The sequence below is a fragment of the Streptomyces spiroverticillatus genome, assembly GCA_014650415.1.
GTDB classification, from domain to species: domain Bacteria; phylum Actinomycetota; class Actinomycetes; order Streptomycetales; family Streptomycetaceae; genus Streptomyces; species Streptomyces spiroverticillatus.
Genome location: BMUX01000014.1, coordinates 1 through 230,686, shown reverse-complemented (window position 1 = coordinate 230,686; position 230,686 = coordinate 1). Strand labels below are relative to the sequence as shown.

Below are 230,686 nucleotides of genomic sequence, written 5' to 3'. Positions count from 1 at the left end.
GCCTGCGGTACCAACGGAAGCCGGGGTCCTCCGGCAAGGCGCGCAGGGGGGTGCGGCACCGCTGCTCTCGTACCCGTGGTGCGGATGCCGACGCTCAGCGCTGCCGGCCGTCGGCGGTGCGTAGTCCGTGCCCGAGCGCCCGATCAGCGGCGATGTGCAGCAGCCAGGCAAGCCCGAAGGTGAAGAGCCCGACGTTGGCACCAGGCCCGTCGCCCGGCAGGAAGGGGACGACGACGAGCACCAGAACTGGGCCGATCGGCCGGTGGACGAGATTGTAGGCGGGTACCCTGCCGCGTGGAAGCTGCCCGGGTTCGTGCGGCCCCGCCGGTCCGAAGAACCGTGTCAGACAGGGAGCGATGAAGCCCGCAATGCCCAGCGGAATCGTCCCGCCGCCGTGGTTGACCATCTCCAACACGGTCCACGCCAGCAGAAACACGGCGAGCACGGCCCAAGCGCCACGGACCGGGCCCGAGGCCGAACTCCGGTTGGCCCTGAGGTGCGTTGGGGATGTCATGCGTTCACACTCCTTGCGGGGAGACGGTGGCCGAAATCCGGCTTGAGGTGGGGCGCTGAGTGGTTGGGGCTCACCTGGAGTGAATTCGTTCAGGCCGTCAGTCGGCATTCGCCCTGGCCGGGGTGTTGGTGGACATGTCGACGTTTGAAGTCGTCATGGCGTTACGAGACTTGTCGCCTCTCCCGGTTCCGCCCTCGTGCTGGGGCTGCGCCACGTCCTCGATGCCGGGGTGGCGGCGGGCCGATACGACGAGGCAGGCGACGGCACCGAGGAAGACCAGGGCGGAGGTCCAGTTGTTCAGGCGCAGTCCGAGGAAGGTGTGGGATTCGTCGATGCGCAGGTACTCGGTCCAGAACCGGCCGACGGTGTAGGCGGCGACGTACAGGGCGAAGGTCCTGCCGTGGCCGAGCGGGAACCTCTTTGCTGCCCAGAGGACGAGTGCGGCGACGGCGAGGTTCCAGAGGGCCTCGTAGAGGAAGGTGGGGTGGTAGGTCGCGGTGTCGAGCAGGCCGGGCGGGCGGTGTGTGCGGTCGATTTCCAGGCCCCAGGGGAGAGTGGTGGGGCGGCCGTAGAGTTCCTGGTTGAACCAGTTGCCGAAGCGGCCGATCGCCTGGGCCAGCACGATGCCCGGGGCGACGGTGTCCGCGAAGGCGGGGAAGGGGATGCGGTGGCGGCGGCAGCCGATCCACGCGCCGAGGCCGCCCAGGGCGATGGCACCCCAGATGCCGAGCCCGCCCTCCCACATGTACAGGGCCCGGATCGGCTCGCCGTGGTCGCCGAAGTACGCGTCGGGGCTGGTGAGTACGTGGTAGAGCCGTCCGCCGACGAGGCCGAACGGCACTGCCCAGAGGGTGACGTCCGCGATGACGCCCTGCTTGCCGCCCCGTGCGACCCAGCGCCGGTTGCCGAGCCAGACGGCTAAGAACACGCCGAGGATGATGCAGAAGGCGTACGCCCTCAACGGCACCGGGCCGAGGTGCCACACCCCGGTCGATGGGCTGGGCAGGTACGCGAGATCCATGGTCGCTCCGTAGTGGGCTTGGTGAAGGGGACTGCTCGCGAGGCATGCGCCGGGCGCCTTCCTGCCGGTGCCCCTTGTCCATGTGCTCGTCCGGTCGAGCGAGCGTTCAGGGCAGGCGTGTGAGCGTGGCGCCGAGTGTGGCGATCTGGAGCAGGAGCAAAGGCAGGGAGATGAAGGCTGCCTGGGCCAAAGCCGTGGACGGCCTTGTCGGGAAAGTGTTTGTGGATTCGGCTATGGCAGCGCCCACCGCAGCCCTTTCACTTCTCGAATGATCAACGTGGCTAACGCTGTTAGCCTTGGGGCGTCAAATTACGGCTACTGGTGTTAGCCGTCAAGGGAGGCATGGGTGAACTCGAGTTCGACTGGCCCGTCATGGACACCGAACTCTCCGCCTACTCCCAGGCCCTCACCGCGGAAGCCGACATCTTCCTCTACGGCCGCAAAGTCTTGGACATCATGTCCGGCTACTGGCCGCACGCCGAGGAACACTCCACCCACGACCACGACTTGGCCTTCGCCCCGGTCTGGCGGGCCCACCGCAAAGTCGTGGTCTCCACCACCCTGGAAAAAGCGGACTGGAACACCCGCGTCATCAACACCGACGTCATCAAGGAACTCACCGCCCTGAAGAACAGCGGCGCCCGCCTGCTGCTGTTCGGCGGCTCCTCGCTCGCCGCCCACCTCACCGAACACGGCCTGATCGGCGAGTACCAGATCTTCGTCCACCCGGTCGTGCTCGGCGGCGGCACACCGGTCTTCCGCACCCCTCAACAGCGCATCCACCTCACCCTCGCGGAAACCCGCACCTTCGACTCCCGAGTAGTCCTCCTGCGCCACACCCGAACGGAGTGAAGGTGAAGGTGCCGGCCGCTGTCGGCATTCGGGGTTCGTGACGTCGTACCCGCTGGGAGGCTGGTGAGCGACGACCGGAGGCGGGCACAGCACCCGCCTCCGGGAGCGCCAACTTGCCTGCCTGCCAACGGAAATGGACCTCGCCCGTGACGAGCCCGCCCTCCCCGCCCTCCGCGAAGAGCACGCCCCGCACCCCCGCTCTGGGACCCCGCACGGCCGCCGCGCTCGTGTTCGGCTCCGCGGCCGCGGTCCTGGTGGTCGAGATCGTCGCCCTGAGACTCCTGGCCCCGTACCTCGGTCTCACCCTGGAGACCAGCACGATGGTGATCGGGATCGCCCTCACCGCCATCGCCCTCGGCTCCTGGCTGGGCGGGCTCCTCGCCGACCGGATCGAACCACGCCTCCTCATCGCTCCCGCGCTCGGGGTGTCGGGCGCGGTCGTGGCGTTCACGCCCGCCGCGCTGCGCGCCGCTGCCGAGTGGGCGCCGGTGCTGCTCCTTCTGCTCGCGGCGCTGACCATCCTCGTGCCGGGCGCGCTGCTCGCCGCGGTGACACCCCTCGTGACCAAGCTGCGCCTCACCAGCCTCGCCGAGACCGGAACAGTGGTCGGCCGCCTGTCCGGCGTTGGCACCGCCGGCTCCATCGTCGGCACCGTTCTCACCGGCTTCGTGTTCGTGTCCCGATGGCCCGTCAGCGGGATCCTGATCGGCCTCGGAGCGCTGTTGCTGCTCGGCTCGGCGCTGGTCGGGTGGCGCACGCGGGGCTGGACCGGTACTCCAGCCCTGGCCCTCACGGTCGTCGCCGGGGGACTGGTGACCACGGTCGTGCCCGATGACTGCGACACGGAGACCCGCTACCACTGCGTACGAGTCGTCGCGGACCCCGACCGCGACAGCGGCCGCACCCTCGTCCTGGACGGCATTCGGCACTCCTACGTCGACCTCGCCGACCCCACCCACCTGGAATTCACCTACGTACGGGCGATCGCGTCAGCAGTTGACGCCGCCTTTCCCCCGCGCAGGCCCCTCACCGTCCACCATCTGGGCGGCGGCGGGCTCACGTTTCCCCGCTACCTCGCCGCCACACGGCCCGGGACACGCAATGTGGTGTCCGAAATCGACAGCGGGGTCGTGCACGTCGACCGCACCCGGCTCGGGAGGCCGGATCCTCGTACCGAAGTACGCGTCGAGGACGCCAGGCTGGGCCTTCGCCGACTGGACCCGGGCAGCCGTGACCTCATCGTCGGCGACGCCTACGGAGGAGTCAGCGTGCCCTGGCACCTCACCACGGTCGAAGCGATGGCCGACGTACGGCGCGTACTGACCCCGGACGGTCTCTACGTCGCCAACCTCATCGACCACGGCGACCTGGCCTTCGCCCGAGCCGAAGTAGCCACCCTCCGCAAGACGTTCCAGCACGTCGCCCTCATCGGCAAGCCCGCCGACATCGGCACCGACTCGACCAGCACCCGAACCGGGGGCAACTTCGTGGCGCTCGCCTCCGACTCCCACCGCCCCATCGACCTCCGCGCGACCCAGAAAGCACTCGACACCCGGCAAACGGGCTGGAGGATCACCACGGGTGCCGCCCTCACCTCCTGGATCGGCGACGCCCAACCACTCACCGACGACTTCGCCCCCGTCGACCAGCTCCTCCAACCCAGCCCGCGACGCAACCGGTAATCGCCTTGCCTCCACCCGTTCCGGCCACACCACGCCGTCACGGGGAGTCCGTCAGACTGCCCCAGAAACGGTTCCTGTACGGCGACGGCGACGGCGCCCCGGTGCCTTCGCCGACCGAGGCCCGCCGACACGGCGGCGCGCATCGCGGAGGGCCCGGGGCTGACACCGACGACTGCGAAGTCCGACAAGACAGCGCTGTTGTGCGACGGCACCCCCAGCCGAACCGGCTGTCTCAACAGTTCGGGGCATAGCGGATGCACCCGGGCGGGGTGTGGCTGCTCTCCCACTGGTGTTGGGTGATCACCAGCACTCCGCCGGCCAGGAGAGCCACCAGGAGATGTGCGACCACTGTGCAGCGGGCACGGAAAGCGCCCGCGAGCGCCGCGATGACGAGTGCGGCGATCAACAACACCTGCACCCGGCCTCTGTGCGCGAGGTCAGCCGCGTCGATCCGGACCTGGTCGCCTTGTGCTGCCCACGCTTCCATGCCGAAGGCCGAACACCCAGTCCAGCACGAGCCAGGCGGTGCCCAGCAGGAACAGGGGAAGCGCGAAGGCAAGGTCCACTCCCCAACGGATTGGGCGTGACCAGGGACGCCAGGGATTCGGCTTCGCAGGGGCGTTCGTCATAGCGGCAGGGTGCCGGGCCGGGCCGTGCTGTGCATGAGTACGCGTACTCACGATGAACAGCTTTCCGCCCCTGATGAAGGCCCGTTCGCCCGCAGCGGGCTGCACGGGGACTGGGGCGGGGACTGGGGCGGAGGGTAGGGTCGTGCGCCTGTCGCAGCAGGCGCGGTCCGTTCCCCGTTGCGGGGCTGCCGCAGCGTAACGGAATGTGGTCCGTATCCCGTTACGTGGCAGTCGTCGGGAGGATGACCTCGAAGCAGCAGCCGCCCGGCACGTTGCGCACCTCCGCGCGGCCCGCGTGCGCCTCCACGATCCCGCGCACGATGGCCAGCCCGAGGCCCGCCCCCGCCGGAGGCGTACGGGCTTCGGAGCCGCGCCAGCCGGTGTCGAACACGCGCGACAGGTCCTCGGCCGGAATGCCGCCGCACCCGTCGGTGACGGACAGCACCACACAGTCCGCCCGCTGCTCGGCGGCCACCGCCACCGTGCCGTCGGGGGGCGTGTGGCGGATCGCGTTGACCAGGAGGTTGACCAGGACCCTGGTCATCTCCTTGCCGTCCACCTCCACCGGCACCGCCGCCACCCGGTCCCCGACCAGGCGGACGCCGTGCTCCCTGGCCAGCGGGTCGGCCCCGTCGAGCACGTCGCCGACGAGGTCGTGGGTCGACATGCGGGCCGGTACGAGGGCGAGTGCCCCGGCGTGGATGCGGGAGAGCTCGAAGAGGTCGCCGACCATGGTGTTGAGCCGGTCGACCTCGGTGCGGATCTGCCGGTGGTAGCGGGCGGTGTCGGGCGCCACTCCGTCCTCCAGGGCCTCGGACATGGCGCGCAGTCCGGCCAGCGGGGTGCGCAGGTCGTGCGAGATCCAGGCGACCAGTTCGCGGCGGGACGCCTCCAGGGCGCGTTCGCGCTGCCGGGACGCGGCCAGCCGGGCGCTGGTCGAGGCCAACTCACCGCTGAGCGCCGCCAGTTCGGCGGGTACGGGGTCCGAGGGTGCGGCGAAGGTGCCGCCGTCACCGAACTCCCGCGCGGCCAGGGCCAGCCGCTGCGTGCCGACGACCAGTCGCCGGCCGAGCAGCAGCGCGGTGACCAGGGACACGACGGCGGCCACGGCGACGACCAGGGTGACCACGTACAGGTCGTGGTCGGACAGGAACATCGCCTGAGCCACGGCGAGCGTGCCCGCCAGCATCGCGATGACCGCGACGGCGGCGACGACACCGAGCGACACGGCGATCGAGCGGCGGCGCAGCAGGTGCAGGACGCCGTGGCCCAGCAGTCCGGCAAGGGCCGCGCCCAGGAAGGCGTACAGGGCGATCAGCAGGATGTCTTGCAACGGTCGTCAGTCCTCCGTTCGCGGTGGCTCGGGGCGGTTCCCCAGTGGCTAGGGCCGGACGGGTCGCTCAGTCGTCGGCCGACGGGTCGAAGCGGTACCCGGCGCCCCAGACGGTCTGGATGAGGCGGGGCCGGGCGGGATCGTCCTCGATCTTGCTCCGCAGCCGCCGCACGTGGACGGTGACGGTGGAGAGGTCGCCGAACTCCCAGCCCCAGACCTCCTGCATCAGCTCCTCCCGGCTGCGGACCTGCCCGGGATGCCGCAGGAAGTGCACCAGCAGGTCGAACTCCCGCAGGGTGAGGGCGAGTTCGACCCCGTCCTTGGCGGCGCGCCGGGCCGCCGCGTCGACTTCGAGCCCCGAGGACCGCAGTGGAGGTCCGGGCTGCGGTGCGACGGCGGCCCGGCGCAGCACCGAGGCGACCCGCAGCACGAGTTCGCGCGGGCTGAACGGCTTCGTCACGTAGTCGTCGGCGCCGACTTCGAGGCCGAGGATGCGTTCCTCCTCGCCGCTGCGCGCGGTCAGCATGATCACGGGTACGGGGCCGGTGGCCCGGAGCGTGCGGCAGACCTGAAGGCCGTCCATGCCGGGCAGCATCAGGTCGAGGACCACCAGGTCGGGCCAGTTCCGGCGGGCCGCGTCGAGTGCGCCGGGCCCGTCGGCGGCCACGGCCACGGTGAAACCGGCGCGCTCCAGGTAACCCGTGACCACCTCGGCGACGGTCGGGTCGTCGTCCACGACCAGCACCCGCTGCGTTCCGGCCGGGTCTCGCGGTGCGTTCTGCATGCCCTCAAGCCTCCCACCCGGAGGCCCCGGGCGGACTCCCGCGCGCGCCCGGGCGGCTCGACGTCCGTGTTTCGTAAGGTCTCCCGGGCCCTTTCGGGGGCTGTGGATTCGTACGGTGAAGCCGTGAACGATCCCCATGCCTCTACGGTCGAGAGCCCGCCTCGCAGCGGCTCCGTCGACGTCGTGCTGCCCTGCCTCGACGAGGCGGCGGCACTGCCCTGGGTGCTGGAGCGCATCCCGCCCGGCCGGCGCGCGATCGTCGTCGACAACGGCTCCCGCGACGGGTCGGCGGACGTCGCGCGCCTGCTCGGACCACTCTGCTGGGCACCACCACTGACGGTCCTGGGGCGCGCGGGCGCGCGGGCGGGCGGGTTGAGTAGCGGACCGGGTCCGGCTGAGTGCGCATGCTCAGGGCGGGACGCCGAACTCCTCGTACCGTCGGCGGTGGTAGTTGAGCGGACCGGACGGCGGGGAGCCCATGAACGCACTCATGCAGTACGCGAGCGGTGGTTCCTGCGCGTCGGAGGAGTGGCCGATGCTCTACCTGGGCGTGGTGGCCGTCCTCGCGGGCTGCGGGTTCCTGGTCAACCTGATCGCGCTCTGGGTGTGCGTCAACGTCGAACAGCCGGCCAGGACGTGGGCGGTGGCGATGGTCCTGCTGCCGTGGATCGGCCTGGTCGTGGCGTTGGTGGCGTCCGTGGGGCTCGGCCTCGACGCGGCGGACCGGGGCGGGTCACCCTGGTGGTTCCTGCTCGCGGGAGCCGGGGCGCACCTGGGGGCGCTGGCCGTGGTGGCCCTTCTGGTCCGGTCCGCCACGCGGAGAGCCTCTCGTGATGGCGTCCCGCCGCCGGACGACACGGCCGCGCTCGGCGCGCGGACGGGTGGGACACGTACCCCCTCGGAACCGGCGCGGTCGCAGCCCTCCGCCGTCCCCGTCGACTCGCCCCGCTCGCACGAGGAGTGGATGGCCCGGGTGATCCGCAGGCCGGACGACGTGGGGTACGGTGTCCTGCTGCCGTGGCTGGCCGAGAAGTACTTCGCGCACCACCACCGCCTGATGGACCGGCATCTGCCCTCCGGCTGCCACCCCGGAGAGACCGCCACCGCGGACGACGCGCTCGCGGTCCTCGCCCTGGGCGAGAGCATGCACCGCATGCTCCTCCGGGACCGCTCCTGGTTCGTGTACGACGCCATGAACTGGGGTGCCACCTGGAACGAGGTGGCGGCCGCGCTGGACGTGACGACGGGCCGGGCTCGGTCCGTCCTCCGGTCCTACGCAGAGACACAGCGGGAGCTGTACGAGGAGACGGAGGGGACGGGGGACCGGCCCTTGGGCTACTCCGCCGAGAAGTACCGCTCCGCGCTGGCGCTCATCAGGCTCGCCGACGACGCCCGGTCACCGTCGGCCGCGTAGCGGGACGGGCGGACTCAGTCCAGGTCGGGGACGAGCAGGTGTTCTTGAAGCAGGAGACGGAGTGGGCTCGGCGACCGCCGAGACCTGCTCGTCCCCCGTCGCCGGCTGGTCGACCCGCTTCCCGACCACCCGCTTCGCCCCGTCCGGCGTCCACTGCCGCCCGCCGGTGCGCGGGTTGAACGGCGCGTCCTGCACTGCCGCCCTCCGCTCCGCCTCGTCTGCCACCGAGGCCAGGGTCCGGTGCACCGTGAACGACACACCCTCCCGGCGCCGCTCCGCCTGCCACCGGTTGGCGGTGTAGCGCCCGCCCACGGCACGCACCGGCTCGATCTCCAGCGCGATGTTCCCCAGCGAGAACTGGGCCCGGGCGACCTGCGCGACCAGTTCCTTTGCCCGGCTGACGATCTCCTCGTAACGGTGCCGGGTGACGTTCCCGACCCGTTCTTGACAGAACAGACGCTCCGCGCAGGTCGGCGCGCCGGGGCGGAGCCAGATGTTCACGTCGACCGCGAGGACCAGGCACCCCTCGGCGGCGTGCGGCATGGGCAGGTCGGCCAGTACCTGCCGCAGCCGTGGCACGTCGATCGTCCCGTTGTTCAATGCGTCGTACAGGGCGTCGTGCCCCCCGCCGGTGTTCGGCCATCAGCGTCAGGTCCACTGGCGTTCTCACCGGACCGTCCGCACACAGCAACGCGTCCACCAGCTCAAACAGCTCATCACCGCGCGCGGTCAAGCAGTCGAACAAGTCCTCCCGGACGTGTGACGCGAAGCCCAACGTGTCTCGACCGGCATCGTGTTGCAGTGAACTCGCCCCTGAGGCCTTTGCGGAATAGCAGTTCTGTGGCGAAACGCATGATCCTGCGGGGGCCGTCCGCCTGCCCGGTCAAGTACCCAGATGAGTGACGGTGCACGACTCGCCGATCGGGCACGGCACCTTTGCGCAGCTCAGATGCTCAGCGGCTGCTCGGGTTGTGCCAGCACCTCGTCCCACACATTGCCTCCGTCCGCCCAGGTCCACAGCCACTGGCGCAACGACGGCGCCGCGTACCGCAGCCCGTCGTGAGGGTCCTGGCCCCAGCCCGGCTCCCAGCCATCAGCGTCCCAGAGCAGGACCGGGTGATCGACCGCTATCAGCGAGACGTACCACTCCATGGTGCAGCCGCCGCCCGTCAAGAAGAACCACGATGCCGCCGGCCCCCGCCCCAGGCGCTCGGCATGGATGGTTGTCGCGCAAGGCCAGTCCGCAACGCTCCAGTGCGGAATGCGGCGCGGCGTCAGCGACGCGAGGCCGCCTTCCGGCCCGAACCCCCCGTCACCGATTTCGGTGTAGATGCGCCGGAGCAACGAGGGCAGTCGATACCCGAGCTTCCGTTCCACGCGCTCGACTTCGGCCATCGCGAGTGGCGGAAAGGGCTCGTCCGGAAGACAGCCAGGAGAGGGCACCACGCCCGCCCCGTCCCACGCGAGGGCGTGCAGCCTGTCCAGAAGCGCATCGTCATCCGCAGCAGTGCGGCGGGCAGCATCGATCACGAACCGGACTGTAGTACGGGAGACCGACACCGCTTCCCCGAAGGACCCGCCAGGCTCAGACCTTGAAGAACAAGCTCAGGACACGACGACGCCCGCGGCCCGTGGGTCGAAGCCGGTCGGCCAGACGGTGCTGCTGTAGGCGCGGGCGCCCTCGAGATACGTTGTGGTGAGGTCGATGCCGGTGAAGTCCACGTCCGTCAGGCTCGCACCGCGCAGATCGGTGTTCGTGAGGCGGGAGTACCGGAGAGTGGCGCGGTGCAGGTTCGCTCCCCGGAGGTTCGCGTCGCTCAGGTCGGCATGGTCCAGCCGTGACCAGCTCAGATCCACTCCCGCCAACTGGGCGTTGCTCAGGCTCGTGTGGTCGAGGCCGGCGCGGTACATGTCGGCTCCGGTGAAGTCCGTGTAGTAGAGGGTGGCGTTGCTCAGTTCCGTGCCACGCAGGTTCGCACCCGTCAGATCGGTGTGGTTGAGCCGGGCGCCCGGCAGGAACGCGTTGCTCAGGTCAGCCCCGGCCCCGTGTTCTCGGATGAGGCGGATGCCGTCGATCACGTCGACGCTGAAAAGACGGCCGACCCGGCCCACCGCCCAGAAGTCGTCGTACGGCCCCAGCAGGTCCGCGTCACTGTGGGCGATCAGCAGCAGGGCGAAAGGCGGCGTGCCCATCCTGTAGCCGCCGGGCCCGCGATGGGGGGTCAGCCCTTGCCACGACCGGGCGACCTCGAAACCCGGGGGCTCGGGGTCGTCGTTCGCGGTGCAGTCCTCGTTGGAGCAGCAGTCCGCACAGCACTCCTCGCAGTCCAGCGAGTGGTCCCTCGTGTCCGGCTCGGGTTCCGGCGCGACGGCCCAGGAACCGGGCCACGGCAGGGCCTGCGTGGATCCGAAGGGGCGCAGGTCGGGGGTGACGCTGATCAGCGCCCACTGGCTGCAGTCGTCCGGGAGTTGACGACCGGCGGTGATGACGTCGAGCAGGTTGGCCTGCGCCTTGTTGGTGGTCACCGGCTCACCCTAGGGCGACGGGGGGAGTGGTGTGGCAGCGGGTGTGGGGTGGCAGGCTCCGGCCCGAACCGAACGGCGAATCCGCCGCAAGTACGTGACATGTTGGTGCTGTGACCTGCCGCTCGCTGTTCTTTCTCGCGCCGGTGGCCGTGCTCCTGTCTCAGGAGCACGGCCACCGGGTGCTCACACCGACCGCTGAACAGCAGGGCCGCCCCGTTGGCGGCTCCTGCCGTCCGGCGGATTGATCCTCAGCGGCAGGTGTGGCGTACGCGGGCGCCGTCAGGCCCACCACCGGCAGGAACCCGGTCAGCCCGAATGCGACGGCACGCCGGACAGGGCCGCGGTTTGCTCTCTTCACGTTTGCTCATTCTCGTTCGGAATCGTCCCCGCACGACCGTGCGCCGCAGGGGGCGCGTGGCTACTTGCGCCACGGGCCGTGCCCGCTGAGGCCGAGAGGTCAGCCGAGCGGAGGGAGTGGCCCGATCCCAATGCTGCAATCACGCGCCTGTCGGTCCCATCGCTGTCCCCGACGGAACCGAACCTCCGCCCCCTGTCCGGGACCTGTCCCGGACAGGGGTGACTCAACTGGGGGCGACTGACACGAGACGGTGGTCATCGACGTATCCCAGTAAGCACGTGATGGCGGCCGGGCCGGATGGCAACCTGGTCCCGGCCGACTGGAGTCGTGTCGCGTGGGATGTCCTGCGCGAGGAGGCAGAGTCGATCGCCGTGCTCGCAGGAGAGTTCGGCCTGTGGACGGTGTTCGGATCAGTCCACCCGCTCACCTCGCCGTACCGGCCGCACAACAGCCTCTACGTGGTTTCCGATCGTGGCCAGATGGTCGCCCGGTACGACAAGCGGTTCCTCTCGCACACCGAAGTCTCCTTCCTCTACTCCCCGGGCCGGCGTCCCCTCGTTGTCGTGGACGGTCTCCGGTTCGGCTTCGCCCTGTGTGTCGAGGTCAACTTCCCGGAAGTATTCGCCGAGTACGAGCGTCTGGACGTCGACTGCGTCCTGCTCTCGGTCATGGTTGACGACGCGCCCCGGGCCCGCGTCGCCCAGGCATACGGAACGCTCTACAACTACTGGCTCGGCTACTCCGTCCCGGCGCAGTTCAGCGCCATCGTGCCGTCCGGGATCGTGGCCCCCGGCGGACGGTGGCTGGCGCGCTGTCCTTCGGACGGACATCCTGCGCTGGTGATCGCAGACCTCGACCTCGACGCGCAGGCCGAGGACATCGTCACGGCCCTCCGCGATGCCCGCCCCTGGCGCCGCCTGGCCCGCGCCGGTCTTTACGAATCGCGAATCCCCGTCGGCGACCCCCGCAGCGACACCGGCACAGCTTTCTGAGGCCGCCGACTCCATAGATGTGCCGATCGAGCGCTGGGACTTTGCCGTGTGACGGGCCGAGGGGGGGCAGTCGGGTCCCGTGCGGTTATGCCGGGAAGTCCTCCTCGAAATAGCTGTCGTGCCGTACACGGAACTGCTTGAGTTCCTCGCCGCCGCGCTGTGACATCTCTGCGACTTGCTCGAAGAACTGCTCGCGCGGGGCGCCCGGGGCGAAGAGCATGAGCATCGAGGTGGGTTCGTCGGTCACGTTCTTGAATGCGTGCAGGCCGCCCGGCGGTACGTAGAGGAAGTCTCCGGTGCGGCCTGTCACCCACTTCTCGCCGTTGAACAGCGCCAGTTCTCCGGACAGGACGTAGAAGGATTCCGACATGGCCTTGTGGAAGTGGGTCTTGGCGCCCGCGGCCCGTGCCGCCAGGTCGACCTGGTACAGGCCGTACTCGCCGCCGGTCGAGCCGTGGGTGGCGAGGTAGCGGTAGGTGTCCCCGCGGGGCGAGGTGAGGTCCGGCGGGGTGTCCGCGCTGCGGAAGGAGGCGCTTACCTCGCCAGTTTCGCCCTGGTAGCGGGGCTCGGGGTAGCGGAGGTGGTCGGGGTGCGACATCGCGGGCTCCTCTCGTTCAGTCTTAAGAGTTTTAACGTTGAGATAAAATCACTTCAGCTCACTCAACGTCAAGTATTTCAACGTTGAGAGACTGTGTGTGGGTGCCAGGTCGGGAGTGCAGCACGGCTGGCCGCGGCCGCCATGCAACGCAACCCCCGTGCCCCCGACCGTTCACGCGAGGTACCCCTGCCCTTCCGCTTAATCGTTAGGAAGGTTTACCAACACTCTTGACGCCCCCTGTGGGGCCCCTTAACTTTCACGCCAGGAGCGCAAGCCCACCCCACACCTGGAGCTCGTGATGCAACGATCACGCAGATCTGTCATGCCCATGGCTGCCGGTTCCCTCGCGGCCCTACTGCTCTCGCTCAGCGCCACCACCCCGGCCACAGCGGCCGGTTCCGACCCCGCGCCCCGCGGGGTGAAGTCGATCAACGGCCCCCTCAAGGTCTGCGGCACCCAGCTCTGTGACGCCGACGGCCAGGCCGTCCAGCTCAACGGGATGAGCACCCACGGCACCCAGTGGTTCCCCCAGTGCGTCACCAAGAAGTCCATCGACGCGCTCGCCACCGACTGGCGGGCCGATGTCCTGCGCGTTTCCACGTACGTCCAGGACGAGGGGTACGAGGACGACCCCGCCAAGTTCACCGCCCGCGCCCAGAAGTTCGTCGACATGGCCCTCGCCAAGGGCATGTACGCGATCATCGACTGGCACATGCTGGAGCCGGGCGACCCGCACTACAACCTGAGCCGCGCCAAGACCTTCTTCACCGCCATGGCGAAGAAGTACAAGGACCACCCCGGCGTGCTCTACGAGATAGCCAACGAGCCGTCCGGGGTCAGCTGGTCCCGCGTCAAGTCGTACGCGGAGCAGATCATCCCGGTCATCCGCGCCCAGGATCCCGACTCGGTGGTCCTGGTGGGGACCCGCGCCTGGTCGTCCTTCGGCGTCTCCGAGGACGCGGACGAGTCCGAGGTGGTGAACAACCCCGTACGGGCCTCCAACATCATGTACACGTTCCACTTCTACGCGGCCTCGCACCGCGAGGAGTACCTGAACGCCCTCGACCGCGCCTCCGACAAGCTCCCCGTGTTCGTCACGGAGTTCGGCACCCAGAACTACAAGGGCGAGGACGCGAACGACTTCGCGATGGCGCAGAAGTACCTCGACCTCATGAAGCGCAAGAAGATCTCCTGGGTCAACTGGAACTACTCCGACGACCACCGCTCGGGCGCCGTCTTCAAGAAGGGCGTCTGCGACGCCGACGACAAGTGGACGGGCACCTCGGTCCTCAAGGAAGCGGGCGTCTGGATACGGAGCAAGATCCGCGCCTGACTGACCGTCATGTCCTGCATGACCAGGGCCGGTTGAGGCCCGGGTAAGAATCACCGCAACTGCCCCACCCCGCACCTGACGGCGGCTTGGCGCGGTGCCCGCGTTCCGACGGGCATGACGCGCTCAGCGAGAGCTCTGACCCGGCCGCCGTCCCGCCGTCCCCTCCGCAGTGGGCGCGGCGACCAGTACGACTATCCAGCTCTCGCCACCCCCACCTCAGGGAATCCAGGTATGCGCCTGAACGTCTCAGCCCACCTCCCCACATCCCCCCGCGGACACCGCACCCCCCTCCTCACCCTCACCGCCGTGTTCGCCCTCGTCGGCGGGCTTCTGCTCACCTCGTCCTCAGGGGCCGAAGCCGCCGCCGACCCGATCGTCTCGGCCGGCAAACCCGCCACCGCCTCCTCCGTCGAGTCCTCCTCCTACGGTGCGGAGAAGGCCTTCGACGGCGACCCCGCCACCCGCTGGGCCAGCGCCGAGGGCAAGGACCCGCAGTGGCTCCGGGTCGACCTCGGCACCTCCACCGCCGTCTCCCGCGTCAAGCTGACCTGGGAGGACGCCTACGCCAAGGCGTACCGCGTCGAAGTCTCGGACGACGGTACGACCTGGACGCCGATCGCCCAGGAGACCGCCGGCAACGGCGGCACCGACGACCTCACCGGCCTGTCCGGCAAGGGCCGGTACCTGCGCGTGTACGGCACCGCGCGCGGTACCTCGTACGGCTACTCGCTCTTCGAGGCCGAGGTGTACGGCGTCCCCGACGGCGGCCAGCCGCCCACCGGGGCCTTCACCGTGGTCGCGGCCGGTGACATCGCCGCCCAGTGCACCGCATCCGACAGCAAGTGCGCCCACCCCAAGACCGCGAAGCTCGCCCAGCAGATCAACCCGAAGTTCTACCTGACCATGGGCGACAACCAGTACGACGACGCCCTGCTCGCCGACTTCAAGAAGTACTACGACAAGTCCTGGGGCGTCTTCAAGGACAAGACCCGCCCGATCCCCGGCAACCACGAGACCTACGACCCGGCCGGGCCTCTCGCCGGGTACAAGTCCTACTTCGGCTCCATCGCCTACCCGCAGGGCAAGAGCTACTACAGCTACAACGAGGGCAACTGGCACTTCATCGCCCTCGACTCCAACTCCTTCGACAAGACCGAGCAGATCAACTGGCTCAAGGCCGACCTCGCGGCCAACAGCAAGAAGTGCATCGCCGCCTACTTCCACCACCCGCTCTACTCCTCCGGCGGACACGGCAACCAGCCCGTCTCCAAGCCGGTGTGGAAGCTCCTGTACGGCGCCAAGGCCGACCTCGTCCTCGGCGGCCACGACCACCACTACGAGCGGTTCGCCCCGCAGAACGCCGACGGCAAGGCCGTGTCCGACGGCATCGTCGAGATCGTCGGCGGCATGGGCGGCGCCGAGCCCTACCCCATCGAAGAGATCCAGCCCAACAGCCAGAAGCGCATCAGCGGACCCTACGGCGTCCTCAAGATGGACTTCACGGACAACGGCTACAGCTGGACCTACGTCGACACCGACGGACAGGTGAAGGACACCAGCCCGAAGTACAGCTGCCACTGATGTACCTGGCCACCAACGGCCGCCCGGACACGTCGCCGCACCCCTCGGGGGTGCGGCGGCGGGTCCCCGGCACCGTCATCGCGCTCGGCGCGGTCAGCCTCGTCACCGACGTCTCCTCGGAGATGGTCACCGCGGTGCTGCCGCTCTACCTGGTCCTCGGACTCGGCCTCTCACCCCTCCAATTCGGTTTTCTGGACGGCCTGTTCAACGGAGCCACCGCCCTCGTACGGCTCCTCGGCGGACGCCTCGCCGACCGCGGCGGCGGGCACAAACGCGTCGCGGGCGCGGGCTACCTCCTCTCGGCGCTCTCCCGGCTCGGCCTGCTCCTCGCGGGCGGCGCCGCCGGGGGAATCGCCGCAGCCCTCGCCGCCGACCGCCTCGGCAAGGGCATCCGCACCGCACCGCGCGACGCCCTCATCTCGCTGAGCAGCCCGCCGGAAACCCTCGGCCGCTCCTTCGGCGTGCACCGGGCGATGGACACCACGGGCGCACTGCTCGGCCCGCTCGTCGCCTTCGCCGTGCTGTGGGCGACGGCCGACGCCTACGACGCGGTGTTCGTCGTGAGCTTCTGCACCGGCCTGCTCGGTGTCCTGCTCCTTCTCCTGTACGTCCCCAACTCGGCCCCGGTGCGCACCACTTCGGCGCCCGTCGCCCGCCCGGAGTTGCCCCGGCACCGCCCGCTGCGCGACCCCGCCTTCCGCCGCATCCTGTGCGCGGCCGCCGTCCTCGGTGCCGCCACCATCGGCGACGCCTTCCTCTACCTCCTGCTCCAGCGCGGCCTCGACCTTTCGCCCGCGCTGTTCCCCCTGCTGCCGCTCGGCGCCGCCGCCGGGTACCTGGTGCTCGCCGTGCCCGTGGGGCGGATCGCCGACCGGACGGGACGCCGGCTGCCCTTCCTGCTCGGGCACGCCGCCCTCCTCGGCGCGTACACCGTGCTGCTCGCCCCGGTGTCGTGGGCGACCCTCGCGGCCGTCCTCGTACTCCTCGGCATCTTCTACGCCGCCACCGACGGCGTGCTCATGGCGCTCGCCGGACCGGTGCTGCCCGCGCACGGCCGGGCGAGCGGGTTCGCGATCCTGCAGACCGGCCAGGCCCTGGCCCGGCTCGTCGGCGCTGCCGGGTTCGGGGCGGCCTGGACGTTCTGGGGCCAGGATGCCGCGCTCTGGGCAGCCGCCCTCGTTCTGGCCGGGGCGCTGGCCGCCGCCTGGCGCGTCCTGCCTCCCGCTGCCCCGAAGGACGGCGTCCCGTCCCCCTCCTCGTCCGCCACGGAGGCGTCATGAAGGTCCGCAGCCGCACGCTCCGCCTCGTCCTCGTCGTCGCCGCCGTGCTGCTGCTCGGCGGCGGCTCGCTCGGATACGTACTCCACGCACGGCAGCGGGACCAGCCGCCCCAACAGGTGGCCGCCGACGCCTCGTTCACCCTCGCCGAACCCGGCCTGTACTTCCGGGACGAGGCCACCGGACGCATCGCCCGTCAGCCCGGCGGGCGTACGCCACGGCTGACCGGCGGCCCCTCCTGCGACCGGTTCTACGCGGCCGGGGAGCGGGCCCTGTGCCTGCGCAAACTGCCCGGGGTGCCCGCCCGCACCCAGGCCGTCGTGCTCGACCGGCGGCTGAAGGAGATCCGCCGGGTGGCGGTGGCCGGCATCCCCAACCGGGCCCGCGTCTCCGCCTCCGGGCAGGTGCTGTCCTGGACGACGTTCGCCACCGGCGACTCGTACGCCACCTCGGCCTTCTCCACCCGCACGGCCATCCTGAACCTGCGCACCGGCGACCTGGTCAAGTCGATCGAGGACATCCCGCTGACCATTGACGGGGCCCGCTACCACGCCCCCGACGTCAACTACTGGGGCGTGACCTTCGCGCGCGACGACAACCGCTTCTACGCCACCGTCTCCTCCAAGGGCCGCACCCACCTCGTCGAGGGCGACCTGCGCCGCTGGTCGGCAAAGGCACTGCGCACCAACGTCGAATGCCCGTCCCTGTCGCCGGACAACACCCGGATCGCGTTCAAGAAGAAGGTCTCCGACGACCCCAAGTCCCCCTGGCGGCTGTACGTCCTGAACCTGGCCGACCTGCGCGAGCACCCGGTGGCCGAGACCCGCAGCGTCGACGACCAGGCCGCCTGGCTGGACGACACCACCCTCGCCTACGCCCTGCCGGGCAGTGACGGCCGTCGCAGCGACATCTGGGCGACCCCCGCCGACGGCACAGGCACACCACGGCTCACGGTCGCGGGCGGCTCCTCGCCGGGCGCGGTGCACTGAAGCGGGCCCTTCTCCCACCGCCACGTCCGGGCGGTGGGAGAAGGGCGCACCGTCAGCCGCGCCCCGGACCTGCGCTCGTGGCCGGACGGGCCGACACGGTGACGTGGTCGACCCGCATCGCGTGGCCCGGTTCGGTCGTCGGACCGGGCGAAGCCCCGTCCTGGCGCGGGAGTCCGCCGCCGATCGCCACGTTGAGGATCAGGAAGAGCCCGTGGTCCACGGCCCGCTGCCACGTCCCCGAGTCCATCCGACGGGCCGGCACCCGGTGGTACACCCGCCCGTCCAGATACCAGCGCACCTCCTCCGCACCGGCGGTACGGTCGACCTCCACGGCGTACGAGTGGAACCCCGTACGGCAACCGGCGCACTTCTGCGGGGCCGAACTCAGACCCGCCGGCTCCTCGCACGGGCCGCCGCGCAGGACCCCGCAGTGCATCGTGCCGAAGACGGTGTCCCGGCCGTTGACCGACTCCATGACGTCCAGCTCGCCGACGCCCGGCCAGCCGGTGTACCCGTCGCGCAGCGGTGCGCCCAGGGTCCAGAACGCGGGCCAGTAGCCCGCCGCCGCGGGCCCCGTCACGTCCGGCAGGGCGATCGACGCCTCGATGCGCAGGGCCCCGCCGGGCGGGGCGGCGAAGTCGGAGCGCCGGGTCTCGATCCGGCCCGACGTCCACCGCCCGCCCTTGCGCAGGGGGACGATCTCCAACGCCCCCTTGCCGTCGAGGCGGACGTTGTCGGTCGAGTCCGTCATCGTCTCGATCTCGCCGGTGCCCCACTGCGGGGCGGGGCAGCCGGGGTAGCACGTCCCCACGTCATGCATCCAGTGGACGGGCGACGGAGGGCTCCCCGCGGGTCCGTCGAAGTCGTCGCGCAGCAGCCGCACCCAGCCGCCGGTCGCCGACGGCGGCCTTGTGCCGTTCCCGGCCGCACCTTCGGCGGGCAGCGCGCCCGCCTGCGTGAGCAGGCGCTCCAGCCGGGCGGCGAGGACCACGGCCGCGGCGTTCGTCAGGTGCGCGTCGTCGCGGTAGAGCAGCACCCGGTCCAGTACGGCCGGGCAGGTCGGCCCGGCGTCCGGGCAGAGCACGTCGTTCACGCCGATGCTCCGTACGCCGGGCAGCGCGCCCGACGCGATCCTCCGGGCCAGCGGATCGGGCCGCCACGACGCGCGGCGGTCGAACGCGCAGGCGTCCGGCGACTCCAGATGGCCGGACACGCACGCGGGTACGTCCGTGCCGGGCACCGGAGTGTCCTCGACGTAGACGATCGGCACCCCCAACTCCCGCAGCGGGGCCAGGGTTTCCTCCCAGCCCTTCAGCAGCAGCTTCTCGTCGGCGGTGTACCGGTTCAGCGAGGAGATCACCACCAGGCGCGGCCTCGGCTGCTGCCGCAGCCGGTCCAGGGCGTGCGCCCGCCAGGTGTCGCACTCCCGGTAGGCGCGGCCGAGCTGGGGGTTGTGCACCGAGATCCGCGGCAGCGGGCACCCCTGCTTGACGAGCTCCTGGAGTGCCCAGCCGCGCTCGGCGGCGATGCCGAGCAGCGGCGAGAACCACTGACCGGCGTGCGAGTCGCCGAGCAGCACGATCCGGTCGGGACTGTCCACCGCGCCGAACAGGCAGTCCGGGCTGCGGGTCTGCGCCGGGGCGACCTGGCACACGCCGTCCGGCGGGAAGTCCTTGCGCGCCTGGGCGGGGGCGGGCAGCACCGGCCCGTCGGCGAGGGGCACACCCGGCTGACGCAGCAGCAGATGCGGTCCCGAAGCGGCTCCGGCGGGCAGTCCCTTCGGGTCGGGCGGTGCGGTGTCGCCCAGCAGATGAAGCGTGGTCGTGCCGATCGTCAGGGCGAGCGCGACGGGCAGGACGATCGCCGTGACGCCCACCGAGAGACCGCGCCGGGTGTGCGCGGACACGGTGCGGCTGCGGCGCAGCGGGCGCTCCACCCCGTACATCGTGGCGAGGGCGGGCAGGACGGCGGCCAGCGTCAGCGCGCTCTTCGCGGGCCAGCCGAGCGTCCCGAGCCGGGCCTCGGCGAGCACCAGCACCGGCCAGTGCCACAAGTACAGCGTGTACGACAGCCTGCCCACCGCCCGCGGAGCCCGCATCGCCAGCAACCGGCCCACTCCGTGGGCGCCTTGTGCGTCGCGCTCGCCGCGGCCCGGTATCGCGGCCAGGATGACGGCGGCGGTCGCCAGGGTCGGCACGAGGGCCGCGAATCCGGGGTACGGCGTGGTGTGGTCGTACGCGACGACGCACCAGCCGATGGCCGCCGCACCCGCCCACCCGCACAGCAGCCGCAGCGGCCGGGGTCCGCGCATCAGGTGCCAGGGCAGCAGCGCGAGCAGCGCGCCCGCCCCGAACTGCCAGACCCGCGAGGGCGTGGCGAGGTACGCGAGCGAGGCCGACTCCTGCGTCCAGTACAGGGACAGCGCGAAGGAGGCGAGCATGAGCGGGACCACGGCGAGGGCCACGGCCGCGCGCACCGCGCGTCCCCGTCGCACCGCCCGCGCGACGCACAGTCCGGCGAGGGCCAGCAGCGGTGCCCAGAAGAAGTAGAACTGCTCCTCGACGGCCAGCGACCAGAAGTGCAGCAGCGCGCTCTGGTCCTGCCCTGCGGCGAGGTAGTCGGTCTGCTGGGCGGTGAACCGCCAGTTGGCGACGGACAGCGCCGCCGCGAGGACGTCGTGCTCCAGGCCCGCCCGCCGCAGCGGTACGGTCAGCCAGGCGCCCACCGCCGCCACCGTGACCAGGACCACGGCGGCGGACGGCAGCAGACGGCGCGCCCGGCGGGAGAAGAAGTCGCCGAGACGGATGCGGCCGGTGGTGATCGCCTCGCGCACCAGGAGGCCGGTGATCAGGTAGCCGGAGATGACGAAGAAGACGTCCACGCCGACGAAGCCGCCCTGGAGGCCGGGGATTCCGGCGTGGAAGGCGAGGACCGCGAGCACGGCGACGGCGCGCAGCCCCTCGATGTCGGGCCGGAAGGCCGAGCGGTGCGGACTGGGCCCCGATTCGGAGCCCGGGACGGGCGGAAGAGCTGTGGACCGCCGACGGCGGGGTGTGACGGAGGGATCGGACGGCCGGTGGCCGGGGGCCACGGAGGACGACATGGCAGGAGTGCCTTTCGGATCGTTCAACTCGCCCAGGGGAGCATCGGGTTGACCCACCCGGATGCCACCAGGCCGATCAGCAGCAGGAGGGCGGTGGCGGCCAGGGTTTCGGGCCAGCGGCGGGGCAGCATGGCGGCGCGCGACGCGGGCAGCGCCCGGCGGACGCGCCCGAGCAGTGCCCGTACGCCGGTGGCCGGCATGGTCCCGGTCGCCGTTGACCCGGTGCCGGCGGGGCGCAGTTCCCCGTACAGGTGTCGCATGAGCGGCAGGTGGAGCTGGCACTGCACCGTGACGTACAGGAGCAGCCCCCAGCCCTGGGTCCAGCCGCCCCGCGCCATGACCAGCGCCAGCCCCGCGACGGCCGCGGCGTGGGAGACCAGCAGCCAGCCGAGCGAGACGGCCACCACCCGCCGTGCCATGCCGCCCGAAGCGGCCGGGCCCTTGGCACCGGTGGGCACCCAGGCGGCACTGCGGCCGCGCAGCGTGTGCCAGAAGGCCACCGCCGCGGCCACGCTGGTCAGCACGTTCGCGCGGATCACCTCCACCCGCCAGCGGGTGCGGCTCACCCGGGGGAGCAGCACGTGCCACAGCCACAGCGGGGCAAGCAGCGGCAGGACGTGCCAGGGGCGTACGTCGTCGGGGTAGCAGAACATCATCACCAGCGGCGGCAGCGGCGCGACGAAGGTGTTCACCGCGGTCGTGAGGTAGCCGACGATGCCTTCGGCGAAGCACAGCCGCATCCGCCAGGGTGCCCCCATCTCCTTGAGGACGGGCGTGCTCAGCAGGTGGAGGTTGCCCATGGCCCAGCGGTACTGCTGGTTGACGAAGGAGGTGACCGACTCGGGGGACGTGCCCTTGGCGACGAGCACCGGCACGTAGAGGGTGCGGAAGCCCCGTGCGTGGAGGGCGAGTCCGGTGTAGAGGTCCTCGCTGTGGTCGAGCCGGGCGAATCCGCCGGCCAGGTCGAGGGCGCTGCGCCGGTAGACGGCGTTGCTGCCGCAGCAGATGGCGGCGTCGCTCGCGTCGCGCGAGGGCTGTATCCAGCGGAAGAACCACTCCTGGGCGCAGCCCGCGGCGCGCTGGATCCAGTTCATGGACTCGTCCGTGTCGAACCACTGGGGGCTCTGCACGATGCCGACCGCCGGATCGGCCAGATACGGGACGAGGTGCCGCAGGAAGTCGGGCCGGGGCGCGAAGTCCGCGTCCAGGATGGCGACGACCTCGGCGCTGCTGAGGGTCAGGGCGTGGTTGAGGTTCCCGGCCTTCTTCAGGTGCCCGCGGTCGGGCCGTACGACGTACTCGTATCCGTACGAGGCGGCGAGCGCGGCGACGTCGGGCCGGTCGCCGTCGTCCAGGACCCAGACGGTCAGCCGGCCCGGCCAGTCCAGCGCGGAGACCGCGCGATAGGCGTTGGTCAGGACGTCGAGCGGCTCGCCGCAGGTGGGCAGGTAGAGGTCGACGGCCGGGGTGTGGGCGGGCTGCCAGGCGTGCACGAGCAGTTCGTGCGACCGGCGGGTGAGCCTGCGGCGGCGCAGGCTGTTGACGCAGGAGAGGGCGAGGGCCACGACGTTGAGGCCGAGGACGGCGAGGAAGACCCAGAGGGCGGGAGTGCGCAGGGCGAAGGCGAACATGGTGGCCGCCGTGCACACGAAGGCGAGCGACGTGCTGACCAGCACCCAGCGGTGCTGCGGACCGAAGTACGCGTACAACTCGTCGTCGGACGGAGGTTGCGGAAGGTGATGCACAGTCATAAAGCCCCCCACGGCTGTGTATGTGCGTGTTTCTGTCGTGCACTTTAGCGCCAGAGGTATAGACCAATTGCGTTCGAGGGCCCAACGGCTCTATTGAGACAGGGAATTGGCGCGACTCAATTGGTCCAGACCTCTGACCCACCCCATCCGACAGGCCACGCCCTCGGGCCGGGGAAGCGGCTGGTCACGCGCCGGTGAACAGCCCCGTAACTCTTCCCTCCCGCCGGGCCGCTGCCCGACGGGGTGGGGATTCGGACGAACGGCATATGACTTTGTGCCATTCGGGCGCAACGTACCGTCACATCCCCTCGGTGTGCCGCTACACAAAGAGGCGGAGGGTGTGCGCTTCCTGGGCCGGTGCGCCGACAGGTGCTGGGGGAGGACCTGATGATTCTGACCGTCAACCTGGCGGTGCTGCTCGCCGTCGTGGTGTTCTTCCGGCTGCGGCGGCGAACCCAGGCCCGCAGCCGCGTCGAGGAGCGCAACACCGCACTGATCGTCCTCGTACTGGGCATCCTGATCGCACCCACCCCCGTCGGGCAGGGCATCGGAGACTTCCTGGGGCAGCTCGCGCGCAGCGTTTCCCAGGGCCTCCAGTGAGTACCCCCGCGCGTCGCCGCCGGCCCGGGAAGAGCCGCCGCACGACGCCCGAGCCGCGGGCAAGGCGGAGGGCCGGCGCGCGGCCGCGCACACCACGGGCCCGCTGGCGGGGTGCAGGCCGACGGTACGAAGCTGCCCAGGTGCCGGTCCCTGTACGGGCCGGGCCGCCGGGGTACTGGCCGTACTACTGGCCGTTGGCGGAGAAGTGTTGATAGTCGGGGTGGTTCCAGCGGCCGCCCCAGTACCAGCCGACGCGTGCCATCGCGGCGGTGACCGCGTCGCCGCGCCGGATCATTCCCTTCACGGGGCGGTCGCGGCGCAGGTGGCGGCGTCCGGCGGCGGGGTGGACTCTGCCGTAGGCGTCGACGTAGGGGTTTTCGACGGTGTTGATGTCGAGGGCGTCGCCGTAGGAGTGGCGGGAGAGTTTGGCGGGATTGCCGGTGACGCGGCGGCAGTTGTAGGCGGAGGTGTTGTCGTCGGCCATGGCGGCTTCGTCGTTGCCGCGGTATGCGGCCATGACCCGCATCTTGCGGATGGGGAAGCGGGCGTGGAACATCGCGCCGAACACGTGGGTGACGTCCTTGACGACGCGTCGGTGGACGATGAGTTCCCCGCGGTGCAGGCATCCGTCGAAGCCCCAGTGGTTCATGCTCAGCAGTCGCAGGTCCCGTGCGGGTACCGGGCATCCGGGGCGGTGGGTGAATCGCAGCTTGGCCGACGGTACGGCGGAGACCACCAGGCCGAGTGAGGGGGCTGCGGCGGATCGCGCTCCATGCGGCCGGGCCGCCGGGGAGGCCTCCGCGGCGGGCACGGTGGCCATGAGCGCGAGCGGCAGCGCCAGGGCGACGAGGCGCAGTCTGATCTTCACCAGCGCAACATAGAGCCAAGATCATCACCGCAGGACGTGGACACGATGCGCCCTGATCGGCAGACGCCATTCGGCTCAGTGTGTCCGTGTCCGGTTCCGGGGGAGGGCGGGGTGGTACGTCAGGGGCCGCCACCCCCGCACGAGGTACCGGCCCTCCCCGTGCACCGCACGCCGCCGGTGGCCGCGTACCCCTGGCGAGCGGGAACCCCAGGGGACCCGACGGCGTTCATCCCACTGACGGCCGAAGGAACGGACCCTCGGTTCACCGTGGCAACTGCCGATTCCGTACGACGACTTGGCCGAGGGGGAAGAGGCGTGCAGCACTACCGCGCACACCCCACGCGCCCGGTCGCCGTCCTGCTCTCCGCGTTCCTCGCCGCCCTGACCCTCCTCCTGCCGGCAGGGGCCCAGCCGGCGTCGGCCTCCCGCCCCTCCTCGACGGGCGCGGCCGTAGCGGCGATCACCCAGGCCTCGGCGACCGCCGACGCGCAGCGGCGCGCCGCCGCAGCGCGTCATGTGCTCGCCCCCGTCGACGCCGTGCCGTACCCGTTCCCTCCCTTCCCGGGCCCCGGCACCGCTGGCGCAGCCCCGCACCGTGCTGTCGGCGGTCCCGCAGTGGCAGTGACGACGGATTCCGTGGAAGCGGGCCGGTGCATCCCTGCGTACCGTCCACGCGGCCCGCCGTACCGATGGAGCACCGAAGTCCGCATCGACGCCTGACCGTTCGCTTCCGCGAGCCGGGGACAGACGTCGATTCCGTCTGCCTGCCCATCGTGGAGAACCCATGTCTCGTGCGCCCGTGTGGCGGGCGATCGTCGCCCTAGGCGTGATCGCCGCCTCGCTCTTCTTCGCTCTCACCCAGTCCGCCCGCCTCGGCCTCGACCTGCGCGGCGGCACCCAGATCGTCCTGGAGGCCAAGGACTCGCCCCAGGTCAGGGCCAATGCCGAATCGACCCAGCGGGCCCTGGAGGTGCTCCGTCAGCGGGTCGACGCGCTCGGCGTCTCCGAGCCGAGCCTGTACCGGTCCGGAGAGAAGCGGATCTTCGTCGAACTGCCCGGAGTGCAGGACCCGCGCGAGGCCGCAGAGGTCATCGGCCGGACCGCGCAGTTGACCGTCCATCCGGTACGGAGCGCGGTGGACCAGCAGGACAAGGACGCGGGTGAGCCGGCCGGGGACGGCTCGCGCACCCTGCCCGACCCCGACCGGAAGGGGGCGTTTCTCCGGCTCGGGCCCACCGCTCTCACCGGCGAGGGCATCAAGGACGCCGAGGCGGTGCTCGACCAGCAGCAGATGGCGGGCTGGACGGTGAACCTCGCCTTCCGCGGACAGGCGGGCAAGGACTGGGCGCGGGTCACCGGGGCGGCGGCCTGCGCCCCGCAGGGCGCCCCCGAACGGCGCGTCGCCATCGTCTTGGACGGCACGGTCCTCTCGGCGCCGGGCGTCAACGCGGACGTGGCGTGCAAGGTCGGCATCGCCGGCGGCTCCACACAGATCACCGGCGGCTTCGGCCGCGAAGAGGCCCGCGACCTGGCCGCACTCGTCAAGGGCGGCGCGCTGCCGGTGCCCGTGGAGGTCGTGGAGCAGCGGACCGTCGGCCCCACGCTCGGTGCCGACGCCATCGCCGCCAGCGCGCAGGCCGCGCTCATCGGCGTCGCCCTGACGGGGCTGTTCATCGTCGCCGTCTACCGCCTGCTCGGCGCCCTGGCCACCCTCGCTCTCGCGCTGTACGGGCTGATCTCCTACGCGGCGCTGATCGCCCTGGGCGCGACCCTGACCCTGCCCGGACTCGCCGGTTTCGTCCTGGCGATCGGCATGGCGGTGGACGCGAACGTACTGGTCTTCGAGCGCGCCCGCGAGGAGTACCTGGGACTTCGCGCCCCGAAGTCTGGCTCGGCATCACTGGACAAGCCGCTGCGGACCGGCTTCGCCAAGGCGTGGAGCGCGGTCGTCGACTCGAACGTGACCACGCTGCTCGCGGCCGGGCTGCTCTTCTTCTTCGCCACCGGACCCGTCAAGGGCTTCGGCGTCACGCTCTCCATCGGCGTCCTCGTCTCGATGGTCTCCGCCCTGGTGATCACCCGGGTCCTCGCCGACTTCGCGGTCCGGCGTCGTTTCGTACGCAACCGGCCCGGCCTGACCGGGATCACCTCCCACGGCCGGGTGCGTGCCTGGCTCGCCCGCCGACAGCCCCGCCTGGTGCACCACCGGCGCCGCTGGCTCGGCGTCAGCGCGCTGCTGCTCGTGGTGGCCGTCGCCGGAATCGGCCTGCGCGGCCTGGACTTCGGGGTGGAGTTCACCGGCGGGCGCCTGGCGGAGTACAGCACCAGCAGGCCCGTGGAGGTGGACGCGGCACGTACGGCGGTCGCGGACGCCGGGTTCCCGCGTGCGGTGGTGCAGGAGTCGGGGGGCGGGGCCATCTCCGTACGCACCGGTGAGCTGAGCAACGACCAGCAGCACACGATCAGAACGGCGCTGGCGAAGATGGGCGGCGAAGTCACCCTGGAGCGGGACGAGTTGATCGGACCGAGCCTGGGGGAGGAACTGCGTCGGCACGCGCTCATCGCGCTCGGCATCGCCGTCGCGACCCAGCTGATCTACCTCAGCGTGCGCTTCCGGTGGACGTTCGCCGCCGCGGCGGTGGCGGCCATGCTGCACGACGTGCTGCTCGTGGTGGGGCTGTTCGCCTGGCTGGGCAGGCCCGTCGACAGCGTCTTCCTGGCGGCCCTGCTCACGGTCATCGGGTACTCCGTCAACGACACCGTCGTCGTCTTCGACCGGGTGCGCGAGGCGCGCCGCCGCGATCCGGCGGCGGACCTGGAAACCACCGCGAACACGGCGGTCATCCAGACGCTGCCGCGGACGGTGAACACCGGTATGGGCGCGCTGTTCATCCTGGCGGCTCTGGCCGTGCTCGGCGGTGACACGCTCGCGGACTTCTCCGTGGCGCTGATCGCCGGGGTGGTGATCGGTATGGCGTCGACGGTGTTCACCGCCGTACCGATCGCCGTGCAGCTCGAAGGCAGCCGCCCGGCGCCGGTGCGACCTCGGCGGAGCGAGAAGGACGCGGCGCGCACTCCACTGGAGCGACGCGGGCGGGCGCGGGATTCGGGTGCTGTGGTGTGAGGGCTGCTGTGGTGTGATGGCGCGCCGAGCCCGTGCAGGTGGGGGTGACGTGGGGACCCGGGTCGCGCAGCACGACGGCGTCCGCATCGAGGACCTCGCGCGGGACTGAGAACGCAGGGGGGCGGTGCACCGGAGGTGTCTCCGGTGCACCGCCCCCTTCGCTCACCTACTTGCCGTAGTACGCGTGATGGATCGTCAGCGCAGACGTATTGCCCTGCTTGTCCACGATCTGCGCACGGAACGAGACGGCCTTGTCCTTCGCCGGGTTCTTCACGGAGATGCTCCCGCCGTCGACCTTCGCGGACTGCCAGGTCTTCCCGTCGTCGTAACTCACCTCCACTGCAAGGGACTTGAGGTTGTTCCCGGCCGCCGAACCCTGCACGGTCACCGGCACCCGTACCGTCCGGCCCGCCGGAGCGCGCGAGGCGAGGTCGACAGGGGCCGCGAAGCGCACCGTGGAGACCGGCATCGCCGTGGTCTGCGCGACGGGCTTCGAGCGGAAGGTGAAGTCCGCGTCGACGCGGGTGGAGACCTCGGAGACCTCCGCCGAGCGCTCGATGGACGCCGTAAGACGGTACTCGGCGTCCGAGGAGTCGACCGCGAAGGGCACCTGGCCGTTCGGCGGGGCGCTGCTCCCGGCGACCTTGACGCCGTTGCGGTACAGCGTGGAGGAGGCCGACGTGTACGACTGGACGTAGGGGCTCGCCGTGTCGTCGAGGTGGCCGTTGCCGTCGGACAGGAGCGGCAGCAGGCCGACGATCAGCTGCTTGCCCGTGATCGGGTCGGGCGCGGTGCGAAAGACGCCCTTCTCCTTGTTCAGGAGGGGGCCGAAGACGCCGGTGTTGAACGTGTCGCGGTAGGTGCGGCCCGCTTCGTAGCGCTGCGGCCCGACCGTCGTGGAGATGGTTTCGAGGAACCGGCCGTCGTCCGCGTCGGGCTTGCCGTACTGCTGGACATCGGTCCGCCACCGGACGCCGTCGGCCGTGGACACGTACAGGGTGCGCGTGCCGTGTGCCGTCTGGAGCACCGGGAGCCCGCCGTCCGCGGACGCACCCGGCAGTTGGGGAACGGCGAGGGCCGCGAGGGCCTTCCCCGGAGTGGAGGCACCGAGGCCGACCTTGAGCGTCGCTAGGTCCTTCGCCCGCGTATGTCGGACGAGGCCGGTCGCCAGCTTCTGCGTACTGCCGCCGAAAGCCACCGAATACTGGGAAGCCGCGTCCTTGACGAAGTCCGCGTTGAAGGTCTCGACCAGGGTGCCGTCGGTGACGGCCGGGCCCACGTGCGCGGTGCGGAAGTCGTCGAAGCCCCCGTCGAGCACCCGCCCGAGGCCGACGCCGCTGCCGTCGGCTCCACGGCTCCGGTACGTCAGGGCACCGTCCGCCGTGCTGTCCCCGGGCACGGTGAGCGTCACCGGCCTGGCGGTGCGTGCGTCGAGGGTGACGGTGGTGTCCCCGTTGACGTCCAGCTGCGGCTGGGAGACCGAGTCGACGCCCTTGGTGGAGTCCGACGCATCCTGCTCGATGTTGGCGAAGAGGGCGTACGACCCCTTGGGCACCTGGAGCGTGTGCGGGCTCGACGGGTCGAAGTAGCCCCCGAAGCCCTTGGCCGGACCGCTGACTCCGCCCAGCAGGGCGAGGAAGCTGGTGGCGTCGGCGCCGTCACGGCCGAGCACCTTGACGTTGAGCTTGTACGACTCCGCCTCGCGGACGGCGGCGGCGGCCGTACGGACCGACTGGCCCGCGCCGGTGGCGGTGACATAGCCCGAGTAGGCGCCGTCGGCGGAACCGACGCTGGTGTCGGCGGTCAGATCGACCTCGGCCCTGCCCCCGGCGGGCACGGTCACCTTCTTCGCGCCGAGCGTGAAGAACCCGGCGGGAGCGGACTTGCCGTTCGGGTCCCGCGTGGCCACCGTCAGGTCGAGGGTGACGTCGGCGGTGCCGAGGTTGCGGTAACCGACCTTCCGGGTGACGGGCTTGTCGTCGGCGTGCGGCCACTGCGCGACGCCGAAGTTCAGCGAGACCGGATCGGCGATCACGCTCAGGCCGAGCGCCTTGTCGGCCTGGACGCGCCCCGCGCCCTGTTGGAAGGCGGTGTACGGGCCGTCCTTGGCGGAGCCGGTCAGCGCGCCCTTGAGCTCGGCGGACTTCCAGCCCGGATGCCGCTGCTTGAGGATCGCCGCCGCGCCCGCGACATGCGGGGTGGCCATGGAGGTGCCGTCGATCTGGAGGTAGCCGGGGGCCGGGTGCGGAGTGCCGGGGAGGGTGTCGATGGCGCTGCCCGGTGCGGCGGCGGCGGTGATGGCGACACCGGGAGCGGTCACGTCCGGCTTGACGGCGCCGTCGCCGACGCGCGGGCCCGTGCTGGAGAAGGGTGCGAGCACGTCGTCCTGGTTGACTGCGCCGACGGTCAGCGCGGCGTCCGCGGTGCCCGGCGAGTCCAGCGACGAGCCGCCGTCCTCGCCCGCGTTGCCCGCAGCGACCGCGAACAGGATTCCCTTGTCGGCGGACAGCCTGTTGACTGCCGCCTCCAGCGGGTCGACCTCGGGGGTGTCTCCGTGGCCGAGGCTGAGGTTGACCACGTCCGCACCTTCGGCGGCGGCCCACTCGATGCCCGCGAGGATGCCGGAGTCGTCGCCGAACCCCTCGTCGTTCAGCACCTTGCCGCTGAGGATCTTCGCGCCGGGGGCGACGCCCTTGTACTTCCCGCCCGACGCGGCGCCCGTACCAGCGGCTATCGAGGCGACGTGCGTGCCGTGGCCGACGCGGTCGGCGAGGTCGGGGGACTCGGAGAAGTTCTTCTCGCCGACGACCTGGGTGCTGAGGTCGGCGTGGCCCTTGTCGACACCGGTGTCCAGGACGGCGATCTTGACGCCCGTGCCGTCGTACCCGGCCTGCCACGCCTTGTCGGCGCCGATCTGCCGGACGCTGCGGTCCAGGCTCGCCCGGCGCACCCCGTCGAGCCAGACCTTGGCGATGCCGGAGCCGGCGGCCCGTACGCCGTTCTGCCGGGGGTCGGTCAGGGCCTCCCACACCTTGGCGGCACTGCCCTGCGAGGCACGTACGGCGTCGGCGTTGATCGTGGGGAACGTGCGCCGTTCCTGAACACCGGTGGCCGCACGCACCTGTGCCCGTGCGGTGGAAGCGCCCTGTTCGTACTGCACGATCAGCTTGAGCCCGTCGCGGTGGCTCTTGCGCACCTGCGGGTCGGCGAGTTCGTTCAGGTCGAACAGTCGCCGGTCCAACTTGCCCGTGGAGATGAGGCGTTGTGCGTCCGCGGGGATCACCAGCGTGTGCCCCTTGGTGCGCAGCGTCTGCACGGGTATGCGTTCACGGCCCTTTGCGGCCTCGAAGCCCGCCAACCGGCCCTTGGCGTCGACGCGCACGTGGTCGCCCGTGACGAGTTGGATGCGCTGACCGCCGGCGGATCCTGCGGCGGCGGACGGCGAGGCGGGCTCTTGGACTGGCGGCTGGTCGACGGCCGTCGCCGGGCCGGTCATGCCCGCCACGAGGGCCACCGAGGCGGCCGCCGCGACAGAGATGGCGCTCTTCGTTCTTCCGGTCACTTTCCTGCGCAAGTCTCCCCCAGGAGCTTGGGATACGGGGGGCGGGGCCGGCATCCGGCCAGGGGCCGCACGCCGGCCCCGCCGGTCAGCGCAGTATGTGAGCTGTGGGATGTGTGATCAACGCGGGGACGGGGGTGCAGAGTTGAGACGTGTACCTTTCGGCCACGTTGAGAAAATCCGGCCCCTCAGGAACCTTGGCCCTGCCGGTTGGGGACCTGCATCGGTGAACGCGGCCGTCGCGGGGAACACCCTGGACGGATTCCGGCCGACCGGCGTATTCACGGACAGAGCGGCACGCCCGTATTGGCTGTAACTGCCTGTGCAGGTCCCGTACGCGGCGTAGCCCTACGGGTGAGTTGCGTGTGCGCTGCCCGCACGCAGTCTGCGGCACCCTTCCAGCCCGTCCAGGCCGGGATTCACCCCTTCACCGGAGCGAGGTCGGCGGCGCCGAAGGAGACCGAGAACCGCTCGCACCAGATGACAGCACTGCGGAAGCGGGAGAGATCTGTGCCCGGAGGGACCGGATAGTTCTGGTTCCCCAGATTGCCCTTGAGCTTGCCGAGCTGGACGTCTCCGTCCGCGAGCCCCGCCTCGACGGCACCGGGCTCCCGGACCGAGAGGTAGACCCGTACATCCGGCCCCTCCGAGGTCTTCAGATCCTCGAACCGCAGCACCTGGCTTCCGTCCGCGAGCCTGACCGCACGGGCAATACCGCTGGTCTCGTGCTCATGGCTCACGAAGCGCCCCTTCGCCAGGTCCTTCGGCCCCCTGTCCGGCGCGGCCGGAGCGGAGACACTGGGCAGCGCCTCCTGCACGGTGGTGTCGGTGAACGCCTTCCAGGGCTGGAAGAGGAAGAGCCCAACACCGGCGAGAACCGCCAGGACGAGCAGGACAGGCAGTACGACACGGCGCGAAGAACGAAACACCCGGAACCTCCAAGGGCGGAACGAGCGACCGACCCTGACCGGCCGATCCCATCATGTGCCCATTCCAGCCGTTCTGCGCGCGCCAGAGTAGGTAGAAGGCCCTCCCGTAAGACTTCGGTAATCACGCTCCAGCCTGTGGCGTCGGGCGCCTGCGAGGACTGTCCGGGTCACCGGTGCCGGTCATGCCTGACGCGTCGTCACACGGCCCAAGCCGTGTTCACCGTCGCGGATCTCCACCACAAGCACTCCTCTCGTCAACGGCGTTGACGAGAGCGACGAACAACGACTCCCTTGCCAGCCTTTCCGCCGCAGGCTCCTCCGCCCCACGCTTCCGTGCGGCCTTCCTGCCGCTCCGGCGGTCGGTGACGGCCAGGTCCTGGTAGGCGTCGTTGTACGACATGTCGACGTAGAGGTTCTGGTCGTAACACGTGGTGCTCCCCAGACCCGGTCGGTGCGTCAGCCGGCGGTCGGCCTCGTCCGGGCGCAGGCTTTTCAGGAACCGGGGATCCTTGCTCACGGCGAACGTCACCTGCGGCGAGCCGGGGCCTTCGAGGAAAAGATCGCACCCCCATGTCCTGGTGCCGCGCCCGGTGAAGCGTTCCGTGCCGGGCTTTACCGCTCCGCCGAGGAGCGCGGCACCGGCCAGCCGGAATCCCTTCACCCCGCAGGCGTTGCCCGGATCGGTGGGCCGGGTGCCGCCGTCTCCGGCCGGGCCCTGGATGCGCGGCTCGGCCTGCTGGAGCCCGCGGTCCGCACACCCTTGCCTACGAGCGACGTGCTGCGCGGCCCGCAAGGCTGCCTGCGCCATGGCGGGACGGGGTGCGCTCCCCTCGCTGAGGGTCACCCGGACACCGGAAACCGTGCTGCTCCCGGGGGACGCCGCTTCTTGCGCGAGACAGCCCCGGGGGAGCTGCACCCAGGCGTGGTTCTCGGAGACCGAGCCGGTGACGTCGCCCGTGAAGTACGAGTACGTCGACGGGGTCGTGCCCCATACCCCCGACTCCAGGAGGGTGCCGGCATCGTTGAGATCGGGCCGGACGCTGAGACTGGCCGACGGAGCGCCCGACAGACTGGTGCGTTCGACGGTGCACGTGAAGACGTAGTAAACCTGCCCCTTGCGCGGCTCCTGCTCGGTCAGCCTGCCCCGGCCGTCGAGCAGTGCACTCGCCTCTGCCGAGGTGAGCGCGCCCTGACAGAAATCCTCCCGTCCGAGCACATCGGTGCCCCGCCACAGGGCATGCACGCCGAATCCGAGGACGAGAGCAAGCCCGACCGTCGACGAGACCACTCCGAAACGACGACGCCTCGGCATCCGAACACTCAGCTCCCTCGAGGAACGCCCGTACATCGATCGCGGCGACACGGATGCCGACTGCTTCCCCAGGGCCAGGGCCAGGGCGAAGCCGATCGCGAGAGGCACCGTACTCCGTCCGGGGAGTGAAGAACGGCAGACGGGCCGCAACGGCGTGACCCGTGCTCCGCACCCGGCGTTGGTCGGTCCAGGGCCTCACGTGTCCAGGGCCTCACGTATCGCCACACGCGTGACCTGCCCGGCCCCGAAAGACGAAACGACGGAATCCACCGCCCCGACACGGGGCCGACAAGAATGCCCGAGGTCGCACGCCATGCACCCCACCATCAAGACCATCAAGAAGATCGCCGCGGGAATCGGAACGACGGCCACCGCACTCGCCTGTGTTTTTGCCGCCGGGCCGCCCGCCGCCGCCGAAGGCAAGTGGTGCAACAACTCCGTCTGCATCGAGACCTACGACCACGGCACCTACCTGGGCCGGGTGGAGGTGTCGGTCGTCAACACCAACCAGCCGAACCGCATCAGCGCCCGCGTGTGGACCACCAACGGCTGGAGTGCGAACACCAAGGTCGAGGACGTGGCGAAGTTCAGGACCTACCGGGACCAGGCGTACCCGCAGCGGCACTTCCCGGCAGGGACCCGGCTCTGTGCGGAGGGCTTCCGCGGGGGCGCCAGTGTCGGCCTGGCCTGCGTGACCATCACCAACTGACCCGTCCGCCGCCCCCTGTGCCGCGCACGTCAACTGGTGCTCGGCGCAGGCGAGTTCCCGCCCTACTCCCCGGAGCGCAGCGAGCTCGCCAGCGCGGTGAGGAAGGCGTCTACGGCCTGCCGGTCGTAACCCGTCTGCCGGTGCCCGGCCGTGCCCAGGGCAGCTGCGGCGATCTGTGCCGGGCCGACGGCCGGGCCCTTGCCCTGGAGGCCCACGCGGATTTGAGTGAGGAAGGTGTCGACCTGCTGCCGGTCGTAACCCGGCTGCAGGCGTGACGCCGGGAACTGGACGCTGCCGATCTCTTCGGCCAGCTGATCCCGAAGGGTGGGTGCGGCGGGGGAGGGGCGCGGGGCGGGCGTCGCCGCCCTGGGGGCGGGAGTTGTGGGCCGCGGCCGAGGCCTGGGAGCGGGCGCGGGCGCGGGCCTGGCAGTCGTTGGCCTGGGCCCGGGTGCGACCTGGCCGAAGTCGAGCAGGCCCGACAGCGGATCCGTGGCCGGGGAAGGGGAGGGCGCCGGTGTCCCGGACCTGCGGCGGGCGGCGGAGCGCAACCGCCACGCCGAGTCGGCGACGGACCCCACGACGAGAACAGCTGCCCCGCCCGCGGCGAGTACCCCGCCCACCCGCAGCAGCCAGTACGCGGCCTGCCCCGCCTCGTCCTTCTTCTCCTCGTACCCGCTGTACGACCCGCTGCCCACGCAGGCGTCGCCCGACTCCATGCGCTCGCCCCCGCACCGGGGCGACTCCGCGTCCTTCGACGCGCAGCCTCCGGCGAAGAGCAGCAGCAGTCCGATGATGAGGGCCCAGATGCCCAGGTACCTCCGAGTCTCGCCGCCGCCGCTGTATCCGGCCATGTCCGCCCCCGGTTGGTCGAGTTGGTGTCGGTGGTGCACGGGGAATGCTAGGGGCCTGTGCTCCGCGTGGTACGGAATCGAGCCGAACCGGCCCGGGCGCGACGGGCGGCGGACTCCCCGGGACCGGCGGCCCCCCCCGGGGTCAGCGGGCCCCGGGACTAGTCGGACACGGCCATGTCCCCCGTGACCATGGCCTGCCACAGCTGAGGGACGCTGCTCGCGAGGAGTTGCAGGCGCTGGAAGTTCGCGGCGCGGAGCCAGGAGAGGAGTTGGCGGCGGGAGAGGGGGCCGGTCTGGCGGATGAGGAGGAGGGGGTCGGTGGGGGTGAGGGCGGCCAGGGCGTCGACAGCCGTGCGCAAGCGCAGGGCGGATTCCGTGGAGTCGTGGGTGAGGAGGTTCCGGGCCTCCTTCAGGACGCGGAAGCGCTGGGCCACCTCGTCCGGCAGCGCGTCGAGTTCCGCCTGCGCGGCGGGGTGGAGCCAGTGGCCGGTGTCGCGCGGGTCGCCGTTGCCGAGCTTGTCGATGTACGCATCGGTGAGGACGTCCCCCGGCCGGTCGGGCCGGGCCTCCAGGGCCTTGCGCTCCTTGCCCTTGCAGTCCGGGTTCGCCAGGCGTCTGGTCACCGCGTCCTGTCCCGGTTCCCGCTCTACCGCGCTCCGCAGCCAGCCACGCCTGCGGAACTCGAACTCCTCGTAGTACGTCCGGACGAAACGCTCGATGAGAGGCCCGGTCTCGACGAGCCGTACGGTTGCCAGCTCCTCCAGCCCGGCCGCCAGTTCCTGCTGGGCGTGATGCAGCGCGACCTTGCTGAGCGAGGCAGCCGTGGCGTTGCTCCGGCGCGGCACCGAGGGGGCCGGCGTCGAGGCGGCCGCGGCGGCCGTGCGCGCCAGGCCCGCCCGCTTCGCCGCCGTCCAGGACCTGAACTCCAGCCGTACCGCCTGCGGGGACGGCCGGTTGCGGCCCGCCCGCTCCTCGCCCGTGATCCAGGCCGCGTACACATCGTTGCTGCTCGGCTGCGAGGTCGCCGTGCAGTGGGCGAGGAAATCGGCCATCGCCGTGAGGTAGTCCTCACGGTCGAAGAGGACCCCGCCCGGCTGACGGCCCCGGGTGTCGCGCTGGAGTCCGAGGCGGGCCAGGACCTCCGCCCACAGCCCCTGGCCGAGCCGCTTGCGTACCGTCTGACTGGTCGGGGGCCAGGGGGCGCCGCCCTTCTTGGAGTGCTCCGTCAGCCCCAGGTCGGCCAGCACGGTCTTGCGCATCGCGTCGTAGTTCTGGGCGGAGAGACCGGTGTCCGGGTGCGCTTCCACATGCAGCCTGGCCGCGTGCGCCAGTACGAGAACCTCGGCGACCGAGGCGGTCGACAGTCCCGCCCCGGTCAGCACCTCGGCCACCTCACGCGCCTCGGAGAGGTCGTACTCGGCCAGGGCCCGCCCGTCGTCGCCGCTCAGCCCGAGGATCCTGCCGAGGACGTACCAGACGGCCGCCTCGATCACCAGCGGCGAGAACTTGAACTCCTGGATGTCGGAGTCGAACGGCACCCCGCAGGCGGCGATCCCCTCCCGGACCAGGCCGGCGGGTATCGCGGGCAGGAACAGCGCGAAGCGTTCCGCGGTCTCGCCCGCCGACATCCCGGTGGAGGCGAGCCGGGCCACCGTCGCACCGTGCCCGGCGATGAACTCCCCTATTTCCTGGGCCTGTTGTTCCGCCTTGGCGTCCTGGCGCACCTGCCGGGCCCGGTGGATGTCCGTCCCGGCCTGTTCGAGGATCTGCTGGACCCGCTGGCGGGTGAGACCGTACGCGTCGGCGACCTCCTGCATGGTCTGCCCGGACACGTACTGCTCCCGGATCGCCTCGTCCCGCTCCTGATGCCGCGACCTGCGCCCTCTCCGGCGAACCGGCTCCTCCACGTCCACGCCCACGTCCCCCACGAATCCCCCTCCACCGTCTGTGCATCCTCATCATGCGTCACGCATCTGACAGTTGGGCAGGGAGGGGCGGTGCCGACCGGGCGGTTGGCGGCGACCTTCGGTCCGAAGACGTAACGGATCAGGCAGCCGTCATCCTCCTGGGGAACGGTCAGAAGGTAGGCAGGCCCAATCCGTAGTACTTGATCTGGTAGATGCTGACGAACTCGGCCTCGCCGCCGAGCGCCAGTTCGGCCGGATCGCTCGCTCCCACGGCTCTGGCCGTCGCCACGAGCATCTCCGCGAGTGCTTGCCCCTTCGGCTCGCCGGGGCCGCCCGCGTCCACGCGCCACACCGGGTCGTCGTCGCTCCAGATGAACGCAGTGGCAGGATGCTGGACGACCGTGCCCCAGCCCAGAGCGGCGAGATCGAAACCTTCGGGGGCATGACAGCCGATCGACAGGCGGTCGCTGCACAGGACGTCGAAGAGGATGGTCCCGCCGATGCTGGGGGGCCCGTAGATCGACATTCCGAAGCTGATGTCGAGCGCAGCGGCCTCGGCGGGCAACGTCTCCAGGAAGCTGCCCAGCGATTGTGTGAGGGTTTCCCAGCTTCTGGCGGTCCAGCCGCCGGGGAGACCGAGACCGGCATTGGCCGGGGCGCGGTTGCTCCCGAAGAAGCCGCTGAGCGAGTGCTCTTCGCCGACACCCTGACGCCAGAACCAGTTCTCCGCCGGGTCCGTGGGCTGCAGGACCAGCTCCGGCCCCGACATTCCCGCGCGCAGTTCCAGGGTGTCGGGCCGGCCCCGCCAGCGCAGGAAGGGTGCGCCCCACAGCGGTCCGCTGTCGTAGAAGGGGCCCATGTCTCCGTGCGAGCCGATGACGGACGGATCGCCCAGGGCCCTGGTCACCGCATTCTTGGCGGCGCGGAACGCGGCCGCCTGCGCAGCGGCATCCGGCCCAGCGGTCGCCACCGGAACCGCGAGTTCCACGTACGCCTCCCCGTCGACGTAGGGTTCCTCGAACCGGCCGACCGGGCGCAGGCGTGCATCGCCCGAGGACCGGCCGGTGACCAGGACGGGACCGTCCGACGTGTCGTTCCAGGCCCACCCGAGTTCCGCCGCCAACGCCCGGACCCCGTCCGGCGTCCAGCCGCCGCTGCTCGCGGCGACGAGCCGCCGGGCGAGATCCGCGATCGGTTCCTCTGACGGACTTCCCTGCTGTACGTCCATGTGATCATCGTGCCGCATGCCGGATGGGATCCATCGACCAGGTCAGGCTTGTCCCGTAGCTGACCTTGAGGCCGATGGAGCTGCGGTCGGCGGCGATGAATCCTGCCTTCCGGTCCTGCGAGGGCGAGGTTGTGCAGGCGGGCGATGCTGGTGTGGGCCGGGAGTGACGGGCTCGCGCCGGTCACGAGCGTGATCGTTGCGGGGAGATCATCGGTGCCCTCTGGACTTCGGTGTTGGCGAGGACGAGGAGGGCTCGCCGGGGGATGTGAGTGCAGTTCCAGGAGCATGCGGCCTGGGAGCGGAGTCGGAGCCGGAGCTGGCGGTGGCGTGAGCGCTTTGCGGCCCCCCTTGATCACGCCGGTGTGCCCAGATGCATGATGTGCCTGGAAAGAGGGGGGACGCATGACGCAGACCATGCCGCCGAGATGGGGGCCGACATCGCCGGGGGCTCCCGGGAATCCAGGTGTGCTGCCGCAGGGGTTCATGCCCGTGCGGCCCCCGGACGGCGGAAACGGTGCGGTGTTCACCGTCGGGGCTGTGGCAATCGGAGCTGAGACCGTGATCGCCGCGCTGGTCGGCGTCCTGTACGCCTTGCAGCTCGAGTCCCACGGAGGTGAAGGCGGCATCGGATGGCTGTTCGGCACCGTCTTCGCGCTCGTGCTGCTGGCCGTCGTATCGGTGATCGCAGGGCTGGCCGTTTCGGCAATGGCGGTGCTTCCCCTCGTCCTCCTCGGGCGTGCGGTGGCCCGCCGTACGGGCCGGCGCGACAGCTGGCAGCTCACCCTGGCCACGGTGGCGGTCGTGGCCGTCACCCTGGCGCTGCTCATCGGCTCCTGCACGTTCCTGACCGGCTTCGACGGCCCCGGCGACCTGCTCGTTTATCCCGTCCTCGCCCTCGGCCTCATCGTCGGACTGGCACCCGCGGCCCTGTGCGCCCGGGCGGCGGGGAACCCCGGAAAGCCCGGGGCCCGATGGCGGGTGCTCGGGGGCGTGGCGCTGGGCGGTCTGGGGCTGTTCGCGGCGACGCTTGCGGTCGGGGTCGGGGCGTACAGCTCGAGGATCCTCAAGATCTACGAACCGCCCCGGCTCACCGAAGCCGACATGGTCGGCACCTGGACGGACGGCGACGGCGCAAGCCTGCGCTTCGCGGCGGACGGCACGGTGACGGCGAAGGGCGTCAAGGAGTACGACGCCACGGGTGAGCAGTCCGGTGCCTACAACTGCACCGGGAAATGGCAGTTGACCGAGAGCGAGGGTGCCGTCCGGCCGTACGAGCTCGGCATCGCGGACTGCGCGAGCCTGCGCTTCGGCTGGGACCTCGGCGGTACGGAAGAACACCCCACGGTCTTCACCTGGATCGGCAAGCCGGACTCGGGTGAGCGGTACATCCTCACGCGGCAGCGGTGAGCCGTCCGGTGGTGAGGTCCCGGGCCTGGCCGGGTGTCGGGGTGCGGTCGTGCCGCCCTCGATCCGTGGCCTCCACAGGTGCAGGTCACGGGCCTGGCGTGGGCTGTGGCTGGCGAGTTCGGGCTGGCAGGCGTTGGTCGTGGCGGAGGACAGCCAGGACGACGATCGCATGGCTGCCGGCATCGAGCTTGCGCCATCGGGTGCCGAGCCGGTTGCGGAACACCAGACCTCACCCGTGACGGACGATCACGTGCCGACAATCTCGCCCCCCCGGCGGTCCAGCGAGATCACAGGCCCATCTCCGCGAAGCCGGCCTCGGTGCCCTGGCCGACCTCGGCTTCGCCGGTCTGGACGACCAGCCAGAGACCGGCCGGTGATCATCACCGGCCGCCGCAAGGCCACCAGGAACCACAACCTCACCGACGCGGAGAAGGAAGCGAACCGCCGCCTGCTCAACCGCGAACGCGCGGCCGTCGAGCACGGCTTCGCCAACCTCAAGTCCTGGCGCATCCTCACCAAGGTCAGCATGAACTCCCGCCACGCCCCGGTGCCAGACTGGCCGGGTGATGGAACTGAACGGGCGCCCCGTAGCCCTTGAAGCCGTCAGGGCCCTGGCCCTGACCAACATCGGCCACTTCACCTCAATGCGTGTCGAAGGCCGACGAGTGCGTGGTCTGTCCCTCCACTTGGAGCGGTTGGCACGCGACTGCCGCACCGTGTTCGGCACTGACCTGGACCTTGACCAGTGCCGCACCTACCTCCGCCGGGCAGTCACCGCCCAAGAGGGGACGTTCACGGTCCGGGTCACCGTTTTTGACCCGAACCTCGGTATGCAGGACCCGGCGGCAGCGGCCACCCCTCAGATCCTGATCACCTCCCGGTCCTCGGGGGAACTGAGCCTGCCGCCCCTACGGGTTTCCGCAGTGCCCTTCGTCCGCGACCTCCCGCACGTCAAGCACGTCGGCCTGTTCGGCGCCCTGCACGCCCGGCGCACCGCACAGCTCGCAGGGTTCGACGACGCTCTTTTCTACGGCCCGGACAACATCGTGTCCGAGGGCGGCACTTGGAACGTCGGGTTCATCGACGCCGAGGGTGCCGTGGTCTGGCCCAAGGCCGACGTCCTGCCGGGCACCACCATGGCCCTCCTCCAGCAGCACCACGATCACCAGGTCCAACCCGTCACCCTTGCATCGGTACCGACCATGCAGGCCGCCTTCGCGACCAACGTCAGCATCGGAGTACGGGCCATCTCTGCCGTCGACGGCACAGCCCTGCCCTCTGAGCACCCGACCTTGGCACGCCTGCGCGAGACGTACCTGAACGTGCCCGGTGACGAGATCTGAAGGTAGACGTCATGGGGGGAGCAACTCGGTGGACCGGGCGGGAGACCCGGGAGACCAAAGCCCTGCACTTGGCCAGACGACTGGACCTGCATCGCCGTCCGGGAACTGGACCGCCTGCCCTCCCTGACCCCTGCCGCCGAAACCCTGCTCGACGACTTCCGGCACCACGCGAAGCAGCAGCACTGGGACGAACAGGTACGGCGCCTCGCCGCCCGCAGCCGTCCCCTGGGCCTGAGCCCGTCCAAGCTCGCCAGGACCGCATCCTCGACGAGGCCCGCCACACCGCCGACCCCGTCCACCTCCTGCGCGTCTTCGGTATCGCCGCCGAGACCGCGATGAGGTGCATCTACGCAGCCCACCTCGAACGCCGGTCCACCGTGTGGCGAGAGGACCGAGCGTCGTCCCTGTCGAGTACCTGCGCACGACATCACTCACCCTGTTCTACGCGGGGCGGAGCATCGGGTGGATCGCGGCCAGGGCTTCGTGGAGCTGACGGGCTCCCAGGGCAACACGGTCGTCAGGGTCCTGGAGCGTCTCCTCGCACAACCGCATCGCGCCGTCCCGCTCTTCGGGGAAGACGCTGAACACAGCGCAGATCGCGGTGTGGATCCAGTCGCTGTGATGCGCGTTGGCGACTGCCAATGCGCAGGCGACGATCGTCAGCCCGGCCCGGTCCCTTCGCCGGAGCACGGCTTCTGCGGTCATCCGGGTGACGAAGGTGTCGCCCGGGTCGAGCACGAGCTCCAGCAGCGGCCCCTGGGCCTCCTGCCTCTCGGCGAAGCCCGCCAGGCCGTGACCGGCATCCGCCCGGTCACGGTAATGCGGGCTTCGCCCGAGCTCGACGAGCGCCACGACAGCGGAATGCCGCCGGTCACTGTCCATCTGCGTACTCGTCCTCTTCCACGGTTTCCGGTGAAAGTGCCACCAGGTCATCCTCCAGATGATCGCCGGGACGGCCCCTGGCGGATCAGTCCCAGTCGGACGCCGGCTGGTCGACATTGCCGCCTGCGTGCGGGACCTGCACGTAGTCCTCGGCTCCGCGGGGAAGAGTGGTAACGCATGCTGCCGAGCAGGCGTTGACCAGGAGGGGCAGGACATCGGTAGCCACCCGCAGGGAGATCCACACCTGGTGGAGCCCACCCTGTTGGATCGGCCGGTCGCAGACACTGCAACTGCGCATCGCGGTTGCCCCCCATCGGCGGGCATCGAGCTCTGCCAGGTCGAGGTCAGCGGCGGCGTGCGGGGGCTGGAGCCGGGGAAAGGGCGGACGCAGCTTGTAGTTGCCGTACAGCGCGCGCGTGCTCACCGTGCTCCCGGCCAGCTTGGAGCACCTCGTGATCTCGTAGGGAAACCAGTGCAGCCGGTACGAGGTGTAGGGGGTGAACTCCTCCAGGCTGGTCATGGCCCCGATCTCGGGCGGTATCCGGACCAGGTTGCTGCCGTAGAGCACGAACCGCTTGACTGCTGTCAGCTTGGCGATGCTGGGAGGCAGGGTGATGATCTGCCGCCGCTCCTCGGGGCTGAGCCCGACCAAAGGACGGAACTCCTCCCGTCCGTCGGCCGAGGCCTCGTCGACCAGTTCCAGCAGCCGCCGCCATCCAGCGGTCGAGGTGTCCTGCTGCTCGGCGTGGAAACCGACGCGCGCTCGCGGATGCGGCCTGTTCTGGTCAAAGCACCTGCACTCATCCCGGTAGGACGGGCGCCCCACGGACGCCGGGTCCGATGTGTCGCCCCACCGGTTTACAAAGAGCCTCGGTTCTCCCTCATCAGCCATGGAACCAAGTTACGGATCTTCATCGGACCGGCCCAGTGGTCAAGGCCGGTCGAACCCGGTCCCAACGCCGAGATCGAGTCCCGGTATGTCGACACCCACGGCGCCTCGGTGGTCGGGTTCGCCTTCACCGAACTGCTCAACTTCCGCCTGCTGCACCGGCTGAAGCACCTCGGCAGCATCCGCCTGTACCGCCCGGCGCTTGGTGTCTCGCTGACGCGGCCGGTCCGCTGGGAGCGCTCAACCCGTCAGCCGTATCGTCCGCCTCACCAACGACGACGAGCCCACCGTCACGGTGGGTCGGGTCCGGAGGGCGGCGCGCGGCGGGGCTGTCCTACTCGGCCGGCAGACGGAGCATCGGTTCGAAGGCCGCGTCCTCCTCGCTCTCGACCGAAGGGAGGAAGCCGTCCGGGACGGTGCGGGCGGCCGTGGTGAGGAGGCGGGCCAGGACCTCGGGCTCGGTGGCCGGGGGGAGGCGGAGGGCGGCGAGGAGGCGGTCGCGGACCTCGGGGTGGTCCGGGTTGTCCTCGAGGTAGTCGGCGTTGAGCGCGGGGGGACGGAAGCCGGCCAGGGCGTCGTGCCAGGAGGGGAGGACGATGGCCAGGGTCAGCGCCTCGGCGAGGGATTCCGCGATGAGGGAAGCCTGGCCCTCGGAATCGGTGTAGAGGACGGGGCGGACGTGGTCGGGGCCGGCCGGGCCGCAGAGGTAGTGGGTGCCTCCCGCGTTGCAGCCGGCCACGGGCTGCACCGGGAGACCGGCCGGCAGGGCGATCGACTCGATGGGGTCGGTGCGCGTGAGGTCGAACTCACCGTCGCAGGCGAGGTATGCCTTGGCCTCGGGGTTGGCGGCGATCCGGCGGAGCAGGGCCTCGTCGGCAAGGGCGGCCGGGTTGAGGCCGCAGGCGGCTTCGGGGGTCAGGGGGTGGCCCGCGAGGACGTGGCGGACGGTGTCGAGGGGGACGGGCCGCCCGTAGTCCTCCTCGAAGTGCGCCTGGACGGTCTCGGGGGAGCGGTCGGTGAGGAGGCGGAAGAGGTGCCCGGAGCCGTCCGGGTCCGGGCTGCCCGGGGGGAACTCGATGCCCGAGCCGGTGCGCCAGGCGCTGCCGCCGGTCTCCCACCACAGGCAGACGGTGACCCGCGGGGCGCCGAGGCCCTCGTCGACGAAGGCCGGGTCGTCCAGGAGCGGGCGCAGCGCGGTGGGCACCTCGTCGATGACACCGGGCCAGACCTGTTCGTCGTCCGTGCCGTACGGGCTCATCTCCGACTCGTGGTCGAAGCCGCGGACGAGCACACCGGCCGGGGTGAAGAGGACGGAGAAGTCGTCACCCGAGCCGTTGTCCATCAGGGCCGCCTCCGTCCCAGGCCCCCAGGTGGCGGAGAAGGAGTAGCGGGAGAACCGCGGGTCGCGGCAGATCGCCTGGTCCAGCACGGCCAGCGCACGCAGGTACGCGCGGAGCTCGGCGGGGTCCGGGAGGAGGGCGGCGGTGGTGTGCACGGTGTCCATGGGCTCATGTAAGCAGCCCGCACTGACATCCACGGCGGCGGTACGGTCACACCCGCTCTCTCACACAGGGAGCGAAAAGCCCAGCTCACGCAGGCGGGGCAAGCACACTGCGAGGCATTGCTCCACAGACGCGGCATCGGTGCGCACAAGGACGTCCTCGCGCAACGGCGCTCCACTGGCAACGAAGCTCCAAGGCCTGCCCCTCTCTCCCCTCCCGAAGTGCTTCGAACGCGCCATCGGACGAACGTACGCACTCCGGGCCGGACCCTGGACATTGCCCGCATGCCCCAAAGGGACACTGGGCCGCGTGATCCGCTGCCTGCTTCCTCCGGGCAGCATTCTCGCGGGCGCGTTCCGCTTCGTTCGTCTTGCGCAGTGCTGCGACTTCCTTCGTGATCGTGGGCCAGGTGTCCCACGTCCACATGCCGTCGAACCGCGTGATCACGGGCGACAGGTTGTCCGCGAGAACAAGCGCCTCGCCCTCCCTCAGCACCTTGACTCGGATCGGGCCGGAGGACGGATTCGAGCGCCGTTTGCGTGGCGGTCAACTCCAGGCGGATGTCGCGTACTGAGCCTGGTGCCGTTCGGCACCAGGGGGTACGCGAGCGCTGTCTACGCGTGGCAGTCCCCGGAAGGTTCCGGCCGGCACCAGCAGGGTGCGAGCGTGGGCCACGCCCACGTCGTCGGACAGCGCTACCCCCTCGTCTTCGACCCGCAGAACACCAGGCGGGTGCACTTGGGGACGAAGGTCGCGGTCCGCAGGGAGCGCAAGCGCCGCCAGGGCTACGTACGCAACGCCCGGCGAATGACGCTCCTGGCCCTCGCGGGCGGCGCCCTGGCGACAGTGGGGCTGATCATCAGCCCCTGACGGCCGTCGAGGTTCGCTCACCTTGCGGCGACCGAGACCGTCGCCGCGAAGCTCTACGCCCTCCTGCGGATCAAGGGGCCTCCATCGCGGGCCCGACAGGCGAGAGCGGGGCGCGAGTGACGCTTCGGCACGAAGAGGGTGCGGAGCAGACCTCCCGTCCGCTCCGCACCCGTCGCACGCCCCTCAGCGGTGCGACGGACCCGGGCCCCTCAGCCCTGGTCGTACGTATGGAACCCGCGGCCCGTCTTGCGGCCCAACAGCCCTGCTTCGACCATCCGTTGAAGGAGCGGAGGCGGGGCGTAGAGCGGTTCCTTGAACTCGTCGTAGAGGGATTCCGCGATGGAGGCGACGGTGTCCAGGCCGATCAGGTCCGCGAGTTTCAGCGGGCCCATGGGGTGCGCGCAGCCCAGTTCCATCCCCGCGTCGACGTCGGTCGCGGTGGCGAATCCGGACTCGGCCATGCGGATCGCGGACAGGAGGTACGGGACGAGCAGCGCGTTGACGACGAACCCGGCCCGGTCCTGGGAGCGCACCACGGTCCTGCCGAGCACTCCGGAGGCGAAGTCCGCCACCACCGTGGCTGTTTCCGGCGAGGTGTGCAGTGAGGCGACCACCTCGACGAGCGGCAGCACAGGCACCGGGTTGAAGAAGTGCAGGCCCAGCACCCGGTCGGCGCGACGGGTGGCCATGCCCAGGTGCATCACGGGGATCGAGGAGGTGTTCGTGGCCAGGATCGCTTCGGGGTCTTCGACGATCTTGTCGAGGGCCGCGAAGACCTCCGTCTTCGCGGCGGGGTTTTCCGCGATGGCCTCGATGACGAGCTGTCGGTCGGCCAGGTCGTCGAGGCTGGCGGTGAAGACCGTACGTTCCAGAGCGCACTCGGCACTGATCCGGTCCAACTTGCCCCGCTGCATGGCACGTTCGAGGCTAACGGCGATCCGCTCCCGCGCCGCGCGGGCGGCGAGTGTGTCGGCCTCACAGACGATGGTGTCCAGTCCGGCGCGGGCGCAGACTTCCGCGATTCCGGCCCCCATCTGGCCGCCGCCGACGATGCCCACTCGGGTGATCGGGGTGCTCATGACCGGCCTCCGGCCCTGGTGACGAGGTGGCGGGTGTAGGCGTCGGTGGTGAAGAAGGCGGGCAAGTCCCTTGCCAGGGCGGCACGTTCGAAGATCGCGCAGACATCGTCGACACGGGCCCAGGGGCACTCGGCGCCCAGGGCGTCGGCCTCGCTCCGCACGATCCGGCGCACCTCCTCGCGGCTGACGGCTCCGTGGCGTATCCACTGCCAGATCTGGGCGCGGGCGATCTCGGCGGTCGAGGCGTCCTCCACCAGCCCGTGGAGAGCGACGGCTCCCGTGCCGCGCAGCCAGGCGTCGAAGTAGCGCAGAGCGAGGGAGATGTTCGTCCGCAGGCCCTCGGCCGAGGGCGCGCCGCCGGACCGGCGGACCGCGAGAAGATCGGCCGCAACCACGTCCACGTCCTCGCGGGTGCGGTCGAGCTGGTGCGGACGGCCGTCGAGCACCTGGTCGAAGGCGGTGCGGCTGAGGGGTACGAGGCCGGGGTGCGCCACCCAGGTGCCGTCGAAGCCGTCCTCCGCCTCGCGCTCCTTGTCGAGCCGTACGGCGGCGAACGCGGCCTCGTCGGCCGTCGCGTCCTTGCGCGGGATCTGCGCGGCCAGGCCGCCGATGGCGTGCGCGCCGCGCTTGTGGCAGGTGCGGACGAGGAGTTCGGTGTATGCCCGCAGGAAGGGGGCGGTCATGGTGATCTGGGAGCGGTCCGCGAGGACGAAGTCGGGGCGGTGGCCGAGGGTCTTGATCAGGCTGGAGAGGTAGTCCCAGCGCCCCGCGGTCAGCCCCGCACTGTGCTCGCGCAGTTCGTACAGGATCTCCTCCATCTCGAAGGCGGCCGTGACGGTTTCGATCAGGACGGTGGCGCGGATCGTGCCGCGGGGGATGCCGAGCAGGTCCTGGGCCAGCAGGAACACGTCGTTCCACAGGCGCGCGTCCTCGCGGTTCTCCAGCTTGGGCAGGGAGAAGTACGGGCCGTGACCGACGTCGATCTGCCGCTGGGCGCAGTGGAAGAAGTACAGGCCGAAGTCCACCAGTGAGGCGGACAGCGGCCGTTCGTCCACCACCAGGTGCTTCTCGACCAGGTGCCAGCCGCGCGGACGCACCGCGATGGTGGCGAGGTCGGCATCCTCGCGCAGCCGGTACTCGGTGCCCTCGGGGGTGGTGAAGTCGATGCGGCGTCGGACGGCGTCGAGCAGGGTGAGCTGGCCGCCGATGATGTTGTTCCAGGTGGGGGAGGTGGCGTCCTCGAAGTCGGCCATCCACACCTGGGCGCCGGAGTTGAGGGCGTTCACGGCCGTCCTGCGCTCGGGCGGCCCGGTGATCTCCACCCGCCGGTCGAGGAGGCCCGGTGCGGGAGGGGCAACCCGCCAGCTGGTGTCGGCGCGGACCGCCATGCCGGTCAGGGGGAAGGCGAGCGGGATTCCAGAGGCGGCGCGGTCGGCGCGACGGCGTCGCTCGGTGAGTACGTCGAGGCGCCGGCCGGCGAAGGCCGCGTCGAGGCGGCCGAGGAATTCCAGCGCCTGTGGCGTCAGGATCTCGTCGTGGCGGTCGCCCGGGGCGCCGAGGACCTCGACGGTGCCTCGCAGAGCGGTGGTGGTCATGCGGGTCTCCTCAACGGGAGGGGGTGCGTGGGGGAGTGGGCGCGCACCGGGGTGCGGACGGGACTACGGGGCCGGTGCCGCGCCCTGCGAAGGGGCGCGGCGAACCTGGCCGCAGAAGAAGGCTCGGCTCAGTGGAACTGCTCTTCCTCCGTGGAGCCGGAGAGCGCGGTGGTGGAGGAGGCGGGGTTGACGGCGGTGGAGATCTGGTCGAAGTACCCGGTGCCGACCTCGCGTTGGTGCTTCACGGCGGTGAACCCGTGTTCCTGGGCGGCGAACTCACGCTCCTGGAGGTCGACGTACGCGGTCATGCCGTGCTCGGCGTAGCCGCGCGCCAGGTCGAACATGCCGTGGTTGAGGGAGTGGAAGCCCGCCAGGGTGATGAACTGGAAGCGGTAGCCCATCGCGCCCAACTCCCGCTGGAACTTGGCGATCTGGTCGTCGTCCAGGGCCGCCTTCCAGTTGAAGGACGGCGAGCAGTTGTAGGCGAGCATCTGGTCCGGGTGCTCGGCGTGGATCGCCTCCGCGAACTCGCGGGCCTGGGCCAGGTCGGGCGTGCCGGTCTCCACCCAGATGAGGTCGGCGTACGGGGCGTACGCGAGGCCGCGGGCGATCACCGGGGCCATGCCGTTCTGGACGCGGGAGAACCCTTCGGCGGTGCGCTCGCCCGTCACGAACGGGGCGTCGCGTTCGTCGACGTCGCTGGTCAGGAGGTTCGCGGCGAGGGCGTCGGTGCGGGCGACGATCAGGGTGGGGACGTCCGCGATGTCGGCGGCGAGGCGGGCCGCGTTGAGGGTGCGGATGTGCTGGCCAGTGGGGACCAGGACCTTGCCGCCGAGGTGACCGCACTTCTTCTCGGAGGCGAGCTGGTCCTCGTAGTGGATGCCTGCCGCACCCGCGGCGATCATGGCCTTGGTCAGCTCGAAGGCGTTGAGGGGACCGCCGAAGCCCGCCTCGGCATCGGCGACGATCGGGGCGAGCCAGTCGGTGGAGGTGTCGCCCTCGCTCACCGCGATCTGATCGGCGCGCAGGAGGGCGTTGTTGATCCGGCGGACCACCTGGGGAACGGAGTTGACCGGGTAGAGCGACTGGTCGGGGTAGGTGTGGCCGGCCTGGTTGGCGTCGGCGGCCACCTGCCAGCCGGACAGGTAGATCGCCTGGAGACCGGCCTTCACCTGCTGCACGGCCTGGCCGCCGGTCAGCGCGCCCAGCGCGTGGATGTAGTCCTGCTCGTGGAGCTGGCGCCACAGCCGTTCGGCGCCGCGCCGGGCGAGGGTGTGCTCCTCGCGGACGCTGCCGGAGAGGCGGACCACGTCCTCGGCCGTGTAGGTGCGCTCGATCCCCTGCCAGCGCGGGTCGCTCGCCCACCGCTGGGCCAGCTGCTCGGCGGTCGTGCCTGTTGTCGTTCCTGCCTGTGCCATGACTGTCTCCCGAGTACATGATGTAAAGCCTGCGAAACGTGGCACCAAGTGCCCTTGCTTTCGAAGAGGGTGCGGCCAACCGGAACCGTGTGAGCACCAGTGAGCAATGTTGCCGCGCAGGGGAGGGGATGCCGGGATCGCCGACGTCAGGGCGTGAATGGTGCCCCGGTTCTCGCTCCGCCTGCCGGGCTCCGGCCGGCCGCGCTCTGAACTCTGGCACTGGCACTCAGTGCCATCAAGTGCGGACGTCTGCCAACTCCTGCGAATCTTCAGGATCTGCTTTGCCAACTTTGCCAAGCCTGCTCGCACATAGGGTGGCGGCAAGGGCCGAGCATCCTGACGTTGAGGGCTCGGTGGCGCGGAAATCGGGGAGGAACGCGGTGGGCAAGACGTACGCGGGTGCACGACTGCGGCGACTGCGTGAGGAACGGCGGCTGAGCCAGGCCGAGTTGGCCCGCGTGCTCGCCATCTCGCCGAGCTATCTGAACCAGATGGAGCACGATTCCCGGCCCCTGACGGTCCCTGTGTTGCTGCGGCTCACCGAGGCGTTCGGCATCGACCCGGGCTTCTTCTCCGAGCGGGACACCAGCCGGCTGCTGGCAGACCTGCGCGACGCGCTCTCCGACGAGGTCGCCGCAGGCCGCGTCACCGGCTCCGACCTCGCGGACCTCGCCTCCCGGGTGCCCGCCGTGGCGACGCTTCTGGTGGACCTCGGCCGCCGGAACCAGCGCCTGACGGAACGGCTCACCGAGACCGCCGACGGGCGCGGACCGGAGACCCCGGCACAGCCCCGTTCCGCCCACGAGGAGATCCGGGAGTTCTTCTACCGTCGCCAGAACTACCTCCACGACATCGACCTCGCCGCCGAGGAACTGTCCGCCGGCATCGGCATCCGCCCCGGCGATGTCCTCGGCGCCCTGGCGGCCCGGCTCGCCGACCGGCACGGCGTACGGCTCGCCTCGGACAGCGCCCAGCACCTGCACCGCTTCGATCCGCAGGCACGGGTGCTCCACCTCTCGGCGCGGCTGCGCCCCGGTCAGCAGGCGTTCCGGATGGCCACCCAACTCGCCCTGCTGGAACACGAGGACGAAATCTCCGCGCTGGCTTCCGAGGACTTCGCACCGGATGCGCCCGCCTGGCCGCTCGCCCGGATCGGCATCGCCAACCACTTCGCGGCCGCGCTGATCCTCCCGTACCGCCGCTTCCACCAGACGGCCGAGGAATTCCGCTACGACATCGAACGCCTCACCGACCACTTCGGCCTCGGCTACGAAACCGTCTGCCACCGCCTCAGCACGCTGCAAAGGCCCAGGCTGCGCGGGGTTCCCTTCTCCTTCGTCCGCGTCGACCGGGCAGGCAACATGTCCAAGCGGCAGTCCGCCACCGCATTCCACTTCTCGCGCGCCGGTGGTACCTGCCCGCTGTGGAACGTGTACGAGTCCTTCGCCGCGCCCGGCCGCATCCACGTCCAGGTCGCAGCCATGCCCGACGGCCAGCGCTACCTGTGGACCGCCCGCGCCGTCACCCGCCACCGGGGCGGCTGGGGCGAACCCGGCAAGACCTTCGCCATCGGCCTCGGCTGCGAGATCCGGCACGCCTCCCGGCTCGTCTACTCCGACGGCCTCGACCTCACCAACGCGGGCGCGGCGGTCCCCATCGGCATGGGCTGCCGCCTCTGCACACGTACCGACTGTCCACAGCGAGCGGTGCCGCCGCTGGACCGCCCACTCGCCGTTGACGAGAACAGCAGCACCTTCGTCCCGTACCCCGTAGCCGGAGAACGACCGCAGCCCGGCTGACGCGGCCGACGGGGTGCCCCGCCGGGGGAGGGCTGACACCACGCTTCCAACCGTACGGTCGCCCCGGACGTTCCGCTGAACCACGGCTGCCCGGCGAGCGAGGTCTCGTTGTGCCTTGACATCGTAGGCGGGAGCCGCCAAGTTGCACCGCCTAGCCTCTGACGGACCATCAACTCTCCCTCTCGCACTTGGAGTTGCCGTGCCCGATATCACTCTGCCCTCGCGTCGTGCGGTGCTCGGCGCCACCGGGCTGGCAGTCGGCACCGGGCTGCTGGGGTCCGGCGCGAGATCGTACGCCGCCGACGCGCCGGTCCTCGGGACCTATGACGTGGTCGTGGTGGGGTCGGGCGCGGCCGGTCTCACCGCCGCACTCGCCGCCGCCGGACGGGGGCTGAGCTGCCTGGTCGTCGAGAAGGCTCCGACCTTCGGCGGCTCCGCCGCCCGTTCGGGAGCGGGCATCTGGATACCCAACAACCCCGTCATTCTCGGCGCCGGAGTTCCCGACACCCCGGACAAGGCGGCCCGCTACCTCGCGTCGGTGGCCGGGGACGACGTACCCGTGGAACGGCAACGGGCCTTCCTCTCCGGCGGACCGAAGATGATCGACTTCGTGCAGCGCAACAGCCCCCTGCGCTTCCGCTGGATGGAGGGATACAGCGACTACTATCCGGAGCGGCCCGGCGGCCTGGCGGTGGGGCGCTCCATCGAGCCGGACGTCTTCGACGGGAATCGCCTCGGCCCGGAACTGGCGCACCTCAACCCGTCGTACCTCCCCGTGCCCGCCGGAATGGTGATCTTCAGCCAGGACTACCGGTGGCTGAACCTCACCGCGGTCAGTGCCAAGGGCGCCGCCGTGGCCGCCGAGGCCGTGGCGCGCGGCACCGCGGCGGCGCTGCGCGGCGAAAAGCCCCTGACGATGGGTCAGGCGCTGGCGGGGGCGCTGCGCAAGGGGCTGCTGGACGCGGGCGTGCCGGTGTGGCTGAACACGCCGCTGGTCGACCTGCACACCGAGGGCGGCCGGATCAGTGGAGTCCTGGTCGAACGGGCCGGCGCACCCGGCCTGGTGCGCGCCCGGCACGGCGTGATCGTCGGCTCGGGCGGCTTCGAGCACGACGCGGCCATGCGCAGGCAGTACCAGCGCGCCCCTATCGGGACCGAGTGGACCATGGGGGCGAAGGAGAACACCGGGGACGGCATCCGCGCGGGACAGCGCGCGGGGGCGGCGCTCGCGCTGATGGACGACGCCTGGTGGGGGCCGACGGTCCCGCTGCCCGACGGGCCCTACTTCTGCCTCGCCGAACGCACCCTGCCCGGCGGGCTGTTCGTGGACGCGGCAGGCAAGAGGTATGTCAACGAGGCCGCACCGTACTCGGATGTCGTCCACCGCATGTACGACCGCGATCCCGCAGACCCGTGCATCCCCTCGTGGCTGATCGTCGACCAGAACTACCGCAACCGGTACCTGTTCCGAACGGTGGCGCCCACGTTGCCCTTCCCTGCCTCCTGGTACTCCTCGGGCGCGGTACGTTCGGCGCTGACCCTGGACGGGCTCGCCCGCGCGATCGGCGTGCCCGGGGCGGCGTTGCGCGCGACCGTGGACCGCTTCAACGGCCAGGCGCGCAAGGGGAAGGACACCGACCAGGGGCGCGGCGACAGTGCGTACGACCACTACTTCGCCGACCCTGCGGTCGCCCCCAACTCCACGCTGGCCCCCCTGTGGCTGCCGCCCTTCCACGCCCTGAAGATCGTGCCCGGGGACCTGGGGACCAAGGGCGGCATCGTCACCGACACGGCCGCGCGCGCCCTGCGCGAGGACGGCTCGGTCATTCCCGGCCTGTACGCGGCGGGCAACGCGAGCGCAGCGGTGATGGGGCACAGCTACGCGGGCGCAGGCTCGACGATCGGCCCGGCCATGACGTTCGGCTACCTCGCGGCACAGGACATCGCGGACCGTGCCGCGCAGTGACGCGGTGGCCGGGTCTTGTGCACGTACCGCGGAATCGGCGGCGGCGTACCTGGCGAACCATGTGCCGCGAGCAGGGCAGCACCATCACGAAGGACCAGCTCCGGTGCGCTTGCCACTACGCCGCCGTGCGGACTGCCTTCGTGTGGTTGGCCAGGTGCTGGACGGGCTGTGTCGATAAGGCTCCAGCACCAACTGGTTGATTGTCCAGGAGCACGTGCCGGGCCCACAGGTCCAGGTCAGCGGCCCGGTACGCCGGGTGCGGCTGCGGCACCCCACCCGGCAGTTGGTCGGCGGCCCCGTTCTAGGGTGACGGGATATGACGAATGATGCTGCTTCCGGCCCGGGCTCGCCGGCCTACCGGCGCGCCCAGGTCTTTCTCGACGAGCTCAGGGAACATGCCGACCGGGTGTACCCGTTGCTGCCTTACATGAACGTGTGGTTGTTGGACGACGACGGCTTCCTCACCGGGGAGACGGGCGAGCCGTTTTACACGCCGCAAGAGACCCGCGAGCAAATGATCAATTGGGCCGCACATCTCGGTGCCCGCATCGAGGAGAGGACCGGCCCCGACGGCACGATGGAACTCTACGCACCGTGGACCTCCGGGGACGGCCCGTACCGGGTTCGCGGTTGCCTGCGGGCATACCTGCCCGGCCCCGAGTAGCGGACTGCGCCTGTGGCGGGGCGCCGTTGCAGACGCCCTGCGGCAGTGGTCGCGTACGGCCCGTCGACCAGCGCCCGCCCTCGGGGACGCTGCAGTGGCATGCCAGGTCGTTCGGGTCAGCGCAGGAGGAGGAGAACGGCCAGGGCGAGGAGGAGCGAGTCGATCCGGTCGAGCAGGCCGCCGGAGCCCGCCAGCCATTGTGCGGAGTCCTTCACCCGAGCACCCCGCTTGACCATGGACTCCAGGAGGTCTCCCGCCGGGGCGCCGACCGCCACCGCGATCGCCGTCGGCAGGCTCAGCGCCGACAGTGCGGCCAGCACGCCGAGGGCGGCCGCCGCACCGCACAGCGTGCCGCTCCACCGCTTGGCCGGGGAGAGCGGGGACAGCCGTGGTCCGCCCAGCCGTTGACCGGCGAAGAACGCGACGATGTCGCCGACCGAGACGGCGATGAACACCGCGAGTGCGACCGCCCCGAGCGACACCAGACCGGCGAGCACACTGAGCCAGACCAGCCCGAGCAGTCCGGCCCCGAGCCGGCGCAACCCGTGCTCGGAGTCACCGGCAAGCAGCGGGACCGCAGCGAGGACCAGTGCGCCGACCGCCGCCGCCCGGACCTCGTTGCCCGGGGCCAGCCACGCGGTCAGCACCACGCCGGAGACTGCCGCAGCCAGTACCGCCCGGTCCGTCCGGGGCAGGCCCAGGAGCCCTCCGTACTCCAGTGCCGCGACCACCGCGACCACGAGCGCGACGGCCGTCACCCCCGGGCCGCCCCACCAGAACGCCCCGATGACGACGGGCACCGCGACCGCCCAGCAGCACCAGCGGATCAGCAGTTCGCGGCGACCGGTGAGCGCAGCGGCGATGCCGCCGACCGCCAGGGCCCCGCCGAGGAAGGGGGCCAGGGAGGCGAATGAGATCACTGGGCGTGCCCGGCGACGGAACGGGCCGGGGACACGGTGGACCCAAGCGCGAGCGGGCCGGGGCGCAGTGCGTCCAGCGCGGCTGCGTACGCCGCGACGATGCGGGCATTCTCCGCCTCGTCCCTGACCGCGACCCGTACGGTGCGTCCCTCGTACTGCGGGGAGAGCGGCGACAGGTCGCGCAGGTAGACGTCGTGCCGTCGGCACTCCCGCACCAGGCGGGCAGCGCTCGGTCCGTCGTTCGGCAGGGTGATGTTGAGGAAGTTCGCCACGCCCTCGTCGACCGTGGCGGTGGGGTCGACCGCGGCGAGATCGGCGGCCAGCCGGCCGCGCAGGGCGTGCGTGCGGAGCCACTGGGAGCGGTAGTGCTCGGGGCCCCGCAGGGCGGCCACTGCGGCGAGTTGTGCGGGCAGGCTCACCGCCCAGGGCGGCGTCCACCGGCGCAGCACTGCCGCGGTGGCGGGGTCGGCCACCAGGAAGGCGGCCCGTACACCGGACAGCGCGTACATCTTGGACAGCGAGGTGCAGACCACGACCCGCGGATCCACCGAGGCCAGCGGGGCGAGCGACTCCGACAGGGCCACGTAGCCGAGGTAGGCCTCGTCGATCCACCAGCGGGTTGCGGCCGGGGAGCCCGCGATCAGGGTGCGCAGCGCGTCGGCGGGCGCGTGCCGGCCGGTCGGATTGTTCGGGTTGACGACGACCACCAGGTCGTAGCGGCCGGTGGCGACGACGGAGGCCAGCCGGTCGAAGTCGATCCGCCAGTCCTCCTTCCGGTGCAGCCGGAAACGGTCCACCTGACACCCGATCACACGCTCGGTGACATGGGCGTATTCGCCGTACCCCGGGTCCAGCAGCAGGACCCTGCTCTCCGGCGTCAGCCACCGGCCGAACGCCCGGAAGATCAGGTCCGAGGATCCGGCCCCGGCCACGAGGGACTCCAGGGGGAGTGCGCGGGCCGTGGCGATTTCCGACAGCAGGCCCTCGGCGCCGGTGGGCGGCGAGGTTCTGGCGGTCCAGGCCGGGTCCTCCGCGAGTGCGGCGGCCGCGCCGGGAGCGGGCGGGAACCAGGCGTCCAGTACGTCGGCGGCGACGACCTCGTGGCGTCGGTGCAGGGTACGGAAGTCCGTGCCGATGGCGGTGAAGGAGGCGCCGCCGTGTTCGCAGCCGTCCGGCCCGGTCGCCCGGTCCGCGTCCAACTGCCAGTCGACCACGGAGGTCAGCCGCTCCAGGACGGTGCCGTAGCGGGCGGCCGCCAACCGGGTCAGTGCGGCCACCTCGCCCGTCAGGACCTCGAAGCTCACGGCACCGCTGTGGACGGTGCGTCCGACGGGGCGCAGGCCGACCGCCTCGTACATGCCGAGGAGTTCGGTACGGCCCATCGCCACGACCGTGCGGCCGCCCCGGGAGGAGATCCAGCGAAGGGCCGCGTACATCAGGAGCGGGGCGACCGCCGTGCTGCGCCAGCGCGGCTCCACGGTGAGGATGCGGACCTCGAAGGCTCCGCCCTCGGACAGCAGCGGCAGTTCGTCACGGGTCAGGTACTTGTCCAGCCCGTAGCGGCCCACCCACGGCGGAGTCAGGCTGACGAAACCGATGCGTATCGGCCCGCGGGCCGCGACGAGGTAGACGTTGTCGCCGTCCAGCCCGTCGGACAGCCGCCGGTCCGGGCGCGGAGCGTGCTGGCCGAGCTCCTGGGCGTACACGCGGTGCCGCAACTCGTGGATCCAGACCAGGTCTTCGGGCGTGGCGGCGCGCAGTTGCAGATCGCGACTCATGTCTGTCTCTTTCGGTGAATGGGGGAGGCCTCCCGGGCGGCGACAGGCCGCCGGGCCCGCCCCCAGTGGGGGAGGCAGGCAGGGCACGTACCTCAGCGGAGAAGGGTATTCGCCATTCCTTCACATCGGGTCCGTGTCTTGATCACATTTTTGCGACCGTCCGGCGGCCCCACATGAGCACCCGTACCTGAGTACCTGGGTACGTGAGTGCCGCAGGGCCGTGCAGGGTCTTCCGGTCTGTGGCCGGAGGGGCGTGACGGTTCACGGCCGACATGGCCTGCACGGCTACTGCGTGGGGGAGTTGGACGAGTGCCAAGTGAGGATCCGGGCGGCGGTGGGCGCCTCCCGGCGGCGCGGACCGGCTCGTTGTCCCGGGTGCCAGGTGGGAACATGACGGTCTGCCAGAACTGTCCTGCACAACACACCGGACGTGAGGGGGAGTTCCCGGCGGTTCAGCCCGTGAGGGTGGTGAGCCAGTCGGTCAGCAGGCGGTTGACCTCCTCGGGGCGTTCCTGCTGGATCCAGTGGCCGCAGCCGTCCAGGAGGTGGGAGGCGGTCAGGCCGGGGAGGGTGGTGGGGAAGGCGGCGATCGCGTCGGACATCCAGGTGGTGGAGGCGTCCAGGGCGCCGCCGATGAACAGGGACGGCTGCCTGATCGGGGCTCCGCGGTGGGGAGCGAGATCTTCCCAGTCGCGGTCCATGTTGCGGTAGCGGTTGAGGGCGCCGGTCAGCCCGGTGCGCTCGAACTCCCCGGCGTAGACGTCGAGGTCGTCCTCGGTCAGCCAGGCCGGGAGGGCACCGGCGGGGAAGCGGTCGCGCAGCCGGCCGCCGCGCGGAGCGAAGTGCGGGTCTGGCCCGCCCCGGGCAGGCATGGTGTCGGCGGACAGCGCCGCGTAGAAACCGGCCAGCCAGCCCCGGACGTCCGGCTCGATCTCCGCCTCGGCGCGGCCGGGCTCCTGGAAGTACGAGACGTAGAACTCCTCCTCGGGGCCGCCGATTTGGCCGAAGACGTCAGTGGGTCGGGGCCCGCCGGGCGGCGCGTAGGGGACGCTCAGCAGGCCGACCGCGCGGAAGACCTCGGGGTGGAGCAGGGCGGAGGCGGCGGCGATGTTGGAGCCCCAGTCGTGGCCGACGACCACTGCGCTCTCCTCGCCGAGGGCGCGCACGACGGCGACGTTGTCCGCCACCAGGTCGAGCATCCGGTAGGCGTCGGTCGCCGCGGGCCTGGAGGAGCGGCCGTAGCCGCGCACGTCGATCGCCACCGCCCGGTAGCCGGCCGCGGCGAGGGCCGGGAGCTGACGGCGCCAGGAGTACCAGGACTCGGGGAAGCCGTGTACGAGCAGGACCAACGGGCCGGTGCCCTGCTCGACCAGGTGCAGGCGCCCGGCCGGGCTCTCAACGGTGCGGTGACGGAGTGCGGCGGACGGCTGGTCCTGCATGGGGGTTCTCCTCGGTTCGCCGGTGGTCACGGGTACCCATCGATCATGCTGCGCGGCGCCCGCCCGACGCGAAGACCTTTGCCGTGCTGGCAAACTTGCAGGACAGGGCGATGGAGTGCCAGGTTCAGGAGGTGCAGGGGCGGTGACAGGCGACGACGTGGCCCAGACACTGGCGGCGATGGGCCCCCTGCTGCGGGCCGCACGCGAGCGCCGCGGTGCCACACTCACCGGCGTCAGCGGCACGACCGGCATCGCGCCGAGCACCCTGTCGCGGATCGAGACCGGTCGGCGCAGGCCCACCCTGGAGGTGGTGTTGCGACTGGCGAAGGAGTACGGCGTCTCCCTGGACGAGCTGGCGGGCACCGCACCCGCCCCTGCGCCCGAACGCCGCCCTTCGGTGCCGCTGAGCCTCGGTGACGACAAGGCAGTCCTGCCGCTGACCCGTTACGTCGGCGGACTGCACGCCCACAAGCACGTCCTGCCCGCCGTCGAGAAGCCACCGGCGCGCCCGCGGCAGGTCTCCCACGACGGCTACGAGTGGCTGTGCGTCCTGTACGGGCGGCTGTGGCTCGCGCTCGGCGACCAGGACCTCGTCCTGGTCGCCGGGGACGTTGCCGAGTTCGACACCCGCACCCCGCACGGGGTCGCGAACGCCGGTGCCGGCGGGCCGGTCGAGTACCTGATCATGTTCGGGCCGCAGGGAGAGCGCCTGCGACCGCGCACCCCGCCCGCCCCCGGCCGCGGGGTCCGGTAACAGGCAGCGAACGAGCGCTCTGACCTACCGGACATGCGCAGGAGGTCAGCCATCTTCCTCGTCGCCCTCCGCGGCCTGGGGGTGGCTCAGTCGGCCTGGTTGTCGGACTGCTTGTCTGCCTGCTTGGGCAGGCAGAACATCAGGGCCCACATCAGGCCGAGAAGGCCGCTGACCCACCCCCGCACGGTGACGAACGCGTCGCGCTTGACCGCGCCGTCGTGGGAGCAGCCGGTGACGGCGAACAACACCGGCGACCTGGAGCCCGTAGGCGACCATGACAGCGGACGCGATGAGGACGCCGGTCTGCGGCAGACGGCGAGCGAAACATCCGGCGGTTTTCGCCGCGATGGTCGCGCCGCCCATTTTTCTCACGGAGAGCAGCACGAGGGCCACCGCCCCCCCCCAGTGGGACGGAGCCGAGTGCGCTCCTCCAGTGGAGGGGGCTTGGGGGACTCGATGCATAGGCGGCGGGGGTGGTGTCTACGGATCCCAGCAGGCGGGGGAATGTCCTCCGTCCTGGTGTCCGAAGGAGTTGTCGTGCGAGTGTCCCCTCGCCCCACTGCTGTCCTGAGCACCGCCGCCCTGGTGGCCGGTGCCCTCGGCGCGGCCGCCGTGCCCGTCCAGGCCCTGCCGTCCCACCGCGTCCCGGCTGCCGAGCCGAAGATCGACCTGAACTGCGAGGCCACCATGCTCGTGACGTTCAAGCCCAGGCTCCACCCCTCCGGCAAGAACACGCCGACCACGTTCGAGGCCCTGGGCAAGTTCGGCCCCTGCACCCCCAAGGACGGCTCCCACGCCCAGGGCGGCCACTTCAAGGCGAACGGCGAGGGCAAGATCAGCTGTCTGGGCGGCAAGTCCTCGGGAACGGGCACCGTGAAGTGGGAGTCGGGGGAGACCTCGGAGTTCACCTTCCAGATCGCCCGAGCGTTCGCGGGCAAGGCCGAGGTGGGTGCTGACTACGAGGTCGCCGTCGGCGCGGTGGGGCGTGTCACCAGCGGCCCCTACCAGGGGAAGACGTTCGCTGCGGGCATGAAGGTCAACGAGGCCAAGAAGAAGTGCGAGGCGCACGGGCCGGGCATCAAGAAGGAGTTCGGCAAGGGAGTCCTGAAGATCTAATCCTGACTCGCCCTCCCGCGTGTACGTTCCGGGCCCGCTCCGTGGGCAGGCAGCGCCCTTCACGGGGCAGCACGAGAAGCTGCTGCCGCCGCCATTCGGTGTGCGGGCCCGGTAGGGAACCGCCGCTCGCCGCACACCCGGAGGGGAGGGCAGGGGGCGGCGGGCGCCTGCCTTGCACCCCGGTTCGGGGAGCGGGTGCTGCGGCGCGTGCTGTACCGGACGGTCAGCAGGTCTGCACCGGCGTGCGCTCCCTTCCTCCCCCGCGTGCAGCAGGTGAGCTGTCTCCCGTCAACTGATGCCGCATCCGGACGTGTTGGTGCGGCGGTACAGGGGCGCACGGGCACCGGTGCCGGACACGCCGGGGGTCGGTGAGCCAGAGCCTCACGGGCTTCATCCGTCGCGCAGCAGAGGGAGGCTGAGCAGCAGCGCCACGAGGGTCAGCGCACCCAGCACCGCCGCCGTGCCCGGATAGCCGCCGACCGCCAGGCCCACCCCGCCGAGACCGGCGCCGAGGAAGACTCCGAAGCTCATTCCGGCGGCGTTGACGCCGAGGGCCGTTCCGCGCAGGGAGCCGCAGCGTCGTACGAGCTGGGTGGTGACGCAGGCCGCCACCGTCGCGTGGGCCGCGCCGAGCAGGGCCGTCAGCGGCAGGGCGAGCAGCAGGGATGGGGAGAGGAAGACGCCGATGAGGGCACACAGGGCCACCCCCAGCGCCAGCACCATCAGACGCTCGCCGGTGAACCCCCGCCGCTCCTTGCTGAGCAGCCGCCCGGCGCACAGGTTGCCGAGGAAGAAGGACGTGCCGCTGAGCGTCCAGACGAGCGCGAAGGTCTCGGGGCCGAGCCGGAAGCGCTCGTCGTAGTACGCGGCCAGGTAGGCGAGGTAGCCCATGAAGGCCGCCGTCCGCAGCAGGGCGACAAGCAGCAGCGGCACCACTCCGGGCAGCGCCCCCAGCAGCCGGAACGACGCCAGGTATCCCGGCCGTTCCGGCCCCTCTGCCGGGTCCGTGCCGTGCTGTTCGCGGCCGCCCCGCAGCAGGAAGTACAGGGCGAGCACGGCCGTGAGGGCGGCGACGGCCCACAAGTCGCCCTGCCAGCCCCAGAACAGAGCGGGCAGCGCCACGAGCGGCGCAGCGAGGAGGGCGGTGAGCGACTGGGTGGCCGTGATCAGGGTGGCCGCGCGTCCGGCGGCGGCGTCGTCGGTGAAGCGGTCGGCGGCGGCCGCGGTGAGGGCCGGGTTCAGTACGGCGGTACCGGCGCCGACCAGCAGGCAGAACGCCGCCAGGAGCAGGAAGTCGCCGCTCGCGCCGAGCGCCGAGGCGAGCGCCAGGACAGCGAGCCCTGCCGCAGCGGCCCGCTCCTTGCGCACCCGGTCGAGCAGCGGCGCCAGCGCGGTGCCCACCGCGAGGGCGGCCAGTCCGCCGAGGCCGCGCAGCTGCCCGAGTGCGGCGACGCTGCCGTCCGCCGCGTGGGCGAGGGGTACGAGGAAGGTGCCGTACACGGTGAAGGGCACCAGCCCGGCGGCCGAGGCGAGGACGAACGGCCACAGCAGGCGGGTCATGTGCAGGTCGCCCGGCACCGCCGAGTGGTCCGCGGCGGTCGGCCCGGGAGGCTTCGGGGAGGCTGCGTCGCTCATGCCCGCCCCGTCCGGTACCGGTACAACGCGGTGGCGTCGGCGCTGAACTGGGAGAAGGGGAACGGCTCCGCCGACAGCCCGGTCACACCCGACCCCAGGAAGGCGCGGGCCACGGCGCTGCCGGTCTGGGCGTACACCGTCAGCGGGAGTGCCCGCTTGCGGCAGTGCTCCAGGATCGTGTCGAAGCTGCCGTTGCCGAGGGTCATGCCGGTGGCGACCACGGCGTCCGCCTGCGCGAGGACCTCGGTCATGTCGTCGGTGACGGGGTCGCCCCACTGGGTGGTGCGCAGGTGGAAGTCGCAGGGCAGCGGTACGCCGCCCCGCTCGCGTATCGCGGCGACGAGCGGGTTGACGACGCCGATGAGCGCGACCTTCGTACCGGGTACGAGGTCCAGGAGCCCGGCGACGGCCGCGTCCCTGGCCCGCGCCCGTTCCTCCGGCGCACCGGCGGGCAGCAGGACGGGCTCGGCGTGCGGGTCGGCGCGGTGCGGTCGTACGCGTCCGAGGTAGGCGTCGAGCGCGGCGACGCGCACCGCAGGCGTGTCGTGCCGCAGGAGGGTGTCGAGCGTCTGCCCCGAGGCCTCGGCGCAGAAGTCGGCGGTGACTTCCTCGCCCTCGAAGGAACAGGCGCCGAAGGCGTCGCCGGACCGCATCAGCAGATACCTGTTGCGGTACGTGACCGGGCTGCCGGCGAGTCGCGTGGTGTGGTGCAGCCAGAAGGCGCTGGTGACCGTCATCTCGTGCGGCGGGGGTCCGAAGTCGCCGTCCAGGACGGCGTGTTGGAGGTCGGGCAGGGAGTGCGGCATGTCGGTTCCTTTGGGGATTTCCGGAGAGGTCAGACGTTCTCGGGCTGCGGAAGGTGTGCGGCGTCCTGCGCCGGGACGTGGGCCGGTGGCCAGTCCATCGCCGACCACGGGTGCCGCAACGCGCCCTGTCCGGCGACTTCGTGGGGGCGCATCGCCTCGACGGGCACGGCGTCGCTGTGCCCGGCGTAGGCGCTGTCGACGTACCGGTGTCCGGTGTCGGCGGCGAGGAAGACGTGCGTGCGGCCGGTGTCGCGCTGCCGCTCCCACCGCGCGGCGAGGTAGGCGGCCCCCGCCGAGAGCCCGGCGAAGATGCCGCTGGCCCGCAGGAGTGCGACGGCGCCGGACCTGGCGTACTCGAAGTTCACCCAGTGGATGCGGTCGTAGAGGTCGTGCCGCACGTTGCGGAAGGGGATGGAGCTGCCGATGCCGGCGATGATCATGTCCGGGTCCAGGACGTGCTCGGCGCCGAAGGTGACACTGCCGAACGGCTGCACCCCGACCAGTCGCACGTCCCGGCCCGCCTCGCGCAGATACGTGGCGAGGGCCCCGGTGGAGGCTCCGGTGCCCACGCCGCCGACGAGGGTGAGCGGCCCTTCTGGCACCTCTTTGCGGACGAGGTCGGCGACCTCGCGGTAGCCGAGGTAGTGCAGGGCGTCGTGGTACTGCCGCATCCAGTGGAAGTGCGGGTTCTCGCGCAGGAGTTGGGAGATCCGCCGCACCCGGAGGTTCTGGTCCAGACGCAGGTTCCGGGAGGGGCGGACCTGCTCCAACGTGGCGCCCAGGATCTCCAGTTGGACGCGCAGCGTGCGGTCGACCGTGGTCGAGCCGACGATGTGGCAGTGCAGGCCGTGGCGGTGGCAGGCCAGGGCGAGCGCGTGGGCGTAGATGCCGCTGGAGCTGTCGACGAGGGTGTCGCCGGGCTTCACCCGCCCGGTGTTCAGCAGGTGTTGTACGGCGCCGAGGGCGGCGTAGAGCTTCATCGTCTCGAAGCGCAGACAGATCATGCCGGGCGGGACGGCCACGATCTGCGGTTCCTTGACGGCCTCGGCTATGTGCTCGTGCATGGGGGCCCTTCGGGTCAGGGTGCGCCTGAGCTGCGCGGAATCGGCGCTGAGGCAGGCGGAGGGGGTGGGGGAGGGGCAAGGCCTGGAGCAGCCTTCACTAGTTGAAAATGATTGTCAAGAAGTGCGAGAAGGGTCTAGTTCTGATTATCGTTTTCATGTACGTTGGCCTCGCCGCCCCGCTCGGAGCGCTCGCTTCCGAAGCGGAGCGTGCGGCCAACTCCCTTGCCCTAACGCTGTGTTGGTGGCAAGCGGCGCAGGAACCGGCTCCTCGGGAGCGGTCCGCGCCGCCCTCGGCACCCCCGCCCCCGAAAGGCCCTGCCCCATGCCCCCGCCCCCCGTCGCCGTGCCCTCGGCGCACAGCGGCCCCGCCGCGCCGCTCGACGCGGCACCCCCCGAACCCCCGGTCGGTCCGAAGGGCCGACTCGCCTCCCGCCGCGGCCTGTTGCTCGCCTGCGGCCTGCTGACTCTCGCCCTCGCCTGCTCGATCGTGCTCGCCATCGGTCTGGGCGCGGCCGTCGTCTCCCCGGCGGACACCGCCCGGTACCTGTGGGCGGCCCTCAGCGGCGGCCGGATCGCCGCCGGCGAAGTGACGACGTACCAGATCATCTGGGAGATCCGCACCCCGCGCGTCCTGCTCGCGGCGCTGGTGGGCGCCGGGCTCAGCGCGATCGGCGTCGCCATCCAGGCGCTGGTGCGCAACGCCCTCGCCGACCCCTTCGTGCTCGGCGTCTCCTCGGGCGCGTCCGTCGGGGCGGTCGGGGTGACGGTCACCGGGGGACTGGCGGCGCTGGGCGTCTACGCGGTGTCGGCAGGGGCCTTCCTCGGAGCACTCGTGGCGTCGCTCCTGGTGTACGCGGCCTCCTCGCGGCGCGGCACGCTCTCCCCGCTGCGGCTCGTACTGACCGGAGTGGCCCTGTCGCTGGGCTTCCAGGCGGTGATGAGCCTGATCATCTACTTCGCCCCGGACGCCGAGGCCACCAGCATGGTCTTGTACTGGACGATGGGCAGCTTCGGCGCCGCCGCCTGGGGCACGCTGCCGGTCGTCGCCGCGGGCGTCGTCCTCGGCCTGCTCCTGCTGCACCGGTACGGGCGGACGCTCGACGTGCTCGCCCTCGGCGACGAGACCGCCGCGAGCCTCGGCGTCGACCCCGACCGGCACCGCAAGACCCTGCTCGTCCTCGTCTCGCTGATGACCGGCGTGATGGTCGCCGTCAGCGGCTCCATCGCCTTCGTCGGACTGGTCATGCCCCACCTGGTCCGCATGGTCGTCGGCGCCGGCCACGCCCGGGTGCTGGCCGTGGCGCCGCTCGCGGGAGCGGTGTTCATGGTCTGGGTCGACCTGGTGTCCCGGACGCTTGTGTCACCGCGCGAACTGCCACTGGGGGTCATCACCGCCCTCGTCGGAGTGCCGGTGTTCCTTGCCGTGATGCGCCGCAAGGGCCCTCTGTCCGGGGGGCGTTGACATGGACCTGAGACTGGATCGCCTCTCCGTCGAGATCGACGGCAGGACTCTGGTGCGTGAACTCTCCCTGGATGTCCCCAGCGGGCAGGTCGTCGGCCTGGTCGGACCCAACGGCAGCGGCAAGTCCACCGCCCTGCGGTGCGTGTACCGCGCGCTGACCCCCAGCTCGGGCGTCGTACGGGCCGGCGAGCACACGCTCACGGACCTGACCGTGCGCCGCTGCGCGCAGCTCGTCGCGGCCATGACCCAGGACGGCTCCGTCGACCTCGACTTCACCGTCGAGGAGGTCGTCGCACTGGGGCGTACACCCCACCTGCGCGGCAACCAGCAACTCGGTCCCCGCGAAAGGGAATTGTGCACCCGCGTGATGGACCGGCTCGACATCCGTCACCTCGCCCGGCGCGGCATCCTGACCCTCTCCGGCGGAGAACGCCAGCGCGTCCTGCTGGCCCGCGCACTCGTCCAGGAACCGAAGATCCTCGTACTGGACGAGCCGACCAACCACCTCGACGTCCGCCACCAGGTCGAACTGCTCTCCCTGCTGCGCGGCTCGGGCCTCACCACCCTGGTCGTCCTGCACGACCTCAACCTCGCCGCAGCCGCCTGCGACCGCCTCGGCGTGCTCAGCGAAGGGCGACTGGTCGCCGCGGGCCCACCGGAGGACGTACTCACCACCGAACTCGTCGCCGAGGTCTTCGGCGTCGAGGCGAGCATCGTGCCCCACCCGCTGACCGGCGGCCCCCAACTCCTCTACTCCCTCCCCGCGAAAGGCACCCCCACGCCATGACGAACACAACCCTCGCCAGACTGCGCCGCCCCACCGCCCTCGGTTCGGCCCTCGCCGCCGCCCTGCTGCTCAGCGGCTGCGGCGCCACCGTGGAACCGGACGCGAAAGCAACCCGGAAGGTCACCGTCAAACGGTGCGGCGAGCCGGTCACGTACACGGTCCCCCGGCGGGCCGTCGCGTACGAAGGTGGAAGCGCCGACAAGCTGTTCAGCCTCGGCCTGGCCGACCATGTGCACGGGTACGTGATGCCCCCGGCGAACCCGCCGGTGACCCGGTCGCCGTGGGCGGCCGACTACGCCAAGGTGAAGATGCTCAGCGACGACCTGCTCAACAAGGAGATCGTGGTGCAGGCCAAGGCGGACTTCGTCGTTGCCGGCTGGAACTCCGGCTTCAAGCCCGAGCGGGGCATCACCCCGCAGATCCTCGACAAGCTCGGGGTGCAGAGCTTCCTGCACAGCGAGAGCTGCTTCAACTACCCGGGATTCCCGGAGAAGTTCACCCCCTTCGAGGCCCTGTACGAGGACCTCGGGCGGCTGGGGAAGATCTTCCAGGTCGAGGACCGGGCGAAGACGGTCGTCGGCGGGCTGAAGAAGCGGGTGGAGAACGTCAGGGCGCAGGCACCCCGGGGCAAGCCGGTCCCGGTCTTCCTCTACGACTCGGGCACCGAGCAGCCCTTCACCGCCGGAAACCAGGTCCCGCCCAACGACATCATCAAAACCGCCGGAGGCCGGAACGTCTTCGACGGCCTCGACCAGCGCTGGACCCAGGTGAACTGGGAAGCCGTCGCCGCGGCGGAACCGGACGTCGTCATGATCCTCGACTACGGGGACCAGCCCGCCCAGAAGAAGATCGACTTCCTCAAGAACTCCCCCCACACGAAGGGACTCCCCGCCGTCAAGAAGAACAACTTCTTCATCCTCGACTACAACGAGGGCATCAGCGGACCGCGCAACGTGGACGGGCTGGAGAAGTTCGCAGCGTACGTACGCGAGCTCGACCGGCAGAGCTGAAGCGCGACCGGCCCCCGCTGCACCCCCTGCGCACCCCTCCGGCCCCACCACGTCCACGGGCAGCCCCGCCGGACGAGCCTCCGCCACCGTGGCCCCGGGGCCACCCCGTGCGGGTCAGGCGGTGGCTGCTGACCGTGCTGGAGCTGGTCTTCCACCCCCTGCTGGAGGGCCTGCCCCTGATCCTCCAGACGCTGCTGCTCAGCGCCGCCGTCGTCCCGACGGTCGGCTGGCTGCTGATGCCCCGCCTGCACAAGGACCGGGCTCGGCTCTTCGCCCGCTCCGCCTGAGGCCGGACCGGCCCCAAAGCCTCGTGCGACGGTGGAGGCGCTGCCGGGAGTATCGCTTTCGTGCGGGAGGGGCGGCATGATGAAATGCTGTGCGTATGAGGGGATTTGGTCTCAGGCGGCCGGGCCTGAGAAGGGCGCTGCTACTGACAGTTGCGGTCGTCATCGTGGTGCTGGCCGTGCGTCTCAGGTACGTCGAGGAGAAATCGGTCTCCACCGTTCTGCTGGTGGTGTCACTGGTGACGGCCGTGGCCGGTTTCCTCCCGCCGCGCCCCGCCGCCCCGAAGGAACTGGAGGCGGTCGCACAGGAGTTGGCGGCCGACGTCCGACGGGAGTGGGGTGCCGAAGCGGCCCGGAACGTCGTCGCGTCCTCCGTCCTGCCGGTCGCCTGGCGGTCGGCCGACCCTGAACTGGTGGAAGGCTGGGAAGAGGTCGTCGGAGCGGCCCGCGGGCTGCCGGAGGGCCCGCCCGGCGAAGCGGACACGTGGCCGACGGACGCCACCGGGCTGGCGGGAACGTACACCGAGATCGGTGAGATCTTCACCCGGCGGGTGCCCACGCGCCGACTCGTCGTGCTGGGCGGGCCCGGCTCCGGCAAGACCGCGCTGCTCGTCCGGCTGCTGCAGGAACTCGGGCGGCCCCCAGCGGGCGGACCCGTACCGGTGCTGCTCTCCCTGGCCTCCTGGGACCCGCGCGCCCCCGGCGGTCTGCGCGCCTGGCTGGCCGAGCAGTTGCGCCGGCACAACAACGTCGACCTCCGGCATCCCGCAGGTGCGGAAGCGCGGACGCCCGACCGGGCGCAGGCGCTGGTGGACCGCGGGCTGGTGCTGCCCCTGCTGGACGGATTCGACGAAATACCGCCCGCCCTGCAGGCGTTGGCGCTGCACGAGATCAACAGCGCCTGGCGGACCCGGCCCCTGGTCCTGACGAGCCGCACCGACGCCTACCGGGCCGCCCTCGGCGGACCCGAGGCCAGACTCCTCGACGGGGCCACCGGAATCCAGCTCATCCCTCTCACTGCCGGTCCCGCCGCCTCCTACCTGCGCCAGGGACTTCCCCCGGCCCGGGCCGCACGGTGGGACGCCGTCGTCGCCCGCCTCGGGAGCCAGACCCCGGTCGGGCAGGTCCTGGCCACCCCGCTGGGCCTGTACCTCGCTCGTACCGTGTACGTACGGCCCCCCGGCACCCGAGAGACCGGGCCGGTGCCGCACCCGGACGACCTGTGCGACACCACCGCCCTGCCCACACAAGAAGAGCTGGAACGCCACCTCTTCCGCCACTTCCTCACCGCCGTGTACGACGAGACCGCCCCGCACACCGGACCGCACCGCTGGTCCGCCGAACAGGCCCGCCGCACTTGCACCGCCCTCGCCCGCCACCTGGAGACCCACCACGGTGGCAGCCCCGACCTGGCCTGGTGGGAACTGGGCCCCATGGTGCCCGCCGAGCGGCGGGAGAACGTCGCCGCGCTGCTCACCGGTCTCCCCTCCGGCGCGCTCGTCGGCCTGGTCGTCACCCTCGGCCTCGGCTGGGGCTGGGGTCTCGTCGGCCTGCTGGCCGCCTTCCTCACCAGCGGCATCGCCTCCGCCACCGTCCGGCCCGGGGCGGCGGCCGTCGCGTACCCGAGCACCCGGTTCCGCTCCACCCTCTACTTCGGTCTCCTCCTCGCGCTCCTGGCCACGCTCGTCGTCAACGAGATCGCCGAGGGGTGGGTCGTCCAGTACGGTTCCCTCCTCGCGGCAGCCGTCCTGTGGTCCCGGCTGAACGGCAGCCTCACCCTGGAGCGCGCCGACCCGTCCACCGCGGTCGGACCGCGCAAACTGCTCGTCCAGGACCGCCGGATCTTCCTCCAGATCGTGCTGCTGTACGCCATGGCATTCGGCGCCTGGGGCGTCTTCGTCTGCGGGCTCAAGGGACTGTTCTGGGGCATCCCTCCGTTCGGGATCGCGGGCGGCCTCGCCGTCGGCCTCACCGCGGGCCTGGCGCGTGGGCTGACCCTCGGGCTCAGGGACACCTCCTGGGCGCAGTTCGCCGTCACCACCGTCTGTCTGGCCGTACGCCGTCAGGCCCCCTGGTCGCTGATGGCCTTCCTCCGGGACGCGCACGCGCGCGGAGTGCTGCGCCAGGTCGGCACGGTCTACCAGTTCCGGCACATCGGCCTCCAGCGCCATCTCGCCGGGCAGGTCCCGCGAGGGGGTGCGTGACGGTGGGAGGCCCGGGCTCCCTATCTCCGTCGGTCCCGGGTCTGCTGCCGGCGCGGTGCCGGGTCCGGGTGGCCCACCAGTTCCCGTAACCCGTCCTCAAGCATCCGTACCGGATCAGCGCCGTTCGCGAGACCCAGGGGCCCGCTCCGCTTCACCGGGCGGCCAGTGTCGTCGAGCAGGAAGAGCATGCCGTGCGGTTCGTACTCCGGAAGGAACAGACCGTTCTTCCGGCACCGGGCGCGCGTCCTGCGCCACTCCGCCCGGGAGTCGGTCGCCCTGGGGCGGGGGCCCTGCGCCCTTGCGGCCCGCCCGGGAAGCACTGCCGGGACCTCTACGTACTCCGGCATGACGAACACCGTACGTCCGAGGCAACCGTGGTCCCGGAGCCAGGCCATCTCCCACTGCACCCACTTCGTCGCCCCGGGAATCATGACCACGTACCGCGCCGCGGCGGCGAGTTGTGCGAACAGAACCCTCCACTTGTCGTCCGGCTGTTCCTCGATCCGGGCGACTCCGGGACCGGTGATCGAAGGCCCCAGGGCGATGGGGGGCAAGGTGTCCGCCAAGGCGGCGTACAGCACCGTCTCGAAGTCGAGGTGCGGATTCCAGTGGGTCGTCTTGGGGACCGGGTCGTCCCACGGCAGCAGCATGTCGTCGGGACTCGGGTCGAGTTGGAAGCGGTACGCGGGCCGGGTGGGCAGATGGTCGGTCACCGTGAAGGACCTGAGGTAAAGCACGAACGGCTCCACCGGGCGGCCCTGCGCGACCCCCTCCTTGATCGCCCGCGCCCGCTGCCTGCGCCAGTCGTGCGTCCGTGCCAGGTCCTTCGGGTAGAGGCGGCGGAGCACGAGATTCGGCACGCGGCTCGACGCGGCGACGACGCCCGAACCGCCCAGGGCCGCCGACCCCCACAGCCAGCCGTCCGGGTCCAGCAGGGTGTTTCCGCTCCACAGGAAAACGTAGAGAAGGAAGAACAGCGGGAGGCTGAAGGAGTGGTAACGCACCCAGATCACGGTGCCTGTGTACGGATTCACCCCGCGCAGCCGGAAGCCGAAGGGGAAGTAGATCCCGCCCGTCACGAAACAGGCGGCGCAAACGCTCCAGGCGTTCCAGTGGAACGTGACGTCGAACCGCCCCGCCACGTCGTGCCACGCCAGGGCGAGACCGGTGGCATACGGAAGCCACAGCACCACGGTGAGCCATGTGCACCTGGAGATGCGCAGGCCGAGCCCGGCCGCGCCCACGATCTTCAGGAGGGCCACCGCGGGCGGCAGGACCGCGAGGCTGAGGACCAGGACGAGGACGCGGGCCCAGCCGGGAAGCCACACCGACATGGCGATGGTCACGAGCAGGTACGGCATGGCGGCCCCCCTTGGCCCCGCTTCGGCGCGCTCACCACGCGCGGGGGGTCAGGAGGCCGAGCAGGCGGAGTTGCTCTGCCTTCAGCCGGGCGAACGACTCGCGGACGTACGTCGCATAAGGGGTGCCCGGATGCCGGATCAGCACGTCGGGGCGGGTGCCTTCGGCCGCGGGCGCGGCCAGAGCCACCTCGCAGGCGGCGACATGGGCGCAGAACAGCCGCAACGGCTCCGGCAGTTCCGGTTCGACCAGGAGATCCGCGTGCTCGATGATCAGATTGCGCATCTTCCGGTTGGTCGGCATGAACGCGTGGGTGAACCAGCGGTCCCAGGTCGCGCGTTCCTCGGGGGAGGGGTCGGCCGTCCGCCGCTGTGCACCGGGCGGCACGACGGAGGGCTGAAGCGTCTCCCAGATGTGCTCGTTGCTCTCCACGAGGGCGTTGAGCGGGCCGTAGAGCAGGCGCAGTTGCTCGCCGATCCGGGTCACCCGGGTCTGCCGGCGCTCGAAGCGCAGCTGGCTCCACTGATTGAGCAGGAAGGCCACGATCGCGACCACGAGCGTCGCGGAGGCCGTGATGGCGGCCGCCAGCATCAGCGGCTCCCCATACCAAGAGTGAGGCTCTCGTAGCACAGGGGCATGGGTCGTATGGTTCCACGCCCGGCGGCGGTGCGGGAGAAGTTCGCCGAAGGTGGGTGATGCCGGGCGCTGAAGGTGCGTGGGGGAGGGGAGGGGCGGTTCAGGGCTGCCTGCCCGGGCGGCCCGCTCCCTCCCCTCCTTTTCCGGAGCTACGCCTCCCGGCCGTTGCGCGCCACCGTCGGCCCCGGCACCGGCCCCGGCCCCGGCCTGAAGGAGTCGGCCTCCTCCATGAAGCTGAGCATCCGGGCGTTGACGAGACTTGGGTGGTCGATCTGCGGACCGTGGCCGGTCGCGGCGAGGATCTCCGCGCGGGCCCCGGGGACGAGCCGCGGCACGCGTTCCAGCTGCCGCTCGGGGTGTACGAGCAGGCTCCGCTTGCCCATGATCAGGTAGAACGGCGTACGGATGGACCCCAGTTCGGCGTCGGTCAGGGGCAGCGGTGCGGGGCGGCGTATGCGGAAAGCGCGGACGCCCTTCTGGATCCACGTGCGCAGTTCGTCGTCGGAGATCACCGGCTGTTCGAGCCAGGCGGCCAGGCGCGGGCGCAGCTTCCTGGGGGCGAAGGTCGCGAAGAGGCTGACGAAGATCCAGGCGAAGAAGCGCAGGCCCACCTTCTCCAGCCCGCCGGGGTCGAGTGCGGTGACGGAGGCGAGGCGTCCGGGCCTGCGGTGGACCTGGTTGATGACCAGCCAGCCGCCGTAGGAGGAACCCACCAGGTGGACCCGGTCGAGGCCCAGGGCCTCGAAGGTCTCGTCCATCCACTGGGCGGCGCGCTCCGGCTGCCACATGGGTTCGCGGTGGACGCTGCGGCCGGGGTCGCCCGGGGTGTCGAACGTGTACACGGGGCGATCGGCGCTGAGCGCGGGGGTGTTGGGGTACCACATGGCGGAGCTGCTGCCGGACCCGTGGATCAGGACGATCGGGGTGCGGGACTCCGCGGCCGGGTCGTCGGGACCGTACCGGTAGACGTGCGTGGTGCCGAAGCTGGTCTCCACGTCCGTCTCGGAGCGGATGGGGGCGCCCTTCGCGAGGAGGGCGTCACCGGCGGCGAAGTACCGGTCCCGCAGGGTGTCGTTGATGTAGCGGCCGATGTCGCGGCGCACGGGGGTCTTGCGGTCGGGCACGGGGCACCTCCGGGAAGATCCATTCTTCGTGATACGAACGTACCACGATCTTGGTACGGCGGTACCATGAAAAACCTGGACCCCTCGGCGACCGGACGACGGGGTCCGACCAGCGACGGGCGGAGACACGAGAACATGCCGAAACGCGTGGACCACGAGGAACGGCGCACCCAGATCGCCGAGGCCCTCATCCGGGTGGCCGGCCGGCGCGGCCTGCACTCGGTCGGGATGCGCGACGTGGCGGCCGAGGCCGGAGTCTCGCTGCGCCTCGTCCAGTACTACTTCCAGACCAAGGAGAAGCTGCTCTTCCACGGACTCCAGCACCTGAGCGACCGCTTCACCGCGCGCGTGGGCGTCCGCCTGGCCGCCGTCGGCCCCGGCCCGGGGCCCCGGGCGACCGTCGAGGCGCTGCTCCTGGCCTCACTCCCCACGGACGAGGAGAGCCGTACCTTCCATCTCCTGTACAGCTCCTACGCGATCCTCTCGGTCACCGACGAAGCCCTCGCCGCCCACCCCTTCATCGACAACCCCGACGCCGCCGAAAACGCACTGACGGACCTGCTCGTGCAGGCGCAGAAGACCGGCCTGGCCGACCCCGGGACCGACGCGCGCACCGAGGCGATCAGCCTGCTCGCCATGACCGCGACCATGGGCACCAGCATCCTCGTCGGCCAGCGCACGCCGGAGTCGGCCGTCGCGGTGCTCGACCACCACCTCGACCGGATCTTCCGCCACGACCCGCCCCCGCCGCCTGCACGGCCCGGGCGCAAGGCTGCCGTACGGGACCGGTCGAACACGCGCCGGCCGCAGGCCGCGGAGGGAGCGCCCACCGCAGAGCGGCAGCGCGGCGAGGAGCCGCAGGAGGACTAGCTGCGCGGCTGCACTCCGCCATGGCCATGGCCATCGGCACTGTGCCCGCCGTCGCACGCGCCCCACCCCCCCTCAAGCCCTCGGGTTCCACGTGTGGTGCACGTGCAAGGAGTCGCACAGGGCGAAGAGGTACATGTCCAGGTACGTCGGTTCCGGCCACGGAGGGGGCGTCGGCAGGCCCTGCGTGCTCGTGTCGAAGGCCTTGCGGAAGGCCCGGGCGAGCTTCACGTCGAGTGCGAACTTCTTGGCATCGCCGCCGGAGCCCATCCCCCATCTTGCGTGGGTATCTCCGGCTTCAGCCGGGGAGGGAAACGCATCCTTGCTCCGAACGCCGGATCAAAGCCGCAGCGTTCCCGAGGCAGACGCGGCATTGCCCCTCGGGGGGGGCGACAGGGGGGGATGGCGCAGAGACGCAGCGCCCCCGCCCGCACGGATCTGCGAACCCAAGATCCCCTTTGCCGCGCGACCGGATGCGACTGTCATTTCGACCGTCATGGAGAGACAGGGCGGCGTGCCTGAAGAAGCAGGGTGTCCGCCGTTCTCGTGCCGCTGTACCGGGCTGGGAGTGCGACGGCGCTGACAGTGGTCAGCCCGGCCTCCTCCAGGAGTCGGACCCAGACCCGCTCCTGGAGCACCCAGCGCCGCAGAACGGCGGGACACCCGTCTGGACCCCTGACCGGAAGGTCCGCAGGCACCACCCGATGCTCGGCGGGCGCACCGCCCACGTAATGGCCCAGCGTGGAGAAGACGAGCCTGCCACCTGGGCGCAGCGCCGCGGCGGCCGCGGGGAGCAGACGGCGTGGGTCGGTGAAGTCCACGGCCCCGAAGACGCTGTACAGAACGTAGTAGGAAGCCGGCCGGGACGTCAGATGCTCCGTCACATCAGCGTGCACGAGCCGCAGTTGCGGAGCGAGGTGGCCGAATAAGGCGACAGCCCTGGCATGTTGGGCGGGCGAGGCGTCAACGGCGTCCACGAGAGCCTTCGGGTGGCGATCGGCCAGGTACGCAGCCAGCTGGGCAGCACCGGCCCCGAGGTCGGCCACCCGTAGCCCGGCAAGCTCACCGAGCAGTTCCGGCCCAGGCCCGCAGTCCTGCCCCCAACTCCAGGAAAAAGCCACCGGAGCGGATCCGTGCGTGCTCGCCTCCGCCGATCCGTAGCGGTGCCAGAGATCCGGAGCCTGTGGATTCACGGGTCCCATTCTGCCGGGTCGGCCCTCAGACGTCCTTGGCTCGCGCGCTGCACGGCTCCCGTACGTGACCGTCCACGCCACCCGGCGGGGGCGCCGTGCGCCAGGGCTGAGTTGCTCGCGGCAGTCAACGCCCCGCGACCCCACACCCCCGTACGCGATACCGTGATGAAACACGCCGTACGCGCCCTGGAGCCCTCGATGAGCGAACAGCCGGCCCCCGCCGCCCACCACCTTCGCCAGCAACTGGAGCCCGCCGCCGCCGAAGCAGTCCGCGCGTACGCGGCCAGGACCCGAGAGAGCGCGGACCAACTCGCCGCCGTACTGGAGGACATCGCCGCCAACGGCCTGCCTTCGGCGGAGGACTGCACCCCGTGGGAGGACCTGCGCGAGGCCCACCTCGCCCGCCTCGCCCACCAGCGCCCGGCCGTCGCCTGATGCCCCCACGGCCCGGCCCGCGCCGCGCCCGGATCGCCTTCTCGGACGCCGCCGCCAAACAACTGGAGAACATCACCAGCGAGGCGGAGATCCACGCCCTGGACCGCGCCCTGGTCGTCGTCTCCGTCGCCCCCGACATCGGCGAACCCCTGCCCGGCCACGCCGCCGGCCCCCAACTGCGCCAGTACACCGACGAAGTGGAGCGCGTACGCCTGCTGTACTGGGTCACCGCGCTGCGCACGGTGGTCGTCGTTGCCTACATCGAAACCTGACCACGAAGGGCCCATGAACCCCCGCCTCGCCGGCTGCTGGCCCCCGAACTCCCTGTGTGCGCTGCCTCACCAGATCGGCGTCCACCCCGCACCCTTGAGTAAGTGGCCTCCGCCTGCGGCGACTTCACCCAGCACTCGCCCGGCCTCACCGCACCCCACCAGCCCGTACAGTACCCACCCACCTGGGCACGCCGCGGAGTACGGACCGTGACCAGCGACGCAGAGCGAGAAGACCTCGGAAGCGATCCGAGTACGTGGCCGATCGACCAATTGCATACGTTGATCCAGAACGTCCGCGGCCAGCGCCTGGAGACGGTACGCATCGTGGCGCAGGAACATGCCTACGACTCTGCTCGGCCACGAGCAGCCCGCCGCCAGTGGGCGAAGCTGTCGTTGCACGCCAACCGGCTGATGCTCGCTGCCGGCGAGGGCAACCTGACGCGGGTGACCCAGCATGACTTCATGCTCCGGACATGGGTGATCGACAACCTGGGCCCCGACGACACGGACCCCGACTGGAATCCTGACGCGTTGGCGGCCGACACGCTTCACGCCCTGACCATCACACCTGCACAGGCTGCCGCCCTTGCCGACGAGTGGCGCGACCTGGCCACCGAGCAGATCCGACAGCTTCGACGGCACAAGAACCTGACGGCCCATCTGGACACCCTGCTCGGCCACCTGCCCCCTGGACGCACCCGCGACCAGCTTTGCCCTGGACCTCCACCCGCCGGTTGCTTCCATGATCGACCGGCCCGAACCCGGCGCACCCCAGCAGGCGGAGTTCTAATGGAAGTTGACTGTGCCGACCTCCCACTGGAACCGCTCCGCCAGAAGCATGCGGACACCGCCCGCTCTGCTCCCGTACAACCCGAAGTCCCGCTCGGCGCGTCGACTGCGGTCCGCTCTCCGGCGTTGACTCGCGAAGAAGACCACCCAGGGCATCAGGCCTACGGGTCCGAGTGCCCGAACTAGGGCGTGCCGACGACCACTTGTAGACGCATGGCCAGTGCTGTGCCCCGGATGGTCCACCGTGGGCGGGAGACGGCTCGCGGGACGAGCGCACGTACAACAGCTGGTATTACTGGGGCATGCAGGAAGAGACGGCACGCTCCGCGATCGACACGTTCATCTCCGCGTTCAATGCCTCGGACGAGAGTTATGTGACTGCCCTGCTCTCCCAGGCCCTGACCTCAGACGTGGTCTTCTGGGGGCCGTTGGGGCGCAGCGAAGGGATTGCGGCGGTCGAGCAGTTCGTGCTGGACATCCGGCGTCACCCGGCGGGGACCGGCACGATGGTGCGCTGCTCGGCGGTGGACATGCCTGACGAATGGGCCCGGTACCAGTGGGTCTTCACCACGCCGGACGGAGGCCCCCGCCTCGCGGGAACGGACGTGGTCCATCTGCGGCGGAGCCTCATCGACCAGGTCATCGTCTTCGCTGGGGAGATCGAGCCGCCCGCCTCCTGATGCGTCATTCGTCTTTCTCGTGAAGTTGGCCCTTTCGGTACGCCGGGGGTGCGGTTCACGGTTGGTCGGGCTGCGGTGTTGAGGAGGCTTCCGCCCCGTCGGCACGGATGGACCTCAGCGCGGCCAGGGTGTTGGGCGGTGCGTTTGCGGTGGCGGTTGACGTCTCACAGGCGGTCGTCGCCCGTGGAGCATCGGGTGTGCAAGCAGGGGACGCCGTGGGTGCGGCAGGAGGTTGTCGGCAGCCGGTCTGTCTCGCTCTGCTTCGCCCAGCAGGAGCCTGCGTTGGGTCGGCCCCCCCCAACGGCCCGAACTCGTCGAAGGTAAAGCCCTGGTTCGGACATGAGCACCCACGATGTTCCTTCGGGCAGGCATGACGTGGGTCGTCGCACAGGGTGCCGTCGCGAGCGGGCCACGTCGTCCGTCACGAGGCGATCCTGGGCATCCTTGTTCTGGTCTCCCCAGGCACCCCTGGGAACCACGCCACGAGGAGGAACCAGTGCCATTCCCGCAACCACTCACCCCCGAGGAGAGGCTCACCGACGCGAAGAAGCTGTTGGACCTCCCACGTATCGTCGTGATCTGCGGCTCCACCCGCTTCATGGCCGAGATGGCCGAGGCCGACCTGCGGGAGACCACCACCGGGAAGATCGTCGTCAAACCGGGCTGTGACATGAAGTCGCCGCACGCACTCTGGTCCGATCCCGCCGAGGCGGACCAACTGAAGGCCCGTCTCGACGATCTGCACCGAGCGAAGATCCGACTCGCTGATGAGGTGCTCGTGGTCGGCGACTACATCGGAGACAGCACCCGGGCCGAAATCGCGTACGCCCGTTCGCTGGGCAGGCCGGTGCGGTTCACGCACCCCGAAGTCGACCCCGACGCCTGACCGCCCACCGCCACCTCGACAACCCGGTGGGAGAACGTGTACCCGGCGAAGTCGGTGACGCGAACGTACCTGATGCGCTGGTAGAGGGCATTGCTGGTGGGGTTGCCCGGGTCAGCGAACACGACCACGTCCGTTGCACCGGCGGCGACCGCTGCCCGGCTCGTCTCGACCGTCACGATGCCTGCAGAGCCCCGACCCCGGCGGGAGGCCGGGGTGTGGGCGGGGTCGATCCGGACCATGCCGCCGATCACCGAGGTCGACGCCGCCATCGAGACGGGATGCCGTCCGGGGTCTCCCAGAGGGTGAAGTGCCGTTCCTCCAAGCAGGAGTTGTCCCAGGAACCGGCGTCGATCAGGTCGATGGAGGACTGTTCCCTCACGTCGACGCAGAATTCACGGCACCAGCGCACAACGTGTCCAGGGTCCGTCCCGTCTGTGAGACGACCTCGCCCCCGTGGGCGCGGCTGCGGCGGGCAGCGCGCCGAGCCGGTACAGATGCGTCCGCCAGAAGAGCGCGGGCACCGTGCCAGTGCGCCGCTGCCAGGACGCGGCGAACGCCGTGGCCGTGCCGTGGTCCGCGATGACGTAGGCGGGCGAGTGGCCAAGCGCGGCCGGACGTGCAGGGAGGGCGTGGGGCTGCTCGATGGGAAGAGGCGTGAGACCCAGGCGGCCGCGCGGCGTGAGGTAGAAGCACCGCGTGGACCTCGCCCTCGGACTTCAGACGGCCGTAGACGGCGCTGTCGGGACCGGGTGCGTGCCGGTGCGCGGCGTATGGGCGGGCGTTCGCGCTGCGGGTACCGCCGGGCTACTTTGCCGCCTGCTGAACGCGCCGACGGGTGGCGTCCCCGACATGGGGGTGGCCGTTGAGGGCGCGGGAGACGGGGGCGTGCCCATCAGGGAGCACCTGCAGCTCGTACGAAGGGCTGAAACGCTTTCAGGGGCGATCCCGGAAGCGTTTTGAACAGAGCTTCGGCGATATGCCGACCCCGGGCATGCGAAACGGGACCGCCCGAGGTCTGCTGAGCAGACGCCGGACGGTCCCGCGGTGGACTGTGTGCCTGGCCGCAGCAGCAGCCCATGCGTTATACGCCGACCTGCTCGCCCGAGGCGGTCGAGGCGGACTGCTCCGATCCGCTCGCGCCTGACCGCCTCTCGCCGCGCAGCACCAGCAGGGTGATCAGGCCGCCGAGTGCGGCGATCGCGGAGGCTCCGATGAACGCGGAGCTGAATCCGTCGGTCAGTGCCGGGAGGTTGCTGAGTTCGCCCGCACCCTGCGAGGTGGCGAGGGCGGTCAGCGCGGCCAGGCCGAGGGCGGAGCCGACCTGGTAGGTGGTGTTGACGATGCCGGAGGCGAGACCGGCCTGCTCCTGCGGTGCGCCGGACATCGCGGTCATCATGACCGGGATGTACGCGAGGGACATGCCGAGCGCGGCGACCAGCGAGGCGGGCAGTACGTCGACCAGGAAGCTGCCGGTCGGCTCGACGGCGGACAGCCACAGCAGCCCGGCCGCAAGGACCAGCAGACCGCCGGCGATCAACGGCTTGGCGCCGAACTTCATCATCAGCCGCGAGGTGATCATCGTCATGAAGATCATCAGGAGCACGGTCATCGGCACCAGGGCGGCACCGCTCGCGAACGCGCCGTACCCGAGCACCTGCTGGAGGTACAGGTTGAGGAAGTACCACATCGGGATCCACGCCGCACCGAGCAGCATCATCGCCAGGTTGGCCGCGCCGAGCCGCGGCACCCGCCAGACACTGAGCGGCATCAGCGGTTCGCGGAGAGACTTCTGGATGACGATGAAGAGTCCCAACAGGACCACGGCGCCCACCAGTTGAAGGGCGGTCGCCGTCGAGCCCCAGCCCGCCTCGGGTGCCCGTACGACGGCGAAGACGGCCAGGGCGAGACCCGCGGTGACGGCGACGGCGCCCATGATGTCCACCGAACCGCGGCGGCTGACGACGGCGGGCAGCACCTTAGTGGCGGCGAGGGTGGCAAGGCCGATGGGGATGTAGATGATGAAGACCCAGGGCCAGCTGAGCCATTCGGTGAACACACCGCCGAGGAACACCCCGGCCGTGCCGCCGGCCGGGGCGGCGGCTCCGTAGTAGGCCATGGCCTTGCCGAGTTCCTTCGGGTTGTGCCCGAAGAGCATCATCAGCAGGGTCATCGCCGAGGGCGTGATGAGCGCTCCGCCGACGCCCTGGACGCCGCGGCCCAGCACTTCGACCCAGGCGGTGGTGGCCGCGGCGGCGACGACCGATCCGGCGATCATGACCACCCAGCCGGTGACGAAGATCTTCCGCGCGCCGATCAGGTCGGACAACCGGCCGCCCAGCAGCAGCAGTCCGCCGAACGCGATCACGTAGGCGTTGAACACCCACTGCAACTCGCCCTGGGAGAAGCCCAGATCCTTCTGCATCTCCGGGAGCGCGACTCCGATGATCGACGTATCCATGATCACCATGAACTGTGCGGTGGCCAGCACTGCGAGTGCCCACCAGCGCTTGGGGTTGACGGTTGGCATGACCCTTCACCTCTCACTCTCAGGTACCCCCAGGGGGTATCTTGAGATCGCACCGTAACATACGGGTGGGGGGTATGTAAGCGGGGAGGAGGCGATCTCTCGCGCACCGGTCCCAAATGCTGAACTCGGCCACGCCTGGGCCGATTTGACGCGGGTTGCTGCACGGATCCGGCTGGACCGGGTACGGTCGCCAGCTTCCTCCCAGGGATCACCGACCTCGGGACGGGCAGGAACACCCCTCCCCGTCATGGCATCAGAGTGAGCACCACCTGGTCCGCCGGCAGGAACCGCCGTGATGGGAATGACCGGCGGGCCTGGGCGGCCTGGGTGGCGTGCACTTGCGGATGGGCGCGCGAGGCACGCCCGCTGGGCTGGGAGCAGATCGGCGCGACGTCGTTGCGTGAGGGCGGCGAGGAGGTGGCGGACGCGTGTCTCGAGGACTGGGACCAGCATCTTCAGGCTGTCGAACGCGCCGCTGTCCCTACCTGCCCGAGGATTTGACCGCGCTGTTGGAGGTTGTGGTGTCCTGCGTTGTGGTCCTCACGGGCGTGCCGTGGTCGCGTGGCGTCGGGCGTCCTCGGCCCGGAGGGCGCCTAGCGGGGGCGCTGCCTGGCACTGTCGTACGTACGCTGGCGGATCGCTCGCGCCCGGATCGACCTCAGCCGTGGCCGTCTCCTCCTGCACAGCCTCGAGTGCCACGGCAGCGTCGACGATTCCACGCTGCTGGCCGCGTTCGAGACGCTGGAGGACCTGGTGGCCGTCGGCCGCCTCGTCTTGTCTCGTACGGGATTTCCACCTGGGAAGGGGTTCGGCCTCGGGCTGATGGTGGAGCGCCTCGACCAACTCGGCCCCGCAGGCGGCCGGTACCCAGGACCATCATCAGCGGACGTTTCAGCTGCCGAACAGCCTTGTCGAGTACGGGTCCCTCGGCGAGGCCCTGGGCGGCCGGGGCCCGATCGCGGACGCTGCCGCCCACGGGTAGGAGGTGCAGGCATCCGCCCCGCTGAGCGGCGGCGCCCTCGCGCACCCGGACCTGGCAGCGCCCGCTCACCTGCTGCGTCCCGGTCTGACGGTTGCACAGGCGTGCCTGCTCGCGGTTGCCGTCTGCCCCGGTGTCTCGCGGCTGCTGGTCTCGGCGTCGACTCGGGCACACGGGGAGGCCGCCGTTTCCGCCCTGGACCGTGATCCGGTGCCGGCGTCCGTCCTGCGTGAGGTCCTGGAGGTACTCGCCCCCGACTGGCCCTCTCGTCGAACAGCGGCTCACGGCCGCGCAGCAGGAAGCCGCACGGGTATGGGGCGTTGAGGTGTCCGGAACTCGGTGGTGGGGGTACGGGGCCGGACCCTCGGCCAGTCAGCACGCCACCGCGTACACGGGAAGTGCTGGCTTCGGCACCTCTCCGCCCCAGGGGTGGCGGGAAGCTGTGGGAGGGGACAGAGACCGCCGCGAAGTCCTGCACTGGCATCAACGCAACGCTGCTTCACGAGGTGTACGACCTTGCGGACGATGCTGCCGCGTGCCGGGCGGAATTCACGGAGTTCGTGCCCTTGCCCGGCTGCGCGGCCGATCCCGTACTGCGCGAGGAACTCGGCCTCTCCGGCGCCTGGTGGTCCTCGCTCCGTACCAACCTAGCGGTGATCGCCGCGACCCAGACCGACCGGGTGGCCGTGCGGCAGGAGTGGATCGACCGAGCCGTCCCGCAGTACGCGCAGGCACCCGCCCCACGGACGACCGAGCCGTCCCGCAGTACGCGCAGGCACCCGCCCCACGGACGATCGCCTGGGCGGCAGCTCACGGGGACCTGCTCTTCGCGAACCGAACCTCACCGTGGACGGGCCCGCGCTGCTCGATCTGGAGGGGCACGGCATCGCACCTGTCGGATACGACGCCGCGACGCTGTACCTGTACGCCCCCCTCGCACCCCGCACCGCAGCCCACATCTGGCGCGCATTCCCGGTCCTCGACACACCGGACGGTGACACGGCGCTCCGGGGGTCGCCGCGGATCTGCTCCAGTCCGGAAACCGGGGTGACCATCCGGACCTCGTAGCGGCGCTTCGCGGTTACCTCGGCAGGCGGGAGGCCCGGGGGCAATTGGCGGCCGCGGGGGCAATTGGCGGCCGGCTATGTCGGTGCGTGCGGCTCTGGTCCAGCGTGGGAGCCGTCGGGCGGACCCTACTTGGCGTCGGGGACCTCCTCGAACTCGATCACCAGCGAGCCTCCGCGCCGCATCCGGGAGCCGGGGGCCGGATGCTGAGAAGTAACCATCCAGACTCCTGGCCAGGTCAACGCTCTGACTGGCGGTCCGTCCGGATCAGCGGAGGCGATGACCACGCCCGCCTTCCACGCGACATCCCGTGCCTCGGTGACGATCAGTCCGACGATGTCGGGAACCGTCACCTCTTCAGTGCTGCTCGGCCCTGTCCAGCTCACGTCATGACCCTCCCTGGTGCAGCATCTCCCGCGACGGCCGACAGGGAGAAGAGGTACCGGTCCGACCCCGGCGAACGTACGCGGTGTAGCACCAGCCCAGAGCCAAGTGTGCAGCCAGCAAAGGCAGTTGTCGCTCGTCCGCGCCGTCGTCCGTTTCGAACGCCCTGTGAGCATGGCAGCGTGACGATGACTCCCGGGCACACTGCCCGCGTGACCCTCCCGGAGCAGGAACGCCTTTCCTCGTTTCAGCTTGTGCTTCGCAGCACCGAGGTCGTGGATGCAGCCGAACGGGAGCTGGAAGCGGATCTTGCCGCGCTGTGTGTCATGCTCGCGGGCCGTTGGGGTGCCCGGAAACAGTTGACTTGTGGCCCTATCTCGGACTCGACGCCCCCGGCCCAGAGGCCCCGACCCGCGAACCGCTCAGCTTCCTGTGCGGTGTCGCCGGCCACATGCATATGTGGCGCTTGCCCAAATCGGAGCGATGGGTCGGTCTTGTCATCGGCCAAGCCGACCCGGAATGGCAGTTTCAACTGTTGGCCGGCATTGGTGAAGTGTCCTCACTCCAGCGGGCCTCTGTGCCACGTGGGCCGGACGAGTGCGCAACCCGCGATTGATGACGGAAACCCCACTACCGTGCTCAGCCGGAGGGAGAACAGCAGGACGCCGCATCAGACCGGTAGAAACCTTCGCGCCCAGCCGTAGCGGGTGAGGTCGGGTAGCCGTATCACCGCGGGTCCAGAGTGTCGGCGGCATCGGGTTGGATGAGCCTGTGACTGTTTATGACGTGGCCCGGCAGCTTCCCGCTGTCGCCGACCTGCGGGACCTGTGCCGTTCACTGGCCATGCTCGATGCGATCCTGAGCCCGGACTGGGAGAGCCGCTACCACTCCTTCGATACCGGTTGGGCCGACGGCGAGGAGACGGCCTCGCTGCGCAACGGGTCGGGAGACGAGTACTCGATCGTGTTCTCGGGGTCCGGGGCCTATGTGCGCGGCTTCGACCACGAATCGCCGATGAGTCCCTTCGCCAACGATGGAGAGCCCTGGCCGGGTGTGACCGACGAAGTCCCTGAGACCTTCAGGGCTTTCGTCGAGGAGCCTGCGTTTACCGGTCAGGAGGGGGTGCCCGCGATGACGGTCTGCCTGTGGCGGGGACCGAAGGACGAACGGTGGCACCACGGGACGATCGACTTCCCCGAGGGCGCTGTCGATCCCGACGGGGCGACGGGCCTGTTCGGCCTCTTGGTCGACCGGTCTCCGGAAGCGTTCCAGCGCTTCGCCGAGGACTACTACGAGGTCTCCGTCGACCTGGGAGCGGTGAGCCAGGTCTATGCCCTGCGGCCACTGGACCAGGAACTCGTGTCGTTGCTGAACCCTGAGGTCAGCCTGACAGACCTGGCCCAGGACATCGTTGAGATCGGCTATCCGCAGCTGGGCCAGGAGCCGGTCTGACCGCTGTCGATCTTTCGGATGAGGGTTCCAACAAGCGTGTCACGCAGGGGCAAAACCGGCAGGTCACCACATCACAGTGGTTCCAACTGTCGTGTCCCGGCTGACCGGATCCGGCTCAGGTCCGGGGCGGAGAAGAGGCGGGCGCGGGGCGCTCGTAGCGCCGCCAGAAGGTGGGCCGCCACCAGTACAGGGCGACTGGATCATCAGGCCACCCACCACTGTCGCTCGGCTCTTCGAAGGAGTCCCGCGACGGGTCGATCGGACGCCACCCCGGGTCCAGGGGCTCATCCTGCGCAGGAGGCCGCACGTTGCTGAGGAAGCGCTCCTCCATGGCTCCGAAGCGCTGGTAGTTGCGCTGGGCCTCCACCAGGCACACGGCGTTGGCCCCACCGCCCCATGGCCAGCGCAGCTGCGCCAGATCGTCCTCCCAGAAGCAGACGGCACAGATCTCATAGCCACCGTGCTCGCCGAACATCCGGTGACCGCAGGCGGGGCATGGAAGCCAGCCCTCCGCCGGGGGTGCCACGAGACTCTCCGAAGTGGCCAGAGGCGCCTTCTGTGCATCCGCCAAACCGAGAGCTTCGAGTTCAGCCGGCTCGGTGAGTATCCGTGGATCGGCATCGTTCATGAAGACGACTCTACGGGGCGGTTTCACCAGGCGAAGTGGCAGCTGAGCTCAACGCTGGCCAGGTGGAATGCCCACCAGGGCCTGTCTGACAATTCCAGTCTGATCAGCGAGATGCGGCTGAGCCGGCAATCTGGAGGTCGCCGATCGGCTGGGGGACTGGGCAGTGGCTACGAACGGCGGGCCAGTAGATGGGCGTCGAGGAAGCCCCGATCAGAGGCTGGATCGTGGAGCAGCCGGGCGAAGGGATCGAGCCCAGCATCGCCCAGCAGTTCGGCGAGGCGATCCACCGGCCAGCTGTAGGCGGGCGCCACCTTGTGGTCGAACCGGACCGGTTCTTGTCCGTCGGTCCCGAAGAAGGAGACCAGGAGCAGACCGTCCGGCGCCAGGACGCGTACCTGTTCGGAGAGCAGCTCCGGTAGTTCCCCCGGAGGGGTGTGGATCATTGAGTAGTGGGCCAGTACGCCGCCGAGCGCGGCGTCCTCGATCGGCAGGGATTCCATCCGCGCCTCTTGGAAGCGCAGCGCCGGATGGGCCTGCCGGGCGTGGTCGACCATGCCGGGGGCAAGGTCGAGTCCGAAGGCGTCCAGGCCGAGTTCGTGCAGCATGGCTGTCAGATGTCCGGGCCCGCACCCGACGTCCGCTGCCCGCAGGTTGCCCGTCGCGCGCACCAGTTCGGCGAAGGTGCCGATCATGGCCCGGGAGAAAGGCTGTGTCTCCAGCCGGTTTGCGAACAGCGATGCGTACAGCTCGACGACACCGTCGTAGGCCGTCCTGGTCTCGTCCTGATGATTCGCCACGGGCAGGACTCTATAGTCGGTCTGATAATTGATCTTGTGGTAGGTCGAGGTGAGTTGACGGATGCGGCATGGAGGCGGATAGAGCCCCTTTTGCCTCAGGTGGACGGACGGGGCCGTCCGTGGCGTGATCACCGGCAGGTGGTCAACGGGGTGCTGTGGCGGCTGCGGACCGGGGCTCCGTGGCGGGATCTTCCCGACCGGTTCGGGCCGTGGCAGACAGTCTACGAGCGGTTCGCCCGCTGGGAGGCGGACAGCACCTGGGCACGGTTGCTGGAGCATGTTCAGGTCCGCGATGTCGCGGTGGGCCGGGTGGAATGGACCGGCTCCGTCGACTCCACCATCAACCGAGCCCACCAGCACGCAGTCGGCGCCCGCAAAAAGGGGATGCGAACGGGGGCGAACCGGAAGTTCCGGGCCGCTCGCAGGCGCGCCAGGCCCTCGGCCGCTCCCGAGGCGGACTGACCACCAAAGTCCATCTCGCCGTCGATGGCCGGGGCCTGCCCCTGTCGATTGTGCTCACGCCCGGCAACGTCAACGACGCTACGGCGTTCGGCCAGGTTCTCGACGGCATCCGCACCCCGCGCCTCGGCACGGGTCGCCCGCGCACGACACCGGACCGTGTGCTGGGTGACAAGGCGTATTCCAGCAGGTCCATCCGTCATCTGCTGAGGCGCCGGGGCATCGCTGCCACGATCCCCGAGCGCCGCGACCAGGCGGCGAACCGCCGCCGACGCGGAGCCCTCGGCGGCCGGCCGCCGGCCTTCGACAAGGTCACCTACCGCGACCGCAACGTCGTCGAACGATGCTTCGCCCGCCTCAAGCAGTTCCCCGCGATCGCGACCCGGTTCGACAAGCTCGACGACCGCTACCGTGCCGGAGTTGTCCTGGCTTCCTTGATCCTCTGGCTCCGCGAGTCCACGGGTGATCATTTGGCAGACAGGCCCTAGCCGTCTGCCGTGCTCAGTCACACGCCTTGTGACTTAGCGTTGTAGTTGGCCCCGATGGACAACTAGAGTGCTCAATCACGGACGCTGTTGACCTGTGGGAATGCCGCTCAGGGCTGATATGCGTGGTCCGTGCTCAAGAGGGTGACGGCTGAAGTGCCGCCGTCGGTCAGGGTGTCGGGGATGCCTCCGTAAGCGACATCCAGTCTCGGACCGTCTCCTGGTGCGAACCGTTCACTGTGCTCGCGGCCACTACCTCGGCTTCCTCCTTGGAGCATGGCGCTCCTGCGCGGGTGAGCAGGACCAGTGGCCACCTGGGTCCCGTACCGACCGGCTCGCCATCGAAGGGTGTCCACTCCCAGGGGCCGTCGAAGCGCCATGCCCGGCCAATGGCATCGGCGACCTCGTCACCTGGGTCGAGGTGGGCGTAGGGCGGTCAGGGCTGTGGGGCGGCGGGTGAGCCAGTCCGGCACCTGCCGTACCGTCGGCGGCCGTGGCGGTGCGGCGGACGGAGCCCTGCGCAAGGTGGCGGTACCCCTTACGGAGTCATGAAGGGCGTGGCGCAGAACCCGGCGAGGAGGAGCAGGGCGATGAGTGCGGTGAACAGGAGCACAGCCGTCGGCCACGCGCGCCCCTTGCCGTCGGCGCGCACCACGGTGCCCGGATCGCTCGGGTCGTAGCTGACCTCGATGCTCAGGCGGCCGCTCGTGTCGACGTACGTTCGTGTGTTGCCGTCCTGGTCGCCGTAGAGGTAGAGGCCCGGCCGGTCCGCGATGGCGGCGCTGTACGCCGTGACGGTGATGCCGTGCCGGGGCAGCCGCCAGCGTTCGAGGACCGACGGGGCCAGCAGCACGACGCAGATCGCGAAGCCGAAGCCGGTGCCGCCCAGAATCCAGGCGAAGAGCATGATGACGGGGTGCGTGACGAACGAGACCAGCACGCTCATCGCGACGATCGCGAGTACCGCACCCCACACCAGCCGCTTGACCTTTCGCCCGAACGCCTCCCTCGAGGTGATGGCCTCCCGCTCGGCGGTACGCGTGGTGACGAGGGCGGAGCCGTCGGGCACCTCGGATCCGCCGGCCGTGGGGTCGAGCAGGTCGCTCACGGCCCGGGCGAAGACGCCCGCGGCGATCTCGCTCACGCCGTCGACGCGGTACACGGTGGGTACGGTCCCGGCGGGCGCCGTGAGAGTGACCTCGACGGCCCGCCGCTCCGCGTGGACGCGCGCCACCGCAGCAAGGGGGATGTGGTGCTCCAGGCCTGACCGGTGGAGGACCAACTCCCCCTGCGCGGCGTGCAGACGAGTTCTCTTGCCTGCACGCAGGACGGGTATGGCGGGCGTGATCGACATGGCCGGATCCTATGGCGGTGCCACCTGCCGCGTCACGAACTTCCTTCGGACAGGGGCCAGGACGCGCGGCTACCCGCGTCGGGCTGTCGTCGACTTCCGTACGACGAGCTGGGGTTGTACGAGGGGCACGTCGAACGACGTCTCCCCGGCGAGTCGCCGTCCCACGGTGGCCATCAACAACTCCGCGAGCGCGTCGAGGTCTTCGTGGATGGTTGTCAGCGGAGGTGCGAAGCAGGCCGCGTTCGGCTCGTCGTTGTGTCCGATGACGCTGACGTCGTCCGGGACGCGCAGCCCGGCGTCGGCAAGCCCTCGCAGCACGCCCAGGGCGACACTGTCGCTGGCGACGTAGACGGCGGTGTCGGTGCCCCGCCGTACGATCTCCTGAGCCGCCTCGTACCCGGCGGCAGCCGTCCAGTCGCCCACGATGAGGTCGCCGGGTTCGAGCCCGAGCCTCCTCGCCTCCGAGCGCCGTCCCTCGCAGCGCGCCATCGCGTTGAGGGACCACGTCGGCCCGGCCTGAGTGGCCCGACGCGGCCGACCACCGGCGACCTTCCGAGGTCCTGGTGGTCGGCCGCTCGCCCGTTGGGGCGGTTCGGCTCAGTGGGTGTTCACCTGTTCCGTGAGCTTGCCCTTGCGGAGGTTGAGGATGCGGTCGGACTGGGCGGCCAGGTGCTGGGAGTGGGTGACGACGACCACGCACTTGTTCTGTTCGTGGGCGAGGTCGCGGAAGGTGTCGATGATGCCCTGGGCGGTGTCCTCGTCGAGGTTTCCGGTGGGTTCGTCGGCGAAGAGGATGTCGACGTCGCAGGCCAGGGCGCGGGCGATGGCGACGCGCTGCTGCTGGCCGCCGGAGAGTCGGAGGACATTGCGGGTGGCCATCGCCCTGTCCAGCCCGAGGTTGTCGAGTACGCGCAAGGCATGGTCCTTGCGGTTTCCGGTGGCGGGTTTCGCACCGGTGATCTCCATGGCGCAGGTGACGTTCTGGAGGGCGGTCATGTAGGTGAGCAGGTTGTACTGCTGGAAGATCGTCGCGGCGTGCTTGTTGCGGTAGCGCCCGAGGCCGAGCTCGGTGAGGTCCTGCCCGTCGAAGGTGATGGTGCCCCGGGTGGGGGTGTCGAGGCCGCTGGCGAGGGAGAGCAGGGTGGTCTTGCCGCTGCCGGAGGGGCCCAGGATCGTGTAGAAGGTGCCGCGTTCGAAGGCGTACTCGATGTCCCTCAGTACGGTGGTCCTGCGGCGCTGGCCGGAGTAGGTGTGGCTGACGCCGGTGAGGCGCAGGGCGGGCGGTGCCGGGGTGGTGGTGCTGGTCATGGGGGGTCACTTGCCCTTCGTGAGGATGGTGCGGGGGCTCAGGCGAAGCACGGACGCGGCGGGGAGCGCGGTGGCGAGCAAGGCGATGCCCAGGCCGATGCCGGCGACGGTGGCGAGGTCCGCCGGGTCGAGTGCGACGGTGATCTTGTCGATGGGGTCGGCGTTCTCCACGGGCCGGTCGTTCGGGTCGATGCCCTGGTCGAGGCCGGTGCTGCCGGGGGCCGGGGGCTTCCAGGAGTTGATCTTCTGCTCGGCTGCGGAGGCCTCCTTGCCGAGCAGCGCCTGCCCCGCGCTCTGGGTCAACTGCGGGGCGAAGAGGGAGCTGAGGCCGATGGCGAGGGCTGCGACGACCACGATCTCCAGGGCCTGCTGGGCGATGAGCCGGCCCTTCTTCTCGCCCATCGCCAGCAGGACGCCGTACTCCGTGCGCCGCTGCTTGACGGCGAGGTTGACCAGGAGGGCGAGGACGGCCGCGCCGGCGAGGCCCATCAGCCACATGGCGAGGGTGGCGGTGGAGCGGATGCTCTCCAGTGGGCCCGTCATCTGCTGGACGGCCTTGTCGTTGGCGTCCAGTTTGAAGCCGTTGAGCGCCTCGCCTGCCGCCTTCTTCGCCTCGTCCTTGAACGGGCCCTGGGCGTCGGCGTCCTGGAGCAGGAAGGTCGCCTTGCCGACCTGGCGGGGGCCGGTGTTCTCGGGGCTGAGCGAGGTCAGGCCGCCCACCGTCCCGTACAGCATGTTGGCCGGGCTGGTGCCGTACTCGGGGTCTGCCTCGGTCGTGGCGCGCGGGTCGCGGTAGATCCCGGCGACGGTGAAGTCGGCCGTCGTCTTCTCGTCGTTGCCGGTCAGCGGGAGCATGTCGCCGACCTTGAGGCCGTTCTGCTTGGCCAGCCGCTCCTCGACCAGGAGCAGCTTCTTGTCCTTGTCGGCTGCCGTGAGGTGCTTGCCCGACAGGAGGGTGGTCTTGCCGCTGCGGAAGTCGGGCAGCAGGGAGGAGTCCAGAACCCCGATGCTCATCGTGCCGCCGGGGCCCATGGCGTCGGCCATGGGGTCGTTCGCCCCGCCCTTGACCAGTTTGTACGTGCCCTTGAGGAGGGCGCGGTCCCACATCGAGTACGTGTACTTCTGCACCTGGGGCAGGGACCCGAGCTTGTCGACGGTCGAGGCGGCGATGCTCGGAGCCTGCATCTGCCCGGAGCCCGCCAACTGGCTCATGTCGATGTCGAGGTTGACCTCGGCGCCCACGGAGCGTTTGGCGTCGCGTTCGGCGCGGGCGGTCGCGTTGTTGATCAGGATGCCTGCCAGCACCATCACGGAGATGACGAGGAAGGTGGCGAGGGTGATGAGGGTGCGGCCCTTGCGGGCCCACAGGCTGAGCCCGGCGCGTTTGACGAAGTTCATGGGGATGCGGCTCTCTCGGTCCGGGTGGGTGGGTGGGGGAGTCTGGGTGGCTGTGGGGTGTCGTGGTCGGAGGACGGCTACTCGGTGTCGGTGAGGATGGAGCGCGGGTGCAGGCGCAGGATCCCGATGCCGGGTACGACGGTGGAGACCAGCGAGATCCCGAGCGCGATCCCGGCGACCTTGCCGACGGCGGCGGGTTCGACCCGTACCGAAGGCGGCGCGATCTCGGCCTTCGGGGTCAGGGCCACGGGGTCCGGCTTCTTGTCCTGGCGGCCGAGCAGCGCGTCACCGGCGCTCTGCCCGGCGAGCGAGCCGGCCAGGGCGGCGAGTGCCACGGCGGGCAGCGCCACGGCGGCCATCTCCACGGCGTGCTGGCCGATGAGCTTCCACTTCTTCTCGCCCACCGCGAGCAGCACCCCGAGCTCGGCGCGCCGCTCGCGGATCTGCAGGGCCACGATCAGGCCGAGGGTCAGCGCCCCGGCCAGGGCGATCACCCAGACGATCAGCCCTGCGAAGGTTCCGACCCGCTGGATGGGGCGGACCTGGTCCTTGTACGCCTTGTCGTTGACGCGGAATTCGAAGCCGCCCGTGCCCAGGAGCTGCTCGGTCTGCGCGTGCAGTCGCTGCGCCTGGTCCGGTGAGCCGATCTTGAAGACCGCCTCGCTGACACGAGCGGTGGCGCCGCCGAGTTCCTGGGCGGTGCCCACCGGTACGTACAGCACATTGCCCGGCAGTTCGTGCGGCGGCCGCCACGACGTCGGGTCCTGGGCCCGGTCGCGGAAGACGCCGACGACCGTGAGAGGGAGGGAGCGGGTGCCGTCCGCCGCGAGCACGCGGACGGTGTCGCCCACGGTCAGGCGGTTCTTGTCGGCCAGGCGCTGTTCGATCAGTACGACGTTTTGGCCCGCGTCCTGGGGCGTGATGCCCCGGCCCGCCGTGATTTTCATCGAGCCGTACGAGAAGGGCAGCAGCATGCCCGAGTCGCGCACGCCGTTCACGGTCAGCCGGTACTTGTCGGCACCGGAGCCGGGCGGCTTCGGACCCTGCGGGGCCAGCGGTGTCATGCCCTTGGCGTCGGCCCGTACCCGAAGCTCGGCGTTGTGGCGGTGCACCGGGTCCGAGGCACCGATCCGGTCGACGAGGGCGGGGGTGAGGGCCTTGTCCCGGACGGTGACGTCCACGCCGATGGTGCGCTCCGCGTCCGCTTCCTGCCGGGCGGCGGCGCTCTGCAACAGGAATCCGCCGAAGAGCAGGGTGCAGAGGACGACGAAGATCGCCAGCAGGGCCGCGGTCCTGGACTTTCTGGCACTCAGGCTCATCCCGGCGCGTTTGACGAAGTTCATGCCGATGACAGAAGCAGCCGGGTGTTTGCAGGTGGATAAGCGCGTTACAGCGGGATAAGGGCGCGCACCGGGCGCTACGGCGGGCGACGAGGCGGAGGGCATGCCTTTGCGCCCTTATGCGACTGCAATCGTGATCTTGGTTTCATGGAAGGCATGAGAGTCCTGGTAGCCGAGGATCACCGTGTCCTCGCCCGCACCATCGCCACCGGCCTGCGCCGCCAGGCGATGGCCGTCGACATCGCTGCCACCGGCGACGAGGCCGAGCGGATGTGTCTGCTCACCGCCTACGACGTACTGGTCCTCGACCGCGACCTGCCGGTCATGAGCGGCGACGAGGTGTGCAGGCGACTGCGGGAGCTCACCGACCCGCCCAGGATCCTGATGCTGACCGCGGCCGGCGAGCTCACGGACCGGATCTACGGCCTCACCGCGCTGGGCGCCGACGACTACCTGGCCAAGCCCTTCGACTTCACCGAGCTCGTCGCCCGGATACGGGCACTGAGCCGGCGCGCCCCCAAGCCGCCCCCCGCCGTGCTGAGCTTCGGGGCCATCACCCTGGACGAGGTGCGGCGGGAGGTGTTCGTGGACGGCAGGGCACTGGAGCTTTCACCGAAGGAGACGGCGGTCCTGCGGCTGCTGCTGAGGGCCGCCGGGGCACCGGTGGCGCACGACGAGCTCGTCCGTACCGTCTGGGACGAACACCTCGATCCCCGCACCAGCGCGGTACGCACCACTGTCAGCCGCCTGCGCGGCAAACTCGGCGACGCCTGCCTGATCCTGGCCGACAAGGGAGAGGGCTACCGGCTGTGCGACTGAACCAGAGGTTTCGGGGGATGCCGAGCCTTCGAGGCCTTCGCGGGATGCTGAACCGGCTGCCCTTCCGTGCCCGGCTGACCGTGGCCTTCTCCGGACTCTTCCTGCTCGCGGGCGTCGGCCTGCTCGCGTTCGTCGTGCTGCTCGCCCGCTACGGAACGAACCAGCAGGTCCAGGGGATCTCGGTCACGTACGGAGACCTGCCGTCCGGACAGGTGCCACCCTCCGAGTCCCTGCACCCGACCGGCTCCGACCCCGTACGGGAGCCTCCGGGCGACGTCGCCATGATCCAGAAGATCGACCAGACCGTGCAGGCCGTCCAGGACACCGCCCTGCGCCAGATGGTGCTCTGGTCCGCCGTCGGCCTCCTCGTCATGGCCGTCCTGGCCGGGCTGCTCGGCCGGTGGCTGGCCGGACGGGCCCTGCGCCCGGTCGTCTCCATGACGGAGGCCGCCCGTCGCATCAGCGAACAGAACCTGCACCAACGCCTCGCCCTCACCGGCCCCGACGACGAACTCCACCGCCTCGCCGACACCTTCGACACCATGCTCGACCGGCTGGAGAAGTCCTTCGAGAGCCAACGCCGCTTCGTCGCCAACGCCTCCCACGAACTCAAGACGCCGCTCGCGGTCCAGCGCACCACCCTCCAGGTCGGTCTCGCCGACCCCCTGCCCGACGAACTCGCCGACGTACGCGAGGATCTGCTGACCGCCAACCGCGAGGCGGAACAGCTGGTCAACGCCCTCCTGTTGCTCGCCCGCAGCGATCGCGGACTGGAGCGGACCGAGCCGGTGGACCTCGCCGCCACGGCCCGCGCCGCCACCGCCGACGTCGCCCCGCTCGCCGCCGGGACCGGCCTGCATGTCGACATCGAGGCGCACACCCCGTCGACCGTGTCGGGCGATCCCGTTCTCCTGCGCCACCTGCTGACCAACCTGATCCGCAACGCCGTCCAGTACAACCGCCCCGGCGGTCATGTCCTCGTACGGATCGACTCCTCGACCGTGACGGTCACCAACACCGGCCCCCACGTCCCCGCCCACCGCGTCCCCGACCTGTTCGAGCCCTTCCGCCGCCTCGACGGCGACCGCACCGCCACCACCGGCCACGGCCTGGGCCTGTCCATCGCCGCCTCGATCGCCGAGGCCCACCACGCGACGCTGACGGCACAACCGGGCCCGGAGGGCGGCCTCACCCTCACCCTGCGATTCCCCTGAGTGCCGATCCCGGCCTCCCGCCTGCCTTCAGGCGACGCTGAGCGGGATCGTGGAGCACGTCGAGTACCAGGGGCACGAAGTGCTGGTGCACCTGCAGTTGAGGGGCGGCGCCCAGGTGCCGCTGCTCGTCGATCTGGCTCAGCTGTACGTCTTCGACCACCAGGGCCGAAGGGTCTGCCCGGCACCGGTCGGCGCGGTGGGCCTGGACTGACCGGCGCGCGAACGCAGCGTCCGGAGCGGGCACCGGTGCCCGCTCCGGACGTACACCTGCCGCGCGGCCCAGGTTCCGGCGATTGGGGGCGGTGGTCGTGGGTCAGACCGGATGTGCGTACCACTTGCGGTGGGTGAGTGGTTCGACCAGGAGGACACCGGCCGAGGCGGCCACGGCGACGGCGGCGGCCGGGAGTGAGCCCCAGGCGGCGGCAACGGCCCCGACGAGTACGACCAGTGGGCGCAGCAGGGTCAGCGGGCCGAGGCCGATCACCACGGCCAGCGTGCTGGCGCGGAAGGGGCCCCAGAAGTAGCAGGCGAGGCTCGCGGCCACGATCGCGGTGTACGGGGCGTGCACGAGCAGCATCCGGCCTGCTGCGGCGTCGAGTTCGGCGTAGCGGACAGCGGGGTTTCCGCCGAGGAGGAGGACGGCGGTGGTGAAGGCGGAGGTCACGGTCAGTGCGAGGGCGCCGATGGTGAGTCCGCGGAGGGCAGCGCTGCGGGTGGGGCCGGATTTGCGGATGCGGCCGTCCCGGCCCGCATAGGCGCGGAAGCCCGCGAACGCCGCGTCGATCAGGGCAAGGGCGGCGAGCAGGAGGGCGTTCATCGGGCGGTCCGTGGGGTGGGGCGGGCGAGGACGTCGGCGAGATCGCCGGTGAGGCGGCCGGATGCGGTGCGGTCCAGGGCCGTTTGGAGCGCGGGGACCAGGTCCGGGCGCAGGCCGAGGACCGGGCGCACGGTGGTGCAGAAGGGATTGCTGCGGGTGCGGGGCTCGTAGACGAGCGGAACCAAGCCTTCCGCGCGGGCGGCGGCCTTCAGCAGGGTGGCGTCGTCGTGGGTGCGACGGGCCGACATGACACCGTCGTGCCGCCCCAACGGGTCGCGCATCCGGGCACGGTGGAAGATCCAGGTGCCGATCGGGGCGAGCCTGGTGGCGGCGATGTCGAAGTGGCAGAAGGCGGCGGGGCCGGGGGTGGCTGCGGTGCCCGCGGCGGTGGCCAGGGGACTGGACTGGGCCTGGGCCGCGAAGAAGGCGTCGAGGGCCGGGCCCCTGAAGTGGTGGAGGACGCCCGTGGACACGTACACCGTGGCGGGCTCTGGGAGGGCGAAGGCGTCTCCCCGTACGAAACGGCAGTCCAGGTTCTCGGCCCGGGCCAGACGGTCCGCTTCCCCGATCAGCGCCGCGTTGAAGTCGACGCCGACCAGGTCGACGCCGGGTCCCAGGACACCGGACGCGGCCAGCCACCGTACGAGATAGCCCAGACCACAGCCGACGTCGACGACCCTGAGCGGACCGGCGACTTCACCGGCGCGGAGGGCGGCGAGCAGTGGACGCAGGACCTCCGCGACCCGTGCGCCGAGCCGCAACTCCTCGCTGAGGCGCTGGAGTTCCGTATGCACGGCGACCAAGCGGCGGTCCACGGCGACCGGATCGAGGGTTCCGTCTGGGGCGCAGGGCAGCGCGGCGGCGATACGCGCGCCGCGCAGGTCGCCCGCGTCGCGCAGCCGCGCGACGACATCCGCCCGGCGGACGGGCAGCCGCACGAGGGTGCGGGGGTCGTGGTCGACGACCAGGTCGGATATTTCGAGGAAGGGCACGCGATGACGTTACGTGGTGCGTGGGGCTCCGCCTCGGGGCGCTGCGCGCGCGGTCTGCGCCCGTCCGGAGCGGGCGGGGCAGGGGGTCAGGGGGCCAGTACGTTCAGTTCGTCCAGGGCGCCGATCGTGATCCGGCGGGTCAGCTCCTCCGCCCGGGCGGCGTCCCGCTCGCGTACCGCCTCGGCGACCTTGACGTGCAGGGTGACCGCGGCCGGGTCGGGGTCCTCGAACATCACCCGGTGGTGGGTGCGGCCGGCCAGCACCTCGGCGACCACGTCGCCGAGGCGGGCGAACATCTCGTTCCCGGAGGCCTTCAGGATCGTCCGGTGGAACTCGATGTCGTGCAGGAGGTAACCCTCCAGCCGCTGACCGCGCGAGTGGGCGACCATCCCGATGGCGCACTCGGTGAGGGCCGCGCACTGCTCGGCGGTGGCGTGATGGGCGGCCAGTCCCGCCGCCGCGGGCTCCACCGCGGAGCGTAGCACGGTGAGGGAGCGCAGCTGGCGGGGCCGGTCGGCACCGGCCAGGCGCCAGCGGATCACCTGCGGGTCGTAGACGTTCCACTCCTCGGTGGGCAGCACGGTCACGCCGACGCGGCGCCGCGACTCCACGAGGTGCATGGACTCCAGGACCCGGACCGCCTCGCGCATCACGGAGCGGGACACCTCGAACTCCTGGGACAGCTCGTCCGTGAGCAGCACGCTCCCCGGCGGGTACTGCCCTCCGGTGATGGCGGGCCCGAGGGTGTCGAGTACGCGGGCGTGCAGCCATCGGGCCTGTCCAGTCATGGCACAAGACTACGAGGCAGCCGCGACCGCAATAAGTATGACTTTTAAGTCACACACTCTTGAATTCCTCTGACCTAATGGGTTTCAGTGGCGGGACGCACGACCGGCCGCCGTGCGAGATGTCGAAGAAGACAGCGAGGCAGCAATGCATACTCCCCACGTCGTCGTCCTGATGGGCGTGGCAGGAACCGGCAAGACCACGATCGGTCCCCTGCTCGCAGCACAGCTCGGCGTTCCCTATGCCGAGGGCGACGACTTCCACCCCCCGGCGAACATCGCCAAGATGTCGTCCGGCACCCCGCTGACCGACGACGACCGCTGGCCGTGGCTCGACGCCATCGGCTCCTGGGCGCACGGCCGGGCCGGGCTCGGCGGCGTCGTCAGCAGTTCGGCGCTGAAGCGCAGCTACCGCGACCGGCTCCGGGCGGCGGCTCCCGGCGTCGTCTTCGTCCATCTGACCGGTTCGCGCGAACTGATCGAGGGGCGGATGGCGCAGCGCCAGGGGCACTTCATGCCGACCGCGCTGCTCGACTCGCAGTTCGCCACGCTCCAGCCGCTCGGGCCGGACGAGGCGGGCGTCGACGTCGATGTCGCGGGCACGCCTGCGGAGATCACCGCGCGGGCGGTCGAAGCCCTGCGCGCCTACGGCCCGCCGACGGAGGGCGGATCTCGGCTTCCGCGCCTGTTGCCGCAGTGACGCCCGCGCCTGCTGGCGGGCGGTGCACCCGGATGCGTACGAGCACGCGGTGCACCCGGATGCGTATGACCGCGCGGTGCACCCGGACACGTACGACCGCGCGGTGCACCCGGACACGTACGAGCACGCGGTGCACCCCGACACGTACGACCACGCGTCCCGCCCCGTAACCCACACTGACGCGTGCGACCACGCGTCCCCGTCCCGTAACCCCCCACTCCTGCAAGGGAAACACCGTGACACGTCTCAGCGTCGAGACCCTGGCGGCGGACGCCGCGGAACCGATCACCTCGGCGGGCCATGCCCAGCTCGGGATCGCCGTCCTCGCGGGCATTGCCGTCATCGTCCTGCTCATCACGAAGTTCAAGATGCACGCGTTCCTCGCGCTGACCATCGGATCGCTCGCGCTGGGAGCCTTCGCCGGCGCCCCGCTCGACAAGGCGATCACCAGCTTCACCAACGGCCTCGGTTCGACGGTCGCGGGCGTCGGTGTGCTGATCGCACTCGGCGCGATCCTCGGCAAGCTCCTCGCCGACTCGGGAGGCGCCGACCAGATCGTCGACACCATCCTCGCCAGGGCCGGCGGGCGCTCCATGCCCTGGGCGATGGTGCTGATCGCCAGCGTCATCGGGCTGCCGCTGTTCTTCGAGGTCGGCATCGTGCTGCTGATCCCGGTCGTCCTGATGGTCGCCAAGCGCGGCAACTACTCGCTGATGCGCATCGGCATCCCCGCACTCGCCGGCCTCTCCGTGATGCACGGCCTGATCCCGCCGCACCCCGGCCCGCTCGTCGCCATCGACGCGGTCGGCGCCAATCTGGGCGTCACGCTCGCCCTCGGCGTTCTCGTCGCGATCCCGACCGTGATCGTCGCCGGTCCGCTGTTCTCGAAGGTCGCGGCTCGCTGGGTGGACATCCCGGCGCCCGAGAAGATGATGCCGCGGCGTCCGTCCGAGGAGCGGGACGGGGCCACCGGGGAGCAGGGCGCAACCGCCGACGCCCCGAAGCTGCCCAGCTTCGGGGCGACCATCGCCACCGTGCTGCTGCCCGTCGTCCTGATGCTGGCCAAGGCACTCGTCGACATCGTCGTGGACAACCCCGAGCACACCGTCCAGCGCGTCTTCGACGTCATAGGTTCGCCGCTGGTCGCCCTGCTTGCGGCGGTCGTCGTCGGCATGTTCACCCTCGGCCGCGCCGCCGGATTCACCCGGGGAAAGATCACCGCGACCGTCGAGAAGTCGCTCGCCCCGATCGCCGGAATCCTCCTGATCGTCGGTGCGGGCGGCGGTTTCAAGCAGACCCTCATCGACTCGGGCGTCGGCCAGATGGTCCTGCAGATCTCCAAGGACTGGTCGATCCCCGCGATCCTGCTCGCCTGGCTGATCGCCGTCGTCATCCGCCTGGCCACCGGCTCGGCCACCGTCGCGACCGTCTCGGCCGCCGGTCTGGTCGCGCCGCTCGCGGCCGACATGTCGACACCGCACGCGGCCCTGCTCGTCCTCGCGATCGGCGCCGGCTCGCTCTTCTTCAGCCATGTCAACGACGCGGGCTTCTGGCTGGTCAAGGAGTACTTCGGCATGAACGTCGGCCAGACCATCAAGACGTGGTCGGTCATGGAGACCATCATCTCCGTCGTCGCCGGCGCACTGGTCCTCCTGCTGTCCCTGGTCCTTTAAGACGGACCGTCACGGAGACGCGTCATTCAGCAGGCCGGGGGAGTCGAGGAACCGGTCCTCGCACCAGGCCAAGGCCTCGTCTCGGGTCGAGAAGCCCGTCCAGGACCCTGGACGGGCTTCCGACTGCTCCAGGAACGGTTCCTGTACGGCGACGGCCACCCGGTGGCCCTGCTCCTCCAGGTCCGCCAGCGCTGCGGCGAGCATCGCGGCGGGCCCGGAGCTGACACCGGTGACCGCGGTGAGGTCCAGGACCACCGCGCCGGGAGTGCCGGGCGCGGTCTCCGCCACCGCGTTCAGGAGCTGCTCGGTCTCGGTGAACTCCAGCTCGCCCTGCGCGCCGACGACGGTGATGCGCCGCGGGTCGCGGTCGAGGGCGGCGGCCTGTTCGGGGGTGCGCACCCGGGAGGAGCGGGCCGCCGTCCCGGTGTCGGTGACGGTGGCCGTCAGATGCACCGGCGCGTGCATGAGGTGCAGCTGAAACCGTGCGGACACCGCCGTCAGGGCGACCACGCCCCGCACCGAATTGCCCTCCGCGTCCAGCGGCGGGCTGTAGATGGCGACGCCGAAGCGGCCGGGACTGACCGCGATCAGACCGCCCGACACCCCGCTCTTGGCGGGCAGCCCGACATTGAGCAGCCACTGCCCCGCACCGTCGTACATCCCGCAGGTCGCCATGATCGCCAACGTCCGTACGGCCACGTCCTGCGTCACCACGCGCGCGCCGGTGACGGGATTGAGGCCGCCCTTGGCCAGCGTGGCGGCCATGACGGCCAGATCGGCGGCGGTCACCCGCACCGAGCACTGCCGGAAGTACGTGTCCGTCACGGTGTGCGGATCGCCCTCCAGCGATCCGGCCGAGCGCATCAGGTACGCGAGGGCGCGGTTGCGGTCACCGGTCTCGGCCTCGGAGGCGTACACGTCCTCGTCGTGGTCGAGACGGCGGCCCGCGAACGCCGACAGGCAGTCCAGGATGCGGGCGAACCGCGCCGCCGGGTCGGGCGCCTCGACCAGGGCGGTGGTGGCGATGGCACCGGCGTTGATCATCGGGTTGGCCGGGCGTCCGGTGTCCTCCTCCAGGCTGATGGCGTTGAAGGCCTCCCCGCTGGGCTCGGCGCCGACGCGCCTAAGCATCTCCTCGGGCCCGAGGTCGGTCAGTGCCAGGGCGTATACGAAGGGCTTGGAGACGGACTGGATGCTGAAGGGGGTGTCGGCGCTTCCGGCCTGGTAGCGGTGGCCGGCCATGCTGGTGAGGGCGATCCCGAAGTCGTCCGGGTCGGCGTGGGCGAGCTGGGGGATGTAGGTGGCGACCTCGCCGTCCTTCAGCGGGCTGATCCGCCGGTGGAGATCGTCGAGTGCCTCCGTCACCGGATCCATGGACGTCCTCACCCCTTCCGTCGTCCCCGGGCAGCCGCCGCCGCAGACCGGCGGACGCTTCTCGACGGTACGTACGGACAGGCGCCCGCCACCGCTGGAAACGGCCGATCAGGTGACCCGCATGCAGGTGCCCCCCCCATGAACCACCCCGGTCCGCCAGATCTTCGGGCGCGCTCGGCGCAGTTCCGCCGGTGTGTCCCGGGACGCTGACGCAGTGCGTCGCCGAGCGGATCGGCACCCCGTCCGGGGTACCGATCATCGTTCGCGCCGTTTGTCTTCCGGCGAGCGGCAGCCGGTCGAGGAGCGATGCCGGCCCGAAACCGACGCCTGGAGGGGCACGAGCCCGGGATGCGTCCCCCACGTGCCGTCGAAACCGCCTCCCGCCTCCCGCTCCTCGCCGAGCCGTACGGCGGCGAACGCGGCCCCGGCGGCCGCTGCTTGCATGCCCGGGACCTGCGCGGCCATGCCGCCGACGGCGTGCGCGCCCCGCTTGTGACACGTACGGACGAGGAGTGCGGTGTACGCCCGCGCCCCACCCACCACCGGGGCGGGTGGGGCGTCCCCGGCAAGACCTTCGCCAGCGGCCTCGGCTGCGAGCTCCGGCACGCCTCCCGGCTACAGCCCGATGACGACCGGAGCTGCGGGAGCCCCCCGGGCAGTCAACTCGGCGAGCAGCGCCGCCAGGTCTTGGGGGCCGAACAGCTCCGGTCCCTCGTAATCGGCGATCTCATCGGGCCGCCACCACCGGAACGCCGTGAGGTGTTCGGCAGCGAGCTCGGCTGCCGACAGGCTGCCGACCGGCTCGAACGCCTCGGCGCGCACCAGGAAGTAGTCGTTGACGACACCGTCGTGGCCCGGTGCGTACTCGGGCCCGACGAGCCGCTGGTGCCATATGTGCCGCAAGGGACCTTCCCAGGCGAGTCCGACCTCCTCGACCAGTTCCCGCCTCAGTGCTTCCTCTGCCGACTCCCCGTCCTCGATCCCACCCCCGGGCGCGATCCAGACGACCTCCCCCGGAAGCACACCACGGCACAACAGAATGCGGTCCTCCCTGTCCAGGACGACCCCGCGCGCCGAGTGACGCAAGCTGAGTGAAGACATGCCCGAACACTAGAGGAGGCCCTTTGACGGGCCGAAACGGCGGAGAACAGCTACTACGCACGGCTTCGCTCGCCGGGGCACGCCGTGCAGGACGCGAGCAAGCGTCTCTGCATCGCGCCCGACGCGAGGTCCGGCCCACCGCACCGTCGCCACGCGCTTCGGCAAGCGCGTGTACGTCCTCCACGGGACGGCCGCTGTGCCCGCTGTCCGGCCCCGGACGAGTGGCCGCACTCGGTCTACCAGGGCGGGCGGGGATCGCGGAGTGCTCGCGGGGTCTGTTCGGGCAGAGCCGTGCCCTGGTCGGTGCGCAGCAGTATGCCCGGGTCGGGTTCGCAGTCCTCATCGGGCGGGGCCGGCTCGTGGAATCGTTCGGTGCGTGGAATGGCGACTTCCACCAGCCGGTCCCCCTGGAACATCCACAGCCCGAAACAGTCGTCGTCCTGATCGCGCAGCAGAACCTGCACCGTATGGGGATGCGGCCACGGCAGCGATTCCAGGTGCTTGAGCAGGCCCCTGCGGGCATGCATCTTCTCGAACTCCAGGGCCCACCCGAACTCGTAGCCCCAGTGCCCCGCGATCGGGACGAAGCGGCCTCGCCATGTGCGTTCCGGGTCGTCCCGGGTCAGCGGTTCCATCACCTCGTCCGACCGGCGGGCGAGCACGATGACCTCGGCGTCTCTACTCATACGGAAGTGTCACCGGCCCGGAGGCCCCCGCCGCCCACGGCCCGGACACTGATCGACCACGGACCGTCCGACCGCGCAGAGATCAGGCACGGTCCGGGGAGCGGGACCTCGCCCGTCCACGGGCCGACGTGGTTGGCCAGTTCGTCAAGAAAGCCGGAGCCGTCGGGCTCGAAGGTGTCGACGAGGAAGTAGCCGCCGTCGGAGGCGCGCGGGGTGCCCGTGTAGCGCAGTTGGGAGACGGCAGGGCCGCCCTCGTACCGGAGAACGTCCGAGGCGGGGCGCTCGGCGCGACCGTGGAGGACGACGGCGTCGTCCACGCCGGACACCTCGACCGTCCACGGGCCGTCCGCCTGGATCCGCAGCGCACGCACCGGACGGTCGTCGGCGTTCACGAGGGACCGGCAGGCGAACGGGCCTTCGGTGTAGACGAGTTGGGAACCCGAGCGCATCCCGCCGCCCAGGGCGTCCACGACGAAGTGGCCGGAACCGTGGTGCGTGATGCCGAGAATGACCGGGTCCGCTCCCGTGGCGAGTTCCATCACCCGACTGCCGGTACCGGGAAACCGCTGGAGAACCCGACCGCCCGCACCCAGCAGTGCCGGAGCCGATCCGGCAAGGACGGCCGCAGGCCCGTTCCCCCTCTCCTTCTCCTTGGACACCCCGCCGATGACGAACGGCCCCGCGCTCGCGGGCACTTTGCCGCCGCTTCGCCTGGCCCACTTCATGCCATCCCCCTGCCCCTTGTCCGCCGGCGAACACTGCCGGGTCCCGCCCCGCGCCAGCCTATCCGGCACCTTGCTCGCGGCCGAGAGCCGGTCTCGCGCCCGGGGGCCTTGGCGGCGAGGTGGCGCGGGGCGCGCATGTGGGTGCGTACGTGTCACTCGTGCGGGGTGTGCACGCATGGCGCACAGACCGTTTCGAGGTGCGCTTCTCCCCAGGGCCGGCGTCGTGCGGGGCGCGGCCTTTGTTGCTGGTCCGGGGTGCTTGCGGGCGTACGGTCCGGGACCGTACGAACGTCCTCGACCGACCCGGACGGGCCTGCGCCACGGTATTTCTCCGCTCTCCGTCCTCACCGCCGATCCGGGTCCGCCGGTGCAGGATCCCCGGAACGAACGACACGTCCTCGCCGTCGTGGCGGGGCGGTCCTGGTGGTGTGCCACCTCGGGTGTCGCCGGGATGTCTGGTCGACGAAGGGTTGTGCATGACCGCGCATGTCCATGTTCCGTCGATGATCGCCCGGGTTTCCACGGCAGGGGCTCTCACCCTCGCGGTGACGGGAGCGGGCCTGGTGACTCCGGGCGCTGCTCCGGAGGCCCACGCCGCGCCGCACGCCGCGAAGGCGCTGGACGTCGCCGCCTCGAAGAGGGGCGCCCCCTACCAGTACGGGGCGAGCGGCCCGTACCGGTTCGACTGCTCGGGCCTGACGCTCTACTCGTTCAAATCGGCGGGCCGCAGTCTGCCGCGCTCCGCCCAGGCGCAGTACGGCACCAGTCGGCACATCAGGGCGAAGGACCGGCTGCGGGGCGACCTGGTGTTCTTCCACCGGGGCCGCAGCGTGTACCACGTCGGCATCTACGCGGGCGGCAACAAGATCTGGCACTCGCCGAGGACCGGCGCCGTGGTACGGCTGGAACGCATCTGGTCACAGGCCGTGTGGTACGGCCGGGTGGGCTGACCCCCCGCCACCGCCGTCCCCGTTCCCGGGCGTACCCGCGGTGCGCCCGACGGTGGTCGGGCGCACCGGTCGCGTGCGTACGTCAGGGGCAGGTTGCCAGGAGGACGGAGACGACGGTGCAGGTGACGCTCGCGGTGTCGTTGGCCGGTTGGGAATCGGTGGGTGCTGAAGCGGTACGGGTGCCCGTGACCTTCACCTGGCCCAGCGCCAGCAGGCTCAGCGGGACGCGGAAGGTCTTGGCGGCACTGGCTCCGTCGGCGATGGCACCGTAGGAGCAGGTCACGGTCGCGGAGGCGGCGGTGCACCCCGGGGAAAGGTTCGTCGCGCTCGCGCCCTGCGGCAGGACGGCCTTCAGGGTGGCGGAAGTGACCGGGGCGGGACCGGTGTTGTGCACGGTGAGGGTGTACGTCAGGTACGGGACGAGGATGCTGAGCCGTGGCTGCGCGGTGAGGTTCACGTCGATGTCGGCGGCCTGCGGCGGTGCCGGGGCCGGGGTGACCGCGACACTGGCCGGGGTGCTGCCGACGGGCACGGTCGCGGTCACGGTGTTGTTCGCCGTGTCGATCACGGAGGTGGTGTCGCCGGCCAGGTTGGTGACGTAGGCGCGGCTGCCGTCGGGGGTCGTGGCGACGCTGATCGGGAAGTCGCCGACGGGCACGGTCGCCGTGACGGTGTTGGTCGCGGTGCTGATGACCGAGGCGGTGTCGCTGCCCGCGTTGGTGACGTAGGCGCGGGAGCCGTCGGGGGAGACGGCCACCCCGTAGGGCCGGCTGCCGACCGGGACGGTGGTGGTGACGGTCTGGGTGGCGGTGTCGATGACGGTGGCCACACCGTCGACGTCCGAAGTGACGTACAGGCGGGTCCCGTTGGGGGTCACCGCGAGGGCGTTGGGCTTGCCGGTGGGGATGGTCGCGGTCACCGCGTTGGTCGCGGTGTCGATCACCGAGACGGAGTTGCCGCCGCTGTTGGCGACGTAGGCCTTGGCGGCGTCCGGGGACAGCGCGACGCTCTTCGGCCCGGCACCGACCGGGACGGTCGCGGTGACCGTGTTCGTCGCGGTGTCCAGGACCGTGACCGTGCTGGCCGGGTAGTTGGTGACGTAGACCCGGGTCGGGGAGGCGGCCACCCCGTTCGGGCCGGCCCCGGCGGGAACGGTCGCGGTGACGGTGTTGGTCGCGGTGTCGATCACTGACACCGACGAGGAGGACTCGTTGGTGACGTAGGCCTTCGCGCCGTCGGGTGTCACAGCCGTTCCCGCCGGTGCCGACCCGACGGAAACGGTGGCGGTCACCGCATTGGTGGCGGTGTCGATCACCGACACGGTGTCCGAGCCGTAGTTGGCGACGTAGGCGACAGGGGTGGCGGCGGGCGCCGGTCCGGCCGCGGCGGCCGGTGCCGCACCCGTCGCGGACAGTCCGGCGGCACACAGGGCGGAACCGGCCAGCAGGGCGGTCAGCCGCCGTCGCAGACGTCTGTGGGAGGAGGGGAGCTGGGTGGATCTGGTGCCAGAAGACATGGTGATCTTCTCCTTCTCGACGGCCGCGCCGACCGGCGCGGACCGGGCGCCCCCGCGGTCGGCCCGCGAGGACGGTTGGGCAGATGCGGGGCCCGCCCGGGGAGGAACCGGTGGGGGAGGGGCGGGGCCCGCAGCCCGTTCGCCTCGACCGCTCGCCCAGGGGCCGACCAGCGACCGACCGGAGGCGGGCCACTCGCGTCAACCCGCCCAGCATGACAGCCACTTGTAGCTCAGGGGAGTCGAATGGTCACATCGGGAGACTGGCGCGCCTTCTCGTCCGGCCGGGCGGGACGGGCCGCGCGCCCCTCGGTCCCTCGGGCTCGGCCACGGGTTCGGGCAACGAGCGGGCGCGTTCGGCGGCGTCGTGACCGGGAGCGTCGTGGGGCCCGCCGTGGTCACCGGCCCCCGGCCGGGAGTTCACCGTCGGGGTGCCGGTGACCGGCTACTGCGGGAACGTGCCGTCGTCCTCCCCGGCGGGGCGGGCGTCGCGTGCGGCCGGGGCGACCGCGTCCCGCAGCCGGGACTCCGGTTCGGTGGCGACACCAGCAGTTCCAACGACCCTCTATGGTGCTTCCCGCGTGTACGGCCAGGAGTCCGGCCGCACCTGGGACGAGGGCCGGACCGGCGGAGGGCTGCTCGTGTGCGCGACGATCACCACGCCCCTGCGGGGCTGGCCCTTTGAGCCCGCCGGGAGCCGCCCGAGCGACGAGCCCCCGGCCCGCGCGAGGACGCGCCGGGCTCGGCGGGCCACGCCTGACACCTCCCGCCCCCGCTCCCCGACGACCAGAAGAACCGTCTCCGGCCTCCGGAAGAACCCTGCGCGCACCACCCAGGACACGGACAGACACACTCACGGCGGGCAACACGCCACGAGGCGCGAGACCTCGACTCTGTGGGCGGAGGTTGTGAAGAGTTCACTCACGCCTCTCGGGTTCCGGGCGCGGGGCCGGAAGACTCTGAGGACCCGCCCGGCCTCGGACAGGCCGGGTGCCGACCCCCGTGACAGGAGACCGATCAACGATGTTCGCTTCGGTACGGAACAGAGCACGGAAGGCCGCCTTGGCCCTCGCGGCCGTCGCGGCACTCACCTGCGCCATGACCGCCACACCAGGCGCGACGGCGGCTCCCGCCGCCAGGAAACAGGGGCCGGCCTCGGTGGTNCTTGATAACGCTGTCACGGAGATCCGGCCCTTGCAGCAGAAGGGCATCAAGGTGGTCCTGTCCGTGCTCGGCAACCACCAGGGCGCGGGCTTCGCCAATTTCCCCTCCCAGCAGGCCGCTTCGGCCTTCGCGAAGCAGCTGTCCGACGCCGTCGCACGGTACGGTCTCGACGGCATCGACTTCGACGACGAGTACGCCGAATACGGCAACAACGGCACCGGCCAGCCGAACAGCAGTTCCTTCGTGCATCTGGTGACGGCGCTGCGCGCGAACATGCCAGGCAAGATCATCAGCCTCTACAACATCGGCCCGGCCGCCTCGCGCCTGTCCTACGGCGGCGTCAACGTCTCCTCGAAGTTCGACTACGCCTGGAACCCGTACTACGGCTCCTGGCAGGTCCCGGGCATCGCCCTGCCCAAGTCGAAGCTGTCACCCGCAGCTGTCGAGATCGGCGGGACCTCCCGGAACACGATCGCCTCCCTCGCCCGCCGCACGGTCAGCGAGGGATACGGCGTCTACCTGACGTACAACCTCGACGGCAGCGACCGCAGCGCCGACGTCTCGGCGTTCACCAAGGAGCTCTACGGCAGCGCCGCCGTCTACACACCGTAGGGCCGTGACGTCGCCGGACCGCGCCGGGGCCGGGTGCCCGGCGCGGTCCGGCGCTCCCGTGCACCGGGCACGTTTCTCCCGGCGCACGGCATCATCGGTCTTTCGCGCTGTACGGCGTACGGCGGTCGGCGTGCCGAGGACATCACCGGAGCTTCTTCAACCGGTCGGGCGGACGGCGCTCATGCCGCCCGTCCCCACTGGTGGGTGCCGGGCCGGCCCGCGCGGCGGCCGTTCACGGACGGTGTGGCCGCGTGCGCGAGAGTGGCGAACCGTGCGCGGCCCGTGTGCTTGCCCTCGTACATCGCCGCGTCGGCGGCCCGCTGCAGGGCGGACAGGTCACGGGTGCCCATCGTGTCCGGGGTCGCGACGCCCACCGAGGCCGAGACCTCGACCGTACGGCCGTCGTCCAGCCGGACCGGCGTGCGCAGCATGCGTACCAGTTGCTCCAGGCGCTGATGCCGACGGGCGGCGGTCAGCGGAAGGACGACGGCGAACTCGTCGCCCCCGAGCCTGCCCGCCGAGGCGTGCGGGCCGGCCCACGCGGTGATCCGGGCCCCGAAGGCGGCGAGCACGGTGTCTCCGCCGAGGTGCCCGAAGCGGTCGTTGACGGCCTTGAAGTGGTCCGCGTCGATCAGGACCACGGCGGTGTCGTCGCCCTGTCGGCGCAGGATCCGGTGGGCGCGGGCGGTGTAGGCGTCACGGCGCAGGAGCCCCGTGAGCGGGTCGCGTCGGCAGGAGGCGAGCCGCCTGTGCAGGACGACGGCGTGCACGGTCCAGCCGGTCAACGGCACGGCCGCGGTGGTCAGCAGGAGGGTGCGCTGCCCAAGGGGGCTCAGCGGGCGGAGAGTTGAGGCCATGGTGGTCCTCCGTAGTGGTTTCGTACGGGATGGCTGCCCGCATCGGCCGACGGTTCTCCGGCCGGGCACGGCCTTCCGGCCGAAAGCGGAGTCCTCGGCTCTCGTGCCCCGTGCCGCTTGGGGGCAAGGGTGTCGTGGAGCCGCGTGCCGTCCCGCCGTACCTCGGCGTGCGTGCGGGCCGGCTCACGAGGGAGGCAGGACACCGCAGGCGTTCACCAGGTCGTACAGCAGGCGGTCGCAGCAGTCCAGTTCGGCGGGCCGGGCGTTCCGGGGCGTGTGAGGCCCGGCCGTTCCGGGGCGTCGAGGTCGGTTGCTGTGTGCACTTGCTCACTCGCGCTGCCGCTCATCGGAGCGAGTGACACCGCACGGGAACGGAAGGGACGGCCGCGGCACGTGGTGCCCCGGTGCCGTCCCTCCCGGCTCACCCGCGCTTGGCCTTGACCGCCCGTGTCGCGAAGTAGTGCGACAGGTAGGCGGCGGACGCGTCGGACTGGTGCCGGGCCTCCGTGAACCCGGTGAGGACGAACCCCGCAGCGAGCTGCCCGCCGATCTGGCCGGTGAGGGTGTGGCTGTACTCCAGGGCGGCGTCCGCGCCGAACTTCGCGGCGCGCTCCTCGGCGGAGTACCGCGCGACGTCGCTGTAGGGCAGGGTGTGCACGACGTTCAGCTCGCCCCGCTCGTCGAGCGCGTCGTGGTCGAACAGGTACACATCGGGGTTGAGGAAGCCGGCGAGCAGCGTCCCGCCAGGCCGCAGGACACGGAAGCACTCGCGCCACACCGGTGCCACGTCCGGTACGAACAGATTCGAGACCGGATGGAACACGACGTCGAACTCGGCATCGCCGAAGGCACCGAGGTCGCTCATGTCACCCAGGACCGTGCGCAGATCGAGACCGTCCCGCTCGGCCACCGTCCGGTCCTGGCGGAGCTGGCCGGGAGAGTTGTCGAACACGGTGACCCGCGCGCCCGCGGCGGCGAGGACCGGACCCTGCTGGCCGCCGCCGGAGGCCAGGCACAGCACGTCCTTGCCGGTCAGGTCGGCCGGCAGCCAGGAGCGGTCGACCGGTTCGTGCCCGATGAGTACGACCGACCAGTCACCGGCACGGGCGCGCTCGACCACCTCCGAACTCACCGGCCGGGTCCACTCGTTGCCCTTGCGGACGTATGTGTCCCAGGCCGCCCGATTGTGGGCGACGGGGTCGATGCCGGTGTCCTGCACGTTCCACTCCCTGGCTGTTCGGCCGGACGAACCCGCGGTCTTCACGGTCCGGTGCTGCCAGCCAACACGACGGCAGGGTGCGGGCTCAACGGAATTCGCGGACGGCGCCCTCGGGGCCGGTCCACGGCCGCACCCAGCCGCCACCCGTGCGGCCCGCGTCCGTACCCTGCGGCGGACGGTGCGCCCGCCGGCGTGCGCAGGAACTCCAGCCGGGACGACCGGGGACGCAGGCCGGTCGTCCGTGCCGGGCACCGGAGTGTCCTCGACGCAGACGATGCGCACCCACAACTCCCGCTGCGGGGACAGCGTTTCCTCCCAGCCCTTCAACAGCAACTTCTCTACGGCGGTTCACCGGTTCGCCGACCGGCACGATCCGGCCGGGACGTCCACCGCGCCGAACAGGCATTACGGGCTGCGGACCGCGCCCCGGGCCACCTGGCACGCGCCGTCCGGCGGTGTGTCCTCGCGCGGCCTGGACTTCGGGGCGGTCGTCCAGACGCTGCGGCGGACGGTGGACACCGGTATGGGCGCGCACTCCGCTGGAGCGACGTCGGCGGGCGCGGGAGGAAGGCCCGTTGCCGACTTCGGCGCTGAGGATGGCGGGGTTGCGATTTCGATCCGGTCGGCGAGGAGCCCACCCAGCCAGGAGCCGTGGCCGATGGCGGTGAGGGCGATCTCGTCACGGGAGAGGTCCAATACCGTTGACAGGCAGACAAGTTGAAGCTCCTGGAGGCAGGTGCTGCCCCCGCCTCCGGTCGTCGGCCACCAGCCTCCCCGCGGGTACGACGCCACGAACCCCGAATGCCGACAGCGACCGGCACCTTCCTCCACGGCCGCGGCTCCCGGGCGGCTGACTAGTCGGCCAGGTCCGCCGCCAGTTCGTCGCGCCAGTGCACGGACATGCGCAGGTTCAGGATCGAAGCCGCCGCTGCGGGCAGGGGCAGCAGCAGGAACCGGCGCAGGGCCCCGGCCGCCGTATCCCGTACGTGCCAGGCCAGGAAGTCGGCCTCGGTGACGGGCGCCGCGTCCGGCTGACGGCTGGCCGTGTCGAGCGTCCCGCGGACAGCCCGGGCCTCCGCGCGGATCGTACGCATCCGCAGGTCGAGGGCTTCGTCCGCCGGGAGGTCCACCGGCTCGCCCCGGCCGACCTGCTCCAGCGCCCGGGCGATCTCCGGGTAGCCGTCGATGCCGGTCTCCGCCGCCAGCCGGTTCAGCTGCGCCGCAACCGCGGAGCGCAACCGCTCCGGTGAGGTCCGCTCCACGACCGCACCGAGGTCGAAGTCGCGTACCTCGGTGACCGGTTGCCACCCCTCCGGCACCTCGTCGAGGACCGGCAGCAGCAACGCGCTGGCCAGTGGTGTTGCTGTGTCGTCCGCCGGATCCCAGCCGATGCCGTACTCCGCCGTCAGGCCTGCCAGCAGCCGCGTGTAGGCGGCCGTCGAGCCGGGCCAGGGATCGACACCGATCCGCTGCCACCGCTGACCGTCGGGCGCGAGCGCGGGCTGTCCGTCGGGGCCGGTCACATAGTCCTCGCGCGGCGATTCGACCCGGTGGCCTGCCTCCGGCCGCTCCGTGCCGTCCTCCACGACGGTCACGCGTACCTCGTAACCCTGCTTCGTCAGCCGTACCACCCGGGTTCCGCGGGACAGCTGTCCCAGCACCTCGGGACGGTCGAACTCCGTGTCACCCCCCTCCTGCGTGGCGTACGACCATCCCTTGCCGCAGGATCCGGCCCGGACCATCGGGCGGTGGGCGGCCCAGGGCGCGTCGGCGGACAGCCGAGCCTGTTCCCGGGTGCGCGGTCCGGCGGTCGCGGGCACGGCGCCCAGCCGTTCCAGCATTTCTCCGGGGTCGATGCCCTCCACGAACACGACGTCCGGCTGCACGGGGAGTTCGGGTTGGGGGCCGAAGAATCCGCTGCCCCCGAAGGTGATGACGGTGTACGCCCCGTCAGCCTGCGGGACGGGCGGGGCCAGCGGGGCGGGCTCCGCTGCGGGGACCTGCGGCTCGGCGGCCCGTGCGGCGAGGTCGAGGGCGGAGGTCGGGTCGGCGACGACCGTGGTGCCCCCGTCCCAGATCAGCCGGCCCTCGTGGGCCAGTGGTGTCCGGCCGTCGAAGGGCAGGCCGTTCTCCAGGGCCGTGGCGAAGTCGGAGAGGAAGTGCCGCAGCCCCGACCAGGGCGCGAACGACGAGCCCGTCTCGTCGAAGTACCGGCCGGTCCGCCCGTGGTGCGGGCCGGGGCGGGTGACCAGGAAGAGCCCGTCGGAGGACTGCCAGCCGATTCCCAGGGTGACCAGCAGTCGTTCGTGCGGCCAGTACGCGTACTCGTCACGCTCCTCCTCGGTGAGCTCCGCCTCGTCCTCGGCAGCGTCCTCACCGACCTCGCGCAGGAACTCGGTACTGGAGACGATGTCCGCGACTCCGGACAGCGGTCCGTCGTGGTCGAGCCGGAGCGTTCCGTCCTGGAGCTCCACGCCGTCGTGCCGCAGCAGCGACTCCTTCAGGTCGGGCGGGAAGGCCAAGCCAAGCCGGAGTTCGGCCGCCCGGATGTCCGCCGGGGCGGCCGGCGGTCGCAGCAGTCCGTGGGTGACGGGGGCATGCCTCGTGAGCCAGCTCTCGATGCGGTCCCAGGACTCGTCGACAGTGAACGTGATCATGCACCGCACCATAGGTGCGGGCACTGACATCCGGGCACTTGGGACTGACCGGGGTCCCTCCTGCCCCGATCCCGCGATCACTGCTTCGGCGCGGGGATCTGCCCGTGGGACGTGTCGTGGACCTGTGCTCTGCTTCCTGTTTCTCGCCGGGCAGTTCCTCGTCCCCACGGTGACGGCGGGCCGACGACTACGACCAGGCGGGTGTCGGCGTCGATGACCACTTGATGGGCCGTGGAATAGCGGTAGTTCTTCGACTGCACGGCGATCGTGTGGTCACGGGTGGGAAGCAGGGTGCCGTCCACGATGAGGACACTTCGAGACACCGAGCATTGGTGCGATCTGGCGCATCGTCAGATTCGTGCGCCGGTAGGCCGTGACCGGCAGCACGCGGTCCTCCAGCGGTAAGCCCCACGGCCGACCCCGCCGTACTGCGTCGGCACCCTCGCGGCGCAATGCTGACACCAGCTTCCCGCTTCCCGAAGGAGCGCGGGCTCACTTCGGCGAACGGGGCTGTTCAGGACGGCTCCGGTGCCGTGATCACACCAGCCACATCAAGATCGTCAGACCGTGCTCAGCGCGAGGGTCTCCCGGCGTGGGTCACGGCATCCTCCTGCATTGCCGCCCTGTCCTCCGATGGCAGCCATGCATCCGGCGGAAGATCCAGCCAGTGGTGCTCTCGCGCGAGACGCCGGGCGGTGTCCACCAGGGCGTCGAGCGCCGGATGATCGAGGCCGACACGCCAGACCAGGGAGAGGGGAGAGAGGGGTACGGGGTCGCTCAGCAGTCGCCGGGCCATGCCGGGAACGTCGATGAACTCCGTGCTCGCCAGCACCCACCAGCCCCGCTTGCGTATGACGCGCATGAACTCCTCCGGACCCTCGATCTCCGGGAACGGCTCCGCCAGGTGAATGCCATGTCCGGCGAACAGCCGGGTGGCGAGGTCGGTCCACTCGGCGGCGGACTGGTTGCCCGCCGCGGCGTAGAGGGTCTGGCCGGCCAGGGCCTTCAGCGGTATCCGGTCGTTCGAGCACAGGGCGTGGTCGTCGGGCAGGAGCACGGCCATCCGCTCGTAGCGGACCGGGCGGTGAGCGAGCTGCGCGGCCACGGCGGGGGCGAGCCCGGCGAACCGTCCGAAGGAGGCGTCGAGGGAGCCGTCGAGGATCTCCCGGGCGGCTCCGGTGAGGCCGCTGTGGAAACGGGCGACGAGTTCCAGTTCAGGATGGGTGCGCCGGGTCTCCTCCAACACCTGGTTGCCGGTGGCCACCAGGTCTCCCACGTCGACGAGCAGCGGCCGTACCTCGCGTGCCGAAGCCGCGAGGGAGAAGGCATCGTGCGCAGCGAGTACATCCCGGGCGTACGGCAGGAGCCGTACACCTTCGGGCGTGAGGGCGACCTGGCGAGTGGTTCGTACGAACAGGCTTTTGCCCAGGTCCCGTTCGAGACGGCGAATGTCCCGGCTCAGTGCCTGCTGAGCCACGTACAGCCGGCTGGCGGCGCGCGTGAAGTGGAGCTCCTCGGCAGTGGCGACGAAGGCGCGCAGGAGACGAGGATCGAAGTCGCGGGGCATCCGGGCAATCTACCGCCGCGACCAGCACTGACAACACATGTGCGTTAATGCTGGCCAGACAGGTGTTGGACGCGAGAGCCGCCGCGAACGAGCGTGGAGCCATGCCTCACTACGAACCCTCGCGGCCTGAATCCTCTTCGGTACCTCACCCACCGCTGCTGACGGTCAGCGGACACATGCTCGTTGCCGCCGCCGTACCCCACCACAACAACAGCTCCGGCCACTCCGGTCAGCAGCCCACCTGCACGGGCCAGGACGGCAAAGCCCGTGCCTGGTTCCGCCGCCGGTTCATCGGCACGTTCCGGCCCCGCCAGAGTGCCTCTGAGAAAATCGCCATTTCGACGTCTCACCCCACCTGGTCGCCGTAGGTCACAGCTCCGATCACGGACCGGATCATTTGCGACGGGACATCCGCCGTCTTCCGGTTCACCGCTTTCGCGGGTCTGGTGGAGGGTCGCTTGGCGATGCGGACCGTACGGCGGACCTTTTGTTCGTTCGGTGGCCTTGCCGGTATTGCTCGCGGGCAGGCCACCGTCTTGAGAGGATCGATATGACCTCGGGCCTGGTCATGAGGGCTCGGTGAGAACCCACAACTCCCAGACTCCGTTGGCCCGGCACTCGTAGGCGCGTACGCCGTTCTCCAGGTACCAGTGGCCGCGCTCGTCACAGCGGTTCTTCTCGGCCGGAGGGAAGTCCGCCACGTGATGCCAGCCTGGCCCGGCTGCTGGTGTGGACTGTGCGTGTGCGGCTCCGGGTGCGGAGGCAGAGGCCGAGGCAGGTGCTGCGTGGCTTGATGCGAGCAGCGATGCTGCCGCGGCCGCGAGGAGGAAGCATTTCAGAGATCGCATGGAACGCATCCTTCCGTAGCTGTCGAGCCCGCTTCGGCGAGAACGGTCCGCTTCCTCCGATTGGCCTAACGGGTATTGCCGGCTGTCTGAACTGTGGTGGCCGACGCTGGTTCTTGAGGGCGCGGAAGGGGCTGTTGCAGCGCCGCCGGGCTCATGATCACGGGCTTCCTGGCCGTGCTCCTCTACAAGCGGCAGTCGCCCGTCGGGGTTTACACCGATGCGGCCCGGCTGGAGGGCCCCTTTGCGGCTCGACCAGCAGCCGCTGCGTTCCTGCTCTCCCAGATGGCGGAGCGCATCAACGGCGGTGCCTCCCACGCGATGTCCGAGGGTGCCTGAATCACCCCGCCCACCCGATCTCCCGGATCTCGACCCTCCCGTCGATGGGTTCGTACTGCACCTCCGCCAGCGCGCTCCAGGCTTCCCGGATCTCTTCGACGGAGCCCTCGTCCGCGACCCACGGCCATGCGCGTGGGTCCGCTCGCAGCGTGTCGATCAGCTCCAGGAGTTCGCCGAGCGCGCGCTCGGGCTGCTCCGCCATGACCTCGACTGCCAGCTCCTTGAGCACCATCGTGGGCTTCCCGTGATCAAGAGTGGGAGCACGGTGGGACGCGGTGCCGGAAGGCCGTGACGCCTGTGGACAACCCTGTCCACGGGGGGTGCGCGATGCTGGTGTCCCCCTGTCGCCGCTCACCCCACCCGCCCGACGGTGTTCGTGCACCGGGCGCGCCGTAATGGGCAGGCGGTAGGGGCGGGGATGCGGAACACTGCGCTGAGTGATCATCATGCAGCCCGCACCACCGCCGACCAGACCTTCACCGTCGACCCCTGCAACCTGCAATTCCTCTACCAAGGACGCGACCCCAACAGCGGCGGCGAGTACGGCCAATGGCCCTACCGCCCCGGGCTGCTGACCCTCAAGCGCTGACCGCATGAAACGGGCCCGGTACGGAACCGGAGTCGGCGCGGCTGCCTCCGGTTCCGCACCGGACCCCGAGGCGACTCGGGCACGGCCATGTCCCCCGGCCGGTCGGCCCGGGCCTCCAGCGCCTCGGGCTCCCTGCCCTTGCGGTCCGGGTTCGCCGGCCGCCCGGTCACCGCGCCGTGCCCCGGTTCCCGCTCCACCGCGCTCCGCAGCCTGCCACGCCTGCGGAACTCGAACTGCGGAGTCGGCGCCGACGACACCAGCGACCGCCGACGAGACCCCGCCCCCCCCAGGTGCGGCTTCCCGCCCCCCTTTCGTACACCGGCGCATCCGACCGCCTGAACACCGAGCGCGGCGATATGCATCTGCTGGTGCGAATCGGTTACGCGTATGGGGTGGGCAGAGTCGTACGTCTGCCCCTTGACCGTTGACGATCGGAGCCGGACGCCTCGGGCCCGGCCAAGAACGACAAGGAGTACCCATGCGCATCGCCTTCCTGGTGGCCCCTGAGGGCATCGAGCAGGTCGAGCTGACGGAGCCGCAGGCGGCGGTGGAGGCCGCCGGCGGTACCTCTGTTCTGGTGTCCACCGAGTCCGGTCAGGTGCAGGCGTTCCACCATCTCGACAAGGCCGACACCTTCCCCGTCGACCAGGTGGTGGGGGAGACCTCGGTGGAGGAGTTCGACGGCCTGGTGCTGCCGGGAGGCGTCGCGAACCCGGACGCGCTGCGGTTGGACGAGAAGGCCGTCGCCTTCGTCAAGGCGTTCTTCGACGCGGGAAAGCCGGTCGCGGCGATCTGTCACGCCCCGTGGACGCTGATCGAGGCCGATGTGCTGCGCGGCCGCACACTGACCTCGTGGCCCAGCCTGCGCACCGACGTCCGCAACGCGGGCGGGACCTGGGTGGACGAGCAGGTCAAGATCTGCACGGCCGGCCCCAACACCTTGATCACGAGCCGCAAGCCGGACGACCTCAAGGCGTTCTGCGAGGCGCTCGTCGGCGAATTCGGCAAGCGCTGAGAGACCCCGCCCTCGCACCCGCTCCGCCCCCCGATGGCAGCCCACTCGACGGACGGCCGTGGTGTGCTCCTCTCCGGCGTTCCGGGCACGTCGAAGCGCTCACCGGACGCACGCCCCGGGCAGACCGGTGCGGCCGGTATCTCCGCGGGCGGCCACGACAGCACCCGTGACGAGGCTCGCCACGGGTGCGGAGGCCCCTGCCGTACGCGCCAGACCCAGAAACTGTGCGCCGCGCGGTGGGGAGGCACCCCCGTGCGGGCACGTTTCTGCGGTGAAACCCTGCTGTCGTACGGGTGAACTCCCCAGCCCGACGGTGTCGTCCGACGGCACGCGCGCTACACATCGCCGGTGATCAGAAACCTGCCCCGGAGCGCCTGCACGCTCCTCCTCGCCCTCGCGTCCCTCCTCCCCGGCCCGGCGTCCGCGGCCAGTGCGCAACCCGTGGCCGCCGCCGGTCCCGACCCGGTCGTCTTCGTCCACGGATGGAACTCCGACGGCTCCGCCTGGCGGACCATGGCCGACCGCTTCAGGGCCGACGGCTGGCCGGCCGAGCGCCTGGACCCGTGGACCTACGACACCACCCAGTCGAACGCGACGACCGCCGCACAGCTCGCCGAAGAGATCCAGCGCGTCCTGGACCGTACCGGCGCCACCAAGGTCGACATCGTCGCCCACTCCATGGGCAGCCTCTCCTCCCGCTACTACCTGAAGAGCCTCCACGGGGCCGCGCACGTGGACGCCTGGGTCTCCCTCGCCGGGCCCAACCACGGAACGACCCTCGCGCACTGGTGCGGCGGGGCCTCGTGCGTCGAGATGCGTCCGGGATCCGACTTCCTGCTCGCCCTCAACGACGGGGACGAGACCCCGGGCGCACCCCGGTACGCCACCTGGGCCTCCCCGTGCGACAACGTCGTCAACCCGCAGGACAGCGTCGCCCTGGCCGGAGCGGTCAACACCACCACCGACTGCCTGGACCACAGCGCCCTCCGCGCCGATCAGCGGGTGTACGAAGAGGTCAAGACACACCTCCGGTAGAGCCCCCCCCCGGACGAACGCAGCGGCGGCGGGCACCGGCGGACGTCCCGCTGTGCTGCCGTCCCCCTTGATTCCACCGCTCCCCACCCGACCCGCGCCACGCGCCTGCAGGGCGCACCGCACCCCGCAGGCGCGTGCCCAGCTCTCCTGCCGACGGGCCCCTCACTCTCCCGCGAACTCCTCCAGCAGGACCGCCAGATCCAGGGCATGCGCCGCAAGCTGGTGAAGAAGGTGCTCGACGCCCTGAAGGACACGCCGAGGCCCTGCTCGGGCTGGTGTCGGCCGCCTCCACGCACGACCCGGAAAAGCCCACCACCCTGCGCGAGTACGTCGCGCGCATGAAGGACGGCCAGGACGCCATCCACTGCCTGACCGGCGGGACGCGCGCCGTGGTGGAGAACTCACCACACATAGAGGCCCTCACCGCCAAGGGGTACGAGGTCCTGATCCTCACCGACCCCGTCGACGAGGTCTGGGTGGGCCGGGTCCCGGCCTTCGACGGCCACCGCTTCCAGTCCGTCGCCAAGGGTCAGGTCTCCACCACAGGACCGCAGGAGATCGTCAAGGGTTGAGCGTCCCTGCGGGAACCGGCCACGACGAAGTACAGCGACCGGCTCCATGTGGCCGACTCCTCATGGCTGGCGCGCGACGCCCACGCAGCGCTCTTCGACCACGTCAGACAGGTACCTGCCCGATGTCGATGCCCGAGGCATCCAGGAGGTGTGCTGCCGTGCGAAACGGCACGACATCACCCTGCCCGGAGCGCATCGGCCACCCCATTTCGTCAGGGGTATCGAAGACGGGAGAGGGGCGCGTCCCGTCCTGTGTCAGTGCAGGATCTCGGCGCACAGCCTCTCGTTCGGCAGGCGTCTTCGACCGACTACGCGTGGTCGCTGCGACGGAGGTGTACTTCCGGGAGCACCGCCAGCGCTCCGCCGTCCACCGGCAGGCAGACTCCGTTGACGTACTGGACGAGGCCCCGGCGAGGAAGGCGACCACCTCGGCCACCTCCTGGGGAGAGCACAAGCGCTCCAGCGGGTAGGCCGCCCGGATCCGTGCCCGTTCCTCGGGGTCCCGCCAGCGGTGGGCATTGCGTTCCACGGCGACGAAGCCCGGTTCGACCACGTTGGTACGTATGCCCAGGTGCCCCCACTCGGTGGCCGCAGCGCGGGCCAGTGCGCCGAGGCCCGCCTTGGCCACGGCGTACGGAGCGAAGCCGGGAGCGGCCGCGTGGGCGTGCACCGAGCCGATCAGGACGACAGAGGCGGGTCGGCCCGCGGGATGGTGGCGGACGAGCGCGGCGGCTGCCTGCCACGCCGAGACGAGCCCGACGTCGAGGACGCGGTGCCAGTGTTCCGGTGCCAAGTCCTGCAGCGGGGCGCGGTGTTCACTCAGCAGTGCGTGCACGAGGACCGAGGGCGGCTCGGGTGCGGCGTCCACGGCGCAGGCGAGCAGGTCGGCGTCGGTGGCGTCGCCGTCGAACGCAACTGTCACACCCGGTAGTTGGTGCACGGTCGGATCCTGGTCGACGGCGATGACGGCGGTGCCCTCGGCGAGGAGACGGGCGACCACGGCCCGGCCGATCCCTCCTGCGGCACCGAGAACGAGTGCAGTGCTCAAGACGGTCACCTTTCGGTGGTGCGGGGGTTGGTCGAGGGCATCCGGGGCCTGGCGCCGCCGAGCCCGGGAGGGTGCTGGGCCGCACGCGTGCGAGGTCACGGCCGGGCTTGTGGTGAGAGGAAAGAGGACGGGGCAGTGCCTTGACACCCGCCTATTCCCGGCCGGTGTTGATTTCCTCGAGCTCCTTGCCCGTGGTGGCGAGGAAGGGGGAGAGAGCGACGACAGCCGCAGCGAGCAGATAGGCCGACGCGTACAGGGCGACGGAGCGCAGCCTGAACCGCTCCAGGAGGTGCGGCGCCAGGACCACGTTCAGCGCGATCATGAGGCGGGTGACGGCCTGCGCGACACCGCTTCCGATCCCGCGCAGGTGCGTGGGAAACGCCTCCGACGACCACACCCACGACAGCACGCCGGGCCCGAACCAGGTGAGCAGTGAGTACAGGACGAAGAAGGCCAGCAGAAGCGCCGGGGCCTTCGGGCCGAGGAAGGCGATCCCCAGACCTGCGACGAAGACGCCGACGCAGGACCAGATGCCCAGCGTCCTGCGGTTGACACGGTCGATCAGCCGGGCACCCGCGACAACGGCGCACAGACCCGCGACGAACCCGGCCAACGAGAACCACAGCGAGTGCTGCGCGCCGATACCACTGGCAGCCATGACGAGCGGGCCCGCAATGGTGGCGACCGCGCCGCCGAAGGCCTGGATGGCGAAGAAGCCGGTGACCGCTGCGAGGCGCAGCCCTGCCCGGGCGGCGAAGAGTTCACGTACCCGCCGCTTCCTTCCGGCGGACTCGACAGGAGCCGGTGGCGGCTCCTCGACACCCAGGATCGCGAAGACTTCCCTGGCCTCTTCGTGGCGCCCCTGCGCCCGCAGCCAGCGCGGCGACTCGGGCAGGAACTGCCGGGCGACCAGTACGGCGAGCGCAGGGATCGCGGCGAGCCCGAACAGCCAGCGCCAGGTGTTCTCCCCTGCCACGTCGCGCAGCGCGAGGGCGACGAGCACACTGGTGATCGCACCACCCAGCCACATCATGTTGGGCAGCGATCCCGCGACCCGGCCGCGCCTCGCTCGTGGCGCGATCTCCGTGAGGAAGGCGTGCGAGGTCGGGATGTCCATTCCGACGGCGACGCCGATGAGGAACCGGGCCAGCATGAGTTGCCACACCTCGGTCACGAACGCGGCGACGAGGGAGGCGACGACGAAGAAGACCAGGTTGATGACGAAGATGACCTTGCGTCCGAACCGGTCGGACAGGTCGCCGAACACGACGAGGCCGACTGCCGCGCCGATGAACGCGATGGCGCCGAGCCAGCCCACTTCGGTGGGGGTCAGATCGAAGGCCGGTTTGAGGAAGAGCAGCGCCGAGCCCATGACGAGCAGGTCATAGCCGTCGATGAATTCACCGAAGGCGACCAGACGCGGTGTCCACCGCTTGGTGAAGTGCGCCCTCGCTGGGCTGATACGCCCGGTGCCTGGGGTGGTCGTACGGGATGGGGCGGCGGCCATGGCGGGTGTCAGGTCCCTTCACGCGGACGGAGGACAAGGTGGTCAGCGTGGTCCCACACTGGTGCACCAGTGACACCAGTGGTAGATGCTCACTACACGTTGCCCACTACTCGCCCGTGCCTGGCCGAAACGAAGCGGAACGGAAGTCCCGTTCATATGTCCGCTCTTGGGCGTCCGCCGTGTCTGGATGTCCGCCGTGCGAGGCGGACTCGATCGCCGCACCACGGCCCGCCAGGCCCGACGACGCACCGCCGCATCCGTCTTCCCCAGTGCAACCCCGTTTCCAGCAGCAGGAGTTGACAGGACCCGCCCTTGAGCGGGACGTACCGGATGCCCTGCGAACAGACCCTGCCCTGCACCGGTCTCGGGCCCGAAGGCCGCTCCGGCCAGAGCGGCAAGGGAGGTTCGATCAGCGCCCCGGGAGGCGTCGACCGAACGCCGCTTCGGCCGGCCGTGGCGGCCGGAGGTTCGGCGGAAGCGGACAGGCTCCGGCGAGCACCTGGCAAGGGCGTCCCGTCGTCACTGTGGCGGGCAGTTCATCGGGCTCGCACAGAGCCTGCCGACGTGGTCACGGACCTTGTCGGTTGAGGCCGGGCACGTCGCGCAGGAGCGTGTTTTCACTCGCGTCCACCTGTTCGGTGTCTCGCCTCTTGGGGTGGTCAGTGACCGGCGGAAGCGATTTTGTCGAGAACGGCGGCGAGTTCGACGGGTGCGGACAGGAAGGGGCAGTGGTGGGTGCCGAGCCGTTCCACCCGTGAGGTCCGAACGGACATCTGCTCCTGCCGTGTTGGGGGGAGGGCCTGATCCTGCGTGCACAGGAGATACGTGGACGGGACCGTGCGCCAAGCGGCCCGAGTCACCGGTTGCTGGTACGCCCTCAGGCTCTGCTCCACGAGCATGTCGACGGTCTGCCGGGCGAGTGCGTCGGGCACGTCCCCGAAGAGGGACGCGCGAGGATCGTCGAAGATCGCGGGGGTGGTCCCGGTCAGGTCCTCTTCCTCACCCGGCGCGTGCGCGTTCTGGCCGTGCATGCTGTTGAGGCTCTCGCCCTCCGCGGGCACGTAGGCCGCGAGATACACGATGTGAGCGACGCCCGATCGGCCAACGGCGGCCTGAGTGACGGGAATTCCGGCGTAGGAATGTGCGACGACGACGATCGGTCTGGGCGTTCGCCGTATCTCCGCAGTGATCGCGTCGGCGTCGTCGTACATGCCCGCGGTTGGTGTCCGCTGCGGACCGACGCTCGGCAGGGCGACCGTCCGCGACCGCAATCCCCTTTCCGTCAGAGCCTGTTGAAGTGGAACCCAGCAGGTGGGTCGCAGCCATGAGCCGTGAACGAGGAGGAACGAGGGCGGTCCGGAGGGCAGAGACATGCGGCAACCCTAACGAGCCCAACGAGACGCAACAGCAATGAGAAGTCGAACCGCATCCCACGCTGCTCCGCCGGCGCACGGGCCAGCGCCAGTACGCCGACGACACCGGGACCAGGCGTGCCGACGTGCCGCAGATCCACGAGAACGGCCGTGCCGCCGTGCCGAATCGCCGCGCGCAGCTGACGCCCGAGGCGCGCTTCGGCAGCCGGTCCGACGTCGCACCGGACCTCGATCGTCAGACGACCGGCACGGATGTGCAGGGCGATCGGTGCGGGCTCCTGCACCGCCGCAGGAGCCGTCCGTCCCCGCTGCCGAGGGCGCAGAGCCTGCGAGGGCCTGCGTTCCCAGCGGAATTTCAGCGGGTGTCGGACAGTGGTGATGCTCCACGCCATCGTCCCCCCGACCGCGATGGTCCGCCTGGTCGTCACTTCGTGCGGACGGCAAGTCTCCCGTCCGGGCCGAGCGAGCGGGCAGGGCCACGAGGCCCTTGACCAAAGCCGCATGGCCCTTTGCGGGCCGCCGGGCAGAAGGCGGGCGCCCAAGGAGTTCGGGAGGGCGGCAGGGCTGCGAGGCGGGTGCGTCGCATGAGCGGCGAGAGGCAACCGAGAGCCGGAACAGTGGCACGGGACAGGACGGTTCGTCCCCGTGGCCTCCTTGGTTCCGGCTGTCAGGGACCTTCGGCCCATGGCGGTGGGGCGCCGGTCGCGTCGATCCTCGGAGTGCCCGAGGAGCACACCCCGGCGGCGGTCGCCCGTGACCGGCCCGTACCGGTGTGCGCCGGGCCGCAGTCGGCCCGTGCCCGCAGGCTCGGGCCGGACAGTGCGATTCCCGGGAGGGACGGAGGAGGGACCGATGACCAACCGACTGGACCAACCGCGCTCGCTCGACCTGGTCGGCGATCCGATCGAAATCGGCGGCGTCGGCACGGCGTTCGAGGCCACGTTGCAGTACCGGGTGGGCGACGGTCACGACGAGGTGACGGGCACTTTCATGGTGGGCGGAGGAACTGGTGAGCACGCGCAGTTCCACGTCACCGTCGACGTCGGCGGCGCCGCCTTCGCGCTCGACCGGTTGTTCGTCCAGGTCTTCGAGCTGAGCGCCAAGGACGGCAGCGAGATCAACGTCGTCACCGTTCCGGTCGTCTACGGGCCGCGCATCGTGCCCGGCTACTACGGCTACCGCGAGCACCGGGTGGTGAAGGGGGACACCCTGGCGTCCCTGGCCCGGATGCACTACGGCGACGCGGGCCTGTATCCGCGTATCGTCCGGGCCAACCCGGGCGAGATCACCGATCCGGACAAGATCTTCCCGGGGCAGCTCCTGAGGATTCCGATCGGCGCATGACGCCGTACGGCCCGCGCCTCGGCGGGAGGCCGGCTCTGCCCGGCACCGGCCTCCCGGCCCAAGGTCCTCACCTCGTACGCCGTGACCTGCGACGCCGGGCCCGAAGCCTCACCTCCGCCCGCACCGGCAACGGCGCGAGCGCCGCCCGTGCCATGGCCAGAGGACCCGTCTCCAGGTTCCGGAGCACCCCTTCCGGTGCAGAGCCCTGTTCCAGCCAGAGGGTGACCCGGACGAGCTGCGCGCCCCGCACGGGACGCAGAGCGATCCGGGCCGCGCGTACCCCGGGCAGAACGGACGTCTGTGAAGCCAGCGCGTCCTTCAGGGCGTGCGACCGGAGCGACACGCCGGCTCCGCCCAGTGGCAGCGGGGCGTGGGTGCGGCTCGCCCGCACCGAGAGTGCGCACAGCCCCGCCATCCCCAGGAGCACGGCGATGGACAGGGCGGTCAGCACCGACGGCGCCCACCAGCCGTGGGCCCCCGCCGCGCCCGCCTCGGTGCGCGGCAGCGGCCACCAGCTCGGCAGGTGTACGTGCGGGCCGTTCACGGGCCGCACCGCGAGATGGCCCAGGACCAGCCAGAGACCGGCCGCCAGGGACCCGAGGGACAGGAGCAGCAGTGCCGCCCGGGTCAGGAACGTCGCGACCGGCGTCATGCCCCCGCCTCCTCGCTGCGGTGGGGAGCGGCCCGCAGCCGTACGCGCGGACGCGGGGGCCGCGTCACCCCCAGCGTCTCGAGCGCGCTGCCGGTCGATGCGGTCAACTGGTGCTGTACGGCGTCGAGTTCGCCGTATCCGGCCAGGGCCCGCACCGTGGCGCGCCGACGGCCCACCCGTACCCGGGCCGAGGTCACCCCCGGCACCGCGAGAGCCTCGTCGCGCAGCAGCAGGGCGATCGCCGAGCGGTCCAGCGTGGCACGGGTGCCGGTCGTGCGCACGGTCATCGGCAGGCGGTCGCGCCGGCCCGGCAGCACGGCCGCACCCAGCAGCCACAGCCCGAGCACGACCGCCGCGATCCCCGCCACGAGCGTCGTGGGATCCGCGAGGGACGTGGTCGCCACCCGGTGCAGGACGTCGGGCCGGGGCGCGCCGGGCAGCACGTGTCCGGTGCGCCGGGCGACGCCCTCGGCGAGCAGGTAGGCGCAGGCGGCCGTCCCCACGCCCAGCACCAGGAGCGCGGTGCCGAGGCGGGGGGACCACGGGCGGCGGGCGGGGGCCGGTGCGGGCTCCGGCGGCCCTGCGGAGGCGTCGGCCGTGCGGGGAGCGTCCGTCGCGCACGCGTGCGTCCCGGCCCCGGTCCGCGTTCGGCCGAGCCGCCCGCCGGTCGCGGGCCCGCTCCCGGCCAGCGCCCTCACGCGTACCTCCGGAGGCGGCACGGTGAGCCCCGTCAGTGCGGCCGTGGTGCGGGCCACGTGCTGCCGGAGGCGTTCGGCCGTACCGGCCAGGTCGGCCGCGTAGGGCAGGGTGACGCCCAGCGTGACGGAGGCCGTGCGGCCGGTGCGTACGACCGTCGCCGACGGAAGTGCCGCGTCGCCGCGGGGGAGTTCCTCCGCCCAGGCGCGGGCGGCGATGCGGCTCACCGCCCGGTCCGTGACGGTGGTCGAACCCCGTTCCGCCGCCGGGAGACGGGCGGGGGCCGGCGGTGTGGTGGTCATCGGGTCCTCCGGCGGCCGTCGCCGGACGACCCGGACCGGTCGAGCCGGTCCCACAGCCGCTGCCGTGCCTCGTCGTCCTCCAGGACGTGTCCTGCGGCCCAGCCCGCCGCGCCGCAGAGCGCGACCACGAGGAAGGCGCCGAAGCCGCCGAACCACCCGGCGAAGCCCAGGGCGAGGCCCACGAGGGCGCCCAGTTGTGACCTGTTCATGGTCCTGCTTTCCGTCCTTCGAAGGACGAGACGGGGAGGGGGAGAAGGAGGGTCAGGAGACCCGGGTGTCGGTGCGGGCGTCGTCCTGGTCGTCCTCCGGCAGGTGGACGTCGTTGACCGTCACGTTGACCTCGACGACCTCCAGGCCGGTGGTCCGTTCCACCGCGGAGACGACGTTCTCGCGCACGTCGCGGGCGAGGTCGGCGATGGACACCCCGTACTCCACGACCAGTTCGAGATCGATCGCCGTCTGCACCTCGCCGACCTCGACCTTGACTCCCCGGCCCACGCTCGGCCGGCCGACCGGAACCCGGTCGCGGACCGCGCCGATGGTGCGCGAGAGGCCGCCGCCCATGTCGTGGACGCCCGGGATCTCGCGGGCGGCGATCCCGGCGATCTTGACGACCACGAGATCGGCGATGGCGGTCTTGCCCCGGGTGGCCGCGGGCTCGTCCGCGCCGGGCCTGCCGAGGCCGACGGAAGTGAGGTCCGAGGTGCTCCGGCCGGAGGCGGGGGCAGGAGCCGTGGCGGAGGTGAGGTTGTTCGTCTGCTGCGAAGCCATGAGAAGTCTCCCGGAATAGCGCTGCTCTTGCTCGGTCACGTCGTTGGACTCCGTACCTGTCGATCCGTCACGCACCGCATCGCGGATTTTTTCTTTCCGCTTCCGTGCGTGACGGAACGGAGCGAACTGTGTCGAACACACGCATGGCGAAGGAGAGGAGCCGGCAAGTGCCCGGAAACGGGGATGACCAGGGTGACGGCAGGGACGCCGATCACACCGAGGGCGGCGGGACGGCCGGTCCGCCGGACCGCCTGCTCGCCGTGCGCGCGGGCGAGGGCGACGAAGCCGCCTTCGAGGTCCTGGTACGACGGCACGGCCCCGAACTGCTGCGGCTCGCCACCCGCATGCTCGGCAGCGCGACCGAGGCCGAGGACGCCGTCCAGGAGTCCTTCGTGAGCGCCTGGCGGAGCCTGCCCGAATTCCGCGGCGACGCGGCGTTCCTGACCTGGATGTACCGCATCGTCACCAACCGGTGCCTGAACCAGCTCCGGTCGCGGCGGCCCGTCACGCACCTCGACGCCGTGCCGGAGCGAGAGACTCCGGGGCACGAGGGCTCGCCGGTGCGCGATGCCGAGGCGGGCGCCGCCCTGCGCGAACTCTCGGCCGCGCTGGAGGGCCTGTCGCCCGAGCAGCGCGCCTGCTGGCTGCTGCGCGAGATGCACGGACTGTCGTACGAGGAGATCGCGGATACGGTCGGCATCAGTCCGCAAGCGGTACGCGGCCGGATGTTCCGCGCACGCCGAGCTCTGATGGAGGCGATGGCGGCATGGCGATGAACGGACACAGCGGACCGCCGGGCACCGGCGGGAGCCCCGGAAACGATCCCGCGCGGAGCCAGGACTGCCCGCGGGACCCGGACCACGCGGGTGACGACGACCTGCTGCCCTGCGGACGTTCGCTCGACGACGTGTGGGCCGACCACGAGGGCGCACCCGGGGAGGCCCCCGAGGGCCACCCCGTCGACTGCGTCCACTGCACGGCCGCGCTGGCGGACCTCCGTACCCTCGACGACCTCGTCCAGCGCACACGCGCCGAGGACGAGAACACCCCCGCACCGGACGCCTCGGCCCTCGCCTCCCGGGTGATGGACCTCGTACGTCTCGAACTGCGGCCCGGCCGGTCGCTGCCCCTCGGCGAGGCGGAGGAGGACCACTGGATCGTGGAGACGGCCGCGGCGCGGGCCCTGCGGGACGCCGCGGAAACGGTCGCGGGCGTACGGGCGGGAAGCTGCCGCGTCGCGCCCGCGGCCGGTTCTGGGGTGCGGGCTCCCGTACGGGTCACCATCGAGGTGGAGGCCGGTGCGCGACGTGCGCTGCCCGAACTGGCCGAGGCGGTGCGCTCCGCCGTGGCCGGGGCCGCCGACCGGGCGATCGGGATGCGGGTGAGCGAGGTGGACGTGGTGGTGGTCGACCTCTTCGACGAGACCGGGGAGGACCCGCGATGACCCACGACGCACGCGACGGGCGGGAACCCGTACCCCCGACGAGCCTCCGTGAGACGGGCGAGCGGCTGGCGCTGGCGGTCTCCGAGGCCGCCGCTCGGGTTCCCGGAGTGGCGTTCCTGCGCCCCCGGCTGAGCGACCGGCTCCGCGGTTCGACGGCGCTCGCCCGTCTGCGCCCCGGTTCCGCCGCGGACAGGACACCGGCGGGTGTCCGGGCCCGCCGGGACCCGGACACCGAGCGCTGGCGGGTCGAGGTGCAGTTGACCGTACGGGCGGGGCACCGGGCGGTGGACGTGGCCCGCGCGGTCCGGGCGGCGGGGGAGCGGGCGGCGGGCGGGCTGCCGGTGGAGATCGCGGTGACGGTCACCGGGATCGTGTGACCCCGGTGCCCGACCCGGCCTGCGGCTTCGTGCGAGGAGCCCCGCTCAGTGCGGGGGAAGCGCGGTGGCCAGCAGATGGTGCAGCAGGGTGCACCACACACCGGCCGCGACGAGGGCGTTGCGCATCCGCCGACGACGCGGCGGGGTCACCGGGTCGGAGGCGGGACGTACGGGCAGCGGCCGCACCGCCGACACCGGAAGCGGGCCGGTGACGGCCGGGAACCACGCCGCACGGGGGGACCCCTCCGTCCGTGGGAACCCTTCCGAATGCGTACGTGGGTGCCGTTCCGCAGGGGCGGACGCCGCCGCACCGGCGGAACGCTCCGTGGGCCCCGCGCACTTCCCGGCCCCGCCGGGCGTCGCCCGCCGCTGCAGGACCGGCCGCCTCGCCGCCTCGCGGACCGCCTGCGCTTCTGCCAGGCCCGCCAGGAACCGCAGGTAGGCGATGCGGCGCCGGCCCACGGGGGAAGTGCGCCCGGTCTCCCAGGAGCGCACGGTGGCCGCGGTCACCCCGAAGGCCTCCGCCACCTGGTGGCGCGTCAGCCCCCACTCCTCACGCAGGAGCCGACGGACGGCGGGGGAGGGGAGCGCCGGGCCGGGGAAGCGGGTCCGGCCGGGGCCGGGGGAGTCGGTCCGGTCGTGCTGCGCGGACGTTTGCTGAGGGAGCGTCAGGAATTTCATGTGCGTACGACAATCATCACGGAGGTACGTCGCGGTCCGCCGGGGAACTTCACCCGCTCGGCCGTACCGGGCCGCGCCGCCGGAGCATCCGGGAGCCCCGTGGCACCCGCTGGAGTGATCTGCGGAGTCTCCCGCTGGTGTCGGTGGGCCCCGGGGCCGAAGGCCCGTCGATCGTGAGGTGCCCGGACACCACGGAGTTCGGGTGGCGTCGGCGCCCCGGGTGATCTCGGGCGGCTGCGGGCGCGCATACGTCCGTCCCGCGAAGTCCCAGGAGATCGTCCATGCTGCTCACCCCTCAGGGGCCGGTCCGAAGAGTGTCCCGGCTGCTGCCTCCCCTGTGCGCCCTCGTCCTGGCGGCCGCCGCCACGGGCCCGGTCCGTGCCGCCCCGCCGTCGGCATCTGCTGCCGGCTGGAGCGAGTTGCGAGTCTTCGGCACCCAGTGCCTGACGGCCGACGACGGCGGCCGGACCTGGCTGGCCTCCTGCCGGTCCACCCTGGGCGAACCGACCCCGCAGACCCAGCGGTGGCGGTTCGACGCCGCGACGGGCGTGATCGGCAGCGCCGTCCCGGACGGATCAGGACGCCCCCAGGAGCTCTCGGTGCCCGGTGGCGCCAAGGCGGCACGCAGCACACGGACCGTTCTGGTGCCCGCCGCACAGGCACAGGGAGGGTGGACGTACGGTCCCGAGCGCCGTCTGGCGTGGGCGGGCACCTCCATGGTCCTCGACTACCACACCTCCGACGACTACCCGGCGCTCTACAGCGCCGGCACGGGCGACAACCAGAAGTGGGAGTTCACCCCGGCCGCCGAGGAGGCGGCAGCACCGCGCCCCCACGACGCGGCGACCGAACTCCGGGTGGACGGGCGGTGTCTGACCCTCGCCGGGTACGCGGTGCCGAACGAGGCCGTGACGGTGGAGCCGTGTGCGTCGGAGGCCGGTCAGGTCACTCCGTTTGGGCAGAGGTGGGTGGTGGCGGACGGCCGGGTGCTGACCGCTGAGGCGCCCTACCGTGTGCTCGGCATCGAGGACGGAGGCGGCGGGGCGCCCGTGGCACGCCTGGTGGACGACGGCTCCGACCGGATGCGCTGGCAGTACGACGCACAGACCGGCGCCCTGCGCTGGGCCGCCGATCCCTCCCGCGCGCTCGATCACGCCCGCAACAGCTCCTACGCGGGTCTGTACCGCTACCACGGCGACACCAACCAGCAGTGGAAGCCGCATCCTCCCCGCACCTCGCCGCACCCCACGGTCCCTCCGGCGGCGCCCGGCGAGGTGCGGGCAACCGCGCTGACACCCACGTCGGCCCGGCTGACCTGGGCGGCCCCCGGGGAAGGCGCGCGACCGGCGTCCTACGCGGTCTACCGGGACGGCGGGCGGATCGCCACCACGGCGGGCACGTCCTACACGGACGCAGGGGTGGGCCCCGGTGGAAAGTACCGGTACCGGGTGACGGCGCTGTCGGCGGACGGAACGGAGTCGGCACCGGGAGCGGCGGGCACACTGGAGGCCACGGCCTGCCCCGTCTCCACGGAGGCTCCCGACCTGGCACTGCCCGCACCGGTGCGTGGTACGCCGTACACCGTGACCCTGACCGGGCACCCCTCGGCCGAGGCGGAGCAGGAACGGCTGGGGCTGAATCTGGCACCGTCCGACGTGCGACCGACGGGACTTCACCTGCCGCCGGGCGGCACGCTGAACGTGGCGGTCGGCGCCGGGGCGGCGCAAGGGGCGCTGCGGGTGCGGATCGGCCCGCCGGTGGCCTGGCCCGCTCCTGTCGCACGCGCACACCCGCTCACCTCCCCGGGCACCACGCAGATCACCGACCGGCGCGGCGGAATGGTGTACCTGGCCTTCGACGGGCCGGATTCCGCACGGGTCACGGTGACGCTGTCCGGTGACGCGGAGCCCGTACCGGTGTTCCGGCTCGGCCGCACGACTGCCGCCCAGTGGCGTGCCGAGCTCGCTGCCGGCACCTCCCGGTACGCCGAACTGACGGGCGGGCGCACGCTGGTGACGCTCTCCCGGGAGACGGCCGCACGGCACGCGGAGGCGGGGCCCGACGCGCTGCTGCGCCACCTGGAGTGCGCACGCGCCCTGGAGGACCGCGCGGCCGGGCTGGACGGCAGCACCCCGCAGCACGCGCCGGGAGTGTTCCCGTACCACTACGTCGAGGTGGAGAGGCGCATCGGCTCGGCCTTCGCGGCGGACGCGTACATGGGTTTCCAGTACGACTCCTCGCCGTGGATCGCGGACAGCGCGCAGGCCGGCTGGGGCGTGTGGCACGAGCAGGGGCACAAGCGCCAGCAGCGGGCGGTGCAGCCGTCGGCCCTGACAGAGGTGTCGGTGAACGTCTTCTCGCTGGCCGTGCAGAAGGCCTTCCAGCAGCGCTCGCGGCTGGTGACGGAACCCGTGTACGACCGGGCGCTGAAGAAGGTCGGCACGCCGGGCGTGGAGTTCGAGAAGACCTTCGACGCCTTCGAACGGCTGGTGATGCTCCAGCAGTTGACCCTCCAGTACGGGGACGACTTCTGGCCGCGGGCGCAGCGGAGCCTGCGCGAGCACCCGATGCAGGGCAGCGACCGCTGGCGGAACCTGGCCGTCCTGACCAGCCGCGTCGCCGGGCAGGACCTCACCGCGTTCTACGCGGCCTGGGGAGTGCCGCTCACGGACGAGGCGAGGAAGGAGATGGCCGCCCTGGGGCTGCCGGCCCCGTCCGTGTCGCCGGCCGTCTTGCGGGAGCGGTGACTGAGCAGCACCGTGCGGGGCCACCGGCTCAGCCGCGGCGCGGCCCGTGACCGCTCCTCGGTGCACCGCTGCTGCCGCTGAATCCGAGGAGCACGAGGCAGACAAGGAAGGCGGCGAGGACAATCACTCCTCCGTAGGGCTCCCCGCAGGCCGTCGCGACCAGCACGAGGAACGCAGCCAGAAGAGCGTGGCGACCGTAGTGGCAAGGCGCGTTCTTCATCGTCGGCCCCTTCCGGCAGGCACTGGCACGACAGTGCGCGGACCCTCGCGGTTCCCCGGCCACGGCCGGGGGAACGCTGTCCTCCTGCCTCCACCGTCGGGCCGGTGCCGCTGATGGGGGAGGGGCCGGACGGTCCGGACCTCGGCCGAACGGGCCGGGCCGGCAGGCCCCTTCCGGCCGGTCGGCCCGTCCTGTTCCCCGCGTCGGCAGGCGTGGGGGCCGGTCGTCGCCGTGCGAAGGGGGCTTTGCGCCCGGGGGGGGGATCACCGGCGCACCGCGTTGAAGAGTTCCGGCGGTCGTCGCCCCCCCCCGCCCGACCTCAACCGCTCCGGCGGCCCGGCCGGCCGCCGGACGAGATTGAAGGCCGCGGCAGGGCGACCTCCCGATGCCGTGCGTCCGACACGAGGACGCCCCGTCGCGTTCAGCCGTACGTCCCCCACAACCGCAACGGTCGAGGTCCACCGCCCTTCTGGCGTCCTCTGGAGAAAGGCCTCCCCCTCACCATGCAACGACGCGACGTCGTGACCGCGCTGGCCGCCGCCCTCGCGGTGCCCGCAGCACTCGGCACGTCCCCGGCCACCGCGCAGGAGCACCCCGGGCACGGACCCGCCCCCGACGAGTTGACCCGACGCATGCTTGCGGTGCTGACTGCCGAACTCGACGACAGGGCCGCCGCGCGCTCCCTCGTCCCGCACGTGCACGATGTCGGATTCGACTGGCACCCCGAGACCGCGCCCCTGCGAAAGCTGGACTTCCTCGTCGCGTACGGGTTCGGGAACCGGCCCCCGGCAGGCGGAGGAGACCCGACGAAGGTCCGCCCCGAACCGGGTCCGGTGAACGAGGAACTCGCCGACACCGTCGCGCGCATCCGCAGGCACCGCACGATCCCGGTGTACGCGCAGTGGGAGATCGCGCGCTTCCTCGAATCCAAGTACCGCATGCGGCACGTCATCTCGATCGAGCCGGTCGTCGCACCCGACGGCACGATCACCTATCTGAGCACCGACGGCGTTGCCGCACAGGTCGCCAAGGCCCGGGAGCACCTGCCCGGAGGCGTCGGCACCGCAGGGGTGGTCGGCTTCCGCGACCACATCAAGCGATGTGTGCAGACCACACGAGACCGCGGGATGAAGGCGTACGCCCCGCAGGGCCACACCATGCCGCACACCTACGACCCGAAATCGGGCCAGCCGTGGACCCGACGCAGAGACCTGTACCTGGTGCACGACATGGCGGCGCAGTGGCAGGTGCTGCGCGAGAAGCTCGTCACCGGGGCGTTCCCGCAGGGCTGAACCGGGCGGCGCGGACGTCGCGGAGCGGATTCGCACCTCGCCCGTGGGCGGGGTGCGCACGCCCCTACTTTCTCGTACTGATGTGCAGATGGTCACCCCAAGTGATTCCCCTGTGCCCCGGACGTTTCACTCTGCGTTCAACTGGCATAGGTTCATTGGCACTTGCCTCCCGCATCGGTCGGGCGGGGAAGGTCGGACAGGGGAGGTGCGGCGCCGTGACGGAAAGTACGGGCGAGCGGTGGATGGTGGCGGCCAAGTGCCGGACCACCGATCCGGACACGCTCTTTGTCGAGGGAGCGGCCCAGAACCAGGTGAAGGCGCTCTGCGGTGGATGTCCCGTACGGACCGTCTGCCTGGCCCATGCGCTGGATCACCGGATCGAGCATGGTGTCTGGGGCGGCATGACCGAGCGGGAGAGGCGTGCTCTGTTGCGTCGCCGGCCTCTGGTGACGTCGTGGCGGCGCTTGCTCGCAACGGCGCAGGCCGAGTACGAGCGAACCGCCGACGCGGAGCGGACCGAAGCGAGCTGACCCGGAACGTACCCGCCCCCGGCTCGAACCCGGAGGGCTAATCCAGCACGGGCGGCCCCGCCTCGACGCGACGCGACGCAGCACCGCGTTCAGGCTGTCCGCCTCGGGGCTGGGGTCGAGCTGCCGTTCGTCCCACCAGGTGGCCCCCGCATCACGCGGCGGGCCGATCACGTCCCGGGCCCCGGCGCCTTCCCACCCCGGCTGAGGGCCGCGACGGCAACGGCAGACAGGGTCCCGGTCGCACCGGCCGGGATCCTGGCGCTCCGTCGCTCTCCCCCTGCCGTCCGCCGCGTCCGGCCGGGCACCCCGGCAACGTACAGACCGCCTCGGCGACCGCTCCTGCCCGCAGACGACCGGCGCGTGCGTCGCCGCGGGGCCGACGGAGACGCCGACCGGCACGACCGGTGCCTTCGCCCGCGCTTCGCGACCGAAAGACCCGTCGGAGGGATGATGACCACACACGACAAGAAAGGCGGCACCGTGTACGTCACCACCGCTTCGGTCGACGAGATCCTGGACCTCCGCCAGCAGGTCCTGCGTCCCGGAAAGCCTCGCGAGAGCGCCCTGACCGATGCCGACCTGATGCCCGACACCTTCCACCTCGCCGCCCACCTGGACGACGGCACACTCGCCGCCTGCGCGACCTTCAGCACCGAGGGCCTCCCCGACACTCCCGCGATGGCCGCCTTCGACGCCCGCGGCGTGTGGCGACTGCGGAAGATGGCCAGCGCCCCGCACGTACGCGGACAGGGCTTCGGCGGAGCCGTCCTGCGCGCCGGCCTGGATGCCTGCGCGAGCCGCGGGGGCCGGCTGGTCTGGTGCAGCGGCCGGCTTGCCGCAGCCGGCTTCTACCGGCACCACGGCTTCACGGCCGTCGGGGACCAGTACACCGTCCCCGGAATCGGCCGGCATTACCACTTCGTCCACGAACTCCCGTGACCCACCACGCGCGACGGCCCTGCCCCCTTACAGCCTGACGGGACGGCGGCCCCCCGAAAGCGCGCGCACGGGCCGTCACCGTCCTGGACGTCGTGGCCGTTACCGATGCTGACGGGGGTCGTTCTGGATCACGGCTGTTCGGCCGACCTCCTGAGCGAAAGCGCGACCCACAGATGCTGACACCGCCCGAGTCCCCTGGCCTCCCCCTCTTGTCCGTGTCCTTGCCGGACCCCGGGGACGGGACCGGGCCGCTTGCCGTGGATCCGAAAAAGTTCCGTGACGAACTGGTCGTCGCGGCCGACTGGGTCGCCGACTATCTGAGCCGGATCAGACAGCGGCCGGTGGCACAGCCCGTCCCTCTGGAGCACCGGCGGGCCCTGGCAGAGGGAGGGATGCCGCAGGAGGGCCAAGACCTGGGGGCGCTGCTGGAGTTCGTCGGGCAGGCTGTGGCCCCGTACCCGACAGGCAATGGCCACCCCGCCTTCTTCGCCTGGATCAACTCGCCGCCGTCCCCGGCCGGGGTGATCGCCGAGCTGCTGGCCACCGCCGTCAACGCGACCTGCGGCATGGGCGAGCACGCGCTGATGGACCTGGAACGCGGGGTGGTCCGGGACCTGGCTGCCCTGGCGGGCATGGCACCCGCCACGGGCGGGGTGCTGACCAGCGGCGGCTCGATGGCCAACCTGCTGTGCCTGGGAGCCGCCCGCACCTGGTTCCTGCGCGGGCACGAGGCGACCGACGGCCCCGCCTACGACCAGGCCCACGCCCGTCTGACCGCCTACCACAGCGACCAGGCCCACATGTCGGTCGCGAAGGCGGCCGCCACGATCGGCCTGCCTCCGTGGCGGCTGCGGGCCGTGCCCACCACCGCCGAGCGGCGCATGGACGTCGAGGCATTGAAGGCGATGATCGACGCCGACCTCGCGAGCGGACTGCTGCCGTTCTGCGTCGTGTCGAATTTGGGCAGCACCGCCAGCGGTGCCGTCGACCCGATCGAGGCCATCACCCAGGTGTGCCGCAGCCGGGGCATGTGGCACCACGCCGACGGCGCCTGGGGCGGACTCGGTGCCATGGTTCCCGAACTGGCCCCGCTCTACCGGGGCGTCGCCGACCTCGACTCGCTCACCGTCGACCCGCACAAGACCCTGTCCGTACCGGTCGGTTGCGGCGCCGCCCTCGTCACCGACCCGGACCGGCTGCGCGAGGCGTTCACGTACCGCGCCTCCTACCTCGACGGCGACCAGGACTGGCCCTGGATGTCCGACTACACGATCGAGCTCACCCGGCCCGGAACCCGCGCGCTCACCCTCTGGGCCACCCTCCACCAGCTCGGCCGCGCCGGCGTGAGCAGCCTCCTTCAGCACTACCAGGACCTCGCCCGGTACCTGAGCCGACGCGTCCAGGCACACCCCGCACTGGAACTGTGCAGCGACGGCCCGCTGCCCGTCGTCTGCTTCCGCCTGGCAGCCGGTACGGCTTTGGACCGACCGGAGGCGCGGGCGGACCTGCACACGGCGGTGGCCGCACGCGTCCAGGCCCGCGGCCACGCCTACCTCGCCACCGTCTGCCACGACGGCGAAACGGTCCTGCGGGCCTGCTTCTGCAACTACCTCACCACCGCCGACGACGTGGACACCCTCCTGGAAGAAGTCCGGGCCGCCGCCCAACACCTCAGCACCGCATAGCCGGTTCGCGGGGAGAAGGCGGAGCAGGACGGACACATGGCCCCGGCGGCAGGTGGTAGGCGAGGGAAGAACGTCACGGGTACGGGTGTGCGACCACGGAGCCCCTGAGCGACCCGGACGTGGAGCAGGCGAACCACCGGACCAGGGAAACGGAGCACGCCATGCGGGAAGCCACTCAGACCGAAGTACGCCGGGCCTTCGACAGCGGACTGCCGGGGCTGCGGCCCCCGCGGTCCGTCATCGTCGTCGGCGCCGGACTCGCCGGACTTGCCGTCGCCCACGAACTCGCCGCCCGGGACTGCGAGGTGACGGTCCTGGAGGCGTCCGGCCGGCCCGGCGGGCGCGCGTACACCTTGAGGGAGCCGTTCGCCGACGGACTGCACGCCGAGGCCGGCGCGATGACGCTCACTCCGCACTGCCACTACGCCATGCACTACCTGCGCGAACTCGGCGTCGAGACGGACACCGCCGACCTCTTCGGCACCACGTTCTCCTACTTCGCCCGCGGCGGCTTCTTCACCCCCGAGCCGGACTCCGTCGCCGGGGCCGGTCTTGACCTGCACCCCCACGAGAAGGACCTCGGTGTCGGCGGCATGATCGAGCGGTACGTCACCGCCGTCACCGAGAGCCTCCAGCCCGATCTGAGCACCCCCGACTGGGCGGTCACCCAGCGCCTCGCCCCCTACGACCAGCTCTCCGTGCACGAGGTCCTCACCGAACGGGGCGCCTCCCAGGCGGCCATCGACCTCATGGAACCGCTGTTTCTGGAAATGCGCGGCGGCGACCTGAAGACGGCGTCGGCACTGTCCTGGCTGCGGCACGAGGCGAGCCCCCACTCACTGGGCAACGCCGACCCCCGCTGGGCCAAGGTGAAGGACGGCACCGACCGTTTCCCGCAGGCCTTCGCCGAACGGCTCAAGAGCCGAATCCACTACCACCGTCCGGTGGTGCGCGTCGAACAGGACGCGGAGCGTGCCCGGGTCACCTTCCTCGCCCACGGCCGCCTGCACACCCGGGAGGCCGAACGCGTCGTCGTCACCGTCCCGTTCAGCACGATCCGGCACATCGACTTCACCGAGGCGGGCCTCTCCGACGCCAAGCACGACGTGATGCGCCGGGTGAAGTACTCCTCGATCGTCCGCGTCTACCTCCAGATGCGCCGCCAGTTCTGGCCGCAGCACAACGCCAGCTTCTCCACCGACCTGCCCATACGCTGGATACGCGACGCCACCCCGCAACTCCCGGGCCCCCGCAAGATCCTGGAGTGCCTGATGACGGGGTGGCGGGCCCGGGCGGTCGCGGCCATGACCGAGGAGGAACGCCTCGACTTCGTCCTGACCGAGGTCGAACGGATGCTGCCGGGCGCCCGCGACCACTTCGAGACCGGTACGTCCGTCTGCTGGGACCAACGGCCCTACGCCGAGGGCGCATACATCCTGCCCGAACGCGGGCACAGCGCCCTGATGCCGGTGATCCGCAGGCCCGAGGGGCGGATCCACTTCGCCGGTGACCACGCGGGGTTCGAGCCCAACGGAGGCTCGATGACCTTCGCCCTGGAGTCCGCGGCCCGCACCCTCGTGGAACTCGGCGCGGCGGCCGACGCGACCTGAGCCCGCTCGCCGACGGGGCCGGGGAAGCAGGACGGACGGGGCCGGGGGAGTCGGCCGAGCAGGCTGCGCGGCCCCCGGCCCCGTCGGTGCTCAGCCGAGCAGGCGGCGCAGCACCCCGGCCCCGTCGGTGGTCAGCACCGACTCCGGGCGGAACTGCACACCCCGTACGGCCCGTTCGTGCAGAGCGATCACCTCGCGTCCCTGCGGGCCGCGGACGATCGTGCAGGCGTTGCGGAAGGCGGCGGTGACCGGCCGGCCCAAGAACGTCACCTCCCGCGCCAGCCCGGTACCGCCGGACCGGGTCACCACCCGGGCATCCGGCAGGGCGGCCAGCGCCAGCAACTGGAAACCGAGGCCCACCCCGACCACCGGCGGCCCGCCGGGCGGCCGGTCCCGGACCAGGAGAGCGGCTGTCCGGCGCAGCGCCGTCATGCGCGCGCAGCCACGGTCGTCGGGTCGGCCGGGACCGGAGGCCAGCAGCACGGGCCCCGGATGCCGGACCAGGGTGTCGGCCGCGCCGCGGTCGTCGTGGCGGATCACCTCGGCGGGCCCGTGCACGGCGTTCACCAGGTGCAGCAGGGCGGCCAGTTCGGTGTGCGCGTCGCCGCCCGCGTCGAGCACCAGCACGGCCGGGCCGCCCGCGGACGGCGCATCGGTGCCCTCCGTCCAGAACGACGACAGCGCCGCGTGCCGCCGGTCCAGTGCCTCCCGTACGGCGCTGTCGAGGGCAGGGTCCCGGTCGGGGACCGGCGCGACGGGGGCGGCCGGTGTGCGCGCCCGCTCGGCACTCGGCGTGCCCGCCCGCTCGGCGGTCGGCGGTCGCCCCGTGAGGGCGGTCAGCACGGCCTGTGCCTTGGTCCGCGTCTCGGCCGCCTCGGACTCCGGTGACGACTGACCGCCCACGGTCGCCCCCACCGACAGGCGGGCCTCGCCCCGGTGGTCCACGACCAGGGTCCGGATCACCGCCGCCGTGTCCAGCTCCTCCGCGCCCGTGGCGTCGCGCCCGATCAGGGCGAGGAGACCCCCGTAGTAGCCGCGGCCGGTCTCTTCGTACCCGTGAATGGCCTCGCACGCCTGCGCGAACGGGCTGCCCACCACCGTCGAGGCGAACAGGGTCCGCGCGAGGGTCTCGCGCGCTCGGGCCGTCACGGGTCCACTGATCCGGCACTGCGTGTGCAGCAGATGCGCCATCGGGCGCAGGAACGGCCCCTCCACCCGCACCCCGGGGCCGGCCAGTGCGCACAGCGCCGCCAGCTCGGCGTCCACCGTGGTCGCCAGTTCCTCCGCCTCCTTGCGGTCGGCGAGGAAGGCGAGCAGGTCCTCGGCGCGGGTCCCTTCCGGTGGGCGCCGGTACGTACCGCACAGCGGATTCATCACCACCCGGCCGCCCTCGACTCCCACATGCCCCTGCGGGGTCGCGCCCACCAGGGTGACCGGCCGCGGCCCCCCGGTGTGCACGACGAAGGACCAGTACGCGCCCGACTCGGCGGCCAGCAGCCGGCGGAACAACTCCACGGCCACCGCGGGGCGGAATCCCGGCAGTCGCGCGGACCAGTCCCGGCGCAGCAGGACGTTCAGGCCGCCCCGGGCGGCGTCCGAGTCGACGAACCTGCGCACCAGCTCCTCGTACTGGGCGTCGCTCGTGGTGAACCCCGCGTCCCGCCACTCCACCGGCGGTGCTCCGAGGGGGGCCCGGTCGGTGAACGTCTCCTCGGGCAGGACGTGGTGCTCGCGCACCCGCAGCACCCGTACCGGCGTGCCGTCGTCGTGGCACGGCAGGCCGTGTTCCGACAGGTGCCGGAAGGGCAGCAGGGCCAGCAGGCCCGGACCCGGCCCAGCACCGGGTGACGCGTTCGCCTCGTTGAGGGATGCGACGGTTTCCGTCTCCCCGATCAACAGCTCCACCGTGGCCCGTTCGCGCAGGCCGGGACGCTGCCGGTGCAGCAGGGCGAAAGGCGGCACGTCACAGCCGTACAGCCGCTCCAGCACGGACGCGTCCGTCGTCGGCCTCATCGATCCACGCTCCCTTCCGGTCGGCCGCGTGGCGGCCAGATTGGGGCAACGGGTCCTCGTGCGGCTCATGATGTCGGCCCGACGGGCAACAAGTAGCCCGTCAACGGGGGCACTTGACGCCCCCGGCGCGCACGTCCCGCCGCCCGACCGAGTACCCGAGAGGTGTCATGCGAATCGCGATCAGCGGAGCCGGACCCGGCGGCCTCTACACGGCCGCGCTCGTCAAAAGGCTGCAGCCGCGCAGCGAGATCGACGTCTGGGAGGTGAACGCCCCCGACGAGACCTTCGGCTTCGGCGTCGTCTTCTCGGAGGGGGCGCTCGGCGGCATCGAGGCGGCCGACCCCGCGCTGTTCGCCGCGCTCGACGCCGAGTGCGCCCACTGGTCGCGGATCGACGTCCACCACCGGGGCCGCACCTCGCGCAACGGTGGCTACCGCTTCTCGGCCATCGGCCGCCGCGCCCTGCTGGCCATGCTGCGCGAGCGGTGCGCCGACCTCGGCGTCACCGTCCGCCACGGCACCCGCGCCCCCGAGGCGGACGTGCTCGCCCGGACGTACGACCTGGTGGTGGCGGCCGACGGCGTCAACTCCGCTACCCGCGAGGCCCGTCGGGCGCAGTTCGGCACCGAGACCACCCGACGCGGCTCCCGCTATCTGTGGCTCGGCACCGAGCGGCCCTTCACCGCCCTGACCTTCGCCGTCGCCGAGACGGAGCACGGCACGCTGCACGCCCACGCCTACCCCTACGCGCCCGGCCTCAGCACCTTCATCGCCGAGGTCGACGACCGGGTGTGGGAGGCCGCCGGGTTCACCGAAGGCGACATCACCGTGCCGGACGCCTCCGGGCGAAGCGACACGGACCGGCTCGCCGACCTCTTCGCCGACGTCCTGGACGGGCACGCCCTGCGCACCAACCGGTCGCGCTGGGACCGCTTCGTGTCCGTCCGCAACCGGCAGTGGAGCCACGGGCGGATCGCCCTGCTCGGCGACAGCGCGCACACCACTCACTTCTCCGTGGGCTCGGGCACCCGGCTCGCCATGGAGGACGCCCTCGCGCTCGCCCTGGCGCTGGACGACCACGGCTCGGTCCCCGAGGCGCTCGCCGCCTACCAGGCCCAGCGCCTGCCGGAGGTCGAGGCCATGCAGCGCACCGCGCGCACCAGCCAGGAGTGGTTCGAGGAACTGGAGAGTTACGCGGACCTCGAACCGGAGGCGTTCAACGCCCACCTGATCACCCGCAGCGGCCGGCTCACCCGCGACGACCTGGCCTCCTGGCCCCCGGAGCGCGTCGAGCGGGTCCGGGAGCGCTTCGCACGCGCCGACCGCAGCGCGCGCGGGAGCGCCGTGCGCTGAGCCGTCGCTCCCGTCCCCGCCCCGGCGACTGCGGGAAGTGTCACGAGGAGGTGGAGCGCCGTTCGGCCATGGACCGGCCGCCCACGAACCAGCGGTCCGGCGGCGTTTCCTCCACGATCACCCGGACGGCCTCCGCCGGTGTGCCGAGCGTCTCGTGCGCGGCGGCCGTGAGCGCCGCGCCGAGCGCGGCCACCTCCTGCGGGGACCGGCCCTCCAGCAGGGTGACGCGGATGAGGGGCATCTTCCACTCCTTCCTTTGTACGACCCTTTGTACGACGCCTCAGGACGACGTGTGTCCGCGGGCGGCCCGCAGATCGGCCGCGAGGCTGCGGCCGGTGTGCGAGTCCTTCGCGGCGGCCAGTTCGGCGGGCGTGCCCTCGAACACCACCCGGCCGCCCTGGCTGCCCGCCTCCGGGCCGAGGTCCACCACCCAGTCGGCGTGCTTGACGACGTCCAGGTCGTGCTCGATCACCAGCACCGTGTTGCCGCCGTCCACGAGCCGGTCGAACAGGCCCAGCAGCCTGCGCGTGTCGCTCATGTGCAGCCCCGTGGTCGGCTCGTCGAAGACGTAGACCGTGCCGGTCTCCTTCAGACGGTGCGCCAGCTTCAGCCGCTGCCGCTCGCCGCCGGAGAGCGTGGACAGCGGCTGGCCCAGGGTGAGGTAGCCGAGCCCGACCTCCGTGAGGAGGCCCAGCTTGCGGCGTACGGGTGCGTCATCGAAGAAGTCCGACGCCTCCTCGGCGGTCATGGCCAGGACGTCGACGACGGTCCGGCCCCGCACGGTGTGGCGCAGCGCCTCGTCGTTGAACCGGCGCCCCTCGCAGCGCTCGCACACCGTGGTCACCGGGTCCATGAACGCGAGGTCGGTCTCGATGACGCCCTTGCCGCCGCACTCCGGACAGGCGCCCTCGGAGTTGAAGCTGAACAGCCCGGGCTTCTCGCCCGAGGCACGCGCGAACCGCTGGCGCAGGCTGTCCATGATGTCGGTGTACGTCGCCGGGTTGGAGCGCGAGGAGATGCCCACCGACGACTGGTCGATCACCACCGCCTCGGGGTGCTGCGCGAGGAACACCTTCGAGACGAGAGTGCTCTTGCCGGAACCGGCCACACCGGTCACGGCGGTGAGCACCCCGGTGGGGAAGGCGACGGTGACGTCCCGCAGGTTGTGCAGACTGGCAGCCCGGACGGTCAGCTCACCGGTGCGGGAGCGGACCGGGTCCTTGAGCCCGGTGACGCTCCGGAGCTGTTTCCCGGTGACCGTGCCGGAGCGGCGCAGCCCCGCCGGGGTGCCCTCGAACGTCACCTCGCCGCCGTCGTGTCCGGCCCCCGGACCCATGTCGACGACGTGGTCGGCGATCGCGATGACGTCCCGGTCGTGCTCCACGACCAGCACGGTGTTCCCCTTGTCGCGCAGGGCGAGCAGGATGTCGTTCAACCGCTGGACGTCCCGCGGGTGCAGCCCGACGCTGGGCTCGTCGAAGATGTACGTCAGACCGGTCAGGCTGCTGCCCAGGTGGCGCACCATCTTCAGCCGCTGCGCCTCGCCGCCGGACAGCGTCCTGGTCTGCCTGCCCAGGCTCAGATAGCCGAGCCCGACCGACTGCACGCGCTCCAGCGCGGCCCGCGCGGCCGTCACGGCCGGCTTGACCGAGGGCGCGTCGATCCGGGCGAGCCGCTCGATCAGGTCGGTGATCTCCATGGCGGAGAAGTCCGCGATGTTGTCGCCGTCGATGCGCGAGGCGAGAGCGGCCTCGTTCAGCCGTCCGCCGTGGCAGACCTCGCAGGGGCCCTGGGTCACCACCCGCTCGATCTCCGCGCGCTCCTTGCTCTTCGCGTTGTCGAGGCCGGGGGTGATGTACCGGCGGGTGAACCGCTCGACGATGCCCTCGTACTCGTTCTTGTAGACGCCGTTGCGGCCCGCCCGGTCGACCGTGAACCCCTTCCCGTGCAGCAGCAGCTCGCGGTCCTTCGCGGAGAATTCGCGCACCGGCTTGTCGGGGTCGAAGAGCCCGGACTCGCCGTAGAGCTGCCACTGGAAGGTGCCGACCGCGAACGACGGGAAGCGGATGGCACCCTCGTTGAGGCTCTTGTCCTCGTCGAGCAGCTTGTCCAGTTCCAGGCGGACCGTCGTGCCGAGGCCCTGGCACTCCTGGCACATGCCGCGCGGATCATTGGGCGAGTACATGTGGGAGGGGCCCGCGCTGGGCGTGCCCGCCCGGGAGAACAGCACCCGCAGCGCGGGAAGGATCTCGGTCATCGTGCCGACCGTGGAACGGGCGTTGCCGCCGACCGGCCGCTGGTCGACGACGATCGCCGTGGAGAGGTTCTCCATCACCCCCGCGTTCGGCCGTTCGTACTTCGGCATCCGGTTGCGGACGAAGGCCGGCAGGGTCTCGTTGAGTTGCCGCTGCGACTCGATCGCCAGCGTGTCGAAGACCACCGAGGACTTCCCCGACCCGGAGACCCCGGTGAAGACCGTCAGCTTGCCTTTGGGGATGCGCAGGTCGATGCCCTTGAGATTGTTCTGCCGGGCCTCGCCCAGCACGATGTAGTCCTCGTCGTGGTTCTTCCGGTGATCAGCCATGTCAGCACCTTCCGCACAGGACGGGTGGTTTCCCTCGGGAAACCATTCCATGTCCTCCTCTGCTACCCCGTGACCGCGCAAGCCTGCGCGCCGCGCGGACCGGCTGTGCTATCCCGTGACCGCGTAGGCCTGCGCGCCGCGCGGACTGGCCGCGCCGAGCACCAGCCCGTCGCCGGTCAGTCCGGTGGCGCACACCTTGCTGAGCGAGTAGTCGGCCACCAGGTCCACCTGGTGCCCCCGCCGCCGCAGCGCCTCGACCTCCGCCGCGGGCCACCCGCCCTCCAGGACCACCGTCCCCGGGCGGAACCGGCGCGGCGCGAAGGACGTGGGCACGTGGTCGGTGTGGAAGGTGCGGGCCTCGATGGCCGCCTGGGGGCCCATCCCGTGCTCCGTGTGGTGCAGGAAGAAGCTCAGCGTCCACTGGTCCTGCTGGTCGCCGCCGGGCGTGCCGAACGCCAGGTGCGGCCTGCCGTCCCGCAGGACCAGGGTCGGGCTGAGCGTGGTCCGCGGGCGCTTGCCCGGCGCCACCGTGTTCGGGTGACCGGGGGTGAGGGTCGCCATCTGCCCCCGGGTGCCCAGCGGGAAGCCGAGGCCCGGCACCACCGGGGAACTCTTCAGCCAGCCGCCGCTGGGGGTGGCCACCACCATGTTGCCCGCCGCGTCGGTGACGCTGACGCAGCACGTGTCGCCGGTCGCCGCGGTCAGCTTCATGATCGCCGGGATGCCCTGCTCCAGCTCGCCCAGCCAGGCCGGTTCCGCGGGCGCGACGCTCTCGTCGTGCAGCGGCGGCAGCAGCGGCTCGCGCCCGCCGGGCCGCCCCGGCCGCAGTTCGTGCGAGGCCCGCGCACCGAGCAGCGCCCGGCGCGCTGCGGTGTACGCCGGGTCCAGCAGGGCATCGACGGGGACATCCGCGTGGTCCGGGTCGCCGTACCAGGCCTCGCGGTCGGCGAAGGCGAGTTTGGCGGCCTCGACCACCGTGTGGACGTACTCCGCGCTGTGCGGATCCGTCGCGGCGAGATCCGTGTCCGCCAGCAGGGCGAGTTGCTGGAGGAAGACCGGGCCCTGCGACCAGGGCCCCGCCTTGTGCACGGTGAAGGACCGGTGGTCCAGGGTGAGAGGACGCTCCACGTGCGGGCGCCACGCCGCGAGGTCCGCGCCGGTGAGCAGGCCGCTGTTGCGGCGGCCGGTGGAGTCCAGCTCCTCGGCCTTGGCGAGATAGGTGTCGATCGCCTCCGCGACGAAGCCGGTGTAGAAGGCGTCCGTCGCCGCGTCGATCCGACTCTCCCGGCCCCCTGTGGCCGCCTTCGCCTCGGCGACCAGCCGCCGGTAGGTGCGCGCCAGCACCGGGTTGGTGACCCGCTCCCCGGCACGCGGGGCGACCCCGCCCCGCAGATAGGTGCGGCCCGACTCCGTCCAGGTGTCGCGGAACAGCTCCGCGAGCGCGCCGATCATGGCGGCGCACTTGGGCAGCACCGGATAGCCGTTCTCCGCGTAGCCGATCGCCGGTTCCAGTACGTCTTCCAGCGGCAGCGTTCCGTACTCCTTCAGCAGGCGGAGCCAGGCGCCCACGGCGCCGGGGACGACGGCCGGCAACAGCCCGGAACCCGGAACGACGGCCAGGCCGCGTCCGGTGAAGGCCTCCACGGTCGCCGCCGCGGGCATCGGACCCTGCCCGCAGACGACGTCGACCGAGCCGCTGCCGGCCCGGTGGGCGAGGATCGGCACGTCGCCGCCCGGCCCGTTGAGATGCGGCTCGACCACCTGGATGACGAAGGCGGCGGCGGTCGCGGCGTCGAAGGCGTTGCCGCCTCGGTTCAGCATGGACATGCCCGCCGTGGAGGCCAGCCAGTGGGTGGAGGCCACGGCACCGCGGGTGCCGTGCAGTTCGGGTCGGAAGAGCACCGGGGAGTTCCCTTTCTGGTCGTACGGTTGGGTCGTACTCGTACGGCTCGGACGTATTCGTACGGCTCGGTCGCACGCGTACGGCTCGGACGCACTCGTACGGTTCGGTCGTACGGGCGTACCGCGTGCGGGCCCGACGCCTCAGGGCCGTCCGGGGTGTGCCATCCGGCCCGACGCGGTGGCGGTGACCCTGCCGTGCACCGTGGCGGCGCGGGCATGGCCCTCGACGAGGTCGACGGTGCACGAGAGGGTGGCGGGGCGGCCCAGGTCCTCGCCCTGACGGACTTCGTAGCTGTGGCGGCCTTCGGTGCTGGACAGCGCCTTCTCCCGGGCGAGCCAGACGCCCAGTCCCAGTGCGGCGGAGGCGCAGGCGGGGTCCTCGGGCATGCCGTATCCGGGGGCGAACACCCGGACGCGGGCCGTGCTGTTCGCGGCGTCCCAGGCGACGAGCACCGCGTCCGCGCAGTCCGCCCAGACCGGGTCGCTCAGGTCGGCCGAGGCGCGCGCGAGGGCCTGTGCGTCCACCGGCAGGACGTGGAACGCCGGTCCGAAGCCGGCCAGTTGCGGGGCGCCCGTCAGGTCGGCGTCCGTCAGGCCGCACGCCGCCAGCAAGGGGCCCGGGTCCCACTGCGGCAGCGCGAGCGGCTCGCCCGCGACGCGGACGGTGGAGCCGTCGGCCCCCGCGACCACGGTGAGCTGCCGCCCGCCGCACTCCTGCACCGCCTCCCCGGCCGCCAGCCGCCCGGCGCGCACCAGCGCGCTCGCGGTGCCCACCGCACTGTGGCCGCCGAACGGCGACTCTCCGGCCGGGGTCATCACCCGTACCCCGTACGTCGATCCCGGCAGGCCGGGCGGCACCACGAAGGCCGTCTCGGTCAGGGCGGTCTCCCGGGCGACGGCGAGCATGTCCGCCGTCGAGAGCCCCGCGGCGTCCAGCACCACCCCGAGCGCACAGCCGCCGTACGGGGTGTCCGTGAACATGTCGACGATCTCGTACGCGATCAACGTTCCTCTCCTTCGTCGTGGGGGTCCCCGCCGGGCGGGGGTGTCAGGGGTGGTGTGCGTGCCGCCGTCTGGCGTCCGAGGTGGAGCACTTCCTCCGCCACGGCCTCCAGCACCCGCGGGTCCCCCTGGTAGGGGAAGGACGCGCGCGGCCAGTGCACCACCAGGTCGGTGATGCCCAGTTCGCCGAAGCGGCCCACCGCGTCCCGGTAGGACTCGACGGAGTCGAGCACCCCGCCGACCAGGGCGCCGGTCAGCAGCAGCCGGTTCAGCGTGGCCGGGTCCCGGCCGGTCGCCTCGCACGCCGCGTCCAGCCGGTCCAGTTGCCGGGCGATGTCCGGCAGCGTCTTCTCGTACGGCAGGGCGTCGAAGCGGCCCGGGGGACCGGCGGTGACCCAGGTGTCCGCCCGCCGGGCCGCGAGCCGCATCCCGCGCGGGCCGGTCGCGGCGACGGCGAACGGCACCCGGGGCCGCGTGAGGCACCCGGGGTTCACCGGCACGTCCTCGAAGGCGTAGTGCTCACCCGCGAACGAGGTGTTCCGCCGGGTCAGCAGCCGGTCCAGCGCCTCCACGAACTCCGCGAAACGGTCGGCGCGTTGACGCGGGGTCCGTTCGGTGGGGTCCACCACCCTGTCGTCCAGGCCGCCCGCCCCCGCGCCCAGCCCGCAGACGAAGCGGCCCCGGGCGATGTCCTCCAGCGACATCACCTCCTTGGCCAGCGTCACCGGGTGGCGGTAGGTGGGCGTGGCGACCATCGTGCCCAGCGTGATCCGCGAGGTGACGGCCGCCGCGGCGGCCAGGGTGGGGACGCCGGCGAACCAGGGCTCGTCCCGCAGCCACCGCCACATCAACTGGTCGTACGTCCAGGCGTGGTCGAAGCCCAGGCGCTCGGCCAGCATCCACTGCTCGCGCGCCTGCGGCCAGCGCCGCTCGGGCAGGATCACCACTCCGTGCCGCACACGTACCTCCTTCGCTCCTTCGTCGTGTCGTGCTCGTCCTTGTGTCGTGCTTGTCCCCAGGTCGTGTCCGACGCCGTCCGGTCAGGGCGCGCTGTGGTGCAGCACCTTCGGCCTGAGCTGCGCGGCGGCGGCGTCGATCCGGCCGAGGACGGTGGCGAAGCCCTCCTCGTAGACCAGCCGTACGTCATCGCCGCGCAGTTCCTCGGGGAAGGCGGCGTCCTCCTGTGGAGTGAGGCCCGGATAGAGCCCGTTGGTCGCCGCGTCCTGCGTGATCGCGCGCAGCCGGGAGCGCAACTGGTCGACCAGCTCTGTGGCGTCGACCGGTGCCCGCAGGGTCAGGAAGTAGTGGTCGTAGAGGAGCGCCTGGGTCTCGGGGCGGGTCGGCGTGACCTCCGTGGCCGACTCCTGGAGCAGCGAGCGGCCGCCCGGCACCAGCTTGGCCGCCACCCCCGCGTGCACGCTGTGGTACGTCCGCACCGCCTTCTTCAGCCGCTCGGCCTCCGGCGTTCCCTCCCACTCGGTCTTCTTGCCCCGCAGCAGTGAGCGCACGGGCACGAAGTCGGGTGCCCAGGTGCCGCTGAAGCTGCGGTGCTGGAGGTACATGCTGGGCCGGATGACGCTGCCGTAGACGTCGGCGGGGCAGGAGCTGGTGTACAGCAGCATCGCGGTGTAGGCGTCGGTGAGGTCCGTCATCGCGCGCAGGAAGGGCGCGGGATCGGAGGCGGACCGGGCCTGGTGCAGGGCGTGCGCGGTCAACTGCCAGATGGCGAAGGTCGCCTGGTGGCCGGTGATCCAGCGGAACCAGAACAGCTGGTGGGAGATCTCCTCGGCGGCGAGGGCCGGTCCCGTCCGCGGGCACGGTCCACCGAGGTCCAGGTGGCAGGGGTCGGCGGGCCGCACCTCGGAAAGGGCGGTCTCGGTGCCGGGCGTCGGCGGCTCGGGCAGCGTCAGCGGCTCCAGGCCGTACGGGAAGTCCCCGAAGTCCCAGTCGTCGGGCACCGGCAGTTCGGTGACGGTGCGTTGAACACGCGTGCTCATCGGTCTCCTCCTGGCGGTGTGTAGGTGAACTCGAACTCCAGGCCGTTGACGTCCAGGACGTAGCAGCTCTCGACGCCGTCCTCGTCGACGACGATCTCGGTGGGCTGCTCGTCGCCGGCGAAGGTGAAGCGGCCGGACTCGTACAGCCGGATCCAGCGTTCGCGCCAGGCCCGCAGCTCCTCAGGGGAGCCGGTGGCCAGGCAGATGTGCTGGAACTGGCGGGTGTTGGCACCGGGGACGGCGTCGTCGTGCCCGGTGCGCTCGAAGAGGTGGAAGCGCAGACCGGCCACCTTCACCTCGGTCAGCCGGGTGATGCCGGGCAGGCGGCTCAGCGTCAGGTCGCAGAAGGTGTCCAGCGTCCAGTTGGTCTCGCAGCCGAAGAACTCCTCGTACCAGGCACGGCAGTTGTCGAGGTCGGCCGTCTGCACGCCCACGTGGTGCAGTTCCGGTACGAGTACGAGATCGACGTCCGTCGGCCGGTCTTTCGTGGTCCCGGTTCGCGGCAAGGTACTGCGCTCCTCTCATTGCGACATTTCTTTTTCTCGGTCAGGCAGGCGATTTCCCGGAAATCCCGTCGGCTAACCGACGGAAATAAGTGGAAGATGTGAATCCGTAGATTTTTCAGAATCTTTTCCACCCGGGTTCCGAATTTCTTCCCCACGGGGAACACTGGAGTCATGACACAAAATCAATGGAGTGCGGTGGACGGCTACTTCGACGCGGTTCTCGGTGACGAGGACCCCGCGCTGGCCGCCGCCGCCCAGGCGCACATCGGATTCGACCTCCCCGACATCGGGGTCTCCCGCGCGCAGGGAAAGCTGCTGCACCTGCTGGCGCTCGTCCAGCGCGCCGAGCGCATTCTGGAGATAGGCACCTTCGGCGGGTACAGCTCCATCTGGCTCGCCCGCGCCCTGCCGCCCGGCGGACGGCTGGTCACCATCGAGTGGGAGCGCTCGTTCGCCGAGGCCGCCGCCGGCCACCTGGAGCGGGCCAAGGTCGCCGACCGCGTCGAGCAGAAGGTGGGTCGCGCGCAGGACATCCTGCCCGAGCTCGCGAAGAGTGCGGACCAGCCCTTCGACCTGGTCTTCATCGACGCCAACAAGCCCGACACCCCGGAGTACTTCGACTGGGCGCTGACCCTCTCCCGGCCCGGCGGCGTGATCGTCGTCGACAACGTGGTGCTCGGCGGCGCGGTCGTCGACGCCGACAACCCGGACGGCGGCGTGCGCGGGATGCGGCGCTTCCACGAGAAGGTGGCCGCGGAGCCCCGAGTGAGCGCCACCACCATTCAGACCGTGGGCGCCAAGGGCTACGACGGCTTCACCCTGGCCGTGATCCTGCCCGACCCGGACACCCGGTCCCAGACGCCCGACCTGCCCTGACGCCCGGCGGGAGGCCGGCCCTGCGGGGGCGGCGGCGCGGCAGTCCGCCGCCCGTCGCCCCCGTCGGCGTGCCGCCCCGGCACTCATGCCTGGTCGGGCCCGATCAGGTCCGGCGCGGTCCAGCCGTCCAGGTCGTACTCCGCCATGCACTCCTCGGCGAAACCCCGGTAGTCGTCGACCAGGCCGGACGCCGTCTGCGCCATCAGGAGCTCGATGCGCACGTTCTCGTGGTTGCCCGAGTAGTTGCGCTCGTACAGCTCGTGGCGGCCCGCGAACTCCGTGCCCACCGAGTCCCAGATCAGCTTCATCAGCTTGACCCGCTCCACCGAGTCGTATCCGTTCGACCCCCGCATGTACCGGTCCAGATGCGGCCGCAGTTCGGGGTTCTTGAAGTCCTTGGCGTGTGAATTCAAGTAGATGAGGCCGCTGCTGAGGTCCTGCAGAATGATCTCGCGGACGCGCGGATATCCGATCGTCATGAACCAGCGGTACGCCATTCCGTAATCCAGGTTCGGCAGCAGACCGTCGCCGTGCCAGCCGTTCGGATTGCGCGCCATCGCGTCACTGAGGCCCCAGAACATGTTCCGCCAGGCGAGCACTTCGCCCACCCGGGTCTGAATGCCCCGGAAATCCTTCGTCCCGGTCACGTCCAGCCCCTTGAGGAGCAGACCGGCCAGGAAGTCGAGCTTCACCGCGAGCCGGGTCACCCCGTGGAAGGTGAGCCGGTGCGTGAATCCGGACGTGTTCAGGAAGGTGCCGGCCTTCGCGGTGTCGCCGTAGATGAAGACGTTCTCCCAGGGGATCTTCACCTTGTCGAGGATGAAGACGGTGTCGTTCTCGTCCAGGCGGCTCGACAGCGGGTAGTCGAACGGGCTGCCCATCCGGCTCGCGGCCAGCTCGTACGACTGACGGCAGATCAGCTTCACCCCCGGCGCGTCCATCGGCAGCGTCGCGACGAGCGCGAACTCCTTCTTCTTCACCGGCAGTCCGTAGTGCGCGACGAAGTTGAAGTGGGTCAGCGCCGACCCCGTGGCGACCACCTTCGCCCCGCTGACCACCAGGCCGTCGTCGCACTCCTTCTCGACGTGCACGAACACGTCGTCGACCTCGTCCGGAGCCCGGTTGCGGTCCACGGGCGGGTTGATCACCGCGTGGTTCCAGAACAGCACCCGCTCCTGCGCCTGTGCGTACCAGCGCCGGGCGTTGTCCGCGAAGTCCCCGTAGTACTCCGGGTTCGCGCCCAGCGTGACGAGGAAGCTCGCCTTGTAGTCCGGGCTGCGGCCCATCCAGCCGTACGTCATCCGGGCCCAGCGGGCGATCGCGTCCCGGTCGCCGACCATGTCCTCCACACTGCGCGGCACCCGGAAGAACTTGTGCGTGTAGCCGTCGCTGCCGGTGTCCGTCGGCGCGGTCAGCGTGTCCTTGTGCTCCGGGTCGTGCAGCGCGTCGTACAGACGTGCCGTCATCCGGGCGGTGTTGCGGAACGCCGGATGCTTGGTGACGTCGTCGACCCGCTCCCCGTACGCCCATATCTCCCGGCCGTCGCGGAGGCTCTCCAGGTACTCGTCGCCGGTCATCGGGCGTGTCGTGCGGCGCGCTCCGGTGCCCCCGGTGGTGCCGGGGTCCGGGGTGTCCGCGGTGCCCGTGCTGTGCGTCGTGTCCGTCATGTGCGTCAGTCCCCTGTCCTGTCCGCCCTGTTGGGCTCGTCGTGTACCGGGAGGTGCGCCACCGGGTCCATGCCGTCCAGGCACAGCGACCAGGCGCCGGGCGAGTCGTCCGGCACCAGCTCCGGGAAGGCGCCGCCGTGGAACAACAGCGGTCGCCCCGGGCGGCTCTCGAACCTCTCGATGCTCCCGATGTGCAGCGTGTGGTCGCCGCCGTCGTGCAACTGCCAGGGACGGCAGACCAGATGGGCCACCGTGCCCGCCAGCCGCGGGCGCGGACTCTGCTCGTCCACCCACGGCACCGGCTCGGCCATGGGCCGTCCGGCGAAGTGCATCGCCAGGTCGCGCTGCGAGGCGTCGAGGATGTTGACGACGTAGTCGCCGTCCTCCCGCAGCAGCGCGTCCGCCCGGCTGCGCCGGTCCAGTGCCACCAGCGCCAGCGGCGGGTCCAGCGACACCGAGGTGAAGGCGTTGACCGTCGTGCCGTGCACGAGGTCGCCGCGCCGGCAGGTGATCACCGTGACCCCGGTCGCGAACTGGCCCATGCAACTGCGCAGGGCACGTGGGTCGACGGGGCGTGGCGCGGTGCCCACGCCCCCTCGCTCAGGCATGCTCATGGGTCCCCCTGGACTCCCGGGGGCCGGTGCCGTACGCACCGGACCCGTGACTGTCGTGGACGTCCGGCCGGTGCGCCGCGGCCGGTGCCAGGGCATCGGTCAGCAGATCGGCCAGGATGCCGGGGCCGTCCTGGGTGAGGAACGACTCCGCGTGGAACTGGATCGTCGCCAGGGCGGGCCCGCGCAGCGCGATCACCTCGCCGCCCGAGCGCTGCACCTGGACGGTGCCGCCGCCCCACCGCGGGCGCAGCCGGTCCTCGTCGGCCCGCGCGACGTAGCTGTTGTAGAAACCGGCCATGCGCTGCCTGCCCCACAGCGGGACCCGCAGCCGCCTGCCCTGCGCCGGGTCGGGCAGCCGGGTCACCCGCAGCCCCAGCAGGGTGCACACCGCCTGGTGCCCCAGGCAGACCGCCGCCAGCGGCAGACCGGCCGTAAGCCGTTCGGCGGCCGTGGCCCGCAGGGCGCGCACGCGGGGATTCGCCTCGTCCCGCGGGTCGCCGGGCCCCGGACCGAGCAGGACCACGCCCGGCGCTGCGGCGACGCCCGCACGCGCCGCCCGGGACCAGGGCACCAGCCGCACCACGCAGCCCAGCGCCCGCAGTTGGTAGGCGAGCATCGAGGTGAAGCCGTCCTCGGCGTCGACGACGGTGACTTCGGTGCCCGCGACGGACCGGGCGGCGGGCACGTCGGCGCTCCCGTGCAGCCAGAACGCCGCCAGCCCGTCGTTGCGGGCGGCCAGCGCGCCGCGCACCGGCGCGGCCTCCGCCAGACCGGCGGCGGGCGCCGGGACGGGGGCCTTCGCCGACCGCCGCCCGGACAGGGCGTCCAGCAGGCCGGAGAGCTTGGCGGTGGTCTCCGCCGTCTCGTTCGCCGGCACCGACTCCCGTACGACACTGGCGCCCGCCGTCAGCCGCACGGAGCCGTCCGCCCCGAGGTCCGCGGTGCGCAGCATCAGTGCCGCGTCCATCCGTCGCCGCCCGCCCGCGCGGCCGAGCAGGGCGATGACCCCGCTGTAGTAGCCCCGGCCGTGCGGCTCGTACCGCTCGACCACCCGGCAGGCGTTCTCCACCGGGCTGCCCGTCACGGTCGGCGCCGGCATCGTGGTGCGCAGGATCTCGGTGAGCGGGCGGTCGGAGCGGCCGGAGAGGTAGTACTCGGTGTGCGCGAGGCGCGACATCCACTTCAGGGACGGTCCGCCGACCCGCACGCCGTCCTCGCACAGGGCCGTCATCATCTTGAGTTCCTCGTCGACGACCATGTACAGCTCGTCGGTCTCCTTGGGGTCGCGCAGGAAGCGCAGCAGCCCGGGCAGGTCCGCGCCGGTCCGCGGGTACCGGTAGGTCCCGCTGATCGGGTTCATCTCGACCCGCTCGCCCCGCACCCGTACCTGCTGTTCGGGGGTGGAGCCGATGAAGTACCGGTCGCCGGTGAAGAGCAGGAACGTCCAGTACGCGCCGGTCTCGGCCGTCATCAGCCCGCGCAGCACGGCGAGGGCGGCGGTGCGGTCGAAGGCGGGGATCCTTCCGTGCAGACTGCGGGCCAGGACGAAGTTGGAGCCCTCGCCGCGGTGGATCTCCCGGTGGACGATGCCGTCGACCGCCGCCGCGTAGCCGTCGTCGTCGATGTCGAAGCGGGTCTCCCGCACCTGCGGCGACCGGTCAGGCAGGCGGGCCAGCAACTGTGCGAGCGGGACGCTTCGGTGCTCGCGCACCTCCATGGCGAGCAGCGGCTCGCCGTCGTCGGGGTGCGCGAAGCCGCGCTCCCGGATCTGCCGGTAGGGGGCCAGGACCAGGATCTCCGTGCCGTCCGGGCCGTCTTCCGCGTCCGGTGCGAGGGCGTCCAGGTCGCTCGCGCGCCGCACCGGGCCGCTGAGGATCTCCACCGGTGCCGCCCGGTCGGAGCCGGGGCGGTGCAGAACGGCGAAGGGCCGGCCGGGAGGTGGCAGCAGCGCGTCGAGGGACTGCGCCGGAGCGGGGGTGAGGGAGGTGGTCATGCCACGGCCCCCACCGGAAGCCGCCAGTGTGCGGCGGCGGCGACCGCTTGGACGAGGCTCAGCCGCGGGTCGCACAGACTGCGGTAGCCCGGGCCGCGCTCCGGGCTGCGGCCCGCGCCCTCGCACTCGGAGATGTCGTCGGGGGAGGCTTCCAGGTGGAGGCCCGCGCAGTGCGCCGCGTTCTCGGCCAGGACGTCCACGCACTGCCGGATCTCCGACATGATCGCGTCCAGGCGGCGGGTCTTGAGCCCGTCGGGCCGCTTCACGGTGTTGCCGTGCATCGGGTCGCACATCCACAGCACCGGATGCCCGGCCTGCCGGACCGCCCGTACCAGGGGGGCCAGTTCGGCGACCCGGCCCGCCCCGAAGCGGGCGATCAGGGTCAGCCGGCCCGGGGTGCGGTGCGGGTCGAGCACCGCGCACAGGTCCAGTACCTCGTCGACCGTGGCGTCGGGCCCGATCTTGCACGCGACCGGGTTGTCGAGTTCGGCCATCAGCCGCACGTGCGCGGAGTCGGTCTGCCGGGTGCGCTCGCCGATCCAGGGCCAGTGCGTCGACGCCAGATAGCTGCCGTTGTCCTCGTGCCGCCGCACCTGGGGGAGTTCGTAGTCGAGCAGGAGGGCCTCGTGGCTGGTCCACACCCGGTCCTGGGGTGCCGCGCCCTCGCCGCGGCCGAGCGCGTCGAGGGCGTCGACGGCGCGGCGGGCTGCCTCCAGCCCGGTGACGATGCGGGACGGGTCGGGGGTGCGGTCCTCCTCGCGGGCGTCCGGTGCGTTGACGACCGGGCCGCGGAACACCGGGAGCCGCCCGCCGGGCACGCTCTCCCAGTCGTCGGAGCGGGGCTTGGCGAACTGCCCGGCGATCCGCCCGACGCGTACCACGGGCAGCCCGGAGCCGGTGCGCATGACGTCGCCGAGGACGTCGAGCATCTCCACCTTGCGTGCGACGTCGGCGGGTTCGCACTCGGTGGTCAGCTCCACGCAGTCACCGGCCTGGAGGAGGCAGAGGTCGCCCTCGGCGGCCCGCGCGAGGAGCTCGTGCAGCTCGCGGACGCCGGCGTACGACACCAGGGGGGACTCGCCGGCCAACCGGTCGTGGACCGGGGGCAGGAGGGAGGGGTCGGGCCATCGCGGCTGCTGACCGGCGGGGAGCCCGGCCACCATCGAGGCGATCAACGGGTCGTGCCCGGTGCCCGGAAGTCCGGTGCGCGGAAGTCCGGTGCCCGGAAAGGGATGTCGAGGCATGGCTGTCGGCCTTCGTTCGGAGGCGGCCCGTGGGGTGGACGCCTGCGGATGTCTGCGTGGGGGGAGCCGCCGGCCGGCCGGTCTACGCGCTCGGCCGCCCGGCGGTCCGGCGGTCCGGCTCACCGGCCGCTTCGTACGGGGGACGGGCGTCGGGTTCACCGGCCGCTTCGTACGGGGGACCGGCGTCCGGTGCATCGGCCGCTTCGCGCGGGGTACCGGCGTCCAGCTCACCGGCCGCTTCGAACCAGCGGATCATGCGGGCCAGGGAGCGGCGGTCGATGTCGGGCCAGTGGAGTCCGAGCCGGTCCAGGAGTCGGGTCGTGTGTACGTTGGCGTAGGTGTTGTCGCCGAGTTCCAGCGCCCCTTCCCGGAACAGCGGTACGGCCGCGGCGAGGGCGTTGCCCCCGGGGCGTCGGGCCGACTCCTCCAGGCGGGTCAGCCACTGGTCGGCCGGAACGATGTCGAGCCGGTGGCCGCAGTCGCGGACGGCGGCGTGCACGGGCGTGAAGTCGGAGCCCTGCGGATGGAACAGGTGGTACGTCGCGCCGTCGGCGGACGGCTCGCGGGACAGGGCGTGCACGGCTCGGGCGACGAAGTCCACCGGCAGCAGGTCGGTGGTCAGCTCCTCGGCGGGCGGCGCCGAACCGAGTTCGACGAAGCTCTTGATCTGCCGCCACAGGAAGTCGTCGGCCTGGCAGGCGCCGGTCGTGCTGTCGCCGGAGATCCGGCCGATGCGGTAGACGGTCACCGGCATCCCGCGGTCCCGGGCCAGCCGGGCGATGCCCTCGGCGACCCACTTGCTCTGCGTGTAGCCGATGCCGAGCCCCTCACAGGTGTCGGGCACCGCCTCCTCGCCGATCGGCCCGCCCTCGCGGCCGGGGGCGAACACGGCGACGGTCGACATGTGGTGCACGTGCTTGAGCCGGCCGGTGGCGGCGAACTCCAGCACGGAGCGCAGCCCGTCGACGTTGGCCGGCTTCACCGAGGCGTACGGCAGGACGAAGTTGATGTGCGCCGCCGCGTGGTGGACCGCCTCGACCGACTCGGCCAGTTCGGCGTGGTCCGCTTCGGACAGCCCCATCCGGTCCTGGCCGAGGTCGCCGGGGACGGCGCGCACCCGGTCCCAGTCGATGTGGCCGGCGATGCCGTACCGGTCGGCCGTGGTGCGCAGCCGGGCCAGCGCGGCGTCCGCGTCGTTTGCGCGCACCAGGCAGGTGACGGTGTGCCCGGGAACGGACGCCAGTTCGCGCAGCAGCCAGCTGCCGAGGAATCCGGTGGCTCCGGTCAGCAGGAAGCGCCTCGCGGCACCCGGCGGGACCGCTGCGCGCCCGTCGGGCCGGACGGTGTCCGCCAGGGTCACGTCGGCGCGCAGGTCCGCCGCCGGCTCCGTGAACGCCTCGGTGCCGCCCGCCTGCCGCTCTTCGATCCGCGCGGCCATGCCGGCCACCGTGGGGTTGTCGAACAGGGCGCGCAGCGGGATGTCCACGTCGAACAACTTCCGCAGCCGGTAGACGAGTTCGGTGGCGATGATGCTGTTGCCGCCCAGCGCGAAGAAGTCGCCGTCGCGGCCGGGGGAGCCACCGCCCAGGACGTCCGACCACGCTTCGGCGATCGCGCGCTCCGTCCCGGTCCGCGGCGGCGTGTCCGCCCCGGTGCCCTCCTCCCGGTGCGCGTCGCGCACCTCGTCGGCCAGCCGCCCGGCCAGAGCGGCCCGGTCGATCTTCCCGCTCGGCGTGGTCGGCAGCCGGTCCAGCCGCACGAGGTGCGCGGGCACCAGGTACTCCGGCAGCCGCTCGGCCAGCGCGTTGCGCAGTCGTACGCCGTCGTCGCCGCCCTCGCCCGTGACGGCGGCCACCAGCCGCCGGTCGCCGGGGCCGAACTCCACCGCCACCACCGCCGAGTCGCGCACCCCGTCGAGGGCGTCGAGGGCGGCCTCCACCTCGCTGGGCTCCACGCGGTAGCCGCGGATCTTGATCTGGTCGTCGGCGCGGCCCAGGTACTCCAGGTCGCCGCGCGCGTCGTACCGGACGAGGTCGCCCGTGCGGTAGAGCAGTTCGCCCTCGGCGCCGTAGGGGTCGGGCAGGAAGCGGCGCGCCGTCTCCTCGGGGCGGCCCCGGTAGCCGGGCGACAGGTACGGGCCGCCGATGTGCAGCTCGCCCGTGACGCCGCGCGGCAGGAGTTCGCGGTCCGGGCCCAGGACGCGCAGCCGCATCCCGTCGACGGCCCGCCCGATCGGCGGGGCCTCGGGCCAGTCGGCGGGATCGCCCGACAGCTCGTGCCAGGTGGCGAGGTGGGTCTCGGACGGGCCGTACATGTTGAGCAGCCGGGCCCGGGGGTGGCGGGTGAAGAACTCCCGGATCTGCGGGGAGACGACCAGCGCCTCGCCCACCGAGGTCACCTCGCGCAGCGCCTCGCAGCGGATGTCCTCCGCGACGGCGAGCGCCGCGAACCGCTGGAGCGCGATGTAGGGCAGGTACAGGCGGGTGACGTCGTGCGCGGCGACGAAGGCGGCCAGCCGGTGCAGGTCCTTCTGGAGTTCGTCCGGGATCAGGGCGAGCGTTCCGCCGACGCAGAGCGTTCCCAGGATCTCCATGACCGAGACGTCGAAGGAGAGGGTCATGTACTGCAGGGTGGTGCCCGTCGCCCCGCACGGGGAGACCCGGTGCTGGGCGGCGACCAGATTGCCGACCGTGCGGTCCCGGATGACGACGCCCTTGGGGGCGCCGGTCGACCCGGAGGTGTGGATCAGGTAGATCTCGTCGTCGGGCGTCCGGGTCGCACCCAGCGGCGCGGGGTCGGCCGCGGCGATCCGGTCCGCCTGGCGGTCCGTCTCCAACAGCTTTGTACCGGGCGGCAGTTGTGATCCCGTGGCGCTGTCGGTGAGGACGAGGAGAGCCTCGGCGTCCTTGAGGACGTACGCCACCCGCTCCGGCGGATGGGACGGGTCCAGCGGTACGTAGGACGCCCCCGACTTCACGACCGCGAGCAGCCCCGCGACCATGTCGAGGGAACGGGGCAGCGCGAGGGCGACCCTGCGGCCCGCCGCCGCGCCCTCCTCGCGCAGGACCCGCGCGAGCCGCCCGGCCCGCTCGTCGAGTTCGCGGTACGTCCACGAGCGGCCGCCGTCGGTGACGGCCACGGCGTCCGGGGTGGCCGCCGCCTGCCGCTCGAACAGCTCGGCGACCGGCACCGGGTGCGCGGAGTCGGCCACGCGGTCGTCGTGGGCCAGCACCTCCCGCTCCTCGTCGGCGGCGAGCAGACCGAGGTCGCGCACCGGGGTGTCCGGCGCGGCGTCGGCGAACCGGGACAGCAGCCTGCCCAGCCGCTCGCCCATGGTCCGCACGGTCTCCTCGTCGAAGAGGTGCGCGTCGTACTCCAGGCCGGCGTGCAGCCCGTCCGCCTCCCTGGCGAAGACCACCGACAGGTCGTACTTGGCGCCGTGCGCCATGTCCCGCCGGACGGTCAGCGCAGTCCCGTCGTGGGTGACCTGGGCGGAGCCGGGGTCGGTGAGGACGAGCATCGTCTGCACGACCGGCGTGTGGGCACCGGTGCGGTCGGGCCGCAGCCGTTCGACGACCTTGTCGAAGGGGGCCCACTTCAGCCGCAGCGCGTCGGTCACCTCCTCGCGCGCCCGCCCCAGCACCTCGCGTACGGTCATGGCGCCCGCCACGTCCTGGCGCAGCACGACCATGTTGACGAAGTAGCCGACGAGGTCCTTGGTCTGCGGGTCGTCCCGCAGCGACACGGGCGAGCCGACCAGGACCCGCTCCTGACGGGACAGTTTGGCGAGGAACGTGCCGTACACCGCGAGCAGCGCCATGAACAGCGTGACGCCCTCACGCTCCGCGAGCCGCTCCAGCTTCCTCGTCACGTCGGCCGGGACGTGCAACGGGACGGTGCCGCCCCGGTGTTCCTGGGTGGCGGGACGCGGCCGGTCCGAGGGCAGGGCGAGCACCGGCAGCTCCCCGGCGAGCCGGTCGGCCCACTCGTCGAGCAGGCGCGCGGTGCGTTCGGGGGTGAGGTGCGTGCGGTGCCAGTGTGCGAAGTCGGCGTACTGCGGGCGTCCCGGAACGGCCTCCACCGGAAGGTTTCGCCCGATGCGGTCGTAGGCGTCGAGGAGTTCGCGCAGGAAGATCCCGGCCGAGGCGGCGTCGGAGGCGATGTGGTGGATGTTGCAGACGATCGCGCTCTCCTCGCCCGGACCGAGCGCGCAGGTCACGCCGAGCACCGGTCCGTGCTCCAGGTCGAGGCGGGTGTTCGCCATCCGTTGGGCGAGCGCGTCGAGTTCCTTGTCGTCGGCGTAGTGCTCGACGCCGTAGTGGAAGGCCGTGTCCTCGTCGGAGACGACCTGCAGGAGCCGGGCGTCACGCAACGCGTAGGTGGTGCGCAGGACTTCCTGGCGCCGCAGCACCCCGGCGACGGCCCGGCGCAGCCGTTGTCCGTCGAGCCGGAACGGCAGCCGCACCAGGAACGGCCCGTTGTACGCCTGCGGGGTCGGCAGGTACTGGTCGATGAGCCAGATGCCGCTCTGGCCGAACGAGGCCTGAGCGGTGTTGCCGCTGCGCGGCGCGGACCCGGCTGTCAGCTCCTGCGCGGCGGAGCCGGACCGGCCCTGTGCGAGCCGTCCGGCCACCGCCGCCGCGCTCTGCGCGCCCGGCTCGCCGACGGACGGCGGGCCGATCGCGAAGACGGCCCGCAGCACCGTGTCCAGTTCGGCCAGCAGCGCGGGGTCGTCGCAGTGCTCCGAGAAGGGCTCGTCCGGTTGCAGGCCGGGGGAGTGGAGTGTGCGCCGGGCCAGGTCCAGAATTGCCGTGATCAAGGGGTCGTTCACGGGTCTTTCGCCCTCCGCGGACGTTCGGGCCACCGGCGCGGCAGGCCGGCGGCTGTCGGGTACTCCGTCAGCCGTGCGCCTGTGAGGAGGCGGTGGCGGCCTGGTCGCGGGACGTCTCGATGAAGCGCGCCAACTGCTCGACCGTGCCGTGCCGGAAGACCGACTCGGTGGTGATCTCGATCCCGAATATCTTCTGGAGACGGGAGGCCAGCTGCACGAAGTGGAGGGAATTCCCGCCGTGTCCCAGGAACGAGTCGGTGGTCGAGAACTCGTCCATCCCGGATATCTCGATCCAGGACTGGAGGACGACGGCTTCGAGGGGATTCTGCATGGTCTTTCCGCCTTTCTCTGATTTCTCGTTGCGGTTCTTCTGAAATTCCTGGTTCTTGCGGGATTTCTTTCGGGAGCTCTTATGGGAGTTCTTTTGGGGTTCCAGGGTGAGCGCGGTGCGGTCCACCTTCCCGTTCACATTCGTCGGCATTTTCTCCAGGTGCCGGAACGCGGAGGGGATCATGTGGGACGGCAGGTCCGCGGAGAGCCGCCGGACCAGGTCCCCGGCCTCGGCCGGGCGCCCGTCGGGGGTGGTGTAGAAGGCGACGAGCTGCTTCTCGCGGGTCTCGTCGTCCTCGAAGGCCTTCACCGCGGCGTCCGCGATTCCGTCGAGGGCGCGCACCGCCAGCGTCACGGCGCTGGTCTCCACCCGGAACCCGCGGACCTTCACCATGCTGTCGGACCGCCCGACCAGCACGATGTCGCCGTCCTTGTTCCGCCGTGCGAGGTCACCGGTGCGGTAGAGGAGCCCCTCCCCGCCCGGGTCCGGGACGAACTTCTCGGCGGTCAGCTCCGGCTGGTCGGCGTAGCCGAGGGCCACACCGGCGCCCCCCACGCAGAGTTCGCCCACCTCGTCGGTGTCGCAGGGGCGCAGCTCCGGGTCGTAGACCTCCAGCGTGACCGCCGGCAGGGGCTGTCCGATCGGGACGAGGCCCCCGCCGTCGACGTCCTCGGGCGAGGACAGCGGATGCAGGGCGGTGATGGAGGAGTTCTCGGTGCAGCCGTAGCCGTTGTAGATGACCGCGTCGGTGTGCGCCAGGGCCCGGCGCAGGTGGTCGGGGGAGGGGAAGTCGCCGCTGAGCAGCACGATCCGCACCGGGCGCAGGCACTGCGGTTCCTGGTCGACCAGGGCGTTGAACAGGCCGCAGGGGAGGCTGAGCACGGTCGCGCCGCGTTGCTCGACGGCCTCCCGCAACACCGGCAGCGAGGGCAGTCCGGGGGGCATCGGCAGCAGGGTGGCGCCGTGCAGGAACGCGAGCCAGATCTCGATGGTCGAGGCGGCGAAGGAGAAGGCGGCCGACTGGGTCAGGCCGTCCCGGGAGGTGATGTCGAGGGCACCGCTGTGCGGTCCCAGCCGTGCCAGACCGCGGTGCGCGATCCGTACGCCCTTGGGCCTGCCGGTGGAACCGGAGGTGTACATGAGGAACGCGGTGTCCTCGGGGCCGGTGCCGGGGTCCGGGTCGTCGTCGGCGAGGCCTTCGCTGCTCCGCACCAGGTCGTCCCTGGCGAGTGCGCCGCGGCGGGCGTCGGCGGGCAGTTCGTCCGGGTCGTCGCAGATCACCGGCGACGGGCGGGCCTCCTGGAGGAGGCGGGCGAGGTACTCCGTGGGATAGGAGGGGTCGAGCGGTACGACACAGCCGCCGGCCTTGAGGACGGCGAGGAGGACCGCGTAGAGGTCGGGGGAGCGGCGCATGTGCACTCCGACGCGGTCGCCTCTGGTGACGCCGAGGTCCCCGAGGTGCCGGGCCATCCGGTTGGCACGCCGGTTGAGGCTGTCGTACGTGATCCGCTCCGTGCCGTCCGCCACCGCGACGGACTCGCCGTGTTCGCGGACCGTACGTGCGAAGAGGGTGGTCAGGACGAGCGGCGGGGCCGACGCCGGCGAGCCGGACGGGGCGGATAAGGCCGACGAGGCGGGTAATGCCGATAAGGAAGGGCTGGTGCCAGGATTTTTTTTCATGATCGCTGATCTCCTCTGGGTGGGGCCGGAGGAAGGGCTCCCGTTCGGGTTCCCCGAGCGCACAGGGCGCATTTCGCGGGGAACTGATTCGGGGTGGCGCAATTGCAGCGGAGAATTAAACGGAATGTGATTTCCTTACGGAAATCAATCAATCACGATTCCGTATCGATGTCAAACGCCTGTGCTGATCCGCAGGTTGAGCGCTTTTCATGGTGGGGAAAGCCGTGCAGACCGACCGGCGGAATGGGGCGTGCCACGCTGCCCCGTCCCGTTGTCGTCCGATCTGGGCTGTCTGCCCGGCCGTTGCGGGTCGGCCGGTACGCGTCCGTGCCCGGCTCTCGCAGTCCGGTACCCCGGCTTCGCGCGCTCACGCACCCCAGATGGTATCCACAGGGAAAACATCTCCGACGGCCGCGACGACCCGGCGCACGACCCTTGATACCTTGGCACCTTCTCCCACCGGTCACCCCTCGTACGGGAAGCGTTCATGACTCCACGAGACGGCTCGACCCCCGCCCACCGCCCCGAACCGACCGTTCTGCAAGCAGCCCTGACCCACCTTCAGTGCCTGCTCGTCGCGCGCCGGTCCCGCGTCAACCCCGAAGGTGTCAACTGGCACCAGTACGACGTCCTCGAACTCCTGCGGGCGCGCGGCTCCATGCGCCCCTCCGAACTGAGCGACGTACTGGAGGTCTCCCGGCAGACCACGTCCAAGACCTTGCGCGTACTGAAGGACCTGAAACTGGTGCAGCAGATGACCGTCGGGGAGGACCGGCGCGAACTGAGCACCTCCCTCACCCCCGAGGGGCACCGGTTCCTCGCCCGGATCGCCCGCGGCCACCACGATGTCGGGCGGCTCGCCGCCTCGGTGCTCACCGAGGGGGAGAGCGCCCTGTTCGCGGAACTCTGCGAGAAGGTGGCCGCGGCCATGGAGTCCGACCAGGCCCGGTGACGCGCTCCGGTGCCTCGGCGGAGGTTGTCTCGTTGCACCTGGCATGAACGACGTACACCCCGCCACCCCGCACGCCCCGGTCCTCGTCCTCGGCGCCCGCGGCAGCACCGGCCGCCGGGTCGCCGCCCTGCTGCGCGACGCGCACCACCCGGTCCGTGCCGCCTCCCGCAACTGTGCCGTCACCTTCGACTGGCACGACGACACCACCTGGGAACCCGCACTCACCGGCGCCGACCGGCTGTATCTGATGCTCCCTCATGAACTGCCTCTGCCCCCGGACTTCGTCCGCCGCGCGGTCGCGTCCGGCGTACGCCGATTGGTCCTGCTGTCCAGCCGGGCCGTCGAGGAGATGGGCGACGACCGGCTGATCGCCGCCGAAGAGCTGGTCCGTGCCTGCGGGGTGGACTGGACGGTCGTACGGGCCGACTGGTTCAACCAGAACTTCGACGAGGGCGTCTTCCGGGAGGCCGTCCTCGACGGAACGCTGGCGCTGCCGCTGGGCGAGTGCCGCCAGACGTTCGTCGACGCGGACGACATCGCGGCGGTGGCCGCGGCCGCCCTCACCGAGGACGGCCACGCCGGCCGCACCTACGAGGTGACCGGGCCCGAGGCGCTCTCCTTCGCGGATGCGCTGGCGTTGATCGGCAGTGCCGCCGACCTCTCCGTCGCCTTCCGCGGCGACCAGGACTCCTACCGGGCCGTCGGCCGGTCCGAGGGCCGCCCCGCCAAGGACGTGGAACGCGAGATCGACGCCTACGCCGCCCTCGTCGCCCTCGGCGACTCCCACCCCACGGACACCGTCCACCGCGTCACCGGCCGCCCCCCGAAGCGCTTCGCCCTCTACGCGAAGGAGGCGGCGGCGAAGGGCGGTTGGTCGCGCCGGAGCAAGAGGTAGAGGGGCGGCGTCCTGGGGAGGGGGCCGAGCGGCCGGACCCGCAGTCGCGACCGAAGGCCGCAGGCGGGCCGCTCGTGCCACCCCGGCCGCTTCGGATCTTCCTGCTCACGGCCGCTGCCGCCATGGGTTCTCTTGACATGCCGCGAAGTGTTGATCAATCATCCGGTGCAAGGCCGGACCGGCCGACGGTGCGGTCTTGGCTTCGCGTTCGTCCGGCCGACGGCAGCTCCCGCACAGTGGAAGAGTTGGCCTTGAACGTGTACCAGCAGCCCCGCTCCGACGTCCTCTCCCCGGCACAGCAGCGGCTGTGGCTCGTCAACCAGTTGCGAAGAGACGGACACGCGCAACAGCACTCCCTGGTGCTGGAGCTGACGGGGGACCTGGACCGGGTCGCGCTGTCGCGGGCGCTGGACGCCCTGATCGACCGGCATGAGGTCCTCCGCACCCGCTTCGTCGCCGTGGAGGGCGCTCCGCACCGCCGGGTGGCTCCGCCCGGAACGGGTTTTCCGCTGTCCGTACGGGACCTGTCGACGCTCCGTGACATCGATGTCGCCGGTCAACTGCGCGAGGCCGAGAGCGAGGTGGCGCAGCAGCCGTTCGACCTGGCGGCGGACCTGCCGGTCCGCGGCTGTCTCGTCGTGCTCGGGACGCGACGCCACGTACTGGTGCTGACGCTCCATCACATAGCCGCCGACCAGAAGTCGATGCGGATTCTTTGGCGCGATCTGAGCGCGCTGTACGAGGTGTTCGGCGGCGGGACCGCACCGTCGCACGGCCTGCCGGAACTGCCCATGGGCTACGCCGACCACGCCGAGCGGCAGCGGAAGTGGCTGGAGTCCGAGGACGCGAAGCTCCAGCAGGCCTACTGGCGGGAAGCGCTGACCGAGGTGCCCGAGGTGCTGGAACTCCCCACCGACCGCCCCCGGCCGGCCGAGCAGGACCACCGGGGCGGGCGGGTCCCGGTCCGGCTGGAGCAGCAACTCACTGCAAAAATAGCCGAGTTCGCCCGTATCCACGGCTGTGCCGTCTCCCACGTCGTCCTCGCGTGCTGGGCACTGGTCCTGGGCAAGCACGCCGGGCAGGAGGACGTGGTCGTCGGCGCGCCCGCCCCCGCCCGTGGACGTACCGGCGCTGAGCGTGCCGAGCGGGAGGGGCTGATCGGCCCCTTCGCCAACCTGCTCGCCCTGCGGGTGGACCTGGCAGGGCAGCCCACCGCCGCCGCCCTGGCGCAGCGGGTGCGTGACGTGGTCCGGGCCGCCGAGGAGCACGCCGAGTTGCCGTTCGAGCAGGTCGTCGACCTCGTCGGGCCGCCCCGGAGCCTGGCCCGTACCCCGCTGTTCCAGGTGCTGTACGCATGGGAGGGGGTCGGGGGAGGTGCCGACCGGCCGATGCCCGGCCTGCGTGTGACGCAGCGTCAAGGCCCGGCCGACACGGCCGCTTTCGACCTGAAGCTGTCCCTGCGCCAGAGAGACGGCCGCATCGAGGGCACGCTGGAATTCGCGACCGGGCTCTTCGACGCCGCGACCGCCGAACTCCACGTACGCCACCTGCGCCAACTGCTGACGCAGTTCGCCGATTTCCCCGAGCGCCCGGCCGACGCGCTTTCGCTGCTGGACGAGGCGGAGCGGCGGCAGGTGCTGGTGGAGTTCAACGACACGTTCCTGGCGACCGACGGACGCGGCCTGGTGGAGCGCTTCGAGACGCAGGTGCGGGCACGGCCTGAGCAGACCGCGGTGGTGCACCGGAACGAACGGCTCGACTACGCGACCCTCGACCGACGGGCCGACCGGCTGGCGCACGCCCTGCGCGCGCGGGGCGTGGCCGCCGAAAAGGTCGTCGGACTCCACACTCGGCTCTCCGTGGACATGGTGGTGGGAATACTCGGCGTGCTGAAGGCCGGCGGCGCGTACGTGCCCCTGGACCCCGCACTGCCCGCCGAGCGGCTCGCCGGGATGGTCGAGGACTCCGGCGCGGTGGTGGTGCTGACCGACGCGCCCGCGCCCCCGGACGGCTGGCTCCCGCTGTCCCAGCTGTCGGCAGAGGTCGCGGGAGTCACCGTGCGCGCTCCCCTGGTCCCCGCCGCGCGCCCGGAGGAACTCGCCTACGTCATCTACACCTCCGGCTCGACCGGCAGGCCCAAGGGGGTCGCCGCCACCCACCGGGGCATCCTGAACCTCCTCGACCACTGGGCGGCCGAGTTCGGCACGACGCCCGGGGAGCCCTCCGCGATGTGGCCCTCCTACGCGTTCGACGCCTCGGTCCAGGAGTTCCTGCTGCCCCTGACCACCGGCGGTGAACTCCACCTCGTACCGCAGGACGTGCGCGACGATCCCGGCGAGCTGATGGGCTGGCTGGCCGAGCACCGGATCGTGGACGTGCTGCTGCCGCCCGCCTTCGTTAAGTGGACCTCCGAGTCGCCGCGGGAGAGGCTCCGCACACCGGACCTGCGGTGCATCCGCACCGGACTCCAGCCACTTCCCGAGGACAGCCTGCACCGCATGGAACAGGCGCTCCCGGGGCTGCGCATACTCAACGGGTACGGGCCGACCGAGACCGCCCTGTACTGCACCTCCTACCTCGACCCGCGACCGCTCGCCCGCCAGGCCCCGATCGGACGCCCCGTCGCCAACATGCGCACCTACGTTCTGGACGAGCGTCGCGAGCCGGTGGCCGTCGGAGTGACGGGCGAGCTGTACATCGCGGGTGCGGGACTGGCCCGCGGCTATCTCAACAGCCCCGCACTGACCGCCGAGCGCTTCGTACCGGACCCCTTCGTGCCCGGTGAGCGCATGTACCGCAGCGGCGACCTGGCCCGGTGGCTGCCGGAGGGCAACCTGATGTACGTCGGACGGGGCGACCACCAGATCAAGCTGCGCGGCTTCCGGGTCGAACTCGGCGAGATCGAGGCCGCGCTGCTCGACGAACCGGGCGTGACGCGGGCCGCGGTCCTCACGGATCTCGACGCGAGCGGCGAACCGTATCTGGTGGCGGCGATGGTCACGCGGCAGGCGGACGCAGCGGGCGGCGGGGACCGGCACGAGGACGGCTACGAGGAGCGGACCCGGCCGGAGGAGTGTGCGAGCCACGACGAGACCGCCGCCCCCCGCACCCCCGACCAGTGGCGTGCCGCGCTCGCGCGCCGACTGCCCCGGCACATGATTCCCGCCTTCTTCGTCGAACTACCCGGCCTGCCGCAGACCCCCAACGGCAAGCTGGACCGCACCGCCGTGCTGGAGGCCGCCCGCGCCGCCCGGCCCTCCCAGGTGAACCAGGAAAGCCCGCGCGACCACATTGAACTGACGCTGTATCAGATCTGGCGGCGACTGCTGCTGCACCCCGACATAGGCATCCGCGACAGTTTCTTCGACATCGGCGGCACCTCGATCTCCGCCATCAAGCTGGCGCACGCGATACGGGAGGAGTTCGGCCGCGCACTGCCGGTCCGCGACCTCCTGCTGCACCCGACCATCGAGGAACTCGGCGGCCTGCTGCGCCGCGCGTCCGACGGCCCGCCGCCGGGCAACCTGCTCACCTTCCGCCCGGGCGACCCCGGGCACGGGCAGGTCGTCTGCGTGCACCCGGCGGGCGGCACGGCCTTCTGCTACCTGTCCCTCGCCAAGGCGCTGCCCGACACCCTCGGCGTCCACGGCATCCAGTCGCCCGGCGTCAACCCGGGCGAGGACTTCCTGCCCACGGTGAACGCCATGGCCACGGCGTACCTGAAACTGATCGAACCCCTGCTGCCCGCCGACGACGGCCCTCTCGTCCTGACCGGTCTCTCCTACGGCGGACTGGTCGCCCACGAGATGGGGCGGCTGCTGGCCGAGGCGGGGCGCACCCGGCTGAGCGTGGTGCTGCTGGACACGCCCGGCAGCGACGACCCGGCCGCGCGGGAAGCCGCCGAACCGGTCGACCTGGCGGAGTTCCGGTCCAAGCTGATCCGGTTCAACGGCATGTACCCGGGCATCGACGACGCGCAGATCGAACAGTACTTCCACCTCTACAACCACAACCGGGCCACCACCGTCGACCACACTGCCTCCGTGACGACGGCGCGCACGGTCCTGATCCAGGCGACCGAAGGCGCGACCCCGGAGGAACTGGACGCGGTCCGCGCGTTCTGGCAACGCCGCACTCAGGGCCCGTACACCGTCCAGAGGGTCGGCTGCGGCCACTGGGACATGCTGGAGTCGGCCGAGCTGCCGCACGTCGCGGCCACGATCGAAGCGGAACTCGCGAGGCCGGGCGCGGACCCAGGAGAAACCCCGCGCGCACAGACCGGAACGGCGGCGCAGGCATGAGCGACACGACACTCCCGCGCGCCGCAAGCACCCCCGCACCCCTCCCCACGGAGCCCGGCGCGCCCGGCCTGGCCGCGTCCGTCCTGGACGTCGCCCGCCGCCACCCCTCCGTGCCCGCCGTCCTCGACGGCGCACGCCGTCTCACGTACGCGGAACTCGACGCACTCAGCGGCTCCGTGGCCCACGCGCTGCACGCGCACGGCGTCCGCCCGGGCCAGACCGTCGCCGTGTGCCTGCCGCGCTCCTGGCAACTGGTCTGCGTCATGCTCGGCGTGCTGCGCGCCGGAGCCGTGGTCGTTCCGCTGGACGCGCAGAGCCCGCCGGAGCGGCGACGGCACATCCTCGCCGACGCCTCCAGCGAGGTTGTCGTGCACGCCGACGGGAATCCCCCCGCCGAAGGCGAACTGCCGCCGGGCACAACCTCCTTGACCGCCAGCGAGCTGCTCGCGCGTGCCCGCGCCACGGGATGGCACGACACCGTCGCCGCCCCGGTCTCCTTCCTCTTCTACACCTCCGGCAGCACCGGTCGCCCCAAGGGCGTGGAGGTGCGCGACGCCGGCATCCTGCGCCTCGCCGACCCCGGCCACCTCCCGGTGGCCGAGGGCGCGCGGTACGCGTGCCTGTCCAACCCGGCGTTCGACGCGCTCAGCTTCGAGGTGTGGGTCCCCCTGCTCACCGGCGGCAGTTGCGTGATCCTCCGCGACGAGACCGCCCAGACCCCCGAGGCCCTGGCGGCCGCGCTCGCACGGCTGCGCATCGACGTCCTGTTCCTCACCGTCGCGCTGTTCAACGCCGTGGTCGACAAGGTCCCGCACTGCTTCTCCGGCATCGTCCAAGTGCTTGTCGGCGGCGAACAGCTCAACGCGGACCTGATCCGCCGCTGGTACGCGCACAACAGCACCAGCACCACCCAACTGCACAACGTCTACGGTCCGACCGAGGCGACCACGTTCGCCCTGAGTCACCCGATCCCGCGCGACGTCGACACCGACCTCATCCCCATCGGCCGCCCGCTCCCGGGCACGCACGCCCTGGCGGTGGTGGACGGCAGCCGCCTGGCGGAGCCCGGCGAGATCGCCGAACTCCACCTGGCGGGGCCCGCGTTGGCGGCCGGTTACCGCAACCTCCCGAAGGAGACTGCACGCCGCTTCGTCACCCTGCCCTGGTACGACGGCGGAGCGCAGCGCCACTACCGCACCGGCGACCTGGTCCGCCGGGACGCGGAAGGCCGCTACACGTACGTCGAACGGGCCGACCGGCAGGTCAAGGTGCGCGGCTTCCGCATCGAGCCGGGCGAACTGGAGCGGTGCGTCACCGCGCACCCCGCCGTCCGCCAGGCGTACGTGTGCACCGCCCGGGACACCCACGGCGTCAACGAACTCCTCGCGTACGTCGTACTGGGCGCCCCGCTGTCGTACGACGACTTCACCCGGCACCTGGCGGCCGGCCTGCCCACCTACATGCGCCCGCACCGGGTGCACCTGGTGGACGCACTGCCGCTCAACGCCAACGGCAAGGTCGACCGGGCCGCGTTGCTGCGTGACGGCGGCGCGCCCTGGCGGGCCGGTCACGAGGACCGGGCCGAGGCGGAGGGTGAACTGAGCTCCGAACAGAACGAGTTGCTGCGGATCGCCGCCGCCGTCATCGGCGTCGACGACCTGCGCCTGTCCGACAGGTGGACCGCCGTGGGCGGCGACTCCCTGAAGGCGTTGCGGCTGCGCTTCGAGGTGCGGCGACGCTGGGGGGTGGAGCTGCCCCAAGAGCTCGTCCTGCGTACGGATCTGGCCCGACTGGCCGCCGTGATCGACGGCGGGACAGGCGTGGGCGGCCCGAGCCCCTACCCCGTCCCCGCCGCTGCCGCCGGGGCGCGGTCCGCGCCCGCCACCGCCGAGCAGGAGCGCCTCTGGCTCCTCCAGCAGCAGGACCCCCGCTCCCTCGCCTATCAGGTGCCGCTCGCCTTCCAGGTGGATGGCACACCGGACCTGTCGGCACTGCGGCAGGCGCTGCGCGCCCTCGTGGCCCGGCATCCGGCACTGCGCACGTCCTTCGTGGCCACCCGGGACGGGCTGCGCCAAGAGATGGGGGAGTCGTACGACCCCTGGTGGGAGCAGGAGGACCCTGCCGCGATCCTCACCGAGCCGTTCGACCTGTCACACGCCCGCCTGCTGCGTGCGTGCTGGACGCCGGACACCCGGAGCGACGGGGGGACGCTGTCCCTGACGCTCCATCACATTGCGGTGGACGGCTGGTCGTTGAACATCCTCTTCACGGACTTCTCACGGCTGTACGCCGAAGCCCTGAGCGGCGCGGCCCCGGCCGCGGACACGGGGGACGCGGACACGAGGGACGCCGGTTCCGCGACGCGCACGCCGCTCGACTTCGCCGGGTGGCAGCAGCAATGGCACGCCAGCGACGCGTATGCCCACCTGCGCCAGGAACTGTGCGCCGTGTACGCGGAGTTCGAGGCCGACGCCGACGAGTCGACCTTCAACGGGCCGCTGGAACCCGTACGCACCAGGCAGGACCACGGGCGGACCACGGGCCGCCTTCTGCACACCTCGCTCGACGCCGGACGGCGAGCCGCCCTCGACCGCCTCTGCGGCGAACTCGGCCTCACCCGGTTCCAGGTCCTGCTGAGCGTGTACGCCTGGAGCCTGTTCGGCGTCACCGGCCGCACCCGCATGCGCATGGCCGGCCCGGTGGCGGGCAGGCCGGTGGAGGAGTTCGGCGACGGGGTCGGCATGTTCGCCAACACCATGCTGCTGCCCGTGGAGGTGACGGCGGACGAATCGCTGCGCACCCAGGTGATGCGCCTCGCCGCACAGGCGCAGGCCGTGCTCGACCACCAGGAGGTGGCGCTGGCCGACGCGCTGGCCGACCTGCCCGCTCCCGCCCAGGGCGGGTCGGAGCGCCGGACCCCGTTCGACTTCCTGTTCGTCCTGGAGAACACCGACTTCGGGGCGCTGACGCTGCCCGGCTGCCGCATCCGCCCGCGCTGGGTGGAACCGGCCGCCGCGAAGTGCCCCCTGACCCTCTCGGTGCTCACACCCGGCGGGGAACCGGACCCCGGCCGCACCGGGCTCGACTGCCTGTGGGAGTACGACGCCGACCACTTCGAGGCCTCCGAGGTCGCCGCGGTCGCCGACCTCTTCCGCCGGGGCCTGGACCTCCTCACCCGGGTGCCCCGCCCCGACAGCCCCGTCCCCACCCTCGCAGCCCTCATCGCCCCGTATCGGGACAGGCTGCCCGACCCGGGACGCGCGGCACCCGTTCCGGCGGCCTTCACCACCGTCGCCGAGGGCTTCGCCCAGCAGGTGGCCCGTACCCCTCGGGCGATCGCGCTCGTGACCCCCGAGGGCGACCGGACGTTCACCTACGCCGAACTCGACCGGCAGGCAGCCCGGTTGGCGGCCGAGCTCGCCGACGCCCACCCCTTCGCCGTGCCGGACGACGGCGCGCCCCGGTGCGTGGCGCTGCACCTCGCGCCCTCCGTCGAACACGTGGTGGGGCTGCTCGCCCTGGCCCGGCTCCACCTGACCGCCGTACCGCTCGACCCGTCCTACCCGCCCGCACTGCTGCGACAGATCCTGGAAACCGCTGCACCGCTGTGCGTGCTGGTGCCGCCGGACGCGGGAGGCGACCCACTGGCAGGCATCGCACCCCCGTCGCTGCCCCGACGCCCGGTGGTCCTGGCACCGCACGGACAGGGGCCGCAGGACGCCCTCCAGGAGACCGCGCCCACGACGCTCGCTCCGCCGCGTCCGCTGTACATGCTCTTCACTTCGGGATCGACAGGAACACCCAAGGGTGTGCAGGTGCCCGACAGCACCGTGTGCAACCTCATCCACTGGCAGCGGGAGAGCGGCGGCCTGGCCGCGGCCGCCGTCACGCAACAGTTCTCGATGCTGTCCTTCGACGTCTCCTTCCAGGAGATCTTCAGCACGCTGTGCGGCGGCGGCCGGCTGCATCTGGTGCGTCCGCAGTGGCGGCAGGACGCACCGGCCCTGCTCGATCAACTGGAATCGGCGGGAGCACAGCGACTGTTCCTGCCGTACGTGGCGCTGCAACTGCTCGCCGAGCACGGCGTGCGGCTGGGCCGCTATCCGTCGCGGCTGCGTGAAGTGGTCACCGCAGGCGAGCAGTTGCTGTGCACGGACGCGATCAAGAGCTGGTTCGCGGGACTTCCGGAAGCCCGGCTCTTCAACCACTACGGGCCGACCGAGACCCATGTGGTCAGTGCCCTGTGCCTGGAGGGCGACCCGGCGCACTGGCCGGCACGCCCCTCCGTCGGCCGGCCGGTGGCGGGGGCCTGGCTGCGCGTGGTGGACGACACCGGCCGGCGGCTGCCGCCCGGACGCCCCGGGCACCTGCTGATCGGCGGCACCATGGTCACCCGCTGCTACGCGGGCGACAGCACTCTGAACGAGGAACGCTTCGTCGACGTGCCCGGCGCGGGCACCTTCTACCGCAGCGGCGACTTGGCCCGCTTTGACCCGGACGGGCTGCTGCACTGCCTGGGCCGCGACGACCAGCAGATCAAGCGAAGCGGCTTCCGCCTGGAACTGGGCCAGATCGAATCCGCCCTGCTCCAGCATCCGGACGTCGTCAACGCGGTGGTGGTGTGCGACGACGGCGCACCCTGGGCGAGCGGACAGCAGGAGGGCGCACTGCAGGACGGCGGACCGCAGCAGGGGACGCGGCTCGTCGCGTGCCTCCAGACACGGGAGGGGGCCGTGCCCTTCTCCCACGCGGACCTCAACCGGCACCTGGCGCCGCTCCTGCCCTCGTACGTACGCGTCGACCGCTTCCGTGTGTCGGCACACCTGCCCCTGACCCCGAGCGGGAAGCTGGACCGGCGGGCAGCCCTGCGTGCACCCGCGCAGGACTTGAGCCCCCTTGCCGCCGCCCCGGCGGCGGCACCCGTCGTGCTGTCGACGCGCGAGGCCCGGCTCACCGGACTGTTCGAAGAGGTGCTCGGCCTGCCGATCGGGCGCGACGAGCGCTTCTTCGACGCGGGGGCGACCAGTCTGGGACTGATGCGTTTCCACCTGCGCTGCACGGCCGAACCGGATCTGCGGTTCTCCGTCCCGGACCTCTTCGAGCACGTCAGCATCGGGCGGCTCGCCGCCTTCCTCGACAGCAGGCCGTCCCCCGACACGGGGCCGTCCCCCGACACGGGGCCGTCCCCGGACACGGGGGCCACGGCCGCCGACGCGTCCGAACCCGTCGCCGTCGTCGGCATGGCGGTGCGCGTTCCCGGCGCCGACGACCTCGCCGCCTTCTGGGAGCTGATACGCAGCGGGTCCCGCGGCATCGAGCACTTCGATGCCCCCGAGGGAATCGTCGGAGCACGCAGCCAGATGTCGGAACTCCTGTCCTTCGACCCGGAGCACTTCGGCATCAGCCGGCAGGAGGCGCGGCTGATGGACCCGCAGCAGCGCCACCTCCTGATGAGCTGCGTCCAGGCACTGGCGCACGCGGGGATCAGCGGGACGGACCGCAGCGACCCGGGGGCCGTGCCAGGCCCGAGGGTGGGCCTCGTCGCGGGCTGCGGCGAGAACACCTACTTCCAGACCATGCTCCGCGAAGCCGACCCCGAACTGCTGCCCGACGGCTTCCAGTTGGCGCTCCACCACGAGAAGGACTTCCTCACCACGAAGGTCGCCTACCACCTCGATCTGACCGGTCCGGCCTTCACCGTGCAGGCGGCGTGCTCCAGTTCCCTGGTGGCCGTGCACATGGCGGCCGGGCTGCTGCGGCAGGGCGACGCCGAGGTGATGATGGCGGGCGGAGTGCTCGTCGACACACTGCTCACCGACGGCTACCCGCGGCGCACGCAGCACATCTTCTCCGAGGACGGGCACTGCCGGGGCTTCAGCGACGACGCCACCGGCACCATCGGCGCGAGCGGAGTGGGCGTGGTCGTGCTCAAGCGGCTCAGCGACGCACGGCGCGACGGCGACACCGTCTACGCGGTGCTCGGCGGCTCCGCCGTCAACAACGACGGTGCGCAGAAGCTGAGTTACAGCGCCCCTTCCCTGCCCGGCCAGCGCGAAGTGATCCGGGCGGCACTACACCGCAGCGGGCGCACCGCGGCCGACCTCGGATACGTGGAGGCGCACGGCACGGGGACCCCGATGGGCGATCCCGTCGAGGTCGGCGCGCTCCGCCAGGCCCTCGGCCTGTCGGGCGAGGACCGCTGCGCACTCGCCTCCGTCAAGAGCCAGATTGGCCACCTGGGCGCGGCCGCGGGCGTGGTCGGGCTGGTCAGGGCCGTCCTGGCGGTCCACCACGCGGTGATCCCGCCGCAGGTCGACTTCCGCCGCCTCAACCCGCAGATCGGCGCCGACGCGGCGCCCTTCCGCATCCCAGCCGAGGCCGTGCGGTGGCCGACGGGGCGGCCGAGGGTGGCGGCGGTGAGCAGTTTCGGCATCGGCGGCACCAACGCGCACGTGATCCTGGAGGCGGGCCCGCCGCACACCGACGCCGCGCATGTCCCCCCGCCGGAGGTCCCCTCCTGCCTGGTGCTCTCGGCCAACAGCGAGCAGGCCCTGCGCGAGGACGCGGCACGGATCGCCGGCCACCTCGCGGCCCGTCCCGCCTCGTACGCACGCATCCTGCGCCACCTGCAGGCCGGACGACCGGCGCGGCGGCTACGGCTGGCGGCGGTGTGCGCGGACGCCGCCGACGCGGTCGCCTGGCTGCGTACGGTCGCCGACGGCGGCGTCCGCCCGACGCAGGTGCCAGGCCATGCCCGAACCACAGATGGACAGCCTTCCACCGACTCCGCCTCCCCGGACCACCTGTACGCACCGGAGCACACACCCGACGACCTGGTCCGGGCCTGGTCGGACGGGCACGGGGTCCGCTGGCCCGAAGGTCCGGCCGCGGCGCCCTGGGACTTCCCGCCGCCCGCGTTCGCCCTGGCGGAGTACGACTTCGAGCGGGCCCGGCAGGACGCGGAGGCCGCGGACCCGCAGGCCCACTGGCCCGCACGTCTGCCCGAGGACCAGTGGCTCCACCAGCCCCACTGGGTGCGGCTGAGCCGTGCCGGCGACGCACCCGGCCCGGCGGCCCGGCGGCCCCTGCTGGTGGTCATGGCCGGCGAACCGCCGGCCCGCGACACGCTGCGCCCCTTCGAGGCCCTCTACGACCGGGTCGTCCTGGCGGTCGCCGCCGACGCGTTCGAAGCGGTCGCCACCGACCGCTTCGAGGTGGCTCCTGCCGACCCGGACTCGCTGCGCGCCCTCCTCGAGGCCGTCGTGCCGCCCGGCACCGGCCCGGCGGAGGTCGACTGGCTGCACGCCCTGCCACTCGCCGCCTCTGAACCGGGACCGCTCGGCGCCGCCGCGCTCGCCCGGGCCCGGTGGGCCTGCCTGGACACCCCGGCGGCGCTGCTGCGGGCCGCCGCCGAGCTGCCCCGCCCCGTACGGCTGCGGCCGTGGTGGCTGTCGTACGGGGCCCAGCCCGTCGAAGGACCCGTGGAGCGGCCCGAGTCGGGGCTGCTCGCAGGCGCGGCGCAGGTACCGGCGCAGGAAGGCGTCGGCGACGGCCGCTGGCTGGATCTCCCCGACGGCGAGCTGAGCCCGTGGATTCCGGCCCTGCTGGGCCTCCTGTCCGGCGCACAGGACACCGCCCTGCCCCGCCGCCTCGCCCTCCGGCAGGGCTACTGGTGGCACCAGGCCCTCCTTCCGGTCACCCTCCCCGAACCGGCGGCGACGCCCCTCCTGCCGCCCGCGTCCGGCGCACAGGACGCACCTCCGCGCCCGGCGACGTACGTCGTGCTGGGCGGCACCGGGGGCATCGGCCGGGCGCTCGCCGCGCACCTGCTCACCGAGGCGCACTGCCGGGTGGTCCTGGTCTCCCGACACGGGCAACTCCCCTCCGTCCTCGCCCCCCTGGCGGACCGGGTGGAACTGGTCGAGGCCGATCTGGCCGCCGTAGCCCCGGAGACGGTCCTCGCCCTGCTCGAAGAGCGCGTGTCGCGCATCGACGGGATCGTGCACGCGGTGGGATCGCCCGGCGGCGCGCTCCTGACCGGGCGCGACGCCGCGGCCATGGCGCGTACGACAGAGGCGAAGCTGCGTGGGGCGCTCGTGGTCGAGCAGGTGATCGCCCGGCACCGGCCCGCCTTCGCGGTGTACTGCTCGTCGATGTCCGCGCTGTTCGGGGGAGTCGGCCAGTTCGACTACGCCGCGGCCAACGGGCTGCTCGACGGCTTCGCCCGCCACCGTGGCGGAGCGCGGGAGAGCACCGCGCGCATCGCCCTCGACTGGGACATCTGGAGCGAGGGCGGGATGGCGGCCGACGCCGCGCACACCGACGCCCGACACCGGGCCCACCTCGCGGTCGGCATGACGGCTGCGGAGGGACGCCGGGTGTTCGGCCGGGCCCTGCGCCTGCAACTGCCGCACCTCATGGTTTCCACCACCGACATCGACCGGGCACCCGCCTTCTACGCGGCACGTGACCTGCCCGCCACGCCCTGCGCCCCCGACGCTTCTGCCGCTCCCCGCGCCTCCACCGACCCGGACCCTGCCGCCCGCCTCTTGGGCTGGCTGTGCCAGTGGCTCGGACTCGCGGAGGAAGAACTCGACCCGGACGTCAGCCTGTACGACTACGGTGCCGACTCCCTGACGATGATCGACCTCGTCACGAAGATCGAGAACCACTTCGGCACGACCGTCGAACTGTCCGCCCTCAGCCACCGCGTCAGCCTCACGGAGGTCCTCGCCCACCTGGCCCCACCACGCCCCGACCCCACCCCCGAGCCGCAGCAGGACGTCACCCTGGAGGTGTGGCAGAACGGAACAGGACACGACCTGGTCTGCCTCGTCCACCCCGTCGGCGGCGACATCCATGCCTACCGCGCACTGGTGTCGGCCCTCGACCGCGACCTGACCGTCTGTCTGATCGCCGACCCGGCCCTGCGCGACGACGCCCTGCGGCCCGCCCGCTCCCTCGCGCAACGGGCCCGCGACTACCGTGCCGCCCTGCAGCGGCGGTTCCCGCACGGCCCGTGGCGCTGGCAACTGGCCGGCTGGTCCTTCGGCGCGTGGGTGGCCCACGCGATGGCCGCCGAGTCCGAGGCGGCCGGACGCCCCGTCGAGGGGCTGCACCTGCTGGACCCGCCCCCGCCGAACGCGCCGCCGCGCTTCCTCGCGTACGACGAGAAGGGCATCGAGGCGGTCTTCGCCCAGGAACTGCGCCTCGGCGCGACCGCGACGGAACCCGGAGCGCGAGAGCCGACCGACGGGCACGGCCACCTGAACCGTGCCGCCCAGGCCTACGCCGAACGGCTCGGCCGCTGCTGCCGCGCCAACCTCAAGGCCATGGCGCAGCACGAACTGCCCCGGCTGACGCGCACACCGTCGTACCTCTGGCTGGCGGCCGACCCCGTTCCGGGCTTTCCGGACCTCGGCTCCCCGAGCGAGCAACTCGCCCTCTGGAAGGGCGAGTTGTCACCCGTCGAGGAGTCCGGGGTGCTCGACACCACGCACTACGGGATCGTCCGCGCGCCGCACACGGCCACAGTGGCCGCAGCCGTGCGCGCGGCAGCCCGGCGCGCGCCACTCACACCCCCTGGAGGGCCCGCCAGTCACCCTGCTTGATCTCGAACTCGGCGGTGCACAGGTCGGCACCCGGCGGGAACCACTCGGCGTTCGCCTCGAATTCCCGTACGTAACGCAGCCCGAGGGCGGTCAGCGTCGCCTGCGACGCGGTGTTGGCCGCCGCCGCCATGGCGGAGATCCGGGTCAGCCCGAGGTCCTCGAAACCGTGTCGCAGCAACTCCCGGGACCCCTCGCTGCCGAGACCCTGCCGCCAGTGGCGGCGCAATATTTTGCAGCCGAGTTCGGCGTGCCCCGGCGTCGGTTCCTCGTCGGCGGAACCCGGCGGCCGCAGCAGCCAGTACCCGGCGAAGTCCTCCTGGACGAAACCCGCCCAGTACCCCAGGCCGGGCACGCGCTCCGCGTCGGCGAGGTTTCCACGGAGCGCCGCCTGCACCTGCTCAGGGCTTCGGGCACCGCCGAGATGACGCATCACCTCGGGGTCGGAGTCGAGTGCGAGCTGATGCTCAAGGTGCTCGGCGGACAACGGAACCAGCCGGAGCCGTTCGGTGTGCAGGATCTTTTGCGACATGACCCGGAGCATCTCAAACACCCGATCGAACCCGTGCCGACGGGTCCCCGAACCCGCCCCGGGACCGCGTACCTCACAGCGGGACGCGTTCCGTCAGGAGGCCGGGCAGAAGATGCTCTCCACGGCCCGGCCCACGTCGAGGTTCACCGCGTTGGGCTTGACGCTCAGGGTGAACGACAACGCGAGCTGACGACGCCCGTCCGGCGAGTAGAGGGTCATGGCCACGGAGCCGGGGGCCAACCCGCCGGCGACGGAGAAATCCTCGCCACAACCGCCGCCGCTGCTTCGGGGGCGTGCGGGGGCGGGCGGCCGGTCGGTCAGGATCCGCTGGAGTTCCGGCGGCAGCAGTCTTCCCCGAGTGAACGCGCGGTGGAAGGCGCTGACGTCGTGAGCGGTGGACACCACTCCTCCGGCACCCGCCCCGGCGAGACCTGCGTTGAAGCGGTCCACGTCGCGCGGCCTGCCGTCGCCGTCGGGGTAGTAGCCGTGATTGTGCGGCCCCTCGACCCCGTCCGGCGGCCCGGCCATCAGGTAGCTCCGGGTCATCCCGAGCGGCTCGAAGAGACGCGTGCGCAGTTCGGTGGCCAGGTCATGGCCGGTCACCCTCTCGACGATCATGCCCAGGAGGGTGTGGTTGGTGTTGGAGTAGGCCCACTTCTCGCCCGGCTCCCCGGTGCGGGGCCGATCGCGGCTCCACCGCACCAGATCCAGCGGCCGGTAGGGGGTCGTGAAGTCGAACACGTCGAACGCGGGGTCTCCCTCGCTCCCGTCCGGGAGCGGCTTCGCGGCGTACCAGTCGGGAATTCCGGAGGTGTGCCGGAGCAGCTGTCGTACCGTGATCTCGTCGGCGCGCGTCACCAGGTCCTTCTCGACCACCTCCGGCAGCAGGTCACCGAGGGTGTCATCCACTCCCAACGTGCCCTCCTCGACCAACTTCAGCACCACAGTGGCCACCATCTGCTTGGTCTGCGACCAGATCCGGAAGCGGGCATTCGCCGGCGCTCTCCCGCCCTCGCCGCCCAGCAGCCGGGAGCCCGCACTGCCGAGACCGAGGGGCCTCCCGTCGGCGTAGGCCCCGCCCACCACTGCCACGACCCCGGGAATCCTGGCCAACTCCTCCACCGCCCTCTGGACGTTCCCACTCCGCTCAGGGGCGGCGGTGGCGGACCCGGTGTGGGCCACCATCACCAGGACGGCACCGACGGCCGGTACGGCTCTGCCCAGTCCCGCACGAACGCTCTCGTACCACACGGCACATGCCCTCTCGTCAGCACTTTCCGAAACCGCGGCACCGCGTTCTCGGCACGGATCCCCCTGGTCCGCGTCTTCAGGGGAACAAGGAGAGGGTTGCGTCGCCGTATGCGTTTCTCGATATCCCCTGGATATGCGAAGGCCGCGCGAGTGGGCGGCGCGTCGCGGCGGCGTCCCTCAACGACGCACAGCCCCGCGTGACGTCCACCCGGTCCCGCCCGCCCCCGGCTTGTGGGGTGCTGGCAACACCCCTCTGACTCCCGCTGCCCGGACTGTCCGGAAGATCACGGGCGGACAGGCTGAGCCCAGTTCGCCACTCCCGAGCCAGAAGGCCCCCTTGTGTTCAGCCGCCGCACCACCCGTACCCTCGCCGCCACCGCGCTCACCGCGACAGCCTGTGCCACCCTCGCTGCGGGCAGCGCCCACGTCATCGTCAACGGCTCCGACTCCACCGAGAGTTACCCCTTCCTGGCGGTGATCCCGGAATCCGCTCAGACGGAGGGCGTGAAGCTGGAGGGCATCGTCCGCGTCGGCAGCGACCGGCGGAAATCCGCCGGTCAGCCCCGGACAGCCGTCCCCCGCCGGGCAGGGCCCCCGCACCGTGGTGGCGCACACGGATCAGTGGCTCCGCTGCGCCTTCGGTGGGCAGAACTCGGCTTCGGCGATGGCGTTCGGAGCCCCCGTGTTCCAGTCCCCGTTGCGGTTGTACGCGAGTTGATGGCGGCCGTCCTCCGTGGTCACGGCCAGGGAGGTGGAGCCGACCATGCCGCCGCCGTGGCCCCAGAGGGTGGTGCCGCAGCTCGTGCGTATCTTCATGAGACCGAGCCCGTACTCCATGCCTGCACGGCCGGTGGACGGGCCCGTCGTCTTCATCGCCTTGAGCTGCTGGGGCGGCAGCAGCCGGCCGTGCATCAGGGCGCGGTAGAACCGGTTGAGATCGCCGTTGGTGGAGATGATGTCGCCGTCGGCCCAGCCCTGCGAGCCGTTCATCTCGGTGACGTCGTCGATCCGGTCGGGCTGCGCGTCGAACAGTTTCGAGTAGGCGCGGCTGCTGGGCTGAGGAATGCGAATGCTGTTGCCGGGATTGGTCGTCGCCCTCAGCCCCAGCGGCTTGATGATCCGCTCCCGGACCTGCGCCTCGTACGACCGCTTGCCCGCCTTCTCCAGGATCAGCCCGGCCAGGATGTAGTTGGTGTTGGAGTACGAGAACTCCTTGCCCGGCGTGAACAGCGGAGGGTGGGACAGCGCCACCTTCACGTGCTTCAGCGGCGGCAGAGTGTCGTAGCGGTGCTTGAGGTAGCCCTCGCCGCGCAGGTACGTGGCGACGTACTCCTCGTCGGCCAGGTAGTCGAACAGGCCGCTGGTGTGGCTGAGGAGGTGACGTACGGTGATCCTGTTGCCGTCGTTGCCGTTGCCCCGCACCAGGCCGGGGAGGTGGTGCTCCACGGTGTCGTCGAGGTCGAGTCTGCCCTCGGCCTCCAGCTGGAGCAGTACGGTCGCCACGAACGTCTTGGTGATGCTGCCGACCCGGTACCGGTCGTTCTCGCCGCGCGGCGCTCCGCTGGTCCGGTCTCCGACGCCCGACGTCGCCCTCCAGACGCCGCGCGCATCCCGCACCTGCGCGGTGATGCCGGGGATGCCCGCCCGCACTTCCGCGTCGATCGCACGCCGGGTTGCCTCGTGACCTGTCGCGCCGTGGCCGGTGATCGGCGATGCCTGGGCGGGGACGGTGAAGGCGGTGGCTGCCATCGCCGCCGCGAGAGTCACCGCTGCGGTCCGAGCGGACTTGCGTAAGTTCCTGAACGTCATGCCGTGCTCCTTGTCGCTGTGCGTGTCGCGTGTGACGGGTGCGGCCGCCGGGATGCGACCGGAACCGTCTGCACCACATGACCGCGGGAGACCGGTGAGGGTTGAGCGTCTCGGTCGGCGGCACCCTTCCGGACCTCTCCCTGCCGCCCGTTCTGCTGGGCCGCTGCCCTACCGGTCCGCTGAGCCGAAGCACGATAGTTGTCACCTGGCAGGACGGCCCCCGCACGTGAACAGGCGAGAGGCACGAGTGCGACCCGTGGTCCGACTTTCCGCGGGACGACCCGCGGGACGACGAGGAAAGGCACATACATGGCACAGCACCATCGACCGACCAGCACCGGATCCGACGGGTCGCCTCCCGAGGGAGCGGCCCCGACCGCCCCGCGGAACTGGTTACTCCGGCTGGGCGCGCCCCCTGTCGCGGCGACCGCGCTGACGGCGACCGTCGCGCTCTACATGACTCTGGTCGCGTTCGGAAACATCACGGATTTCGGTACCAACCAGCAGTTCGTCCAGCACGTCCTGAGCATGGACACCACGTTCAAGGACCCCGACCTGATGTGGCGGGCAGTCGAATCCCCCGCCGTTCAGAACGCCGCCTACGTCGCCGTCATCGCCTGGGAGACGCTGACCGCGTGCGTCCTCCTCACCGCTACCTGGTTCTGGATCACGGGGCTGCGCCGCGACGCATATGCTCGCGCCCGCGCGGCCAGCACTGTGGGCCTGGTCATGATGCTGTTGCTCTTCGGGATGGGCTTCCTCGCCGTCGGCGGCGAGTGGTTCGCCATGTGGCAGTCGTCCGACTGGAACGGTCTGGACGCCGCGGCCCGCAACGTCGTACTCGCCGCCTTCACGCTGCTCGTCGTGCACCTGCCCGGGATCTGCCGGGCAGGTACGGCACGGACCTGAGGCCGAGTCCCGCAGGACCGCGGCGTCGGGACCGTGCCGGGGCCGGGTGCCCCGGGGCGGCCCGGCCCTTTCACGCGCCCGGCGCGTCGTGGACCGGCGGTGCGGCCGACGTGCCGCCCGACAGAGGTGTCAGGCCGTGCTGAGCGGATGCGGTGCCGTGGCCGAGCGCGGGGGCCACGCGCGCGGGGCCAGGATGCCCAGTACGTAGGCGCGGGCGACGAGTGCGGGGCGGCTGGGCGCGTCCAGCAGTTCTCGCAGTCGCCCGAGGTGGTAGTCGACCGTCTGCCGCGACAGCTTCAGCGAGGCGGCGATGTCGCTGTTGCTGCTGCCCTCCGCGAGGAGCGACAGGATCCTGACCTGCGCGGCAGTGGGCGTGGGATGCACCTCGACGGCCAGGCTCTGCTGGGTGACCACGGCCCAGACGTGCCGGGCCCGCCCGGTGGGGCCGCCGACCGTCGTCAGATGAAGTTCGGCGCGGCGCCTGCGGCCCTGGGCGTCGGCGAGGACGACGGTGCTCTCCAGCCGTCTGGTGCGCCGTGCGATCAGCCCGTTCCACCGCCGGTGCAGGCGGTCGAGTCCGGGGTCCGGCGCCAGCAGGGTGTGGGCGCGGCGGCCGAGCAGGTCGGGCAGCCCGAGGTGGAAGAGTTCGGCCGCCGCCGTGCTCGCCTCGACCACGCGCCCGCCCGCCGTCAGCAGCGCGCAGGGCAGGCCGCTGTGGTCACGCAGCGCCTGGAGGCTCTCCTCCGCCCGCTGCCGTCTGACGGTGGCGCGCAGGTGGTCGGTGACGTCGACGTAGATCCCGGCGACGCAGGTCCGCGCGTCCTCCCGGACGGGGAAGCGGTGCCCCACCGCCTGCCCCTCGGTGCCGTCGGAGCGGCGGTAGTGCAGGGTGTGGCGCACCGGGGTGCCACGGGTCAGTATCTCCTGGTCCAGTGCGCGGAACCGGTCCGCGTCGGCCGGGGGATCGAAGTCCTCGATGCGCTTGCCGACGAGTTCCCCCGGCACGGTGTTGTAGAGGTGGGCGTAGGCGTGGTTGGCCCACAGGTAGCGGCCGTCGCCGTCCCGGATGAAGGCGGACGCCGGGGCGAGGTCGACGAGGTCGGCGAAGGTCTCGTAGCGGGGTGGCCTGCGGGGTCCGGCGTCGGCGGCCGGCCGCGGCCCGCGGAGCACGGGCTCGTCGACGGTCTCCCACCAGAGCACGGGAAGGTGCGCGAGCAGTGCCTTCAGGGTGGATGCGTCCACAGGATTCTCTCCGTCCGTAGATGACCGGCTGACGCTCAGTCACCTACCGATGGGTATCCCGTGCCGGTGCCGCGCAGACGCGGTTATCGGCCGAAGTGCCTTGCGCTGCGGGGAAGTTCGAGCGCGCGGCCGCGCGTACTCCTCCGACAGACGATCCGGAGGGGGAGATACCGCCCGGGATTCAGGCATCTGCCTGAGTCGTGGCCGTGCCGGGCGACGCTGCGCACATCCCTGGCCTGGTCTCCTGGAAGTACGGCCGAGGCCCGTACACCCCCACCGACTCGTACGGCCCCCACCGCCTCGTACGCCCCCCCCACCACCTCGTACGCACCCCCGACCCGAACGACGAATGGAGACGAATTTCCGTGAGCAAGGTGCTGTTAGTGCATGCCAAGGGCGGCCCGCCGCTCGGCCACGTCCTGCTGAGGGCGGCCGCCAAGGCGGAGGTGCACCTGCTGGCGCTCAGTGCTCTGCCTCCCGCCGTGGCCGATGCCGCCCGCGGGCTGTGCGCCTCCGTGCAGACCCCGACCGAGGCGCAGCGGGCCGATCTGGTGTCGCTGATCGTCGCGCGGGCCGGGGCCGTGGGCGCGGACGCCGTGCTGACCTTCTCCGAGTACGCGGTGGTGGCCGTCGCCGAGGCCTGCGAGGCACTCGGGCTCGCGGGGGCCGGCGGTGCGGCCCGGCTCGCCCGCGATAAGCGTCTGATGCGGCGCACCTGGCGTGAACACGGCCTGCCGCAGCCCTCGTTCCGGCCCGTCGCCACCGAGGGCGACCTGCACGAGGCGGCCAGGGAGCTGCCGTTCCCGCTGCTCCTGAAGGCGGCGTGGAGCGCGGGCTCCACCGCGCACCAGATCATCCGGACCCCGCACGAGGTGACCACGGCCTGGCGGCGCTCGCGCGACGTCATGGCCGAGTCGGCCCAGTTGGGGTTCGCCGAGCTGCATGTGGAGTCGGCGGACGCGGACTTCGTCGTCGAGCAGATCGTCACCGGTACGGCGTCCGCATGGTTCGAGGAGTCCGGCTGGGGCGACTACGTCAGCGTGGAGGGCGTCGTCGCGGACGGCACGTTCCATCCGGTCTGCGTCAGCGGCCGGATGCCGACGGTCGAGCCGTTCACCGAGCGGGCGGGCATCACCCCGGCACTGCTGCCGCCGGACGCGCAGGACCGTGTGGTGCGGCTCGCGCGGGCCTCCGTGGACGCCCTGGGACTGCGGAACTGCGGAATCCACACGGAGATCAAGCTCGGTGCGGGCGGCGAGATGTGGCTCATCGAGACGGCCGCCAGGTTCGGCGGCGCGATGACCGTTCCGCAGATCGAGGAGGTCTTCGGCCTCGATCTGGTCGGCATGCTGGTCGAGCATCTTTTGGGGCGCGAGGTGGCGTGGCCCGCACAGGCGCTCACGCCCGCGCAGGCGCGCGGTGCGGCGGGTTCCCTCGTCGTGCTGGCGGTCAACGGCCAGGGCAAGGCCTGGGCCGACCGCAGGGTCTGGGACTTCCCCGTGGTGGCGGCGCAGGTGCCGCTGAGCCGGGGCAGCACCCTGTCGGTGGTCGCGGAGAGCTCCCTGGCCGACGGCACGCCCGTACCGGTGTACGACCCGGCGGCGGGTGCCAACACCATGGCCGCCCTGTGCCTGCTGTCCGCGACCGACGCACGCACCGTCCTGCGCGACTTCGCCGCGCTGGTGGACGCGCTGCCGCGGGTGCTGCCCGCAGTTCGGCCCGAGGAGGTCTCCGTATGACCGCCGCACTCGTCACAGGCGCCGAGGGGGTCATGACGGACCGCACCGTCGTCGGCGAGAACCTGTCGCTGCCGCTGTTCCGGACCCTGTCCGGCGTGCTGGCCGGACACCCCTACCTCAAGGTCGTCGTCGACCGGACAGAGCACACCTGGCACCTCCTGGACACGGCCGTCCACCCCTTCCACGTCGACTACGTCGCCACCCGCGTCCTGGGCATGTCCATGGCCGCGCTGGACGCCGACCTCGACGCGTTCAACGCCTCCGTCTACACCGACCCCGACCGCCGCTTCCTGCTGGGCGTACTGTCGCTGCACACCGACGAGGACGCGGAGGGCCAGGACCGTACCTTCCTCGTCCTGGAGACCACCGAGGCCGACACCATGGGCGGTGAACTCCTCGCCGCGTTCTACGAGTTCGTCCGCGAAAGGGTCGACGGCAGGCTCCCCGTCCTCCTCAAACCGGCCAACCACCGGCAGGAGGAGGAGCTGTCGGCGATCAGTGAACAGCGCGTCCCGCGCGTCCTGAGCCACGAACTGTTCGGCAACCGGATCCGGACCCCGCTCAACCCCGGGGACGCCACCGGACGCCTGCGCTTCTTCCGCACCCACGCGGAGTACGCGGCGGCCGAGTCCGCCCTCGGCTGGGCGGACATCGTGGCCATGCCGTGCCTGCCGGACGACGTGCCCCGGGTCGCCGGGTTCGTCAACACCGCCCCCATCACCCCGCTCTCGCACACCAACGTCCTGGCGTCGGGCTGGGGCATACCCAACGCGATCGTGCGCGACCTGGAACAACTCGTCGAGGCGGACGGTCTCGACGGGGCGTGGGTGCGTTACCGGGTGCGCGAGGACGAGATCCTGTTCGAACGCCTCGACCAGGAGCCCGAGTTGCGGGCCCCGGCCTGGCACCAGCAGCGCATCCGCCTGGAGCCCCCGCTGCTCGACGACACCCCGGTGCTGGCCCTGCACCGGCTGCGCGCCGCCGACCGCGACCGGTACGGCACCAAGGCCGCCAACCTCGGCGAACTGCACCACGTGCTGGACAGCCGCACCGCGGACCTGACCGCCTACTACGGGCGGCCCCGCCCGCCCCGCGAACACCTCTACCAGCACCTCGCCGCCCGCCTCGGACTCACCTCGCCCACCACCGCCGAACTCGCCGCCCGCGCAGCCGACTTCGTGGCCTCGACGGTGGCGGCCCCGGAGGGAGTCGCCCTGCCGTTCGCGCTTCAGCAGCACTTCCTCGCCTCCAGCCCCGCCCTCCAACAGGGCATCGGCAAGCTGAAGATGGCGCTGGAACTCGACGCGGGCGACGTCCTGGACCCGCTGTGCCTCCAGCTCCAGCACCTGATCCGGCAGACCCCCGTGCCGGAGTCGGTCATCCGCCGGATCAGCCAGGCCTTCCCCGGCGCGGACCGGGGCGAGCGGCTCGTGGTGCGCTCCTCCTCCAACGCCGAGGACCTGCCGGGCTTCTCGGCCGCGGGCGTGTACGACTCCGTCACCACCGTCCGCTCCGCCCGGGAACTCCTCGACGCGGTACGCCAGGTGTGGGCCTCCCTGGTGTCGCCGCGCAGCGTGCGGCTGCGCCACCAGGTCGGGATCTCGCTGGACGACACGTACATGGGCGTCATCGTCCAGCGGTACGAACCCGCCGCGCTCGGCGGTGTCCTGGTCACCTGCAACCCGACCCGCCGCGAGGACTTCCGCAACGTCTACCTCAACTGCTCTCCAGGCTCCCCGGAACAGGTCGTCGACGGCACGGTCCTGCCGCAGCAGTACCTCTACAACACGGTCGAGGGCGGCGGCCGCACCGTCGCCCTGGGTTCCTGGGACGAGGGGCTGCCCGCCGCGACACGCGCCCGCCTCGCCGACCTGTCCCTGACGGGACGGCTGCTCCAGTCGCACTTCAGCGGATCGGAACCGGGCGGCGACGTCGACCGGGCGCTGGACATCGAGTGGCTGATGACCGGGCAGGGCGACTTCCGGCTGGTCCAGATCCGCCCGTACGCGCTGTGAGGCGCGGCCCCGCGTCCCGGCGCGCCGAACGGCGGGCGGCGGCCGGCGGCGGACTCACCGCCACCGCCCGCCGGATCATCCGGCTCAACTACGGCTTCCAGCTCCTGTTCAACCTGCTGTGGTGGATGCCGGTCTTCTACGCGTACCAGAAGGCGGCCGGGCTCTCCGACACGGAGATCTTCGGCATCCAGAGCATCTACTACGTGGCGTTCTGCCTGTTCGAGATCCCGACCGGTCTGATCGCCGACCGGATCGGCACCCGCAACTGTCTGCGGGCCGGTGCGGTCGTGATGACCGCCGCGAACCTGGCCCCGGTGTTCGCCGCCTCCTACACCGGCTTCCTGATCCACTTCCTGGCCATCGCCGCGGGCCGCTCGCTCACCTCGGGCGCGGCCAGCGCCTATCTCTACGACGGGCTGCGGGCCGAGAAGTGCGACGCGCACTACCTGAGGGCGGAGGGCACGGCCCGTGCGCTGGGCCTGGCGGCGAAGGTCGTGTGCTGGCCGCTGGTGGGCCCCCTGATGGCGGTGGCGCACTCCACGCCGTACGTGCTGAGCGCCGCCAGCGCCGCGGGGTCGGTGGCCTGCGCGGTCGCCCTGCCCCGGCTCGCCGGTCCGGACGGCGGCCGGGAGAGGGCCGCGGACCGCTCCGACGGCGGACGGCGGGGCGGCGCGTTCCTGCGCGACGCGGGCACGGCACTGCGCTGCGTCGTCACCTCACCGTGGCTGGCGATGGTGATGGTGCAGGGCGTGGCGGTGTTCACGCTGTCCCGGATCTGCCAGGTCAACCTCTTCCAGCCGATCCTGCTCGACCACGGCATCGCCGAGGCCTCGCACGGCGGAGTGCTCGCCGCGATGACGGTCGCCGAAGCTGTGGCCTCGGCCCGCCCGCAGTGGCTGAGTAGGCGGCTGTCGCCGGTGGCGTGGGTGTCGCTGCTCAGCCTCGCCCTCGCGGGCACGCTCGCCGCGATGACCCTGGGCGGTCCGTGGGTGGTGGTGGCGCTGCTGTGCCTGTTCGCGGCGGCCACCGGGTTCGCGTACCCGATCCAGCGCAAGCTGGTGAACGACGCGGTGCCCGCGCACGCCCCGCGCGCCACACTGCTGTCCGTCGAGAGCATCGTGGACCGCGCCGTGTGCGCGCTGGCGGCGGTCGCCGCGGGCGCGTACCTGGCGGCGGGGCACCTGGACGCGCTGCTGTGGCACAGCGCCCTGGTGACGGTGGCGCTGCTGGGGGTCTTCCAACTCCTGCTGCGCACGGGTGTCGTACGAAAATCGCGGTACGGACCGTCACGCGCGGCGGAAGCGGCGGAAGCGGCACAGACCACGGGGGAGCGCCGGGCCACGGCCGGCGGCGGCCGCCCGGCTCCGCCGTGACCACGGCGCGAGCAGGTCAGCCGCGCACCCGGCCCAGGAGTTCGATGACTGGCACCGGCAGGAAGCCCGGCCGGTGCGGGAGGCCCACCTGGTACGCCACGAACCCCTGGGCGGCAGCCGCCCGCACCTCCTCGGCGGTCTCCGCCTGGTGCACCACGGCGCACCCGCCCGAGCGCGCCTTCGCCCGCTGCCACAGGGCGGGCGCGGGCTTGCGCTCGGCCTCGGTGCGGGGCGTGTAGATCCGGTCGCCGAAGTCCGCCCAGGCGAAGGGCACCGAGCCCTTCCACGTGGCGTCGACCTCCAGCTTGAGCCGTGCGGCGCGCTCGGCGTCGGTCGCACCCCAGGAGGGCGGCACGTTGGTGATCAGGCCCACCTTGATGTGGCGTTCGCGCAGGGCCCGCAGATGGGCGTACGCGCCGGGGCGAAAGTCCGTACTGCCGTCCTCGGCGGTGTGGATGAGGGTCTCGCCCAGATCGAAATAGGCGTAGGGGCAGCCGTGCCGCCCGTCGGTCCGCTCAACCGGCTTTTGGTCCGGCGGAGTTGAGGCGGCGGCCGAGGCGCTGACGCACGGCACGGCTGCGGCCGCGAGGGCGGTAGCGAGGGTCAGGAGCACGCGCGCCGGGCCCCTGGCGGTGGTTGTCTTCATGGCGTGGTCGCCCTTCTCCGGCACGCGGCATCACTGGTCTCTCGCGCTGTACCCCGTCACGGGGGCCTCCAGTCGCCCCGGGGCGCAACTCCGCTTATCCGCAGGGCGGTTGGCGACTTCGCAGGCGGAAGATCGTCCGTACGCACGCAGCCCGGTCTACGTGCCGCCGAGGAGGGGGAAGGCTGAAGAGGAGGGGGAAGGCGTCGACGCCGTCTTCGACCGCCCCCGCCCCCGCCGCTCCTGGGGTACGGCGCCGCTGTTCCTTCCTCTTGGGCCTCTTGGGCCTCTCGGGTCCGACGGTCTCAGCAGAAGGGTGTGACCGTACGGGAGCCCGCGTCCTGACGGGTCGTCAGGAACGTGCACGGGTCGAGGCCCGCCGCGCGGATCGCCTGCCGTGCGGCGTGCTGCCGTCGCGGGGTGAGGTACGGGGTGCGGGACAGGACGAAACCGGACCTGCGGGCGCTGTCGGTGATCACGGCCCAGCGGTAGTCGGCGGAGAGCCCGACGACGATGTAGTTGGCGTTCTCGCCGTGCACGTATCCACCGCCGTCGGCGGGGACGAAGGAGACGTTGAGCCGTGAGCCGGTGGCGTCAAGGGGTTTGGCCTGGCCCCGGATGGAGCTGGCCCGGCCCTCCCAGGTGGTGCAGCCGTTGCGTACGGACAGCGAACCGGAAGGTGTGAGCCCGTACGTTCCGTGGACGTTCTTCGCGCACTTGGCTTCGAACGGGCGCGGTACGGCGGCGAACTGGAACCAGTGGCCGAGGTAGCGCCGGACGTCGAGAGTCCCGACAGATACCGGTTCGGTGGTCGAGGCAGAGGCGCGGGGCGCTTCGACCGCGGACGCGGAGGCTGGTGGTGGCACCGCGGCGACGGAGGTGGCCGGGAGTGCGCAGGTGAGTGCCGCGGCAAGGACGAGAGCTGTACGGGGCGCGGTACGCACTGGTGTCATCGGGGAACTCCACTCGGTTCGTCGGAAGGCCGATCGGCCCGGCGCCCGGTGCGGAGCCGCGCCTTTCTGCCTTCCCGTGTTTGCCTCCGTCTTCTCACACCGGCGGTCCGCCGGATGCGGAACGGGGGTTCAGCGGTCACAGTTCCCTCCAACGGATGAGGGGACGAGCAACTGCCCGCGCCCGCATCCCGAACCTCGTGCCGAGTCGCCCCACCGCGTCTGCTGCGGCCGATGGAGGACGGCGTCCCCGGCGGACCGCCGTTCCACTCGGGCGTTCCAGGCCGTCGACGTACGAGCAGGTCAGAGGCCGTTCTCGCGTTCCGGTATCCCGTACTGCCCGCCGTGCCTGGCCTCCGGGACGCACCGCCGCACAGACTCGGCCGCGTTCGGGTCGGCGTGGCAGGCCCGGCCTGCTGAATGCCTCCGCACCGTCGAAAGGCCCACCGCCGTGCTGCACATAGCGCTCACCGCCGAACCCGTCCCCTCGCACGTCTCCGCGTTGGACTACGTCATCGGCCCCGCCCTCCGCCAGGGACACCGCACCGTCCTCCACGGCCCCGTGATGTTCCGCGGTGCGGCGCTGCGGCGCGGCCTGGAGTTCCAGCGGGCCGGTACGGACTGGACCTGCGACCCGGTCGTCCAGCGGACGGCGAGCGAGACGTGGACGCGACATGGGAACGACCAGTTCAACCGGCACGTCTTCGGCCGCCTCTGGCCGGAACGGGCCGCGACGAAGACGAGGCACCTCCTGGCCGCGTGGACGCGGGCCCGGCCCGACCTGGTGGTCGCGGAGTGCAGCGATCTCGGCGCGCACGTGGCCGCCCGCGCTCTCGGCCTGCCGCTGGTCGCCGCCGACAACGGCCTGGGCCCGCTGCTCCTCGACCTCTGGGACACCGACGTCGCACCCGCGCTGACCCCCCTCCATGAGCGGTACGGGCAGCTCGGCGCGCCGGCGCTCCCGCCACTGCTCACCCCGGCGCCCGTTCCGTGGTTCTACGCCACTCCTCCGCCCGGCATCCGCGCAGTGCGGCGCACCCTCGCGGCACACCGCACCGGCTCGGCGTCCGAGGACCGTACGGCACGGGAGACGGACGCCGCGGTGCACGAGGGCCGCGCCGGGGCCGCCCGCCCGCTCGTCTACGTCAGTCTCGGCACCCTCACCACCGCCATGCCCGGTCTCCGTACCGTCGTCGAGGGCCTGTACGGCGAAATCCTGGCCGCCTTGGCGGCCGTCGACTGCGATGTGATCGTGTCGGCGGGCCCCCTGGCCGGACGCCTCCAGCGCGCGCACCCCGGCGTGCGGATCGTCGAGCACGTCGTACAGCCCGCGCTGCTGCGTCGCGCGGACCTGTTCGTCACGCACGGCGGGCGGGCATCCCTGCTCGACGCGGTCCAGGGCTCGACCCCCGTGCTGGTCCTGGGGTTGCTCGCCGACCAGCCCGACAACGCGGCCGCTTTCGCCGGTCTCGGGCTGGGTCGCGCTCTGAGCCGTGCAGCCACCCGCGAGGCGATCACCGAGGCCGTTCGGTACCTCCTCGGTACCTCCCGCTACCGGGCCGCCGCGGCATCAGCGAGCAGCGAGCTGTCCCGGTTGCCGCCGCTCGACCTCGCTGAACTTCACGACAGCGCACAGCGCTTCGGCCCTGCAAGGGCATCTTCCGTGCGGCCGTCCTCGGATGCGGCGCGCGGTGCCTGTACGTTTCCGTGCCGAAAGTGAGCGGTCGGCCGTCTCGGGAGGCCGGCACTCAGCCGCCGTCCAGGGAATCACGTCGTGTGCGTGTTCTCCCCGTCCGCAGAGCGTCCGTGCCAGTCGAGGCACAGGATCATGGCGTCGTCGCTGTCGGCTCCGGGCACGCGGTGGGCGGCGAGTGCGTCGAGGACGGCGTGCGGCACCTGGGTGGCCGGGAGCAGCCGGGTCTCGGAGAGGACGCGGGTGAGGGGGCGGGCGCTGAAGAGTTCGCCGTCCTCCGAGGTGGAGGCGTAGACGCCGTCACTGACGATCAGGAGCCGGTCGCCGGGCTCGACGCGGTGGTGCTGGGGAATGTAGGGGGTGTCCTCGAACATGCCGAGGGGCAGCTGGGGCTCCAGCTCGATGGGTTCGACCACGCCCTTGCGCAGCCGCCAGATTTTTGGCGAGCCCGCGTCGATGACCTCGAAGGCCCCGGTGGCGAGATCGAACTCGAACAGCAGGGCCGCGACGTGCTGGGCGCCCTGGTGTTCCGCGTACAGGGCCTGGTCGGCGAGCGCGGCCTGGTCGGCGAGGGTGAGGCCGGCGCGGCGGGCGTTGCGCAGCGCGTTGACGGCGAGGTTGGTGAGGAGAGCCGCCTTGATGCCGTCTCCCATGCCGTTCGTGACGGTGAGGGTGAGGGTGTCGGCGGTGGTGGCCCAGTCGAAGTTGTCGCCGTAGATCGCGTACGCGGGTTCCAGCTGGGCGCCGAGCGTGTACTCGGGGCGGGTGCAGGAACGCCCGGGCAGGAGCTGCCACTGCATCTCGGCGGCGAGGGTGAGGCGGGTCGCCCGGCGGGCCTGGAGGTAGAGATCGGTGTCACGGTCGGCGACGACGAGCTCGTGGGCCAGGACATCGGCGAGCTGCGCGAGCTCGGCGAGTGCCTGCGGGGAGTCGTCGCCCTCGGGGAGGGTGACCGACAGGACGCCGAGGCGGTCGCCGCGGACGCTGACGGGCAGGTGGGCCGTGACAGCCGGACCGGCTTCGGGCGTCTTGGCCAGTGGTTTCGCCGGACGGGACAGGTGTGCGCGGGGCGGGTTCGGGTAGCGGGCCTTGCAGACGAAGGGCTGCTGGGATCCCAGCGCGCGGCCCGGATCGCTGTTGCGGATGGGGACGGGCTGTGCGGTGTACGGCGGGACGGTGACGGGCTGGAGCATCGTCATGGCGTAGTCCGCCATCCACAGATCGACCTCTGTCGCCCCGTACTGGTCGGCACAGACGGCACGGACCGTGTCGACAAGGGCGTGGGGGGCTGCGGTGTGCAGCGCCCGAGCGGCGGTGGCGAAGCGGTCCATGGAAGGTGGGGACCTTTCTCGGAGGGTCGAAAGGTTCGACCTTCGTACAGTGTGACGGGCAGACTGAGCGCCCGGTCGGCAGGGACGCCGACGGGCGGAATCGGAGATTTACGGTGCGGAGAATGGACCCGGCTGCTGCACACCCCGCGGGCGGCGCGGCCGCCGGGGTGGCACGAGAGGTGGTCGAGCAGTTGGAGATGCTGTGGGAACGGGGCCGGGACGCGGTTCCCACCGCACCCGTGTCCACGTCGCAGCTACGCGTGCTCTACATCCTCGACGAGCGGGACGGGATCAACCACCGTGAGCTGGGCCGCCGTCTCGGGGCGCGACCGTCCTCGGTCAGCCGGCTGTGCGACCGGCTCCAGGCCATCGGCTACCTGCACCGTTCCTTCAGCAGCACCGACCGCCGCGAGGTGACACTGGGGCTCACGTCGCTCGGCCGCGGCTACCTCGGCGAACTGCGGGCCCACCGCGAACAGGAGCTCGCCTCGACGCTCGCGGCCATGACACCGCAGGAGCTGGATGCCCTCACCCGCGGACTGACCGCGTTCCGCAAGGCTCACGACGCCGCCGGCGCACGCGCGGCCGCTCGGCCGACCACGGCCCCGAACCCCGAGCTGGATCCGGGGGACGACGGGAGCGAAAGACCTGCGGATACACGCCAGGCCGCGAATCTGACGGGTCCTCACAGCCGTGCTTCCCGGATCGCTTGATCCCCGAGGCAACACCACAGCGGGGCAGGTGAGTTGGCGCACTCCGACTCCTCTCGTCCTGCGCGGAGGCGGACTGCCGCCTTGCTGATGGATGGCGACGTTCCCGAAACCAGACGTAAGAATGTTACCAACGTGCACTGTTGTCAAAGGGCAAATGTTTTGTGGCGCCGGGGCGATGCCGGGCGCACGCTCTGCCGCGCGAGAAGACCGGCCGTCCGGTGCTCCGAGGAGGGGGAGGGCCGAGGCCCCCGGAGGGCGACTACTGGCCCGGGCCGCTGCGGTGGGACGGGGTGCGGCGCAGGGCCAGGGCGAGGGTGTCGTCGGCGTGCAGGACGACGGTGTGCATGTCGGCGGCGATCGCCGCCGGGATCTCCCGCAGAGGCCGCGCCGCGTGCTTGCGGGCAGCGGTGATCAGCCGGGCCTCGCCGTCGATGGGGTCGCGGCGGCTTTCGGTGAGCCCGTCCGTGTAGAGGACGAGGAGATCTCCGGGTGCCAGTGTTTCGTGGCGCAGGAGGTCGCTGCCCGGCAGGGGATACCCCACCCCTCGCCCGCGTACCGACAGGTAGCTCGCGGTTCCTTCATGCGCGCGCAGCAGCAGGGCGGGGGGATGACTGCCGCCGGCGAGCGTGAGGGCACCGGTGCCCGGATCGAGTCGGGCCAGCAGCACCGTGGCCTGCAGACCCGGCAGGAGCGGGGAGAGCTGACGGTCGACGCGCGCCACGATCGAGTCCAGCGGATGTCCCTCAAGCGCCAGCGTGCGCACGGCGTGTGTCACCGACAGGGCGCTCCTGGTGCTGCCTATCCCGTGCCCCAGTGCGTCGACGACGGTGATGTGCACCGTGCCGTCGGGCAGTTGGAACCAGTCGTAGAGATCGCCACCGGTGGGGGCCGCCGGGTCGGACGGCGCGTAGTGGACGGCCAGCTCCAGCCCGGCGACCGACACCGCGGCAGGGCGCAGCGCATCCTCCATCGCGAGCAGTGTCTGGCCCTGGGCCCACCGCAACTGCTCCTCCCGCTCTTCGAGTTGCAGGTAGAGGGCGAGTACGCCGTCGTTCGTCTCCGACAGTTCGTCCTCCAGGAGCTGCTGCTGGTGCGCAAGCCGGTCCAGGCGCGCCAGCGCGGCGCGCAGCTCCGTCTCGTAGGCCTCGGCGTCGCTGTCGGCGTCCGGACCCGACGGCAGCCCGGGCCGTGGAGCGGGGAGGAAGGGGCCGCTGCGGTCCGGCAGGGGGAGCTGCCACGAGACGGAGTGCGGCAAGGTGTGCGTCGGCGGGAGGGGGAGGAGGGGGAGTTCCACCTGTACCGGCTCGCTTCCGGCGCACAGGCCCGCCAGAGTGAGGCGGACATGCCCGGCGGACGCAGGCGCTGCCGCGTCGGTTGCGGTGTCGAGGGTGACGGAGCCCCCTTCGCGCAGGGTATTCGCGGCGAGCGTGCTCACCGTCAGCACGAGCCGTGCGACGGTCTCCGAGGGGAGACGGTAGAACGTGGCGAGTCGCCTGGTTTCCTGCCGCAGCGAAGCCAGCGTGTTCCACGAGGCGCCCGTACGCACCGGAGGTTCTCCGGCGGTCATCGCGAAGCTCCTCTGCACGCGGTGCGGAAGCCACCGGTGCACCGCACCACCAGTGCCGTGGGCCGTGGAGTTCCGCTGCTGATGCTCATCCCGCGCCCCTCACTCCTGGAACGACTGCGGACCGACCGGAACGCCAGAGCCGTTTCTACCTCAACTATTGCCGTACGGCAATGGAATCACGCGGTGACGACAGACGGACAGGCAGGGCAGCCGCACGGGCATCTCACACCGCCGGCTCCCCTACGACTGCGGCGCGAAGAGCACGCCGTGCCACGGTCGGCCCGACACCTGCCGGACCTCACTGCCGCACTGTTCCGGCAGCCGTTCAGCCGGAATTCCGACCACACCCCTCGTGCCGAGCCCACTCGGTAGCGGCCGGCGGCGAGGCGCGAGGCCGGGCTCGCCTGCCGGCTCCCGACCTCCGGTACGCGATCTGTTTGACCGTCGGCGTCGGAGCGGCGAGTCGGCTGATGAAGGGGGAAGACGGCGAGCACGGCGGCTGCGGCTGACGAGGAAGCCCTCGTAGTCCATGGGCAGTCTGAAGGGCAGGGCGACCGTGAGGCAGAGGAAGCAAGGCCCGAGCACCAGGAGCGCGACATGCACAATGGCCGCGCCGATCCGGCCGGGCCATGTCCACGACGAGCGCGCTCGGCCCGAGTTCACGCGTGCGCCGTTCCCACCGGATCCGACCAGTTCCGGGGGCTTTCCTCGGTTCCTCAGTCCGTGTCGGTCTCGGCCTGGTCCAGTGCGTCGGCAACGAGCCGTACGGCGTAGCCGTGGTCGTCGGCGATGCGGTTGATGTGTTCGGCGATCAGGAACGCGGTGACTTCGAGTGCCTGCATCTCCTCGGGTGTCCAGTCGCCGTACTGGCTGCGCCATCCGTTCGGGCTCAGGCCCGTGCCCGCCGCGATGACCAGGGCGGCCATCGTGGGGATGGTCTGCGGTGGCACGGACCTGGGCATCATGCGCAGCGTGGCCACCAGGTGGGGGACGACGTACTCGATGACGTCCTTGTCGCCCTGTGCGTGTGTCCGGTGCAGCCACTGCATGAACATGTAGATCAGGGTGCAGGTGCCGTCGAGCAGGTCCTGCAGGCCGTCGGCGCCCGCCGATGCAGCGAAGAGCCGGGTCAGTTCCCGGGATTCGGCAGCGCCTTCGTCCGCCGTGCCGGACTCGTGAATTTGCTTGATCCGCGCGTCGACCATGAGCAGCGCTGCTCCCACGTCGCCGACTGGCGCGTCTGCCGGGTCCCATGCTGACGGCACATGTATCTCCTCACCCAAGAGCAACGGGCAGTGAGCCCATCCGTACCGTAGCCCGCGGTCGGACCACTGGTGTGGGGAATGCCGGCCCCGATGCCGTCGGCCGGAACACGACAGCCTCGTCCGATTGCGCCGTGCAGCGAGCCTTTATGGCCTTTGCGTCGTTGAGTCGTGTATCTGTTCGGGCAATGACGAGGGAACTCATGAGCAACAAGAAAAAGGGCCGCAAGCACCGCACCGTGAACCGGACGCCTCGCCCTGTGGCTTCCGGGGCGAGGCACCGTGGAACCCCGGCCCCCGTGCGGGAGTCGTCCCGTGATGTGCCCGACGTGCAGCGCGTCCTCGCGAAGCTGGGCTACAAGAAGGCACCGCGACCTGCTGTCGCCGCCGGGGTGCGGCCGACCTCCGCATCCGTCGAAGAAGCCGGACCGGTCTTCGGTACGGTGCGCAACGGCGGGCTGGGCCACCACGCACACCGCACATGGACCCGACTGGAGACGGTCGGGCAACGAGGCGCGACGGTCGAGGAACTCTGCGAGACGGTCGGCTACCAGGCCCGCACCGTCACCAAGCACCTGGAAGGCCTCTATCGCTACGGCCTGGCCGAGCAGCGGGAGGGAGGGTCGTGGTACGCGACAGGGAAGAGCCAATGGGCGGCGGCGCAGGAGCACGGCATCCCCGGCCCCAGGGCAGAGGGGCGTGAACGCGTGGCACGGTGAGACCACGCACCGGTTCCCGGACGGAGGCGCTGGTCGTCAGCGCCGCTCTGAACGTCAGGACCTCTCAGGGTTCGGCCGTGGGCGCAGGGGTATTCGCAGTGCCATGACGGCAGCGGAGGGTTCCCAGGGGACGGGGAGGCTGGTCACGGCCTTTCTGAACCTCTTCCTGTTCTTGGTCCTTGTCGTGGCGGCCGTGATCTTTGTGATCCACAAGGTGAGGGGCCGGAAGTAGTCCCTGGTCTCAGGGCTGTGACAGGGCGTCCCGGACGGCGGCGACACCGAGGACCAGGTCCGCGTGGAAGCTCTCGTGGAGGTCGAAGTCCCGGGTCATGTCGACGTAGTAGCCGTCCGGCAGCGTCGACTCGGCCCGCGAGAGGTCCTGGTTCAGTTCGTCGAGCTGGTGGATCATCCGGTGGGTGTCACTCAGAGACTGCGTGAGGGCCCCGGTGAGCGAGCCGGCCGGCTGATCGGAGCCGGCCGGCCGATCGGAGGCGGCCGTGCCGGGCCGGCGCACCGCGAGCAGCGCCGCCCGCACCGCCGCGCGCCGGAACTCGGCCAGGGCACGGGAGGCTTCGATCCCGTCGTAGGAGACCTCGTTCGTCCAGGGGTCGTCATGGGCGAGGCCCGCGGCCAGGAACCCGACGCGGCGCGGGACGTCCAGGCCCGCATCCTTCACCGCGTCGAACGTCGGCGCGGCGAGCGCGGCGTCCTGCGCCAGTGCGACCGCGAACGCCCGGGCGTCCTCCCTCGGGAACTCGTCCCGGGTCGCTCGCGTCCCGGACCTCTCGGCCTCCCGCCGGAACCGCTCGACCTGGAGGGCGAGCGCTGCTCCGAGCCGCACGGCCGCCAACTCGGCCGTGGGAAACCGGTGGCGGGCGGCCTCGCGGACCTGCGCGTCGCACTGGGCGAGCCCGGTCGCGTACGCCCGTACCCCGGACGGCACGGGCTCGGCGAACGAGTGCAGCACCGGTACGCCGAAAGGCGGCACGGGGAGCGAAGAGCCGAAGCTCCACAGCCGTGCCACAGGGGCACGGCGAGCGGGGGCTTCTTCCGTACGCGGTGAGCCGCACACCGCGTTACCTGTTGTTGAGCCACACACCTCGTTCAGCCCGGCCCCCAGGTCGAGTACGGGATCCAGCGCGGCCGTCAACTCGCCCAGCAGCTCCGCGAGCCTGACGTCCTCCTCCTCTGCCCCCGCGGCCCGACTCGCCGCTTCGGGCCTCCCGGCCTGCCGCACGCCCGCTGCCGCTGCGAGAAGCCTGTCGACGTGGCGCAGGGTGCGGTGCACCTTCGGCATCGACAGGCCCAACTCGTACCCGATCGCCCCCGGCGCACAGCCCGCAAGCCGAAAGGCAACGACGGAGAGGTGGCGCTCGTTCAGCTCTCCCAGCGGGGCGAGCGCCATCACGAGACGGGCCTGCACCAGGACGTCCGTGCTGCCCTTCCCCAGGAGGGCGGGCACCGTCCCGTCCGCCGGGCGGAGCATCCCGCATCCGCCACCGAGGGTCATCCGGCACGTCCAGGACCGCAGCGCCTGCGCGGTCACCACGGGGGTCGAGGCCTTCTGCACGGTCCCGGCCGTGTTCCCGTCCAGCAGGTCCAGCCACCGGTGGGCCGCCGTCATGGCGTCCTGAGCCAGCCGTGCCGCCTCCACGAGGTCCGTGCCCCGCAGCAGCGAGAGGGCGACGAGTGGCCCTGCGTGCACCTGGTAGTAGTCCCCGAATCCGCGACCGCTGACGGAATCGGTGTCCGCCGGATCTGTCACCACAGTCCAACTCCCTTGCCTGCAAGCCGACTTGAGCTCTCTGTCGGAGTTCAAGGTAGAGGCTCGACGCACTCTGGCGGAAACCGCCCCGATCCCGGCCGGGATCCACGCGGCGGGACTGATTCGCCCGTCGCCGTCGGTGTCCCTCCTCGATGCTCAGGCGGCCGCTCGTGTCGACGTACGTCCGCGTGTGTTGCCGTCCTGGTCGCCGTACGGGCAGAGGCCCGGCCGGTCCGCGACGGCGGCGCCGTAGGCCGTGACGGTGATGCCGTGCCGGGGCAGCCGCCGGCGCTCCAGGACCGACGGGGCCAGCAGCGCGACGCAGTTCGCGGGGCCTCGCGCTCGGCGGTACGAGTGGTGACGAGGGCCTACCCGTCGGCCGCCTCGGATCCTCCGGCGACAGGGCCGAGCAGGTCGTTCACGGCCCGGACGAAGACGCCCGCGGCGACCGCGCTCACGCCGTCGATTCACCCAGGAGCGGACAGTGGCCGCGGCCGCCCCGAAGGGCTCCCGCCACCTGGTGGCGCGTCAGCCGAGCGGGGCACGACCCCGCAGTTCCTGTACCGATCGATGGAGCACCACCCGCACCCCCGGTTCAGGTGCCCGCCCCCTTCGCTGCACCCAGGGCCACGGCACCGGCACCCTCACCAACGGGCCCGGCCCCTACGGCCGCCCCCGGCCGCAGCGTCCGGAAGGACCGGGCGAAGAGGGTGCCGTGCAGGGCGTGCGGCGCCCCGCCGGGCACCGCAGCACCCGGGCCGCCGCGACCCGGTCGCCGGGAGGCACCGATCCGGCGTCGTCCGGTGCACTGACCGGCATGCTCACGAACCCGTCGACGTCACGCAGTGCGTCGCAGGCTGCCCGCACCGCGTCGAGCGGGGCACCGGCCGGCATGCGCATGTCCCGCCAGCCGTGCCGTACGACCTCGGGACCGGGAGGCCGCGCGCCCTTCCACACCAACCAGGGGTACACCCCTTCCGCTGAGAGGTCCGCGGCGTACCGGCGGACGACGCACCGCCGCCCCGCGAAGTACCCCATCGTGCACCCGCAGTGCCCCGTTCACGTACCCGCAACACTCCTCAGGCACCATCGCCGCATGTACATCGAATCCGTCGCCTGGGACCAGCCCGACGCCGTCGCCCTGCGTGCCCGGCAGCGCGCGGAGATGGCCGAGCGGTACGGCACCCCCGACAGCGAGTCCGGCAGCGCGCCGACGGCCGCCGACATCGCGGTGTTCGTGGTGGCCCGGGCGGCCGACGGGACCGCCGTCGGCTGCGGCGGACTGCGCGCCCTGGACGCGGAGTCGGGCGAGGTCAAGCGGATGTACGTGGTCCCCGACCGGCGCGGCACCGGTGTGGCGGCCGCCGTCCTGGCGGCGCTGGAGCAGTGGGCGCAGGCCCGGGGCTGGTCCCGGCTGCGCCTGGAGACCGGCCCCGCGCAACCGGACGCCGTCCGCTTCTACACGCGCTCCGGCTACCGGCGGATCCCCAACTTCGGCGCGTACGAGAAGGTCCCCGACTCCCTCTGCTTCGAACGCCTGCTCCCGCAGGTGTCCGTCCCAGCCCCGTAGCGACCACCGGTCCCGCGCCCGGGTGCGGGACCGAACGGGTGAACCACCGACGGCACCACCAAGCCGCAGGCGTTGCTGCGCCACCCGTCGGCTCCCACGCGTGACTCTTTCGGTAGTTCGCCGAACAGCGAGGGGCTCATGGACGACGGAGCGGAGCGCGACGAGGGCAAGGCGCGCAGAAAACAGGACGACCGTGAGGGGCGCGAAGTCCTCGACCGGCTGAAGCACACGGCCTTCGACGGCTCGGTGGACATCAGCCCCGGCACTCTGTCCGCGCGCGACGCCCGTCGGGTCATGGATTTCGCCCTCCGGCTCGGCCAGGAACTCTTCCTGTGCGGGTTCGACACGCATGCCATCGAGTCCTCCGTGATCGCGGTCTCGACGCAGCTGGGTCTCAACCACCTGGAGATCGACATCACCGCCCGCACCATCCACCTCCAGTACGCTCCGCCGCGCGCGGCCCCGGCATCGATGATGCGCGTGACGCGGACGGGGGCCGATCCCCGCGATCTGCGACGTATGGCGGCACTCCACCGGCTGGTGAACCACGTGGTCGCGGGCCATCTCGACGTGCGGCGGGCCGCCGACGCGCTGCGCCGCATCCAGGCCACCCCGCCGTTCTGGCCCTGGTGGGCGCGCACGGCAGGCGGCGGAGTCCTCGCGGCATCGGTGACCCTCCAGGTGGGCGGCTCGGTAGGGGCAGCTCTCACGGCGGTGGCCGTACTGACGGCGTGCGACCGGACGGGGTGGCTGCTGCTCCGGTACGCGGTGCCGTTCTTCTTCGTCATCGCCACCCAGGCGGCCGTGGCCGTGGGCCTGGGAATCGTCCTGTTCCAAACCGGCCTCATCAACCCGTACAGCACGGCCGTGCTCGCGGCGAACCTGGTGGTGCTGCTGCCGATCGTGCCCCTCATGGCGCTGCCGCAGGACGGCATCACGGGCTATTCCCTGATGGCGGCCACCCGTGCGGTCAACGTGACCACCGCCCTCGCCGGCATGGCCGCCGGAGTGGTCACCGTCGCGGTGCTCGTCGACGAGGCGACGGCGGACCTGTACGCACCACGCATCGACCACGCCGCACTGCCCGTCTGGGCCGGACTCCTCGTCTCGGCGATCGGAGCCCTGGGCAACTGCGTCTCCATGGGCGGTACGCGGCGGCTGCTGCCGGTGGCCCTCGCCGCGGGAGTGCTCGGCGGCACGGTGAACATGGCCATGGCCCAAGTCGTACACGTACCGGCCTTCGCGGTGTTCTGCGCGGCGACGGCACTTGGTGTGGCTGCGGCGGTCTTCAGCCCGGCGCTCCGGGTGCCGTCCGCGGCCGTGATCGTCCCGGGAGCCGCCGGAGCCCTGCTGCCCAGCCTCCAGGTGTACGAGAGCCTGACCCAGCTCTCCGTGGGGCGCGACGGAGCCGGAACGGCCGCGCTGCTCGCACTGCTCTCCACCGCGGCCATCGGCGTCGGCGTCGTCGCGGGCAACCTCATCGGCAATGCCCTGACACGGCTCGCGAACCGCTGGAGGCCCCGATCAGGGCCGGTGAGGACAACGGCTTCCAGATCCCTGTGAACTGGGCCCCACCCCGCCCAACCGGCCTCTCCCTGCCGGTCCGCAGGACGAACAGGATCCCGCACAGAGCCTGCCGGTCGGGAACCCACCGCCTCGTGGACTTCTGCCATGACTTCTGTGCGCCTGCACTGAAACACATCCGAGCGGTTGCTGTGGTGTGCCTGACACACGGGCGAGATCAAGCGGAAGCCCCCCGAGTTCAAGATCGTGTGCACGCGGGACGGCCCGATGCCGTTCCTCCGTAGACGCCCGCCCGGCTTCATGCCCGGCGGAGAACGAACGGGAGTTCACACATGCGCACGTGGATGAGCAGAAGAACGACAGCCGTCCTGACCACCGGGGCAGTGGCGATCACGACCATGGTCACCGCCTCGCCGGCGCAGGCCATCGTGGGCGGCATCGCATCCCCCCAGCCGTATTCGTTCATGGTCTCGCTTCAGTACGACGCTCCCCGCGCGGACGGACACCGGTGCGGGGCCGTGCTCATCGCTCCGCAGTGGGCGGTGACCGCAGGGCACTGCGCCAACTCCCCGACGGGCGCGAAGGCGGGCGTTCCCCGCGGTTGGAAGGTGCGCGTCGGGTCGTTGGACGTCACCAACGGCGGCGAAGTCGCCGAGGTCGACAGGTTCTACCGCCGTCACACCACGTACGACCCCCCGGGCGAGGACATCGCGTTGCTGCACCTGCGCAATCCGGTGCAGGCCAAGCCCGTTCGGGTGGCCGGCAGCACGCCCGCCGTGAAGACGCCCGTCCGCATCCTCGGTTGGGGCCCGTCCTCCGAGGACTGCGACGACTTCAACGACACCACGTGCTTTTCCAACAGGCTGCGCGAAGCCGAAACCGAGGTCGTGCCGGACAGCGAGTGCTGGAACGAGGGCGACGCCGGGTCGGCTTCGACCTTGTGCATCGGCCGCATCACTCCTCCCGTCGGGCCGGGGACGACGGACTCCGGAGGCCCCGCCCTGGTGCGCGCGGGCAGCGAGTGGGAACTGTCGGGAGTGGTCACCGGTGCCAGCGCCAAGGGCGTCAACTTTCCCGGTCTGTACGTCGATGTCACGAAGAACTCCGCCTGGATCAACGGCATCGTGAGCGGAACCGACGTGCCGCCGCTCGACCCGGTCCCGAACGTGGAGGGCGCGGCCAAGGTGGGCGACTGCATGGGTTCCGTGGTGCGCACCCCCACCGCGCGCCCCCAGGACCCGGCGCTGGTGCTGACCAACGGGCACTGCGTGCCGAGCGGTCGTCCCGCACCGGGGAGGGCCCTGGTGGACCGGCCCGCCGATCTGAAGAAGCCGGTCACCATCGCCGACACCGCCGGCTACCCCCAGACCAGTGCCCGCGCGACCCGGCTGGTGTACGCGACGATGACGGGTACCGACATCGCGCTGTACAGGCTGGACAAGACCTACGCCCAGCTGGCCGCGGAGGGCGCGAAGGTCTTCCGGCTGTCCACCACCCCGATGCGCAAGGGGGACCGGTTGACCATGGCCCACGGCTTCCACCGTCCGTCGTGCACGGTGGAGACCGTGGTGCCGCACCTGCGGGAGGACGGCCACCAGCAGGACCGAGCGGTGCGCTACGCCACCGGCGACACCTGCGTCAGCAGGCCCGGCTACTCCGGAACCGCACTGCTGGCACCCGACCTGAACACGGTCGTGGGCATCAACAACACCCACAATCGCGATGGCGAGCAGTGCACCAACAACAACCCCTGCGAGGTCGACCGGAACGGATCCGTGACCGCCGTGAAGGGCCGCGGCTACGGCCAGCAGGTCCACCAGATCGCCGCCTGTCTCACCGAGGGCTCCCGGCTGAAGCTGTCCCGCCCGGGCTGCACGCTGACCAGTGCCACATCGCCGCCGTCAACCACCGCGACCGGCACGGGGACGCCGTAACCACGGCCCGCAGCGGCAGGACCCGGAGGGCTACCGCTTCGTCGGCGGCGGCCACTGCCCTGTTCACACAGGGGGCCTCCCACGGGTGTGTCAGTTCGACGGGATGTGCAGCACCTCTTTGTTTCGACGAGATGCGCAGCATCTCTTTGTTCGCGCATGCGGGGAAGGCAGGCATTGAGCCTTCCCCTTGATCGTGGACATCTGGAGACTGGGACCTGATGTTCCAGAGGAAGTGGCGCCAGGTGCGAATCACGTACACGAAGCGGTGCACCGCGGAGTTCAAAAGGGACGCGATCGCGCTCGTCGGATCGTCGGGCAAGACGGTCACCGCCGTCGCCTGGGAGCTGGGCATCAGCTCGGAGTCCTCGCGCGTCTGGTACCACCGGGCCAAGGCCGACCGTGGCGAGAGCGCCCCGGGAGAGCTCACGACCGCCGAGCGTGAGGAGCTCGAGCGGCTGCGCAAGCGGGCGACCGAGCAGGTGAAGACGATCGGGGTCCTGCGAAGAGCCGCGGTCTTCTTCTTCACCGGGCGGCCGCTCACACCTGGTTCACCACAGCAGACGCCGCCGAAGATGCCCGCCACGATGCCCACGCCGCCGTGTGCGACGCCCTGCTCGCCTTCACTGACGGGCAGAGCACCAGACTCAGCGAGGCCGCCGACCGGCTCGCGATCCCCCTCAATCAGCTGCACGCCTGGAGCCGGGGCATGCACGAACCCGCCTTGGCTGCTGCAACCTCAGGCTCTCATCGACCGCTTCTCCGGTTCCGCCATGCGTCGCGGCGCAGGGCGAGCCAATAAGGGAGGCAGGAAGCGAGGAGGACCAGCCGGGTGAGGAGATGGGTGCGGGACGCCCGCACGGGGCGTGGCTGCTGGGACATGAGGTACTCCGGGGGGCACTTGCTTGGTCGGGTCACCGGGCGGCACCGGGATATTTCCGGTGCCGGCCGTGACATACACCGTGCGGCCACGACTGAAAACTGGCTGAACGCCCACCGAACGAGGCCCTGGTCCGGCATGCCGGTCCAGGTCGACGTCACCCGCTTGTCAATTCGCCCCAGAGCCTTTCGAGGTGCGCGTCAATGCGGCCGGAATACAGGTCCGCACCCTGGGAAGCGGCGAAGGCCCGAGCCTCCTCCAGCAGTTCACAGGCACCTTGCCGGTCTCCCGCTCCGGCTCGCGCGAGCGCAAGGTCCAACAGGGCGGGCACGAACTCCACGCGGGCCTCGCTGGCACGCAGATGCTCCACCGCTCGTTCCAGCAGAGGCAGCGTGCGCTCGTCGGAGGCGGCCAGGGCGACCGCGCGCCAGGCGAGCCCCAGCGTCCGGGGGGTGTTCCAGCGCCGGGCGAGAGCCAGCTCCGCCGCGGCCAGCTCTCTGGCGCGGTCGAACTCGCCCAGTCTGACGAGGTCGAGTGCCGCGTAGCTGCGCCAGGGAATGTAGCCCGGGTTGTCCAGTCGCCAGGAGGCTACGCGACGCCCGCAGTCCAGGAAGTGTGCCACCGCCTGCCGTGCATCGTCCCGAGCCGAGCACACCATGCCCTGCACGAACTTCACCACCGTCAATTCCCAGGACCGGGGATCTGCTTGGTCGGCAGCATCCGCGAGCAGGCGGTCGGCCTCGTCGGTCCGGCCGAGGCCGAGCAATGCGTGCGCATACTGTGCGACGAGCGCCGCAGGACGGGAAGCCGGGTGTTGCGGTGCGGCAGACGCCACGAGCGCGCACTCCCTGAGTGCGTGCCCGTATTCGCCCCGGCGCAGCAGCACTTCGGCCCGCAGGACGAGCCGGAAGACGTCGGCGGCGCCGAAGTAGCGATCGTCGCGCTGTGCGCAGAGTTCCCACGCAAGGCAGAGGTTCTCCGACCACACCGCAAGGTGCGCCAAGATCCCTGACAGCTCGGTCGGCAGCTGTCCCCAGCCCCGGCCGGCTCCCTGGCCGCGGGCCTCCGCTGCCGGGAATCGGGCCAGCGCCTGCTGCGCGCTGCATCGCACCTCGAACGCATCGGCCCAGGCGAGGACCGCATCGGCGGCCGGATCCTTCGAAGCCGGGCCGTCCCGGTGTTCGGCCCGCAGCCGCCGGACGAATACGGACCACGTCTCCTGGGTGAGGGCGGCGACCGTCCATGAGGCGGCCCGCAGCGCTGAGGCCGTGGCAGGATCGCGGCGTGCGGTCTCGGCCACCACCTCATCCATGAGCACGATGGCCTCCTCACCGCGGTACTGGGCGGTCAAGGCCCAGGCCAGCGGAATCAGTGCGGTGGGCACGGCCCCCCGGGCACGCTGGAGCGCCAGCGCCTCCTCGAAACGGGCCGGTGCCGCCGCCGGATTGACCAATGTCTCGAGCTGACCGAGCCGCAGGAGGACCGCATCACGTGCGGAGGGGGCGACGATCCGCAGCGCTGCCCGCACATGGTCCCTCGCCTCACTGATCAGGTTGAGCCGCAGGCACGCGTCTGCGGCATCGAGGAGCACCACCGTCCAGGAGGACCACTGGGCGCCGGTGAGTTCGCGCAGGTACCGGGCCGCCTGCCGGGCGTCCTGCCCTTGCACTTTGGCCTGCCCCGCTGCAGCCACGCACATTGCTGCGCTCTCCTGAGGGTCGGTCAGCCGACGCAGTACTTGCGTCACCAGCGGGTGGGGGAGTGCGGGCGGGTCGGCGCGGTCCAGCACGCCCACTGATGCCAGCAGTTCGCATCGGTCCCGCACCGTCGTTACGGGTTCGTCGCAGGCCGCTGCCAGGATCTCCACTGTGACCGGGCCGTCCGACAGGACCGCCAGGGCCCGCAGCATACGCGCGCCTTCCGCGGAGTAGCGGCCTAACTGCTGCGCCAGGGCACGCGAGTACCGACCTCCGGGCATGCGCGAGGGTAGTCGCGCGGAGGCCGGGAGGGTGGCCAGGTCGGTCAGAAGGGCCACGACGAGCAGGGGGATCCCCGCGGTGGCGCGCAGGACCTGCCCCGCCAGGGACGGCGCGCGGTCGGCGCCCGCTGCGGCTGCGCAGAGCGCGGTTACGGCGGTCGCGTCCAGCGCGCCGAGCCTCAACAGCGCGGTTGCGGCACCTTCCACCGCGGAATGCCAGGCGGCGGCACCCGGATCCCAGGGTTGTTCGTTCACCGTCACCACGAGCAGGACGCGCGAAGTGCGCAGTCGGCGGGCCAGGACCGACAGCAGGCGCGAGGCCCGTTCGCCCGACGGGGACGCGTCGTCGACGAGAATGACCGTCGGATGCCCGTCCGTCCCCGGGGCGCCGCACACCAGTTCTGCGATGGCGTGGTCGGTGCAGGTCGATATACCGGCACTGGCCGCACCCAGACGGGCCAGCACCTCCTCCACGAATCCGAGCGGATGCTCGTCGTGCGTGGCCGGGTGCGCGTGGATGTGGATACGGCGTACGTGGGGCAGCCGGAGGGCCAACTCGTCAAGAAACCGGGACTTGCCGTGGCCCGGGGCACTGGACACCACCGCCAGTCCGCCCGCACCTGCTGCGGCGTTTTCCGCCAGGACGAGGATCTGCGCCAGTGCCGAGTCCCTTCCGATGAGGGGCCCTTGCCTTCCGGCGATGGGCCGATGCGGGGCGGTAGTCCACGCGTCGGTCGGTGCGGGGGCCGACGCCGCCGGAGGAGCGATGCCTTCCGCCCCACCTGTCGGCGTGCTGATCGTCCATGCGTCGTCCGTACCTGGGCCGGCCGCCCCCGTACTGTCCTCCGCAAGGCCGCTCTCCGTCGGTTCACCGGCACGCGCGGTACCCTGCCCAAGGCGGCTGCCGCCCCGCAGCGAAGGCAGCGTCTGTTCCCAGGAGCCCTCCGCAGGTGGGGTAGCCGGCTCGCCGGACAGGACCAGCGCGTGCAAGGCCCGCAATTCGTGGCTGGGGTCGATACCGAGGTGGTCCACGAGGATGCGGCGGGCACGGGAGTAGACGTCCAACGCCTCACTCTGGCAGCCGTGTTGATACAGTGCGCGCATCAGCAACGCGTACAGCCGTTCCCGCAGAGGGTGTTCCACGACCAGCGTCCGCAACTGGTCGGCTGCCCGGTCCGGATGTCCGTGGGCGATCATGACATCGAGAGCGTTCTCCCGCAGCGTGAGTCTGCGTTCGGCGAGCGCGCCCCGCCAGCGTGCGGCGTAGGGGCCCGGGATCCCGGCGAGAGGCTCACCGCCGAACAGTCCGAGGGCGTTTGCGTACAGCCGGTCGGCCGCCCTCAGGTCGGCCCGACTCCTTGCCAGCTCCGCCTCGGCGGTGAGGCGGTCCAGTACACCTAGGTCGGTCTGCGCGTCGTCGATCTTGAGCTGGTAGCCGCCGTGGCCGGACAGCAGGATCGTTGCGGGGGTGCGCGGTCTGCGTCCCGGTTCCAGTACGCGGCGCAGCGCGGCCACGTGCGTCTGGATCACTCCGATGCCGCTCGCCGGAATGGCTTCCTCGTAGAGGGCCTCCAGCAGGGCCTGCGCCGACACCCACTGTCGACGGCGCAGTACCAGGGCACACAGCACCGCACGCCGCTGCGGCGGGCCCAGGGCCAGCTTCGCCTCGCCTCGGTACGCCTCCACGCCGTCCAGCAATGCGAAGTGCACCTCGACAGACGACATGGGTCGCCACTCCTCGTCGTGCATGTGTCCCCCTGAACGCCGCCCCGCAGTCTTGCCCAAGGCTAGTCGGTACCCGGCTGACCAGCGAAAACGGTCGGCTCACGGAGTGCCGGCCCGGCTGACGTGATCCACGCTGCCCGAACGGCACGCCGGCTCCGGTGACGTCGGCCATCGCACCACACGCAGTGCGGCACCTCGGTCTGTGTCTCTGAACGGCAGCAGCTCAACGGCACCAGCGGCTTCCAGCCTGGGGCACCGTGGACGCGGCGTGCCTGCCCCAGGGCCGTCCCGACCGCCGGGCCGCAGGCGCATGATCTCCTCGGTGGCGAAGGGGCCCGGCTACGTCCCCGGCGCGGAGCAGCTCTACCTCATCGCCTTGGACGATGCCGGCTCGGCAGCCCGCTCTTGTGGGCCCAGCCGTTTTCTGCGTGGGGCGTAGTCGGCTCAACCACGCCTGTGGGAGCGGCTTTTGCTGTGGCGGAGGCTGCCACTGGCAGCCGGATGCCGCTCACGTGCTGCGGCAATCCAGAAGGAGGGCCTTCGGCGATCGCCCTCGGGGTGACTCAACAGCAGCATCCTGAGCGCCAGTTACCGCGAGTCGCTCAGCGATCCGAAGCCGGTCGTCCCGGGCAAGGTGTACGAATACACCATCAAGGTGTGGCCGACCAGTAACGTCTTCAAGAAAGGCCACCGGATCCGGCTCGACCTCTCCTCCAGCCACTACCCGCAGTTCGACCCGACCCGGACGCGCACCGCACGGCAGACGGTGCTGCACGACGCCGCGCACCCCTCGAAGGTGACCCTCCCGGTGATCCCGGACGGCGGCCGGGACAAGGGCAGCGCCACACCCCCCAGAAGTGACGCAGCCCCGATCTCGACGACTTCGACGACTTCCGACAGAGAGGCAGGACATGCAGGACGTACGCCTGGCCCGGACGGCCGACTACCCGACACTCGTGCGGTGCGTACAGCAGTGGTGGGGCGACAGCCGCACCCCCGAACAGGCACGGGAGCTCTCGCTGCTGCTGCCCCGGCTGTTCCTCCAGCACTTCGCGCACACCAGTCTGGTCCTGGAGGACGAGAGCGGGATCCGGGCGTTCCTCGTGGGCTTCCACTCCACCGACCACGCGCACGAGGCGTACGTCCACTTCGTCGGCGTGGACCCCGAACTGCGCAAGCGGGGAGTGGCCCGTCGGCTCTACACCGCCTTCTTCGAACGCGCGGCAGCGGCGGGACGCACCGAGGTGCGCGCGATCACCTCGCCGCAGAACACCGGATCCATCGCCTTCCACCGGGCCCTGGGCTTCGAACCGGACACGGGCGACCGCACGGTGGACGGAGTCCCCGTGCACAGCGACTACGACGGCCCGGGCCAGGACCGGGTGGCGTTCCGCAGGAAGCTCGGCGCGCCGGAAGTGCGCACACTGGATCCCTTCTCGACGCGCGCTGCGGTGCCACAGGACTTCGACACCGTCGTCGCGGTGGTCGACGACTGGTGGGGCCGACCCGCCTCCCGCGACCTGACCCGGGTGTTCGTGAACCACTTCTACGACACCAGCCTGGTGGCCGAGCACGACGGCGAGCTGGCAGGCTTCGTCATCGGCTTCCTCTCCCCCTCCAACCCGCACGAGGCGTACATCCACTTCACCGGAGTGGCCCCCGACCGGCGACGCACCGGGCTGGGCCGCTTCCTCTACGAGCGGTTCTTCGACATGGCCCGTGCCAACGGCCGCACCTGCGTCAAGGCCATCACCTCCCCGCAGAACGACCGTTCCATCGCCTTCCACCGGGCTCTCGGCTTCGTCCCCTCCGCCCCCCATCGCGGACTACGACGGCCCCTCCTTGGACCGGGTCACCTTCCGGCGCGAACTCTGAGCGCGGCGGGCGTGATCCTTTTCCAACCTGCTGGCGTGGTCCGTCAGTTGGTCGGCTCTGCAGCATGACAAAGCTCCTGGTAGACGGTGTCACGACCACAATCCACCGTGCTGCGCAGGAGCTTCGCGTGCTTGTCTACCCGCCGGCGATCGATCGGTCAGACATGCATCTGCGCTACCTCGCCCGCCAGTTGACATTGCAGCGCGCGGAGATTGGCGTCCGGCGGCGGCGCCTGACGGCCGGGCGGCAGGCCCTGCTCGCTCTCGACCATCTGCGATGCGGTGAACACCTACGCTCCGCTCGCCGCCGGGTTGGGCATCGGGATCGCCACCGCTTACCGCTGCATATGCGAGGCGAGCGATGTCCTGGCCACCCACGACCTGACCGCCGCCCGGACGCGCGGCATGGTCGACGCCCTGACCGGTGCCGGACTCAAGTGCCGGCGACTACTGCGGAAACTCCGCTGCTGCCCCGACCCCACCGCGTACCTCGCGGAGGCAACCGTGAAGTCCCGGCTGGGGCGGATACTGCACAGGCTCGAACTCCGGGACCGGGTACGGGCTGTGATCTTCGCCCACGAGAACGGCCTCCTACCCTCCCCGGCATGACACCGCGGTTCAGGGCCTCGTGGGGTGTCCGGACCCGCCGTGTCGCCGCAACACCGGCGACACGGCGGCTGAGACTGACCTACGCCTCGTAGAACATGAACCAGCTGTTCTGCGCGGAGTTGAAGACGCACGTGGTGGCGTCGACCCACCAGTATTCGTTCTTGTACGAAGCCGCCTTGGCCCAGCAGGCGCCCGCGGTCGCGAACGCGGCGTAGAACGTCCACTCCGTGCCGGGGGCGTTCACCGCTTTGGTGACGGGCACGGTACGGACGGCCTCGGGCGCGCTCGCCGCTGCGGCGGTGTGCACGCCGACCGCGGGAGTGAACAGGGCCAACATCACTGCGGCCGTCGAGAGTCGCTTCGCGACTGAATTCATGGTGCAGCCTCACTCACGTACTGGATTCGGATGTGGGGGAATTGAGGAGGGAGGGGGAGATGGAGCGGCACACGGGACAGGTGCCGGTCCGGTCAGTCCTTCGTCCAGATGAAGATGTAGGCGTTGCCGCCGGACATCTTTTCCGTGGCGTCGACAACGTTGTACATCTCCGTGTGCACGCCGAAGGTCTTCGCCTTCCACAGCTGGAGCCCATGGGCGTTGAAGTCCGAGACGGAGACCTGGGCGCTGGACGACTGCTGGTTGTCCTGGGCCTGGCAGAGCACGATGGGCCCCGTCTGGATGCCCTTCCACCAGGTGACCCCGGACAGCCTCAGCTGGATCGAGATCTGGCCGGGCGCCGCGCCTCCGGGGAGGACGGTGGCCTGGACGATGTCGCCGTCCGGAAGGCGCTCCCCGTTGAGGAGTTGCTGGAAGTGGATTCCCTCGGCCGCCGTCGCGGTCGACGTGTGGCCGATCACCTGTACGGAGCCGATCAAGGCCGTCATCAGTGCGACGGTCGGCAGCCTCTTGACAGTTGAACGCATAGCGCCACCTTTCCTGGTGAGCTTCGGGGATCGGGATTCGATCACCGGAACCCAGAGTGGCGGTTTTGGATCTTCATCTTTATGGGGCGCGCGGGGGCGCTCGATTCGCTCTGCATCAGGTGAATGCTTCAACACGCCCTTTCCGTGCGGACAATAGGAAGAGGCTGGGTGTGACTTCCGGGGAATTCGACAGTCGCCGCCGAACCCGGTGAAGCCCGAGCCACCTTCACCATCGACGCGGCCCGAGAACCAACACGGCGCTTCGGGCCCACATGGCCGACCATGGAGGGCATGAACACTCAACAGGTGCTGTCCGACGCGTTCGGTCGCGTCCAGGAAGAAGTCCACGCAGTCGTCGACGGGCTCTCTGCCGAACAGCTCGCGTTCCGGCCGGACGGCCACGGGAATTCGATCGGGTGGCTGATCTGGCACCTCACGCGCGTGCAGGACGACCACGTCGCCGACGCCGCCGGGCTGGACCAGGTATGGGTGGGCGACCGCTGGTGCGACCACTTCGGCCTGCCGTTCGCTGCCGAGGACATCGGTTACGGCCACACGGAGGCACAGGTCGCCTCCGTACGCTCCGTCACGGCAGCCCAATTGCGCGGCTACTTCGACGCCGTGCACGAGCAGACCCTGACGTACGTCGGCAAGCTCTCCGGCCCGGCGCTCGACCGCGTCGTCGACGAAAGGTGGACACCGCACGTCACCCTGGGCGTCCGGCTCATCAGCGTGATTTCCGACGACCTCCAGCACGTGGGCCAGGCGGCTTACGTCCGGGGCCTGTTGAAGAGCGACTGACCAAAGGCGTGCCGTCCAGACCCGTACGCAGACTGTCCGGTCCGACCAGGGACCTGGACGTGCTCGTCACGCAGGGCTCGGCGGAGGTCCCGTCCGGCCTGCCGACGTGAGCCCAGCGCCCGGCGGGCGGTCCCCGTAGGGAGACCCCCCACGGTCCCTTACTCCCGGCCCCCGCCGACCGTCGACGTACGCGGGCCCATAGCCGTGTGGAGGAAGAGGACGACGCCCGTGATCATCCTGGCGCTGGGCATCCTGATCGCGCCCACTCCTGTCGGACAGGGCATCGCGGACTTCCCGCAACAGCTCGCGCAGGCCACGTCGTCGCCACACCCCGGACGCTTGGGAGCGTGGACGAACGGCAATGCTTGACCGGAGCCCGGGCTTTCCCCCTGAACGGCTCGTCTTCTTCACAAACGCGTTGTTCGCGATCGCCGTGACGTTGTTCGCCGTCGAATTGGAACGCCCCGACGCGACGGAACTGTCCTCGGCCTCCGAGTTGGGCCACTTCCTGCTCGAACAGCGGAACTCCTACCTGGCGTTCCCTCTGGCGTTCATTCTCCTGTGGTCCGTGTGGCGAAGCCACCACAAGCTGATGGTCGATATCGTCGTTTTGTCGAAGTCCTACTCGTACTGTCCAGCGCCGCCTGCTGACGCGAGCTCGGCACCGTGCGGCTCAACGCTCCAGCTCCCTTGCGTTCCCCGCGGTGCCGAGCCCGCCGCAGGAGTCGTGCCAGTACGACCGGGACCAGCACAGGGTCCCGGTCGGAGAGAGCACGGTGGCCCTGCCCGACGAACTGACGGAGTTGCTGCGGGAGGTGGAGCGCCGTATCGAGCAGTTCACCGCCGACACCCCGGTCGTGCCCCTGAAGGCGCTGCACCATCTGGAGGTCATGACAGCTGGCAGCTCACCCTGGCCACGGTGGCGGTCGTTGTCGTCACCCTGGCGCTGCTCATCGGCTCCTGCACGTTCCTTACCGGCTTCGACGGCCCCGGCGACCTGCTCGTTTATCCCGTCCTTGCCCTCAGCCTCATCGTCGGACTGGCACCCGCGGCCCTGTGCGCCCGGGCGGCGGGGAACCCCGGAAAGCCCGGGGCCCGATGGCGGGTGCTCGGGGGCGTGGCGCTGGGCGGTCTGGGGCTGTTCGCGGCGACGCTTGCGGTCGGGGTCGGGGCGTACAGCTCGGGGATCCTCAAGATCTACGAACCGCCCCGGCTCACCGAAGGCGACATGGTCGGCACCTGGACGGACGGCGACGGCGCAAGCCTCCGCTTCGCGGCGGACGGCACGGTGACGGCGAAGCGCGTCAAGGAGTACGACGCCACGGGTGAGCAGTCCGGTGCCTACAACTGCACCGGGAAATGGCAGTTGACCGAGAGCGAGGGTGCCGTCCGGCCGTACGAGCTCGGCATCGCGGACTGCGCGAGCCTGCGCTTCGGCTGGGACCTCGGCGGTACGGAGGAACACCCGACGGTCTTCACCTGGATCGGCAAGCCGGACTCGGGTGAGCGGTACATCCTCACGCGGCAGCGGTAAGCCGTCCGGTGGTGAGGTCCCGGGCCTGGCCGGGTGTCGGGGCGCGGTCGTGCCGCCCTCGATCCGTGGCCTCCACAGGTGCAGGTCACGGGCCTGGCGTGGGCTGGGGCTGGCGAGTTCGGGCTGGCCGGGGGCGAGATCGTCGGCACGTGATCGTCCGTCACGCGTGAGGTCTGGCGTTCCGGGGCGGGCTCTGCGGTCGGCGGCGTGACAGGTGTGCTGACGCGGACGGTTCAGCAGCGGCTTGAGCTGGAGGAACGTGCAGAGGTGTTGCGCAAGGAACTGGCCGAGGTCGAGGGGGGACTTGTTCGGCTGGAGGCCGCCGAGGCGGTTTTCGGGGAGTGCGCCGAGGTGAGGTGCCCCCGGCCGTGTGGACACTCTGACAATGGATCTTGTTGATCCGAGGAAGGGTGTCCTGGTGGGACGGAAGTCTCCGTATCCGGAGGAGTTCAGGAACGATGCGGTCGCGCTGTATCGCGCGGCGGGCGGTAAGCGCACGTATGCGGCGGTTGCGGCGGATGTCGGGGTGACCGGCGAGACACTGCGGAGCTGGGTGCGCCAGGCCGACGAACAGGCGGGCCGCGATCACGGCCGCGGCGAGCCGGCCGGGGAGAACCGGGATGAGGAGCTGGTCCGGCTGAGGGCGGAGAACGGACGGCTGCGCAAGGCGGAGAAGGAGTGGGAGCTCGAGCGGGAGATCCTGCGGCGGGCGGCGGCTTATTTCGCCAAGGAGATGAAGTGAAGACCCGCCGCTGGGACTTCGTCTCCGCCCACGCCGGGACCTTCGGTGTTCAGCGGATATGCCGGGTTCTGCAGGTCTCGCGGTCGGGCTATTACCGGTGGATCGCCGGGGCGAAGGCCCGCGAGGTCCGGCGGGCCGCTGACGCGGCCCTGGTCGCGGAGATCCGCGAGGTCCACACCGTGCACAGGGGAACGTACGGAGTGAGGCGTGTACATGCGGAACTGCGGGGCTTCGGGCACACCGTCAACCGCAAGCGTGTCGAGCGGCTCATGCGTCTGAACCGGATCGAGGGCCGTCACCTGCGTCGGCGCAAGCGCACCACCATCCCGGTCCGGTTCGCACCGCCGGCCCCGGACCTCGTCCACCGCGACTTCACCGCCGGGCAGCTGGACGAGAAGTGGTGCGGTGACATCACATACGTGCAGGTCGGCGGGACGTGGCTCTATCTCGCCTGCGTTCTGGACATCTGCTCACGCCGGGTGCTCGGCTACTCGATGGCCTCCCACATGCGCACGGAACTGGTCATCGACGCACTGAAGATGGCGGTCATGACCCGCGGCGGCCACGTGGGCGGGGTGATCTTTCACGCGGACAGGGGCTCGCAGTACACGTCCGCCGCGTTCGCGCAGGTCTGCGACGAACTCAAGATCCGCAGGAGTATGGGCCGGGTCGGCTCAAGTTACGACAACGCCCTCGCCGAGAGTTTCTGGGGCGACACGTACAAGGCGCTCGAACTCTTCCAGTTCTTCGCCGACCGCGCCGACCTCGCGGGGGACGCGCCCAGCGTCCCGGCAACGAAGTCTTGGAGCCGGATGTCCCCGTGGCTCCCGTGGATGGGCCGGGGCAGCGTCCTGGTGGCCTCACCTACCACTGCCGCGGTCGCAAGCTGGGATCGCACGAAGAGGTCCCGGAGCGCACGCGTGCCTACATCAGCACATACCACCCGAGTTCGCCCACACCCTTGAGGAGTGGAGCGAGCCGAACGAGACGAGCTGGGCGTACTGGCGCAAGCTCCACCCGAAGAAGTAACCCAACGGGCCACCCAGCAGGCCATTTTGGCGAGGGCCTGCCGGGTGTCAGTGGTGGGGGGTACGCTGCGAGGGCGTGTACCGGGGAGGTCCCATTGCGCGAGGGTGAGATTATCGGTGATCGTTACGCGTTGCTGCGACGTCTCTCCGCTACCACCACCAGTGAAGTCTGGCAGGGCTTCGACCGGGATATGGGACGCCTTGTAGCCATCAAATTTCTACCCGCGGACGTTGAAGATTCGCGTCGTGATTTGCTGGTGAAGATGTTTAGGCGTGAGGCGCAAATCCTTAGCCTTGTGGATCACCCGTCCATCCCCAGCATTTACGAAACAAGCATCCATGAAAACGAAGGCAATCGGTCGCCTTATCTTGTGCGTGAAATGGTTCAGGGTGCGTCGCTAAACCGTGTGCTCTCTCGCATGCGTCCTACTACCCCGCAAGCAGTTAGTATCGCTTTGCAAGTCACAGAGGCGCTACAAGCGGTGCATGGCCATGGAATCGTCCATCGAGATCTAAAGCCCAGCAACCTGATTGTTGATGAATCTGGAGTGGTGCATCTCCTGGATTTTGGTATTGCCCAGCTAACAGATGGGCACCCGATCCGGCAGCGGTCTGTTGCTGGTACCCCGCCGTACATGGCGCCAGAGCAGGTAACGACAGGTCAGCTAGATGGTCGGGCAGATGTCTACGCGTTGGGGTGCATCCTCTACGAGATGATCGCAGGGCGAAGCGCCTTCGTTGGCGAAAGCGACTCAGCTGGTCAATTTTTGCAGGTCCGGGAATTGCCGGTGCCGTTGAGGGAAAAGGTGCCAGAGGTTCCACCGGGAATTGACGAGCTTGTCTCAAGAATGTTGGCTCGGTCTCCGAGGGATCGGCCTGGGTTGACGGAAACATTGGCGGTTCTGCGCTCCCATGTCCCCAAGGGGGGTGTGCCGAGAATCGTAGGAATCGAAGGGGAGGATGTTGATCCTGAATATGACCTCGACGATTCGATTCCGCCGACCTGGTTCGATGAGAGGCGACTGCGCGATTCGACGCTAAGTCTCCCCCTTGATCCAACCCTCGTATTCAGGGCGGCTTTGCAGGATGGTTTCGAGGAACCGCGTATCGAGAAGGTTTTCTTCGCGCCTTCCCCGGCGTCGGGCCGCTGGGCTGGTCTACGAGACGACGACCTGTCCGGTGCCGATGAGGATGTAGGCCCAGCCGTTGAATCGCTTGAGAGTGCGCTTGCCCGGCTGTTCATTCGGTTGGGGCCGCCGCCAGAGTTAGTGGGTAACGAGACAACCCCGGTGGGATCTGACGGTGGAGGGGTAGCGGAGTGACGGGGCCTACGGAGAATCTTCCGTCGCCGCAAGATGACCCGATGATCAGTGCTGGCTTGAACCTCGCTGTTAGGTGGGGTGATGCTGCCCTGGGGCCGGAGAAGTTGCAGCTCGCCCTGAAGGCGCTGGAACCTCAGCTCAAGCGCGAGCACGAGATTCGCATGAGGCAGCTGGATGACAGCCGTGCGCAGGCCGAACGTCAGGCGATGCTGGAGAAGGCGGCGGGGGAGCGGAGCGTCCGGGATGCGGAGCGCCGACGCAACCACGTATATCGAATGAGTGGATTGATTGCTGGAGGAGGGTTGTCCCTCGCGCTTCTTGGAGCCGGGGTGATCGTTGCGCCAGATCAGCCATGGCTGGCAGCTGGGCTATGTGGGCCCAGCCTTCTCGCCTTGGTCAAGGTCTTTGTCCTTCGCCGCAGTGACTCATCTGACATGAAGGCGGTCGAGCGGGCGGCTCGCGAATCAGCGGCCGCTTCCGCTTCGCCGCCGGTAATCCCGTAAGCCTGACCGGCTCCGGAGGCCCTACCGACCGCCAGCTAGGGATCGCAGCTCACTTCGTACTCGCAGGTCCCTGAGCGCGCCCTCGGCCAGCTCGACCTGCCGCGATGACTGTTACCCCGAAACGCGAGCCGAATTCCCTCTCGACGACGCACTCGAATGCGCCGTCCCGGCGTGCGTCCGTGCGGCTTTGCTCTTTCTCTGTAAGGGACTGGGAAAGGTCCGGAGAGAGGCTTCGCATGCACACCCGCAAGGTAGTACCTGGAAGGTTTGGCTTCGTGGTCACACTAGCGAGTGTCGTCATGTGCATGGCGCCACCCTCCGCCGAAGGCGTAGCCTCGACGCAAGGCACCCCCCACTCTCCGGGGGTCCTCGCCGAATGTGTGCATCTGGCGTTGCGAAAAGCGTCCGCTCGGTGGGTGTGTACGGGTGATGGGCTTTCAGAGACCGTACTGCGGGAAGGCCGCCCCGTGCAGGTCTTCACTCCACTGAAGCGAGCGATTGGTGCCCCTGAGGGGACGTTCGGACGCCGCGACGGCGAATGGTGCGCGGATGCGACCTGCCATCGAGTTATCTCCGATTACATCGCCGAGACCGTAGGCAATGGAATCTATGGGACCTCTCATGCCGTCGAAGGGCGGGTCCGTTTCACGCTTCGAGTGAACCTGAACGGCACACAGCCGCGATTCACGGTCTCCTTCGACGTGATGGACGGTCCTGCCGTGGACCCGATGATGTCGGTCAACTGCAACGATCTCAACGGGCCCTTTCCCCACAGTAGTTGCGGCTCCTGGAGCACCTCACCCAAGGCATTCAAGCGGGTGTGGAAATCCAAAATCATCAATGGCAATCGCCTGGCGGACGACGACAACTACAACGCCAGTCTTGGGGTCCAATTCAAGGCACAGGGAGTTCCGCGTCCCGGAGGCGGCCCTTGGACTGCAACGACCGTGCACAGCAAGAGGTGGCTGTGCACCACGCCTCGGGGGGCCGCGAGGAAGTGCACGTTCTAGAGGGCACCCCAGCTCGTTTGCGGTCAGCAGGAGGTCAAGGGAGGAAGGTCGGGTCGGGGCTGCCGGCTTGGGGAAGCCGGAAAGCGGACTGCGGGATGTCGGCATCGAGCACGAGCTCTTCGAAGCGCTGTGAGGAGCCCGGCGCGGTCCACCGCATGATGATGCCAGTCCCCGCGTCCACGAAGGCGGAGATGGGCGGGGCTTGCGGTTCCGTGGTGTCCAACGCCTTGTAGCGTACGAGCACCAGCCCGGGATTTGGGCCCGGGCCGGCACTCTCGGCCTGGTACTGATCCGTACCCGGGCGACCCCAGAGCGGGGCTTCGGCGGGGAAGAGCATCGCGCGCAGGGCGCCGCTGTGGTGGGTGCGCTCCGCCGGGGTCCACACCCAGCCGTCGGGGCCGGGAACCGCTGCCCGCTCGCCGTCCGACACCACCGCCAGGTGGCCGTCGACTTCCACCCGCCAGCAAAGTGGGGTCCGAAAGAGGAACTGACGCCGTTGCACGCGGCCGTCCACGTCGCTGATCCAGAGACCTCGGGCTGTTTCCACCTTCGCGTTCTGCATGAGGTGCAGGGCACGGCTCAGCAACGATGACGAGTCCACGTGATGCCTCCGAGTTGATTCCGGTAGGCACATGGCTAGCAGCGCCGCGCGCTTGACTCGTCGTACGACACCACTTCCGTTCCCAGAACTTACGCTCAGGCCGTGGTGATCAACAGGCAGGTTGGATGTCGGTGCCTCAGGAAAGGGGACATGTCCTCGTGCGACAGCACGAAGAGAGGCGAAGCGCGGCCCGTAACCTCGGCATATTGATGTCGAGCGCTGGCACACAGGAGGTCGAGCGCTGGCACACAGGAGAAGGCTGGGTGCGGTGGTGGAGGTGGCCGCGGCGCAGATCCCAGGGACTTTTCAGGGACTTTCAGCTCTGTCAGAGGGACTCTCCGGGGGCTTTCTGCCGTGTAGGCGGGAAAGGCTCCGACAGAGCTGAAAGATGGGAAACGCCAGGTCAGAGGCTAGTCGTCAGCACTCGATGACGTTGACTGCGAGGCCGCCCCGCGCCGTCTCCTTGTACTTGACCTTCATGCGTCCCCCGAGGCTTCTGACCCCCGCGCACACGGGGATCAGGTAGTCGGGCCTGCGGCTGCGGCGAGTTCGCGTACTCCTGGGACCTGTGGGTGGCGTGAGCGGAGTTCGCTGGCGATCTGTCGGATTGCGGGCCGGTCGCGGACCTTCGCCGGGTGAGACGCGTGCCGCTGACAGCAGGGCGGCTGTGGTCTGTTCTGCCTTGCCCCATTGCCACCAGGCTCGTCCCAGGTCGGTGTGCATCCGTCCTTTGCGTTCGGCGGTCTTGAACTGGGCTTCGCGGAGGTTGCGGCCTGCTTCGAGGGCGGCGCCCGGGTCGCCGAGTGCCCAGTGGACGCCGACGGCGTACAGGCCAACAGCGGCAGGAGTGAGGGGGAACAGGCGCCCTTCGAGCGCGAGGTCGGGCAGGTTGCGGGCGGCCCGCGCGGCTTCCTTGATCATCTTCAGTGCCCGGTCGCGCTGTCCTGCACGGGCTGCGGTGTAGGACGTCGTGCACAGCATCTGTGCGTACGCCGAGGACTGTGTATGTGTCCTGGGCCCGGTTTTCTCCACCTTGGCGACGGTGTCGAGGATGTGGCGATCGGCGGCGGCGGGTTGGTCCTGGTGGCGGAGCACGATGCTCGGCTCGCGGGCCGCAGCGGCGGCCAGCGGCGATGTGGACCACTTCGCGTAGAGGGTGGCGCGATCCGCTGCGAGCCGGGAGTCGCTGTAGCTGCCGACCTTCCTGAGGACGCTGCTGGTCAGGCTGTAGGCGGTCGAGAGTCGGGCGAGGGGTACCTCTTCGCGTGCTGGGGTGATGGCGTGGTTCGCGTCGGCAAGGATGGCGGGCAGGACCCGCAGGAGCGTGGAGTTCTGGCCGACGTCGAAGAGGCGGCGAGCTGCTGCGAGCCGTGCGTCCAGGGAAACGGGTGATCCGGTTGGGCGGGGGGATGCTCGCGAGGGCCTCGCTCACCCCTGCCAGGAGCGAAGCCGGGGCCGCCAGGCCAGCGGCGGCGAGCACCGTGCGGCGACGCAGGGGGTCCTCCTCGGCACGGCGTGGCCCATCTGCCGCAACTCTAGTGGGGTGGGGCGCTGGTTAAGCCGAGCGACGCTGCCAGGACATGCGTCGGGATTTGCACGGCCTTGGCGGCGCTGATGAGCAGATCGAAGTCGCTCATGCGGCCCCGCCGCTCCAGCGGGGAGACCATGGCGACGGAGCAGCCGATGCGGGCACCGAGGTCTTCCAGGCGCCCGCCGAGTTCCGTGCGGGGGAGTCGGATCAGGCCGCCCGGGTCCTCTTCTCCACGAGCGAGAGGGCTGCGTCCGTTGCCCAGAGACGACCTGTATTCATCCGGTGCCCCCGCGCTGGGACCGACACGACAGGTGTGCGCCCCCACTGCATGCCGCGCACGAACGAGGGTGGGCGTCGCTTGCAGATCCTGCAAGTGGGCCCGCGCAGCGTGGTTGTCGCCTTTTTGAGTGACCGGCAGCTTGCTATGCCCCATCTTGCTCCGGGCATGCTGCGGGGCTTAGGAACTCCCTGGCACCGCGGAGCCTGGTGCGCAGTTGCTGTTGGGCTGCTCTGCTGTCGAGACGTACGTCGAGGGCTCCGGGGAGAGAGCTCTCTGCCCGCAGTCCGGTGGCCAGGTGCGAGGCATCTAGGCCGTCGCGATGGGCGATGAGGACGCCGAGTTCGTGACGGCTCAGGGCGTCGGGACCAGCGATGTGGAGGATTCCTGCTGCGCTGCTGAAGGCGACTTCCAGGAGAGCGGCAGCAAGATCGTTCCGATGGACGGGGCAACGGATGTCGTCGGTGAACAGGGCGCCGTCGGCGGTCCCGTCGATGAGCTGGTGCACCAGGCGTTCGTGCTCGGACTGTGCGTCGCCGATGATCAGCGAAGTGCGGGCGACGGCCGCCGCAGGGTGCACGGCCAGGACGCCGGTCTCCGCGGCAGCTTTGGCCGCGCCGTATGGCGTGATGGGGTCGGGGGAGCACGACTCGTCGTAGTGCACCCGGTCGCCGGAGAACACCGCGTCCGAGGACACATGCACCAGGCGGATTGTGCGGCGTGCCGTCGCCAGCGCGAGGGGAATCGGGCCTTCTGCAGTGATCGCCCAGTCGGCCAGGCCGCTGGAGGCATTGATCACTGCGTGCGGGTTCACCTCGTCCAGCAGGTTCTCCACGCTCACCACGTCCCGAAGGTCCAGACACCGCCACGCAGTTGGCTCGGCGTCGCTCGGCTTCGTCGCGTACGTCGCGACGACGTCGTGCCCGTCGGCAGCTGCCCGGCGGATCAGTCCCGACCCGAGGTAGCCGCTGCCGCCGATGATCAGGAGCATCGTGCGTCCGGGACGGTTGGGTGTGTCATCACCGAGGTTCTCCATTGCGCTCCTTCAGGTGTGGTGGGACTGGATGGTGAGGGCGGGATGCGATGAGTTCCTACCGCACCAGTAGATCGGTGACGGGGAGGACCATGTCCAGTTGGAAGGCTGCCGTGCGGCTCAACGGAAGCGCTGAGGGGGCGCAGCGCCCTGTCCGCAGCGTTCAGCCGCTGTGCGAACGGGTCATCTGTTTCCTGCCGAGTCCTGAAATGAGCTTTGGCAAGCGGTGAGTTGTGGATCTCGGAGGTGGCGTCGAGAGCACGTAGCAGCATGCCGCATGCGCGGAGCGGCATGAGGTGGGCGAGGGCCTGTCTGCTGTTGGAGAGCGGGTGTGCCCGGCGGGCGCGGGCCATGGTGCGCAGGATCGTGAGGGTGTCGGTTACGGCCGCAGTGAAGGGGCTGTCGGTTGGCTGGTGCGGTGTGCTGGACGCGGAAGTACCCCGTGGTCCGCCCAGAAGGAGTTTGGGTGGGCCACGGGGCTTGTGCGGGGGTTCAGGGTTTCAGGACGTGACGTTCCAGGTGAGGGTCCCCGACCAGGTGGCAGAGCCCTGACCTATGTCGGCCGCCGCCGCGAGGCAGATGGAGGCGCCCTTCGTGAAGTTCGTGCCCAGCGTCTTGCGGCCGGTGTCGGCGGCCCAGAAAATGACCGCGCTGCCGCGCACGCTCTTGTCGGAGCACTTGTACCACCACACCTTCATGTCCACGTTGCGGGCATTGAGCCGCAGGTAGACGTTGGTGCCTCCGGTGGTGATGGTCCGTGCAGTGGTGTAGTAGGTGGTCGTCGACTTGACCGATCCGGAGACCCCTGCCGTCGTCGCATGGGCGGGGGCCGCCACGGCCATGACGCCGGCCAGGCTCATGGCGGTGACGATCAGTCTCTTCTTCATCTGGTGTCCTTCGGGGCTTGGGGCGGGTGGCGGGAGTGTCAGTACGCCGCGGTGCATGCCGTGTCGCCCGATGCTGTGTACACACAGGCCCACGCCTGGGTGTTCGCGTCGTTGACGGATCCGGTCTTTGCGGTGCTCGCGCCGCTGCCTACGGTGGCGGTCTTGCGGGCACCGAGGTCGTTCTTCACCTCGACCCGGTCGCGCGGTGAGGCGTACTTGACCCGGCCCCAAGCCGTTCGGCACGAAGGGCTGTACAGCAACTCGACGAGCGGCCCGGCCATACCGCTGCTGCGTACCACCCGAGCGTCCCCGGGGGTGCAGGCGGCAGTCGCGGGGGGCGGTGGCGAGGCAAGCGCGGTGGGCGCGGTGAGCAGGCCGAGTGCCAACCCGGCGGCCAGCGCAACCGCGGACAACGCGTTCCTGGACGTGTGCATGGCGATTCCTTCAGAGTCGGCGTGGGCGCGGAATGGGTCAGCAGAAGGGGATGGAGCTGCTCGTGGTGCGGAGGTAACTCCCGCTCACGTAGCCCGTCTTGCCGCTGCGAGTGTGCTTGACCTTGAACCACAGCCCGGGAGCATGGCCTTCGAGGCAGTGGATGCTGACGGCGTCCCCCCGGTTCGCGGTCGCCAGAACGCGGCAGTCGGTGCTCGTCGCCGGGCAGCTGCGGATGCGGACCCCGTCTCCGGTGATGGTTCCCGGGGCCGCAGCGTGGGCGGGTCCCGTGGTGAGGACCGCGGTGGCGAGCGCTGCTGCTACGACAAGGGCTCTCCGAGACTTCTCCATGGCAGTTCCTTCGTCGGAGGGGAAGGGGGAGGCGGGGCGAGTGGAGGGGGAACGCCGGAGGTGGTGGCGGGAGCGGCAGGGCTCGTGCCATCGGCGCGGTGCCGGTCAGAAGTAGGTGATGTCCCAGTGGTTGCTCTCCTTGACGTACCAGTTGCCGCCGCCGGAGATGTACCGGGGGTTTCCGTCGACCGTGCCGCTCAGGGTGTAGTTGCTCTTGATGTAGTTGCTGACGCAGGTGGTCGGATCGATGTCGAGCTTGTAGCCGTTCCAGTGGCTCTTGCGGGATTCCGAGTTGTCGCCGGAGCCCGCGTGTCCCCACTCCGTGCCGCCGGTTATTTTGATCGGGCACTTGCTTTTGCTCTGGAATATCCGGATTCCCTCGATCGACTTCTTGTTGACGAAGGAGAGCGAGGTGCAGCCCTGGCCGCGGTGGAAGCAGTTCGCTGAGGTCTGGAAGGTGAACGGGGCGCCGCCGGTGGTCAGGCGTGCTTTGGCCTGGTTGTGGTTTTTGAGGTGGTCCGGGTTGGTCCTCTTCGCGTAGGTGTCGCCGTCCGGAACGTAGGTGTCGTACTTGTCGGGGAGGGCCGCGCTCGCGGCACCCGCGGGGGCGGCGAGGAAGGTTCCGGCGGCGAGGAGGGCGCTCGTCAGGATGAGGGCGGAGGTCTTCTTCATGGGAGGGGTTTCTCTTCTCGGTCGGGGAGCGGGGCGGTCGGTGACGGTGCTGAGTTGCTCAGGAGTTCGACTGCTCAGGTGATGACTCCGGTCGTGGTGCGGCAGTACATGTCGGAGCCGTTGGCGCCGTCACGCAGGCAGGCGACGAGCGAGTACGTCACGCCCCGTGGCAGCCCCAACTGCCGGGAGGGGCCGCAGCCGTTGTTGGAACCGTCGGCGTCTTGCACCTGGAGGTACTGGCCCCTCCCGGGCTCCGGGTAGAAGTGGGCCACGGCCCGCAAGCCGTCCTTGGCGCCCTCGTCGCAGACGTAGAGGTAGCCCAGGTCGGATACGTCGGCGATGGCGTATCCGCCCTTGGCCGACGTGCCGCTCGACACCGAGGCGGCGTGCGCGGCGGGAGCCAGTGCGACCGTGAGGCTGGTCAGGAGCGCCGCTCCTGCGGCGAGCGAGGCGGTCAGGCGTGGTGTGCGGATGAGGCGAGGGGTACGCATGTGTCCTCCTGGTGTGAGGGGGTGCACGTGATCGAGCCGGCCCGTGTGGGCGGTCGGGCCCGTGTTCGGGTGGCGTGCTCACGGTGCAGGCAGGGGCGTCGGGAAAGCTTCGGAAAAGCTTGAATCCGCCTTGGCCCGCCCTCGGTGGCTTCACAGAATGTGGTGCAGCCGTGTTCGTCTGATGCAGGAGGTGTGATGGCCGCGTTCTTCGGGGTTCTCGGGACTCTTGAGGTCTGGCGGAACGGGGACACCGTCGACGTGGGACATGCGATGCAGCGCAGGGTGTTGGCGGCCCTGCTCGTCGACGCGGGCCGGGCTGTCTCGGTCGATGCGCTGGTGGACAGGGTCTGGGGCGAAAGCGATCCGACCAACGGGCGGAAGAAGCTGTACGGGTACATCTCCCGGCTGAGGCACACGCTGGAGAGCGACGGCGTCTTCCTGACACGGCAGCCCGGGGGCGGCTACCGGCTGGGAGCGGCGTCCTCGACCATCGACGCCCACCGGTTTCAGGATCTGTGCCGCCTGGCGCGCGTGGCGGGCGACGACGCCCGGGCGGAGGAGCTGTGGCGGGACGCGCTGGGCCTGTGGCGGGGCAGCGCGTTCGCCGGGGCGGACACCCCGTGGTTCAACTCCCAGCGCGCGCTGCTCGAAGGTGAACGGCTCGCCGCCCAACTGGACCTTGCCGACGTCCAGTTACGTATGGGGCAGCACGACCGGATGCTGAGTGAGCTGGCTGCCCGGGCCGAGGCGCAGCCGCTCGACGAGCGGGTGATCGGGCAATTCGTGCTGGCTCTGTACCGCTGCGGCCGTCAGGCGGAAGCGCTGGAGGTCTACGAGCGTGCCAGGCGCAGACTCCGCGACGAACTCGGCGTCGACCCGGGCGTGCCCCTGCGCGACCTCCACGCCAGGATCCTCGGCGGCGGCACCCGGGGCGCCGGAGCGCGAACCGCGAGGTCCTCACCCGCCTCGCCGAGGGGCGACGTGCCGGTGGCAGCGGCGGGCTCGGAGAGTTCCCAGGCGGTGGGCCGGCAGTTGGCTCCACGTCTTCTGCCCGCCGATCTTTCCCTGTTCGTCGGACGGGGCCAGGAGCTGGACCACGCCTGCCGGATGCTCGTGGAGGAAGGCCCCGGGCCGGCGACACTGCTGGTCACCGGTCCCGCCGGGGTGGGGAAGACGGCCTTCGCGATACGTGCCGGGCACCGGCTCTCCGCACGTTTCCCGGATGGCCAACTCCACGCCGACCTCAGGGGCTTCGGGGGAGAGCCGGCCGACCCCTTCACCGTCCTGGGAGCCTTCTTGCGCGCACTGGACACACGGGGCGGAACCGTACCCGCCGAGCTCACCGGACGTATCCACCTCTACCGCACGCTGCTCGCCCAACGGCAGATACTCGTCGTCCTGGACAACGCGGCCGACGCCGAGCAGGTCGCCGACCTCCTGCCCAGCGGCCCACGCTGCGCCACGATTCTCACGAGCCGCACAGCCATGACGGGGCTGAACGTCCCCCGGCTCCAACTGGGGGAGCTCACGCCCACCGCAGGACTCGCCCTGCTGCGCGAGATGCTGGGCCCGGAACGCATCGACGCGGAGCCCGACTCGGCCCGCTCCATCGTGCGGACCTGCGGCGGCCTTCCGCTGGCTGTATGGGTGGCCGGAGCACGTCTCGCCGCCCGCCCGAACTGGCCGCTGGCCAAGGTGGCCCGCCTCCTCAACAACGAGCAGCGCAAGCTGGACGTGCTGGCCGTCGGGCACATCGCCGTGCGGGCCAGCCTCGAACTCTCCTACCGGGGAATGGCCAACCGCACACGGACCGCGCTCGAACTCGTCGCCCTGCTGCCCGGCCCGCAGTTCGCCGCCTGGGCGCTGGCTCCGCTGCTGGACGTGGACCTGACCGAGGCCGAGGCCGTGCTCGACGACCTCGTGGAGGTCCACCTCGTACAGACCCTCGCACCGACCAGGTCGTCCAGTACGGGCGGCACCCGTTGCCAACTCCACGATCTGGTCAGGCTTTTCGGCCGCGAACGCGTCGAGGAGTCCGTCCCACCAGGTGAACGGGCCGCCGCGCTCACCCGTCTGGTGGAGGCGAGCCTGCACCTCGCCGACCGGGCGGCCGACACGCTCAGCGTCGACTTCCAGGGCATCCCGCCGACCGGCACCGTCTCCTGGCGGTTCTCCCCTGCGGACACCGACGTGCTGCTGGCCGACCCACTGGCCTGGTTCACCGACGAGCGGCAGTTCCTCATCGACGTGGCGGAACAGGCCCTGGACAGGGCGGACACGGTACCCGCCGCCGGACTGGCCATCGCCCTCACCACGCTCTTCCAGGTCGGTAGCCACTTCGACGACTGGGAACGGCTCCAGAACCGCGCGCTCAAAGCGGCACTGAGCGCCGACGACGGGCACACCGCCGCGAAGATCCACCGTTGCCTCGGTGAACTCACGACCGTCCTCGACCGATACCCCGAGGCACTGCACCACTTCGAGCAGGCACTGCTGCTCACCGAGGGGCAGGAACCCGGCTGTCGGGCCAGTGCGACGGCGGGACTGGCCTACGTCCACCGGCTGTTGGGCCGGTACCCCTCCGCCACCGCGCACTTCGAGGAAGCCGCCCGCCTGGCCGCATCAGCCGGCAACGTCAACTGCCTCGTCTACGCCACCAACGGGCTCGGCGTTGTCGAACTCGAACTGGGCCGGACTACCGCGGCCGTCAGCCGGTTCACCGAATGCCTTCAGGTCAGCCGCGACGCGGGATACCGGCCGGGGGAGGCGCAGGCGCTGCGCTGCCTCGGCCAGAGCCACCGCGCTCGAGGTGACCACGCGGCGGCCGCCGACGCGTACCGGCAGGCCGCCGCGATCAGCGAGATGCTGGGCGACCGGCTCACCACCACGCACGCCACCTGCTGGCTCGGGGACGTACTGACCCGACAGGGCAAGCACCACGAGGGCCGTCGGCTGCTGGCCCGAAGCCTGTGGGCGTACCGGGAGTTCGGCAACCTCTGGGGCGAAGCGGCGACGCTGTACGCGCTTGCCGAGGCGCAACTCGCGGTGGGCCGCGCGGCACCCGCCCGCAGGCGTGCCGAGGCCGCGGTCGCGCTCTGGCGCCGCACCGGCTCCCGCACCTGGCTGGCCATCGGGCTGCGCACTCTGGCCGCCGCGCACGAGCTGGCCGGGGACGGGCTTGCCACGGCTCTGGCCCTTGACGAGGCCGACAGCCTGCAGGGGTCCACCTGACTTCCATCAGTAGAGCTGCACCGCAGCGGTCATCTTTTTCCAGTTCCGATGAGAACCGAAGTCGCGGAGGCAGCATCCATTTCCTTGTCCCGGCGAATCCAGCTCTTTCGGGCCGTAGTGGTGCTGCGACCCGCAAGATGGGCCGCAGACCCGTTTCCGTCCTCCCCGTTCGATCCAGGCTTTTCAACCGCTCTCGCTCGGATCGAACGGGGCGAAGTGCCCCAGCCGGCGGGCCCAGTCCCTGCAGTCATCCTGCGACCTTCACACACCTACTGCGCGTACCTGACGGCGCTTCGCCGCCCTAGGTTGTGCTGCTGCGCCACTCGATCGCCTCGGCTACCTCGTTGAACTCGACCAAGTGCTCACCGGCGCTCCGTTCCAGGACGGCCTTGACTTCTGCCGGCGTGACGCGGAAGAACTCTTTGCGGCTGTTGACACGGTTGACCCGTCGTGATGCAAACTCCTGGTGCAGCCTTGTCTCGAGGCCGACGGCGTCCTTGCTGAAAATCAGAGCGTGGACATCGAAACGGAAGGGCACAGCGGCGCCACTCAGCTCATAGATGCGGTCCAGCGGTTCGAGGCGCCGCGTCATTCCGATCTTGACCATGTTGTCGCCGAAAGCTCCGACGTTCGAGATGACGTATACGTAGCCGGTACGGATGTTGGCGGCTCGGGCCTCCACGTCGCCCAGGGCTCCCTCGATCTCTGTGAGTTTCGCCGCCATCTCGGCAGCGGCCGCGTGATTGCCCTGGGCCCGCAGCCTGTCCAGCACGCTCTGGTAGTGGTTCATCTCCTTGTGCAGCTTCTCCCGCTCACGCGACAGCTCTCGCTGAGCGCTTGCCTCTTCGCGCTCGCGGGCACGGGCCTCGCGCTGGGCCTGCTTCTCCTCCTCCTTGCGCTGCAGGAAGTCCGCCGTCAGACGGAGCTCCTCGACTCGGGCATCGTGATAGGCATCAGAGATCCGGATGTCCATGGTGGCGCCGAGTTTGGCGATGGTCTCGCGGCTCTTGTACAGGCGGTCGACCAGTGAGGTGAGGCGGTGCGGGCGCATGCTGCGCACGGCGTAGTCGGCCTCGGAGTTGTAGGCGCGGAGCATGAGCTTCGAGTAGTCGCGGATCGTCTTGGTGCCCTGGCGGGCGGATCCGTTGACGGTCCATCCGCTGGCGCCAAGTACGGCCTGCTGTGAGCGGGCGAGTTCCTTGATCTCCGCCTTGATGGCGTCCAGACGGGCCCGGTAAGCCACAGCGTCGTCCAGTGGGTGGCGGTAGGCGTAGATCCCGACCTGCTGGAGCATCGTGGTCTCGTCGGTGGTCACGATCTGAGTGCGCAGATCGTTCAGTCGGCTCTCGGCCTGGTAGATCTCGGTGCGGTGGCGCTCGGCCTCCCTCCGGGCCTTCTCTGTTTCCTTTGCCGCCTGGCGGGCGGCGGCCTGACTGTCCTTAGCCGCACGTTGTGCCTCATGCACGATCTCGTCGGCCTCGTCCATTGCCCGCCGGCGTAGTTCTTCGGCTTCCTGACGCGTCTGCTGCTTCAGCAGTGCCAGCGTCGCAGCGTCGGCGCCTTGGGTTTGCGTGATCCAGGCGCGCAGTTGCTCGGCTTCGCTTCCGCCCTCCCCTCGATTACGGCGGAACCAGCGCTGCCGGCGGGGCACCGGAACCTCGGCTGAGGGGGCGGGCTCAGGGCCTTCTCCACTCTGCTGTGCCGGAATCCAGAGCTGCCAGCCGTCCGGTGGGGGCGGCCAGGAGGGGTTCGGCTTCCAGCCTTCCGGGGGTGTCCAGTTCGGCGGCATCAACCAGTTCGGTGGCGGGTTGAAACGGTAGGCACCCATACGCCCCCCCAGCGTCAGAGATCGCAGCGATCGTCAGTCGGTCCGCTTGAGCATCACGTGAGATGTACAGGACGGACAAGAGCACCGACGGGTCGCCTGCACACCCGATCGAGCGAGAGCGGAGAACTCACCCTCCTCCGGGTCCCTTCCGCGCGCCGGAGTTACGGGCCGCCAGGGGGAGGGGCCTTGCCGTACGGTCCCCGGGCGGTGGCAGGAGCGTTACGGAGGTGCTGAATCTAAGCGGAGCTGGTGAAGTGGGGTGTGTCGGGTGGGTGTCCTGTGGGAGGGACGCTATTTCGCCCGCCGTACAGACCGAGTTCCGCTCGGCATCAAGGGTTCGCCCCGCAAGCTGAGGCGCTTCCTCCGGAACTTCCGGGCGGGTTTCGCATGGCGACGGCGCATGGATGATCATCAGTTCATGAACACGGATCTTTGGGTGGTACTTGCGGACTCCGAGCGGCGCCGCTGGGAGTACTTTCCGCGTCAGAGCATTGGGCCGCTGCGCTTCGGTATGGAGAGGCAAGAGGCCATCACTGCCATGGGAGAACATGGTTTTACCGCCACGCAGGAAGACCTTGGGCTCTGGTGTGACGGCAAGCGTGCACAGTGGCGTCTCGAGTTCCGCCGGGCTGCGTCGCATTACCTCGACCGGGCGGTTGCGAAGTGCTACTTCGTTGAGGGCGTGGGCCTGTCGTGCGTGCTGGTCGATGGCCTCTGCGGTCCGCAGGTCACTCACGAGGGGATACGGCTCGTCGGCAGGGTGCCCTCCGAACTTAACCAGGAGATGGAGGCGTACGCGCTCGAAACGGGTGAGGGATTCAGGATCAACGGTGAGGGAGATGTCTACTGCGACAGCTTTGTGATGGAGCGCGGCACTCAACGTGCTGGTGACAGCGTGGTGACCTGGGCGCTGTTCTACGACCTCAGGGGGATCGCGGGCACGTCCTGGGACATGGCGCCAACAGAGGTCTGGCACCACTCCTAATCGGCTTGGGTGAAGTGCTTTGCTGATGTTCGGATCCGGTCGCGTCGGCGGGTCAGTGCTCTGTCGACGGCCTTGCCGATGGCGTCGGTAGTGGTCTGGGTGCGCTGGGGGTAGTCCTCGTGCTTCGCCTGCCGCCAGACCAGCTCGGTCTCGTTCAATTCCGGGCTGTAGGGCGGCAGGTAGAACAGCTCCACCCCGATTTTGGCGAGCTGTCGGCGGTGGCCCTTGAACGCCTTGGCCACGTGCGCGGAGGCGTTGTCGAGGACGACGGTGCACGGACGCCTGCGGCACCAGACGGGGATGGCATCGACCCCAGCGCCGTCGTCGGCCAGGTCCAGCACGCCCGCGCCGCCGCCCAGGCCCGCCAGGCGGGCGCAGACGAAGTCCAGCAGCACGGCTGCGTCGATCTTGCCGTCGGTGCGCTGCCAGAGCAGGTCCGGCTCCATGCCGACGATTCTTGCGCCGAGGACGTTGACCCGGCGGTTCCGGGTGTCCTCCTTGGGCGCCACGGCTCGCTGTCCGACCCGTGACCAGGTGTGTCCGGTGGGCATCGTCGGGGCGAAACCGGACTCGTCGATGAAGATCAGGTCGCGTTCTCCGGC

At 71.0% G+C, this 230,686-nt stretch carries 187 protein-coding genes and 13 pseudogenes; 91 read left to right on the top strand and 109 right to left on the bottom strand.

Annotated elements, in window-relative coordinates; translation table 11 throughout:
- Window positions 1-94: 94 nt before the first annotated feature.
- Together IE269_RS31270 and lgt are read right to left on the bottom strand one after the other, a co-directional pair.
- Complete coding sequence (locus IE269_RS31270) at window positions 95-445, bottom strand: DUF4260 family protein (RefSeq protein ID WP_318299672.1); 351 nt, start codon at window positions 443-445, stop codon at window positions 95-97.
- A 166-nt stretch (window positions 446-611) separates the two neighbouring features.
- A complete protein-coding gene (lgt, locus tag IE269_RS31265; protein ID WP_189826581.1) occupies window positions 612-1,535 on the bottom strand; it encodes a prolipoprotein diacylglyceryl transferase in 924 nt (307 codons plus the stop codon).
- Window positions 1,536-1,877: 342 nt separating this feature from the next.
- Here lgt and IE269_RS31260 point away from each other — a divergent pair, with 342 nt between their 5' ends.
- Together IE269_RS31260 and IE269_RS31255 are read left to right on the top strand one after the other, a co-directional pair.
- A complete protein-coding gene (locus IE269_RS31260) occupies window positions 1,878-2,387 on the top strand; it encodes a dihydrofolate reductase family protein (RefSeq protein ID WP_189826580.1) in 510 nt (169 codons plus the stop codon).
- A 146-nt stretch (window positions 2,388-2,533) separates the two neighbouring features.
- Window positions 2,534-4,069, top strand: coding sequence for a fused MFS/spermidine synthase (locus IE269_RS31255; protein ID WP_189826579.1), 1,536 nt, complete (start codon window positions 2,534-2,536; stop codon window positions 4,067-4,069).
- A gap of 232 nt (window positions 4,070-4,301) precedes the next feature.
- Here the strand turns inward: IE269_RS31255 and IE269_RS31250 are convergent, their stop codons facing one another.
- The 3 genes from IE269_RS31250 to IE269_RS31240 all read right to left on the bottom strand — a co-directional run bounded on the left by IE269_RS31250 (window position 4,302) and on the right by IE269_RS31240 (window position 6,815).
- Window positions 4,302-4,556: a DUF6234 family protein gene (locus IE269_RS31250; protein ID WP_318299671.1), complete on the bottom strand. Its 255-nt coding sequence runs from the start codon at window positions 4,554-4,556 to the stop codon at window positions 4,302-4,304.
- Between the two features lie 362 nt (window positions 4,557-4,918).
- Window positions 4,919-6,031 (bottom strand): sensor histidine kinase, encoded by a 1,113-nt coding sequence (locus IE269_RS31245; protein ID WP_189826578.1) that lies wholly within the window; start codon window positions 6,029-6,031, stop codon window positions 4,919-4,921.
- Between the two features lie 67 nt (window positions 6,032-6,098).
- Entirely contained in the window at window positions 6,099-6,815 is a 717-nt protein-coding gene (locus IE269_RS31240; RefSeq protein ID WP_189826577.1) for a response regulator transcription factor, read from the bottom strand.
- 123 nt (window positions 6,816-6,938) lie between these two features.
- Here IE269_RS31240 and IE269_RS43415 point away from each other — a divergent pair.
- Window positions 6,939-7,128: pseudogene (locus IE269_RS43415) on the top strand (hypothetical protein); the annotation flags it as partial.
- A gap of 165 nt (window positions 7,129-7,293) precedes the next feature.
- Window positions 7,294-8,229, top strand: a complete 936-nt coding sequence (locus IE269_RS31235; RefSeq protein WP_189826576.1) for a hypothetical protein — start codon at window positions 7,294-7,296, stop codon at window positions 8,227-8,229.
- On the opposite strand, the gene IE269_RS43410 is transcribed toward IE269_RS31235, so the two are convergent.
- The 4 genes and pseudogenes from IE269_RS43410 to IE269_RS31220 form a co-directional block, all read right to left on the bottom strand.
- Window positions 8,212-8,685: a DUF6192 family protein gene (locus tag IE269_RS43410; protein ID WP_474200929.1), complete on the bottom strand. Its 474-nt coding sequence runs from the start codon at window positions 8,683-8,685 to the stop codon at window positions 8,212-8,214. The genes IE269_RS31235 and IE269_RS43410 overlap by 18 nt on opposite strands.
- Window positions 8,677-9,031 (bottom strand): annotated as a pseudogene (locus IE269_RS31230) (transposase); the annotation flags it as partial. The pseudogene IE269_RS31230 and the gene IE269_RS43410, both read right to left, overlap by 9 nt.
- 143 nt (window positions 9,032-9,174) lie before the next feature.
- Window positions 9,175-9,759, bottom strand: a complete 585-nt coding sequence (locus IE269_RS31225) for a hypothetical protein (protein WP_189826575.1) — start codon at window positions 9,757-9,759, stop codon at window positions 9,175-9,177.
- Window positions 9,760-9,834: 75 nt separating this feature from the next.
- Window positions 9,835-10,755, bottom strand: a complete 921-nt coding sequence (locus IE269_RS31220; RefSeq protein WP_189826574.1) for a pentapeptide repeat-containing protein — start codon at window positions 10,753-10,755, stop codon at window positions 9,835-9,837.
- Window positions 10,756-11,394: 639 nt separating this feature from the next.
- On the opposite strand from IE269_RS31220, the gene IE269_RS31215 reads away from it, so the two are divergent.
- On the top strand, window positions 11,395-12,105 hold the full coding sequence (locus tag IE269_RS31215) for a carbon-nitrogen hydrolase family protein (RefSeq protein ID WP_189826573.1): 711 nt from the start codon (window positions 11,395-11,397) through the stop codon (window positions 12,103-12,105).
- A gap of 85 nt (window positions 12,106-12,190) precedes the next feature.
- On the opposite strand, the gene IE269_RS31210 is transcribed toward IE269_RS31215, so the two are convergent.
- Complete coding sequence (locus IE269_RS31210; protein WP_189826572.1) at window positions 12,191-12,703, bottom strand: cupin domain-containing protein; 513 nt, start codon at window positions 12,701-12,703, stop codon at window positions 12,191-12,193.
- Between the two features lie 328 nt (window positions 12,704-13,031).
- Here IE269_RS31210 and IE269_RS31205 point away from each other — a divergent pair, with 328 nt between their 5' ends.
- From IE269_RS31205 to IE269_RS31190, 4 genes are all read left to right on the top strand, one after another.
- The gene (locus IE269_RS31205; protein ID WP_318299670.1) at window positions 13,032-14,036 is read left to right on the top strand and encodes a glycoside hydrolase family 5 protein; all 1,005 of its coding nucleotides are present in this window, start codon (window positions 13,032-13,034) and stop codon (window positions 14,034-14,036) included.
- A gap of 231 nt (window positions 14,037-14,267) precedes the next feature.
- On the top strand, window positions 14,268-15,617 hold the full coding sequence (locus tag IE269_RS31200; RefSeq protein WP_189826570.1) for a discoidin domain-containing protein: 1,350 nt from the start codon (window positions 14,268-14,270) through the stop codon (window positions 15,615-15,617).
- Complete coding sequence (locus IE269_RS31195; RefSeq protein WP_189826569.1) at window positions 15,617-16,897, top strand: MFS transporter; 1,281 nt, start codon at window positions 15,617-15,619, stop codon at window positions 16,895-16,897. The genes IE269_RS31200 and IE269_RS31195 overlap by 1 nt, the downstream gene beginning before the upstream one ends.
- On the top strand, window positions 16,894-17,883 hold the full coding sequence (locus IE269_RS31190) for a TolB family protein (protein WP_189826568.1): 990 nt from the start codon (window positions 16,894-16,896) through the stop codon (window positions 17,881-17,883). Before IE269_RS31195 ends, IE269_RS31190 begins: the two co-directional genes overlap by 4 nt.
- 52 nt (window positions 17,884-17,935) lie before the next feature.
- On the opposite strand, the gene IE269_RS31185 is transcribed toward IE269_RS31190, so the two are convergent.
- Window positions 17,936-20,986: an acyltransferase family protein gene (locus IE269_RS31185; protein WP_189826567.1), complete on the bottom strand. Its 3,051-nt coding sequence runs from the start codon at window positions 20,984-20,986 to the stop codon at window positions 17,936-17,938.
- Window positions 20,987-21,009: 23 nt separating this feature from the next.
- On the bottom strand, window positions 21,010-22,737 hold the full coding sequence (locus IE269_RS31180) for a glycosyltransferase family 2 protein (RefSeq protein WP_189826566.1): 1,728 nt from the start codon (window positions 22,735-22,737) through the stop codon (window positions 21,010-21,012).
- 390 nt (window positions 22,738-23,127) lie between these two features.
- Here IE269_RS31180 and IE269_RS31175 point away from each other — a divergent pair, with 390 nt between their 5' ends.
- Window positions 23,128-23,337: a hypothetical protein gene (locus IE269_RS31175; RefSeq protein WP_189826601.1), complete on the top strand. Its 210-nt coding sequence runs from the start codon at window positions 23,128-23,130 to the stop codon at window positions 23,335-23,337.
- 184 nt (window positions 23,338-23,521) lie between these two features.
- On the opposite strand, the gene IE269_RS31170 is transcribed toward IE269_RS31175, so the two are convergent.
- Window positions 23,522-24,205, bottom strand: coding sequence for a M15 family metallopeptidase (locus IE269_RS31170; protein ID WP_318299669.1), 684 nt, complete (start codon window positions 24,203-24,205; stop codon window positions 23,522-23,524).
- A 315-nt stretch (window positions 24,206-24,520) separates the two neighbouring features.
- On the opposite strand from IE269_RS31170, the gene IE269_RS31165 reads away from it, so the two are divergent.
- The gene (locus tag IE269_RS31165; protein WP_189826565.1) at window positions 24,521-24,925 is read left to right on the top strand and encodes a hypothetical protein; all 405 of its coding nucleotides are present in this window, start codon (window positions 24,521-24,523) and stop codon (window positions 24,923-24,925) included.
- A gap of 64 nt (window positions 24,926-24,989) precedes the next feature.
- Window positions 24,990-27,329, top strand: coding sequence for a protein translocase subunit SecD (gene secD, locus IE269_RS31160; RefSeq protein WP_189826564.1), 2,340 nt, complete (start codon window positions 24,990-24,992; stop codon window positions 27,327-27,329).
- 166 nt (window positions 27,330-27,495) lie between these two features.
- On the opposite strand, the gene IE269_RS31155 is transcribed toward secD, so the two are convergent.
- From IE269_RS31155 to IE269_RS31145, 3 genes are all read right to left on the bottom strand, one after another.
- Complete coding sequence (locus tag IE269_RS31155; protein WP_318299676.1) at window positions 27,496-30,825, bottom strand: S8 family peptidase; 3,330 nt, start codon at window positions 30,823-30,825, stop codon at window positions 27,496-27,498.
- A 482-nt stretch (window positions 30,826-31,307) separates the two neighbouring features.
- On the bottom strand, window positions 31,308-31,817 hold the full coding sequence (locus IE269_RS31150) for a DM13 domain-containing protein (RefSeq protein ID WP_189826562.1): 510 nt from the start codon (window positions 31,815-31,817) through the stop codon (window positions 31,308-31,310).
- A gap of 217 nt (window positions 31,818-32,034) precedes the next feature.
- Window positions 32,035-33,129: a hypothetical protein gene (locus IE269_RS31145; RefSeq protein ID WP_189826561.1), complete on the bottom strand. Its 1,095-nt coding sequence runs from the start codon at window positions 33,127-33,129 to the stop codon at window positions 32,035-32,037.
- A 313-nt stretch (window positions 33,130-33,442) separates the two neighbouring features.
- Between IE269_RS31145 and IE269_RS31140 the strand changes: the two genes are divergently transcribed.
- Window positions 33,443-33,838, top strand: coding sequence for a hypothetical protein (locus IE269_RS31140; RefSeq protein ID WP_189826560.1), 396 nt, complete (start codon window positions 33,443-33,445; stop codon window positions 33,836-33,838).
- Window positions 33,839-33,900: 62 nt separating this feature from the next.
- Here the strand turns inward: IE269_RS31140 and IE269_RS31135 are convergent, their stop codons facing one another.
- The 3 genes from IE269_RS31135 to IE269_RS31125 form a co-directional block, all read right to left on the bottom strand.
- The gene (locus IE269_RS31135) at window positions 33,901-34,728 is read right to left on the bottom strand and encodes a DivIVA domain-containing protein (protein WP_189826559.1); all 828 of its coding nucleotides are present in this window, start codon (window positions 34,726-34,728) and stop codon (window positions 33,901-33,903) included.
- Window positions 34,729-34,847: 119 nt separating this feature from the next.
- Entirely contained in the window at window positions 34,848-36,617 is a 1,770-nt protein-coding gene (locus tag IE269_RS31130) for an RNA polymerase sigma factor sigma-70 region 4 domain-containing protein (protein ID WP_189826558.1), read from the bottom strand.
- Between the two features lie 148 nt (window positions 36,618-36,765).
- Window positions 36,766-37,824, bottom strand: coding sequence for a hypothetical protein (locus IE269_RS31125; protein WP_189826557.1), 1,059 nt, complete (start codon window positions 37,822-37,824; stop codon window positions 36,766-36,768).
- A gap of 537 nt (window positions 37,825-38,361) precedes the next feature.
- Here IE269_RS31125 and IE269_RS31120 point away from each other — a divergent pair.
- From IE269_RS31120 to IE269_RS31110, 3 genes are all read left to right on the top strand, one after another.
- The gene (locus tag IE269_RS31120) at window positions 38,362-39,231 is read left to right on the top strand and encodes a hypothetical protein (protein WP_189826556.1); all 870 of its coding nucleotides are present in this window, start codon (window positions 38,362-38,364) and stop codon (window positions 39,229-39,231) included.
- 373 nt (window positions 39,232-39,604) lie between these two features.
- On the top strand, window positions 39,605-39,829 hold the full coding sequence (locus IE269_RS31115; protein WP_189826555.1) for a hypothetical protein: 225 nt from the start codon (window positions 39,605-39,607) through the stop codon (window positions 39,827-39,829).
- Window positions 39,798-40,574 (top strand): aminotransferase class IV family protein, encoded by a 777-nt coding sequence (locus IE269_RS31110; RefSeq protein ID WP_189826599.1) that lies wholly within the window; start codon window positions 39,798-39,800, stop codon window positions 40,572-40,574. Before IE269_RS31115 ends, IE269_RS31110 begins: the two co-directional genes overlap by 32 nt.
- Before the next feature lie 441 nt (window positions 40,575-41,015).
- Here the strand turns inward: IE269_RS31110 and IE269_RS31105 are convergent, their stop codons facing one another.
- Window positions 41,016-41,456 (bottom strand): hypothetical protein, encoded by a 441-nt coding sequence (locus tag IE269_RS31105; RefSeq protein WP_318299668.1) that lies wholly within the window; start codon window positions 41,454-41,456, stop codon window positions 41,016-41,018.
- Between the two features lie 85 nt (window positions 41,457-41,541).
- The gene (locus IE269_RS31100; RefSeq protein ID WP_318299667.1) at window positions 41,542-42,348 is read right to left on the bottom strand and encodes a leucine-rich repeat domain-containing protein; all 807 of its coding nucleotides are present in this window, start codon (window positions 42,346-42,348) and stop codon (window positions 41,542-41,544) included.
- Here IE269_RS31100 and IE269_RS43405 point away from each other — a divergent pair.
- A complete protein-coding gene (locus IE269_RS43405; RefSeq protein WP_318299675.1) occupies window positions 42,238-42,780 on the top strand; it encodes a Tn3 family transposase in 543 nt (180 codons plus the stop codon). The two genes, IE269_RS31100 and IE269_RS43405, sit on opposite strands and share 111 nt — an antisense overlap.
- Here IE269_RS43405 and IE269_RS31090 read toward each other — a convergent pair.
- On the bottom strand, window positions 42,680-43,849 hold the full coding sequence (locus tag IE269_RS31090) for a hypothetical protein (RefSeq protein WP_189826553.1): 1,170 nt from the start codon (window positions 43,847-43,849) through the stop codon (window positions 42,680-42,682). The two genes, IE269_RS43405 and IE269_RS31090, sit on opposite strands and share 101 nt — an antisense overlap.
- Before the next feature lie 664 nt (window positions 43,850-44,513).
- On the opposite strand from IE269_RS31090, the gene IE269_RS31085 reads away from it, so the two are divergent.
- On the top strand, window positions 44,514-44,717 hold the full coding sequence (locus IE269_RS31085; RefSeq protein WP_189826552.1) for a hypothetical protein: 204 nt from the start codon (window positions 44,514-44,516) through the stop codon (window positions 44,715-44,717).
- 209 nt (window positions 44,718-44,926) lie between these two features.
- Here IE269_RS31085 and IE269_RS31080 read toward each other — a convergent pair whose 3' ends face one another.
- From IE269_RS31080 to aceA, 3 genes are all read right to left on the bottom strand, one after another.
- Window positions 44,927-45,796: a 3-hydroxybutyryl-CoA dehydrogenase gene (locus IE269_RS31080; RefSeq protein WP_189826551.1), complete on the bottom strand. Its 870-nt coding sequence runs from the start codon at window positions 45,794-45,796 to the stop codon at window positions 44,927-44,929.
- Window positions 45,793-47,391: a malate synthase A gene (gene aceB / locus IE269_RS31075; protein WP_189826550.1), complete on the bottom strand. Its 1,599-nt coding sequence runs from the start codon at window positions 47,389-47,391 to the stop codon at window positions 45,793-45,795. The genes IE269_RS31080 and aceB overlap by 4 nt, the downstream gene beginning before the upstream one ends.
- A 128-nt stretch (window positions 47,392-47,519) precedes the next feature.
- Entirely contained in the window at window positions 47,520-48,809 is a 1,290-nt protein-coding gene (gene aceA / locus IE269_RS31070; protein WP_189826549.1) for an isocitrate lyase, read from the bottom strand.
- Between the two features lie 380 nt (window positions 48,810-49,189).
- Here aceA and IE269_RS31065 point away from each other — a divergent pair, with 380 nt between their 5' ends.
- From IE269_RS31065 to IE269_RS31055, 3 genes are all read left to right on the top strand, one after another.
- Window positions 49,190-50,608 (top strand): short-chain fatty acyl-CoA regulator family protein, encoded by a 1,419-nt coding sequence (locus tag IE269_RS31065; protein ID WP_189826548.1) that lies wholly within the window; start codon window positions 49,190-49,192, stop codon window positions 50,606-50,608.
- A 199-nt stretch (window positions 50,609-50,807) separates the two neighbouring features.
- Window positions 50,808-52,574 (top strand): 3-oxosteroid 1-dehydrogenase, encoded by a 1,767-nt coding sequence (gene kstD / locus IE269_RS31060; protein ID WP_472941357.1) that lies wholly within the window; start codon window positions 50,808-50,810, stop codon window positions 52,572-52,574.
- Between the two features lie 316 nt (window positions 52,575-52,890).
- Window positions 52,891-53,238 carry a hypothetical protein gene (locus tag IE269_RS31055; RefSeq protein ID WP_189826547.1) on the top strand — a complete coding sequence of 116 codons (348 nt, stop codon included), beginning with the start codon at window positions 52,891-52,893 and terminating at the stop codon, window positions 53,236-53,238.
- A 116-nt stretch (window positions 53,239-53,354) separates the two neighbouring features.
- Here the strand turns inward: IE269_RS31055 and IE269_RS31050 are convergent, their stop codons facing one another.
- The 3 genes from IE269_RS31050 to IE269_RS31040 form a co-directional block, all read right to left on the bottom strand.
- Window positions 53,355-54,158, bottom strand: coding sequence for a phosphatidate cytidylyltransferase (locus IE269_RS31050; RefSeq protein ID WP_189826546.1), 804 nt, complete (start codon window positions 54,156-54,158; stop codon window positions 53,355-53,357).
- Complete coding sequence (locus tag IE269_RS31045) at window positions 54,155-55,936, bottom strand: pyridoxal phosphate-dependent aminotransferase (protein WP_189826545.1); 1,782 nt, start codon at window positions 55,934-55,936, stop codon at window positions 54,155-54,157. The genes IE269_RS31050 and IE269_RS31045 overlap by 4 nt, the downstream gene beginning before the upstream one ends.
- A gap of 452 nt (window positions 55,937-56,388) precedes the next feature.
- A complete protein-coding gene (locus tag IE269_RS31040) occupies window positions 56,389-57,375 on the bottom strand; it encodes an alpha/beta hydrolase (RefSeq protein ID WP_189826544.1) in 987 nt (328 codons plus the stop codon).
- Between the two features lie 142 nt (window positions 57,376-57,517).
- Between IE269_RS31040 and IE269_RS31035 the strand changes: the two genes are divergently transcribed.
- Window positions 57,518-58,129 carry a helix-turn-helix domain-containing protein gene (locus tag IE269_RS31035; protein WP_189826543.1) on the top strand — a complete coding sequence of 204 codons (612 nt, stop codon included), beginning with the start codon at window positions 57,518-57,520 and terminating at the stop codon, window positions 58,127-58,129.
- A gap of 86 nt (window positions 58,130-58,215) precedes the next feature.
- On the opposite strand, the gene IE269_RS31030 is transcribed toward IE269_RS31035, so the two are convergent.
- Entirely contained in the window at window positions 58,216-58,377 is a 162-nt protein-coding gene (locus IE269_RS31030) for a hypothetical protein (protein ID WP_189826542.1), read from the bottom strand.
- A 289-nt stretch (window positions 58,378-58,666) separates the two neighbouring features.
- Here IE269_RS31030 and IE269_RS31025 point away from each other — a divergent pair, with 289 nt between their 5' ends.
- Window positions 58,667-59,245: a hypothetical protein gene (locus tag IE269_RS31025; protein WP_189826541.1), complete on the top strand. Its 579-nt coding sequence runs from the start codon at window positions 58,667-58,669 to the stop codon at window positions 59,243-59,245.
- Window positions 59,246-59,635: 390 nt separating this feature from the next.
- On the opposite strand, the gene IE269_RS31020 is transcribed toward IE269_RS31025, so the two are convergent.
- The 3 genes from IE269_RS31020 to IE269_RS31010 are packed head-to-tail and all read right to left on the bottom strand — an operon-like array spanning window position 59,636 to window position 62,750.
- A complete protein-coding gene (locus IE269_RS31020) occupies window positions 59,636-60,880 on the bottom strand; it encodes an MFS transporter (RefSeq protein WP_318299666.1) in 1,245 nt (414 codons plus the stop codon).
- Entirely contained in the window at window positions 60,877-61,686 is an 810-nt protein-coding gene (locus tag IE269_RS31015; protein ID WP_189826540.1) for a Rossmann-like domain-containing protein, read from the bottom strand. The genes IE269_RS31020 and IE269_RS31015 overlap by 4 nt, the downstream gene beginning before the upstream one ends.
- 29 nt (window positions 61,687-61,715) lie before the next feature.
- Window positions 61,716-62,750 (bottom strand): pyridoxal-phosphate dependent enzyme, encoded by a 1,035-nt coding sequence (locus tag IE269_RS31010; protein WP_189826539.1) that lies wholly within the window; start codon window positions 62,748-62,750, stop codon window positions 61,716-61,718.
- Window positions 62,751-63,192: 442 nt separating this feature from the next.
- Here IE269_RS31010 and IE269_RS31005 point away from each other — a divergent pair, with 442 nt between their 5' ends.
- From IE269_RS31005 to IE269_RS30985, 5 genes are all read left to right on the top strand, one after another.
- The gene (locus IE269_RS31005; protein WP_318299674.1) at window positions 63,193-64,212 is read left to right on the top strand and encodes a FecCD family ABC transporter permease; all 1,020 of its coding nucleotides are present in this window, start codon (window positions 63,193-63,195) and stop codon (window positions 64,210-64,212) included.
- A 1-nt stretch (window position 64,213) separates the two neighbouring features.
- Complete coding sequence (locus IE269_RS31000) at window positions 64,214-64,999, top strand: ABC transporter ATP-binding protein (RefSeq protein ID WP_189826537.1); 786 nt, start codon at window positions 64,214-64,216, stop codon at window positions 64,997-64,999.
- Window positions 64,996-66,009: an ABC transporter substrate-binding protein gene (locus IE269_RS30995; RefSeq protein ID WP_189826536.1), complete on the top strand. Its 1,014-nt coding sequence runs from the start codon at window positions 64,996-64,998 to the stop codon at window positions 66,007-66,009. The genes IE269_RS31000 and IE269_RS30995 overlap by 4 nt, the downstream gene beginning before the upstream one ends.
- A gap of 107 nt (window positions 66,010-66,116) precedes the next feature.
- The gene (locus IE269_RS30990; protein ID WP_189826535.1) at window positions 66,117-66,296 is read left to right on the top strand and encodes a hypothetical protein; all 180 of its coding nucleotides are present in this window, start codon (window positions 66,117-66,119) and stop codon (window positions 66,294-66,296) included.
- Between the two features lie 176 nt (window positions 66,297-66,472).
- Entirely contained in the window at window positions 66,473-68,497 is a 2,025-nt protein-coding gene (locus IE269_RS30985) for an NACHT domain-containing protein (RefSeq protein WP_189826534.1), read from the top strand.
- 20 nt (window positions 68,498-68,517) lie between these two features.
- Here IE269_RS30985 and IE269_RS30980 read toward each other — a convergent pair whose 3' ends face one another.
- The 3 genes from IE269_RS30980 to IE269_RS30970 all read right to left on the bottom strand — a co-directional run bounded on the left by IE269_RS30980 (window position 68,518) and on the right by IE269_RS30970 (window position 71,616).
- Window positions 68,518-69,858 (bottom strand): hypothetical protein, encoded by a 1,341-nt coding sequence (locus IE269_RS30980; protein WP_189826533.1) that lies wholly within the window; start codon window positions 69,856-69,858, stop codon window positions 68,518-68,520.
- 31 nt (window positions 69,859-69,889) lie between these two features.
- Window positions 69,890-70,447, bottom strand: coding sequence for a hypothetical protein (locus IE269_RS30975; protein WP_189826532.1), 558 nt, complete (start codon window positions 70,445-70,447; stop codon window positions 69,890-69,892).
- Between the two features lie 194 nt (window positions 70,448-70,641).
- Window positions 70,642-71,616: an alpha/beta fold hydrolase gene (locus IE269_RS30970; RefSeq protein WP_189826531.1), complete on the bottom strand. Its 975-nt coding sequence runs from the start codon at window positions 71,614-71,616 to the stop codon at window positions 70,642-70,644.
- A 135-nt stretch (window positions 71,617-71,751) separates the two neighbouring features.
- Here IE269_RS30970 and IE269_RS30965 point away from each other — a divergent pair.
- Window positions 71,752-72,369, top strand: a pseudogene (locus IE269_RS30965) (TetR/AcrR family transcriptional regulator); the annotation flags it as partial.
- A 189-nt stretch (window positions 72,370-72,558) separates the two neighbouring features.
- Here IE269_RS30965 and IE269_RS30960 read toward each other — a convergent pair.
- Together IE269_RS30960 and IE269_RS30955 are read right to left on the bottom strand one after the other, a co-directional pair.
- A complete protein-coding gene (locus IE269_RS30960; protein WP_189826529.1) occupies window positions 72,559-72,753 on the bottom strand; it encodes a hypothetical protein in 195 nt (64 codons plus the stop codon).
- A 224-nt stretch (window positions 72,754-72,977) separates the two neighbouring features.
- Window positions 72,978-73,685, bottom strand: a complete 708-nt coding sequence (locus IE269_RS30955; RefSeq protein ID WP_189826528.1) for a methyltransferase domain-containing protein — start codon at window positions 73,683-73,685, stop codon at window positions 72,978-72,980.
- 189 nt (window positions 73,686-73,874) lie between these two features.
- Between IE269_RS30955 and IE269_RS30950 the strand changes: the two genes are divergently transcribed.
- The 5 genes from IE269_RS30950 to IE269_RS30930 all read left to right on the top strand — a co-directional run bounded on the left by IE269_RS30950 (window position 73,875) and on the right by IE269_RS30930 (window position 76,738).
- Window positions 73,875-74,111, top strand: coding sequence for a hypothetical protein (locus IE269_RS30950; protein WP_189826527.1), 237 nt, complete (start codon window positions 73,875-73,877; stop codon window positions 74,109-74,111).
- Entirely contained in the window at window positions 74,111-74,383 is a 273-nt protein-coding gene (locus IE269_RS30945; RefSeq protein WP_189826526.1) for a hypothetical protein, read from the top strand. The genes IE269_RS30950 and IE269_RS30945 overlap by 1 nt, the downstream gene beginning before the upstream one ends.
- Before the next feature lie 207 nt (window positions 74,384-74,590).
- A complete protein-coding gene (locus tag IE269_RS30940) occupies window positions 74,591-75,358 on the top strand; it encodes a hypothetical protein (protein WP_189826525.1) in 768 nt (255 codons plus the stop codon).
- A gap of 116 nt (window positions 75,359-75,474) precedes the next feature.
- On the top strand, window positions 75,475-75,852 hold the full coding sequence (locus tag IE269_RS30935) for a nuclear transport factor 2 family protein (protein WP_189826524.1): 378 nt from the start codon (window positions 75,475-75,477) through the stop codon (window positions 75,850-75,852).
- Window positions 75,853-76,348: 496 nt separating this feature from the next.
- A complete protein-coding gene (locus IE269_RS30930) occupies window positions 76,349-76,738 on the top strand; it encodes a hypothetical protein (RefSeq protein WP_189826523.1) in 390 nt (129 codons plus the stop codon).
- A gap of 247 nt (window positions 76,739-76,985) precedes the next feature.
- Here IE269_RS30930 and IE269_RS43400 read toward each other — a convergent pair whose 3' ends face one another.
- Together IE269_RS43400 and IE269_RS30915 are read right to left on the bottom strand one after the other, a co-directional pair.
- The gene (locus tag IE269_RS43400; protein ID WP_318299665.1) at window positions 76,986-77,117 is read right to left on the bottom strand and encodes a hypothetical protein; all 132 of its coding nucleotides are present in this window, start codon (window positions 77,115-77,117) and stop codon (window positions 76,986-76,988) included.
- Between the two features lie 702 nt (window positions 77,118-77,819).
- Complete coding sequence (locus tag IE269_RS30915) at window positions 77,820-79,265, bottom strand: MFS transporter (RefSeq protein WP_189826521.1); 1,446 nt, start codon at window positions 79,263-79,265, stop codon at window positions 77,820-77,822.
- Between the two features lie 1,825 nt (window positions 79,266-81,090).
- Here IE269_RS30915 and IE269_RS30910 point away from each other — a divergent pair.
- The gene (locus tag IE269_RS30910) at window positions 81,091-81,312 is read left to right on the top strand and encodes a hypothetical protein (protein WP_189826520.1); all 222 of its coding nucleotides are present in this window, start codon (window positions 81,091-81,093) and stop codon (window positions 81,310-81,312) included.
- 125 nt (window positions 81,313-81,437) lie between these two features.
- On the opposite strand, the gene IE269_RS30905 is transcribed toward IE269_RS30910, so the two are convergent.
- Complete coding sequence (locus IE269_RS30905) at window positions 81,438-81,695, bottom strand: PASTA domain-containing protein (protein ID WP_189826519.1); 258 nt, start codon at window positions 81,693-81,695, stop codon at window positions 81,438-81,440.
- A 769-nt stretch (window positions 81,696-82,464) separates the two neighbouring features.
- Here IE269_RS30905 and IE269_RS30900 point away from each other — a divergent pair.
- Complete coding sequence (locus tag IE269_RS30900) at window positions 82,465-83,145, top strand: hypothetical protein (RefSeq protein WP_189826518.1); 681 nt, start codon at window positions 82,465-82,467, stop codon at window positions 83,143-83,145.
- A 115-nt stretch (window positions 83,146-83,260) separates the two neighbouring features.
- Here the strand turns inward: IE269_RS30900 and IE269_RS30895 are convergent, their stop codons facing one another.
- Together IE269_RS30895 and IE269_RS30890 are read right to left on the bottom strand one after the other, a co-directional pair.
- Entirely contained in the window at window positions 83,261-83,671 is a 411-nt protein-coding gene (locus IE269_RS30895) for a CPCC family cysteine-rich protein (RefSeq protein WP_318299673.1), read from the bottom strand.
- A gap of 269 nt (window positions 83,672-83,940) precedes the next feature.
- Window positions 83,941-84,570 (bottom strand): class I SAM-dependent methyltransferase, encoded by a 630-nt coding sequence (locus IE269_RS30890; RefSeq protein WP_189826516.1) that lies wholly within the window; start codon window positions 84,568-84,570, stop codon window positions 83,941-83,943.
- Here IE269_RS30890 and IE269_RS30885 point away from each other — a divergent pair.
- A protein-coding gene (locus IE269_RS30885) for an IS5 family transposase (protein ID WP_189826515.1) occupies window positions 84,559-85,517 on the top strand; the annotation gives its coding sequence in 2 pieces (ribosomal slippage) (window positions 84,559-84,967 and window positions 84,967-85,517; 960 coding nt in all). The genes IE269_RS30890 and IE269_RS30885 overlap by 12 nt on opposite strands.
- Before the next feature lie 535 nt (window positions 85,518-86,052).
- Here IE269_RS30885 and IE269_RS30880 read toward each other — a convergent pair.
- The 5 genes and pseudogenes from IE269_RS30880 to IE269_RS30860 form a co-directional block, all read right to left on the bottom strand.
- Complete coding sequence (locus IE269_RS30880; RefSeq protein WP_189826514.1) at window positions 86,053-86,868, bottom strand: hypothetical protein; 816 nt, start codon at window positions 86,866-86,868, stop codon at window positions 86,053-86,055.
- Window positions 86,869-86,937: 69 nt separating this feature from the next.
- A pseudogene (locus IE269_RS30875) lies at window positions 86,938-87,378 on the bottom strand (substrate-binding domain-containing protein); the annotation flags it as partial.
- 87 nt (window positions 87,379-87,465) lie between these two features.
- Window positions 87,466-88,176: an ABC transporter ATP-binding protein gene (locus IE269_RS30870; RefSeq protein WP_189826512.1), complete on the bottom strand. Its 711-nt coding sequence runs from the start codon at window positions 88,174-88,176 to the stop codon at window positions 87,466-87,468.
- Between the two features lie 6 nt (window positions 88,177-88,182).
- Window positions 88,183-89,574: an FtsX-like permease family protein gene (locus IE269_RS30865; RefSeq protein ID WP_189826511.1), complete on the bottom strand. Its 1,392-nt coding sequence runs from the start codon at window positions 89,572-89,574 to the stop codon at window positions 88,183-88,185.
- Window positions 89,575-89,651: 77 nt separating this feature from the next.
- Window positions 89,652-90,917 carry an ABC transporter permease gene (locus IE269_RS30860; protein WP_189826510.1) on the bottom strand — a complete coding sequence of 422 codons (1,266 nt, stop codon included), beginning with the start codon at window positions 90,915-90,917 and terminating at the stop codon, window positions 89,652-89,654.
- A gap of 153 nt (window positions 90,918-91,070) precedes the next feature.
- Here IE269_RS30860 and IE269_RS30855 point away from each other — a divergent pair, with 153 nt between their 5' ends.
- The 3 genes from IE269_RS30855 to IE269_RS30845 are packed head-to-tail and all read left to right on the top strand — an operon-like array spanning window position 91,071 to window position 93,158.
- Entirely contained in the window at window positions 91,071-91,733 is a 663-nt protein-coding gene (locus tag IE269_RS30855) for a response regulator transcription factor (RefSeq protein WP_189826509.1), read from the top strand.
- A 17-nt stretch (window positions 91,734-91,750) separates the two neighbouring features.
- Window positions 91,751-92,947, top strand: coding sequence for a sensor histidine kinase (locus IE269_RS30850; RefSeq protein ID WP_189826508.1), 1,197 nt, complete (start codon window positions 91,751-91,753; stop codon window positions 92,945-92,947).
- A 37-nt stretch (window positions 92,948-92,984) separates the two neighbouring features.
- On the top strand, window positions 92,985-93,158 hold the full coding sequence (locus IE269_RS30845) for a TOBE domain-containing protein (protein WP_474200928.1): 174 nt from the start codon (window positions 92,985-92,987) through the stop codon (window positions 93,156-93,158).
- A gap of 102 nt (window positions 93,159-93,260) precedes the next feature.
- On the opposite strand, the gene IE269_RS30840 is transcribed toward IE269_RS30845, so the two are convergent.
- The 3 genes from IE269_RS30840 to IE269_RS30830 form a co-directional block, all read right to left on the bottom strand.
- Window positions 93,261-93,764, bottom strand: a complete 504-nt coding sequence (locus IE269_RS30840; RefSeq protein ID WP_189826507.1) for an oxidoreductase — start codon at window positions 93,762-93,764, stop codon at window positions 93,261-93,263.
- On the bottom strand, window positions 93,761-94,756 hold the full coding sequence (locus tag IE269_RS30835; RefSeq protein WP_189826506.1) for a class I SAM-dependent methyltransferase: 996 nt from the start codon (window positions 94,754-94,756) through the stop codon (window positions 93,761-93,763). Before IE269_RS30835 ends, IE269_RS30840 begins: the two co-directional genes overlap by 4 nt.
- Before the next feature lie 86 nt (window positions 94,757-94,842).
- Window positions 94,843-95,544, bottom strand: a complete 702-nt coding sequence (locus tag IE269_RS30830) for a FadR/GntR family transcriptional regulator (protein WP_189826505.1) — start codon at window positions 95,542-95,544, stop codon at window positions 94,843-94,845.
- 145 nt (window positions 95,545-95,689) lie between these two features.
- Here IE269_RS30830 and IE269_RS30825 point away from each other — a divergent pair, with 145 nt between their 5' ends.
- Both IE269_RS30825 and IE269_RS30820 read left to right on the top strand, forming a co-directional pair.
- Window positions 95,690-96,241, top strand: coding sequence for a gluconokinase (locus IE269_RS30825; RefSeq protein ID WP_189826504.1), 552 nt, complete (start codon window positions 95,690-95,692; stop codon window positions 96,239-96,241).
- A 236-nt stretch (window positions 96,242-96,477) separates the two neighbouring features.
- Window positions 96,478-97,914, top strand: coding sequence for a GntT/GntP/DsdX family permease (locus tag IE269_RS30820; RefSeq protein ID WP_189826503.1), 1,437 nt, complete (start codon window positions 96,478-96,480; stop codon window positions 97,912-97,914).
- Window positions 97,915-97,923: 9 nt separating this feature from the next.
- Here the strand turns inward: IE269_RS30820 and glsA are convergent, their stop codons facing one another.
- Both glsA and IE269_RS43395 read right to left on the bottom strand, forming a co-directional pair.
- Window positions 97,924-99,288 (bottom strand): glutaminase A, encoded by a 1,365-nt coding sequence (gene glsA / locus IE269_RS30815; protein ID WP_189826502.1) that lies wholly within the window; start codon window positions 99,286-99,288, stop codon window positions 97,924-97,926.
- 330 nt (window positions 99,289-99,618) lie between these two features.
- Window positions 99,619-99,816, bottom strand: a pseudogene (locus IE269_RS43395) (malate synthase A); the annotation flags it as partial.
- A 6-nt stretch (window positions 99,817-99,822) separates the two neighbouring features.
- Here IE269_RS43395 and IE269_RS43865 point away from each other — a divergent pair.
- Window positions 99,823-99,918 (top strand): annotated as a pseudogene (locus tag IE269_RS43865) (short-chain fatty acyl-CoA regulator family protein); the annotation flags it as partial.
- Here IE269_RS43865 and IE269_RS30805 read toward each other — a convergent pair.
- The 3 genes from IE269_RS30805 to IE269_RS30795 all read right to left on the bottom strand — a co-directional run bounded on the left by IE269_RS30805 (window position 99,904) and on the right by IE269_RS30795 (window position 101,800).
- Window positions 99,904-100,389 (bottom strand): NUDIX domain-containing protein, encoded by a 486-nt coding sequence (locus IE269_RS30805; RefSeq protein ID WP_189826500.1) that lies wholly within the window; start codon window positions 100,387-100,389, stop codon window positions 99,904-99,906. The pseudogene IE269_RS43865 and the gene IE269_RS30805 sit on opposite strands and share 15 nt — an antisense overlap.
- A gap of 236 nt (window positions 100,390-100,625) precedes the next feature.
- A complete protein-coding gene (locus IE269_RS30800; RefSeq protein ID WP_189826499.1) occupies window positions 100,626-101,075 on the bottom strand; it encodes a hypothetical protein in 450 nt (149 codons plus the stop codon).
- Window positions 101,072-101,800: a hypothetical protein gene (locus IE269_RS30795; RefSeq protein ID WP_318299664.1), complete on the bottom strand. Its 729-nt coding sequence runs from the start codon at window positions 101,798-101,800 to the stop codon at window positions 101,072-101,074. The genes IE269_RS30800 and IE269_RS30795 overlap by 4 nt, the downstream gene beginning before the upstream one ends.
- 476 nt (window positions 101,801-102,276) lie before the next feature.
- Between IE269_RS30795 and IE269_RS30790 the strand changes: the two genes are divergently transcribed.
- Window positions 102,277-102,750: a C40 family peptidase gene (locus tag IE269_RS30790; protein WP_189826498.1), complete on the top strand. Its 474-nt coding sequence runs from the start codon at window positions 102,277-102,279 to the stop codon at window positions 102,748-102,750.
- 82 nt (window positions 102,751-102,832) lie between these two features.
- Here the strand turns inward: IE269_RS30790 and IE269_RS30785 are convergent, their stop codons facing one another.
- Window positions 102,833-104,266 carry a beta-propeller fold lactonase family protein gene (locus tag IE269_RS30785; RefSeq protein WP_189826497.1) on the bottom strand — a complete coding sequence of 478 codons (1,434 nt, stop codon included), beginning with the start codon at window positions 104,264-104,266 and terminating at the stop codon, window positions 102,833-102,835.
- A 1,020-nt stretch (window positions 104,267-105,286) separates the two neighbouring features.
- Here IE269_RS30785 and IE269_RS30780 point away from each other — a divergent pair.
- Window positions 105,287-106,039 (top strand): endo-beta-N-acetylglucosaminidase H, encoded by a 753-nt coding sequence (locus IE269_RS30780; protein WP_189826496.1) that lies wholly within the window; start codon window positions 105,287-105,289, stop codon window positions 106,037-106,039.
- A 179-nt stretch (window positions 106,040-106,218) separates the two neighbouring features.
- On the opposite strand, the gene IE269_RS30775 is transcribed toward IE269_RS30780, so the two are convergent.
- From IE269_RS30775 to IE269_RS43390, 6 genes and pseudogenes are all read right to left on the bottom strand, one after another.
- Entirely contained in the window at window positions 106,219-106,896 is a 678-nt protein-coding gene (locus IE269_RS30775) for a GGDEF domain-containing protein (RefSeq protein WP_189826495.1), read from the bottom strand.
- 421 nt (window positions 106,897-107,317) lie between these two features.
- Window positions 107,318-108,115: a class I SAM-dependent methyltransferase gene (locus IE269_RS30770; RefSeq protein WP_189826494.1), complete on the bottom strand. Its 798-nt coding sequence runs from the start codon at window positions 108,113-108,115 to the stop codon at window positions 107,318-107,320.
- Window positions 108,116-108,969: 854 nt separating this feature from the next.
- Window positions 108,970-110,772, bottom strand: a complete 1,803-nt coding sequence (locus tag IE269_RS30765; RefSeq protein WP_229898489.1) for an SMI1/KNR4 family protein — start codon at window positions 110,770-110,772, stop codon at window positions 108,970-108,972.
- A gap of 110 nt (window positions 110,773-110,882) precedes the next feature.
- Window positions 110,883-111,268, bottom strand: a pseudogene (locus tag IE269_RS30760) (IS5/IS1182 family transposase); the annotation flags it as partial.
- A 75-nt stretch (window positions 111,269-111,343) separates the two neighbouring features.
- Window positions 111,344-112,339 (bottom strand): LysR family transcriptional regulator, encoded by a 996-nt coding sequence (locus IE269_RS30755; RefSeq protein WP_189826493.1) that lies wholly within the window; start codon window positions 112,337-112,339, stop codon window positions 111,344-111,346.
- 566 nt (window positions 112,340-112,905) lie between these two features.
- Window positions 112,906-113,040, bottom strand: coding sequence for a hypothetical protein (locus IE269_RS43390; protein WP_268253645.1), 135 nt, complete (start codon window positions 113,038-113,040; stop codon window positions 112,906-112,908).
- Between the two features lie 300 nt (window positions 113,041-113,340).
- On the opposite strand from IE269_RS43390, the gene IE269_RS30750 reads away from it, so the two are divergent.
- Entirely contained in the window at window positions 113,341-113,523 is a 183-nt protein-coding gene (locus IE269_RS30750; protein ID WP_189826492.1) for a hypothetical protein, read from the top strand.
- Window position 113,524: 1 nt separating this feature from the next.
- Here IE269_RS30750 and IE269_RS30745 read toward each other — a convergent pair whose 3' ends face one another.
- Window positions 113,525-113,755, bottom strand: coding sequence for a hypothetical protein (locus tag IE269_RS30745; RefSeq protein ID WP_229898490.1), 231 nt, complete (start codon window positions 113,753-113,755; stop codon window positions 113,525-113,527).
- A gap of 186 nt (window positions 113,756-113,941) precedes the next feature.
- Between IE269_RS30745 and IE269_RS30740 the strand changes: the two genes are divergently transcribed.
- From IE269_RS30740 to IE269_RS30725, 4 genes and pseudogenes are all read left to right on the top strand, one after another.
- Complete coding sequence (locus IE269_RS30740; protein ID WP_268253646.1) at window positions 113,942-114,112, top strand: hypothetical protein; 171 nt, start codon at window positions 113,942-113,944, stop codon at window positions 114,110-114,112.
- A gap of 478 nt (window positions 114,113-114,590) precedes the next feature.
- On the top strand, window positions 114,591-115,127 hold the full coding sequence (locus tag IE269_RS30735) for a type 1 glutamine amidotransferase domain-containing protein (RefSeq protein ID WP_189826491.1): 537 nt from the start codon (window positions 114,591-114,593) through the stop codon (window positions 115,125-115,127).
- A gap of 348 nt (window positions 115,128-115,475) precedes the next feature.
- A complete protein-coding gene (locus IE269_RS30730) occupies window positions 115,476-116,162 on the top strand; it encodes an esterase/lipase family protein (protein WP_189826490.1) in 687 nt (228 codons plus the stop codon).
- Window positions 116,163-116,324: 162 nt separating this feature from the next.
- Window positions 116,325-116,719: pseudogene (locus IE269_RS30725) on the top strand (molecular chaperone HtpG); the annotation flags it as partial.
- Window positions 116,720-116,837: 118 nt separating this feature from the next.
- On the opposite strand, the gene IE269_RS30720 reads toward IE269_RS30725, so the two are convergent.
- The 3 genes from IE269_RS30720 to IE269_RS30710 all read right to left on the bottom strand — a co-directional run bounded on the left by IE269_RS30720 (window position 116,838) and on the right by IE269_RS30710 (window position 120,662).
- On the bottom strand, window positions 116,838-117,782 hold the full coding sequence (locus IE269_RS30720) for an SDR family NAD(P)-dependent oxidoreductase (protein ID WP_189826489.1): 945 nt from the start codon (window positions 117,780-117,782) through the stop codon (window positions 116,838-116,840).
- A 151-nt stretch (window positions 117,783-117,933) separates the two neighbouring features.
- Window positions 117,934-119,289, bottom strand: coding sequence for an MFS transporter (locus IE269_RS30715; protein ID WP_229898491.1), 1,356 nt, complete (start codon window positions 119,287-119,289; stop codon window positions 117,934-117,936).
- Window positions 119,290-119,948: 659 nt separating this feature from the next.
- Window positions 119,949-120,662, bottom strand: a complete 714-nt coding sequence (locus IE269_RS30710; protein WP_229898492.1) for an alpha/beta hydrolase — start codon at window positions 120,660-120,662, stop codon at window positions 119,949-119,951.
- An 852-nt stretch (window positions 120,663-121,514) separates the two neighbouring features.
- Here IE269_RS30710 and IE269_RS30705 point away from each other — a divergent pair.
- Window positions 121,515-122,006, top strand: a complete 492-nt coding sequence (locus tag IE269_RS30705) for a Gmad2 immunoglobulin-like domain-containing protein (RefSeq protein ID WP_189826488.1) — start codon at window positions 121,515-121,517, stop codon at window positions 122,004-122,006.
- 67 nt (window positions 122,007-122,073) lie between these two features.
- Here the strand turns inward: IE269_RS30705 and IE269_RS30700 are convergent, their stop codons facing one another.
- From IE269_RS30700 to IE269_RS30685, 4 genes are read right to left on the bottom strand one after another with little or no spacing between them, the layout of a single operon-like run.
- A complete protein-coding gene (locus IE269_RS30700; protein ID WP_189826487.1) occupies window positions 122,074-122,658 on the bottom strand; it encodes an alkaline shock response membrane anchor protein AmaP in 585 nt (194 codons plus the stop codon).
- The gene (locus IE269_RS30695) at window positions 122,655-123,656 is read right to left on the bottom strand and encodes a DUF6286 domain-containing Asp23/Gls24 family envelope stress response protein (protein ID WP_189826486.1); all 1,002 of its coding nucleotides are present in this window, start codon (window positions 123,654-123,656) and stop codon (window positions 122,655-122,657) included. Before IE269_RS30695 ends, IE269_RS30700 begins: the two co-directional genes overlap by 4 nt.
- Window positions 123,653-123,865 carry a hypothetical protein gene (locus IE269_RS30690; RefSeq protein ID WP_189826602.1) on the bottom strand — a complete coding sequence of 71 codons (213 nt, stop codon included), beginning with the start codon at window positions 123,863-123,865 and terminating at the stop codon, window positions 123,653-123,655. Before IE269_RS30690 ends, IE269_RS30695 begins: the two co-directional genes overlap by 4 nt.
- A gap of 52 nt (window positions 123,866-123,917) precedes the next feature.
- Window positions 123,918-124,427 (bottom strand): Asp23/Gls24 family envelope stress response protein, encoded by a 510-nt coding sequence (locus IE269_RS30685; RefSeq protein WP_189826485.1) that lies wholly within the window; start codon window positions 124,425-124,427, stop codon window positions 123,918-123,920.
- Between the two features lie 251 nt (window positions 124,428-124,678).
- On the opposite strand from IE269_RS30685, the gene IE269_RS30680 reads away from it, so the two are divergent.
- The 3 genes from IE269_RS30680 to IE269_RS30670 are packed head-to-tail and all read left to right on the top strand — an operon-like array spanning window position 124,679 to window position 126,248.
- Window positions 124,679-125,203: an RNA polymerase sigma factor gene (locus tag IE269_RS30680; RefSeq protein ID WP_229898506.1), complete on the top strand. Its 525-nt coding sequence runs from the start codon at window positions 124,679-124,681 to the stop codon at window positions 125,201-125,203.
- Window positions 125,194-125,871, top strand: coding sequence for a hypothetical protein (locus tag IE269_RS30675; RefSeq protein ID WP_189826484.1), 678 nt, complete (start codon window positions 125,194-125,196; stop codon window positions 125,869-125,871). Before IE269_RS30680 ends, IE269_RS30675 begins: the two co-directional genes overlap by 10 nt.
- Window positions 125,868-126,248, top strand: a complete 381-nt coding sequence (locus IE269_RS30670) for an Asp23/Gls24 family envelope stress response protein (protein WP_189826483.1) — start codon at window positions 125,868-125,870, stop codon at window positions 126,246-126,248. The genes IE269_RS30675 and IE269_RS30670 overlap by 4 nt, the downstream gene beginning before the upstream one ends.
- Before the next feature lie 45 nt (window positions 126,249-126,293).
- Here IE269_RS30670 and IE269_RS30665 read toward each other — a convergent pair whose 3' ends face one another.
- Entirely contained in the window at window positions 126,294-126,929 is a 636-nt protein-coding gene (locus tag IE269_RS30665) for a helix-turn-helix domain-containing protein (RefSeq protein WP_189826482.1), read from the bottom strand.
- Window positions 126,930-127,210: 281 nt separating this feature from the next.
- Here IE269_RS30665 and IE269_RS30660 point away from each other — a divergent pair, with 281 nt between their 5' ends.
- From IE269_RS30660 to IE269_RS30635, 6 genes are all read left to right on the top strand, one after another.
- Complete coding sequence (locus tag IE269_RS30660) at window positions 127,211-129,676, top strand: M60 family metallopeptidase (RefSeq protein WP_189826481.1); 2,466 nt, start codon at window positions 127,211-127,213, stop codon at window positions 129,674-129,676.
- A 723-nt stretch (window positions 129,677-130,399) separates the two neighbouring features.
- Window positions 130,400-131,188, top strand: a complete 789-nt coding sequence (locus IE269_RS30655; protein WP_189826480.1) for a hypothetical protein — start codon at window positions 130,400-130,402, stop codon at window positions 131,186-131,188.
- A gap of 242 nt (window positions 131,189-131,430) precedes the next feature.
- Window positions 131,431-131,718: a WhiB family transcriptional regulator gene (locus tag IE269_RS30650; protein ID WP_189826589.1), complete on the top strand. Its 288-nt coding sequence runs from the start codon at window positions 131,431-131,433 to the stop codon at window positions 131,716-131,718.
- Between the two features lie 450 nt (window positions 131,719-132,168).
- On the top strand, window positions 132,169-132,657 hold the full coding sequence (locus IE269_RS30645; RefSeq protein WP_189826479.1) for a GNAT family N-acetyltransferase: 489 nt from the start codon (window positions 132,169-132,171) through the stop codon (window positions 132,655-132,657).
- Between the two features lie 257 nt (window positions 132,658-132,914).
- Window positions 132,915-134,342 carry a pyridoxal phosphate-dependent decarboxylase family protein gene (locus IE269_RS30640; protein WP_229898493.1) on the top strand — a complete coding sequence of 476 codons (1,428 nt, stop codon included), beginning with the start codon at window positions 132,915-132,917 and terminating at the stop codon, window positions 134,340-134,342.
- A 161-nt stretch (window positions 134,343-134,503) separates the two neighbouring features.
- Window positions 134,504-135,952, top strand: a complete 1,449-nt coding sequence (locus IE269_RS30635; protein ID WP_189826477.1) for a flavin monoamine oxidase family protein — start codon at window positions 134,504-134,506, stop codon at window positions 135,950-135,952.
- Between the two features lie 90 nt (window positions 135,953-136,042).
- On the opposite strand, the gene IE269_RS30630 is transcribed toward IE269_RS30635, so the two are convergent.
- Complete coding sequence (locus IE269_RS30630; RefSeq protein WP_189826476.1) at window positions 136,043-137,965, bottom strand: chorismate-binding protein; 1,923 nt, start codon at window positions 137,963-137,965, stop codon at window positions 136,043-136,045.
- Window positions 137,966-138,132: 167 nt separating this feature from the next.
- Between IE269_RS30630 and IE269_RS30625 the strand changes: the two genes are divergently transcribed.
- Window positions 138,133-139,317, top strand: a complete 1,185-nt coding sequence (locus tag IE269_RS30625) for an FAD-dependent monooxygenase (protein ID WP_189826475.1) — start codon at window positions 138,133-138,135, stop codon at window positions 139,315-139,317.
- A gap of 40 nt (window positions 139,318-139,357) precedes the next feature.
- Here IE269_RS30625 and IE269_RS30620 read toward each other — a convergent pair whose 3' ends face one another.
- From IE269_RS30620 to IE269_RS30590, 7 genes are all read right to left on the bottom strand, one after another.
- The gene (locus IE269_RS30620; RefSeq protein ID WP_189826474.1) at window positions 139,358-139,558 is read right to left on the bottom strand and encodes a tautomerase family protein; all 201 of its coding nucleotides are present in this window, start codon (window positions 139,556-139,558) and stop codon (window positions 139,358-139,360) included.
- 39 nt (window positions 139,559-139,597) lie between these two features.
- Window positions 139,598-141,901, bottom strand: coding sequence for an ATP-binding cassette domain-containing protein (locus IE269_RS30615; RefSeq protein ID WP_189826473.1), 2,304 nt, complete (start codon window positions 141,899-141,901; stop codon window positions 139,598-139,600).
- Window positions 141,902-142,009: 108 nt separating this feature from the next.
- On the bottom strand, window positions 142,010-143,803 hold the full coding sequence (locus IE269_RS30610; RefSeq protein ID WP_189826472.1) for a gamma-glutamyltransferase family protein: 1,794 nt from the start codon (window positions 143,801-143,803) through the stop codon (window positions 142,010-142,012).
- Window positions 143,804-143,944: 141 nt separating this feature from the next.
- A complete protein-coding gene (locus IE269_RS30605) occupies window positions 143,945-144,808 on the bottom strand; it encodes a PhzF family phenazine biosynthesis protein (RefSeq protein ID WP_189826471.1) in 864 nt (287 codons plus the stop codon).
- The gene (locus IE269_RS30600) at window positions 144,805-145,764 is read right to left on the bottom strand and encodes an LLM class flavin-dependent oxidoreductase (protein WP_189826470.1); all 960 of its coding nucleotides are present in this window, start codon (window positions 145,762-145,764) and stop codon (window positions 144,805-144,807) included. The genes IE269_RS30605 and IE269_RS30600 overlap by 4 nt, the downstream gene beginning before the upstream one ends.
- 81 nt (window positions 145,765-145,845) lie before the next feature.
- Window positions 145,846-146,802: a hypothetical protein gene (locus IE269_RS30595; protein ID WP_189826469.1), complete on the bottom strand. Its 957-nt coding sequence runs from the start codon at window positions 146,800-146,802 to the stop codon at window positions 145,846-145,848.
- Window positions 146,799-147,308 carry a VOC family protein gene (locus IE269_RS30590; RefSeq protein WP_229898494.1) on the bottom strand — a complete coding sequence of 170 codons (510 nt, stop codon included), beginning with the start codon at window positions 147,306-147,308 and terminating at the stop codon, window positions 146,799-146,801. The genes IE269_RS30595 and IE269_RS30590 overlap by 4 nt, the downstream gene beginning before the upstream one ends.
- A 171-nt stretch (window positions 147,309-147,479) precedes the next feature.
- Between IE269_RS30590 and IE269_RS30585 the strand changes: the two genes are divergently transcribed.
- On the top strand, window positions 147,480-148,184 hold the full coding sequence (locus IE269_RS30585; protein ID WP_189826468.1) for an O-methyltransferase: 705 nt from the start codon (window positions 147,480-147,482) through the stop codon (window positions 148,182-148,184).
- 83 nt (window positions 148,185-148,267) lie between these two features.
- On the opposite strand, the gene IE269_RS30580 is transcribed toward IE269_RS30585, so the two are convergent.
- The 6 genes from IE269_RS30580 to IE269_RS30555 all read right to left on the bottom strand — a co-directional run bounded on the left by IE269_RS30580 (window position 148,268) and on the right by IE269_RS30555 (window position 160,544).
- Window positions 148,268-149,761: a 4-hydroxyphenylacetate 3-hydroxylase family protein gene (locus tag IE269_RS30580; protein WP_229898507.1), complete on the bottom strand. Its 1,494-nt coding sequence runs from the start codon at window positions 149,759-149,761 to the stop codon at window positions 148,268-148,270.
- Window positions 149,762-149,856: 95 nt separating this feature from the next.
- Complete coding sequence (locus IE269_RS30575) at window positions 149,857-150,459, bottom strand: flavin reductase family protein (RefSeq protein WP_229898495.1); 603 nt, start codon at window positions 150,457-150,459, stop codon at window positions 149,857-149,859.
- Entirely contained in the window at window positions 150,452-152,458 is a 2,007-nt protein-coding gene (locus IE269_RS30570; protein WP_189826465.1) for a chorismate-binding protein, read from the bottom strand. Before IE269_RS30570 ends, IE269_RS30575 begins: the two co-directional genes overlap by 8 nt.
- Window positions 152,455-153,702, bottom strand: a complete 1,248-nt coding sequence (locus tag IE269_RS30565) for a 3-deoxy-7-phosphoheptulonate synthase (RefSeq protein ID WP_189826464.1) — start codon at window positions 153,700-153,702, stop codon at window positions 152,455-152,457. Before IE269_RS30565 ends, IE269_RS30570 begins: the two co-directional genes overlap by 4 nt.
- 82 nt (window positions 153,703-153,784) lie before the next feature.
- Complete coding sequence (locus tag IE269_RS30560; RefSeq protein WP_189826463.1) at window positions 153,785-158,533, bottom strand: non-ribosomal peptide synthetase; 4,749 nt, start codon at window positions 158,531-158,533, stop codon at window positions 153,785-153,787.
- A gap of 67 nt (window positions 158,534-158,600) precedes the next feature.
- A complete protein-coding gene (locus IE269_RS30555; protein WP_189826462.1) occupies window positions 158,601-160,544 on the bottom strand; it encodes a non-ribosomal peptide synthetase in 1,944 nt (647 codons plus the stop codon).
- Between the two features lie 487 nt (window positions 160,545-161,031).
- Here IE269_RS30555 and IE269_RS30550 point away from each other — a divergent pair, with 487 nt between their 5' ends.
- The 4 genes from IE269_RS30550 (at window position 161,032) to IE269_RS30535 (ending at window position 176,303) form a co-directional block, all read left to right on the top strand.
- On the top strand, window positions 161,032-161,496 hold the full coding sequence (locus IE269_RS30550) for a MarR family winged helix-turn-helix transcriptional regulator (protein WP_189826461.1): 465 nt from the start codon (window positions 161,032-161,034) through the stop codon (window positions 161,494-161,496).
- 43 nt (window positions 161,497-161,539) lie between these two features.
- Complete coding sequence (locus IE269_RS30545; RefSeq protein WP_189826460.1) at window positions 161,540-162,391, top strand: SDR family oxidoreductase; 852 nt, start codon at window positions 161,540-161,542, stop codon at window positions 162,389-162,391.
- Between the two features lie 137 nt (window positions 162,392-162,528).
- Window positions 162,529-166,692, top strand: coding sequence for a non-ribosomal peptide synthetase (locus tag IE269_RS30540; protein ID WP_189826459.1), 4,164 nt, complete (start codon window positions 162,529-162,531; stop codon window positions 166,690-166,692).
- Complete coding sequence (locus IE269_RS30535; protein ID WP_189826458.1) at window positions 166,689-176,303, top strand: non-ribosomal peptide synthetase; 9,615 nt, start codon at window positions 166,689-166,691, stop codon at window positions 176,301-176,303. Before IE269_RS30540 ends, IE269_RS30535 begins: the two co-directional genes overlap by 4 nt.
- Here the strand turns inward: IE269_RS30535 and IE269_RS30530 are convergent.
- From IE269_RS30530 to IE269_RS30520, 3 genes are all read right to left on the bottom strand, one after another.
- A complete protein-coding gene (locus tag IE269_RS30530) occupies window positions 176,266-176,832 on the bottom strand; it encodes a GNAT family N-acetyltransferase (RefSeq protein WP_189826457.1) in 567 nt (188 codons plus the stop codon). The genes IE269_RS30535 and IE269_RS30530 overlap by 38 nt on opposite strands.
- A 93-nt stretch (window positions 176,833-176,925) precedes the next feature.
- The gene (locus tag IE269_RS30525; protein WP_189826456.1) at window positions 176,926-178,083 is read right to left on the bottom strand and encodes a serine hydrolase domain-containing protein; all 1,158 of its coding nucleotides are present in this window, start codon (window positions 178,081-178,083) and stop codon (window positions 176,926-176,928) included.
- Window positions 178,084-178,701: 618 nt separating this feature from the next.
- Window positions 178,702-179,892 carry a serine hydrolase domain-containing protein gene (locus IE269_RS30520; RefSeq protein ID WP_189826455.1) on the bottom strand — a complete coding sequence of 397 codons (1,191 nt, stop codon included), beginning with the start codon at window positions 179,890-179,892 and terminating at the stop codon, window positions 178,702-178,704.
- A 309-nt stretch (window positions 179,893-180,201) separates the two neighbouring features.
- Between IE269_RS30520 and IE269_RS30515 the strand changes: the two genes are divergently transcribed.
- Window positions 180,202-180,801, top strand: coding sequence for a DUF2165 domain-containing protein (locus IE269_RS30515; protein ID WP_189826454.1), 600 nt, complete (start codon window positions 180,202-180,204; stop codon window positions 180,799-180,801).
- A 129-nt stretch (window positions 180,802-180,930) separates the two neighbouring features.
- On the opposite strand, the gene IE269_RS30510 is transcribed toward IE269_RS30515, so the two are convergent.
- The gene (locus tag IE269_RS30510) at window positions 180,931-182,043 is read right to left on the bottom strand and encodes a PAS domain-containing protein (RefSeq protein ID WP_189826453.1); all 1,113 of its coding nucleotides are present in this window, start codon (window positions 182,041-182,043) and stop codon (window positions 180,931-180,933) included.
- A gap of 206 nt (window positions 182,044-182,249) precedes the next feature.
- Here IE269_RS30510 and IE269_RS30505 point away from each other — a divergent pair, with 206 nt between their 5' ends.
- From IE269_RS30505 to IE269_RS30495, 3 genes are read left to right on the top strand one after another with little or no spacing between them, the layout of a single operon-like run.
- Entirely contained in the window at window positions 182,250-183,782 is a 1,533-nt protein-coding gene (locus tag IE269_RS30505; RefSeq protein ID WP_438817665.1) for an ATP-grasp domain-containing protein, read from the top strand.
- The gene (locus IE269_RS30500; RefSeq protein WP_189826452.1) at window positions 183,779-185,797 is read left to right on the top strand and encodes a PEP/pyruvate-binding domain-containing protein; all 2,019 of its coding nucleotides are present in this window, start codon (window positions 183,779-183,781) and stop codon (window positions 185,795-185,797) included. Before IE269_RS30505 ends, IE269_RS30500 begins: the two co-directional genes overlap by 4 nt.
- Entirely contained in the window at window positions 185,794-187,170 is a 1,377-nt protein-coding gene (locus IE269_RS30495) for an MFS transporter (RefSeq protein ID WP_229898497.1), read from the top strand. Before IE269_RS30500 ends, IE269_RS30495 begins: the two co-directional genes overlap by 4 nt.
- Before the next feature lie 16 nt (window positions 187,171-187,186).
- Here IE269_RS30495 and IE269_RS30490 read toward each other — a convergent pair whose 3' ends face one another.
- On the bottom strand, window positions 187,187-187,816 hold the full coding sequence (locus IE269_RS30490) for an HAD family hydrolase (RefSeq protein WP_189826451.1): 630 nt from the start codon (window positions 187,814-187,816) through the stop codon (window positions 187,187-187,189).
- A gap of 302 nt (window positions 187,817-188,118) precedes the next feature.
- Window positions 188,119-188,766 carry a lipocalin family protein gene (locus tag IE269_RS30485; RefSeq protein ID WP_189826450.1) on the bottom strand — a complete coding sequence of 216 codons (648 nt, stop codon included), beginning with the start codon at window positions 188,764-188,766 and terminating at the stop codon, window positions 188,119-188,121.
- Between the two features lie 448 nt (window positions 188,767-189,214).
- Between IE269_RS30485 and IE269_RS30480 the strand changes: the two genes are divergently transcribed.
- A complete protein-coding gene (locus IE269_RS30480; RefSeq protein WP_189826449.1) occupies window positions 189,215-190,483 on the top strand; it encodes a glycosyltransferase in 1,269 nt (422 codons plus the stop codon).
- A gap of 47 nt (window positions 190,484-190,530) precedes the next feature.
- Here IE269_RS30480 and IE269_RS30475 read toward each other — a convergent pair whose 3' ends face one another.
- Entirely contained in the window at window positions 190,531-191,787 is a 1,257-nt protein-coding gene (locus tag IE269_RS30475; RefSeq protein WP_189826448.1) for a PP2C family protein-serine/threonine phosphatase, read from the bottom strand.
- 122 nt (window positions 191,788-191,909) lie between these two features.
- On the opposite strand from IE269_RS30475, the gene IE269_RS30470 reads away from it, so the two are divergent.
- Entirely contained in the window at window positions 191,910-192,500 is a 591-nt protein-coding gene (locus IE269_RS30470; RefSeq protein WP_189826447.1) for a MarR family winged helix-turn-helix transcriptional regulator, read from the top strand.
- A 259-nt stretch (window positions 192,501-192,759) separates the two neighbouring features.
- Here IE269_RS30470 and IE269_RS30465 read toward each other — a convergent pair whose 3' ends face one another.
- A complete protein-coding gene (locus IE269_RS30465) occupies window positions 192,760-194,067 on the bottom strand; it encodes a PP2C family protein-serine/threonine phosphatase (RefSeq protein WP_189826446.1) in 1,308 nt (435 codons plus the stop codon).
- Window positions 194,068-194,783: 716 nt separating this feature from the next.
- Complete coding sequence (locus IE269_RS30460; RefSeq protein WP_189826445.1) at window positions 194,784-195,332, bottom strand: hypothetical protein; 549 nt, start codon at window positions 195,330-195,332, stop codon at window positions 194,784-194,786.
- A 200-nt stretch (window positions 195,333-195,532) separates the two neighbouring features.
- Between IE269_RS30460 and IE269_RS30455 the strand changes: the two genes are divergently transcribed.
- Window positions 195,533-196,048 (top strand): ArsR/SmtB family transcription factor, encoded by a 516-nt coding sequence (locus IE269_RS30455; RefSeq protein ID WP_189826444.1) that lies wholly within the window; start codon window positions 195,533-195,535, stop codon window positions 196,046-196,048.
- A gap of 241 nt (window positions 196,049-196,289) precedes the next feature.
- On the opposite strand, the gene IE269_RS30450 is transcribed toward IE269_RS30455, so the two are convergent.
- A complete protein-coding gene (locus IE269_RS30450; protein WP_189826443.1) occupies window positions 196,290-197,816 on the bottom strand; it encodes a hypothetical protein in 1,527 nt (508 codons plus the stop codon).
- A 1,093-nt stretch (window positions 197,817-198,909) separates the two neighbouring features.
- Between IE269_RS30450 and IE269_RS30445 the strand changes: the two genes are divergently transcribed.
- From IE269_RS30445 to IE269_RS43860, 4 genes are all read left to right on the top strand, one after another.
- On the top strand, window positions 198,910-199,383 hold the full coding sequence (locus tag IE269_RS30445) for a GNAT family N-acetyltransferase (protein ID WP_189826442.1): 474 nt from the start codon (window positions 198,910-198,912) through the stop codon (window positions 199,381-199,383).
- A gap of 138 nt (window positions 199,384-199,521) precedes the next feature.
- Window positions 199,522-200,946 (top strand): threonine/serine exporter family protein, encoded by a 1,425-nt coding sequence (locus tag IE269_RS30440; protein WP_189826441.1) that lies wholly within the window; start codon window positions 199,522-199,524, stop codon window positions 200,944-200,946.
- A gap of 305 nt (window positions 200,947-201,251) precedes the next feature.
- Window positions 201,252-202,841: a S1 family serine peptidase gene (locus IE269_RS30435; RefSeq protein ID WP_189826440.1), complete on the top strand. Its 1,590-nt coding sequence runs from the start codon at window positions 201,252-201,254 to the stop codon at window positions 202,839-202,841.
- Between the two features lie 218 nt (window positions 202,842-203,059).
- Entirely contained in the window at window positions 203,060-203,674 is a 615-nt protein-coding gene (locus IE269_RS43860; RefSeq protein WP_189826439.1) for a transposase, read from the top strand.
- A 201-nt stretch (window positions 203,675-203,875) separates the two neighbouring features.
- Here IE269_RS43860 and IE269_RS30425 read toward each other — a convergent pair whose 3' ends face one another.
- Window positions 203,876-207,421, bottom strand: coding sequence for an ATP-binding protein (locus IE269_RS30425; RefSeq protein WP_189826438.1), 3,546 nt, complete (start codon window positions 207,419-207,421; stop codon window positions 203,876-203,878).
- 574 nt (window positions 207,422-207,995) lie between these two features.
- Between IE269_RS30425 and IE269_RS30420 the strand changes: the two are divergent.
- The 3 genes and pseudogenes from IE269_RS30420 to IE269_RS43385 form a co-directional block, all read left to right on the top strand.
- Window positions 207,996-208,208 (top strand): annotated as a pseudogene (locus IE269_RS30420) (CocE/NonD family hydrolase C-terminal non-catalytic domain-containing protein); the annotation flags it as partial.
- 124 nt (window positions 208,209-208,332) lie between these two features.
- The gene (locus IE269_RS30415) at window positions 208,333-209,364 is read left to right on the top strand and encodes a GNAT family N-acetyltransferase (protein ID WP_229898501.1); all 1,032 of its coding nucleotides are present in this window, start codon (window positions 208,333-208,335) and stop codon (window positions 209,362-209,364) included.
- 59 nt (window positions 209,365-209,423) lie between these two features.
- Window positions 209,424-209,667 (top strand): annotated as a pseudogene (locus IE269_RS43385) (transposase family protein); the annotation flags it as partial.
- A 316-nt stretch (window positions 209,668-209,983) separates the two neighbouring features.
- Here IE269_RS43385 and IE269_RS30405 read toward each other — a convergent pair.
- Together IE269_RS30405 and IE269_RS30400 are read right to left on the bottom strand one after the other, a co-directional pair.
- Window positions 209,984-210,280 (bottom strand): hypothetical protein, encoded by a 297-nt coding sequence (locus tag IE269_RS30405; protein WP_189826437.1) that lies wholly within the window; start codon window positions 210,278-210,280, stop codon window positions 209,984-209,986.
- Window positions 210,281-210,372: 92 nt separating this feature from the next.
- Window positions 210,373-210,825, bottom strand: a complete 453-nt coding sequence (locus IE269_RS30400; RefSeq protein WP_189826436.1) for a hypothetical protein — start codon at window positions 210,823-210,825, stop codon at window positions 210,373-210,375.
- A gap of 291 nt (window positions 210,826-211,116) precedes the next feature.
- On the opposite strand from IE269_RS30400, the gene IE269_RS30395 reads away from it, so the two are divergent.
- The 3 genes and pseudogenes from IE269_RS30395 to IE269_RS43855 all read left to right on the top strand — a co-directional run.
- The gene (locus IE269_RS30395) at window positions 211,117-211,626 is read left to right on the top strand and encodes a mycothiol transferase (protein ID WP_189826435.1); all 510 of its coding nucleotides are present in this window, start codon (window positions 211,117-211,119) and stop codon (window positions 211,624-211,626) included.
- A 228-nt stretch (window positions 211,627-211,854) separates the two neighbouring features.
- Window positions 211,855-211,995, top strand: a complete 141-nt coding sequence (locus IE269_RS30390) for a hypothetical protein (RefSeq protein WP_189826434.1) — start codon at window positions 211,855-211,857, stop codon at window positions 211,993-211,995.
- Window positions 211,988-212,233, top strand: a pseudogene (locus tag IE269_RS43855) (TMEM175 family protein); the annotation flags it as partial. The gene IE269_RS30390 and the pseudogene IE269_RS43855, both read left to right, overlap by 8 nt.
- A gap of 66 nt (window positions 212,234-212,299) precedes the next feature.
- Here the strand turns inward: IE269_RS43855 and IE269_RS43380 are convergent.
- A complete protein-coding gene (locus IE269_RS43380; RefSeq protein WP_229898502.1) occupies window positions 212,300-212,518 on the bottom strand; it encodes a hypothetical protein in 219 nt (72 codons plus the stop codon).
- A 27-nt stretch (window positions 212,519-212,545) separates the two neighbouring features.
- Here IE269_RS43380 and IE269_RS43375 point away from each other — a divergent pair, with 27 nt between their 5' ends.
- The 6 genes and pseudogenes from IE269_RS43375 (at window position 212,546) to IE269_RS30360 (ending at window position 217,765) form a co-directional block, all read left to right on the top strand.
- Window positions 212,546-213,160, top strand: a complete 615-nt coding sequence (locus tag IE269_RS43375; protein ID WP_229898503.1) for a hypothetical protein — start codon at window positions 212,546-212,548, stop codon at window positions 213,158-213,160.
- Between the two features lie 418 nt (window positions 213,161-213,578).
- Window positions 213,579-214,612: pseudogene (locus tag IE269_RS30375) on the top strand (IS3 family transposase); the annotation flags it as partial.
- A gap of 24 nt (window positions 214,613-214,636) precedes the next feature.
- Window positions 214,637-214,867 (top strand): annotated as a pseudogene (locus tag IE269_RS43370) (DUF1838 family protein); the annotation flags it as partial.
- Between the two features lie 158 nt (window positions 214,868-215,025).
- Entirely contained in the window at window positions 215,026-216,252 is a 1,227-nt protein-coding gene (locus IE269_RS30370; protein ID WP_189826430.1) for a serine/threonine-protein kinase, read from the top strand.
- Window positions 216,253-216,293: 41 nt separating this feature from the next.
- The gene (locus tag IE269_RS30365; RefSeq protein WP_189826429.1) at window positions 216,294-216,755 is read left to right on the top strand and encodes a hypothetical protein; all 462 of its coding nucleotides are present in this window, start codon (window positions 216,294-216,296) and stop codon (window positions 216,753-216,755) included.
- Window positions 216,756-217,222: 467 nt separating this feature from the next.
- Window positions 217,223-217,765 carry a hypothetical protein gene (locus IE269_RS30360; RefSeq protein ID WP_189826428.1) on the top strand — a complete coding sequence of 181 codons (543 nt, stop codon included), beginning with the start codon at window positions 217,223-217,225 and terminating at the stop codon, window positions 217,763-217,765.
- A gap of 34 nt (window positions 217,766-217,799) precedes the next feature.
- Here IE269_RS30360 and IE269_RS30355 read toward each other — a convergent pair whose 3' ends face one another.
- The 8 genes from IE269_RS30355 to IE269_RS30320 form a co-directional block, all read right to left on the bottom strand.
- Window positions 217,800-218,327: a hypothetical protein gene (locus IE269_RS30355; RefSeq protein WP_189826427.1), complete on the bottom strand. Its 528-nt coding sequence runs from the start codon at window positions 218,325-218,327 to the stop codon at window positions 217,800-217,802.
- Window positions 218,328-218,783: 456 nt separating this feature from the next.
- Window positions 218,784-219,461 carry a hypothetical protein gene (locus IE269_RS43365; RefSeq protein ID WP_229898504.1) on the bottom strand — a complete coding sequence of 226 codons (678 nt, stop codon included), beginning with the start codon at window positions 219,459-219,461 and terminating at the stop codon, window positions 218,784-218,786.
- Between the two features lie 858 nt (window positions 219,462-220,319).
- A complete protein-coding gene (locus tag IE269_RS30345) occupies window positions 220,320-221,210 on the bottom strand; it encodes an SDR family oxidoreductase (RefSeq protein WP_229898505.1) in 891 nt (296 codons plus the stop codon).
- Between the two features lie 497 nt (window positions 221,211-221,707).
- Entirely contained in the window at window positions 221,708-222,094 is a 387-nt protein-coding gene (locus IE269_RS30340; protein WP_189826426.1) for a hypothetical protein, read from the bottom strand.
- A gap of 38 nt (window positions 222,095-222,132) precedes the next feature.
- The gene (locus IE269_RS30335) at window positions 222,133-222,528 is read right to left on the bottom strand and encodes a DUF2690 domain-containing protein (protein ID WP_189826425.1); all 396 of its coding nucleotides are present in this window, start codon (window positions 222,526-222,528) and stop codon (window positions 222,133-222,135) included.
- Between the two features lie 37 nt (window positions 222,529-222,565).
- Complete coding sequence (locus IE269_RS30330) at window positions 222,566-222,877, bottom strand: SH3 domain-containing protein (protein ID WP_189826424.1); 312 nt, start codon at window positions 222,875-222,877, stop codon at window positions 222,566-222,568.
- 105 nt (window positions 222,878-222,982) lie between these two features.
- Entirely contained in the window at window positions 222,983-223,549 is a 567-nt protein-coding gene (locus IE269_RS30325) for a hypothetical protein (protein ID WP_189826423.1), read from the bottom strand.
- 74 nt (window positions 223,550-223,623) lie between these two features.
- Window positions 223,624-224,040, bottom strand: a complete 417-nt coding sequence (locus tag IE269_RS30320; protein ID WP_189826422.1) for a hypothetical protein — start codon at window positions 224,038-224,040, stop codon at window positions 223,624-223,626.
- A gap of 195 nt (window positions 224,041-224,235) precedes the next feature.
- On the opposite strand from IE269_RS30320, the gene IE269_RS30315 reads away from it, so the two are divergent.
- The gene (locus IE269_RS30315; protein ID WP_189826421.1) at window positions 224,236-227,271 is read left to right on the top strand and encodes an AfsR/SARP family transcriptional regulator; all 3,036 of its coding nucleotides are present in this window, start codon (window positions 224,236-224,238) and stop codon (window positions 227,269-227,271) included.
- A 301-nt stretch (window positions 227,272-227,572) separates the two neighbouring features.
- Here IE269_RS30315 and IE269_RS30310 read toward each other — a convergent pair whose 3' ends face one another.
- Window positions 227,573-229,099, bottom strand: a complete 1,527-nt coding sequence (locus tag IE269_RS30310) for an SNIPE associated domain-containing protein (protein ID WP_189826420.1) — start codon at window positions 229,097-229,099, stop codon at window positions 227,573-227,575.
- A 400-nt stretch (window positions 229,100-229,499) separates the two neighbouring features.
- On the opposite strand from IE269_RS30310, the gene IE269_RS30305 reads away from it, so the two are divergent.
- Window positions 229,500-230,084 carry a hypothetical protein gene (locus IE269_RS30305; protein ID WP_189826419.1) on the top strand — a complete coding sequence of 195 codons (585 nt, stop codon included), beginning with the start codon at window positions 229,500-229,502 and terminating at the stop codon, window positions 230,082-230,084.
- On the opposite strand, the gene IE269_RS30300 is transcribed toward IE269_RS30305, so the two are convergent.
- A partial coding sequence (locus IE269_RS30300; RefSeq protein WP_189826418.1) for a transposase occupies window positions 230,081-230,686 on the bottom strand: 606 nt, incomplete at its 5' end. The two genes, IE269_RS30305 and IE269_RS30300, sit on opposite strands and share 4 nt — an antisense overlap.

Excerpts from the sequence above, each read along its gene's own strand:
- IE269_RS30345 (WP_229898505.1), bottom strand. The coding sequence starts at position 221,210 with ATGGAGAACCTCGGTGATGACACACCCAACCGTCCCGGACGCACGATG.
- IE269_RS31100 (WP_318299667.1), bottom strand. The coding sequence starts at position 42,348 with ATGGCTGATGAGGGAGAACCGAGGCTCTTTGTAAACCGGTGGGGCGAC.
- IE269_RS30960 (WP_189826529.1), bottom strand. The coding sequence starts at position 72,753 with ATGGGCTCCGGCGGCGATGCCAAGAAGTTCGCACTCGACGTGAAGCTC.
- IE269_RS30470 (WP_189826447.1), top strand. The coding sequence starts at position 191,910 with ATGGACCCGGCTGCTGCACACCCCGCGGGCGGCGCGGCCGCCGGGGTG.
- IE269_RS30800 (WP_189826499.1), bottom strand. The coding sequence starts at position 101,075 with ATGAGTAGAGACGCCGAGGTCATCGTGCTCGCCCGCCGGTCGGACGAG.
- IE269_RS31155 (WP_318299676.1), bottom strand. The coding sequence starts at position 30,825 with ATGACCGGCCCGGCGACGGCCGTCGACCAGCCGCCAGTCCAAGAGCCC.
- IE269_RS30785 (WP_189826497.1), bottom strand. The coding sequence starts at position 104,266 with ATGTCTTCTGGCACCAGATCCACCCAGCTCCCCTCCTCCCACAGACGT.
- IE269_RS30475 (WP_189826448.1), bottom strand. The coding sequence starts at position 191,787 with ATGGACCGCTTCGCCACCGCCGCTCGGGCGCTGCACACCGCAGCCCCC.
- IE269_RS30705 (WP_189826488.1), top strand. The coding sequence starts at position 121,515 with ATGACCAACCGACTGGACCAACCGCGCTCGCTCGACCTGGTCGGCGAT.
- IE269_RS30555 (WP_189826462.1), bottom strand. The coding sequence starts at position 160,544 with ATGAAAAAAAATCCTGGCACCAGCCCTTCCTTATCGGCATTACCCGCC.
- IE269_RS30330 (WP_189826424.1), bottom strand. The coding sequence starts at position 222,877 with ATGGAGAAGTCTCGGAGAGCCCTTGTCGTAGCAGCAGCGCTCGCCACC.
- IE269_RS30550 (WP_189826461.1), top strand. The coding sequence starts at position 161,032 with ATGACTCCACGAGACGGCTCGACCCCCGCCCACCGCCCCGAACCGACC.
- IE269_RS31020 (WP_318299666.1), bottom strand. The coding sequence starts at position 60,880 with ATGAGCGACGCAGCCTCCCCGAAGCCTCCCGGGCCGACCGCCGCGGAC.
- IE269_RS31055 (WP_189826547.1), top strand. The coding sequence starts at position 52,891 with ATGACGAATGATGCTGCTTCCGGCCCGGGCTCGCCGGCCTACCGGCGC.
- IE269_RS30365 (WP_189826429.1), top strand. The coding sequence starts at position 216,294 with ATGATCAGTGCTGGCTTGAACCTCGCTGTTAGGTGGGGTGATGCTGCC.
- IE269_RS30625 (WP_189826475.1), top strand. The coding sequence starts at position 138,133 with ATGCGAATCGCGATCAGCGGAGCCGGACCCGGCGGCCTCTACACGGCC.
- IE269_RS31125 (WP_189826557.1), bottom strand. The coding sequence starts at position 37,824 with ATGGACGTACAGCAGGGAAGTCCGTCAGAGGAACCGATCGCGGATCTC.
- IE269_RS31250 (WP_318299671.1), bottom strand. The coding sequence starts at position 4,556 with ATGGAAGCGTGGGCAGCACAAGGCGACCAGGTCCGGATCGACGCGGCT.
- IE269_RS30435 (WP_189826440.1), top strand. The coding sequence starts at position 201,252 with ATGAGCAGAAGAACGACAGCCGTCCTGACCACCGGGGCAGTGGCGATC.
- IE269_RS31240 (WP_189826577.1), bottom strand. The coding sequence starts at position 6,815 with ATGCAGAACGCACCGCGAGACCCGGCCGGAACGCAGCGGGTGCTGGTC.
- IE269_RS30530 (WP_189826457.1), bottom strand. The coding sequence starts at position 176,832 with ATGTCGCAAAAGATCCTGCACACCGAACGGCTCCGGCTGGTTCCGTTG.
- IE269_RS31235 (WP_189826576.1), top strand. The coding sequence starts at position 7,294 with ATGAACGCACTCATGCAGTACGCGAGCGGTGGTTCCTGCGCGTCGGAG.
- aceA (WP_189826549.1), bottom strand. The coding sequence starts at position 48,809 with ATGGCACAGGCAGGAACGACAACAGGCACGACCGCCGAGCAGCTGGCC.
- IE269_RS30335 (WP_189826425.1), bottom strand. The coding sequence starts at position 222,528 with ATGCACACGTCCAGGAACGCGTTGTCCGCGGTTGCGCTGGCCGCCGGG.
- IE269_RS30825 (WP_189826504.1), top strand. The coding sequence starts at position 95,690 with ATGCATACTCCCCACGTCGTCGTCCTGATGGGCGTGGCAGGAACCGGC.
- IE269_RS30945 (WP_189826526.1), top strand. The coding sequence starts at position 74,111 with ATGCCCCCACGGCCCGGCCCGCGCCGCGCCCGGATCGCCTTCTCGGAC.
- IE269_RS31180 (WP_189826566.1), bottom strand. The coding sequence starts at position 22,737 with ATGACTGTGCATCACCTTCCGCAACCTCCGTCCGACGACGAGTTGTAC.
- IE269_RS30830 (WP_189826505.1), bottom strand. The coding sequence starts at position 95,544 with ATGACTGGACAGGCCCGATGGCTGCACGCCCGCGTACTCGACACCCTC.
- IE269_RS31200 (WP_189826570.1), top strand. The coding sequence starts at position 14,268 with ATGCGCCTGAACGTCTCAGCCCACCTCCCCACATCCCCCCGCGGACAC.
- IE269_RS30865 (WP_189826511.1), bottom strand. The coding sequence starts at position 89,574 with ATGAACTTCGTCAAACGCGCCGGGCTCAGCCTGTGGGCCCGCAAGGGC.
- IE269_RS30715 (WP_229898491.1), bottom strand. The coding sequence starts at position 119,289 with ATGGCCGCCGCCCCATCCCGTACGACCACCCCAGGCACCGGGCGTATC.
- IE269_RS31185 (WP_189826567.1), bottom strand. The coding sequence starts at position 20,986 with ATGTCGTCCTCCGTGGCCCCCGGCCACCGGCCGTCCGATCCCTCCGTC.
- IE269_RS30355 (WP_189826427.1), bottom strand. The coding sequence starts at position 218,327 with ATGCAGAACGCGAAGGTGGAAACAGCCCGAGGTCTCTGGATCAGCGAC.
- IE269_RS30405 (WP_189826437.1), bottom strand. The coding sequence starts at position 210,280 with ATGAATTCAGTCGCGAAGCGACTCTCGACGGCCGCAGTGATGTTGGCC.
- IE269_RS31010 (WP_189826539.1), bottom strand. The coding sequence starts at position 62,750 with ATGCACGAGCACATAGCCGAGGCCGTCAAGGAACCGCAGATCGTGGCC.
- IE269_RS30585 (WP_189826468.1), top strand. The coding sequence starts at position 147,480 with ATGACACAAAATCAATGGAGTGCGGTGGACGGCTACTTCGACGCGGTT.
- IE269_RS30340 (WP_189826426.1), bottom strand. The coding sequence starts at position 222,094 with ATGAAGAAGAGACTGATCGTCACCGCCATGAGCCTGGCCGGCGTCATG.
- IE269_RS30325 (WP_189826423.1), bottom strand. The coding sequence starts at position 223,549 with ATGAAGAAGACCTCCGCCCTCATCCTGACGAGCGCCCTCCTCGCCGCC.
- IE269_RS30545 (WP_189826460.1), top strand. The coding sequence starts at position 161,540 with ATGAACGACGTACACCCCGCCACCCCGCACGCCCCGGTCCTCGTCCTC.
- IE269_RS43860 (WP_189826439.1), top strand. The coding sequence starts at position 203,060 with ATGTTCCAGAGGAAGTGGCGCCAGGTGCGAATCACGTACACGAAGCGG.
- IE269_RS30675 (WP_189826484.1), top strand. The coding sequence starts at position 125,194 with ATGGCGATGAACGGACACAGCGGACCGCCGGGCACCGGCGGGAGCCCC.
- IE269_RS31140 (WP_189826560.1), top strand. The coding sequence starts at position 33,443 with ATGCACCCCACCATCAAGACCATCAAGAAGATCGCCGCGGGAATCGGA.
- IE269_RS30695 (WP_189826486.1), bottom strand. The coding sequence starts at position 123,656 with ATGACCACCACACCGCCGGCCCCCGCCCGTCTCCCGGCGGCGGAACGG.
- IE269_RS30630 (WP_189826476.1), bottom strand. The coding sequence starts at position 137,965 with ATGAGGCCGACGACGGACGCGTCCGTGCTGGAGCGGCTGTACGGCTGT.
- IE269_RS30870 (WP_189826512.1), bottom strand. The coding sequence starts at position 88,176 with ATGACCAGCACCACCACCCCGGCACCGCCCGCCCTGCGCCTCACCGGC.
- IE269_RS30310 (WP_189826420.1), bottom strand. The coding sequence starts at position 229,099 with ATGGGTGCCTACCGTTTCAACCCGCCACCGAACTGGTTGATGCCGCCG.
- IE269_RS30690 (WP_189826602.1), bottom strand. The coding sequence starts at position 123,865 with ATGAACAGGTCACAACTGGGCGCCCTCGTGGGCCTCGCCCTGGGCTTC.
- IE269_RS30850 (WP_189826508.1), top strand. The coding sequence starts at position 91,751 with ATGCCGAGCCTTCGAGGCCTTCGCGGGATGCTGAACCGGCTGCCCTTC.
- glsA (WP_189826502.1), bottom strand. The coding sequence starts at position 99,288 with ATGGATCCGGTGACGGAGGCACTCGACGATCTCCACCGGCGGATCAGC.
- IE269_RS30645 (WP_189826479.1), top strand. The coding sequence starts at position 132,169 with ATGACCACACACGACAAGAAAGGCGGCACCGTGTACGTCACCACCGCT.
- IE269_RS31090 (WP_189826553.1), bottom strand. The coding sequence starts at position 43,849 with ATGGACACCGTGCACACCACCGCCGCCCTCCTCCCGGACCCCGCCGAG.
- IE269_RS30440 (WP_189826441.1), top strand. The coding sequence starts at position 199,522 with ATGGACGACGGAGCGGAGCGCGACGAGGGCAAGGCGCGCAGAAAACAG.
- IE269_RS30415 (WP_229898501.1), top strand. The coding sequence starts at position 208,333 with ATGCAGGACGTACGCCTGGCCCGGACGGCCGACTACCCGACACTCGTG.
- IE269_RS30595 (WP_189826469.1), bottom strand. The coding sequence starts at position 146,802 with ATGAGCACGCGTGTTCAACGCACCGTCACCGAACTGCCGGTGCCCGAC.
- IE269_RS30485 (WP_189826450.1), bottom strand. The coding sequence starts at position 188,766 with ATGACACCAGTGCGTACCGCGCCCCGTACAGCTCTCGTCCTTGCCGCG.
- IE269_RS30650 (WP_189826589.1), top strand. The coding sequence starts at position 131,431 with ATGGTGGCGGCCAAGTGCCGGACCACCGATCCGGACACGCTCTTTGTC.
- IE269_RS30860 (WP_189826510.1), bottom strand. The coding sequence starts at position 90,917 with ATGAACTTCGTCAAACGCGCCGGGATGAGCCTGAGTGCCAGAAAGTCC.
- IE269_RS31210 (WP_189826572.1), bottom strand. The coding sequence starts at position 12,703 with ATGTCGCACCCCGACCACCTCCGCTACCCCGAGCCCCGCTACCAGGGC.
- IE269_RS30670 (WP_189826483.1), top strand. The coding sequence starts at position 125,868 with ATGACCCACGACGCACGCGACGGGCGGGAACCCGTACCCCCGACGAGC.
- IE269_RS30740 (WP_268253646.1), top strand. The coding sequence starts at position 113,942 with ATGCGGAACACTGCGCTGAGTGATCATCATGCAGCCCGCACCACCGCC.
- IE269_RS30540 (WP_189826459.1), top strand. The coding sequence starts at position 162,529 with ATGCCGCGAAGTGTTGATCAATCATCCGGTGCAAGGCCGGACCGGCCG.
- IE269_RS30635 (WP_189826477.1), top strand. The coding sequence starts at position 134,504 with ATGCGGGAAGCCACTCAGACCGAAGTACGCCGGGCCTTCGACAGCGGA.
- IE269_RS30795 (WP_318299664.1), bottom strand. The coding sequence starts at position 101,800 with ATGAAGTGGGCCAGGCGAAGCGGCGGCAAAGTGCCCGCGAGCGCGGGG.
- IE269_RS30490 (WP_189826451.1), bottom strand. The coding sequence starts at position 187,816 with ATGAAGACAACCACCGCCAGGGGCCCGGCGCGCGTGCTCCTGACCCTC.
- IE269_RS30515 (WP_189826454.1), top strand. The coding sequence starts at position 180,202 with ATGGCACAGCACCATCGACCGACCAGCACCGGATCCGACGGGTCGCCT.
- IE269_RS30425 (WP_189826438.1), bottom strand. The coding sequence starts at position 207,421 with ATGTCGTCTGTCGAGGTGCACTTCGCATTGCTGGACGGCGTGGAGGCG.
- IE269_RS31080 (WP_189826551.1), bottom strand. The coding sequence starts at position 45,796 with ATGAGCACCCCGATCACCCGAGTGGGCATCGTCGGCGGCGGCCAGATG.
- IE269_RS30400 (WP_189826436.1), bottom strand. The coding sequence starts at position 210,825 with ATGCGTTCAACTGTCAAGAGGCTGCCGACCGTCGCACTGATGACGGCC.
- IE269_RS30455 (WP_189826444.1), top strand. The coding sequence starts at position 195,533 with ATGAGCAACAAGAAAAAGGGCCGCAAGCACCGCACCGTGAACCGGACG.
- IE269_RS30750 (WP_189826492.1), top strand. The coding sequence starts at position 113,341 with ATGATCACGGGCTTCCTGGCCGTGCTCCTCTACAAGCGGCAGTCGCCC.
- IE269_RS31015 (WP_189826540.1), bottom strand. The coding sequence starts at position 61,686 with ATGCCGCACTCCCTGCCCGACCTCCAACACGCCGTCCTGGACGGCGAC.
- IE269_RS30915 (WP_189826521.1), bottom strand. The coding sequence starts at position 79,265 with ATGCCAACCGTCAACCCCAAGCGCTGGTGGGCACTCGCAGTGCTGGCC.
- IE269_RS30575 (WP_229898495.1), bottom strand. The coding sequence starts at position 150,459 with ATGCCTGAGCGAGGGGGCGTGGGCACCGCGCCACGCCCCGTCGACCCA.
- IE269_RS30840 (WP_189826507.1), bottom strand. The coding sequence starts at position 93,764 with ATGAACGCCCTCCTGCTCGCCGCCCTTGCCCTGATCGACGCGGCGTTC.
- IE269_RS30520 (WP_189826455.1), bottom strand. The coding sequence starts at position 179,892 with ATGACGTTCAGGAACTTACGCAAGTCCGCTCGGACCGCAGCGGTGACT.
- IE269_RS30320 (WP_189826422.1), bottom strand. The coding sequence starts at position 224,040 with ATGCGTACCCCTCGCCTCATCCGCACACCACGCCTGACCGCCTCGCTC.
- IE269_RS31045 (WP_189826545.1), bottom strand. The coding sequence starts at position 55,936 with ATGAGTCGCGATCTGCAACTGCGCGCCGCCACGCCCGAAGACCTGGTC.
- IE269_RS30570 (WP_189826465.1), bottom strand. The coding sequence starts at position 152,458 with ATGACCACCTCCCTCACCCCCGCTCCGGCGCAGTCCCTCGACGCGCTG.
- IE269_RS30700 (WP_189826487.1), bottom strand. The coding sequence starts at position 122,658 with ATGACGCCGGTCGCGACGTTCCTGACCCGGGCGGCACTGCTGCTCCTG.
- IE269_RS30655 (WP_189826480.1), top strand. The coding sequence starts at position 130,400 with ATGCAACGACGCGACGTCGTGACCGCGCTGGCCGCCGCCCTCGCGGTG.
- IE269_RS30955 (WP_189826528.1), bottom strand. The coding sequence starts at position 73,685 with ATGGGACCCGTGAATCCACAGGCTCCGGATCTCTGGCACCGCTACGGA.
- IE269_RS30395 (WP_189826435.1), top strand. The coding sequence starts at position 211,117 with ATGAACACTCAACAGGTGCTGTCCGACGCGTTCGGTCGCGTCCAGGAA.
- IE269_RS30880 (WP_189826514.1), bottom strand. The coding sequence starts at position 86,868 with ATGTCGATCACGCCCGCCATACCCGTCCTGCGTGCAGGCAAGAGAACT.
- lgt (WP_189826581.1), bottom strand. The coding sequence starts at position 1,535 with ATGGATCTCGCGTACCTGCCCAGCCCATCGACCGGGGTGTGGCACCTC.
- IE269_RS30615 (WP_189826473.1), bottom strand. The coding sequence starts at position 141,901 with ATGGCTGATCACCGGAAGAACCACGACGAGGACTACATCGTGCTGGGC.
- IE269_RS31205 (WP_318299670.1), top strand. The coding sequence starts at position 13,032 with ATGGCTGCCGGTTCCCTCGCGGCCCTACTGCTCTCGCTCAGCGCCACC.
- IE269_RS30465 (WP_189826446.1), bottom strand. The coding sequence starts at position 194,067 with ATGACCGCCGGAGAACCTCCGGTGCGTACGGGCGCCTCGTGGAACACG.
- IE269_RS30775 (WP_189826495.1), bottom strand. The coding sequence starts at position 106,896 with ATGGCCTCAACTCTCCGCCCGCTGAGCCCCCTTGGGCAGCGCACCCTC.
- IE269_RS31145 (WP_189826561.1), bottom strand. The coding sequence starts at position 33,129 with ATGCCGAGGCGTCGTCGTTTCGGAGTGGTCTCGTCGACGGTCGGGCTT.
- IE269_RS43380 (WP_229898502.1), bottom strand. The coding sequence starts at position 212,518 with ATGACCTCCAGATGGTGCAGCGCCTTCAGGGGCACGACCGGGGTGTCG.
- aceB (WP_189826550.1), bottom strand. The coding sequence starts at position 47,391 with ATGACCACCACCGCTCTGCGAGGCACCGTCGAGGTCCTCGGCGCCCCG.
- IE269_RS30950 (WP_189826527.1), top strand. The coding sequence starts at position 73,875 with ATGAGCGAACAGCCGGCCCCCGCCGCCCACCACCTTCGCCAGCAACTG.
- IE269_RS30315 (WP_189826421.1), top strand. The coding sequence starts at position 224,236 with ATGGCCGCGTTCTTCGGGGTTCTCGGGACTCTTGAGGTCTGGCGGAAC.
- IE269_RS31110 (WP_189826599.1), top strand. The coding sequence starts at position 39,798 with ATGGAACTGAACGGGCGCCCCGTAGCCCTTGAAGCCGTCAGGGCCCTG.
- IE269_RS30755 (WP_189826493.1), bottom strand. The coding sequence starts at position 112,339 with ATGCCCCGCGACTTCGATCCTCGTCTCCTGCGCGCCTTCGTCGCCACT.
- IE269_RS31195 (WP_189826569.1), top strand. The coding sequence starts at position 15,617 with ATGTACCTGGCCACCAACGGCCGCCCGGACACGTCGCCGCACCCCTCG.
- IE269_RS31215 (WP_189826573.1), top strand. The coding sequence starts at position 11,395 with ATGGCGGCCGGGCCGGATGGCAACCTGGTCCCGGCCGACTGGAGTCGT.
- IE269_RS31040 (WP_189826544.1), bottom strand. The coding sequence starts at position 57,375 with ATGCAGGACCAGCCGTCCGCCGCACTCCGTCACCGCACCGTTGAGAGC.
- IE269_RS31190 (WP_189826568.1), top strand. The coding sequence starts at position 16,894 with ATGAAGGTCCGCAGCCGCACGCTCCGCCTCGTCCTCGTCGTCGCCGCC.
- IE269_RS31000 (WP_189826537.1), top strand. The coding sequence starts at position 64,214 with ATGGACCTGAGACTGGATCGCCTCTCCGTCGAGATCGACGGCAGGACT.
- IE269_RS30305 (WP_189826419.1), top strand. The coding sequence starts at position 229,500 with ATGGATGATCATCAGTTCATGAACACGGATCTTTGGGTGGTACTTGCG.
- IE269_RS30685 (WP_189826485.1), bottom strand. The coding sequence starts at position 124,427 with ATGGCTTCGCAGCAGACGAACAACCTCACCTCCGCCACGGCTCCTGCC.
- IE269_RS30735 (WP_189826491.1), top strand. The coding sequence starts at position 114,591 with ATGCGCATCGCCTTCCTGGTGGCCCCTGAGGGCATCGAGCAGGTCGAG.
- IE269_RS30745 (WP_229898490.1), bottom strand. The coding sequence starts at position 113,755 with ATGGTGCTCAAGGAGCTGGCAGTCGAGGTCATGGCGGAGCAGCCCGAG.
- IE269_RS30580 (WP_229898507.1), bottom strand. The coding sequence starts at position 149,761 with ATGACCGGCGACGAGTACCTGGAGAGCCTCCGCGACGGCCGGGAGATA.
- IE269_RS30790 (WP_189826498.1), top strand. The coding sequence starts at position 102,277 with ATGACCGCGCATGTCCATGTTCCGTCGATGATCGCCCGGGTTTCCACG.
- IE269_RS30535 (WP_189826458.1), top strand. The coding sequence starts at position 166,689 with ATGAGCGACACGACACTCCCGCGCGCCGCAAGCACCCCCGCACCCCTC.
- IE269_RS30765 (WP_229898489.1), bottom strand. The coding sequence starts at position 110,772 with ATGATCACGTTCACTGTCGACGAGTCCTGGGACCGCATCGAGAGCTGG.
- IE269_RS30935 (WP_189826524.1), top strand. The coding sequence starts at position 75,475 with ATGCAGGAAGAGACGGCACGCTCCGCGATCGACACGTTCATCTCCGCG.
- IE269_RS30980 (WP_189826533.1), bottom strand. The coding sequence starts at position 69,858 with ATGCCGTACCTGCTCGTGACCATCGCCATGTCGGTGTGGCTTCCCGGC.
- IE269_RS31105 (WP_318299668.1), bottom strand. The coding sequence starts at position 41,456 with ATGGACAGTGACCGGCGGCATTCCGCTGTCGTGGCGCTCGTCGAGCTC.
- IE269_RS30805 (WP_189826500.1), bottom strand. The coding sequence starts at position 100,389 with ATGTCTTCACTCAGCTTGCGTCACTCGGCGCGCGGGGTCGTCCTGGAC.
- IE269_RS30660 (WP_189826481.1), top strand. The coding sequence starts at position 127,211 with ATGCTGCTCACCCCTCAGGGGCCGGTCCGAAGAGTGTCCCGGCTGCTG.
- IE269_RS30665 (WP_189826482.1), bottom strand. The coding sequence starts at position 126,929 with ATGAAATTCCTGACGCTCCCTCAGCAAACGTCCGCGCAGCACGACCGG.
- IE269_RS30445 (WP_189826442.1), top strand. The coding sequence starts at position 198,910 with ATGTACATCGAATCCGTCGCCTGGGACCAGCCCGACGCCGTCGCCCTG.
- IE269_RS30710 (WP_229898492.1), bottom strand. The coding sequence starts at position 120,662 with ATGTCTCTGCCCTCCGGACCGCCCTCGTTCCTCCTCGTTCACGGCTCA.
- IE269_RS30975 (WP_189826532.1), bottom strand. The coding sequence starts at position 70,447 with ATGCTGGCGGCCGCCATCACGGCCTCCGCGACGCTCGTGGTCGCGATC.
- IE269_RS30995 (WP_189826536.1), top strand. The coding sequence starts at position 64,996 with ATGACGAACACAACCCTCGCCAGACTGCGCCGCCCCACCGCCCTCGGT.
- IE269_RS31260 (WP_189826580.1), top strand. The coding sequence starts at position 1,878 with ATGGGTGAACTCGAGTTCGACTGGCCCGTCATGGACACCGAACTCTCC.
- IE269_RS30620 (WP_189826474.1), bottom strand. The coding sequence starts at position 139,558 with ATGCCCCTCATCCGCGTCACCCTGCTGGAGGGCCGGTCCCCGCAGGAG.
- IE269_RS30855 (WP_189826509.1), top strand. The coding sequence starts at position 91,071 with ATGAGAGTCCTGGTAGCCGAGGATCACCGTGTCCTCGCCCGCACCATC.
- IE269_RS30500 (WP_189826452.1), top strand. The coding sequence starts at position 183,779 with ATGACCGCCGCACTCGTCACAGGCGCCGAGGGGGTCATGACGGACCGC.
- secD (WP_189826564.1), top strand. The coding sequence starts at position 24,990 with ATGTCTCGTGCGCCCGTGTGGCGGGCGATCGTCGCCCTAGGCGTGATC.
- IE269_RS30565 (WP_189826464.1), bottom strand. The coding sequence starts at position 153,702 with ATGCCTCGACATCCCTTTCCGGGCACCGGACTTCCGCGCACCGGACTT.